Annotated in this window: 187 protein-coding genes, 4 tRNA genes and 13 pseudogenes (2 of these 204 cut by a window edge); 114 read left to right on the forward strand and 90 right to left on the reverse strand. The window is 59.1% G+C overall.

All coding sequences use genetic code 11. The features are described 5' to 3' along the window. A protein-coding gene (locus tag O3W47_RS04750; protein ID WP_269313115.1) for a formimidoylglutamate deiminase crosses the window boundary here: on the reverse strand, positions 1-724 show its 5' portion. 623 nt of this gene lie to the left of the window's left edge; the window shows 724 of its 1,347 coding nt (coding positions 1-724); its start codon is at positions 722-724; its stop codon lies off the left edge, out of view. A 114-nt stretch (positions 725-838) separates the two neighbouring features. On the opposite strand from O3W47_RS04750, the gene hutI reads away from it, so the two are divergent. The 5 genes from hutI (at position 839) to O3W47_RS04775 (ending at position 6,967) form a co-directional block, all read left to right on the forward strand. Next, on the forward strand, positions 839-2,098 hold the full coding sequence (gene hutI, locus O3W47_RS04755; protein WP_269313116.1) for an imidazolonepropionase: 1,260 nt from the start codon (positions 839-841) through the stop codon (positions 2,096-2,098). Next, positions 2,095-3,639: a histidine ammonia-lyase gene (hutH, locus tag O3W47_RS04760; protein ID WP_269313117.1), complete on the forward strand. Its 1,545-nt coding sequence runs from the start codon at positions 2,095-2,097 to the stop codon at positions 3,637-3,639. Before hutI ends, hutH begins: the two co-directional genes overlap by 4 nt. A gap of 206 nt (positions 3,640-3,845) precedes the next feature. After that, positions 3,846-4,649: an N-formylglutamate deformylase gene (gene hutG, locus O3W47_RS04765; RefSeq protein ID WP_262531883.1), complete on the forward strand. Its 804-nt coding sequence runs from the start codon at positions 3,846-3,848 to the stop codon at positions 4,647-4,649. Positions 4,650-4,660: 11 nt separating this feature from the next. Next, on the forward strand, positions 4,661-6,334 hold the full coding sequence (gene hutU, locus O3W47_RS04770; protein ID WP_065656680.1) for a urocanate hydratase: 1,674 nt from the start codon (positions 4,661-4,663) through the stop codon (positions 6,332-6,334). 63 nt (positions 6,335-6,397) lie between these two features. Continuing rightward, entirely contained in the window at positions 6,398-6,967 is a 570-nt protein-coding gene (locus O3W47_RS04775) for a HutD/Ves family protein (protein ID WP_269313118.1), read from the forward strand. 58 nt (positions 6,968-7,025) lie between these two features. Here the strand turns inward: O3W47_RS04775 and O3W47_RS04780 are convergent, their stop codons facing one another. The 4 genes from O3W47_RS04780 to O3W47_RS04795 form a co-directional block, all read right to left on the reverse strand. Beyond that, positions 7,026-8,504, reverse strand: a complete 1,479-nt coding sequence (locus O3W47_RS04780) for a M81 family metallopeptidase (RefSeq protein WP_269313119.1) — start codon at positions 8,502-8,504, stop codon at positions 7,026-7,028. A gap of 71 nt (positions 8,505-8,575) precedes the next feature. Beyond that, the gene (locus tag O3W47_RS04785; protein ID WP_269313712.1) at positions 8,576-9,664 is read right to left on the reverse strand and encodes a D-TA family PLP-dependent enzyme; all 1,089 of its coding nucleotides are present in this window, start codon (positions 9,662-9,664) and stop codon (positions 8,576-8,578) included. A 31-nt stretch (positions 9,665-9,695) separates the two neighbouring features. Next, positions 9,696-10,091: a RidA family protein gene (locus O3W47_RS04790; protein WP_059758295.1), complete on the reverse strand. Its 396-nt coding sequence runs from the start codon at positions 10,089-10,091 to the stop codon at positions 9,696-9,698. Positions 10,092-10,453: 362 nt separating this feature from the next. Then, positions 10,454-11,839, reverse strand: a complete 1,386-nt coding sequence (locus O3W47_RS04795) for an FAD/NAD(P)-binding protein (protein ID WP_262531881.1) — start codon at positions 11,837-11,839, stop codon at positions 10,454-10,456. 434 nt (positions 11,840-12,273) lie between these two features. On the opposite strand from O3W47_RS04795, the gene repA reads away from it, so the two are divergent. The 6 genes from repA (at position 12,274) to O3W47_RS04825 (ending at position 18,234) form a co-directional block, all read left to right on the forward strand. Further along, entirely contained in the window at positions 12,274-13,488 is a 1,215-nt protein-coding gene (gene repA / locus O3W47_RS04800; protein WP_080819719.1) for a plasmid partitioning protein RepA, read from the forward strand. Continuing rightward, on the forward strand, positions 13,485-14,498 hold the full coding sequence (gene repB / locus O3W47_RS04805; protein WP_080854050.1) for a plasmid partitioning protein RepB: 1,014 nt from the start codon (positions 13,485-13,487) through the stop codon (positions 14,496-14,498). Before repA ends, repB begins: the two co-directional genes overlap by 4 nt. A gap of 227 nt (positions 14,499-14,725) precedes the next feature. Beyond that, positions 14,726-15,961 carry a plasmid replication protein RepC gene (gene repC, locus O3W47_RS04810; RefSeq protein WP_331283551.1) on the forward strand — a complete coding sequence of 412 codons (1,236 nt, stop codon included), beginning with the start codon at positions 14,726-14,728 and terminating at the stop codon, positions 15,959-15,961. Positions 15,962-16,422: 461 nt separating this feature from the next. Continuing rightward, positions 16,423-16,635, forward strand: a complete 213-nt coding sequence (locus tag O3W47_RS04815; protein ID WP_262531878.1) for a hypothetical protein — start codon at positions 16,423-16,425, stop codon at positions 16,633-16,635. 68 nt (positions 16,636-16,703) lie between these two features. Then, positions 16,704-16,988, forward strand: a complete 285-nt coding sequence (locus O3W47_RS04820) for a hypothetical protein (RefSeq protein WP_080821009.1) — start codon at positions 16,704-16,706, stop codon at positions 16,986-16,988. 46 nt (positions 16,989-17,034) lie between these two features. Then, positions 17,035-18,234, forward strand: a complete 1,200-nt coding sequence (locus tag O3W47_RS04825; protein WP_137453502.1) for a low temperature requirement protein A — start codon at positions 17,035-17,037, stop codon at positions 18,232-18,234. Between the two features lie 7 nt (positions 18,235-18,241). On the opposite strand, the gene O3W47_RS04830 is transcribed toward O3W47_RS04825, so the two are convergent. Continuing rightward, positions 18,242-19,711 carry a glycosyl transferase family protein gene (locus O3W47_RS04830; RefSeq protein ID WP_269313120.1) on the reverse strand — a complete coding sequence of 490 codons (1,470 nt, stop codon included), beginning with the start codon at positions 19,709-19,711 and terminating at the stop codon, positions 18,242-18,244. Between the two features lie 147 nt (positions 19,712-19,858). Between O3W47_RS04830 and O3W47_RS04835 the strand changes: the two genes are divergently transcribed. Both O3W47_RS04835 and soxR read left to right on the forward strand, forming a co-directional pair. Continuing rightward, complete coding sequence (locus O3W47_RS04835) at positions 19,859-21,967, forward strand: TonB-dependent receptor plug domain-containing protein (RefSeq protein ID WP_269313121.1); 2,109 nt, start codon at positions 19,859-19,861, stop codon at positions 21,965-21,967. A 159-nt stretch (positions 21,968-22,126) separates the two neighbouring features. Beyond that, complete coding sequence (gene soxR, locus O3W47_RS04840) at positions 22,127-22,582, forward strand: redox-sensitive transcriptional activator SoxR (RefSeq protein WP_003519761.1); 456 nt, start codon at positions 22,127-22,129, stop codon at positions 22,580-22,582. Positions 22,583-22,612: 30 nt separating this feature from the next. Here soxR and amyA read toward each other — a convergent pair whose 3' ends face one another. The 6 genes and pseudogenes from amyA to O3W47_RS04870 all read right to left on the reverse strand — a co-directional run bounded on the left by amyA (position 22,613) and on the right by O3W47_RS04870 (position 30,433). Continuing rightward, positions 22,613-24,100 (reverse strand): alpha-amylase, encoded by a 1,488-nt coding sequence (gene amyA / locus O3W47_RS04845; RefSeq protein WP_269313122.1) that lies wholly within the window; start codon positions 24,098-24,100, stop codon positions 22,613-22,615. A gap of 111 nt (positions 24,101-24,211) precedes the next feature. Then, on the reverse strand, positions 24,212-25,945 hold the full coding sequence (locus O3W47_RS04850) for an acetyl/propionyl/methylcrotonyl-CoA carboxylase subunit alpha (protein WP_269313123.1): 1,734 nt from the start codon (positions 25,943-25,945) through the stop codon (positions 24,212-24,214). Further along, positions 25,942-27,558 carry a 5-oxoprolinase/urea amidolyase family protein gene (locus tag O3W47_RS04855; RefSeq protein ID WP_269313713.1) on the reverse strand — a complete coding sequence of 539 codons (1,617 nt, stop codon included), beginning with the start codon at positions 27,556-27,558 and terminating at the stop codon, positions 25,942-25,944. The genes O3W47_RS04850 and O3W47_RS04855 overlap by 4 nt, the downstream gene beginning before the upstream one ends. Before the next feature lie 7 nt (positions 27,559-27,565). Next, positions 27,566-28,375 (reverse strand): putative hydro-lyase, encoded by an 810-nt coding sequence (locus O3W47_RS04860; RefSeq protein WP_269313124.1) that lies wholly within the window; start codon positions 28,373-28,375, stop codon positions 27,566-27,568. An 11-nt stretch (positions 28,376-28,386) separates the two neighbouring features. After that, complete coding sequence (locus tag O3W47_RS04865) at positions 28,387-29,154, reverse strand: LamB/YcsF family protein (protein WP_269313125.1); 768 nt, start codon at positions 29,152-29,154, stop codon at positions 28,387-28,389. 21 nt (positions 29,155-29,175) lie between these two features. Then, positions 29,176-30,433, reverse strand: a pseudogene (locus O3W47_RS04870) (NRAMP family divalent metal transporter). Positions 30,434-30,800: 367 nt separating this feature from the next. Here O3W47_RS04870 and O3W47_RS04875 point away from each other — a divergent pair. The 19 genes and pseudogenes from O3W47_RS04875 to glpK all read left to right on the forward strand — a co-directional run bounded on the left by O3W47_RS04875 (position 30,801) and on the right by glpK (position 54,302). Then, on the forward strand, positions 30,801-31,466 hold the full coding sequence (locus O3W47_RS04875) for a GntR family transcriptional regulator (RefSeq protein ID WP_080819699.1): 666 nt from the start codon (positions 30,801-30,803) through the stop codon (positions 31,464-31,466). 101 nt (positions 31,467-31,567) lie between these two features. Then, positions 31,568-32,155, forward strand: coding sequence for an ANTAR domain-containing response regulator (locus O3W47_RS04880; RefSeq protein ID WP_003519752.1), 588 nt, complete (start codon positions 31,568-31,570; stop codon positions 32,153-32,155). A gap of 34 nt (positions 32,156-32,189) precedes the next feature. Next, on the forward strand, positions 32,190-33,476 hold the full coding sequence (locus O3W47_RS04885; RefSeq protein WP_269313126.1) for a CmpA/NrtA family ABC transporter substrate-binding protein: 1,287 nt from the start codon (positions 32,190-32,192) through the stop codon (positions 33,474-33,476). A 380-nt stretch (positions 33,477-33,856) separates the two neighbouring features. Beyond that, positions 33,857-35,149: a CmpA/NrtA family ABC transporter substrate-binding protein gene (locus O3W47_RS04890; protein ID WP_080857579.1), complete on the forward strand. Its 1,293-nt coding sequence runs from the start codon at positions 33,857-33,859 to the stop codon at positions 35,147-35,149. 115 nt (positions 35,150-35,264) lie between these two features. Continuing rightward, the gene (ntrB, locus tag O3W47_RS04895; protein ID WP_137005157.1) at positions 35,265-36,158 is read left to right on the forward strand and encodes a nitrate ABC transporter permease; all 894 of its coding nucleotides are present in this window, start codon (positions 35,265-35,267) and stop codon (positions 36,156-36,158) included. Between the two features lie 70 nt (positions 36,159-36,228). Continuing rightward, positions 36,229-37,026 (forward strand): ABC transporter ATP-binding protein, encoded by a 798-nt coding sequence (locus O3W47_RS04900; RefSeq protein WP_003497964.1) that lies wholly within the window; start codon positions 36,229-36,231, stop codon positions 37,024-37,026. Between the two features lie 5 nt (positions 37,027-37,031). Next, positions 37,032-39,479, forward strand: a complete 2,448-nt coding sequence (nirB, locus tag O3W47_RS04905) for a nitrite reductase large subunit NirB (protein ID WP_269313127.1) — start codon at positions 37,032-37,034, stop codon at positions 39,477-39,479. A gap of 5 nt (positions 39,480-39,484) precedes the next feature. Then, complete coding sequence (nirD, locus tag O3W47_RS04910) at positions 39,485-39,820, forward strand: nitrite reductase small subunit NirD (protein WP_003519747.1); 336 nt, start codon at positions 39,485-39,487, stop codon at positions 39,818-39,820. Between the two features lie 214 nt (positions 39,821-40,034). After that, positions 40,035-42,682: pseudogene (locus O3W47_RS04915) on the forward strand (nitrate reductase). After that, positions 42,654-44,132, forward strand: coding sequence for a siroheme synthase CysG (gene cysG / locus O3W47_RS04920; RefSeq protein ID WP_170985906.1), 1,479 nt, complete (start codon positions 42,654-42,656; stop codon positions 44,130-44,132). Before O3W47_RS04915 ends, cysG begins: the two are co-directional and overlap by 29 nt. Before the next feature lie 119 nt (positions 44,133-44,251). Further along, positions 44,252-45,019: a DeoR/GlpR family DNA-binding transcription regulator gene (locus O3W47_RS04925; RefSeq protein WP_137453516.1), complete on the forward strand. Its 768-nt coding sequence runs from the start codon at positions 44,252-44,254 to the stop codon at positions 45,017-45,019. Positions 45,020-45,133: 114 nt separating this feature from the next. Next, positions 45,134-46,657, forward strand: coding sequence for a glycerol-3-phosphate dehydrogenase (locus O3W47_RS04930; RefSeq protein WP_269313128.1), 1,524 nt, complete (start codon positions 45,134-45,136; stop codon positions 46,655-46,657). 36 nt (positions 46,658-46,693) lie between these two features. Further along, on the forward strand, positions 46,694-47,764 hold the full coding sequence (locus O3W47_RS04935) for an ABC transporter ATP-binding protein (protein ID WP_080819687.1): 1,071 nt from the start codon (positions 46,694-46,696) through the stop codon (positions 47,762-47,764). 12 nt (positions 47,765-47,776) lie between these two features. Beyond that, complete coding sequence (locus O3W47_RS04940) at positions 47,777-48,847, forward strand: ABC transporter ATP-binding protein (RefSeq protein ID WP_059758107.1); 1,071 nt, start codon at positions 47,777-47,779, stop codon at positions 48,845-48,847. 2 nt (positions 48,848-48,849) lie between these two features. Continuing rightward, positions 48,850-49,716: a carbohydrate ABC transporter permease gene (locus O3W47_RS04945; RefSeq protein ID WP_003519739.1), complete on the forward strand. Its 867-nt coding sequence runs from the start codon at positions 48,850-48,852 to the stop codon at positions 49,714-49,716. A 3-nt stretch (positions 49,717-49,719) separates the two neighbouring features. Beyond that, positions 49,720-50,640 carry a carbohydrate ABC transporter permease gene (locus tag O3W47_RS04950; RefSeq protein ID WP_003519737.1) on the forward strand — a complete coding sequence of 307 codons (921 nt, stop codon included), beginning with the start codon at positions 49,720-49,722 and terminating at the stop codon, positions 50,638-50,640. Positions 50,641-50,642: 2 nt separating this feature from the next. Then, complete coding sequence (locus O3W47_RS04955) at positions 50,643-50,936, forward strand: DUF2160 domain-containing protein (protein ID WP_003519736.1); 294 nt, start codon at positions 50,643-50,645, stop codon at positions 50,934-50,936. Between the two features lie 75 nt (positions 50,937-51,011). Beyond that, positions 51,012-52,733, forward strand: coding sequence for an ABC transporter substrate-binding protein (locus O3W47_RS04960; protein WP_003519735.1), 1,722 nt, complete (start codon positions 51,012-51,014; stop codon positions 52,731-52,733). A 69-nt stretch (positions 52,734-52,802) separates the two neighbouring features. Beyond that, positions 52,803-54,302 (forward strand): glycerol kinase GlpK, encoded by a 1,500-nt coding sequence (gene glpK / locus O3W47_RS04965; protein ID WP_031233556.1) that lies wholly within the window; start codon positions 52,803-52,805, stop codon positions 54,300-54,302. 5 nt (positions 54,303-54,307) lie between these two features. Here glpK and O3W47_RS04970 read toward each other — a convergent pair whose 3' ends face one another. Beyond that, the gene (locus O3W47_RS04970) at positions 54,308-55,168 is read right to left on the reverse strand and encodes a LysR family transcriptional regulator (protein WP_127755425.1); all 861 of its coding nucleotides are present in this window, start codon (positions 55,166-55,168) and stop codon (positions 54,308-54,310) included. 98 nt (positions 55,169-55,266) lie between these two features. Between O3W47_RS04970 and O3W47_RS04975 the strand changes: the two genes are divergently transcribed. Then, positions 55,267-56,286 carry a bile acid:sodium symporter family protein gene (locus O3W47_RS04975; protein ID WP_135396928.1) on the forward strand — a complete coding sequence of 340 codons (1,020 nt, stop codon included), beginning with the start codon at positions 55,267-55,269 and terminating at the stop codon, positions 56,284-56,286. A gap of 65 nt (positions 56,287-56,351) precedes the next feature. Here O3W47_RS04975 and hspL read toward each other — a convergent pair whose 3' ends face one another. Continuing rightward, positions 56,352-56,834, reverse strand: coding sequence for a heat shock protein HspL (gene hspL, locus O3W47_RS04980; protein WP_003519731.1), 483 nt, complete (start codon positions 56,832-56,834; stop codon positions 56,352-56,354). 379 nt (positions 56,835-57,213) lie between these two features. Between hspL and O3W47_RS04985 the strand changes: the two genes are divergently transcribed. Continuing rightward, positions 57,214-58,155, forward strand: a complete 942-nt coding sequence (locus O3W47_RS04985) for an alpha/beta fold hydrolase (RefSeq protein ID WP_269313129.1) — start codon at positions 57,214-57,216, stop codon at positions 58,153-58,155. Positions 58,156-58,176: 21 nt separating this feature from the next. Here the strand turns inward: O3W47_RS04985 and hisN are convergent, their stop codons facing one another. Together hisN and O3W47_RS04995 are read right to left on the reverse strand one after the other, a co-directional pair. Then, positions 58,177-58,953: a histidinol-phosphatase gene (hisN, locus tag O3W47_RS04990; protein WP_269313130.1), complete on the reverse strand. Its 777-nt coding sequence runs from the start codon at positions 58,951-58,953 to the stop codon at positions 58,177-58,179. 320 nt (positions 58,954-59,273) lie between these two features. Beyond that, positions 59,274-60,158 carry an N-formylglutamate amidohydrolase gene (locus tag O3W47_RS04995; protein WP_269313131.1) on the reverse strand — a complete coding sequence of 295 codons (885 nt, stop codon included), beginning with the start codon at positions 60,156-60,158 and terminating at the stop codon, positions 59,274-59,276. Between the two features lie 182 nt (positions 60,159-60,340). Here O3W47_RS04995 and cpdR point away from each other — a divergent pair, with 182 nt between their 5' ends. The 6 genes and pseudogenes from cpdR (at position 60,341) to O3W47_RS05030 (ending at position 66,609) form a co-directional block, all read left to right on the forward strand. After that, positions 60,341-60,703 carry a cell cycle two-component system response regulator CpdR gene (cpdR, locus tag O3W47_RS05000; protein WP_003497910.1) on the forward strand — a complete coding sequence of 121 codons (363 nt, stop codon included), beginning with the start codon at positions 60,341-60,343 and terminating at the stop codon, positions 60,701-60,703. 81 nt (positions 60,704-60,784) lie between these two features. Then, positions 60,785-60,859: transfer RNA gene (locus O3W47_RS05005), tRNA-Val, on the forward strand. 443 nt (positions 60,860-61,302) lie between these two features. Then, a pseudogene (locus tag O3W47_RS05015) lies at positions 61,303-62,897 on the forward strand (peptide ABC transporter substrate-binding protein). Positions 62,898-62,951: 54 nt separating this feature from the next. Then, on the forward strand, positions 62,952-63,875 hold the full coding sequence (gene oppB, locus O3W47_RS05020; protein ID WP_080819678.1) for an oligopeptide ABC transporter permease OppB: 924 nt from the start codon (positions 62,952-62,954) through the stop codon (positions 63,873-63,875). Further along, a pseudogene (locus O3W47_RS05025) lies at positions 63,868-64,997 on the forward strand (ABC transporter permease). Before oppB ends, O3W47_RS05025 begins: the two are co-directional and overlap by 8 nt. Position 64,998: 1 nt before the next feature. After that, the gene (locus O3W47_RS05030; RefSeq protein WP_162936888.1) at positions 64,999-66,609 is read left to right on the forward strand and encodes an ABC transporter ATP-binding protein; all 1,611 of its coding nucleotides are present in this window, start codon (positions 64,999-65,001) and stop codon (positions 66,607-66,609) included. A gap of 75 nt (positions 66,610-66,684) precedes the next feature. On the opposite strand, the gene O3W47_RS05035 is transcribed toward O3W47_RS05030, so the two are convergent. The 11 genes and pseudogenes from O3W47_RS05035 to O3W47_RS05085 form a co-directional block, all read right to left on the reverse strand. Further along, positions 66,685-66,897 carry a PfkB family carbohydrate kinase gene (locus tag O3W47_RS05035; RefSeq protein ID WP_269313714.1) on the reverse strand — a complete coding sequence of 71 codons (213 nt, stop codon included), beginning with the start codon at positions 66,895-66,897 and terminating at the stop codon, positions 66,685-66,687. Between the two features lie 103 nt (positions 66,898-67,000). Beyond that, positions 67,001-67,305, reverse strand: a pseudogene (locus tag O3W47_RS05040) (glutathione ABC transporter ATP-binding protein GsiA); the annotation flags it as partial. Between the two features lie 281 nt (positions 67,306-67,586). Continuing rightward, positions 67,587-68,729 carry a SecDF P1 head subdomain-containing protein gene (locus O3W47_RS05045; protein ID WP_269313132.1) on the reverse strand — a complete coding sequence of 381 codons (1,143 nt, stop codon included), beginning with the start codon at positions 68,727-68,729 and terminating at the stop codon, positions 67,587-67,589. After that, positions 68,726-68,968, reverse strand: a complete 243-nt coding sequence (locus O3W47_RS05050) for a hypothetical protein (RefSeq protein ID WP_269313133.1) — start codon at positions 68,966-68,968, stop codon at positions 68,726-68,728. The genes O3W47_RS05045 and O3W47_RS05050 overlap by 4 nt, the downstream gene beginning before the upstream one ends. A 214-nt stretch (positions 68,969-69,182) precedes the next feature. Next, entirely contained in the window at positions 69,183-69,665 is a 483-nt protein-coding gene (locus O3W47_RS05055; RefSeq protein WP_137453525.1) for a hypothetical protein, read from the reverse strand. A 13-nt stretch (positions 69,666-69,678) separates the two neighbouring features. Continuing rightward, the gene (locus tag O3W47_RS05060) at positions 69,679-70,719 is read right to left on the reverse strand and encodes an ABC transporter ATP-binding protein (RefSeq protein WP_137453526.1); all 1,041 of its coding nucleotides are present in this window, start codon (positions 70,717-70,719) and stop codon (positions 69,679-69,681) included. Positions 70,720-70,734: 15 nt separating this feature from the next. Continuing rightward, positions 70,735-71,577 carry a carbohydrate ABC transporter permease gene (locus tag O3W47_RS05065; RefSeq protein WP_080813145.1) on the reverse strand — a complete coding sequence of 281 codons (843 nt, stop codon included), beginning with the start codon at positions 71,575-71,577 and terminating at the stop codon, positions 70,735-70,737. Beyond that, positions 71,567-72,493, reverse strand: coding sequence for a carbohydrate ABC transporter permease (locus tag O3W47_RS05070; RefSeq protein ID WP_135396943.1), 927 nt, complete (start codon positions 72,491-72,493; stop codon positions 71,567-71,569). Before O3W47_RS05070 ends, O3W47_RS05065 begins: the two co-directional genes overlap by 11 nt. 55 nt (positions 72,494-72,548) lie before the next feature. Further along, positions 72,549-73,807, reverse strand: a pseudogene (locus O3W47_RS05075) (ABC transporter substrate-binding protein). 29 nt (positions 73,808-73,836) lie between these two features. Further along, complete coding sequence (locus O3W47_RS05080; RefSeq protein WP_269313134.1) at positions 73,837-75,447, reverse strand: FAD-dependent oxidoreductase; 1,611 nt, start codon at positions 75,445-75,447, stop codon at positions 73,837-73,839. Positions 75,448-75,534: 87 nt separating this feature from the next. Beyond that, entirely contained in the window at positions 75,535-76,506 is a 972-nt protein-coding gene (locus O3W47_RS05085; protein ID WP_269313135.1) for a LacI family DNA-binding transcriptional regulator, read from the reverse strand. A gap of 484 nt (positions 76,507-76,990) precedes the next feature. Between O3W47_RS05085 and O3W47_RS05090 the strand changes: the two genes are divergently transcribed. From O3W47_RS05090 to O3W47_RS05140, 11 genes and pseudogenes are all read left to right on the forward strand, one after another. After that, on the forward strand, positions 76,991-77,260 hold the full coding sequence (locus tag O3W47_RS05090) for an acyl carrier protein (RefSeq protein WP_127755442.1): 270 nt from the start codon (positions 76,991-76,993) through the stop codon (positions 77,258-77,260). Positions 77,261-77,601: 341 nt separating this feature from the next. Then, a pseudogene (locus O3W47_RS05095) lies at positions 77,602-78,617 on the forward strand (substrate-binding domain-containing protein). Between the two features lie 70 nt (positions 78,618-78,687). Further along, entirely contained in the window at positions 78,688-80,208 is a 1,521-nt protein-coding gene (locus O3W47_RS05100; protein WP_269313136.1) for a sugar ABC transporter ATP-binding protein, read from the forward strand. Positions 80,209-80,220: 12 nt separating this feature from the next. Next, on the forward strand, positions 80,221-81,222 hold the full coding sequence (locus O3W47_RS05105) for an ABC transporter permease (RefSeq protein WP_035264951.1): 1,002 nt from the start codon (positions 80,221-80,223) through the stop codon (positions 81,220-81,222). Positions 81,223-81,263: 41 nt separating this feature from the next. Then, the gene (locus O3W47_RS05110) at positions 81,264-82,238 is read left to right on the forward strand and encodes a sugar-binding transcriptional regulator (protein WP_162936886.1); all 975 of its coding nucleotides are present in this window, start codon (positions 81,264-81,266) and stop codon (positions 82,236-82,238) included. After that, a complete protein-coding gene (locus tag O3W47_RS05115; protein ID WP_269313137.1) occupies positions 82,235-83,233 on the forward strand; it encodes an aldo/keto reductase in 999 nt (332 codons plus the stop codon). Before O3W47_RS05110 ends, O3W47_RS05115 begins: the two co-directional genes overlap by 4 nt. A gap of 120 nt (positions 83,234-83,353) precedes the next feature. Beyond that, positions 83,354-85,078, forward strand: a complete 1,725-nt coding sequence (locus tag O3W47_RS05120) for a glycerol-3-phosphate dehydrogenase/oxidase (RefSeq protein WP_174022893.1) — start codon at positions 83,354-83,356, stop codon at positions 85,076-85,078. Positions 85,079-85,080: 2 nt separating this feature from the next. Beyond that, entirely contained in the window at positions 85,081-85,923 is an 843-nt protein-coding gene (locus tag O3W47_RS05125; protein WP_269313715.1) for a class I fructose-bisphosphate aldolase, read from the forward strand. Further along, positions 85,916-87,415 (forward strand): FGGY-family carbohydrate kinase, encoded by a 1,500-nt coding sequence (locus O3W47_RS05130; protein WP_167857045.1) that lies wholly within the window; start codon positions 85,916-85,918, stop codon positions 87,413-87,415. Before O3W47_RS05125 ends, O3W47_RS05130 begins: the two co-directional genes overlap by 8 nt. 273 nt (positions 87,416-87,688) lie before the next feature. Then, positions 87,689-89,893 carry a methyl-accepting chemotaxis protein gene (locus tag O3W47_RS05135; protein WP_269313138.1) on the forward strand — a complete coding sequence of 735 codons (2,205 nt, stop codon included), beginning with the start codon at positions 87,689-87,691 and terminating at the stop codon, positions 89,891-89,893. A 112-nt stretch (positions 89,894-90,005) separates the two neighbouring features. Beyond that, on the forward strand, positions 90,006-90,911 hold the full coding sequence (locus tag O3W47_RS05140) for a LysR substrate-binding domain-containing protein (protein ID WP_059757973.1): 906 nt from the start codon (positions 90,006-90,008) through the stop codon (positions 90,909-90,911). Between the two features lie 63 nt (positions 90,912-90,974). Here the strand turns inward: O3W47_RS05140 and O3W47_RS05145 are convergent, their stop codons facing one another. Together O3W47_RS05145 and O3W47_RS05150 are read right to left on the reverse strand one after the other, a co-directional pair. Then, positions 90,975-91,667: an SDR family NAD(P)-dependent oxidoreductase gene (locus tag O3W47_RS05145; protein ID WP_059757970.1), complete on the reverse strand. Its 693-nt coding sequence runs from the start codon at positions 91,665-91,667 to the stop codon at positions 90,975-90,977. A gap of 10 nt (positions 91,668-91,677) precedes the next feature. Continuing rightward, positions 91,678-92,880 carry a pyridoxal phosphate-dependent aminotransferase gene (locus tag O3W47_RS05150; RefSeq protein WP_035225097.1) on the reverse strand — a complete coding sequence of 401 codons (1,203 nt, stop codon included), beginning with the start codon at positions 92,878-92,880 and terminating at the stop codon, positions 91,678-91,680. A 448-nt stretch (positions 92,881-93,328) separates the two neighbouring features. On the opposite strand from O3W47_RS05150, the gene O3W47_RS05155 reads away from it, so the two are divergent. Genes O3W47_RS05155 through O3W47_RS05170 form a run of 4 tightly spaced genes read left to right on the forward strand, consistent with a single transcriptional unit; the run spans position 93,329 to position 97,258 of the window. Next, positions 93,329-94,243, forward strand: a complete 915-nt coding sequence (locus tag O3W47_RS05155) for an ABC transporter permease (protein WP_245482971.1) — start codon at positions 93,329-93,331, stop codon at positions 94,241-94,243. Further along, on the forward strand, positions 94,240-95,043 hold the full coding sequence (locus O3W47_RS05160; RefSeq protein WP_035225090.1) for an ABC transporter permease: 804 nt from the start codon (positions 94,240-94,242) through the stop codon (positions 95,041-95,043). Before O3W47_RS05155 ends, O3W47_RS05160 begins: the two co-directional genes overlap by 4 nt. 25 nt (positions 95,044-95,068) lie before the next feature. Next, a complete protein-coding gene (locus O3W47_RS05165; protein ID WP_035225087.1) occupies positions 95,069-96,145 on the forward strand; it encodes an ABC transporter substrate-binding protein in 1,077 nt (358 codons plus the stop codon). A 9-nt stretch (positions 96,146-96,154) separates the two neighbouring features. Continuing rightward, positions 96,155-97,258, forward strand: a complete 1,104-nt coding sequence (locus tag O3W47_RS05170) for an ABC transporter ATP-binding protein (protein ID WP_035225084.1) — start codon at positions 96,155-96,157, stop codon at positions 97,256-97,258. Positions 97,259-97,409: 151 nt separating this feature from the next. Here O3W47_RS05170 and O3W47_RS05175 read toward each other — a convergent pair whose 3' ends face one another. Genes O3W47_RS05175 through accB form a run of 6 tightly spaced genes read right to left on the reverse strand, consistent with a single transcriptional unit; the run spans position 97,410 to position 102,194 of the window. After that, positions 97,410-98,177 (reverse strand): 5-oxoprolinase subunit PxpA, encoded by a 768-nt coding sequence (locus tag O3W47_RS05175; protein WP_269313139.1) that lies wholly within the window; start codon positions 98,175-98,177, stop codon positions 97,410-97,412. 25 nt (positions 98,178-98,202) lie between these two features. Further along, entirely contained in the window at positions 98,203-99,201 is a 999-nt protein-coding gene (locus tag O3W47_RS05180; RefSeq protein ID WP_269313140.1) for a biotin-dependent carboxyltransferase family protein, read from the reverse strand. Beyond that, complete coding sequence (gene pxpB / locus O3W47_RS05185; protein ID WP_137453539.1) at positions 99,198-99,911, reverse strand: 5-oxoprolinase subunit PxpB; 714 nt, start codon at positions 99,909-99,911, stop codon at positions 99,198-99,200. Before pxpB ends, O3W47_RS05180 begins: the two co-directional genes overlap by 4 nt. Next, positions 99,908-100,345, reverse strand: a complete 438-nt coding sequence (locus O3W47_RS05190) for an acetyl-CoA carboxylase biotin carboxyl carrier protein (RefSeq protein ID WP_269313141.1) — start codon at positions 100,343-100,345, stop codon at positions 99,908-99,910. The genes pxpB and O3W47_RS05190 overlap by 4 nt, the downstream gene beginning before the upstream one ends. Further along, a complete protein-coding gene (gene accC, locus O3W47_RS05195; protein WP_269313142.1) occupies positions 100,342-101,733 on the reverse strand; it encodes an acetyl-CoA carboxylase biotin carboxylase subunit in 1,392 nt (463 codons plus the stop codon). The genes O3W47_RS05190 and accC overlap by 4 nt, the downstream gene beginning before the upstream one ends. Beyond that, positions 101,730-102,194: an acetyl-CoA carboxylase biotin carboxyl carrier protein gene (gene accB, locus O3W47_RS05200; protein ID WP_080819625.1), complete on the reverse strand. Its 465-nt coding sequence runs from the start codon at positions 102,192-102,194 to the stop codon at positions 101,730-101,732. Before accB ends, accC begins: the two co-directional genes overlap by 4 nt. Before the next feature lie 193 nt (positions 102,195-102,387). On the opposite strand from accB, the gene O3W47_RS05205 reads away from it, so the two are divergent. Further along, positions 102,388-103,314: a DMT family transporter gene (locus tag O3W47_RS05205; RefSeq protein ID WP_137453543.1), complete on the forward strand. Its 927-nt coding sequence runs from the start codon at positions 102,388-102,390 to the stop codon at positions 103,312-103,314. Here the strand turns inward: O3W47_RS05205 and O3W47_RS05210 are convergent. Then, a complete protein-coding gene (locus tag O3W47_RS05210) occupies positions 103,283-104,212 on the reverse strand; it encodes a DMT family transporter (RefSeq protein ID WP_065656624.1) in 930 nt (309 codons plus the stop codon). The genes O3W47_RS05205 and O3W47_RS05210 overlap by 32 nt on opposite strands. A gap of 197 nt (positions 104,213-104,409) precedes the next feature. Between O3W47_RS05210 and O3W47_RS05215 the strand changes: the two genes are divergently transcribed. From O3W47_RS05215 to O3W47_RS05285, 15 genes are all read left to right on the forward strand, one after another. Next, positions 104,410-105,297 carry a LysR family transcriptional regulator gene (locus O3W47_RS05215; protein ID WP_269313143.1) on the forward strand — a complete coding sequence of 296 codons (888 nt, stop codon included), beginning with the start codon at positions 104,410-104,412 and terminating at the stop codon, positions 105,295-105,297. A gap of 94 nt (positions 105,298-105,391) precedes the next feature. Next, on the forward strand, positions 105,392-106,345 hold the full coding sequence (locus O3W47_RS05220; protein WP_269313144.1) for a tripartite tricarboxylate transporter substrate binding protein: 954 nt from the start codon (positions 105,392-105,394) through the stop codon (positions 106,343-106,345). Between the two features lie 96 nt (positions 106,346-106,441). Continuing rightward, entirely contained in the window at positions 106,442-107,110 is a 669-nt protein-coding gene (locus tag O3W47_RS05225; protein WP_269313145.1) for a 4-carboxy-4-hydroxy-2-oxoadipate aldolase/oxaloacetate decarboxylase, read from the forward strand. A 72-nt stretch (positions 107,111-107,182) separates the two neighbouring features. Further along, positions 107,183-107,635 carry a tripartite tricarboxylate transporter TctB family protein gene (locus O3W47_RS05230; RefSeq protein WP_269313146.1) on the forward strand — a complete coding sequence of 151 codons (453 nt, stop codon included), beginning with the start codon at positions 107,183-107,185 and terminating at the stop codon, positions 107,633-107,635. Continuing rightward, positions 107,632-109,143 (forward strand): tripartite tricarboxylate transporter permease, encoded by a 1,512-nt coding sequence (locus O3W47_RS05235; RefSeq protein WP_269313147.1) that lies wholly within the window; start codon positions 107,632-107,634, stop codon positions 109,141-109,143. Before O3W47_RS05230 ends, O3W47_RS05235 begins: the two co-directional genes overlap by 4 nt. A gap of 41 nt (positions 109,144-109,184) precedes the next feature. Further along, positions 109,185-110,171, forward strand: coding sequence for a D-erythronate dehydrogenase (gene denD / locus O3W47_RS05240; protein WP_269313148.1), 987 nt, complete (start codon positions 109,185-109,187; stop codon positions 110,169-110,171). Continuing rightward, complete coding sequence (locus tag O3W47_RS05245) at positions 110,168-110,923, forward strand: SDR family oxidoreductase (protein ID WP_269313149.1); 756 nt, start codon at positions 110,168-110,170, stop codon at positions 110,921-110,923. The genes denD and O3W47_RS05245 overlap by 4 nt, the downstream gene beginning before the upstream one ends. Positions 110,924-110,932: 9 nt before the next feature. Then, positions 110,933-111,868 (forward strand): 2-hydroxyacid dehydrogenase, encoded by a 936-nt coding sequence (locus tag O3W47_RS05250; protein ID WP_269313150.1) that lies wholly within the window; start codon positions 110,933-110,935, stop codon positions 111,866-111,868. A 169-nt stretch (positions 111,869-112,037) separates the two neighbouring features. Beyond that, the gene (locus tag O3W47_RS05255) at positions 112,038-112,823 is read left to right on the forward strand and encodes an SDR family oxidoreductase (RefSeq protein WP_269313151.1); all 786 of its coding nucleotides are present in this window, start codon (positions 112,038-112,040) and stop codon (positions 112,821-112,823) included. Further along, entirely contained in the window at positions 112,820-113,527 is a 708-nt protein-coding gene (locus O3W47_RS05260) for an amino acid ABC transporter permease (RefSeq protein WP_003519671.1), read from the forward strand. Before O3W47_RS05255 ends, O3W47_RS05260 begins: the two co-directional genes overlap by 4 nt. Next, positions 113,524-114,285 carry an amino acid ABC transporter permease gene (locus O3W47_RS05265; RefSeq protein ID WP_035225052.1) on the forward strand — a complete coding sequence of 254 codons (762 nt, stop codon included), beginning with the start codon at positions 113,524-113,526 and terminating at the stop codon, positions 114,283-114,285. The genes O3W47_RS05260 and O3W47_RS05265 overlap by 4 nt, the downstream gene beginning before the upstream one ends. Continuing rightward, positions 114,282-115,046, forward strand: a complete 765-nt coding sequence (locus O3W47_RS05270; protein WP_065117269.1) for an amino acid ABC transporter ATP-binding protein — start codon at positions 114,282-114,284, stop codon at positions 115,044-115,046. Before O3W47_RS05265 ends, O3W47_RS05270 begins: the two co-directional genes overlap by 4 nt. Before the next feature lie 91 nt (positions 115,047-115,137). Next, positions 115,138-115,974: an ABC transporter substrate-binding protein gene (locus O3W47_RS05275; RefSeq protein WP_137453553.1), complete on the forward strand. Its 837-nt coding sequence runs from the start codon at positions 115,138-115,140 to the stop codon at positions 115,972-115,974. Positions 115,975-116,064: 90 nt separating this feature from the next. After that, the gene (locus O3W47_RS05280; RefSeq protein WP_080819607.1) at positions 116,065-116,739 is read left to right on the forward strand and encodes a 4-carboxy-4-hydroxy-2-oxoadipate aldolase/oxaloacetate decarboxylase; all 675 of its coding nucleotides are present in this window, start codon (positions 116,065-116,067) and stop codon (positions 116,737-116,739) included. Positions 116,740-116,804: 65 nt separating this feature from the next. Next, a complete protein-coding gene (locus O3W47_RS05285) occupies positions 116,805-117,836 on the forward strand; it encodes an L-idonate 5-dehydrogenase (RefSeq protein WP_137453554.1) in 1,032 nt (343 codons plus the stop codon). Positions 117,837-117,909: 73 nt separating this feature from the next. On the opposite strand, the gene O3W47_RS05290 is transcribed toward O3W47_RS05285, so the two are convergent. Further along, the gene (locus O3W47_RS05290) at positions 117,910-118,851 is read right to left on the reverse strand and encodes a bifunctional helix-turn-helix transcriptional regulator/GNAT family N-acetyltransferase (protein WP_137453555.1); all 942 of its coding nucleotides are present in this window, start codon (positions 118,849-118,851) and stop codon (positions 117,910-117,912) included. Between the two features lie 235 nt (positions 118,852-119,086). Between O3W47_RS05290 and O3W47_RS05295 the strand changes: the two genes are divergently transcribed. Next, complete coding sequence (locus O3W47_RS05295) at positions 119,087-119,431, forward strand: hypothetical protein (RefSeq protein WP_137453556.1); 345 nt, start codon at positions 119,087-119,089, stop codon at positions 119,429-119,431. Between the two features lie 40 nt (positions 119,432-119,471). Here the strand turns inward: O3W47_RS05295 and O3W47_RS05300 are convergent, their stop codons facing one another. From O3W47_RS05300 to O3W47_RS05340, 9 genes are all read right to left on the reverse strand, one after another. Continuing rightward, complete coding sequence (locus O3W47_RS05300; protein WP_003519654.1) at positions 119,472-120,617, reverse strand: alpha-hydroxy acid oxidase; 1,146 nt, start codon at positions 120,615-120,617, stop codon at positions 119,472-119,474. A 50-nt stretch (positions 120,618-120,667) separates the two neighbouring features. Continuing rightward, positions 120,668-122,335, reverse strand: coding sequence for an acyltransferase (locus tag O3W47_RS05305; protein WP_269313152.1), 1,668 nt, complete (start codon positions 122,333-122,335; stop codon positions 120,668-120,670). Between the two features lie 5 nt (positions 122,336-122,340). Next, positions 122,341-124,206 (reverse strand): DUF2264 domain-containing protein, encoded by a 1,866-nt coding sequence (locus tag O3W47_RS05310; RefSeq protein ID WP_269313153.1) that lies wholly within the window; start codon positions 124,204-124,206, stop codon positions 122,341-122,343. Positions 124,207-124,276: 70 nt separating this feature from the next. Continuing rightward, complete coding sequence (locus O3W47_RS05315; RefSeq protein ID WP_442864607.1) at positions 124,277-125,557, reverse strand: ABC transporter substrate-binding protein; 1,281 nt, start codon at positions 125,555-125,557, stop codon at positions 124,277-124,279. 48 nt (positions 125,558-125,605) lie between these two features. Further along, complete coding sequence (locus O3W47_RS05320; protein WP_269313154.1) at positions 125,606-126,310, reverse strand: DUF624 domain-containing protein; 705 nt, start codon at positions 126,308-126,310, stop codon at positions 125,606-125,608. Between the two features lie 19 nt (positions 126,311-126,329). After that, positions 126,330-127,439 carry an ABC transporter ATP-binding protein gene (locus tag O3W47_RS05325; protein WP_174022994.1) on the reverse strand — a complete coding sequence of 370 codons (1,110 nt, stop codon included), beginning with the start codon at positions 127,437-127,439 and terminating at the stop codon, positions 126,330-126,332. Between the two features lie 13 nt (positions 127,440-127,452). After that, a complete protein-coding gene (locus O3W47_RS05330; RefSeq protein ID WP_174037069.1) occupies positions 127,453-128,625 on the reverse strand; it encodes a glycoside hydrolase family 88 protein in 1,173 nt (390 codons plus the stop codon). 4 nt (positions 128,626-128,629) lie between these two features. Beyond that, positions 128,630-129,466: a carbohydrate ABC transporter permease gene (locus tag O3W47_RS05335; protein WP_269313155.1), complete on the reverse strand. Its 837-nt coding sequence runs from the start codon at positions 129,464-129,466 to the stop codon at positions 128,630-128,632. 3 nt (positions 129,467-129,469) lie between these two features. After that, entirely contained in the window at positions 129,470-130,399 is a 930-nt protein-coding gene (locus O3W47_RS05340) for a carbohydrate ABC transporter permease (protein ID WP_222857723.1), read from the reverse strand. A gap of 247 nt (positions 130,400-130,646) precedes the next feature. Here O3W47_RS05340 and O3W47_RS05345 point away from each other — a divergent pair, with 247 nt between their 5' ends. Together O3W47_RS05345 and O3W47_RS05350 are read left to right on the forward strand one after the other, a co-directional pair. After that, the gene (locus O3W47_RS05345) at positions 130,647-132,434 is read left to right on the forward strand and encodes a heparinase II/III domain-containing protein (RefSeq protein WP_269313156.1); all 1,788 of its coding nucleotides are present in this window, start codon (positions 130,647-130,649) and stop codon (positions 132,432-132,434) included. A gap of 10 nt (positions 132,435-132,444) precedes the next feature. Then, positions 132,445-133,242 (forward strand): carbohydrate-binding protein, encoded by a 798-nt coding sequence (locus tag O3W47_RS05350; RefSeq protein ID WP_269313157.1) that lies wholly within the window; start codon positions 132,445-132,447, stop codon positions 133,240-133,242. A 56-nt stretch (positions 133,243-133,298) separates the two neighbouring features. Here the strand turns inward: O3W47_RS05350 and O3W47_RS05355 are convergent, their stop codons facing one another. Beyond that, positions 133,299-134,051 carry a FadR/GntR family transcriptional regulator gene (locus tag O3W47_RS05355; RefSeq protein WP_269313158.1) on the reverse strand — a complete coding sequence of 251 codons (753 nt, stop codon included), beginning with the start codon at positions 134,049-134,051 and terminating at the stop codon, positions 133,299-133,301. 88 nt (positions 134,052-134,139) lie between these two features. Beyond that, the gene (locus tag O3W47_RS05360; RefSeq protein ID WP_137453563.1) at positions 134,140-135,054 is read right to left on the reverse strand and encodes a LysR family transcriptional regulator; all 915 of its coding nucleotides are present in this window, start codon (positions 135,052-135,054) and stop codon (positions 134,140-134,142) included. Between the two features lie 128 nt (positions 135,055-135,182). Here O3W47_RS05360 and O3W47_RS05365 point away from each other — a divergent pair. From O3W47_RS05365 to pyk, 4 genes and pseudogenes are all read left to right on the forward strand, one after another. Next, positions 135,183-136,489, forward strand: a pseudogene (locus tag O3W47_RS05365) (MFS transporter). Between the two features lie 27 nt (positions 136,490-136,516). Further along, positions 136,517-137,590, forward strand: coding sequence for a tartrate dehydrogenase (locus O3W47_RS05370; RefSeq protein ID WP_020808594.1), 1,074 nt, complete (start codon positions 136,517-136,519; stop codon positions 137,588-137,590). Between the two features lie 11 nt (positions 137,591-137,601). Then, positions 137,602-138,871, forward strand: a pseudogene (locus O3W47_RS05375) (glycerate kinase type-2 family protein). A gap of 27 nt (positions 138,872-138,898) precedes the next feature. After that, a pseudogene (pyk, locus tag O3W47_RS05380) lies at positions 138,899-140,307 on the forward strand (pyruvate kinase). A 27-nt stretch (positions 140,308-140,334) separates the two neighbouring features. Here pyk and O3W47_RS05385 read toward each other — a convergent pair. The 6 genes from O3W47_RS05385 to O3W47_RS05410 form a co-directional block, all read right to left on the reverse strand. Continuing rightward, on the reverse strand, positions 140,335-141,342 hold the full coding sequence (locus O3W47_RS05385; RefSeq protein WP_137453566.1) for a 2-hydroxyacid dehydrogenase: 1,008 nt from the start codon (positions 141,340-141,342) through the stop codon (positions 140,335-140,337). Between the two features lie 60 nt (positions 141,343-141,402). Continuing rightward, entirely contained in the window at positions 141,403-143,025 is a 1,623-nt protein-coding gene (locus tag O3W47_RS05390; RefSeq protein ID WP_269313159.1) for an ABC-F family ATP-binding cassette domain-containing protein, read from the reverse strand. A 110-nt stretch (positions 143,026-143,135) separates the two neighbouring features. Next, on the reverse strand, positions 143,136-144,374 hold the full coding sequence (locus tag O3W47_RS05395; protein ID WP_269313160.1) for a vWA domain-containing protein: 1,239 nt from the start codon (positions 144,372-144,374) through the stop codon (positions 143,136-143,138). Between the two features lie 168 nt (positions 144,375-144,542). Next, complete coding sequence (locus O3W47_RS05400) at positions 144,543-145,421, reverse strand: transglutaminase family protein (protein WP_269313161.1); 879 nt, start codon at positions 145,419-145,421, stop codon at positions 144,543-144,545. Between the two features lie 4 nt (positions 145,422-145,425). Continuing rightward, positions 145,426-147,831 (reverse strand): circularly permuted type 2 ATP-grasp protein, encoded by a 2,406-nt coding sequence (locus O3W47_RS05405; RefSeq protein ID WP_269313162.1) that lies wholly within the window; start codon positions 147,829-147,831, stop codon positions 145,426-145,428. Between the two features lies 1 nt (position 147,832). Next, positions 147,833-151,159, reverse strand: coding sequence for a transglutaminase family protein (locus O3W47_RS05410; RefSeq protein ID WP_269313163.1), 3,327 nt, complete (start codon positions 151,157-151,159; stop codon positions 147,833-147,835). Between the two features lie 292 nt (positions 151,160-151,451). Here O3W47_RS05410 and O3W47_RS05415 point away from each other — a divergent pair, with 292 nt between their 5' ends. Then, positions 151,452-153,260, forward strand: coding sequence for an ABC transporter ATP-binding protein/permease (locus O3W47_RS05415; protein ID WP_137453568.1), 1,809 nt, complete (start codon positions 151,452-151,454; stop codon positions 153,258-153,260). Positions 153,261-153,286: 26 nt separating this feature from the next. On the opposite strand, the gene O3W47_RS05420 is transcribed toward O3W47_RS05415, so the two are convergent. After that, positions 153,287-153,520 carry a hypothetical protein gene (locus tag O3W47_RS05420; RefSeq protein WP_137453569.1) on the reverse strand — a complete coding sequence of 78 codons (234 nt, stop codon included), beginning with the start codon at positions 153,518-153,520 and terminating at the stop codon, positions 153,287-153,289. Positions 153,521-153,654: 134 nt separating this feature from the next. Between O3W47_RS05420 and O3W47_RS05425 the strand changes: the two genes are divergently transcribed. The 4 genes from O3W47_RS05425 to O3W47_RS05440 all read left to right on the forward strand — a co-directional run bounded on the left by O3W47_RS05425 (position 153,655) and on the right by O3W47_RS05440 (position 158,436). Continuing rightward, positions 153,655-154,044: an acyl-CoA thioesterase gene (locus tag O3W47_RS05425; RefSeq protein WP_035260778.1), complete on the forward strand. Its 390-nt coding sequence runs from the start codon at positions 153,655-153,657 to the stop codon at positions 154,042-154,044. Positions 154,045-154,207: 163 nt separating this feature from the next. Further along, positions 154,208-156,451: a polysaccharide deacetylase family protein gene (locus O3W47_RS05430; RefSeq protein WP_137453570.1), complete on the forward strand. Its 2,244-nt coding sequence runs from the start codon at positions 154,208-154,210 to the stop codon at positions 156,449-156,451. 232 nt (positions 156,452-156,683) lie between these two features. Next, positions 156,684-157,724 carry a four-carbon acid sugar kinase family protein gene (locus O3W47_RS05435; RefSeq protein WP_137453571.1) on the forward strand — a complete coding sequence of 347 codons (1,041 nt, stop codon included), beginning with the start codon at positions 156,684-156,686 and terminating at the stop codon, positions 157,722-157,724. A gap of 4 nt (positions 157,725-157,728) precedes the next feature. Beyond that, on the forward strand, positions 157,729-158,436 hold the full coding sequence (locus tag O3W47_RS05440) for a FadR/GntR family transcriptional regulator (RefSeq protein ID WP_003506041.1): 708 nt from the start codon (positions 157,729-157,731) through the stop codon (positions 158,434-158,436). Positions 158,437-158,481: 45 nt separating this feature from the next. On the opposite strand, the gene O3W47_RS05445 is transcribed toward O3W47_RS05440, so the two are convergent. From O3W47_RS05445 to O3W47_RS05455, 3 genes are read right to left on the reverse strand one after another with little or no spacing between them, the layout of a single operon-like run. Continuing rightward, positions 158,482-159,609: an iron-containing alcohol dehydrogenase gene (locus O3W47_RS05445; RefSeq protein ID WP_269313165.1), complete on the reverse strand. Its 1,128-nt coding sequence runs from the start codon at positions 159,607-159,609 to the stop codon at positions 158,482-158,484. Continuing rightward, entirely contained in the window at positions 159,606-160,562 is a 957-nt protein-coding gene (gene pdxA, locus O3W47_RS05450) for a 4-hydroxythreonine-4-phosphate dehydrogenase PdxA (RefSeq protein ID WP_127755493.1), read from the reverse strand. Before pdxA ends, O3W47_RS05445 begins: the two co-directional genes overlap by 4 nt. Continuing rightward, positions 160,559-161,755 (reverse strand): sialidase family protein, encoded by a 1,197-nt coding sequence (locus tag O3W47_RS05455; RefSeq protein ID WP_269313166.1) that lies wholly within the window; start codon positions 161,753-161,755, stop codon positions 160,559-160,561. The genes pdxA and O3W47_RS05455 overlap by 4 nt, the downstream gene beginning before the upstream one ends. Positions 161,756-162,077: 322 nt before the next feature. On the opposite strand from O3W47_RS05455, the gene O3W47_RS05460 reads away from it, so the two are divergent. From O3W47_RS05460 to O3W47_RS05485, 6 genes are all read left to right on the forward strand, one after another. Next, positions 162,078-163,586 (forward strand): ABC transporter substrate-binding protein, encoded by a 1,509-nt coding sequence (locus O3W47_RS05460; protein WP_269313167.1) that lies wholly within the window; start codon positions 162,078-162,080, stop codon positions 163,584-163,586. Between the two features lie 76 nt (positions 163,587-163,662). Beyond that, positions 163,663-164,577 carry an ABC transporter permease gene (locus O3W47_RS05465; RefSeq protein WP_035262398.1) on the forward strand — a complete coding sequence of 305 codons (915 nt, stop codon included), beginning with the start codon at positions 163,663-163,665 and terminating at the stop codon, positions 164,575-164,577. 15 nt (positions 164,578-164,592) lie between these two features. After that, positions 164,593-165,516, forward strand: coding sequence for an ABC transporter permease (locus O3W47_RS05470; RefSeq protein WP_080819582.1), 924 nt, complete (start codon positions 164,593-164,595; stop codon positions 165,514-165,516). Next, positions 165,509-167,152, forward strand: a complete 1,644-nt coding sequence (locus tag O3W47_RS05475; RefSeq protein WP_269313168.1) for an ABC transporter ATP-binding protein — start codon at positions 165,509-165,511, stop codon at positions 167,150-167,152. Before O3W47_RS05470 ends, O3W47_RS05475 begins: the two co-directional genes overlap by 8 nt. Further along, on the forward strand, positions 167,149-168,030 hold the full coding sequence (locus tag O3W47_RS05480; protein ID WP_269313169.1) for a dihydrodipicolinate synthase family protein: 882 nt from the start codon (positions 167,149-167,151) through the stop codon (positions 168,028-168,030). Before O3W47_RS05475 ends, O3W47_RS05480 begins: the two co-directional genes overlap by 4 nt. A 196-nt stretch (positions 168,031-168,226) precedes the next feature. Next, a tRNA-Ser gene (locus O3W47_RS05485) sits at positions 168,227-168,316 on the forward strand. Between the two features lie 188 nt (positions 168,317-168,504). Here O3W47_RS05485 and O3W47_RS05490 read toward each other — a convergent pair. After that, positions 168,505-169,863, reverse strand: coding sequence for a hypothetical protein (locus O3W47_RS05490; protein WP_269313170.1), 1,359 nt, complete (start codon positions 169,861-169,863; stop codon positions 168,505-168,507). 708 nt (positions 169,864-170,571) lie between these two features. Here O3W47_RS05490 and O3W47_RS05495 point away from each other — a divergent pair. Both O3W47_RS05495 and O3W47_RS05500 read left to right on the forward strand, forming a co-directional pair. Further along, positions 170,572-171,564: a site-specific integrase gene (locus O3W47_RS05495; RefSeq protein WP_269313171.1), complete on the forward strand. Its 993-nt coding sequence runs from the start codon at positions 170,572-170,574 to the stop codon at positions 171,562-171,564. A 539-nt stretch (positions 171,565-172,103) separates the two neighbouring features. Then, complete coding sequence (locus O3W47_RS05500) at positions 172,104-173,141, forward strand: hypothetical protein (RefSeq protein WP_269313172.1); 1,038 nt, start codon at positions 172,104-172,106, stop codon at positions 173,139-173,141. Between the two features lie 266 nt (positions 173,142-173,407). Here O3W47_RS05500 and O3W47_RS05505 read toward each other — a convergent pair whose 3' ends face one another. Beyond that, a complete protein-coding gene (locus O3W47_RS05505) occupies positions 173,408-173,989 on the reverse strand; it encodes a recombinase family protein (protein ID WP_269313173.1) in 582 nt (193 codons plus the stop codon). Between the two features lie 223 nt (positions 173,990-174,212). On the opposite strand from O3W47_RS05505, the gene O3W47_RS05510 reads away from it, so the two are divergent. Next, complete coding sequence (locus tag O3W47_RS05510) at positions 174,213-174,617, forward strand: hypothetical protein (RefSeq protein ID WP_269313174.1); 405 nt, start codon at positions 174,213-174,215, stop codon at positions 174,615-174,617. A gap of 22 nt (positions 174,618-174,639) precedes the next feature. Here O3W47_RS05510 and O3W47_RS05515 read toward each other — a convergent pair whose 3' ends face one another. From O3W47_RS05515 to O3W47_RS05540, 6 genes are all read right to left on the reverse strand, one after another. After that, the gene (locus O3W47_RS05515; RefSeq protein WP_269313175.1) at positions 174,640-175,128 is read right to left on the reverse strand and encodes a hypothetical protein; all 489 of its coding nucleotides are present in this window, start codon (positions 175,126-175,128) and stop codon (positions 174,640-174,642) included. Between the two features lie 171 nt (positions 175,129-175,299). Continuing rightward, a complete protein-coding gene (locus O3W47_RS05520) occupies positions 175,300-176,754 on the reverse strand; it encodes a type I restriction-modification system subunit M (RefSeq protein WP_269313176.1) in 1,455 nt (484 codons plus the stop codon). Further along, positions 176,751-178,451, reverse strand: coding sequence for a DUF262 domain-containing protein (locus O3W47_RS05525; protein WP_269313177.1), 1,701 nt, complete (start codon positions 178,449-178,451; stop codon positions 176,751-176,753). The genes O3W47_RS05520 and O3W47_RS05525 overlap by 4 nt, the downstream gene beginning before the upstream one ends. Before the next feature lie 2 nt (positions 178,452-178,453). Next, on the reverse strand, positions 178,454-178,978 hold the full coding sequence (locus O3W47_RS05530; RefSeq protein WP_269313178.1) for a hypothetical protein: 525 nt from the start codon (positions 178,976-178,978) through the stop codon (positions 178,454-178,456). A 94-nt stretch (positions 178,979-179,072) separates the two neighbouring features. Continuing rightward, positions 179,073-179,963, reverse strand: coding sequence for a restriction endonuclease subunit S (locus tag O3W47_RS05535; protein ID WP_269313179.1), 891 nt, complete (start codon positions 179,961-179,963; stop codon positions 179,073-179,075). Positions 179,964-179,974: 11 nt separating this feature from the next. Beyond that, complete coding sequence (locus tag O3W47_RS05540) at positions 179,975-182,713, reverse strand: type I restriction endonuclease subunit R (protein ID WP_269313180.1); 2,739 nt, start codon at positions 182,711-182,713, stop codon at positions 179,975-179,977. A 141-nt stretch (positions 182,714-182,854) separates the two neighbouring features. On the opposite strand from O3W47_RS05540, the gene O3W47_RS05545 reads away from it, so the two are divergent. Together O3W47_RS05545 and O3W47_RS05550 are read left to right on the forward strand one after the other, a co-directional pair. After that, the gene (locus tag O3W47_RS05545) at positions 182,855-183,787 is read left to right on the forward strand and encodes a DUF4357 domain-containing protein (protein WP_269313181.1); all 933 of its coding nucleotides are present in this window, start codon (positions 182,855-182,857) and stop codon (positions 183,785-183,787) included. A 91-nt stretch (positions 183,788-183,878) separates the two neighbouring features. After that, a tRNA-Ser gene (locus tag O3W47_RS05550) sits at positions 183,879-183,968 on the forward strand. 155 nt (positions 183,969-184,123) lie between these two features. Here O3W47_RS05550 and O3W47_RS05555 read toward each other — a convergent pair. Continuing rightward, the gene (locus tag O3W47_RS05555) at positions 184,124-184,558 is read right to left on the reverse strand and encodes a hypothetical protein (RefSeq protein WP_269313182.1); all 435 of its coding nucleotides are present in this window, start codon (positions 184,556-184,558) and stop codon (positions 184,124-184,126) included. A 152-nt stretch (positions 184,559-184,710) separates the two neighbouring features. On the opposite strand from O3W47_RS05555, the gene O3W47_RS05560 reads away from it, so the two are divergent. The 3 genes from O3W47_RS05560 to O3W47_RS05570 all read left to right on the forward strand — a co-directional run bounded on the left by O3W47_RS05560 (position 184,711) and on the right by O3W47_RS05570 (position 188,293). Further along, the gene (locus O3W47_RS05560; protein WP_269313183.1) at positions 184,711-185,703 is read left to right on the forward strand and encodes a site-specific integrase; all 993 of its coding nucleotides are present in this window, start codon (positions 184,711-184,713) and stop codon (positions 185,701-185,703) included. Positions 185,704-186,698: 995 nt separating this feature from the next. Next, entirely contained in the window at positions 186,699-187,724 is a 1,026-nt protein-coding gene (locus O3W47_RS05565; protein ID WP_269313184.1) for a hypothetical protein, read from the forward strand. Positions 187,725-187,894: 170 nt separating this feature from the next. After that, positions 187,895-188,293 (forward strand): hypothetical protein, encoded by a 399-nt coding sequence (locus O3W47_RS05570; RefSeq protein WP_269313185.1) that lies wholly within the window; start codon positions 187,895-187,897, stop codon positions 188,291-188,293. A gap of 157 nt (positions 188,294-188,450) precedes the next feature. Here the strand turns inward: O3W47_RS05570 and O3W47_RS05575 are convergent, their stop codons facing one another. Beyond that, positions 188,451-189,035 carry a recombinase family protein gene (locus O3W47_RS05575; RefSeq protein ID WP_269313717.1) on the reverse strand — a complete coding sequence of 195 codons (585 nt, stop codon included), beginning with the start codon at positions 189,033-189,035 and terminating at the stop codon, positions 188,451-188,453. 206 nt (positions 189,036-189,241) lie between these two features. Here O3W47_RS05575 and O3W47_RS05580 point away from each other — a divergent pair, with 206 nt between their 5' ends. Continuing rightward, on the forward strand, positions 189,242-189,823 hold the full coding sequence (locus O3W47_RS05580; RefSeq protein WP_269313186.1) for a hypothetical protein: 582 nt from the start codon (positions 189,242-189,244) through the stop codon (positions 189,821-189,823). A gap of 127 nt (positions 189,824-189,950) precedes the next feature. Here the strand turns inward: O3W47_RS05580 and O3W47_RS05585 are convergent, their stop codons facing one another. The 4 genes and pseudogenes from O3W47_RS05585 to O3W47_RS05600 form a co-directional block, all read right to left on the reverse strand. Next, entirely contained in the window at positions 189,951-190,694 is a 744-nt protein-coding gene (locus O3W47_RS05585) for a M48 family metallopeptidase (RefSeq protein ID WP_269313187.1), read from the reverse strand. A gap of 1 nt (position 190,695) precedes the next feature. Beyond that, on the reverse strand, positions 190,696-193,710 hold the full coding sequence (locus O3W47_RS05590; protein WP_269313188.1) for a type I restriction endonuclease subunit R: 3,015 nt from the start codon (positions 193,708-193,710) through the stop codon (positions 190,696-190,698). Positions 193,711-193,716: 6 nt separating this feature from the next. Continuing rightward, the gene (locus O3W47_RS05595; RefSeq protein ID WP_269313189.1) at positions 193,717-194,982 is read right to left on the reverse strand and encodes a restriction endonuclease subunit S; all 1,266 of its coding nucleotides are present in this window, start codon (positions 194,980-194,982) and stop codon (positions 193,717-193,719) included. After that, positions 194,972-196,461, reverse strand: a pseudogene (locus O3W47_RS05600) (type I restriction-modification system subunit M). The gene O3W47_RS05595 and the pseudogene O3W47_RS05600 overlap by 11 nt, the downstream one beginning before the upstream one ends. A gap of 128 nt (positions 196,462-196,589) precedes the next feature. Between O3W47_RS05600 and O3W47_RS05605 the strand changes: the two are divergent. From O3W47_RS05605 to O3W47_RS05615, 3 genes are all read left to right on the forward strand, one after another. Beyond that, complete coding sequence (locus O3W47_RS05605; protein WP_269313191.1) at positions 196,590-197,540, forward strand: DUF5655 domain-containing protein; 951 nt, start codon at positions 196,590-196,592, stop codon at positions 197,538-197,540. A gap of 447 nt (positions 197,541-197,987) precedes the next feature. Continuing rightward, entirely contained in the window at positions 197,988-199,124 is a 1,137-nt protein-coding gene (locus tag O3W47_RS05610; protein WP_269313192.1) for a Fic family protein, read from the forward strand. A gap of 112 nt (positions 199,125-199,236) precedes the next feature. Beyond that, a tRNA-Ser gene (locus tag O3W47_RS05615) sits at positions 199,237-199,326 on the forward strand. 98 nt (positions 199,327-199,424) lie between these two features. On the opposite strand, the gene O3W47_RS05620 is transcribed toward O3W47_RS05615, so the two are convergent. The 9 genes from O3W47_RS05620 to O3W47_RS05660 all read right to left on the reverse strand — a co-directional run bounded on the left by O3W47_RS05620 (position 199,425) and on the right by O3W47_RS05660 (position 208,398). Then, entirely contained in the window at positions 199,425-200,699 is a 1,275-nt protein-coding gene (locus O3W47_RS05620; protein WP_269313193.1) for an AIPR family protein, read from the reverse strand. After that, positions 200,638-201,141 (reverse strand): hypothetical protein, encoded by a 504-nt coding sequence (locus O3W47_RS05625; RefSeq protein WP_269313194.1) that lies wholly within the window; start codon positions 201,139-201,141, stop codon positions 200,638-200,640. The genes O3W47_RS05620 and O3W47_RS05625 overlap by 62 nt, the downstream gene beginning before the upstream one ends. 164 nt (positions 201,142-201,305) lie before the next feature. Next, complete coding sequence (locus O3W47_RS05630; RefSeq protein ID WP_269313195.1) at positions 201,306-202,235, reverse strand: sugar phosphate isomerase/epimerase family protein; 930 nt, start codon at positions 202,233-202,235, stop codon at positions 201,306-201,308. Positions 202,236-202,290: 55 nt separating this feature from the next. Next, positions 202,291-203,232 (reverse strand): sugar phosphate isomerase/epimerase family protein, encoded by a 942-nt coding sequence (locus O3W47_RS05635; protein WP_269313196.1) that lies wholly within the window; start codon positions 203,230-203,232, stop codon positions 202,291-202,293. A gap of 78 nt (positions 203,233-203,310) precedes the next feature. Continuing rightward, positions 203,311-204,483 carry a Gfo/Idh/MocA family protein gene (locus O3W47_RS05640; RefSeq protein ID WP_269313197.1) on the reverse strand — a complete coding sequence of 391 codons (1,173 nt, stop codon included), beginning with the start codon at positions 204,481-204,483 and terminating at the stop codon, positions 203,311-203,313. An 82-nt stretch (positions 204,484-204,565) separates the two neighbouring features. After that, positions 204,566-205,468 carry a sugar phosphate isomerase/epimerase family protein gene (locus O3W47_RS05645; RefSeq protein ID WP_174024392.1) on the reverse strand — a complete coding sequence of 301 codons (903 nt, stop codon included), beginning with the start codon at positions 205,466-205,468 and terminating at the stop codon, positions 204,566-204,568. A 23-nt stretch (positions 205,469-205,491) separates the two neighbouring features. Beyond that, positions 205,492-206,313, reverse strand: coding sequence for an ATP-binding cassette domain-containing protein (locus tag O3W47_RS05650; protein ID WP_269313198.1), 822 nt, complete (start codon positions 206,311-206,313; stop codon positions 205,492-205,494). 9 nt (positions 206,314-206,322) lie between these two features. Further along, positions 206,323-207,327 carry an ABC transporter permease gene (locus tag O3W47_RS05655; RefSeq protein ID WP_269313199.1) on the reverse strand — a complete coding sequence of 335 codons (1,005 nt, stop codon included), beginning with the start codon at positions 207,325-207,327 and terminating at the stop codon, positions 206,323-206,325. Between the two features lie 105 nt (positions 207,328-207,432). Next, the gene (locus O3W47_RS05660; RefSeq protein WP_269313200.1) at positions 207,433-208,398 is read right to left on the reverse strand and encodes a substrate-binding domain-containing protein; all 966 of its coding nucleotides are present in this window, start codon (positions 208,396-208,398) and stop codon (positions 207,433-207,435) included. 148 nt (positions 208,399-208,546) lie between these two features. On the opposite strand from O3W47_RS05660, the gene O3W47_RS05665 reads away from it, so the two are divergent. Continuing rightward, the gene (locus tag O3W47_RS05665; RefSeq protein WP_269313201.1) at positions 208,547-209,587 is read left to right on the forward strand and encodes a LacI family DNA-binding transcriptional regulator; all 1,041 of its coding nucleotides are present in this window, start codon (positions 208,547-208,549) and stop codon (positions 209,585-209,587) included. A 9-nt stretch (positions 209,588-209,596) separates the two neighbouring features. Here the strand turns inward: O3W47_RS05665 and O3W47_RS05670 are convergent, their stop codons facing one another. From O3W47_RS05670 to O3W47_RS05685, 4 genes are read right to left on the reverse strand one after another with little or no spacing between them, the layout of a single operon-like run. Beyond that, a complete protein-coding gene (locus O3W47_RS05670) occupies positions 209,597-210,145 on the reverse strand; it encodes a sarcosine oxidase subunit gamma (protein WP_269313202.1) in 549 nt (182 codons plus the stop codon). After that, positions 210,138-213,101, reverse strand: coding sequence for a sarcosine oxidase subunit alpha (locus tag O3W47_RS05675; protein WP_269313203.1), 2,964 nt, complete (start codon positions 213,099-213,101; stop codon positions 210,138-210,140). Before O3W47_RS05675 ends, O3W47_RS05670 begins: the two co-directional genes overlap by 8 nt. Continuing rightward, the gene (locus O3W47_RS05680) at positions 213,098-213,373 is read right to left on the reverse strand and encodes a sarcosine oxidase subunit delta (RefSeq protein ID WP_269313204.1); all 276 of its coding nucleotides are present in this window, start codon (positions 213,371-213,373) and stop codon (positions 213,098-213,100) included. Before O3W47_RS05680 ends, O3W47_RS05675 begins: the two co-directional genes overlap by 4 nt. A 35-nt stretch (positions 213,374-213,408) precedes the next feature. Then, a complete protein-coding gene (locus O3W47_RS05685) occupies positions 213,409-214,659 on the reverse strand; it encodes a sarcosine oxidase subunit beta family protein (protein ID WP_269313205.1) in 1,251 nt (416 codons plus the stop codon). Between the two features lie 89 nt (positions 214,660-214,748). Between O3W47_RS05685 and O3W47_RS05690 the strand changes: the two are divergent. From O3W47_RS05690 to O3W47_RS05725, 8 genes and pseudogenes are all read left to right on the forward strand, one after another. Continuing rightward, positions 214,749-215,722: pseudogene (locus O3W47_RS05690) on the forward strand (GlxA family transcriptional regulator). Positions 215,723-215,756: 34 nt separating this feature from the next. Further along, positions 215,757-216,437: a helix-turn-helix domain-containing protein gene (locus O3W47_RS05695; RefSeq protein ID WP_269313206.1), complete on the forward strand. Its 681-nt coding sequence runs from the start codon at positions 215,757-215,759 to the stop codon at positions 216,435-216,437. 96 nt (positions 216,438-216,533) lie between these two features. Further along, complete coding sequence (locus O3W47_RS05700; protein WP_269313207.1) at positions 216,534-217,439, forward strand: class II glutamine amidotransferase; 906 nt, start codon at positions 216,534-216,536, stop codon at positions 217,437-217,439. Positions 217,440-217,476: 37 nt separating this feature from the next. Beyond that, positions 217,477-218,163: a GXGXG domain-containing protein gene (locus O3W47_RS05705; RefSeq protein ID WP_127755511.1), complete on the forward strand. Its 687-nt coding sequence runs from the start codon at positions 217,477-217,479 to the stop codon at positions 218,161-218,163. 16 nt (positions 218,164-218,179) lie between these two features. Further along, complete coding sequence (locus O3W47_RS05710; protein ID WP_078052083.1) at positions 218,180-219,508, forward strand: FMN-binding glutamate synthase family protein; 1,329 nt, start codon at positions 218,180-218,182, stop codon at positions 219,506-219,508. A gap of 85 nt (positions 219,509-219,593) precedes the next feature. Further along, positions 219,594-220,901, forward strand: a complete 1,308-nt coding sequence (glnT, locus tag O3W47_RS05715; RefSeq protein WP_137453592.1) for a type III glutamate--ammonia ligase — start codon at positions 219,594-219,596, stop codon at positions 220,899-220,901. Between the two features lie 192 nt (positions 220,902-221,093). After that, a complete protein-coding gene (gene purU, locus O3W47_RS05720; RefSeq protein ID WP_269313208.1) occupies positions 221,094-221,978 on the forward strand; it encodes a formyltetrahydrofolate deformylase in 885 nt (294 codons plus the stop codon). Positions 221,979-222,120: 142 nt separating this feature from the next. Continuing rightward, positions 222,121-222,819, forward strand: a complete 699-nt coding sequence (locus tag O3W47_RS05725) for a GntR family transcriptional regulator (protein WP_269313209.1) — start codon at positions 222,121-222,123, stop codon at positions 222,817-222,819. A gap of 42 nt (positions 222,820-222,861) precedes the next feature. On the opposite strand, the pseudogene O3W47_RS05730 reads toward O3W47_RS05725, so the two are convergent. The 5 genes and pseudogenes from O3W47_RS05730 to O3W47_RS05750 form a co-directional block, all read right to left on the reverse strand. Next, positions 222,862-224,369: pseudogene (locus tag O3W47_RS05730) on the reverse strand (HAL/PAL/TAL family ammonia-lyase). Next, positions 224,362-225,192, reverse strand: coding sequence for a quaternary amine ABC transporter ATP-binding protein (locus O3W47_RS05735; protein ID WP_003519594.1), 831 nt, complete (start codon positions 225,190-225,192; stop codon positions 224,362-224,364). Before O3W47_RS05735 ends, O3W47_RS05730 begins: the two are co-directional and overlap by 8 nt. Next, the gene (locus O3W47_RS05740; protein WP_003519593.1) at positions 225,185-226,042 is read right to left on the reverse strand and encodes an ABC transporter permease; all 858 of its coding nucleotides are present in this window, start codon (positions 226,040-226,042) and stop codon (positions 225,185-225,187) included. The genes O3W47_RS05735 and O3W47_RS05740 overlap by 8 nt, the downstream gene beginning before the upstream one ends. Positions 226,043-226,137: 95 nt before the next feature. After that, complete coding sequence (locus tag O3W47_RS05745; protein WP_269313210.1) at positions 226,138-227,175, reverse strand: ABC transporter substrate-binding protein; 1,038 nt, start codon at positions 227,173-227,175, stop codon at positions 226,138-226,140. Positions 227,176-227,273: 98 nt separating this feature from the next. Further along, positions 227,274-227,615 carry a hypothetical protein gene (locus tag O3W47_RS05750; protein WP_262531689.1) on the reverse strand — a complete coding sequence of 114 codons (342 nt, stop codon included), beginning with the start codon at positions 227,613-227,615 and terminating at the stop codon, positions 227,274-227,276. 130 nt (positions 227,616-227,745) lie between these two features. Here O3W47_RS05750 and hutC point away from each other — a divergent pair, with 130 nt between their 5' ends. From hutC to O3W47_RS05770, 4 genes are all read left to right on the forward strand, one after another. Then, positions 227,746-228,486, forward strand: coding sequence for a histidine utilization repressor (hutC, locus tag O3W47_RS05755; protein WP_003519590.1), 741 nt, complete (start codon positions 227,746-227,748; stop codon positions 228,484-228,486). 277 nt (positions 228,487-228,763) lie between these two features. Next, positions 228,764-229,366: an amino acid synthesis family protein gene (locus O3W47_RS05760; RefSeq protein ID WP_127755515.1), complete on the forward strand. Its 603-nt coding sequence runs from the start codon at positions 228,764-228,766 to the stop codon at positions 229,364-229,366. 11 nt (positions 229,367-229,377) lie between these two features. Then, the gene (locus O3W47_RS05765; protein ID WP_269313211.1) at positions 229,378-230,223 is read left to right on the forward strand and encodes an alpha/beta fold hydrolase; all 846 of its coding nucleotides are present in this window, start codon (positions 229,378-229,380) and stop codon (positions 230,221-230,223) included. After that, positions 230,220-230,686: the 5' end (the start) of a flavin reductase family protein gene (locus O3W47_RS05770; protein WP_269313212.1), read on the forward strand. The gene runs 472 nt beyond the window's last position; 467 of the gene's 939 nt are visible here — the first part of the coding sequence; the start codon lies at positions 230,220-230,222; the stop codon falls past the right edge of the window. Before O3W47_RS05765 ends, O3W47_RS05770 begins: the two co-directional genes overlap by 4 nt.

Consider the following 230,686-nt stretch of genomic DNA (forward strand, 5'->3'; position numbering starts at 1 on the left):
AATCTTCCACTTCTTTCGTCTGTTCCGCCACATGAATATGGATCGGCCCGCCTTTTGCCAGCGGCTCGATGGCTGCCAGCTCGTCGCCGGTCACCGCACGCAGGCTGTGCGGCGCTATGCCGAGGGTGGCGCCCGGCAGCCTGTCCACCACGGCCTGCGCCCCCTGCATCAGCTTTCCGTAGCTGTCGAGCGAATGGATGAAGCGCTTCTGCCCGTCGATTGGCACTTGGCCGCCGAAACCGGAATGGGCGTAAAAGACCGGCAGCAATGTGAGGCCGATGCCCGTCTGCGAGGCGGCCGCGCCGATACGTTCAGCCATTTCGGCGATATTGCCGTAATGCGAGCCATCCCTGTCATTATGCAGATAGTGAAATTCTCCAACCCGCCCGAAACCGGCCTCGAGCATTTCCATATAAAGCTGGGCGGCAACGGCCTCGACATGGTCAGGCGTCATGGAGAGCGCGAATTTATACATGACGGTGCGCCAGCTCCAGAAACTGTCATCGCCGGGACCACGGATTTCGGCAAGCCCCGCCATGGCGCGCTGAAAGGCGTGGCTGTGAAGATTGGGCATGGCCGGGACAATGACGGCATGTCGCTCATCCTGCGGCTGCGGGGAAACGCCGGTTTCCACGGATAAAATAGCGCCTTCATGGCAGACGATGCGAACATCCTTCGCCCATCCATCCGCCAGAAGCGCTGCGCCCGCGTGAATTGCCGTCATGCCACCCTCTCCTTTGGTTCTGTCCGGCAAGGCCATTTCAAACACGAAATTGCGGCTTGCCAAGCCGATTATTATGTATATACATTTAACTCACAAAGGAAAGGCGAAAAGCAAATGCCAGGGAACAAATCTGCAAACGGAACTGCGACGGGGAACGCCACGGCTTTGTGGCGCAACGCCCGGCTGGCAACCTTCGATCCCGCCATGGAAGGCATCGGCGCCGTCGAAAACGCCGTCATTGCCGTGCGTAACGGCCGCATCGCCTTTGCCGGCCCTGAAAGCGATCTGCCCACCGATCTGGCGACAGCCGACGAGACCAACGATTGCGGCGGCCGCTGGATCACCCCTGCCCTGATCGACTGCCACACCCATCTTGTCTTCGGCGGCAACCGCGCCATGGAATTCGAGATGCGGCTGAATGGGGCGACCTATGAAGAGATCGCCAAGGCGGGCGGCGGCATTGTTTCTTCGGTGCGCGACACGCGCGCGCTTTCGGAAGATGCTCTGGTGGCGCAGGCTTTGCCGCGCCTCGACACGCTTCTTTCCGAAGGCGTTTCCACGGTCGAAATCAAATCCGGTTACGGTCTCGACATTGAAACCGAGCTGAAAATGCTGCGCGTCGCCCGCAGGCTCGAGACGTTGCGGCCGGTGCGCATTGTCACCAGCTATCTCGCCGCACATGCCACACCTGCAGACTATAAGGGGCGCAACGCCGACTATATTGGCGATGTCGTTCTGCCGGGGCTGGAAAAAGCCCGTGCGGAAGGCCTGGCGGATGCGGTTGACGGTTTTTGCGAAGGCATCGCCTTTTCCGTCGAGGAGATCGACCGGGTTTTCAAGGCCGCGAAACAACGCGGCCTTCCGGTCAAACTGCATGCCGAGCAGCTTTCCAACCTTGGCGGTTCCGAGCTTGCGGCATCCTATAACGCGCTTTCGGCCGATCATCTGGAATATCTTGATGAGGCCGGTGCGAAGGCGCTGGCGAAAGCGGGAACCGTGGCCGTGCTTCTTCCCGGCGCTTTCTATGCGCTCAGGGAAAAACAATTGCCGCCGGTGCAGGCCCTGCGCGATGCCGGGGCCGACATTGCGCTGGCAACGGACTGCAACCCCGGCACTTCGCCGCTCACCTCCCTGCTGCTGACCATGAATATGGGCGCAACGCTTTTCCGCATGACCGTGGAAGAGTGCCTGACGGCGACGACACGCAACGCGGCAAAGGCGCTCGGCCTGCTTACGGAAACCGGCACGCTGGAGGCTGGAAAATCCGCTGATTTCGCCATCTGGGATATCGAGCGTCCGGCAGAACTCGTCTACCGCATCGGCTTCAATCCGCTCCACGCCCGCATTTTCAAGGGAGAGAAGGTTTGCCCATGACCATGAAGACCATCACGCTTCACCCCGGCGATGTGAGCTTAGCCGATCTCGCCGCGATATACTGGGAGAATGGCAGCGCCAAACTCGACCGCAGCTTCGATAAAGGCATTGAAAAGGCGGCGGCCCGCATTGCGGAGATCGCTGCCGGCAATGCGCCGGTCTATGGCATCAATACCGGTTTCGGCAAGCTCGCTTCCATCAAGATCGACGCGGCCGATGTGGCGACGCTGCAGCGCAATCTCATCCTGTCGCATTGCTGCGGGGTCGGCGCGCCGCTTCCTGAAAATGTCGTGCGGCTGATCATGGCGCTGAAGCTGGTTTCGCTCGGTCGCGGCGCATCCGGCGTGCGGCTGCAGCTTGTGCGGCTGATCGAAGCCATGCTGGAGAAGGGCGTCATCCCCGTCATTCCTGAAAAGGGTTCGGTTGGGGCTTCCGGCGATCTCGCGCCGCTTGCCCATATGGCGGCGGTGATGATGGGCGAAGGCGAAGCCTTTTATGCGGGCGCGCTTCTGCCAGCCGGCGAAGCGCTTGCGAAAGCCGGACTGACCCCGGTGGTGCTTGCCGCCAAGGAAGGGCTGGCGCTGATCAACGGCACACAGACCTCGACGGCGCTGGCGCTCGCCGGTCTTTTCCGCGCCCACCGCGCGGCGCAGGCGGCGCTGATTACCGGTGCGCTTTCCACCGATGCCGCCATGGGGTCTTCCGCACCTTTCCATCCCGATATTCACAGCCTGCGTGGTCATAAGGGCCAGATCGACGCTGGAGCCGCCCTTCGCCGGTTGCTGGAAGGTTCGGAAATCCGTGTCAGCCATATCGAGGGCGATGAGCGGGTGCAGGATCCCTATTGCATTCGCTGCCAGCCGCAGGTGGATGGCGCCTGCCTCGATCTTCTGCGGCAGGTGGCCCGCACGCTGGAAATCGAAGCCAATGCCGTGACTGATAATCCGCTGGTGCTTTCAGACAATTCCGTCGTCTCCGGCGGCAATTTCCACGCCGAACCGGTGGCCTTTGCCGCCGACCAGACGGCGCTTGCCATTTGCGAGATCGGCGCGATCGCCCAGCGCCGCGTCGCACTGCTGGTCGATCCCGCACTTTCTTATGGCCTTCCGGCCTTTCTTTCGAAGAAGCCGGGTCTGAATTCCGGTCTGATGATCGCCGAAGTCACCTCCGCCGCGCTGATGAGCGAGAACAAGCAGATGGCGCATCCGGCCTCGGTCGATTCGACGCCGACTTCCGCCAACCAGGAAGACCATGTGTCCATGGCCTGCCATGGCGCGCGCCGCCTGCTGCCGATGACGGACAATCTCTTCGCCATTCTCGGCATCGAGGCGCTTTCGGCCGTACAGGGCGTGGAACTGCGTGGGCCGCTGAAAACGAGCCCCGAACTGCAAAAGGTGATTGCGGCATTGCGGGCGGCGGTCCCTTCGCTGGAGGAAGACCGCTATATGGCGCCGGACCTGAAGGCTGCGGCGGAATTGATTGCCTCCGGCGCGCTGGTGGCGGTAATTTCGGACGGCATTCTGCCGAAGCTGGAGGTTTGAGATGATGAGTACTCTATCCTCCACTGCCTTGGGGTTACCCCCTCTGCCCTGCCGGGCATCTCCCCCTCAAGGGGGAGATCAGATGCCGCACCCGTTCGTTCCCAGATATTGTGGCGCAAGGTATTCGCCGCTTGCCGATCTCCCCCTTGAGGGGGAGATGCCCGGCAGGGCAGAGGGGGTAACCCCACGGCAGAAGAGGTCGATCGATGAACAGACCCTTCACGCTTCACCAGGGCGCCTCGCCCATCATCCTCGGACTACCTCACACCGGCACGGATGTGCCGGCGGATATCTGGCAACGCCTGAACGATAACGGCAAGATTCTCGCCGATACGGACTGGCATATCCATGAGCTCTATGCCGGCCTTCTCGAGAATGCGACAACCGTAAGGGCGAACTTCCATCGTTATGTGATCGATGCCAACCGCGACCCGGCCGGGGTAAGCCTTTATCCGGGCCAGAACACGACAGGGCTTGTTCCGGAGACCGATTTCGACGGTGAGCCGATCTGGAATGAAGGACAGGAACCCGCGGCGGACGATATCGCCTATCGTCTGGAAAACTTCCACGCGCCCTATCACGCGGCTCTTGCGGCGGAAATCGAGCGGGTCAAATCCATCCACGGCATCGCCATTCTCTATGATTGCCATTCGATCCGTTCGCATATTCCCTTCCTGTTCGAAGGCAAGCTGCCGGATTTCAACATCGGCACGGATATGGGCAAGACCTGCGATCCGGCCATCGAAAAAATCGCCGTCGAGGTGACCGCCGCAGCGGAGGGCTGCGACAGCATCCTGAACGGTCGTTTCAAGGGCGGCTGGACGACGCGCCATTACGGAAAACCGCAGAGCGGCGTGCACGCCATTCAGATGGAGCTGGCGCAATCCACCCATCTTCAAAGCGAGACGCCGCCTTTTGCCTATGACACGGGCAAGGCCGAACGGCTTCGCTCCCATCTCAAAACCATTCTCACGCGCATGGAAAAATTTGCGCTCGACACGAAACGATAAGGGGAAAACACATGAACAATCCACGCCACAATATTCGCGATGTCCGCTCGCCGCAGGGCACTGACCTCAATGCCAAAAGCTGGATGACGGAAGCGCCGCTGCGCATGCTGATGAACAATCTCGACCCTGATGTGGCCGAGCGCCCGCATGAGCTGGTGGTTTATGGCGGCATCGGCCGTGCCGCCCGCACCTGGGACGATTTCGACCGTATCGTCGCGACGCTGAAGGATCTGAACGAGGATGAAACCCTCGTCGTGCAGTCCGGCAAGCCGGTCGGCGTGTTCCGCACCCATAAGGATGCGCCGCGCGTACTGATCGCCAATTCCAACCTCGTGCCGCACTGGGCGAACTGGGATCATTTCAACGAGCTGGATAAGAAGGGCCTTGCCATGTACGGCCAGATGACGGCCGGTTCGTGGATCTATATCGGCACGCAGGGCATCGTGCAGGGCACCTATGAAACCTTTGTCGAGGCCGGCCGCCAGCATTATGACGGCAACCTGAAGGGCAAGTGGATTCTAACCGGCGGTCTCGGCGGCATGGGTGGCGCACAGCCGCTCGCCGCCGTCATGGCCGGCGCCTGCTGCCTTGCCGTCGAATGCGATGAAACCCGCGTCGATTTCCGCCTGCGCACCCGTTATGTCGACGCGAAGGCGCATACGCTCGATGAGGCGCTGGCGCTGATCGACCAATGGACCAAGGCGGGCGAGGCGAAATCCGTCGGCCTGATCGGCAATGCGGCGGAAATCTTCCCGGAACTCGTCCGTCGCGGCGTTCGTCCCGATATCGTTACCGACCAGACCTCGGCGCACGATCCCGTCCATGGTTACCTTCCGGCCGGATGGACCGTTGCCGAATGGCGCGCCAAGCAGGAAAGCGACCCGAAGGCCGTTGCGGCTGCCGCTCGCGCCTCGATGAAGGTGCATGTGCAGGCCATGGTCGATTTCTGGAACGCCGGCGTTCCGACGCTCGATTATGGCAACAATATCCGCCAGGTCGCCAAGGATGAGGGCCTGGAGAACGCCTTCGCCTTCCCGGGCTTCGTGCCGGCCTATATCCGCCCGCTGTTTTGCCGCGGCATCGGCCCGTTCCGCTGGGCAGCCCTTTCCGGCGATCCGGAAGACATCTACAAGACCGACGCCAAGGTGAAGGAACTGCTGCCAGACAACAAGCACCTGCACAACTGGCTGGACATGGCGCGCGAGCGCATCGCTTTTCAGGGCCTGCCCGCGCGCATTTGCTGGGTCGGACTTGGCGACCGTCACCGTCTCGGCCTCGCCTTCAACGAAATGGTCAGGAACGGTGAGCTGAAGGCGCCGATCGTCATCGGACGCGACCATCTGGATTCCGGCTCCGTCGCCTCGCCCAACCGCGAGACGGAGGCCATGAAGGACGGCTCGGACGCCGTTTCCGACTGGCCGCTTCTCAATGCGCTGCTCAACACCGCATCCGGCGCGACCTGGGTGTCGTTACACCACGGCGGCGGCGTCGGCATGGGCTTCTCGCAGCATTCCGGCATGGTCATCTGCGCCGATGGCACCGACGATGCCGCTCGCCGGCTGGAGCGCGTGCTGTGGAATGACCCGGCAACCGGCGTCATGCGCCATGCCGATGCCGGTTACGACATCGCCGTGGAATGCGCAAAGGAACAGGGCCTGCGCCTGCCTGGCATTCTCGGCAATTGATCCTCTTTCGGCCGGAAAGAGAAACACCTTTTTCCGGCCGATATTTCTCAAAAGTGGAAAACCATGACCCTGCTGCGCGCAAGCGACTACAAGCGAATGCCCTGGAAAAACGGCGGCGGCGAAACGGTGGAAATCGCCATCTTTCCGCCCGCGTCTTCCGTCGAGAATTTCGACTGGCGTATCAGCATGGCGACGGTGGCGAGCGACGGGCCGTTTTCGATCTTCCCCGGCATAGACCGCACCCTCTCCATTCTTGAGGGAAACGGCATGGCGCTGGCAATTGCGGCCGGCGATCCGCTGCCGCTGACAATGGAAAGCCCGCCCCTGCCCTTTCCGGCCGATGTTCCCGTGAATGCGACCCTATCCGATGGCGCGATCACCGATCTGAACGTCATGACCCGCCGCTCGCGCTTTCGTCATGTCGTTAAAAAGCATTCCGGCCGATTTTCGGGAAAAGCCGCCGGAAACACGACGCTTGTTCTGGCGCTCGACCCGCTGGCGGTTTTAGCCGGTGAAGGCAAGGACCGATTGGGGAGGCTGGATGGTCTGCTGATCGAGGGCGGTTTACCGTTCACCGTCGAAGGAGATCGAAGCGAAAGCGCGTTTTTCCTGATCACTCTCGAGCGTCTCTGAAGCCTTCCGGAAAAGGCTTCACAAATTTCGTCCAGATAATGCTCAAACCGCTGCCGCCTCAGTCCAGGCCCAGCGGATCGGCCACCCGTGGCCAAAGCTCAAGGCTCGCCTTGCGATAGGGCGTTTTTGCCGGATCGGTTGGATAGGATGTCGGGGCCGCGATATAAACGATCTCGGAGGCGACCGGCGCAAACCCCGCATGGAAATGGTTGGTGGACTTGACCAGCAGCACGTCTTTTTTCGCGAAATCGACTCCGAGATTGGAAAAGATATCCGGCTCATAAGTTTGCGTGCGGCTAGTGATGAGGATGATATCGATCTGCGTACCGAGCGGCCGGACGACGGCGGCACGACCTAGCGTGACGCGGCTGTTGCGAAAACTCTGCCAGCCGGCCTCGGCCGTGCGCATCACCTTTATGCGGAAATCGAGCGGCTCGCCGCCTTCCGGGCTGGATTTGCCGCCGATGCGCAGATCGATCTCCGCGCCCTCGCCCGCCGCGTGACAGAAGGAAACCGCAATCGGGTCCCAGATCGTCGCGACGGCGATGTTGTCCATGCCGCGCTCCACCATGCGCCGCAGAATATGGGTGGCGTCACCGGCGACACCGCCGCCCGGATTGTCCCAGATATCCGATACGACGACCGGCCTGTCCGGATTGTTGCGGCGAATGGCAAGAACCTGGTCGAGACCTGATTCCGTATCCAGCATCGGCATGGCGGTCAGTTTGCGCATGGCATAAAGCTCATGGCCGAGCTTTTCAGCCAGTGCATCGCCCTTTGCCCTGTCATTATCGGTCACGACAACGATGCGCGTTCCCATATCCGGCACGTCACCCGCCATGAAACCGTGAATAACGGAAATCGAAAGGATGCCATCCTTGCCTTCCATCGCCTTCAGCCGGTCGACATAGGAGCGCATCGGCTCACGGCTGGTGGGATAAATGGTGATCATGCGGCAATCGAAGGTGGAGATGACCGGCCTGATCTCCCCCCGAAGCGTGCGCAACGCCATCTCCACCACATGCTCGCCACGCTCTTCGAAATCCGTATGCGGAAATTCCAGAAACGTTGCCATGATGTCGAGATTTTTGACCCGAAGCGCCGTCAGATGGCTGTGCGGATCGAATTCCGCCGCGACCAGTACATCCGGTCCGACCAATGCGCGGACGCGTGACAGGAAATCCCCTTCCGGATCGTCATAACCCTGCGCCACCATGGCGCCGTGCAGACCGAGCACCACGGCATCGACCGGCAGGGCCGCACCGAGTTCGGCGAGAATCGTATCCCGCAGCGTTTCATAGGTCTGGCGCTGGATAAGGCCCGCCGGTTCCGCCCAGCAGGAAGTTCCCTCTATTACCGTGAACCCTTCCGCCTTACCACGACGGCGCAAGATCGGCACTGGCGACGAGCAGAGCGTCGGCGTTTCGGGATGCTCCCCCGGCCCGGCATAAAAAGCCGCACGAAAGGCGTCCATATCCGTCGGGACTGGTGAAAACGTGTTGGTTTCGGTGGCGAGTGACGCCGTGAAGATGCGCATGTCTCTAGATTCTCGTTACCGCAATCTGCCCTTCGGCAGCTTTATTTCAGAATTTAATTAGCCGGGTAATCTTACCAGACCGTGCCGCGCGCCGCCACCTGCTCAACCCTCGTTACAACGCCGTTTCGATGAAAAACCATCCTGTCGAAAAGATTGCTGACGACACAGGTGTGGTTCGGAACGACCTTGACCACGTCGCCGATTTCAGGCTGGCCCGAGGCGCAGCCGGATAGATCGACAACCGCATGTTCCTCCGAAAGCGAGATGATTTTCGCGCCTTCGTAGCCTTCGAGCAGCCCGTAATCGCTGAAACCCAGAAGATCCGAGGTCAGGGCCTTGGAACCGCAATCCAGCACGGCCCGATCGGCTGTCGGTCGCGATACGACGGTGGCAAGAACATGCATGGCGAGATCGCCCGCCGTGCAATGTCCGGCGCGCAGCATGGCGCGATCATTATAGACATAGGTGCCGGCCCGATGTTCGGTGGCGGAAGGAACGAGATGGGCGGCGTAAAAATCTGGAGAACCACCGCTGGACCGCACCGGGCAATCCATGCCCTTTGCAGCCAGCAACGCCATGGTCTCGCGAAGGAAGTTCTCCACCGTCGCGGCTCCGCCCGGTGCCGGATAGGTCAAAATACCCTTGAATGTGAGGCCCGGTGCCGCAGCGATCTTTTCCGCAAGCGCCAGTGCCGCTTCCGGCGTCTGCACACCGCAGCGCTTGCCGCCCGTGTCGCACTCGACCAGTACGGCAAGCGGCCTTGCCGCGTCGAATGTATCGGCAAGACCTGCAATCGTGACCGCACTATCGGCAACCACGCTCAGCCGGCCGATGCGCGCATTCAGCGCCTTCAGCCGCGACAGCTTTGCTGCACCGAGAATATTGTAGGTGATCACAATGTCATCGAAACCGGCATCCGCAAAAACCTCCGCCTCACTGACTTTCTGGCAATTAATGCCGATGGCGCCGGCCTGAAGCTGCTGTTTGGCGACGGCGGGTATCTTGTGCGTCTTGATATGCGGCCGAAAGGCCTTGCCGTGGTCATCCAGATAGGATTGCGCCCTGAGGATATTGGCAGCGAGCCTGTCCTCGTCGATGACAGGCATCGGCGTCGAAATCGCATTGAGGGGTGTGCCCGCATCAGGCCAGGGATAGGTCATCATCTACTCTCAAACATCGAAAACTTGGGCTTCAGGCCAGCGGCTTATAGGCGATAACGTCCATTTCCACCTTGGCATCGACCATCAGCGGCGATTGCACGGTGGAGCGTGCCGGCGGATGATCGATGAAATATTTCTGGAAGACGGCGTTGAAGCTCGAAAAATCCCGGGCATCGTCCAGCCAGACATTGACCTTGACCACATCCGCAAGCGTACAATCGGCAAGCGCCAGAACATCCTTGATATTGGCAACCACCTGCTCGGTCTGCGCCACGATCCCGCCGGTCACCACCTCACCATCGACGGTCGGCACCTGCCCGGAAACATACACGAAATCGCCGGCCCGGACGGCCTTGGCAAATGGTCGCCGCTGTCCACCAGCCTGATTGTCCGCTGCCTCGTATCGTATCAGTTTCGGCTTTTGCATAAATCCTCGCAAATTATTTTCATAATTTCAGAAATTTTCGCGATTTGTAGCCGATTTTATGACGCATTTCCATAAGCAATGTAAATTATTTAGCAATCGCGCACATTACGCGCGAAATCCGCTGCCGTGCTTGCCGCCCATGATTATTGCGAAATATATGGCTCAGGGTCGATATATGGTGTGATTCATGGGGAACTGCATGCCTATAATGCGGCTCCCGGTGGGCATTCGCGCTGCGTTACACTCGCCAAATTCGGCATCCATGGAGTTTCCAGCACATTATTCGGAGAACGAGTTTGCCGCGGCTAACCTCTTAGCAGAGGTACTGGACCCGTCTCGCTTCGGCCGGTCCTTCAACCAGCTCACCCCCGTGCGGAAAGCCGATCGTTCGCCATAACTCTATCCGTGATCTCCTGCGCGATCTTCTGCGCCTGCACACGAATATCCGGAACGGCGGTAATTTCCCAGAAGCGGCCCGCCGTCAGCGCACCGGCGGCGAAAAGACCGGGCCAGCTTCGTCCGTCCGTCCGCAACAAACGGGACTGGCCATCGACTTCCACCCCGAGCCCGAAGGGATCGAGCAAAATAACGCCATCGCCGCGCATCGTTTCAAGAAGCCGCGAATGGCCGATGCCGGCCCGCTCCATTCCCGTGCAATTGATGACCCAATCGACCTGCAGTTCCTTCAATATCTGGGTATGCCTGCGGCGGTAACGCACGGCGATCCCCTCCTCTCCTTCTTCTATGGAGCGAAGGTAACCCGCATGAATTTCAAGAACACCATCTGAAAGTAACGTCCCGAAAGCGCCAGACACTTCGGGTGCGATACGGTGCCGGTGGATGTTCCACCAGGGCAAGGCATGCCGAAGGAACCGGCTCCGCTGGGAAGGTGTAAGACGTTGCCAAAGCGATTGAGTTTGCGGCCGCAAGCCATCCATGACGGTGCGCCACGGCGCGCCATCGCGCACCTGCTTGCGCAGAGAGTGCAGCAACCAGCTGATCTCCGTCGAGCCTTCAGGTAGATTCGGCCCCACGGGCGGTGATGGCGGGCTGACATGCGGATGCGGCACCAGGCCACGACGGGACAGAACATGGATTGGCCCTTGATGTCCCTTTCCCCGCAGAGTCAAAACCTGATCGATCATCGTCAGGCCCGAACCCAGAATACAGATGCGATCCCCGGCTTTGATTTTGGACAACCATCCCGGCTGCCAGCAGTGGCCGATGATACGTTGCGGGCCCTCTTCTTCCTTTGCGAGAGTTTGCACCGGCAAACTCGCAGCGCCGACCCCCAGACACAGAACGACATTCTGCGCGCGCAGACGCTCACCATTTTCCAGCGTAAAAGAAAATTCGCCCGTGCCATCCGGTCGACAGGCCGAAGCCTTGGCCCGAACGAAGTCTACCCGGGCCCGTTGCTCCCTGCTTCTAAGCAGGCCAGCCAGTCTGTCGCGAAGATAAAGACCATAGTCACCGCGCGAGGCGAACAGCAGGGGATTGTCCGCGATCCCGTTTTCCGCCAACCAGTCGACAAAGTCATCCGGCTTGTCAGGGAAGACGCTCATTCGCCCGGCTGGCACATTCAGACGATGATAGGGGAGTTCCGTGCGATAGGCGGTGCCGCGCCCGAAATCCGACTCATCGCCGACGATAGCGATAGAGGCTCCCGCCGGCAAGGACGATAGAAGATGGGCGGCAGTACAGATGGCCGAAAAACCCGACCCGACGAGAGCGACATCATAGGACATTCATTCCTCCAACCTGCGACAGCTTGAACAGCCAGACGACGGGTGTCGAACCCAACGATACTCTAGTCAACGAGTAGAGATTAAACAGATGCGAATGTCTACCCTTCACTTTCTGGCGCCGGGATTATCTGAGGCGTAGAGGGTCAAACCCAAAAGTTAGCCGCGGCAAACTTCGGAACAGGGCAGATATTCCGCGCACCAAAAGACGCGACAACGCCCTTCAGGATGATCGACAACGAGAAGTTAGCCGCGGCTAACCGTCAAACTGTCACAAAAAGCAAATGTGATTCTTCCACAATGCTTTAGCGGCACTTTCCAACCTGAGAAAAAAGCCTATTGCGCCAAAAAGAGAATCGGCGCTTATATCTCAGTTGCGGAAAAAACCGCCTTTTTCGAAAAAAACCGCTACTGCAATTTCGAGCGAAAGAAGACCGATGACACAGAGTGCCGATTTAAGACGTGCCGCAGGAGCACCCGACCTGACGAGTCTTATACAACAGCATTCGGCTGCGTTGTCAGCCCAATTGCAGGCTCATAATGCAAATACATTTTCCCCGCACACCGAAAAGAGCATGCGCCATTTTTCACCGGCGGAAACCGCACGGTTGATCGGCATCGGCGAAGCCTATCTTCGCCAGATCGCCGCCGAGCGTCCGGAGCTCGATGCGGCGCAGGCTTCCGGTCGTCGTTCCTATTCCGTCGAGGATATGGACGAGATCAGAAAATTCCTCGATCAGGGCGCCCGTGGCGCACGCCGTTATCTGCCGCATCGCCGTGACGGCGAAGAGTTGCAGGTCATCGCGGTCATGAACTTCAAGGGCGGTTCAGGAAAAACCACGACATCGGCGCATCTGGCGCAATATCTGGCGCTGCGCGGGTACCGGGTGCTTGCCATCGATCTCGATCCGCAGGCCAGTCTGTCCGCTCTCTTCGGTCATCAGCCGGAGATCGATGTCGGTCCGAATGAAACGCTTTATGGCGCGATCCGTTACGACGACGAACGCCGGCCGATCGCCGAGATCGTTCGTGGCACCTATATCCCCAATCTCCATATCGTCCCGGGCAATCTGGAGCTTATGGAATTCGAACACGACACGCCCCGCGCGCTGATGCGTCGCGCGCCAGGCGATACGTTGTTTTTTGCCCGCATCGGCCAGGCGATAGCCCAGGCGCAGAACTTCTATGACGTTGTCGTCATCGATTGCCCGCCGCAGCTTGGTTACCTGACGCTTTCAGCGTTGACGGCTGCCACATCGGTTCTCGTCACCGTTCATCCGCAAATGCTTGATGTGATGTCGATGAACCAGTTCCTTGCCATGACCGGCGATCTTCTTGCCGAAATCGGCAGGGCGGGAGCGCGGTCCGACTATAACTGGATGCGTTACCTGATCACCCGCTTTGAACCGAGCGATGGGCCGCAGAACCAGATGGTCGCCTTCCTGCGCTCGATTTTCGGTGAAAACGTCCTCATCCACCCGATGCTGAAGAGCACGGCCGTATCGGATGCCGGACTGACCAACCAGACACTTTTCGAAGTGGAAAGAACCCAGTTCACCCGGTCCACCTATGACCGTGCGCTGGAAGCCATGAACAACGTAAACGCTGAAATCGAAGGACTGATTAAAAAAGCGTGGGGTAGGGCAGCATGAGCAGAAAACAGATCTTCGCCAATCTCGGCACGCCGGGCACCGACAGCAACGAGACTGCCACCGAGCGGTCGCGTCCGCGTATCCGGCCCATCCTCGGTTCTCCGGAACTCGTGACGGATGTTCTGAATTCCCCGGTCGGCATGATCGGCCAGTCGCTCAATGAAGTATCGGAACGCGCCAAGCGCGCAGAAGAGATCGAAAAGCAGCTCGCGGAAGGTCTTACGATCGTTTCGCTCAGCCCTGCCGATATCGACCCCTCTTTCATACCGGATCGCATGCCAGCCTCTGAAGAGGCGGATGCAGGTCTGGTAGAGGCCATTCGTGAACAGGGCCAGCAGGTTCCCATTCTGGTGCGCCCGCATCCCGAATTCCCCGGCCGTTATCAGGTCGCCTTCGGCCATCGTCGCCTGCGCGCCGTTTCCAGCCTCGGTATTCCGGTCAAGGCGGTCGTTCGTGATCTCAGCGACGAGCAGCTGGTGGTCGCCCAGGGACAGGAAAACAACGAGCGTCGCGACCTCACCTATATCGAAAAGGCGCGTTTTGCCCAGAAACTGCAGATGCGGTTTCCTCGGGATACGATCATGGCCGCCATGTCGCTGCACAAGGGCGATCTCTCCAACATGCTTTCGGTTGTCGGCCGCATTCCCGAGGATCTGGTCGATCTGATTGGCCCGGCCCCGACTGTCGGCCGTCGTAACTGGATGGATCTTGCCGATCAGCTTTCCTCCTCGCAGGTCAAGGAAGCAGCCCGTGCCTATGTCAAGGATGCATCGGTTGCCGCCTTGCCATCGGAAGAACGTTTCAAGTCGCTCCTGGATTTCCTGAAGCCCAAGGCGCAGGCGAAAAAAACCGGCGTCTGGTCATCGCAAACCGGCGGCCGGCTGGCGAAGGTGGTCGAGAGCGACCGCAAGCTGGATATCTCCATCGACAAGAACGAAGCCCCGGAATTTGCCGAGTTCGTTCTCGAACATCTTCAGACGCTGTTTGCCGAATATCGGTCCAAGCAGTGATTTTTAACTCGAACGACTAACAGGAGACGCATCACAAAAGAAAAAAGCCCCCGAACGTTGCCGCGCGGAAGCCTTTCTTTGATTTAAGCACCCGAAGAATCTCATTTCTGCGAATCATAGTCAAGAGTCTTGGCATCGAATTTTTCGGTGAGCGATTTTCTTTTGCCTTGTGAAAGGTGAAAGACATGGACAGCACATGTGTAACGACGCCCTTTGGGCGGCGAGCGATGTCGTTTGGCGTCCTCGCAACCCAGTTCGCCGCGCAGAAAAGCAAGAAAATCGAAGCGGTCGATAAATGGAAACTCTATCGTTCGGTCTGCGAAGCCAGGCCATTGCTCGGCGTGACTGATCGCTCGCTTGCGGTCCTGAACGCGCTTTTGAGTTTTTATCCGAAAAACGAGCTTTCCAGCGAAGCCGGATTGGTCGTCTTCCCGTCGAACACGCAATTGTCGCTCAGGGCCCATGGCATGGCCGAGCAGACATTGCGCCGGCACCTTTCGGCTCTTGTCGAGGCCGGTCTCATCATTCGCAAGGACAGCCCGAACGGAAAACGATACGCCCGCAAGCACAGGGGAGGGGAAATCAGCGAGGCTTATGGTTTTTCGCTGGCGCCGCTTCTCGCCCGCAAAGCGGAAATCGAGGAACTGGCCGAACGCATTGTCAGCGAACGGCTCGATCTTCAGCGGCTTCGTGAAAACATCAGCCTTTGCCGCCGCGATATTCAGAAACTCTGCGAGATGATTGCCGCGAGCGGTGAAGTCGAGACCTTCGAAGGGTTTCAGACCCGCTACAACGCCATTGCCGGCTCTCTCGGCCGCAATTCCAAGCCTGCGGAACTTCGGGAAATCGCCGGATTTTTGGCCTCTTTGCGCGCGGAAGTGACCAACTATCTGGAAAATATTGAAAAATCGGAAAAAACGGGCGGCAATGACTGCCAAAATGAGCGCCTCATAAAGAATTCAGAATCCGAATCCATATCTGAACGGCAAGATTTGCGCGAACCGGCAACCGTTGCACCTGCCAGCACGGCATGCACCCAGCCGGCATATGTGGCACCCGTCAGTGCAAAAGCTTCGCCGCAATTAGCAAAGCCTGTTCTTCATAAGCAATTTTTTGTTCCTGATATTGTTTTGGTTTTGAAGGCTTGCCCGGATATCTCGCTCTATGCCCCAGGCGGAGCGGTTACCGGATGGCGCGATCTCGAAGTGGCGACATCCGTCATCAAAACCATGTTCAACATCAGCCAGTCGGCGTATCAGGATGCGCTTGTCACATTCGGCCGACAGGGAACGGCAGCCATTCTCGCATGCCTTTTGCAGAAAGCAGACCAGATAAGCTCGCTCGGCGGATATCTGCGTAATCTGACCCGTAAGGCGCAGGAAGGCGGCTTCGATGTGCAGACAATGCTTCTGGCGCAGTTGCGAGGGCGTAAGGACGCCATGGAGGCGAACATGCTTTCGTGAGTTCACACGGGCCGTGGGAAATGGTCATCGCTTGCGGAAAAAGCAGACGGAAGTTACATTAACGCCGTTTCCGCAAGTAGAAAGAGATTCGCATGAGGCTGCTGCAGCAACAGTGCAGCCGGTGGATTTCTATGGTTAATGCAAGGTAATGAAAACTAAGTTCTGTTTAGCTTTCGTTTGCGTTTTTCCATGATTGGTTTCAATCGCTTGAGTCGAGGGTATTTTTCGTCGAAATTGCGACGAGAAGAGCGGAAATGCGTAATCTGTATGCGCGGAGCACCTGGCAAAACAGGCGTGCGATACTGAATAGAAGCGCATGCCCGGGTGCCGCAAAACCGGGATATGGCCCATCGGAAGTAAATGCACGGTCGACAGACAAAGCCTCGCGCCAAAACAGCGAGGTTGAACTTTCTGCAAGGTCCTGCGTTTGCGCTTGATTGCTTGAACGGATGGCTGAGCTGATGAATTTTCCGGATGACATGGAACTGGCCGTCGCCCTCTACATGGCGGACAACGCCCTGCCCCGGGAAAGGGCTATCGAAAAGCTCCTGAGAGCGGAGCTCGAAAACACGGGCCATCTGCCCGGTGGCGAAGGTCGGCCGCCGGAGATCGTCGATGGGCAACCGAGCGCGGACTATGTTCAATATAGCTCCTACCTCGATGCGGATAGCTGACGAGCGGCGGAACCAAAGCGGGCGAGGGCTGTTTATGGCGCAGATAATTGTGCCAGGATATGCGTCCCATGTTTCCCAGATCATTTTTTATCTCAGCCGCACTCGCCGCGATGACGAGCCTGCCGGCAATTGCCCAGCCTCTTGAGGTCAGCACGCTTGCGGTTTCCAGCGCCGGCGGCATTCCACATTCACCAGAGGCCGCGACCCCCAACTACATTACCGACGTGTCCGGGAAGAAAGTCCGTCTGGTTGGGCCGCGCTTTTATCCCGACAGTGCGCGGGCGCTGGAGTTTCCCGGCCGAAGGTCGAACCCGGTTGCATCGGGCAGCGAAGAGGCTTTGTCGCAACGGTGAGGGGGCGTGGTGAGAAGACCGGTCGAAATATTGCGGCGGAGGTAGAATGAGAACCGGGGGTGAGCTTCAAGGACGCAAAGCGGGTACGGAAAGCTGGATAAGGCAAGAGGGACAGGACGCCGGCAAGGCGAGTTTCCCCGAATTGTTCTTCGATCTGGTCTTTGTTTTCGCGCTGATCCAGCTCTCCCATGCACTGGCCAAGGATTTTGGGCCAACGGCGGCGCTTGAGGCCGGCATCCTGATATTGTCGCTCTGGTGGCTATGGATACACACCACCTGGATCACAAACCTGCTGAACACGGAAAAGGAGCCGGTCAGGATCCTGCTATTCGTGCTGATGTTCGGCGGTGTTCTGCTGGCCATCGCGCTGCCGGAGGCTTTTGCGGAACAGGGTCTTGTCTTCGCCCTGATCTACAGCGTGATGCAGGTCGGTCGAAGCCTGTTCGCCCTCTATGCGTTCAGGGGTGAAGACCGGCAGTCCTTTCTGGTCTTCGTGCGCGTGACGATCTGGCTTGCGATATCGAGCCTGTTCTGGCTTGCCGGTGGGTTCGTCGATCTGGCGGATCGCATTCTCCTGTGGGGCATCGCACTTGCAATTGAATATGCCGGCCCCGCCTGCCGTTATGTCGTGCCGGGTGTGGCCTCGAGCGACGAGGACAGGCTGCATCTTTCCGGCGAGCATCTGGCGGAGCGATGCGCGCTTTTCGTCATCATCTGCCTTGGCGAAACGATCCTGACCACGGGACGCACGGCCACCGAATATATGAATTCGGGCCTGACATTCATCGTCTTCTGCTCCGCTTTCGTCAGTACCGTGGCGATGTGGTGGATTTATTTCCATCACGGGCAGGAAGAGGCTTCGAGAAAGGCCGAGAATGCCGAAGAAAAGGCGAAGATCGCCCATAATCTTTTTAACTACGGGCATTTGCCCATCGTAGCCGGTATCATCCTTACGGCGGTGGGTGAGGATTTCAGCCTCTCCCATGCGCGGGATGGCGCAACGATGCGGGAGGCGCTCGCCATTCTCGGCGGTCCGGTCCTGTTTCTGGCCGGCAATATCGGCGTCAAGATCGCCGTCGCCTATCAGCGACCGGTGTCGCATTTTGCCGGCGTGGCGGCGCTCTGCCTGCTTTTGCCGGTGCCGGGTATTCCGCTTTTCGTGCTGCAACTGGCGAGCACGGCAATTCTTCTGCTTGTCGCCCTTTGGGAATATCTGGCGCTGAAAAGGGCGGTCGCCAATGCCTGATCGCTGATCAGGCGTTGACGAGATTTCGCGCCCTGTCGTTCCAGAGCCGAAGACTGCGGGCATAGGCTTCCTCGAAGGGCAGAGCCATATCGTTGACCAGCATCAGCGCGATGGCGGTCGTCGAGATGATAATGGTTTCTGCCCTTTCGTCCCTTGCTGCACCCGTCCAGACCGCTCGCCAATATTCGAAGGTTGTGAACATGGTCGGCATTTCGGCGGGCGGCGTTTCGCGTGCGGGAACGATGAATTCCACATCCCCGCCCTTCGAAAGACCGAAAATCCGGGTGCTGCGAAACGGCGTGAATTGCGCGAAATCCCGCGTATTGCCGAGAATGGCGAGGTTTTCCACCGAAAGCAGTCGTGCCGTGTCCCGATGAAGTTCCTGATAGGACGGGCGGGCGACGCCGATGATCGTGCTTCTGGCGCGAAGCGGATTGAGAAGATGCACGACCGTATTGAGCGGCAGGCGCATCTCCAGAATGCCGTACAGGCCGAGCAGGCTTTGAAACTGCAGGGACAGACCACCGATCGGCAGGTAGGCGATGCGTTCCGAGGCTGTGGCTTTCGCCGCCTGCGAAAGCGAGTGGCAAAGGGGAATGCCGCAGGCCTGTGCTGCAAGTTCAAGCTTGCCGCCGTTTTCTCCCTGCCCCACATGCCCGTGCAGCAGGACGCTGTATCCCGCCATGGCGACAAGACGCGCGGAATGGAGGAACCACGGCGCATCGCGATGTTTCGGCGACATATAAGCGGGCCAGTCGAGATCCACCGATGCAGGTCCTTGCTGGTCCCTCTCTATATGTCTCCACATGGCTTCGATGAAACCGGCAAGCTCCGCCGCGGTCACGCCGCGATAATGCATGGTGGCGAGCAAGGCCCCGATCTGTATCGGGTCGGCATCGCCATCGAGAATGATCGAGAGCGCATCCATCGCTTCCACCTGGCTGAGCGGGCGGCTGTTGCCGATGCCCATCGCCGAGGTTGCGATATATTTGGCAAGCCTCTGCTGCGGATCGGCATTGTGGCCGATACGCGCGAGACGGTCGGCGATGTTTTCCGGTGTCGGCTGACCTTCCAGAAGAACGCTGGGGCGAAGCGAAAGCGGCGGCGCCTTCATCAGCACCGGCCGCTCCCAGCCGCTTGCACTGGCGTTGGCAGGGACGAGGGGTTTTTCCTGCGAATAGTCGATCAGGTTCTCGGCCTCCGCCGCCAGCGAACGAATGCGCAGCCGCATGTTTTCGGCAAAGGGGGTGGGACGCAGGCCCTGACCGGTGCGCAGAAAAAGCTGGTCGCCGTATCTTTCGCGCAGCTGCTGCAATATCCGGCTCATGGAAGATGTCGGCAGTCCCATGCCCGCCGCCGCGCGGCTGACGCTGCCTTCCCGCAACAACGCATCGAAAGCGACAAGTAGTTTCAGCTGCCCAAGCCTGTCGGGTTTTGTCGTGGAGGCTGGTTCATCTTTTCTCTTGCCGGTTGTCATCTTGCGATTTTTTTACTCCGCCTCTTGTCCGGGGAGCCCTTTTTGCAATTTCTGGAATTTAGAACTGTTCGAAAACAAACGCGTTGCGCCCGCACTCCCTCCTAAATAAGTGGGGTTAAATTCTCAAGTTAAATGCGGGGGCATAACATGGAATTGAAGTACCGCGGCCGCGAAAAGTCCGCGACGATAATAAAGGCCGGTCTTGTGGCAGCAATGGCGGGAACGGCGCTTAGCATTGCTCTGCCCGTTTTTGCGCAGCAGGCGTCTGAGGGGAACACGGTTCTTCAGCAGATCGTCGTCACAGCATCCGGTTTCGAGCAGAATGTGAAGGACGCTCCGGCCAGCATCACGGTTGTGACGCGGGAAGATCTGGAAAAGGGATCCTATCGCGATCTGACCGATGCCCTGCGGGAAGTTCAGGGCGTATCCGTCACCGGCATTGCCAATGAAAAGGATATTTTCATTCGCGGTCTGCCCGGCGCTTACACGCTGGTTCTGGTTGACGGCAAGCGGCAGAGCACGCGTGATGCCCGCACCAACGGCAATTCCGGCTTCGAACAGAGTTTCGTGCCGCCGGTTTCGGCGATCGAGCGTATCGAAGTGGTGCGCGGGCCGATGTCCTCGCTTTATGGTTCGGATGCCATGGGCGGTGTCATCAACATCATCACCCGCAAGGTCGGCGATGTCTGGTCAGGTTCCGTCACCACCGAAGGCACGGTTCAGCAGCATTCCAAATTCGGCAATAGCGGCCAGGTCTCCTGGTACGCCAACGGACCGATCCTGAAGGACCAGCTCGGTCTGCAGCTCTGGGGCAGGGGTTTCACACGCGGCGAAGACCGTATTCTGAGCGGCACCACGGGCGCCAAGGAATATGATTTCAACGGTCGTCTGACGTTTACGCCGAACGAAGATCACGACATCTATCTCGAAGGCGGCAAGACGCGGCTGCGCCGCAGCGCCGAGCCCGGCGACACGCTGGCGGCGACCGACGCCAACGGCACCTACAATACCAATACGCGCGACCATTGGTCATTGTCGCATACCGGCCGCTGGGGGCCGACCACATCCGAATTTTCGTTCCAGCAGGAATGGGCGGAGCGCACCAACTTCACCAGAAATATCCGCACCGGCCGCGTGACAGAAAACCCGCGCTCGCCGGAAGTGCGCAACACCGTTCTCGATGGCAAGTTCACCACGCCGTTCGAATTGTTCGGCAACCACACGCTGGTCACGGGCGGACAATATTTCGAGGCGCGGCTGACCGACCAGAACCCGGGACGCCGCACCGGCCGCGACGAGACATTTTCGGCGACGCAATGGGCGCTCTTCCTTGAGGATGAATGGCGCATTGTCGATAATTTCGCGCTGACGGGCGGCCTTCGTCTCGATAATCACGAGAAATACGGCAATCATTTCAGCCCGCGCCTTTACGGCGTCTGGAGCGCGACCGAGGAACTGACGATCAAGGGCGGTATCTCTACCGGTTTCCGCGCCCCGGAAATCCGCCAGATCGCACCGGGTTATGCCTATACGACGGGCGGCGGCGGTTGCACCTATGGCCCGAGCGGCACCTGCGGCGTGATTATCGGCGATCCCAATCTCGAAGCGGAAAAGAGCACGAGCTATGAAGTGGCCGCGCTTTGGGACAATGGCGACGTCGCTCTCGGCGCCACCTATTTCTACACCGATTTCAAGGACAAGATTTCCAACGCGCTGGTGCTCAATCCGGATGGAACGCCGGCCCGCTGGAGCGAAGACCGCAACTATCGTCTCTGGTACAATTACAACATCGACGATGCGGTCATTCAGGGTGTGGAACTGACGGCGACATGGTATGCGACGCCGGACCTGACGCTGCGCGGCAACTATACCTATACGCATTCCGAACAGAAAACCGGCGACTATGAAGGCTTCCCGCTGGCGCGTACACCGGAGCATATGGCCAATCTGCGCGGCGACTGGGTAACCCCAATCGACGGTCTGGAGGCCTGGGCCTCGCTGAATTACCACGGATCGGAAATCAACGCCGGCCCGCGCATCGGTACCAACGGCACGCCTGTGACGATCAACGGCAAGGCGGGGCGTAAATATGACGCCTACACCACGCTGGATATCGGGGCGAAATATGCGGTTGCCGAAAATGTCGATCTGAATGCCGCCATTTACAATGTCTTCGACAAGGATGTCGGCACCGACGATTTCAACACCGTCATGGAAGGCCGCCGTTTCTGGATCAGCATGACAGCGAAATTCTGATCCGTGGCCACATTCACGAAATTTGGAGGCGCCTTTGGGCGCCTCTTTTTTTGGGCCATTGCCTATTGACCTCAACTATGGTTGAGGAATTATACCGGCTGCTCTTCACTATGTTTCCGCGTTTTCCGAGCGGAAATCGTTACGGAAGCAGGAGCCAGAATGGAAAATACCGTATTCAAGCACAGCCTGACGGTTGGGGAGGTTGCCCGCCGCAGCGGCATCGCCGTGTCCACCATCCATTTTTACGAGGCGAAGGGGCTGATTGAAGGTTGGCGAACCGCCGGTAACCAGCGTCGTTATCATCGCGCCGTTCTGCGGCGTATCGCCATCATCCGCATCGCGCAGCGAGCGGGTATACAGCTCAGCATCATCAGGGATGCGATGGCCGACCTGCCGCAGGATCGGGTGGCGACGACGGCCGATTGGCGCAGGTTTTCCCAATCCTGGCGGGAAATGCTGCAGCTTCGCATCAATAGCCTGATCATGCTGCGCGATCAGCTTACAGGCTGTATCGGTTGCGGGTGTCTTTCGCTGGATGATTGTCCGTTGCGCAATCCGAACGATGTTCTGGCCGATGACGGCGCAGGTCCGCGCCGCCTCGTTTCTGCGGAATGAACGGGATTTCCGAACCGGAACGGTTGTTCCTCACTCGGAATCGGCTGCAACCCAGACGCTGACGCTGCCGCCATTGGTGGGAAAGACGCCCTTGCCGCTCTCATCGAGGGTAATCCGTTCTTCACGGTGCCCGAGAAAGTCGCGCCAGACCGCCCCGGCGTGATCGGGACCGAGATCGATCTGCTTTTCCGCCGGCTCGCCATTCGACATCACCACCACGCAGCCCGGCGCATCGGCGGTGCCGTGGCGAATAAAGGCGATGCAGCTTGCATCGTCGAGAATATCCGTCTGGGCTCCGTTGGCGAAACGGCTGCGGGCTTCGATGAGCTTCGGCAGGCATTCAATGGCGGGCATATCGATTTTATATTCGTTGCCGTCATTGCCGGTGTCGGTATAGCTCGTGCCGAACAGATCGGGATAAAAGATGCAGGGCACACCCTCTTCGCGCAGCAGGATGATCGCATAGGCAAGAGGTTTGAACCATGGTTCCACCGGCGCTTCCAGCGATTGCAGCGGCTGCGTGTCGTGATTGTCGACCAGCGTGACGGCATGGTCTGGAACGGCGGAGACAAGCGAACCATCGAAGATGCTGCGCATATCGAACTCGCCGCCCTGTTTCGAGGCGTCATGGAAGCTGTGGTGAAGGGCGACATCGAAGAGCATCAGCTGCTTGTCGACGAGTTCTAGATAGCTTTTCAGCGCCTCGAGATCGGGGTGCCAATATTCCGCCACGACGAAGAGATCGGGATCGACCTTTTCGCGCATATGGCCGACCCAGTCGCGGAAGAACCAGGCCGGAATATGTTTGGCGGCATCGAGACGGAAGCCATCGACCTGCACCTGCTCGGAGAGCCAGCGGCCCCAATATTTGAGTTCCTCATAAACCGCCCGGTTCCTGAATTCGACATCGGCACCCATCAGATAATCGAAGTTGCCGTTTTCCTGATCGACTTCCTCATTCCATTCCCCATCGCCATACTCATTGACGAGGCGGAAAATGCCGTCTTCGGTCGGCTCTTCGATGTGGTCGACACCGCTGAAGCACTTCAGATCCCAGATGAATTTGGAGTGTTTTCCGTTGCGGCCGGGAAAGGTGAAGCGGGTAAAGGCCAGCGCCTGAAAGTCTTCATCGTCGATCTCGGTGCGGTCTTCGGGATTGACACGGCGAGCCCGCACCTTCTCCTTTTCATCCGCACCCATCTTGTGGTTGAGAACCACGTCATGAATGACGCGGATACCGTTTTCCTTCAGCGTTCTTCCGGCATGTTCGAGGGCGGCGCGATCGCCATATTTGGTGGCGACGGTGCCCTTCTGGTCGAATTCACCGAGGTCGAAGAGATCGTAGGTATCGTAACCGACCGAATAGCCGCCGGCAGCACCCTTATAGGCCGGTGGCAGCCAGACGTCGGTGATGCCCATTTTGGCAAGGCTTGTCGCCTTTTCGGCCACCTCGCTCCATAATTTCCCTCCGTCCGGATAATACCAATGGAAGAATTGAAGCAAGGTGCGTCCGGCCATATTTCCCTCACGGTCGTTAACAGGTCGCGCCATAAACGGCCCGGCGGCGAAAGGGTTCCGCCGCCGGCCATACGCGATCTGCAATTGTGAGGCCGGCTGGCCGTTCGTATATTAGCCGGCTATGTCGAGGAGGGCAGCGCCCGCCTGCAGATAGTCGCCTTCCTTGACGATCAGGCGAACTTTGCCGGCCTTGGTGGCGACAATTTGCGTCTCCATCTTCATGGCCTCCATAACGGCCAGAAGATCGCCTTGCGAAACCGTGTCCCCGTCTTTCACCTTGAAGGATTGAAGCGTGCCGGAAACCGGGGCGGTGATTTCGCCTTCCTTTTCCTTGGGCGTGGCGGCGCCGGGAACCGCCGCGCTGCTGCCGCTAACCGCACCGAGGCTGGAGAGCAGCAGGCTGGGCAGACCGACCGATACACGCTTGCCGTCGATTTCCAGGAAAGTGCGGGTGACGGAAGGGTCTTCGGCCGGTGTCGGGCGCTCCATCGCATCCGGCATGGCGGCGAAATCGGTCTCGATCCAGCGGGTGTGAACCTTGAAACCGTCCGTACCGATGAAGTCTTCGGTTTCAATCGCCGCCCTATGGAAGGGCAGCACCGTGGCGATGCCTTCGATGCGGAATTCCTTCAGCGCGCGGCGGGCGCGGCGCAGGACCTGATCGCGGTCGGCACCCGTGACGATGAGCTTCGCCATCAGCGAGTCGAATACGCCCGGCACGCTGGAGCCGCTGACGACGCCGCTGTCCACGCGAATGCCGGGACCGGAGGGTGCGTCGAAAAGCGAGATCGAGCCGGGGGTCGGCAGGAAGCCTCGACCGGGATCTTCGGCATTGATGCGGAATTCCATCGAATGGCCACGCGGTTCCGGCGTTTCGAGGACCCGCAGCTTATGGCCTTCGGCGATGCGGAACTGTTCGATAACGAGATCGATACCGGTGGTTTCTTCGGTAACGGGATGTTCCACCTGCAGGCGCGTATTGACCTCAAGGAAGGAAATCGTGCCATCGACGCCGAGCAGGAATTCCACGGTGCCGGCGCCGGAATAACCGGCAGCGGCGCAGATAGCCTTGGCAGCCGCATGGATTTTCTGCCGCTGTTCGTCGGAGAGGAACGGAGCAGGAGCCTCCTCGATCAGCTTCTGGTTCCGGCGCTGCAGCGAGCAGTCGCGGGTGCCGAGGACGAGCACATTGCCATGCTTGTCGGCCAGAACCTGCGCCTCGATATGGCGTGGCCGGTCGAGGAAACGCTCAAGGAAACATTCGCCACGGCCGAAGGCGGCCGTTGCCTCGCGCACGGCGGATTCGTAGAGATCGGCGATCTCTTCCATCTTCCACGCAACCTTCAGGCCACGACCACCGCCGCCATGGGCCGCCTTGATGGCGACGGGCAGGCCGTGTTGTTCCGCAAAGGCGGTGACTTCGGCGGCGGAAGCGACGGGGCCGTCACTGCCGGCGACCAGCGGTGCGCCGACGCCGGTGGCAATGCGCCGCGCCTCTACCTTGTCGCCCAGTGCCTCGATGACATGCGGATCGGGGCCGATCCAGATGAGACCGGCATCGAGAACGGCACGCGCAAATTCGGCGCGCTCGGACAGGAAACCGTAACCGGGATGCACGGCATCCGCACCGGCGCGTTTGGCAATCGCAATCAGCTTGGCGATATCGAGATAGGTCTCGGCGGGACGCACGCCCTCCAGCGCATAGGCCTCATCCGCCAACCGGACGAAAAGCGCATCCTGATCGGGATCGGCATAAACGGCGACCGATTGCAGGCCGTAATCGCGACATGCGCGGATGATGCGCACCGCGATCTCGCCGCGATTGGCAATCAGCACTTTTTTCATCGCTCTTCTCCTCCGAATTCTGTGTTCTTGGCCGCGATTTCGGCGAAGGGGCCGATCGGGCGGAATTTGATTTTGGCGTTGACGGGGATTTGTCCCGCAAGATCGAGATGATATTCGGCGACTGCGCCGATGACGGGATAACCGCCGGTCAGCGGGTGATCGGCAAGGAAGAGAACCGGCTGGCCGCTATGGGGAATCTGGATCGCACCGGTCGCCGTGCCTTCGCTCGGCAATTCGGCGCTATCCTTGCGTTCCACCGGCACCTCGCCCGCAAGGCGGATGCCGACACGGTTCGATTGCGGGGTGACCTGCCAGAGCTGGCCGGTCAGGGTCTCGATGCCCTTCGGCGTGAACCAGTCGGTACGCGGGCCGAGCACGACGTCGAGTGTCACGACCTCGCCAGTCGCCGGCGGCTCGAAGGCTGGAACCTCCTCGATCGACACGCTGGAAAGACCGTTCTTCTTACCCTTGAGCGAAAGGATCGTGCCTGCGCCAACCGGCTCGGGACCGACGACCGCCAGCGTATCCGTTGCAAAACTCCCCAGCACCGGCTCGACATCGAAACCGCCGCGCACCGCAAGATAACATCGCATACCCTTCCGCGGCTGGCCGAAGGTCACCACATCACCGGGTTCGAGCGACACCGGGCCATGGGTCTTGGCCACGAAACTGCGATCTGCCGTGGTGATCGTGACAGGGCAGGGGGCGCCTGCAATGCCAATGACGGCGCGGCTCGTGCTTTTAAAGGAAAATCCGCCGAGCGTCAGTTCGAGACAAGGCGTGTTGACGGGGTTGCCGACGATGCGGTTTGCGGCATTGAACGCACCGCGATCCAGCGCGCCGGAGGCCGAAACGCCCTGTCCGGTCTGGCCGAAGCGACCGAGATCCTGGAAGATGGCGGGCATGGGGGCGGCGAGCACCTCGAAATGCGGGCCTTCTTTTCTCGTCTCAGGCTGGGAGGCGCGCGGTACGGAGAGGGGTATATCGACCGTTCTGTCGGCCTTGTCCATGTCGAAGAAACGCACCCGGTAACCCGGCTGGAAAAGCGCGCCGGGATCGCGGTCTATATCCCACATCTTGACCGGCGTGGTGCCGATGATCTGCCAGCCGCCGGGGCTGTTTTGCGGATAGACGCCGCTGAAGGCGCCGGCCAGCGCCACTGAACCAGCCGGAATGCGGGTGCGCGGGCTTTGCCGGCGCGGCACATGCAGCGCCGGATCGCCGCCGACCAGATACCCGAAGCCGGGAGCGAAGCCGCAAAAGGCCACGGTGAATTCGCTTTCGGTGTGGCGGCGTATCACTTCTTCGATGCTTATGCTGGTCAATTCGGCAACATCGGCAAGATCCTCACCATTATAGTGGACGGGGATTTCAACGAGATTGTCCGAAGGCGCGATTTTTGCCGAGAGATCGCGGCTTGCCAGCCGCGCGGCCAGCGCTTCGGCACCGATCTTTTCAGGACGAAAGCGGATCATCAGGGTGCGGGCAGCCGGCACCGTCTCTTCGATGCCCTCGACCGGATCGTTCTGAAGCGAGGCGAAAAGCGCCAGCGTTTCATCGAGATCGGCCAGTTCGACAAGAATGGTTGTGAGGCTGACGGGGAGAAAACGCATCATATCCTCACGCGTGATAGGCGGAATCGGGAATATCGGTGATGAACATGTGCCCCGGCGCATGGGTGATCGCAAAGGGTACGCCCGACGCCATCACGGCCGCCTGCGGGGTCACGCCGCAGGCCCAGAACACCGGGATTTCACCCGGCTCTATCCGCACCGCATCGCCGAAATCAGGCTTTGCAAGATCGGTAATGCCGATCTCTTCCGGTGCGCCGACATGCACGGGTGACCCGTGCACGGCCGGAAAACGTCCTGAAATGGTCGCAGCATCGGCGACGCGTGAGGCCGGGATCGGCCGCATGGAAACGACCATATTGCCCTTCAGCCGACCGGCCGGGCGGCAGGGCCGGTTGGTGAGATACATCGGCACATTGCTCTTGTCGGTCATGTGGCGGATTTCGATGCCCGCTTCCACCATCGGCGTTTCGAAGGTGAAGCTGCAGCCGATCAGGAAGGCGACGAGATCGTCGCGCTCCGCCCAGGCGGCGGTGGCGTCAGCCGTTTCCTCGACGAGCTTGCCGTCCCGCCAGATGCGGTAGAGTGGCAGGTCGGTTCTCAGATCGGCACCGGGCGCCAGAAGCGTGGTGGGCGAACCGGGATCGGAAACATCCAGCACCGGGCAGGGTTTCGGATTGCGCTGTGCATAAAGCAGGAAATCGAAGGCCCAGTCGCGCGGCAGCACGATCATGTTCGCCTGCGTGAAGCCGGGTGCAATGCCGGAGGTCGGGGCGACGAGGCCACCGCGATAGGTCGCGCGGGCCTTTCGTGCGGCGTCGGCGTCCGTGTGATTGAGATAGGATGTCGGTATCGTCATCGGCTATCCTTTCAGCGATTGGATGCGAAGGAGCGGATGTCGATGCCATCAGCCTCGAAACGGCGGCGGATTTCCTGGGCAATGGCGACGGCACCGGGGCTGTCGCCGTGCACGCAGATGGATTGCGCCTCGATCTTTATGATGCTGCCATCGATCGCCTCCAGCGTGCCTTCGCGGGCAAGCTGTACCATGCGGTCGGCGATTTTCGCCGCGTCATGCAGCACGGCACCGGCCTCGCGGCGGGAGACGAGCTGGCCCTGAGGCGTATAGGCGCGATCCGCGAAAGCTTCGGCGACAACGGCAAGACCTGCCTTGCGGGCAAGATCGAGGATAGGTGCATTCGCGAGACCCATCAGCACCAGCGAAGGATCGATGGCTCTGATGCCGTCGATCACGGCCTGCCCTTGTTTCGCGTCGTTGGCGATGCGGTTGTAAAGCGCGCCATGCGGCTTGACGTAACGCACCGTGGTACCGGCAGCGGCGGCAACGCCTTTCAGCGCGCCGATCTGGTAGATGACGTCGGCAATCAGTTCTTCCGAGGTCGCGTCCAGATCGCGGCGGCCGAAGCCGACGCGGTCCGGATAGGAAACATGGGCGCCGACGACCACGCCCTTTTCGGCGGCGGCCTTGACGGTGCGGTAGATACCGGCCGGATCGCCGGCATGAAATCCGCAGGCGATGTTGGCGCTGGAAACGATGGCGAGCATCGCCTCATCGTCTCCCATGCGCCATGCGCCGTAACTTTCGCCAAGATCGCTGTTGAGATCGATAGCGGCCATGTTTGCCTCCCTCTAATTCTATCAGTAGCCGAGCAGTGCAAAGATCGCGCCCGCCGACTTGTAGGCCATATACCAGGTGAGTGCGCAGGTCAGCACGCCAAGCACCAGCAGCCAGCGCGGATAATGATATCCATGCATCAGATCCGCGCGTTTCCACGCGGCATACATGAAGATCGAAAGGCCGATCGGTAGAACGAGACCGTTGAGGCCGCCGACGAAGACGAGCATGGCTGCAGGCGGTGTGGTGATGATGATATAGGCGATCAGCGAGATGGCAATGAAGCCAACCGTTGCCAGATTACGCTGGCGCTCCGTTATGTCAGGCTTGAAAGCGGTCAGGAACGACACGGAGGTATAGGCCGCACCGATGATGCTGGTCATGGCTGAGGCGAGGAAAACCGCGCCGAAGAGGCGGAAGCCGATATCGCCCGGCAGCGGCATGGAAGGCCTGGCCTGCAGGGTTTGCCGCCTTGCCGGACAGATCGATGACCACGCCGCTGGCGACCACACCGAGGATGGCAAGGAACAGGATATAGCGCAATACGCCGGTGATGGCGATGCCGCTCAACGCCGCGCGATTGACCGCGCTGATATTTTCAACGCCCACCATTCCCTTGTCCAGCAGGCGATGCGCGCCGGCATAAGTGATATAGCCGCCGACCGTGCCGCCGACGATGGTGGTGATGGTAACGAAATCGATCGTGTCGGGCAGGAAGGTCTGGCGAAAGGCTTCCGCTACCGGCGGTCCGGAGACATATGCCGCATAAAGGATCAGCGCCAGTTTGACGAAGGCCGCGACGAAAACCACGCGGTCCATCGCGATGCCTGCGCGACGGGACAGGAAGATGCCGATGGCTGCCAGTGCGCCGATCGCGCCGCCGATCTTCGGATCGAGATCGATCATGGCGTTGAAGCCCAGACCGGCGCCGCCGATATTGCCGATGTTGAAGAACAGGCCGCCGATGATGACAAGAATGGCGAGTAGATAACCCGAGCCCGGAATGGCGGCATTGGCAATCGCCGGTGCCCGCATGCGGGTGATGGTAACGATGCGCCAGATATTGGCCTGTACGACGAAGTCGATCAGGATGGAAATAATGATGGCGAATGCGAAGGCGGCGCCCAGTTTCACCGTGAAATTCGCAGTCTGCGTGATGAAGCCCGGCCCGACGGCCGACATCGACATCAGGAACATTGCCGAAAGCAAGGCATAACGTTGATTTTTCGCCTTGCGCGCAACCTCATTCGGGTCGGCGGGCGAGAGCTTGTTCTGCTCCATGGATTTTCTCCGCTCCTGTCGCAATCCGCCCCTCGCGGATGCTTTATGCGGACGATCTTGTCCTGTTCCGTGAAATTGTCAATATTGTTCAACAATAAATAATAATCGTTCTCTTATTCTGTCTATTTGTTGGACGTTATGCGCGGGAATTCATCACGTTTTTTTCGTGCTTTGCTAATGCTTTGTGCTAAAGCATGTCGCGCAAAGTGTGCAGCGGTTTGCGATAACGACATGCGCCAACAATGGCTTAAAGCGTAAGGAGCTGGTCTGAAAGCTCCGCGACACGCTTTAAGGGCAATCATGCCGTGTCCGAACATGCCTGTCACGGAATTCCCGATGCTGCATTGCTCTTAAGGAAAGGAGCGCCATGACCGAAACGATAGAGGGTCTGCCGCTTGCGGATCGATTGGCCAAGGGCATTCGCACCCTGCTGATCTCCGGCGAGTTGATGCCGGGACAGCGCCTTTCAGAGGCAGCCTTCAGTGAACGTTTCGACGTCTCGCGCAATTCGCTGCGCGAAGCCTTTCGGCTGCTGACCAAGGACGGGCTTCTGCGCCATGAGGCAAATCGCGGCGTGTTCGTCGCCGTTCCCACCATGTCCTCGGTCATCGATATTTATCGGGTGCGGCGCATGGTGGAATGCGGCGCGCTTCGCCAGGCCTGGCACAAGCATACCGCAATCAAGACGATGCGGGCAGCGGTAGAGGATGCCAAGGTCAAGCGCGAAGATGCCGACTGGCTGGGTGTGGGCAGCGCCAACATGAAGTTTCACGCCGCCGTCGTCGATCTTCTCGACAGCGCCCGCCTCAGCGATTTTTACGAGCGTATCGCCGCTGAACTCAGGCTTTGTTTCGGCTTGCTGAAAGATCCCGAACAGCTTCATTCCCCCTTCGTGGACATGAACAGCAAGATTCTGTCGCTGATGGAAGAAGGCAAGGCGCAAGAGGCCGGCGACGAGATGGAAATCTATCTCAATCTGTCCGAGCGGACGGTTCTGAAGGCGCTTGAACGCGCCGTCGAACACGCTTCCTGACATGATGCGCGGCAGGGGAGGAAACGACCCTTGCCGCTCCCGCCATTTTTTGCATCCGCAGGCGATTGCCAAGTTTGCTGCGCTGCGTCATCAATGCTGACATGACGCTTCGCGACCTGACCATTCTCGTTATCGACGAAAACGCGATCCGCGCCTCCATCATCGAGGAGGGGCTGCGCGAGGCCGGCTATCATCGCGTCACGGTCATCCACGAAGTGAACGGGGTGGCGCGCACCATCGAGACGCTGCAGCCCGATGTCATCTTCATCGATCTTGAAAATCCCAATCGTGACATGATGGAGCATCTATTCCAGCTCACCCGAACGGTCGGCCGGCCGATCGCCATGTTTGTCGATCGTTCCGACACGGCGTCCATCGAGGCGGCCGTCGAGGCGGGCGTTTCCGCCTATGTGGTGGACGGGCTGAAGAAGGAGCGGGTCAAACCCATTCTCGATATGGCGGTCAGCCGTTTCAATGCCTTCAGCCGTCTGCAGCGGGAACTTGCCGAAGCGAAATCGGCGCTTGAGGAACGCAAGGTCATCGAGCGCGCCAAGGGCATTTTGATGAAGATGCGCGGCCTTTCCGAAGAGGAGGCCTTTGCGCTTTTGCGGCAAACCGCGATGAATGAGAAGAAGAAGATTTCCGAGATCGCGCAAAGCGTGGTCACCGCGGCCGGTCTGTTGATGTGACGAACCGCCGGTCGGACAGTAAGGAGTGCATGATATGGCGGCACCGGAAAAAACGGCCGGATCAGACAGCGGAGTAACGCAAGCACCGGCAATCGTCGGCAGCGACCGGCAGAAAATCCTGCGCGCCGGCTTTATTCCGCTTGTCGACGCATCCGTCCTGATTGCTGCGGCCGAATTCGGTTTCGCGGAACGCGAAGGCCTTTCGCTCGATCTCGTCAAGGATGTTTCCTGGGCGAATGTGCGCGACCGGCTGGCGTTTCGGCAATTCGATATCGCCCACATGCTGTCGCCGATGCCCGTCGCTTCCATGCTTGGGCTCGGCTCCAACCCGTCGCCGACCATCACGCCCTTTTCACTCGGACGCGGCGGCAATGCGATCACGCTTTCGACGCGGCTGTTTGCGCGGATGAAGGTTTTGACCGGGCTTTCCGAAACGGCAGGAGCGCTTGAAAACGCCGAGGCGTTGAAGCGGGTGCTCGATGATATGCGCACCCGCGGCGAGCCGCCGCCAACGCTCGGCATGACCTATCCGTTTTCATCGCATAATTACGAGTTTCGCTACTGGCTTGCCGCCGGCGGCATTCACCCCGATCACGATGTCAAGCTTGTGGTGGTGCCGCCGCCATTGACCTCGGATGCGCTTGCCGCAGGGGCCATTGACGGTTTCTGCGTCGGAGCGCCGTGGAACATCGTCGCCGCCGAGCGCGGTGTCGGTCGCATCGTTGCGGCCAAACAGGATTTGTGGCCTTCCGCACCGGAAAAGGTCATCGGCATGCGACCCGAATGGGCGGAAAACCAGCAGGAAACGGTCGGACGGCTGCTGACGGCGCTCGATGCCGCCGCGCGCTGGTGCGACCTTGCCGAAAATCACGATGATCTGAGCGCAGCCCTTGCCGATCCCCGCTATATCGGCGCACCGGAAGGCATCATCCGTCGTGTGCTTGCCGGTGAATTCAGCATCGACAGCCAGGGCAACCGCCGGGTGATCGACAATTATTTCATCTTCCACGGCGGTCACGCCAATTATCCGCGCCAGAGCCAGGCATTGTGGATCTACAGCCAGATGATCCGCTGGGGGCAGGCCGAATTTTCACAGGCCGGTGTGGAGGCGGCCCTGTCTGCCTACCGGCCGGATATTTATCGGGCGGCGCTGGGCGACGCCAACGCACCTGACGATGCCGATATCCGCATCGAAGGGCAGGAAGAGCAGGACCGTTTCGTGGATGGCCTCATATTCGATCCCGCCGACATTACCGGCTACGTGAACGCCTTTTCCGTGCGCACCGCCGCGCCGTTTTCTCCGACTTCAGGCGAGACGTAAGCGGCGTCGTGCCTTTGGGGCTGCGCAAATTTCAAGCGCAGGATTCTTCTCTTTGCACAAATGGAAGACAAAAAACATGATGATTAAAATTTAATCAGTAGATCGATTTGCAAAAATACTCTTTTATTTTCAATAATATAATCTTGTTTTTATAAACTGGCACGCCTTTTGCTTTTTGTTTTTTGCACCGGTCAACGGCGATCGGGGCAAGCAAGGCGCGGCATAGGCGCTTTCAGAAGACACAGACGTCGCAAGGTTTTGCTGCCCGGAACCCCTCCCGTTCCGCAGGCGCAAACACCGAGCGGCGTTTTTTTATTTTCAGGTTTTTTCGCAAGCGAAAACGTCACCCGCAGAGGTGGCCCAATAAGGGGAACATGCGAATGAAAAAGATATTCTCCGGCGATGTCAGCCGCCGCACGATACTGAAGACGACAGCCGCCGCGGCCCTTGTCAGCGCCGTGCGCGTGGCCTTTCCGTCCGGTGCTTTCGCAGCCACCGCCGAGCCCGAAGTGAAAGGCGCGAAAATCGGTTTTATCGCGCTCACCGATGCCGCCCCGCTCATCATTGCGGCGGAAAAGGGCCTGTTCGCCAAACATGGCATGCCGGATGTCGAGGTTCTGAAACAGGCCTCCTGGGGTGCGACGCGCGACAATCTCGTGCTCGGCGGCGCCTCGAACGGCATCGATGGCGCGCATATTCTGACACCGATGCCCTATCTCATGCATACCGGCAAGGTGACCCAGAACAATGTGCCGGTGCCGATGACCATCCTCGCCCGCCTCAACCTCGACAGCCAGGGCATTTCCGTCGCCAAGGAATATGCAGAGACCGGCGTTCAGCTCGATGCTTCCAAGTTGAAGGCGGCTTTCGAGAAGAAGAAGGCCGAAGGCAAGGAAATCAAGGCCGCCATGACCTTCCCCGGCGGCACGCATGATCTCTGGATCCGCTACTGGCTTGCCGCCGGCGGCATCGACCCGGACAAGGATGTCTCCACCATCGTCGTTCCGCCGCCGCAGATGGTCGCCAATATGAAGGTCGGCAACATGGACGTCTTCTGTGTGGGCGAACCCTGGAACGAGCAGCTCGTCAATCAGGGCATCGGTTTTACGGCCTGTACCACCGGCGAACTCTGGAAGGGCCATCCGGAAAAAGCGCTCGGCATGCGCGCCGACTGGGTGGAAAAGAACCCCAACGCCACCAAGGCGCTGCTGATGGCCGTGATGGAGGCGCAGCAATGGTGCGATGAAATGGCGAACAAGGAGGAAATGTCCACCATCCTCGGCAAACGCCAATGGTTCAACGTGCCGCCGAAGGATGTGCTTGGACGCCTGAAGGGCAATATCAATTACGGCAACGGCCGTGTTCTCGAAAACACCGGCCTGCAGATGAAGTTCTGGCAGGACCATGCCTCCTATCCCTTCCGCAGCCATGACAGCTGGTTCATCGCGGAAAACATCCGCTGGGGCAAATTCGCACCCGACACGGATGTGAAGGCGCTGGTGGAGAAGGTGAACCGTGAGGATATCTGGCGCGCGGCGGCCAAGGATCTCGGCGTCGCCGATCTTCCCGCCTCCACCTCGCGCGGCAAGGAAACCTTCTTCGACGGCAAGGTCTTCGACCCGGAAAATCCGTCGGCATATCTCGAAAGCCTGTCCATCAAGGCGGCCTCCTGAGGAGGAGACCCGGGGTATCGCCCCTCATCCGCCAGGTGCGCTGCCCAACCGGCGCGACTGAAGACCGGATGAGGGGCGAGCCCCAGACCGCAACCGAAATCAAGAGGAAATGCCCATGTCCGCATTGGCCCGAAAATTCAACGAAGAGCCGCAGCAGCCGGTAGCGCAGAAGGCAAACGTCGTGGCACTTGCGCCGAAATCCGCCTCGCGGATCGATCTGCGCAAATGGGGTGCTGCGGCGGCCCGCAACATCGTACCGCCGTTCATCGTCCTCGCCATTCTGCTAGGCGTCTGGCAATTGCTCTGTTCCGCCCCCGGCTCATCGCTGCCGCCGCCGAGCCAGGTTTTCGAGGAGAGCTACGATCTCATCGTATCGCCGTTCTTCCATAACGGTTCGCAGGATATCGGCCTTGGCTGGCGCGTGCTTGTCTCGCTGGAGCGTGTGGCTTACGGTTTCGGCCTCGCCGCCATCGCCGGCATCATCCTCGGCGCGGTGATCGGCCAGTCGGTCTGGGCCATGCGCGGTCTCGACCCGATCTTTCAGGTGCTGCGCACCGTGCCGCCGCTTGCCTGGCTGCCGCTTTCGCTGGCCGCCTTTCAGGACAGCAACCCATCGGCCATTTTCGTGATCTTCATCACCTCCATCTGGCCGGTCATCATCAATACCGCAGTCGGCGTGCGCAATATTCCGCAGGACTACCGTAACGTGGCGCAGGTGCTGCGGCTCAACCAGCTGGAATTCTTCTTCAAGATCATGCTGCCTTCGGCGGCACCCTACATCTTCACCGGCCTGCGCATCGGTGTCGGCCTTTCGTGGCTCGCGATCGTCGCGGCGGAAATGCTGACCGGCGGCGTCGGCATCGGCTTCTTCATTTGGGATGCGTGGAACTCCTCGCGCTTGCCCGACATCATCGTGGCGCTCGTCTACATCGGCGTCGTCGGCTTCGTGCTCGACAAGCTGGTGGCGGCGCTCGGCAAGGTCATCACCCGCGGCGCTGCGGCCAATTAAGACACAGGCAATTCCAGGAAAAGTGGGAACCGGTTTTCCGTCCGGAATTGCGCCAGAGGAGAAATCAATCATGAACGCTTATCTGAAGCTCGATCACATCGACAAATATTTCGACAAGGGCGGCTCGCGCGCCGAGGTGCTGAAAGGCATCAATCTCACCATCGAAAAAGGCGAATTCGTCTCCGTCATCGGCCATTCCGGCTGCGGCAAGTCCACCATGCTCAACCTCATTGCCGGGCTGACGAAAGTGTCTGCCGGCGCCGTTCTGCTCGAAAACCGCGAAGTCAACGAGCCGGGTCCGGAGCGCGCCGTGGTGTTCCAGAACCACAGCCTGCTGCCCTGGCTTTCGGTTTATGAAAACGTCAACCTCGCTGTCGAGAAGGTCTTCCGCAATACCAAGACCCGGGCCGAGCGGCATGACTGGGTCATGCGCAATCTCGATCTCGTGCAGATGGCCCATGCCAAGGACAAAAAGCCTTCGGAAATTTCTGGCGGTATGAAACAGCGCGTCGGCATTGCCCGCGCGCTCGCCATGGAGCCGAAGATCCTGCTGCTGGACGAGCCCTTCGGTGCGCTGGACGCGCTGACCCGTGCCCATCTCCAGGATGCGGTGATGGAAATCCACGCCCGGCTCGGCAACACCATGGTCATGATTACCCATGATGTCGACGAGGCGGTGCTGCTCTCCGACCGTATCGTGATGATGACCAACGGTCCGGCCGCCCATATCGGCGAAGTGCTGGAGGTGCCGCTGGCACGCCCGCGCAACCGCATCGAACTCGCATCCGACAAGACCTACCTCAAATGCCGCGAGGCCGTGCTGAAGTTCCTTTACGAACGTCACCGCTTCGTCGAAGCTGCGGAGTAACGACCATGACGCAAAAACTCGTCATCATCGGCAATGGCATGGCGCCGGGGCGCATGCTGGAGAACCTGTTCGAAACCGCACCCGGCCTTTACGACGTCACCATTTTCAACGCCGAGCCGCGCGTCAATTACGACCGCATCCTGCTCTCGCCGGTGCTCTCAGGCGAAAAGAGCTATGAAGACATCGTCATTCATAATGACGAATGGTACGCCGCCAATAACGTTACCCTGCACAAGGGCGCGAGAGTCACGGGCATCGACCGCGACAGGAAGACCGTGACCAGCGAAAACGGCATCACGGTTTCCTACGACAAGCTGGTGATCGCCACCGGATCGCTGCCCTTCATCATTCCCGTCCCCGGCCATCAATTACCGGGCGTGCTCGCCTACCGCGATCTCGACGATGTGACGAAGATGCTGGCGATCGCCGAGGGCAAGGGCCGCGCCATCGTCATCGGCGCCGGTCTTCTCGGGCTGGAAGCCGCCTATGGCCTCAAGCGTCAGGGCATGGATGTCACCGTCATCCACCTGATGCCGACGATCATGGAGCGTCAGCTCGACCCGGCAGCGGCCTATCTTCTCGAAAAAGCGCTCAATGAGCGCGGTATCGACATCATCACCAAGGCCAATACCAAATGCATTCTGGGTGAGGAGAAGGTCGAAGGCATCGAGCTGGAAGACGGCCGGGTCATCAAGGGCGACATGGTGGTGATGGCGGTCGGCATCCGTCCTGCCTCGGGTCTTGCCAAGGAGGCTGGCATCGCCGTCAATCGCGGCATCGTGGTGGATGACGGCATGATGACGTCGGACGCCTCGATCTATGCGCTTGGCGAATGCGCCGAGCATCGCGGCATGTGTTATGGCCTCGTTGCGCCGCTTTATGAATCGGCGCGGGTGCTGGCAGACCGGCTGTGCGGCGGTTCGGCCGAATATCATGGCTCCGTTACCAATACCAAGCTGAAGGTCACCGGCATCAACCTGTTTTCCGCCGGCGATTTCGCGGAAGGCGACGACCGCGAGGAAATCGTGCTGCGCGATGCCACGGCCGGTGTCTACAAGCGCCTGATCCTCAAGGAAAACCGCATCATCGGCGCGGTGCTTTACGGCGAGACGGCGGACGGGTCGTGGTTCTTCGATCTGATGAAGAAATCGACCGATATTTCCGCGATGCGCGAAACCCTGATTTTCGGCCAGGCCTATCAGGGAGGGTCGCCGCTGGACCCTATGGCGGCCGTTGCAGCCTTGCCGGATGATGCGGAAATCTGCGGCTGCAACGGCGTCTGCAAGGGCAAGATCACCTCGGCCATCACTTCCAAGGGGCTGACCTCGCTGGACGACGTGCGCGCCCACACGAAGGCATCCGCCTCCTGCGGCAATTGCACCGGCCTTGTCGAGCAGCTGATGACGATAACGCTCGGCGACAGCTATAATCCCGCTGCCGTGCAGCCCATGTGCAAATGCACCGATCTCGGCCATGACGATGTGCGCCGTCTGATCAAGGCCAAGGGTCTGAAAACCATTCCAGCCGTGATGCAGGAGCTGGAATGGAAGACCTCCTGCGGCTGCGCCAAATGCCGGCCGGCGCTCAATTATTACCTCGTCTGCGATTTTCCGGATGAATATGCCGACGATTACCAGTCGCGTTATATCAACGAGCGTGTTCACGCCAATATCCAGAAGGACGGCACTTATTCCGTCGTGCCGCGCATGTGGGGCGGGGTCACATCTTCCACCGAACTCCGGGCGATCGCGGATGTGGTCGACAAGTTCGAAATCCCGATGGTGAAGGTGACGGGCGGCCAGCGCATCGATCTTCTCGGCATCGAGAAGGAGGATTTACCGGCGGTCTGGGCCGATCTCGGCAAGGCCGGCTTCATTTCCGGCCAGGCCTACGCCAAAGGTTTGCGCACGGTCAAAACCTGCGTCGGCCAGCAATGGTGCCGCTTCGGCACGCAGGATTCCACTGGGCTTGGCATCCGCATCGAAAAATTCATGTGGGGCTCGTGGACGCCCGCCAAGCTGAAACTTGCCGTTTCCGGCTGTCCACGCAACTGCGCGGAGGCGACCTGCAAGGATATCGGCGTCATCTGCGTCGATTCCGGTTTCGAGATCCATTTCGCCGGCGCCGCCGGTCTCGATATCAAGGGCACGGAAGTTCTGGGTCTTGTCAAAACCGAAGATGAGGCGCTGGAGCATATCGTGGCGCTGACGCAGATGTATCGCGAACAGGCGCGCTATCTCGAGCGCATCTACAAATGGGCCAAGCGCATCGGTTACGACGAAATCCGCCGCCAGATCATGGACGATGCGGAAAAGCGCAAGGCCTATTTCGATCGCTTCGTCTTCAGCCAGAAATTCGCGCAGGTCGATCCTTGGTCGGAACGCGTATCCGGCCACGACAAGCACGAATTCAGGCCCATGGCGGCAATCGGTTTCAGTGAGGCGGCGGAGTGAGAACGATGGACAGCAACTGGATCGATATCGGCGATATCTCCGACATTCCCCTGCGCGGCGCGCGTTGCGTCAAAACGCCGATGGGCAAGATCGCCGTGTTCCGCACGGCGGAAAATCAGGTCTTCGCCATCGAGGACCATTGCCCGCACAAGGGCGGGCCGCTGAGCCAGGGCATCGTGCATGGCGCTTCGGTGACATGTCCGCTGCACAACTGGGTCATTTCGCTGGAAACCGGCAAGGCGCTGGGGGCGGATGAGGGCGAGGTGCGGACCATTCCGGTGCGTAATCTGGATGGAAGGCTTTCGATAGCGCTCGAAACCCTGATGATTGCGGCGGAGTGAATTGCGATGGCGGTGGCTTTACCCCCCTCTGTCCTGCCGGACATCTCCCCCTCAGAGGGGGAGATCGACAAGCGGAGGGCTCCTCGTTCCCTCTCCACCGGCGACGACGCCAGTTGTGAATGGAAGTTTGTGCCGCGATTGATCTCCCCCCTTGAGGGGGAGATGTCCGGCAGGACAGAGAGGGGTAACCGCCGCACACTGAGAGGGCAAACCCATGCCCGTTGAAACAAAAACCACCTGTCCCTATTGCGGCGTCGGCTGCGGCGTCATCGCCACTGTCAAAGACGATGGCGCGGTCTCCGTCAGAGGCGATCAGGACCACCCCGCCAATTTCGGCCGGCTGTGCTCCAAAGGTTCGGCTCTGGCTGAAACCATCGACCTCGACGGTCGCCTGCTCCACCCCGAAATCAGCGGCAGGCGGGTGGCATGGAACGAAGCGCTTGATCTCGTCGCTTCCCGGTTCTCTCAAGCCATCGCCGAACACGGCCCGGATTCGGTTGCCTTTTACGTCTCCGGCCAATTGCTGACCGAGGATTATTACCTCGCCAACAAGCTGATGAAGGGTTTCATCGGCTCGGCCAATATCGATACGAATTCAAGGCTCTGCATGTCGTCTTCCGTCGCCGGCCATCGCCGTGCCTTCGGGGCCGATACGGTGCCGGGCACCTATGAGGATATGGAGCTTGCCGATCTGGTGATCCTCACCGGTTCCAATCTCGCCTGGTGCCATCCGGTGCTTTACCAAAGGCTTGCGGCGGCAAAGGCGGCACGGCCGGAAATGAAGGTCGTCGTTATCGATCCGCGCCGGACGATGAGCGCCGATATTGCCGACATGCACCTCGCCATCCGCCCGGATGGAGACGTGGCGCTGTTTACCGGCCTGCTGGCGCATCTTTCCGACAGCAGCGCAATCGATCGCGGTTATGTGGAAAATCACACGGTCGGCTTTGATGCAGCGACGCAGGCAGCAACTGCACACAGCCTGCCGGAGATCGCCGAGGCCACCGGCCTGACAGTCGCCGAACTGATTTCCTTTTACGAATTGTTCGAACGCACCGAAAAAACCGTCACCTGTTACAGTCAGGGCGTCAACCAGTCGCAGAGCGGCACGGACAAGGTCAACGCGATCATCAATTGCCACCTTGCCACCGGCCGCATCGGCAGGCCGGGCATGGGCCCGTTTTCGCTGACCGGCCAGCCGAACGCCATGGGCGGGCGCGAGGTCGGCGGGCTGGCAAATATGCTGGCCGCCCATATGGCCATCGAAAGTGCCGAAGACCGCGACCGCGTGCAGCGTTTCTGGTCCTCACCCGCCATTGCACAAAGACCCGGCCTGAAGGCGGTGGATATGTTCCGGGCGGTGGCCGAAGGCCGCATCAAGGCGCTGTGGATCATGGCGACCAACCCTGTCGTTTCCATGCCGGATGCCGGTGCCGTCGAGGCGGCCATCAGGGCCTGTCCTTTCGTCGTGGTGTCCGATGTCATGGCCAGTACCGATACGGCCCGCCATGCCCATGTGCTTCTGCCATCGCTTGGTTGGGGGAAAAGGACGGCACCGTCACCAATTCCGAGCGGTGCATTTCCCGCCAGCGCGGTTTTCTCGCGGCACCCGGCGAAGCGAAAGCGGACTGGTGGCAAATGGCGGAAGTGGGCCGGCGCATGGGTTTCGGCACGGCCTTCGCCTATGGCCAGCCCTCGGAGATTTTTGCGGAACATGCCGCTCTTTCCGGCTTTGAGAACGCGGGCAGTCGCGATTTCGATATCAGCGGTGTCGAACGGAATTCCTATGATGCGATGACGCCGTTTCAATGGCCGAAAGCCGGGCCGGGCGACGCCGTCGTTACCCGCTTTTTCGCCGATGGCCGGTTTTACCATGCCGATGGCAAGGCGCGGTTTATTGTCACCACCCTGCCGGAGACCGGCAGAACATCGGCGGATTATCCGCTGACGCTGAATACCGGCCGCATCCGCGATCAATGGCACACCATGACCCGCACAGGCAAAAGTGCGCGCCTTACTGCACATATCGCCGAACCCTTCGCCGAGCTTCATCCGCGCGATGCGCAGACGCTGGGAATAGAAAGCGCCGATCTGGTGGAGCTGGAAAGCCCCCATGGCAAGGTTCTGCTGCGGGCGCTGGTCAGCGAGAGGCAGGCGCGCGGCTCGGTATTTGCGCCGATGCACTGGAACGACCAGTTCGCGTCGCAGGCGCGCATCGATGTCGTGGTTGCCCCGGTGACGGACCCGCATTCCGGCCAGCCCGCCTCGAAAAACGTGGCGGTGAAGGCACGGCGCTTCGAAGCGAAAGCCTATGGTTTCGCCATCTCCCGCATCCGGCCGGGTGCGCCGGATTGTGCCTATTGGGCCACGGCCAAAGCCGATGGCGGCTATCGCATGGAGCTTGCCTTTGTCGAGGAGCCGCAGGACTGGACACTCTGGGCGAGGCAGGTCTTCGGCATAGAGGCCAGGATCGAGCCGCTGGGTTATAGCGACCGGCAGACGGGCGACCTGCGCCTTGCCTTCTTCGACGGCGATATCCTGCTGGCGGCCCTGTTCATCGCCAGGGAGCCGGTGGCCGTTGCCCGCAACTGGGCGATCTCACAATTGACCGAACGTCATGAGGATCTGCGCATGCGTTTTGCGCTGGTTGCCGGTCGCCCCGGTGCCGGCCGCGCCGATCCGGGCGCCACTGTCTGTTCCTGCTTTAATGTGGGGGTGAACCAGATAACGGCTGCGATCCGCGACGGCTGCCATAGCGTCGAAGCCATCGGCAAGGCGTTGAATGCCGGAACCAATTGCGGCTCCTGCCGCGCCGAAATCAGGGGGATCATCGATGGATGCCTTAAAACCGCAGCGGAATGAACCGGCTCGCATGGAAAGATTAGCCAAGTTGCCGGTCTTCTGGGGGCTTGAGGGGAAGCGCGTGGTGCTGGCGGGCGGATCGGATGGGGCCGCCTGGAAGGCGGAGCTGCTGCTGGCCTGCGGGGCGGAGCTTCATCTTTATTGCGAGGCAAGCGAGCTGTCGGAGAGCTTTGCAGCGCTTGTCGCAAAAGGCCAGATACTGAGATGGCATGACCGTCCGTGGGGTCCGGATATTTTCGAGGGTGCGGAACTGGCGCTGGCGGATTGCGAGACCGATGCGGAGGCCGGGAGCTTCTGCGATGCCGCGCGGGCGGCCGGCGTTCCCGTCAATATCATCGACAAACCAGAGTTCTGCCAGTTCCAGTTCGGCTCCATCGTCAATCGCTCGCCGGTGGTGGTGTCTATCTCCACCGATGGCGCAGCACCCATTCTGGCGCAGGCCATCCGCCGGCGCATCGAGACATTGCTGCCGCTTTCGCTGAAGGACTGGGGCGCGCTTGCCCAGACAATCCGCGAGCGCGTCAATCTGCGGCTCGCTCCCGGTGCGTCGCGGCGCTCTTTCTGGGAAAAATTCGTCGATCGGGCCTTTACCGAAAGGCTGGATGAGAGCAGCGAGGAACGGCTGCTTGTGGATATCGGAATGCAGGCTGCGCGGGCAGGATCGGGGCGCGGCCTTGTGACGCTTGTGGGCGCCGGACCGGGCGATGCCGAACTACTGACGCTGAAAGCGGTGCGCGCTTTGCAGGCGGCCGATGTCATCCTGTTCGACGATCTCGTTTCAGCCGAGGTGCTGGAACTGGCGCGGCGGGAGGCGAAGCGCATGCTGGTGGGCAAGCGCGGCGGCCGGGAAAGCTGCAGGCAGGAAGATATCAATGACATGATGATCCGCCTCGCCAAGGCCGGCAAACGGGTGGTGCGGTTGAAATCCGGCGATCCAATGATTTTCGGGCGCGCAGGTGAGGAAATCGCCGCGCTGGAGGCTGAAAATATCCCGGTCGAGATTGTGCCCGGCATCACCGCCGCAAGCGCCATGGCCTCGCGCCTGGGTGTTTCCCTGACCCATCGCGACCATGCCCAGTCGGTTCGCTTCGTCACCGGCCATTCCCGGCAGGGAAAGCTGCCGGAGAATATCGACTGGCAATCCCTGTCGAACCCCTCCGTGACAACCGTTTTCTATATGGGCGGGCGAACCGCCGGGGATATCCAGTCCTGCCTGCTCGCCCACGGAATGCCCGCTTCGACGCCCGTGGTCGTGATGATTTCCGTCAGCCGTGCCAATGAACAACGATGGTGCGGTTCGCTTGCACAACTGGCTGTCGCGGTCGAGAGACTGGGTGTGAACGAACCTGTGTTGATCGGCATCGGGGATACGTTCCATTCCGCTTCCGTGGCATTTTCGGTTACCGGGAGTGAGAAAGCCAATTCTGTCTCTGTACAAAAAGCGGGCTAACAAGATTTTTGACAGTTTCCGCTAACCGGCGATCCTTCCCGCCCTACACCCTCCCTTGACATTGGTTTTTCGTTCGCTCTTCAATAAAACGAAAAAATTGAAAGAGGAGGGAGGGTGAAATGCTGCTCACACCGCGTCAGGATGAAATCGTTGCGCTGGCGAAAGCGAACGGGCGGGTGCTGGTCGACGAGCTGGCGGCGCGGTTCTCAGTCACTCCCCAGACGATCCGCAAGGACCTGAACGATCTCTGCGATACGCGGGTTCTGACCCGCATCCACGGCGGCGCGCTTTTTCCAAGCGGCAATGAAAACGTCAAATACGAGGCGCGTCGGGCGATCGCCTCTTCCGAAAAGCAGGCGATCGGCGCCGCCGCTGCCGCCCTCATCCCCAACAACTCGTCACTCTTCATCAATATCGGCACGACGACCGAAGCCGTGGGCGAAGCGCTGGCGGATCATCACGAGTTGATGGTCATTACCAACAACATCAATGTTGCCAACAGGTTGAGGGTCTTTCCCGGTATCGAGGTGGTGATTGCCGGCGGTGTCGTGCGCGGTTCCGATGGCGGTATCGTCGGCGAGGCGGCGGTGGATTTCATCCGCCAGTTCAAGGTGGATTTTGCCGTCATCGGCGTTTCGGCCATCGATGAGGATGGTGCTTTGCTGGATTTCGACTTTCGTGAGGTCAAGGTCGCGCAGGCAATCATCTCCAATGCGCGCCATGTCATTCTGGTGTCGGATTCGCTCAAATTCGAGCGCACGGCTCCGGTTCGTATCGGCCATCTTTCCCAGGTGCATACTTTCATCACCGATCATTGTCCGGTGGATTCTATCCGGTCCATCTGTGCCGATCATGACGTCCGGTTGATCGAAACCGAGATGGTCTAGTCCTGATCGGGACGGCCCATGAATTTCGTTTGACATTCGTTTTGTCTTCGAATTAGATGTCCGTGCTTTCAGTATATCGATGAGGAGAGCGTCGATGAAAGCGCGGGAGGATCCATGTCTGACGAGGCAATCCACGATATTTTCGTGATCGGCGGCGGTATCAATGGCTGCGGCATCGCGCGTGACGCCGTCGGCAGGGGCTATTCCGTCGCACTTGCGGAAATGAACGATTTCGCTTCCGGCACCTCGTCCGCCGCCACCAAGCTTATCCATGGCGGTTTGCGTTATCTCGAACATTACGAGTTTCGTCTGGTGCGCGAAGCGCTGATGGAACGTGAGGTGCTGTGGGCCATGGCGCCGCACATCATCTGGCCCATGCGCTTCGTATTGCCGTTCCAGAAGGGCGGGGTTCGCCCGGCCTGGCTCGTGCGTCTCGGGCTATTTCTTTACGACCATCTCGGCGGCCGCAAGCTTCTGCCCGCGACCCGCTCGCTCGATCTGCGCCGCGATCCCGCCGGGAAACCTTTGAAACCGATTTTTGCCCGTGCCTTCGAGTATTCGGATGGCTGGGTGGACGATGCCCGCCTGGTGGTGCTGAATGCCCGCGACGCCGCCAATCGTGGCGCGCTCATCCTCAACCGCACGCAGGTGGTTTCAGCCCGGCGCGAAGGCGCCTTCTGGCGGGTCGAAACGAAAAATGCCGCCGGAGAGGCCAAGACTTATCGGGCGCGCATGCTGGTGAATGCTGCGGGTCCCTGGGTGGACAAGGTGCTGTCCTCGGCATTCGGCAAAAACAATGTCCATAATGTCCGCCTGGTGCAGGGCAGCCACATCATCGTACGCAGGAAATTTTCCGATCCGCGTGCTTATTTTTTCCAGAATCCGGACGGGCGGATCATCTTCGCCATTCCCTATGAACAGGACTTTACGCTGATCGGCACGACGGATCGCGACTATACCGCCGACCCCCGGGCTGTTAAGATCAGCGACGAGGAGATCAGCTATCTTTGCAGTGCGGCGAGCGAATATTTCGCTGAACCGGTGGAGCCGGCGGATATCGTCTGGACCTACTCCGGCGTGCGCCCGCTGTTCGATGACGGGGCATCGAAGGCGCAGGAAGCGACCCGCGATTATGTGCTGAAAACCGAAGGGGCGGAAGGCGAAGCGCCGCTTCTCAATATTTTCGGCGGCAAGCTCACCACCTATCGGCGGCTTGCCGAACACGCTCTTGAAAAAATCGGCGATGCGCTGGGTGAAAAGGGCGCGCCATGGACGGCGGGCTCACATTTGCCGGGTGGAAATTTCGGTGCCGAGGCCTACACCGCGGAAGTTTCGGCGCTGCGGTCGCGTTACCCCTTTCTTGAAGAGCGTTATGCGGAGCGGCTTGTGCGCTGCTACGGAACGGATGCGGCGGTGCTGATCGGCAATGCGACAGAGGCGGCGGCGCTGGGGCGGTATTTCGGCGGTACGCTCTACGAGGCTGAGGTTCGCTGGCTGATGGCGCGGGAGTGGGCGCTGACGGCGGAGGATATTCTGTGGCGCCGCACCAAGCAGGGACTCTTTTTTACCCCGGAAGAGGTGCGTGGGCTGGAGGATTATGTCGAAGACATTGCAGGTGGGCGCTTAAGGGCAATCTGACGATCCGGATAAAAGCGGAGGAGGCTTTGGATCACCATGCTTGAATTGCGAAACGTCTCTAAGATGGTGGGCGGTGAATATCATATTCACCCGACCGATCTGACGTTGCAGCGCGGAAGCCTGAACGTCCTGCTTGGACCGACACTTTCGGGCAAGACGACGCTGATGCGGCTGATGGCCGGGCTGGACAAGCCGAGCGCCGGCTCGATCTTTTTCAATGGCGAAGATGTGACGGGATGGCCGGTGCAGAAGCGCAACGTCGCCATGGTCTATCAGCAGTTCATCAACTATCCGGCGCTCAGCGTTTACGAAAACATCGCCTCGCCCATGCGTGTTGCCGGCAAGGACCAGGCGACCATCGACAGGGAAGTGAGGAAAGCCGCTGAGCTTTTGAAGCTGACGCCCTATCTCGACCGTACGCCGCTCAATCTTTCCGGCGGTCAGCAGCAGCGCACGGCACTCGCCCGCGCCATCGTCAAGAACGCCAATCTGGTGCTGCTCGATGAGCCGCTGGCCAATCTCGATTACAAGCTGCGCGAAGAGCTGCGCGAGGAACTGCCGCGCATTTTCGCCGAATCCGGTGCCATCTTCGTTTATGCCACCACCGAACCTTCCGAGGCGCTGCTTTTGGGCGGCAATACCGCAACGCTCAATGAGGGCAGGGTAACGCAGTTCAGCCGTACCATCGAGGTTTACCGGCGTCCGGTGGATATCGTCACCGCGGAAATTTTTGCGGACCCGCCGCTCAACACCATCGAGGTCGTCAAGACGGGCGGTGCATTCACCCGTGCCGACCAGGCGGTGATTGCGGTGCCGGCGCATCTTGCCGCCGTGCCGGATGGACCTTTGACCATAGCTTTCCAGCCGCATCATCTTTTCCCGCAGGCGAAGGGCGAGGCCCGCCAGTCGATCCGGGCGCGGACGCTGATTTCGGAAATCGCCGGATCGGAAAGCTTCGTGCATGTGGAGTTTTCGGGCCGGCGCTGGGTCATGCTGGCGCATGGCATTCATGACATCGAGCCGGACAGGGACATAGAGCTGTTTCTCGATACTAAACACCTGATGGCCTTTGACGCGAATGGCCGCGCCATCGGCGAAGCGGCTTGAGGGAGATCGGTCATGGCACGCATCACGCTCGATCACATCCGCCACGCCTATAACGCAAAGGCGCAGGCTGCCGGCGACTATGCGCTGAAGGAAGTCCATCATGAATGGGAGGACGGCGGCGCCTATGCGCTGCTCGGCCCTTCAGGCTGTGGCAAGACCACGCTGCTCAACATCATTTCCGGGCTGCTGCGCCCCTCCGAAGGCCGCATCGCCTTTGACGGAACGGACGTCACGGATTTCGCCACTGAAGACCGCAATATTGCGCAGGTATTCCAGTTCCCGGTCGTCTACGACACGATGACGGTCTATGACAATCTGGCCTTTCCGCTGCGCAACCGGCATGTGCCGGAAGCCGAGGTGGACCGTCGGGTGCGGGAAATCCTCGAAATGACCGATCTTTCCGGCATGGCCAAACGCCATGCGCGTGGTCTGACGGCGGATCAGAAACAGAAGATTTCGCTGGCGCGCGGGCTGGTGCGGTCCGATGTCAACGCCATCCTCTTCGACGAGCCGCTGACGGTGATCGACCCGCATATGAAATGGGTGCTGCGCTCGCAGCTGAAACGGCTGCACCGGCAGTCCGGTTTCACCATGGTTTATGTCACCCATGACCAGACCGAAGCGCTGACCTTCGCCGACAAGGTTGTGGTCATGTATGACGGGCAGATCGTCCAGATCGGCACGCCGGCTGAGCTTTTCGAACGGCCGGGACATACCTTTGTCGGTTATTTCATCGGCTCGCCCGGCATGAACGTGCTGCCCGCCAGTATCGACGGCGCGACCGCAATGGTCGGCGGGCTTGGTGTGCCGCTGGCCGGTGCGCCAAAGGTTGACGGAGCGCAACGCATCGAGATCGGCATCCGCCCGGAATTCGTCCGGCTGGAACGGGGCGGCATGCCCATCACTGTCGACAAGGTCGAGGATATCGGCCGGCAGAAGATCGTGCGCGCCCGGTTCGCCGGCCAGAAACTCGCGATCGTCGTTGCCGAAGACGAGGAAATCCCGGCGGAAGCGGGTGTTCGCTTCGATCCGGCCGCCATCGGCGTCTTCGCCGACTCGTGGCGTGTAAAGATGGGGGCCTGACCATGGAAAAGAGCTGGAACAACAAGGCGTGGTTCATGGTGCTGCCGGTGCTGGTGCTGGTCGCCTTTTCCGCCGTCATTCCGCTGATGACCGTCGTGAACTATTCCGTGCAGGATACGTTCGGCAATAACCAGTTCTTCTGGGCGGGAACACAATGGTTCGAGGAAATTCTGGCCTCGGACCGTTTCTGGGATGCGCTGGGGCGCAACCTGCTGTTCTCCGGCATCATTCTGGCGATAGAAATTCCGCTTGGTATCTTCATCGCGCTCAAGATGCCGAAATCCGGCATCGGCGTGCCGATCTGCCTCGTCACCATGGCGTTGCCGCTGCTGGTGCCGTGGAATGTCGTGGGCACCATCTGGCAGGTTTTCGGCCGCAGCGATATCGGCCTGCTCGGTTATTACGCCAATCAGCTCGGGCTCGATTATAACTATGTCAACGATCCGGTCGATGCGTGGATCACCGTCGTCATCATGGATGTCTGGCACTGGACGAGCCTTGTCGTGCTTCTGTGCTATGCCAGCCTCGTTTCCATTCCCGATGCCTATTATCAGGCAGCCAGGATCGATGGCGCGTCGCGTTTTGCGGTGTTCCGTTACATCCAGCTCCCGAAGATGAAGCGGGTGCTGCTGATCGCTTTCTTGCTGCGCTTCATGGACAGTTTCATGATCTATACCGAGCCTTTCGTCGTCACCGGCGGCGGCCCGGGCAATTCCACCACCTTCCTGTCCATCGATCTCGTGAAGATGGCGCTCGGCCAGTTCGATCTCGGGCCGGCTGCGGCCATGTCGCTGATCTACTTCCTCATCATCCTGCTGCTGTCCTGGGTGTTCTACACCGTCATGACCAGCCACGACGCGGAGACTTGAGACATGAGCGCCTCGAATGTCACCACAAGCGTGGAGCGCAACGGCATCGGCAGTTCGCCGGTGAGAGCCACTGCGACGGGACGATCCGGGCTTGCCGTCAATGCGCGGCGTCGCCACCATGGGCCGTCGCGTTTTTCCTGGCTGGTGCCGACGATCTACATCCTGCTGCTGCTTGTTCCGATCTACTGGCTCGTCAATATGAGCTTCAAGACGAACACGGAAATCGTCTCCTCCATGACGCTTTATCCGCATCAGCCGACGTTGCAGAACTACCGGACGATCTTCACCGATTCATCCTGGTATTCGGGCTATATCAATTCGATCATCTATGTCGTGATGAACATGGTGATTTCGGTTGCAGCGGCGCTGCCGGCGGCCTACGCTTTCTCGCGCTATCGTTTTCTGGGTGACAAGCATCTGTTCTTCTGGCTTTTGACCAACCGCATGGCGCCGCCCGCCGTTTTCGCGCTGCCCTTCTTCCAGCTTTATTCGGCTTTCGGGCTGATCGACACGCATATCGCCGTGGCGCTGGCGCATTGCCTGTTCAACGTGCCGCTGGCGGTGTGGATTCTCGAAGGCTTCATGTCCGGCGTGCCGAAGGAAATCGACGAGACCGCCTATATTGACGGCTACTCCTTCCCGAAATTCTTCGTGAAGATTTTCATGCCGCTCATCGCTTCCGGCATCGGCGTCGCCTGCTTCTTCAGCTTCATGTTCTCGTGGGTCGAGCTTCTGATCGCCCGCACGCTGACGACGACGGACGCCAAGCCGATTGCCGCGACCATGACGCGCACCGTTTCCGCCGCCGGCATGGACTGGGGCCTGCTTGCCGCCGCCGGCGTGCTGACACTGATCCCCGGCGCGCTGGTGATCTGGTTCGTGCGCAATTACATCGCCAAGGGCTTCGCGCTCGGGAGGGTTTGACCATGACGAAGATGCCCGATTTTACCTGGATGGCGTGGACTTGGCAGACGGCGGCCTTTTTCGGCGCCATCGCGCTGCTGCTCGTCGGCATGTGGTTCTGGGAATATCTTTCGCCCGGCGGCAATCCCCGCTTCGGCCTTTTGCGCTTCGAGACCACGCGCGGTGACAGGCTGTTCATCTCGCTGCTCGGCAGCGCCTTCATTCATCTCGCATGGCTCGGGCTGGTCGGCCCGAACCTGTGGTGGGCTCTCGCTCTATCCTTGGTTTACGCCATCGGCGTTTTCCGTTTTGTCTAGAGCAGGAAAACGGTGCGGCGGAGGAAAACCGCACCCGCAGACTTCATGCAATCGCAAACCCCTGGGAGGACTGATATGCGACGGCATCTGATGACGACGACGGCGGCCATGCTGCTGGCAATGACGGGTTCCGCTTTCGCCGGAATGGAGGAAGCAAAGCAGTTTCTGGACAAGGAAATCGGCGATCTTTCGTCGCTTTCGCGTGGCGATCAGGAAAAGGAGCTGCAATGGTTTGTCGATGCCGCGAAACCCTTCGCGGGCATGGAAATCAAGGTCGTTTCCGAATCTCTGACGACCCATGAATATGAATCCAAGGTTCTGGCTCCGGCCTTCACCGCCATTACCGGCATCAAGGTCACGCACGACCTGATCCAGGAAGGCGACGTCGTCGAAAAAATCCAGACCCAGATGCAGACCGGCCAGAACCTTTATGACGGCTGGGTCAACGATAGCGACCTCATCGGAACGCATTGGCGCTACCAGCAGGTGCGCAACCTGACCGACTTCATGGCCAATGAAGGCAAGGACGTCACCAATCCCGGCCTCGACCTCAAGGACTTCATCGGCAGCGCCTTTACGACGGCGCCGGACAAGAAGCTCTACCAGCTTCCCGACCAGCAATTCGCGAACCTCTACTGGTTCCGTTACGACTGGTTCAACAACGAAAAGAACAAGGCCGATTTCAAGGCCAAATACGGTTATGACCTCGGCGTGCCGGTCAACTGGTCGGCCTATGAGGATATTGCCGAATTCTTCACCGGCCGCGATGTCGACGGCAAGAAGGTCTTCGGCCATATGGATTACGGCAAGAAGGATCCGTCGCTCGGCTGGCGCTTCACCGATGCCTGGCTCTCCATGGCCGGCAACGGCGACAAGGGCCTGCCGAACGGTCTGCCGGTCGACGAATGGGGCATCAAGGTCAACGACAAGTCGCAGCCGGTCGGCTCCTGCGTGGCGCGCGGCGGCGATACCAACGGTCCGGCTTCGGTCTATTCCATCGAGAAATATCTCGAATGGCTGAAGAAATATGCGCCGCCGGAAGCGCAGGGCATGACCTTCTCCGAATCCGGCCCGGTGCCGGCGCAGGGCAATATCGCCCAGCAGATCTTCTGGTACACGGCGTTTACCGCAGATATGGCCAAGCCCGGCCTGCCTGTCGTGAACGAGGACGGTTCGCCGAAATGGCGTGTCGCACCTTCGCCTCATGGTGTCTACTGGAAGGACGGCATGAAGCTCGGTTATCAGGATGTGGGTTCGTGGACGCTGATGAAATCCACCCCCGACGACCGCGCCAAGGCCGCCTGGCTTTATGCGCAGTTCGTGACCTCCAAGACCGTGGATGTGAAGAAGAGCCACGTGGGCCTGACCTTCATTCGCGACACCACCATCCACCACAAGAGCTTCACGGATCGCGCGTCCAAACTCGGCGGTCTCATCGAGTTCTATCGTTCGCCGGCCCGCGTGCAATGGTCGCCGACCGGCACCAACGTTCCGGATTATCCGAAGCTGGCGCAGCTGTGGTGGCAGGCGATCGGCGATGCTTCGTCGGGCGCGAAAACCGCGCAAGCCGCGATGGACTCTCTCTGCGCCGAGCAGGAAAAGGTCATGAGCCGTCTGGAACGCGCCGGCGTGCAGGGCGATATCGGCCCGAAACTGGCGGAAGAGCACGATATCGAATACTGGAACAAGGATGCCGTTTCGAAGGGCAATCTGGCGCCGCAGCTGAAGATTGCCAACGAAAAGGAAAAGCCGGTCACCGTCAATTACGACGAACTGGTCAAAAGCTGGCAGAAGTAATGTCTGCGTAAAATATGAAACCGGGGCGGCTTGCCGCCCCGGTCATTGCGTCTGAAAGGGAGTGGCATGATGGGCGGTTATATTCTGGCGATCGATCAGGGAACGACATCGACACGGTCGATGGTCTTTGATCGCGACATGCGGGTCATCGGTGTCGGACAGCGAGAATTTCCGCAGCATTTTCCGGCCTCCGGCTGGGTCGAACACGATGCAGAGGATATCTGGAAAAGCGTGCTTGAAACCATCCGGCTGGCGCTTGCCGATGCCGGCATCGCCGCCTCCGATATCGAGGCGATCGGCATTACCAACCAGCGCGAAACGACGGTACTGTGGGACCGGAACACGGGCGAGGCCGTGCATCGGGCGGTGGTCTGGCAGGATCGTCGTGCCGCTCCCGTCTGCGAGGATTTGAAACGAAGGGGGCTGGAGCCGCTTTTTTCGAAAAAGACCGGTCTGCTGCTCGATCCTTATTTTTCCGGCACGAAGCTGAAATGGCTTCTCGATAGTGTCAGCGGCCTTCGCGAAAAAGCTGTGAAGGGAGAAATCTGCTTCGGCACGGTCGATAGTTTCCTGATCTACCGTCTCACCGGCGGCCGCCGCCATGTGACCGACGCCACCAATGCATCGCGAACGCTGATCTACAATATCGAGGAAAATACATGGGACGATGAACTCCTGTCGATCCTCGACATTCCCCGCGCCATGCTGCCGGAGGTGCTGGATTGCGCCGCCGATTTCGGTGTGACCGACAAGTCGCTGCTGGGGGCGGAGATTCCGATCCTTGGCGTCGCCGGCGATCAGCAGGCAGCCGTGATCGGCAATGCCTGCTTCGAGCCGGGCATGATGAAATCCACCTACGGCACGGGCTGCTTTGCGCTGCTCAACACCGGCACGGATCGCGTCGCTTCCACCAACCGGCTGCTGACGACCATCGCTTACCGCCTCGACGGCGTAACCACCTATGCGCTGGAAGGCTCGATCTTCATTGCCGGTGCCGCCGTGCAATGGCTGCGCGATGAGCTCGGTTTCATCTCGGTCGCTTCCGAGGTCAGCGCGCTTGCGGAAAAGGCCGACGCCAATCAGCGTGTCTATCTGGTTCCGGCCTTCACCGGCCTTGGCGCACCATATTGGGACGCGGAGGCGCGTGGCGCGATTTTCGGGCTGACGCGTGGCACCGGTCCGGCGGAATTTGCCCGCGCGGCGCTGGAAAGCGTCGCCTATCAGACCTTCGACCTGCTGGACGCCATGCGCAAGGATTGGGCGGGTGACAATGGCAAGACGGTGTTGAGGGTCGATGGCGGCATGGTCGCTTCCGATTGGACCATGCAGCGGCTGGCGGATATTCTTGCGGCACCCGTCGACCGGCCGGTCTTCCTGGAAACGACCATTCTCGGGGCGGCCTGGCTTGCCGCCTCGCGCGCCGGCATCTGGCCGGACCGCAAGGCCTTTGCTGAACATTGGCGGCGTGACCGCCGTTTCAGCCCCGCAATGGAAGAGGCCGAACGGAAAGATGCCATTGCCGGCTGGCGCGACAGCGTCGGCCGCTGCCTGTCGCGACGGGAGAATTGAACAGGCTATACGAAACTGCCGGGTGCGATGCTCTTGCTGGAAACGAGATCGGAAAGGGCGCGCACCAGCTTTGCATCCGCGCCCTTGCTCGGCTGAAGCACGAATTCCACGTCCTCCAGCGGCGGTAGCACGCCTGCGGCAATCTCCTTCAGGCCTGCCGGTGCCATGCTGCGCGGCTGCACCAGAATTCCCATGCCCGCCCTTGCTGCGGCGGTCAGCCCGCTGAGGCTGCCGCAGGTACAGACGATCCGCCAGGCGAGACCGGCCCGGTCGAGCGCCTCCTGCGCCGCCTTTCGGGTGATGCTCGGCGGCGGAAAGGCAATCAGCGGCAGGGCATCCGGCTGGTTTAGCATCCGCTCCGGGTCGCGCGCCAGCCACACGAGCGGTTCGCGGTAGAGAAAGTGACCGAGCTTGTCGCCGAGACGGCGTTTGGCGAGCACCACATCCAGTTCGCCATTGTCCTGCATCTGGTAAAGCACGCCGCTCAGCGAAACCGTCAGTTCCAGATCCACGAGGGGATAAAGACGGATGAACTCTTCCAGAATGGCGGTCAGCCGACTGGCGACGAAATCTTCCGAAACGCCAAGCCTCAACCGCCCGCGCAGACGGTTCTCGCTGAACAGCGACGACACCTTGCTGTCGATTTCCAGCATATTGCGGGCATAACCGAGCAGCGCCTCACCTTCACCCGTCAGTTTTACCTGATGGGTGCTGCGCGCGATCAGCCGGCGGCCAAGTGCGACCTCAAGCCTTTGAATATGCTGGCTGACAGTGGACTGGCCAATCCCCAGCCGTTCGGCCGCCAGCGTGAAGCTGCCGGTCTGCTGAAGCATCACGAAGCTCGCAAGATGTTGAAGGTTCAGCATTATCCTGAATCGCGATAACTGTTAATCTTTGCATCGGAATTCATGATGAGCGATAGTATCGCGCATTTCAAGCAAAACCGATGCCGGAAAGACCTCCCATGACCCGCTTCCTACCTGATCGCTTCACCATGATGCTGGTCGCCACCGTGATTTTGGCCTCCATTTTGCCGATCAGCGGTGAGCCGGCGGAATATTTCGGGCTGGCGACAAAACTCGCGATCGCTTTGCTGTTCTTCCTCCACGGCGCGCGGCTTTCCCGGGATGTGGTGATTGCCGGTATCTTGCACTGGCGCCTGCATCTGGCGATCCTTCTCGTCACCTTCGGCCTGTTCCCGCTGCTCGGCGTGGCAATCGGCTTCATTCCCGAGAATATTCTGCCTGCGCCGCTTTATATGGGTGTGTTGTTCCTCTGCGTCCTGCCATCCACCGTGCAGTCCTCCATCGCCTTCACCTCCATGGCGGGCGGAAACGTACCGGCTGCGATCTGTTCCGCCTCGGCTTCGAATATTTTCGGCATGTTCCTGACCCCGCTGCTGGTCGGCCTGCTGTTTACGGTGGGCGGCCATGGCGGTGGATTTTCGCTGGATGCGTTCCTGCAAATCTTCCTGCAGCTGCTTCTGCCTTTCATCGTCGGTCAGGTGCTGCAGCCGTGGATCGGCGACTGGATCAGGGCGCGCAAGAAATTGCTGGCTCCGGTCGATCGCGGCTCTATCCTGATGGTCGTTTATCTGGCTTTTTCCGATGCGGTCATCGAAGGCATCTGGCACACATTTTCGCTCAGGGATATCGGCGTGGTCATCGTCATCAATATCCTGCTGCTGGCGCTTGTCCTGTGCGTGACGATGTTCGGCAGCCGTTTGCTGGGTTTCGACAAGGCCGATGAAATCACCATCACCTTCTGCGGCTCGAAAAAGAGCCTCGCCAGCGGCGTGCCGATGGCAGGCGCCATCTTCGCCGGTCAGAGCATCGGTGCAATTGTCCTGCCGATCATGCTTTTCCACCAGATTCAGCTAATGGTCTGCGCTGTTCTGGCTCAGCGTTACGCGCGCAAGGCCCATGAAAAAGCGGCGATGCCGGAACCGACCAGTACGGAAGGCGCGGCGGTATCCACCCGCTGATGCGAGGGTTCTCCGCAAATAAACGGCCCCAAGAAGGGGCCGTTCGTTTTGCATGCAAGAAAAGCTTAGTTGACCTGAGCCGGCGAAATCTGGGCTTCGATGGTCTTCGGCGCATCGGCGCTGTCGGATGAGATCGCAATGCGGCGCGGCTTCATGGCTTCCGGAATATTGCGGACGAGATCGATGTGGAGCAGGCCGTTCTTCAGGGAAGCGGTCTGGACCTCGACATGGTCGGCAAGCTGGAAGCGGCGTTCGAAAGCGCGCGTGGCGATACCGCGATAGAGAAACTCGCCTTCCGTGGATTTCTCGTCCGCGGATTTCTCGGCTTTCACGGTCAGCGCATTGGCGCGGGATTCGATGCTGAGTTCGTTCTCATCGAAACCGGCAACGGCCATGGTGATGCGATAGGTATTTTCGCCGGTCCGCTCGATATTGTAGGGCGGATAGGACTGGGCCTGTTCCGGCTGGCCAAGGCCGTCAAGCATCGAAAAAAGACGGTCGAAGCCGACGGTGGAACGATAGAGAGGGGAAAAATCAACGTGACGCATGGTGTCCTCCTTAAGAAGCGACTGTTTGCGGTTAAGCCCGGCGTCCCGTTCTGGCGACGGCCGGACATGTGGCGCGGTCCCGTTCTGGCGACCGCATGAATGAGATGGGAATGGCCTGCCGCTGCGTCAAGGGGGCGCGAAAAGGCGAAAGCAACATGAACCATGGCTGAACGTCAGGTTCCGGCATCGTTCAGTTTGAGAGCCCTAAAACATCGGTCATCGGAGACATTCTCCGTGGACAGAAGCAATAACGTCCCTTCTTCTTCTGTCTTATTCGCCGGAACCGCGACTGCTTTAACCGACGGTTCCGGCAATTTTTTCTTTGACCTTCCCGCGCCGCCGACCTATCCCGAAAAGGCACAAAAGCCGGAAAAGACCGATGATCGAAGCTACATTGCGCGAGAGCGAAGACAACCCGGTTCCCGGCAACCATACCGTCGGATATTTTACTGGCGATCGCGGCAAACAGCTTCGCTACGCGATCTTTCGCGCCAGCCGCCAGGTGGCCCGCGGAACCGTGGTTCTGCTGCATGGCAGGAACGAATGTATCGAGAAATATTTCGAAACGGTTGGCGATCTCACCGCCATGGGTTTCTGGGTTGCGACCTTCGATACGCGCGGGCAGGGCGGTTCCGAAAGATTGCTGAAAAAACCGGGTGCCGGGCACGTGCGGCGGTTCTCCGACTACCAGCGTGATATCAGCCTTTTTCTCGAACAGGTGGTGTTGCCGGATACGCGGCTGCCATTCTTCATGATCGCGCATTCCACCGGCGCGCTTGCAGCGCTTGCCGCCGCACCCGGCCTGTCGAACCGGCTCGACCGTCTCGCGCTTTGTTCGCCCTTCATCGAGCTGGACAGCCAGCAATCCGTCCCCTCATCCGTCATTCGGGCGGTGGCGACGGCTCTAAGTCTCGTTGGCCTTGGACGGGTGCAGCTCGGCAAGGATCAGCGGGAGCGGGATTTCGACGGCAATCCGCTCACCTCCGACCCCAGACGTTTTGCAAGAAATCTCTCGCTGCACAGGCAGTTTCCGGAACTTTTCATCGGCGCGCCGACGGCGCGCTGGGTCTATGAGGCGCTGAAGACCATGGGACGGGTGGTCCGTCAGGACCATCTGACGAATATCACCATTCCGACCCTTATTCTGGCGCCGATGCTGGATACAATCACGCCCTATAAGGCGCAGGAGGAACTCTCACGCAATTTCCGGGCAGCGCAGCTTCTTCCGATCACCGGTGCGCGCCACGAATTGCTGCATGAGCGCGATGTTTTCCGCAAGCAGGCGCTGGCGGCCATCGACGCGTTTTTCGCGCCGGAGTGATGGCCGCTTAAGCGGGCTACCTTAGAGTTTTGAGAGAATGGCAAGCGCCTGTTCATGCACCGCCTTCGAGCCGGCTGCGAGAATGCGGCCGCCATTTTCCGGACGTCCGCCATCCCAGGTCGTCATGATGCCGCCGGCCTGCTCGATCACAGGGATCAACGCGCCGACATCATAGGGCTTCAGGCCGGATTCGATCACCAGGTCGATATGCCCGGCCGCAAGCAGGCAATAGGCGTAACAATCCACGCCGTATCGGAAAAGACGGACCTGATCCTGCACCTTTTCGTAGAAGGGCTTTTCTTCCGCGGTGAAGATGTGGGGGCTTGTGGTGAACAGCACTGCGTCTGACAGCGAAGCACAGTCGCGCGTGCGGATTTTCCGCTCGCCATCCGGCCCGAAATACCATGCCGCCTCGCCATCGGCGAAATAACGCTCTTTGGTGAAGGGCTGGTCCATGATGCCCATGGCGGCGCGGCCGGCCGACTGGAAACCGATCAGGGTGCCCCAGACCGGCACGCCGGAAATGAAGGCGCGGGTGCCGTCAATCGGGTCGATGACCCAGATATGCTCGCGGTCGAGACCGACATTGCCATGTTCTTCGCCCAGAATGCCATGCTGCGGAAAGCGGGCCTCGATCAGGGCGCGAATGGCTGTTTCTGCTGCCTGATCGCCTTCCGTCACCGGATCGTAGCCGCCATCCTGCTTGTTGGCGACGGCAATGCCCGTCCGGAAGCGGGGAAGCGTTTCTGCGCTGGCGGCGTCGGCAAGTTTGAAGAAGAAATCCCGGTCGGGCAGCATGCGAAACCTCATTGCCTGAATATTGGGTCTGAATTCTATTGGGGCAATGCATAGACCGGAATCGCATCCGCCGTCCACTCATACGAATGAAGGTGCCGGTGTTTCCATATTTTCAGCATAAGCCTAAAAAATATGCATAAAATAAAATGATTGACAATTGTGCAATTACTGCGTAGCGTGATCCTACAGTCTTTGACTGTAAATACCCTCCTTGGGTGTTTCCTCCCTAGACTTGACCGCGCCAAGGCGCGGTTTTTTTTGTCCGGCGGGCCGCCAGACGATCCGGGATAAAAGATTGAAATAGCGGATGATTCGCGCTGCTATTCGGCAGCGAGCGACGTTTCTATCGCGTATTCGGAAACGAAGGCGCCAAGCTGACGCATGAAGATTTCAAGCGACGCCTGAATGGCGGGAAAATCGGCTCTTTTCAAAAGCGTCTTTTCGTCCACGTAAAGCGCCCGGTTGACCTCGATCTGCAGCGCATGAAGAGAGCGGATGGGCCGGCCATAATGTTCGGTGATGAAGCCGCCGGCATAGGGTTTGTTGCAGACCGCGACGAAACCCAGTTCCTCAAGAAAATGCAGCGCGGCGCGGGAGACTTCCTGGGATGCGCTGGTGCCGTAGCGATCGCCGATGATTACATCGGGCCTCAGATTCGAGCCGGCGACGCGGATATTGCCCGGCATGGAATGGCAGTCGATCAGCACCGCCATTCCGAAATTGGCGTGGGTGCGAGACAGCAGGCGGCGCAGGCAGGCATGATAGGGCTTGTAGATCGTCTCGATCCGCGAAAGCGCCTCGTCGACCGGCAGGCGGTGGGCATAGATATCCATATTCTCGGCGACAATGCGCGGCACTGTTCCCAGACCGCCGGCGACCCGCATGGAGCCGATATTGGCATAAGGCGGAAGCGTGCCTTCGAACATGCGGGGATCGAGTTCGTAGGGCTCGCGATTGACGTCCAGATAGGCGCGCGGGAAATTCGCTTTGAGAAGCGGCGCGCCGATCTCCGGTGCTGCCGCAAACAGCTCGTCGACGAAGTGATCTTCGGAGCGGCGGATCTCATGCGAATCGAGCCTTGCCGATTCCAGGAAGGAAATCGGGTAGCAGCGGCCGCTATGGGGGGAATTATAGACGAATGGCAGGGTTTGAACGGCAGGTTCCGTTACTTCGAACAGCTCATATTCACCCGTTATCCAGTCCATTCAGGGTCATTTACCATGTCGCAAAACTATCAGGACGTTCATGTTGCCAGTTACGGCGCGGCAAGTCCATACTATCGCCCAATCAGCGCTATACCGATTCACGTGTTCACAGGATATTTACCGTGAAAATCCTATAATCGGGCTAGGGTATTCCAAACATTGAGTAGTTACGGTCACTTATGATGAATCAGAAAATTCTTCTCGCTGAAGACGACAACGATATGCGCCGCTTCCTCGTCAAGGCGCTGGAAAAAGCCGGTTACAAGGTTTCTTCCTTCGACAATGGCGCCAGCGCCTATGACCGGCTTCGCGAAGAGCCCTTTTCGCTTCTGCTGACCGATATCGTCATGCCCGAAATGGACGGCATCGAGCTTGCGCGGCGCGCGACCGAACTCGACCCGGACCTCAAAGTCATGTTCATTACCGGCTTTGCAGCCGTTGCGCTGAATGCCGATTCGAAGGCTCCGAAGGACGCCAAGGTGCTTTCCAAGCCGTTCCATCTGCGCGATCTGGTGGATGAGGTCAACAAACTCCTTGTGGCGTAAGGCCTCTCAAAAAACCTTCACAAAACCGAAAAAAAGCAGTTGACGCATGAACCGGTTTTGTGGTCTATCCGCCGCCACGGAGGGCGTGTAGCTCAGCGGGAGAGCACTACGTTGACATCGTAGGGGTCACAGGTTCAATCCCTGTCACGCCCACCATCCGAATTCTTGAGTATCAAGGCCTTGCGAGAGATCGCAGGGCCTTTTTGCATAGTGGCCCAGCGAGTGACACTTGCATCTGCCTTACCGTTTTCGACGCCACGCGTTCGGAGATAAAATTAGTATCCCGCAGGTATTTCACGAGAGATCGACCCCGGTTCCGATTTCTGCTCTGGGGGTATTCAGGTCAGGCGTCGACAGTCCGGACATTGAAAGAGCATCGATGAGGTTACGGCGCTTTACAATAAGGCGTTCGAACCGGCTGTAGGTCATCAACACATGGGGTGGCTTATCGCGATCTGTAGTGTCACAGGTCCTGCCTGGGCGGTTTTCTTTGTCTGCTGAAGTCATGGCTTCCCATCAACTCACAATTTATTGTTGTTGCGCTTCGGAGCAATATCGCCTTGTTTGTAGACTCAAAATCTTCACGGGGAGAGAAAACGATGTCCATAAAAACAACAACTCGCGCCACTCTGCTGGTAGGATCGCTTCTGATTGGGGCGAGTTCTGCACTTGCAGAAACAGTTCTACACCGCGGCAATGCCGGCGAACCGCAAACGCTCGATCAGGCACAGACCTCGATCAACATCGAAGAATTTATCCTGAAAGACCTTTATGAAGGTCTCACCATTTACGACGCCGCCGGCAAGATCGTCCCCGGTACGGCGGAAAGCTGGACATTGTCTGACGATGGTACCGTCTACACGTTCAAACTGCGGGCGGATGCGAAGTGGTCGGATGACACTCCGGTAACGGCCGGAGATTTTGTGTTCTCCTACCAGCGCGTCGAAGACCCAAAGACCGCAGCAAAATATGCAAATATCCTTTACCCGATCAAGAACGCCGAAAAGATCAACAAGGGCGAAATTGCGGTTGACCAGCTTGGCGTGAAGGCAGTGGATGACAAGACCCTTGAAATCACACTCGAGCGCCCGACCCCTTTCTTCCTTGAGCTCCTTGCTCACCAGACGGCTCTGCCAATCTCGAAGGCGAGCTACGAAAAGAATGGCGCCAACTTTGTAAAACCGGGCGTCATGGTCTCGAACGGCGCCTATAAGCTCGAAACGCATGTACCCAATGACAGCCTTACGGTCGTCAAGAACACCAGTTTCTGGGACGCACCGAACACCAAAATCGACAAGGTTATCTTTTACCCGATCGACGATCAGGCTGCATCCGTTCGTCGTTTCGAAGCAAAGGAAATGGACCTCGCGTACAACTTTTCTGCAGACCAGATCGACCGTCTGCGCACGTCCTATGGCGAGCAGGTTCACGTTTCGCCGACGCTTGCGACCTACTACTACACCTTCGATACCCGCGAAGCCCCATATAACGACGTCCGTGTTCGCCAAGCCCTGTCCATGGCGGTGGACCGCGATTTCCTCGCCAAGGAAATCTATAGCGGTTCTCAGATCCCAGCCTACTCCATGGTTCCCCGGGTATGGAATCTTACGGAGAGCCGGCGAAGGCTGATTTTGCCACGCTGTCGCAGCTTGATCGTGAGGACGAAGCCCTCAAACTTATGAAGGAAGCGGGTTATGGTGAGGGCGGCAAGCCGCTTTCCATCGAAATCCGTTACAACACAAACCCGAACCATGAACGCGTCGCGACAGCCATTGCGGACATGTGGAAAAACACCTTCGGCGCAAATGTGTCGCTGGTGAACCTCGACGTCGCCTCACACTATGGATACCTGCAGGAAGGCGGCAAATTCAACGTCGCGCGTGCCGGGTGGGTTGCCGACTATGCGGATGCTGAAAACTTCCTTGCGCTTTCAGTTTCCTCCAACAAGACCTTCAACTATTCCAAGTTCAACAACGCGGAATATGATGCGCTGCTGCAAAAATCCTACGACGAAAAGGATCCTGCAGCACGTTCCAAGCTGCTTCATGAAGCGGAGACCATTCTTATGAAGGAGCAGCCGGTTGCCCCGCTTCTGACGCAGGCCGACCTTTGGCTGGTTTCCAATCGCGTCAAGGGTTGGGTAGACAATGCTGCCAACGAACACCTCAGCCGCTTCCTGAGCGTTTCCGAATAAGCAGCATTGGCACGGTGGCCAACACCGCCGTGCCATGCCGGAGCTCGAAAAACCATGATCTCGTTTATCCTGCGCCGTTTGGCGAGCGCCGTGCCGACCTTGTTTATCGTCGTCACGATTTCGTTTTTCCTGATGCGTTTTGCACCGGGCGGTCCGTTCAATCTTGAACGTCCCCTGCCGCCGCAGACAATGGAAAACCTGATGAGAACCTATCATCTGGACGAACCATTGTGGCGCCAGTATCTCATCTATCTCGGCAATGCCGTCACCGGCGATTTCGGTCCGAGCTACATCTACAAGGACAATACCGTCGCGCAGTTGATCGGCAAAGGTCTGCCCTATTCGCTGGAACTCGGCAGCTATGCGCTTTTGCTGGCGCTGGTGGGCGGCGTTCTCGCTGGCACCCTGGCCGCGCTCAGGCAGAACAGTGCCTTCGATTTTTCGATCATGTCCATTTCGACGGTCGGCGTTACCGTGCCGAACTTCGTTGTAGCACCTGTTCTCACGCTTATCTTTGCCGTTATGCTCGGGCTTCTGCCAGCAGGCAGCTGGGGCGACGGATCGCTTAGGTATCTCATCCTTCCAATGATCGCGCTCGCTTTACCGCAGCTTGCGGTTATCGCGCGTCTGACACGCGGTGCAATGATCGAGGCTTTGCGGATGGACCATATCCGTACTGCCAAGGCTTACGGCCTTCCGGCGCGCAGCGTGGTGGTGTTCCACGCTATGCGTGCGGCGATGCTTCCGGTCGTTTCCTATCTGGCTCCCTGTGCCGCGGCTCTGCTGACGGGTTCGGCAGTCATCGAGACGATCTTCACTATTCCGGGTGTCGGTCGCTACTTCGTTCTTGGCGCGATCAATCGTGACTACACCCTGGTCATGGGAACCGTTGTTCTCGTCGCCATTTTCGTCATCGTGTTCAATCTCGTGGTCGATATTCTTTACGGCCTGCTCGATCCGAGGGTCAGACATGACTGATATCCCCGGGAATACCGCCCATCAATCATTGGTGAAAAGCCGAAGCCTGTTCCAACTGGCTGCGCTGCGTTTCCGACGAAACAAAGCCGCCACGGCGGGCTCCATCATGCTCCTGCTGATTACGCTTTTCTCATTCATCGGTCCGCATTTCCTCACACACACCTACGATCAGGTGTTTTCGTCCTATGTCTCCGTCGCTCCAAGCCTTGAGCCGCGCCCGGATGTGAACAACCTTCAGAGCGTGATGGAGGGCGTTGCCAGCCGGGCGCGCGTGGAGCTGAAGGAATTCTCCGTCGAAGGGCAGACCTTCACGGCAACCGTCACCTCCAGCAGCCCGATTGACCCGCGCACGACACGCTATTTCGACCGCGCCAACGAATTCGAAAACACGAAGGTCGTCGCCACCGAAGATGAGGGGCGAACACTGAAGCTGGAAGGCGACGTAAACCGCGAATACTTCCTCTTCGGCACGGATTCGAACGGTCGCGACATGCTGGCTCGCGTGATGCTGGGTGGACAAATCTCGATCGCCGTTGGCGTTCTCGCCAGCCTCGTTTCGCTCGGAATCGGCGTTCTTTACGGCGCAACTGCGGGATATATCGGGGGCGTGTCGACAATGTGATGATGCGTTTCGTCGAAATCCTCTATTCGCTGCCCTTTGTCTTTCTGGTGGTCGTTCTGGTGGTCTTTTTCGGCCGCAGCTTCATCCTGATCTTTCTGGTCATCGGTGCGGTGGAATGGCTGGATATGGCGCGTATCGTCCGCGGCCAGACGCTTGCCCTGAAACGGCGGGAATTTGTGGGCGCCGCACAGGCTTTGGGTTTGAGCGACTGGCAGATCATCCGCCGTCACATCATCCCGAATACGATCGGGCCCGTCGTCGTGTTCGTCACGGTCGTCGTGCCCAAGGTCATTCTTCTGGAAAGCTTCCTCTCCTTCCTCGGTCTTGGCGTGCAGGCGCCACTTACGAGCTGGGGCGCGCTGATTTCCGAAGGTGCCAACAATATCCAATCGGCCCCCTGGCTACTGATATTTCCGGCGATCTTCTTCGTACTGACCCTGTTTTCGCTCAATTTTGTGGGTGACGGGTTGCGTGATGCACTCGATCCCAAGGATCGTTGACATGAATACGACATCTGAAACCATCCTCACCGTCCGTAATCTCAAGGTTGATTTCACAACGCCGGACGGCACGGTGAAAGCCGTCAAGGGTATCGATCTTGACGTCAAGCAGGGCGAAACGCTTGCCGTCGTTGGAGAATCCGGTTCCGGCAAAAGCCAGACCATGATGGGCATCATGGGGCTGCTTGCATCCAACGGCGTTGTTGAGGGCTCGGCAAAATATCGCGGACGCGAGCTGATCGGTCTGCCGGTCGGCGAGCTGAACAATATCCGGGGTGCGAAAATCACCATGATTTTCCAGGAGCCGATGACCTCGCTCGATCCTCTCTACAGGATCGGCGCGCAAATCGCCGAACCGATCCTCCACCACAGGGGTGGCAGCAGAAAAGAGGCGCGCGCCCGCGTTCTCGAACTGCTGAAGCTTGTGGGAATTCCCGATCCGGAGCGGCGCATAGACAGCTATCCCCACGAACTTTCCGGTGGCCAGCGCCAGCGCGTCATGATCGCCATGGCTCTCGCGAATGAACCGGATATTCTGATTGCGGATGAGCCGACCACTGCGCTTGACGTGACGATCCAGGCGCAGATCCTCGACCTTCTGAAGTCGTTGCAACAACGCTTCGGCATGGCCATCGTCCTGATCACGCATGATCTCGGCGTGGTCCGCCATTTTGCCAATCGTGTGGCCGTCATGCGCCGTGGGGAGATTGTCGAGTCCGGCACGACGGAAGATATCTTCGATCGCCCGCAGGCGGATTACACCAGGATGCTTCTCGATGCCGAACCCAGCGGGCACAAGCCGGCCATTAGTGCAGAGGCGCCGGTCGTCCTCTCCGGCCAGGGCGTGACGATCGATTATACAATTCCTGGTGGCTTTTTGTCGAAGTCTCGCAGGTTTCGAGCCGTCGACGGCGTCAATGTCAACCTTCACCAGGGACAGACCATAGGCATCGTCGGTGAATCCGGATCAGGCAAGTCCACGCTCGGTCGTGCGCTTCTGCGTCTAATTGTGGCAGATGGCCGCATTTTCTTCGACGGGAGGGAAATTACCGGACTTGATCGGAAGGCAATGCGGCCATTGCGGCGGCGTCTGCAGCTTGTGTTCCAGGACCCCTATGGCTCGCTTTCGCCAAGACAGACGGTCGGAGAGATCATCACGGAAGGCCTGTTTGTGCATGAGCAACGACTGAGCCGAGCGGAACGGGACAAGCGGGCAATAGAAGCGCTGAAAGAAGTCGGTCTCGATCCCGCCGCTCGCAACCGTTACCCTCACGAGTTCTCGGGCGGACAACGTCAGCGTATCGCAATCGCCCGCGCGATCATCCTCAAACCGGATGTCGTCATTCTCGACGAACCGACATCCGCACTGGACCGATCCGTTCAGGGACAGGTTATCGACCTGCTGCGTGATTTGCAGAAGACGCATGGCCTTTCTTACATCTTCATTAGTCACGACCTTTCTGTCATCAAGGCGATTTCGGACTACGTCATCGTCATGAGAAACGGGAAGATTGTGGAGGAAGGAGAAACGGATACCATATTCAGCAGTCCGACGGCTGAATATACTGAAACACTCATCAAATCTGCTTTTTCGGTGGAAGCGGCACCATAGATTATCGCACGGCCGCGGCAGGCCTTCTCTGGCCCTGAACCACTTGAAAAAGAGCGGCAATGTCATGCGGCCGGGCTAGTTGCACCTGTTTTCGACCGAATCCGTAGCCCGCCGCTCGGGAATACTGCTCTGACTGCCTTTTCGTGAGCATGTCAGCGCCGCAGCGATCGACGCCCGCCGCATCGCCGCCTTCCAGCGGCAAGCCGCAGTCCAATCCTGAGGCAGCACGCCGACGAAACAATTGCCGGCTGCCGTTGTGTCCTGTACGTCGACGAAGGTGATGATCATGACGCGGTTTCCTTAAGCGATCTGAACGAAGTGACCTTCGCCGGCTTCTTCGTAAGTCCGCTTCGGCGGCACATAATCGGCGGCGCGGAACGGGCTTTTGATCTCGACCGCAACCGGATTCGCCGACCAGCGACAGGGTTTCCCCTGACGCAGTTCCAGCGATACGCCTTCGACCGCGTGGATGCAGCCGATGGTCTTGCGCAAGAAGCCCTTCCTTATCGGAAAGCGCGTAATCAGGTTGTCGACCTTGAGGATCGGTGGGTGATCGCGCTTGACCGTATTCTCGGTCGGCTTGACTGGCTGGATTTCCCCGGTTGCCATGTCCACCTGCGGGAACCGCAACGGACGATCCTTGCCGGTCATCGAGCCAAGCTGTGGTACTGCCGACAACAGCGCGCGGGTATAGGGAATCATACCAGCCTGCGCTCTGCCGGTGCCGAAGTGGTGGCGATACCATTCGAACCGAAGATCGAAGTGTCCTACTACGCGATACGGCCAATCGGTGCGCAGAGAATTGCTGTTCTTGATGAATTGATTGAGCGCATCCGCCAAATGATGAGCACCGCCGGAGACCTTGGTTCGTACCTAGCATTACGAGAGTCTTGAAGGGATACGGATCGTTCCCGGGTTATTTCTTTGTTCGCGTCCCTTGGCGACCAGCAGCGATCGCGATTCCCCTCTTTGCGGGATTATGGCGCCAACCGCACAATGATCGTGGCCTCGGAAGACGACAATTTCCGTTCGACGGCCAGAGCTTGCGCAGAATCAAGGCCACTGATGGTGACGCTGCCCCCCATAATCGGCTCTCTCACGACCGGCTCGAAGACCACGTCGCCATCAACCAGCAACTGGGTCTTCTTCCCGAGAGCCGTGCGGGTGAAATCCTCGAAGACCTTGGCGCTTTCCGGTGTCAACGCAATTTCCACCGCAGGTCCGGCAGCGGGATCGACCGAGGTTTTCACCTTTGCGACCTTGAGTGAAATCGGTGCAATGTTCCCGCTGCTGTCGGCAGCAGTTTTGCCACCCTCATTCTGGTCGGGAGAGGAAGCGGTATCGGCATTGGTCTTCGCGCGGTACTGGTTCAGATCGATTGAAGCCTGCCTATTGTTTTCGGGTAGCGGCTCAACGCGTTGGCCAGACAGGGTCTCGGCAGTCCATGCATGCGGCGCGGGCAGGACCGGTGGCTGGTCCTCTCGCCAGATATGCGTAGCCACGGTGACCTTCATGCCGCCAACACTTGCGACCGTGTTTTCCAGCACTTCGATTGTCGAGCCGTCGCGTGTCGAATTCACGTAGGTCACGGTCCGCGACTTGCCGGCGCTTCTGGCCTGCGCCAGCTGCGCATCGGTCAGTTGCTTCGCCCGATCTGCGAAGCTTGCGATCATGCCATCGATCGAAGATTGCTGGGATTGCAGCAGGGCAGCCGGATCGTAGGTGACCTTCGCGCTGAACGTGGCTGTTTGCCGGGCCTTGTCGGCGGCTTCGAGTTTCCAGACGGTGCTTGTCGGAACGAGCACCCCTTTCAGTTCTTCGCTCCCCGCAACCGTCCATTCCTGTCCGATATCTGTCGTGAAAGCTTCGGAGGATTGCCCGAGTGCAAGGATCATGCTTTCCGGCGCGAGCACGTTGATGACGACAAGAGGATTACCTTTAACGGCCTGGAGCATGCGGGAGGCCGTGTTATCCGACGCGGACGTGGACAGGAGCATTTCCATATTGGCGATGATCTGATCGGCGCCGACAAGCGTCGTCGGAGTACCGCTAGGATCCGCCTCGAATTCCAGCTCCTCAACACCATAAGCGGCGAGCGAATTGCGAAACATGGCGTTCATCGCATAGGAATCCGCAGTGCCTGTTGCGTCCGGGGAAGGTCGGCGGAAAGCCTCCATTTCACCCGCATCCCCTCGTCGTTTCGCGACAGCACCGTTGCCGATTGACGGAAATCGCCACGCATGACAACGGACGATGCTTCCGGTTTGTCGAGCCAGAGCGACATGTCGGTCTCGGTCGTCTTTTGAACGCGATAATGGCTCTCAGCCCCGATGGCGGGTTCATAAGGGGGAACGGTCACGCTCTCCGCCGCCTGAGCCGGGCCGGTTGCCATCGTTGCCTGGAATATCAGCCCGGCAGCGAGAAAGAGGAGAGGGACCGGACCGATATTGCGGCGCGTTACGTTCGTGTGAATTTGAATGCCCTCCGGTTACGGCGTATTCAACACCTGACATGCCGATTTTGTACTGTCTATCCCAAGTTCAACGCCACATGGCTTCTGTGGGCAGTGATTTTTAATCATTGAATTCTGTATTGCGTCGCGATTCCGCTACCATTGCATTCAGGCGGTGTTGCAGCTCGGGCGGTTCGAATTCCATCCGCACGCAGCCAAGCGCGTAGCACATTGCGGGCGTGAACGGCATCCAGGCTCTCAAAAGATCGAGCAGCTCATCGGACATCATGTTCTCCAACGGGTCGACGCCCAATTGGCCGAGAGCCCGTTCGTGATCGGGCATCTTTGCTCTCGCGATAATGGCGAGGGTGCGTTTTAACGCCAGATCTGCTGGCTCGTGATGCTGGTTCGTTGACCACCACCATGCATCGACGTCGGCAATATATGCGGCAATATAGGTTTCCGCAGTCATTGCCGGTTCGCCCAAAGCAGCCATATCCGGAACCCAAGAGGGATCGGATGCAATTTCGGATGGTGAAAATATGCCGGGAGGTGGGGTGTCGGAGCGGTGCCTCTTCAGGCCCGGTTTGCGATGGCGTGTCATGGCGAGCGGTCCGCTAGAGGCGTTGACTGGTCGTGGCATCGAACAGGTGGATCGATGCCAGATCCGGCTGAACCTGGATGGTCGCGCCCGGCTGCGCCTGCACACGCTCGCGGAAGACACCGACGACCTGGTGATTGCCGAGCATCATCGTAACCTGCGTTTCCGACCCCATTGGTTCCACCAGCAAAACGTTTGCGGTGAGGCCATGGTTGACCAGTTCGAAATGTTCCGGGCGGATGCCGTATATCGCTTCACCTGTGGCGGGGCCTGGCGGGAGGGGCAAGACGACGCCGTCAGCCTCGAAGCCACTGGCGGTAAGCCGTCCCTTGATGAAATTCATCGCCGGGGAACCGATGAAGCCGGCGACGAAGGGATTGGCGGGCCGGTCATAAAGCTCGAGCGGCGCCCCGCATTGCTCGACCCGCCCGGCATTCATCACCACGATCTTGTCGGCCATGGTCATGGCTTCCACCTGGTCATGCGTGACATAAACGGTCGTGACCCCCAGACGCTGGTGCAGCCCCTTGATTTCACCGCGCATCACCACGCGCAGTTTGGCATCGAGATTGCTGAGCGGTTCGTCGAACAGAAAAACCTGAGGATTGCGGACGATTGCGCGGCCCATGGCGACACGCTGCCGTTGGCCGCCGGAAAGCTGGCGGGGGAACCGTTCGAGCAATGGCGTCAGCCCCAATATGTCAGCTGCCCAGCTCACCCGCTCGGCGATCTCGGTCTTGCTGCCGCCGCGATGCTCGAGCGAGAAGGCCATGTTCCTGGCGACGCTCATGTGCGGATAAAGCGCGTAGTTCTGAAAGACCATGGCGATGTCGCGGTCTTTCGGCTCGATCTCGTTGACGACACGGCTGCTGATCGAGATATCGCCGCTGGTCACGGTTTCAAGGCCTGCGATCATCCGCAGCAGGGTGGATTTTCCGCAGCCCGAAGGGCCGACGAGGACAACGAATTCGCCATCGGCAATATCGATATCGACACCATGGATGGTGGCGAATGCGCCATAGCTTTTCTTGACGGATCTAAGGGTAACGGGTGCCATGGGTCAGCCTTTCGATTAGCCTTTAAGCCCGGTATGGGCGAGGCCTTCGACGAATTGTTTCTGCGCAACGATGAAGACGATGAGTACGGGAATGGCGGTCATCGTTGCGGCGGCAAGCTGGATGTTCCACATCGGTCCACCATAGGCGTCGGTAAATTGTGTCAGTGCCTGCGGCAGGGTGAACTTATCGGGGCTGGAAAGAAAGACGATGGGTTCGAGATAGAGGTTCCAGCTGCCGAGAAATGTGAAGATCGCAACGGCGGCCAGCGCTGGACGGGCAAGCGGCAGGGCGATGGTCCAGAATATCTTGAACCGGCCGAGGCCATCGACCCGCGCGGCTTCCTCCAGTTCCACCGGCAGGGAAATGAAGAACTGGCGCATGATGAAGGTGGCGAAGACCGCCGGCGCACCGAAGATCGGTACCAGGATCAGCGGCCAGTGTGTGTTGATCATGCCCCATTTGAGAAACATCCGGAACAGCGGAACGAGCGTCACTTCCGATGGGATGAGCAACCCCACCAGCACCACCATGAAAATGGCGTTGGCAAATGGGAACCTGATACGCGCAAAGGCATATCCGGCCATCGACGCCACTGCCATGGTGCCGATGGTGACGATTGCCGCGATATAGGCCGAGTTCCAGTATTGCAGCGCGAAGGGCTGTATTCTGAAAACGTCGGAATAGGAGGAAAAATCAAAGGCGCGCGGCCAGATATCCGGTGGAAAGGCAAATATCTGGCTGACGGGTTTGACCGACGACGTGACCATCCACCAGGTCGGAAAAACGAAGGGGACAAGCAGCACGCAGAGTATGAAATAGATCAGCGTCTGCGCGCGTGGGCTGAGTTCAGTTTTCATAGAATACGAACTTTCTGCGCAGGTGCCATTGGATGAAGGTGAGCGCGCCGACAATGACCAGCAGGATGATGGAGAGCGTCGAGCCATAACCGAAGAGGTAGAACTGGAAGGCCTGCTGATAGAGGTAATAAACGAGAACCGTCGTGGAAAAGCCCGGCCCGCCCTGCGTGAGGATCATGATCTGCGCAAAGACCTGCAACGCGCCGACGATGGTGACGATGGAGGCGAGCAGGATCGTCGGGCTGATCATCGGCAGGGTGATGCGATAAAATTGCTTGAAGCGCGGCACACCGTCGACGCGCGCGGCTTCAAACAGTTCCCGCGGCACGCCCTGTAGTGCGGCAAGAAACAGGATCATGTTGAGACCAAGGTTCTTGAGCGCCTGCACCACGATGACCGAGATCATCGCGGTTGTTGGGTGGCGCAGCCAGTTGGGCCCCTCGACGCCGAACATTTGCAGGAGGCCGTTGATGCCGCCATTGTTCTGCAGAAGGAAACTCCAGACGATTGTCCAGGCGACCAGTGACACCACGACAGGCGAAAAGAACAGTGTACGGAACACGGTCATGAAGGCCAGCTTCTGGTTCAGGAGCAACGCAAGCCCCAGCGCCAGGCTCATATTGAGCAGGGCAAGCCCGGCGGAGAACACGGCGGTCACCACCAGCACTTCGCCCATGGCCGGGTCGCTGAGCAGCTTCTGGTAGTTGGTGACGCCGGTGAACCGGAACGATCCCGCCAGCACGTTCCATTCATGCAGTGAATACCAGAAGACCAGCACCAGCGGCACGAGCACGAAGACAACGATACCGATGAGTTGCGGCGCTATGAACAGATAACCGGTGGCGGCGTCACGGCGCGCCATGGTCCAGAAACCGCGCCGGGCCTGTGTCTGCGCTGTCTGGAGGGCAAGCGTCATGGCTTTTCTTCCTTCTGCTTTTCACATCCACGAAAAATCGGATGACTACCAAGCCTCAATTGGCCGCCAGCAACGGATCGAGACGGCCGCAAAGCGCTTGCAGGACAGCCGTGACGTCGGCATCGGGACGCCAGAGACCGTCAAGGCCAGCGCGAACGGTCTGTTGCAGCCGGGCAAAATTGAGGACCTGCTGCGTTGATTGACCGGTGGCGACGCCACGAATGACCACGGCCTCTATCTGTTTACGCGACAGCAATGGGTTGGCGGCTGCGAGGACATCGGCGGTGAGCAGGCTCTGCCGTGCCGGCGGAAAAAACCGCGCGAGCTTGGCCACATTAGGCTTGGAGGAGAAAAACGCCAGGAATTCCGCCGCAAGCTTCGGGTTTTTGCCGCTGGCCATGACGCCAATGCCGGCCCGGCCTGTTACGGCATAGTCACCTGCAGGTCCTGTAGGCAACGGCACGAGATCCCAGTCGAAGGCCTTGTCGCCTTTCGGCAGCAGCGCTGCGCGGCTGATCTGGGTGGTCGTCATTGCCGCATCTCCGGCAAAGAAATCGGCCGAAACGCCAGGTCCCGGCATGGCTTTCTTCACGAAGATCGCATCGTGGATGAAGCGCATCGCATCAACCATCTCCGGGCTGGCAAAAGCGCAGGACTTGGTGTCTTTCGACCAGGGATAGGCATTCCAGCCGGTATAGACTTCGGCAAGGTTTTCCCAGGCCTTGTATTCGAAATCACGGATGATCAATCCCTGTTTGCCGGTGGCCGCGACTTTCGCCGCCGTCGCAATGGCATTGTCCCAGTTCCATTCGCCGGCAGCGATCATCTCGGCGGGTGTCTTTGCGCCTGCAGCCCGGATCATGTCGTTGTTGACGAAAACGCCGAAGGGCGATGTCGAGAAGGGATAGAGATATTGTACACCTTCGTAAGACCAGGCGGTGAGTGTTGCCGGGGGAAGTCGCCCATGTCGTAACCTTCGGTATTGGCAAAGGTTTCGGTGAGGGGATAAAGCGCCCCGGCCGCCATGAAGTCAGGAGCAGTGGTGTCGAACAGCCAGGCCAGATCGGGAGGGTTGCCGCCGGCGATCTGGGTGGTCAGGGTGGTGGCATAACCTTCGTAGGCAAGCGAATCGTACGTAATCTTGACGCCGGGGTGGCTCGCCTCGAACTCATCGGCGATCTCGTTGAACAGAGCCAGATGAGCTTCGTTGGCGCTCCAGATGGCCATCCGCAATTCCTGCGACAAAGCCGGCGAAACCAGCCCGGATGTGACCAGAAAACCGGTCAATGCAATTTTTACTATACTCCTGCGCATGAATAATCCTCCCAGATTATACGTTTTGGCTAGTAGCCGCGAATATCAGGCCAATGGCGCTCCACCCCTTGGCGTTCGATGTGGGTGTGAAACTCCGCCAGCCGCTTTTCATCGGCATGCACGCCATGCGGGGTCTCGCCCCTGTCAAGGCAATAGGCGGCCAGCATGCCGGCCACTTCGCCGATGTTCCATTCGACCGGATGCAGCCTGTAACAACCATTGGTGATATGCGTCGTGCCGATATTCTTGGATGCCGCCAGCAGGTTCGTTTTGTGGCGGGGAATAAGGGCACCGAGCGGGATTTCGAAAGGGCAGGCGCCGACATCGATATAGTTATCGCCGCCCGTCGAGGGGTGCAGATCGATGCGGTACATACCGATACCGATACTGTCAGGGTAATGCACCGCGCCGCGATCGCCGCGCACGGCAAGCGACAGATCCTGTTCGACCACCGTGGTCAGGGCGCGAATGCGACGGCTTTCACGGATATAGGGCGCCATGGCCAGGCCATGCTCTGTGCCGGTAATGTCGCCGCGCAGGCGCAGGCCCGGAAAACCCTGACCACCATTCGGGCGGGGCGCCTCGGTCTGCATCCAGTAGAACATGGAATAGGAAAGGCTTGCCGCATCGGCCAGCCGCTCGGCATATTGTTCGGGGGTAACGTCGATGATCGGTGCCTCGAAATAATCGATCATCGGCCAGTTCACGAGGCAGATATCGCTGGCATAGGCGCCGGGCCGAAATGTGTGGCGGGCGGCAATGCGGCGGAATATCCACAGGCTCATATCGCCTGCGCTGTGGCGCTGGTCGGCAACGTCGCGTGTTGCGTTGTCGACCGGGTTGGGATCGAAGAACCGGCGGCTGCGTTCCAGTGTCCGCGGATTGGGCGAGTCCCAGCTCAATAGCGGGCCGCCCCAGAATTCGGGGGCAACCTGACGCCAGTGATCGTACCGGGCGGGTTTGTCGATGACATGATTGCCGTCTACCTGATCGACGGCGAAGCAGATCGAGACGGCCTGCTGATTGTGCGGCTGCGCCTCCGCCGGCGCGCTCGGTTCGCCGGTTTCGGATTGGGCTTCGAAACCCGTGACGTATTCAGTAGCTGTCAGTGGCAGCAGATCGCCCAGTTCGGTGGCGTCGATGATGTAGCGGGCCGAGCAGGAAACGAGATCACCGGTATTGCAATGGCGCAGCGTCACGGCTCGCACGGTGTCGCCGTCGACCTCCGCTGATATCGGCTCATAGGGCTTGAGGATGGTCAGCTTGCCGCCCGCCGCGTAAGGCGCAAGCATTGCTTCCATCACTGCCAACGAAACGCGCGGTTCGTGGCACAGGCGAGATACATTACCGTCTCCGGGGTTGAGCGTCAGATCGGCCCGGGCGGCGTCCGTCAGCGGATAGTGGTCGCGGTAATATTGCCGCACACCCGTGCGCAGGGCGCGATAGCTGGCGGTGATCCCGAACTGTTCCACCCAGCTGTGTTCGTCGGGCGGCACGGCCTGGCTGGTCAGCTGGCCGCCAATCCATTCGAAGGCTTCGGTCAGGATAACGCTGCGGCCGTTGCGCAAGGCCCCCAGCGCCGCCGCCACGCCGCCAAGTCCGCCGCCAACCACAAGAATATCTGCATTGTATTCTCTCACGTCAGGTTCTCTTTCCTTGAGTTGGGCCTCGAGTTGGGGAGGCAAGCGTTTCGCCCGCCACGATGTCGCAGCCCAGCAATATCTGCTTTATGGGGCCGGGGGGCTGGTGAGGGTCTCGACCAGCATGGAAGTCGCCTGCCTGCCCATTTCTTCGCGGGGGATGGCATAGGAGGTGAAGACGCGCTGTAACCGAAGCGTATGCGTGCGGGTGCCGCTGCCCAGCACCACGATGGAAAGATCGGCGGGGACGCTCACCCCCTGGGCACGGGCATGATTGTCGAAGACCACCGCTTCTGCCACCTCGGCAAAAAAAACGACGCTTGCTCCGCTGGCGCGAACGGCAGCCAGTTGCTCGGCCGGATCGCCATTTTCACTTTCGTGGGAATAGACCAGCTCCGCCGCGCCCTCTATTGCGGCGAGAAAACCACGCCAGCGATCGCTGATGGATTCCGCCGGACCCGTCGCACCGATAAAGGCGAAACGGCGATGGCCAGCTGTAAGTGCTTCTCGGACAAGAGCATGCGTGGCTGTCACGTAATCCGCGCCAACATAACGCACGGGCCCGCCGGCATCGTCACGACGGCCGACTGCGACGTAAGGGTAGTCACCGGCAACCAGCTGGGCCAGCTCATCACGATCGAACTGGCTGCCCAGAATGAGGCATCCGTCGGCCAGTCGAAGCCGACCTGTTTCCCCGAAGATGCGCTTGCGGCCGTTATCGTCGCGCGCCGCAGCCGTCATCAGCAGAAGATCGTAGCTCAACCTTTCCGCTTCCTCCTCTATCCCCATCAGGAAAGGCGTGTAGAAATCCGCCTGCGCAATCGGGAAAGCCGGCTGATAGGTGAAAACACCCAGAATCCGGTTGGCGCCCTTGACCATGCTGCGCGCGATGGGGTCCGCCACATAACCGGTGTCGCGAATGGCCTTCAGCACACGCTCCCGCGTTTCAGGCGGAATGCGACCTTCAGCGGATTTCGCTTCGTTGAGCACGAGCGAAACCGTTGCCTGGCTGACCCCAGCGAAGATCGCAATGTCCCGTTGCGTCACACGCCTAACCATCGAAACCTCGTTTTCTGCGGCTGCTAATTCGTATTAGCTGCTTATGCGTATAAACAAGGTTTGCGAGGGGATGTCAAGAGTGAGGTGCTCCACGATGATGTGTTGGTTCCGGCACATGCAATCCAGCGTCCGCGGGGGCCCTCACCAGCAGACAGTCTTTCCCAGATATTTCGCTTAGGGCAGGATGAAACATGGCCATCCATGTCACCGGAGTGCGCCTGCGAGCCGGATACAATTCATGAAAACCGGAAAAGTTCCGAGACAGAGAGCGGTCTAAAAGCCGGTTACGGGCAACAATAAATTACAAAATCTTCATTGCAGGTCACTCATTCCGGAGCTTAGATTTTATCGGGGGGAGAAATGAGAGAGCAATGTCGAACCTGGGTAGCCTCACATCCCTTTTTGTCTTCGCGACAGGCATTTTCGCCTTCTATCGATGGATGACGGATGGCATCGGCACGGAAAACAGGAAGTCGGAATCGAGATGGTGAGTTTTTCGGTCCCGACAGACACCGCAGTATCCGAGATAAGAAAACGGGTGGCAAAAATCATCGGCGAACAGCTCGGGATAGCTGATGATAAAATAGTCGATACAGCTGATTTTTCCGAAGATCTGAATGCTGATTCGCTTGAGGTCGTTCAGATCGTCATGGAGATCGAAGAGGAATTTGGCATCGAAATTCCCGATGCTGCCGCAGACAGTCTTTCCACTGTCGGTGATGCCATTCGCTTCATTCAGCTGGCAACGACTTAGTCGATCCGGAAAGGGCGCGTTCGATATGGCGATAATCCATCCCTTCATATACTTTCTTCCCGCCGTCGTCGGCACCTATGTCCTCTATAAATTCATCCTCTATTTGCTCGGCGCCGATTAGGCGCCGGTCACCGCGTCCGCGCCTTTCGGCCCCGGTTTGTGTTCAAGCTCCCCAATCAGAAGGCTCCTTCACCATACCAACCGAAATAAATTTCACACTATAAAATAAAATTCAAACAGCATTGACGGCTGCTCGGTTTCCGGCTATCCCAATTCACATGCAATAAATTACATCGAATAAAATTTATTGCGGACTAAGTCATTGTCCTTGGGAGGGGAATATGTTGGCTTTTCTGAAATCGACCGCTGCCGCGGGTGTTTTAGCCGTGGCGATTGCCGCTGGTGCCGGTTCGCAGGCCACCGCGGCTGCCGGCAAATTTGCCTGCGAGCCGGGTGAGACCTATGTGATGAACGTCATGGTTTCCAGCCACCCCTATTGGGTGCCGGTCTTCGAGGGGTTTAAGCAGGCCGCAAAGGCGCTCGGCTGCGAGGCCGTTTTCACCGGCACCCCGGAATACGACATCACCAAGCAGATCGCATCTTTCGAGCAGGAGCTGGTGAAGAAGCCGAAGGGCATCCTGCTGCACCCGATGCAGGCCGATCCATTTATTGAACCGATCAACAAGGCGATCGGCTCCGGCGTTTCGGTGACGACTTTTGCGGCGGATTCTCCGAAGTCGAAGCGCACCGCCTACATCACCTCGGACAATGTCGCCGAGGCGAAATTCGCGGCCGATGAAATCGTCAAGAAACTCGGCGAAAAAGGCGAATATGCCGTTCTGGAAAATCCCGGACAGAGCAACCACGATCTGCGCGTCACCGCCCTCATCGACTATATGGGGCGCACCTATCCGCAGATGAAGCTCGTCGGCCGCCAGGCGACCAATCAGGATGCGAATGTCGCCTATCAGGCGGTTGGCGCCCTGCTGCAGGCCAATCCAAATCTCGGAGCATTGTGGATACCCGAGGCCGGTTCGGCTGAAGGCGCGACCACCGCCGTTCTTGAGGCAAAAAGAAGGTCCTGATCCTGCATGCGGATATCACACCCGCGACGCTGGAACATATCAAGCAGGGCAATATCTACATGTCCATCAATCCCAATCAGGGCGTGCAGGGCTTCATGGGTTTCATGAACACGTTTCTGGGCGCCCATTCGGACCTGATCGACCCGTTCAACGACTACAAGGTTTCCGGCTTCAACCCGATGCAGGTTCCTTCGATGGACAATGGTTTCGCGGTCATCACCAAGGCGAACGCCGCTTCCTTCGATCTCAACGATTATATGAAGGGGCGCTGACGCGCCGCACTGGACCCGGCGAGGTTTGCGCCTCGCCGGCCACAAGGGGAAGCAGGTTCGGGAGGGCGTTATGGGTGAGGTCATCCTCAGCATGACGAATATTCACAAGGCGTTCGGCCCCGTGCGGGCGCTGCGCAATGCGGCGCTTGAGTTGCGGCGCGGCGAAATCCATGCGCTGGCGGGTGAAAACGGCGCCGGCAAGTCGACACTGATGCATATCATCGACGGTATTCTGCAGCCGGATGGCGGGGAAATCGTGCTGGATGGCAAATCGGTCAAGATATCCTCGCCCAATGCGGCGAACCGGCTCGGCATCGGTTTCGTGCATCAGGAGATCGCCCTCTGCCCGGAGATTTCGGTCGCCGAGAACATGTTTATGTCGCAGACGGGCCAAAGCCGATCATGGTTCATGAACTATCGCGATCTCGAAAAGCGGGCGGCAATTGTGCTGCGGGAAATCGGTGATATCGATCCCGCCCGCCGGGCCGGCGACCTGTCGATCTCGCAGCAGCAGATCGTCGAAATCGCCAAGGCGCTGACACTCGATTGCCGCATCCTTATCCTCGACGAGCCGACGGCGGCTTTGACCGAGACCGAGGCCCAGACCCTTTTCAGGATCATGCACCGGCTGGCGGAACGGGGCATTGCCATCGTTTATATCTCGCATCGTATGGCGGAGATTTTCGAACATTGCGACCGCATAACGGTCATGCGCGACGGCTGTCATATCAGGACGGAGAATATTGCCGATATTTCCCCGGAGGAGGTCGTCAACAGCATGGTGGGACGGGTGCTCGACAAGCTCTATCCGCCAAAACTTTCGGACGATGAAAAATCGGAGGACGTCATTCTCTCGGTTCGGGGCCTGAATGAAGGAAAGCGGGTTTTCGATGTCAATTTCGATCTGCGCCGCGGCGAAATCCTGGGGCTTGCCGGGCTGATCGGTGCGGGAAGAAGCGAGATCGCCCGCGCCGTTTGCCGGCTGGAGGGTAAGCCGAGAGGCGAGGTTACGCTGCGCGGCCGGCCGCTGAGACTCAAGGATTATCGCGACAGCATCCGCGAGGGGCTGGTCTATCTGTCCGAGGATCGCAAGGGGGACGGGCTTTTCCTCAATATGTCCATCGCCTCGAATGTCTCCGCGCTCGATATCGGCAGGGTATCGAACGGCATGGGCTTCATCGAACGGCGCAAGGAAACGAAGCGTGCCGATGAGCTGGGACGCCGCCTGAAACTTCGGGCGAACAGCGTCGGCGATGCGGTATCGACGCTGAGCGGCGGCAACCAGCAGAAGGTGGCGCTGGCGAAAATGCTGTCGGTGGAGCCGGAGGTCATCTTTCTGGACGAGCCGACACGCGGGGTGGATGTGGGGGCGAAGGCGGAAATCCATCGCCAGATCAGGGAACTGGCGCGTGAGGGGGTCGGTGTGGTCGTCATATCTTCGGAACTGCCGGAACTTATCGGCGTCAGCGACCGCGTGCTGGTCGTGCGCGAGGGTCGGATTACGGGTGAGGTCGAGGGCGACGACATGACGGAGGAAAAGATTATGCAGCTCGCATCGATCAATATTGTGCATAGCCCGGAAAGGGCCTGAGGGAGCGGGAAAATGGCAACATCGGAAACACCTTCGGGCATAGCTGAGACGGCGGTTCGCCGCACCGCCTGGTGGGAGCCGGCGCTCAAGGCGCGGGAAACCGGGCTGATCGTCATCATCCTCGCGCTTTTTGCGGTGATGTCCTTCATATCTCCGTATTTCCTGACCGTGGACAATCTGCGGGCCATGGCCATGGTCTTCGCCATCGAAAGCATCGTCGTGGTGGGCATGACGATCCTGCTGATCTCTGGCGGTATCGACCTTTCGGTCGGCTCCGTCACCGCACTTGCGATGGTGGCGGCTGGCTGGCTATTCCTCAATGGCGTCGACCCATGGGTGGCGGCGGGGCTGGCGATCTGCCTTACGACCTTGATCGGCATGGCCATGGGATTCCTGACGACGGTGATCGGCCTGCATCATTTCATCGTGTCGCTGGGCGTCATGGTAATTGCGCGCGGTGTGTGCCTGCTGGCGACGGGTGGGCGCCCGCTCGGCCTCTATTCCCTGCCGCCGGAATTCAAGTTCATCGGTCAGGGCGCGCTTGGCGGCATTCCGCTGGTGCTGATCATCTTCGCGGTGGTGGTTGTTGCTTTCGATCTGCTGCTGCGGCGCACGACCGCCTTCCGCAAGGTGTTCTATACCGGCAGCAATCCCAAGGCCGCGGCCTATTCCGGCATCCGCGTCGGCCGGGTGGTGTTTGCCACCACCACGCTTTGTTCGATGTTGTGCGGTGTTGCAGGCGTTATCTACATGGCCCGCTTCGGCTCTGCCCAGCCCAGCTTCGGCGTCGGCATGGAACTTAATGTGATTGCGGCGGCGGTCATCGGCGGCGCGAGCCTTTCGGGCGGCTCGGGCACCATTCTCGGCGCGATCCTTGGGGCGATCCTTCTTTCGGTGGTTTCCAGTTCGCTTGCCTTGCTCAATGTGTCTGTCTACTGGCAGGACATCATCAGGGGCAGCATATTGCTGACTGCGGTCCTGTTCGACCACTATCTGGTCAGGCGCCGCCGTTGAACGCCCTTCGCTCGCCCGAGGGTAACTGGAGAAAGACGACCATGCTGGATATCAAGGACGATTTCGATCAACAGAGACAGATGTATTCCGTCCTGGTGCTGCATTTCATCGAGGGTGTGAAGCAGTCGGAAATCGCCGAGCGGCTCAATCTTTCCCATACCAAGGTAAACCGCATGATTGCGGCCGGCCGCAAGGCGGGCATGGTGAAGATCACCATCGCCAGCCCCTATCAGAGGCTGGTGGACCTCGAAAACGAGATCACCCGCCGTTTCGGCCTCAGGCAGTCGGTAGTGACGCCGACGGTCTCCGATAATCCGGAAACCGCCTTGCAGATGGTGGGTCGGGTGGCCGCCAACCACTTGCTGGAGACCATTCGTGACGGTGACGTGATTGCGATTACCGGCGGCAAGGCGGTGAGTGCCGTTGTCGACAATCTGGAGGCGGAGCGTCGTTTCGATGTGCGGGTGGTGCCGCTGACCGGCGGTGTGCAGGGCAAGCACTATACGGATGTCAATCATCTCGCCACGCAACTGGCGGAGAAACTCGGCGGCAGCGCGTCGCTCGTTCATGCACCGCTATTTGCCGAGGATGAGGAACAGCGCGATCTGCTGATGAATGTCGCATCGATACGCGAGGTCTTCGATCTGGCCCGGCAGGCGCAGGTGGCGCTGGTCGGCATCGGCTCCGTGGAGGCTCCGGGCTCCGGCTATTACGATCTTCTGCCGGATGCGGCCCGCGGCGGGCAGGCGCTGGTGGATGCGGGCATTGCCGGCGAGTTTCTCGCCCATCTCACCATGGCGGACGGACAGCTGGCGCGCATCGATCTCAACTCGCGCGTGGTGGCGCTGGACCCCGGGCAGCTTGCCCGGTGCCCGAATATCATCGGTGTGGCGGCAGGCGCCATCAAGGCCGGACCGGTGGCGGCCACGCTTGCCGGCCGCTATCTGACCTCGCTCGTCGTGGACGAGGCGATAGCCGGCTATTTATTGGATCATGAAGGAGGGGAGACCTCGTGACGGACAATGCAATATTGACCCGGACGATTGGCAGAAGCGGCATTAACGCATCCGCCGTGGGGCTTGGCACCTGGGCCATCGGCGGCTGGATGTGGGGCGGCACCGACGAGCGGCAATCCATTGCCGCCATCCAGGCCTCCATCGATGCCGGCATTTCCCTCATCGACACCGCACCGGCCTATGGCATGGGGCTTGCGGAAACCATCGTCGGCAAGGCAATTGCCGGCAGGCGCGACAAGGTAGTGCTGGTCACCAAATGCGGGCTGGTCTGGCATGTGAATGAGGGTGCCTATTTCTTCCATCAGGATGGCAAGCCCGTTCACCGTTACCTCGGCGCCGCTTCCATCCGGCACGAGGTCGAAGAGAGCCTGAAACGGCTCGGAACCGACTATATCGATCATTACGTGACCCATTGGCAGGACGCCACGACGCCGGTTGCCGAGACGGTCGGGGCTTTGGTGCGGCTGAAAGAGGAGGGGAAGATCCGCTCCATCGGGGCAAGCAACGTCTCGCCCGGCGATCTCGAAGCCTATATCGCCACCGGCGCGCTGGATGCCATTCAGGAAGAATATTCCATGGTGAAGCGCGACATCGGGACGACGCTGCTGCCGCTTTGCCGAAAGAATGATGTCTCGGTCCTCAGCTATTCGTCGCTGGCGCTCGGTCTCCTCTCGGGCAAGGTCGGGCCTGAGCGGGTCTTTGCGGAGGATGACCAGCGCCACGGCAATCCGCGCTTCAGCCAGGCGAACCGTCAGAAAATCGCGCGGTTGATGGGTGTGCTGGAACCGGTGGCGGCCGCCCACGGGGCGTCGGTCGCGCAGGTGGTGATCGCCTGGACGATTGCCCAGCCGGGCATAACATTCTCGCTGTGCGGCGCGCGCGATCCGGCTCAGGCGGTTGAAAACGCCGCAGCGGCACGTCTCCGCCTCACGCAGAATGAGCTGGCACTCATCAGCGCCGGTGTCGCGGAGCATCTTGTGGGGCTCGATAGCTGATTATGTAGGCTGAGACGGGACTTCAGGCGAACAGCGCATCATTTTCGTCCCGTCTCTCACGTCGCTTTAAACGGTCAACAACATTGGGACGCTGGTCATCCGCCAGCGAACGGTACTTCTATGCCCAGTTTTCGCGAGGACGCTCTGCGCCGTATCCGGCTCGATGGTGATTTCGATGCCGTCGTTATCGGCGGCGGCATCAACGGAATTGCCGCCTATCGCGATCTCGCCTTGCAGGGGCTGCGTGTGCTGCTGGTGGAGCGCAACGATTTCTCCTCAGGCTGCAGCGCAGCACCCTCACGCATGATCCATGGCGGCCTGCGTTATCTCGAAAACGGTGAATTCGGCCTCGTGGCAGAATCTTTGCGGGAGCGGGATGCGCTTCTCAGGCTCGCGCCGCATATGGTTCATCCGCTGCCGACCACGATCCCGATCTTTTCGACTTTCAGCGGCCTGTTCAATGCGGCGGCAACTTTTGCCGGTTCCGGCGGAAAACCCGCAAGCCGGGGCGCGCTCGCCATCAAGGCGGGTCTGTTGCTCTATGATTTCGTCACCCGCAAAAACCGTATCCTGCCCCGTCACGCCTTTCGCGGTGCGCCCGGGACTTTGCAGCATTGGCCGGATTTGGCGCCGGAGATCAGATATTCGGCCACCTATTACGATGCGTGGATCAGCCAGCCCGAACGGCTGGCTCTGGAGCTTCTGATCGACACCCGTGCCGATGCGCCGCAAAGCATTGCGCTCAACTATGCGGAGCTTGTCCGTCTCGGCGGCGAGTATCGTATTCGACTGGAGGGCGTGGATGAAGCCCTGCCCATCCGCCCAAGGATCATTGTTAATGCGACCGGCGCATGGATCGACGAGACGATTGGCGCACTGGCTGCACCCCCGGCGGCGGAGACAGCAAAACCGACGGTCTCCGGAACCAAGGGATCGCATCTGATCATCGCCAACGAGGCGCTTTTGAAGGCCCTGAACGGCCATATGATCTTCTTCGAGAATGACGATAATCGCGTCTGTATCCTCTTTCCCTATCTCGGCCGGGTTCTCGCAGGCTCGACCGATATCAAGGTGGATCGCCCCGAGCGGGTGCGCTGCGAGCCCGAGGAGCGGGATTATATTCTGGACGCGATCCGGCAGGTCTTTCCGCAGATTGCCATTACCCATTCCGACATTGTTTTCAGTTTCAGCGGCATACGTCCGCTGCCGCGCAGCGATGCCGCCTTTACCGGAAGAATTTCCCGCAGCCATTTCATCCACCGCGTCGCGGGCGATCCGCCGCAGCTCTGCATGATCGGCGGCAAGTGGACCACTTTCAGGGCTTTCGGCGAACAGGTGACCGACGAGGTTCTGGCCTTTCTTGGCCGCAGACGGCTGACCGGCACCATGGACCGCCCGATCGGCGGCGGCAGGAATTTTCCCACCGGCGCCAGCAGCCTGCCCGCCTTGCTGTCGGAGGAGTTTTCGATTGCCGGAGACCGGGCGGAGCATCTGGCTCTGGCTTACGGCTCCCGTGCCTTCGATCTGATGGGTTTTTGCCGGGACCGTGCGGATGATGTGCGGCTTTCAGAAAAATCGCCGATCACGGCCGCGGAGGTGGTCTGGCTGATCCGCTTCGAACACGTGCGCCACCTGACCGATCTCGTCCTGCGGCGCACGACGCTCGCCATCACCGGCGTCATCGATGCCGATCTGATCGACGCGATCCTCGCCGTTGCGGCCCGCGAGCTAGGCTGGCCGGCCACCCAGGCGGCGGCGGAACGGCAGCGGCTTATCCATGAGCTGGAGACTTTTTACGGGGTCACGCCGGCAATGCTTCAACACAGATGCAAGGAGAATGTATGATGATGCGGATTTCGAAAAAGGCGCGCATGAACCGGCTGTTCCGTAATGGCGGTTGCCTGGATGTGGCCATCGATCACGGGGTTTGCAACGAGCCGAGCTTCCTCGTCGGGCTGGAGGATATGGCGCAGACCGTGAACAGGCTGGTCGAGGCCCGTCCCGACGCCATCCAGATGGCCTATGGGCAGGCGGATCTGCTGCAGCAGAGGCCGGAGCGCGACAAGCCGGCCCTCGTCATGCGTATCGACATGGGTAACCCTTACAATTCCACGCGCCACAGAACCATGTGGTCGCAGCTCCAGAACCATCAGGACCCGATCATCGGTGCGCTGGAAATGGACGCCGCCTGCGTCGTCGTGAACCTGTTCATGCTGCCGGATGAGCCGGAGCTGTTTCGTCAATGCGTCGAAAACATCAGCCGCGTGCGGGCAGATTGCCATCGTTTCGGCATGCCGCTGATGATCGAGCCGCTGGTGATGCTGCCGAATGATGTGCGCGGCGGTTATCAGGTGGATGGCGACGCCGAAAAGATCGTCACGCTGGTGCGTCTTGCCTCGGAAATGGGAGCCGATATCATCAAGGCCGATCCGACCAGCGATCCGCATGATTTTCACAAGGTGATCGAAGCCGCGCGGTGCCCGGTGCTGGTGCGGGGCGGGGGGCGTGAGGACTTGCGTAACGTGCTTACGAAATCGGCGGCTCTTATGGCCGAAGGTGCGAACGGGATGGTTTATGGGCGCAATATTTACCAGCACGACAATCCCAAGGCCGTCGTTGCGGCTTTGATGGCCATCATCCATCAGGGTGCGGGCGGTGAGGAAGCATGGGATATCTATAATCGTGGCTGACAAAAATTACATATTGGGTCTCGACGTCGGGAACACGGTCATCAAGGCCGTGCTGTTCGACACGGAAGGCCGGCAGGTTGCGCAACATGCTATCGACGGACAGTCGACATTCCCCCAGCCCGGCTATGTCGAGCGCGATCTCGAGGAGTTGTGGCGGAACGGCTGCGAGGCGATCCGCCAGCTTCTGGTGAAATCGTCCGTCGATCCCCGCAGCATCCTGGCCGTGGGCTGCGCCGGCCATGGCAATGGTCTTTACCTTCTGGACAGGGACCGGCAGCCTCTGATCGGCATCCAGTCGCTCGACAGCCGTGCCGCCGATGTGGCGGCCGAGCTTGACCGGAAAAGCGGAACGCAATTGCAGGCCCGTTGCCTGCAACGGCCATGGCCTGCGCAAACACCCAGCCTTCTGGCCTGGGTGAAGCGACATGCACCTGATCTTTATGCCCGGACCGGTACGGTCCTGTTCTGCAAGGATTTCGTCAATTTTCGCCTGACGGGGTGCCTTGCCAATGATATTTCCGATCTCAGCGGCGCGGGGCTGCTTGCCTTGCCGGAAGCGCGGCTCGACCGCGAGCTTCTGTCACTTTACGATCTTGAGGACGCGTTCGCGTTTTTCCCCCGTCGCGTGGAATCGGCTGACATCGTCGGCCATGTGACGGGCGAGGCTGCGGCGATGACGGGGCTGTCCGAAGGCACGCCCGTCATCGGTGGTTTCTTCGATGTGGTTTCCAGCGCCATGGGGTCGGGGGTCATCAATGCCGGGGAAGCGTCCATCATCGCCGGCACCTGGAGCATCAATCAGGTTTTCGCGGACAGGCCGGTCATCAGTCCCGATGTCTTCATGGTCACCACCTTCGGCCGTGACCGCTATGTCAATATCGAATCCAGCGCCACCTCCGCCGCCAACCTCGAATGGTACGTGCACCGTGTTCGCGGCGACCATGGCGACCATGCCTTCGAGCGCTGCAACGAATTGGTTGGCTCCGTCTCACCGCGCGCCGACGATCCGTTCTTCCATCCGTTCATTTTCGGCTCGCGGCTGGGTGCGGAATTTCGCGGCGGCTTTTACGGCCTAGCGGGATGGCACGGCGAAGGTCACATGTTGCGGGCCCTGTTCGAAGGGGTGTGTTTCGAACATCGCCGCCATATCGGCGTCCTGCGCGAAGCTGGGCTGCCGGTGGAAAGCGCCGTGATGTCCGGCGGCGGTTCCCGCAGCCAGCATTGGCCGCAGATCATGGCGGATGTTCTGGAAATTCCGCTGCGTGTCGCGGAGGCCCGCGAGACGGGCGCGCTCGGCGCGGCCATTGGCGCGGCCGTGGCGATTGGGCTTTATCCTGATTATGAGGAGGCGGTTGCGGCGATGACACGGGTTGCGAATGCTTACCGGCCGGATGCTGCGCAAGTCTCGCATTATGGGCGGCGCTATGGTCTCTATGCAGAATTGACCGCGCAGTTGCGTGGCTTCTGGAGCGCTTTGCGGTTACCGCAATAGTCTCCGGCGTCGGTAGAGCGCAATCGCTCGCCTCATCCCTGCGCAGAGCGAAAGTATCTGTGCAGGGAGTGAGGATATCGCGCAATAGTTTGTATATACTTCAATATTGCAACTTTATAAAGTATTGATGTTTGTTTATGGCGCTTGGAAAACAGAATTGAAAGTAAATTTTAAACATAACCTCTTAAGCTCACCCTCCAGCCCGGTCGCCAACAGTTGCGCACGCACCCGTAACTCGCGCCACCGTCGCAGCATAGTTTTGGGGGATGGGACATGCTTTTTAAATCGACAACGGGTCGGAATATTTTTGCGGTTGCCGCATGCGGCGTCTTTGCGACGATCGCGGCCTCGGCCGTGCTGTTTTATCGGTCCATTGAGGATACCAGGGCCAACAGTCTCGAGCGTATGCGGCAGATCGCCCATAGCGAAGCCCTGGCGACCGAAAAGAATATCGGCGGCACGATCCATATCGTCAACAGCCTCGCCTCGGTTCTGGAATCGATGAAGCAGTCAGGCGATGCCGACCGGGGTAAGGCCGATCAGATCATTCATCACATGCTGGCAAACAACCCCGATGTGCTCGGTCTCTGGACCGGATGGGAGCCAAATGCGTTTGACGGCAAGGATGCGGATTTCGCCAACAGGGAGGGGCATGACGCGACCGGCCGGTACATACCCTATTGGGTGCGCAGCGGCGGCAAAATAAGCAATACCGCTTTGACCGATTATGCCACCGCAGGCCCGGGCGATTATTATCAATTGCCCTTCACCCTGAAGAAAACGGTCGTCGTCGAGCCCTATTCCTATGCAATCGACGGCAAGGAAGTGCTGATTACCTCGATCGCCAAGCCGGTTATGGTTGATGGCAAACCTCAGGGGGTTGCCGGCCTCGACCTGTCGCTCGATGAAACAAGCAAGGCGCTTTCGGCGGTGAGGCCTATGGGAACGGGTTTCGTCAGTCTCGTCAGTGGCGGCGGCAAGATCATCAGTCATCCGGATGCGGCGATCATGGGAAAAAGCCTCGCGGATGGCGGTGCGCAGACCGCTGGCTGGGACCAGCTGATTGCAAATCCCGGTGCTGAGCGCGAGATCACCGCACAGGATGGAACGGCATCCTTCGCCATCGCCTTGCCCGTCATGCTTACCCAGGACATGAAATGGTACGCAATCATCTCGGTGCCGGAAGAAACGGTGTTTGCGCAGCTGCATGCCATGATGCGTGACGCCGCTTTGACCATCGTGACGGCCACCGTACTGCTGGCGCTGGCGGGATGGTTCATCGCGCGGCGTTTCATCGGGCGTATCGCAAACATCATCGATGAGACCGCCAAGATTGCACAGGGAAATCTTCATCTGACATTGAAGGATATCGGGACAAGGGACGAAATCGGCGATCTTGCCCGCTCTCTCGATGTTCTGCGCGAAAACAATCGGCAGAAGGCCTCGCTGGAACAGCAGGCCGAGACCAACCGCACGCTTGGTGAAGAGGAGCGTGCGGCCCGGGAACGCAGGGCCGCCGATGAGGCGGGCAGCATCCGCTTTGCCGTCGACAGCCTGGCTTATGCACTGGCGAAGCTCGCTGACGGCGACCTGTCCTGCCGTATCGACAATCCCTTTGTCGAGCAGCTCGACGCGGTGCGTGGCGATTTCAACGGCTCGGCCGGGAAATTGCAGGACGCGCTTCTGCGGGTATCGGAAAACGCTTCCGGCATCGACGCCGGCGCCAATGAAATCAAGGCGGCGTCCGATGATCTGGCGCGGCGGACGGAGCAGCAGGCTGCGGCCGTTGAAGAAACCGCTGCGGCCCTTGAAGAGATTACGACAACGGTAAAAGACGCCGCGAACCGTGCGCATGAGGCGGGCCGGCTGGTTTCCCGCACACGCATCGGTGCGGAACGGTCGGGTGAGGTCGTGCGCCAGGCCGTGATGGCGATGGAGCGGATCGAGAAATCGTCGAACGAGATTTCCAGCATCATCGGCGTGATCGATGAGATCGCATTCCAGACGAATTTGCTGGCGCTGAATGCGGGGGTGGAAGCGGCACGTGCCGGGGAGGCGGGCAAGGGTTTTGCCGTGGTGGCGCAGGAAGTGCGGGAGCTTGCCCAACGCTCCGCCGCTGCGGCAAAGGAAATCAAGTCGCTGATCACCAAGTCGAACCAGCAGGTCGAAGAGGGCGTGCATCTGGTGGGCGATACCGGCAAGGCGCTCGATGTCATCGTTGCCGAAGTGCAGGAGATCAACCAGCACGTCGCCGCGATCGTGGAATCGGCGCAGGAACAATCGTCCGGCCTCCAGCAGATCAACGTCGCCGTAAACCAGATGGATCAGGACACGCAGAAAAATGCCGCGATGGTTGAGGAGATGACGGCCGCTAGCCACACGCTGGCAACGGAGGTCGATGCGCTGAACCGGCTGCTCGGCCAGTTCGAACTCGGTCAGGGAACAGGTGTCCATCGGGAGTCTCTGAAGGCGGCCTGAGCGGCCGTGCCCATCTGCGCTAGTGGGCACGGCGGGGAAATGGAAGATGGACTTTGTCTGCAAATTGAGCATCTTATTTCCTGCAAGCAAGTAATGGGATGATCAACAGCAGATGGATATCAGGCGCCTGAAATCGTTTATCACGATTGTCGACATGGGTAGCATAACCAGAGCGGCCGATGTGCTGCATATTGCCCAGCCGGCGCTCAGCCAGCAGCTGGCAAGCATCGAGGAGCATTTCCGCCAGAAACTGCTGACCCGAAGCCAGCAGGGCGTCGTCATGACCGATGCCGGCAAGGTCGTCTACAGGCATGCCCAGGTGATTTTGCGGCAGATGGAGCAGGCGCAGGCGGAGGCGCTGGAAGCGGGTGCTGTGCTTTCCGGCAAGGTATCCGTGGGCCTTGCGCCCTTCAGCAGCGCCGCCACGCTTTCGCTGCGTCTGATGGAGGAAACCAAGCGGCTTCATCCCGGCATTCTGCTGCACATCACGGAAAGCGTCAGCCAGCCCTATAGCCAGATGATCATGAATGGTCGTCTGGAAATGGGTTTGATCCATGGCGTAGGGCCGATCCGGGGTGTCAAGTTCACACCGCTGTTGCGTGAGGAATTCGTTCTGGTCGTGCATCGCAGCTTCGGCGTGGAACCGGGCGATGCGCCGATCACGGTCGCCGATCTGGCGTTTTTACCCTTTCTTCTGCCGCCGACCTATAATTTCGTGCGCCGCGCCATCAATCTCGCCTTCACCCGCAGCCGCAAGGATCTGATCGTGATGGCGGAGCTGGAATCGGTAAGGACCATCGCGCGCGGCGTGGATGCCGGGCTTGGCGCGACCATAACGCCCAAGGCCATCGCCGACCGCATCGTGGCGGAATCCAATGAGGACATCGTCGTCCGGCAGATCGCCAGCCCGATGATCGAGGAAACGCTGTCCTTCTGCGTATCGGACAATACGCCGCTCTCCGAGCCCGCGCTTGCCGTGAAGGAGATATTGCTGCAACTGGCCGAGACCCTGAAATAAAAGGCTCAGACCGGTTCTAAAGCCACGCGCGGCACAGTCCTTCTGTACCGCGCGCAGAAAAGATCAAAGCATGGCTTCCTTGCGGCAGTTCACCAGCAATTCGGCCACCGAAAGGTTGTTGGGCAGGCGAAGCAGGGTTTCCACCATTTCGGCAAGATCTTCCGGCTGGGTCATGTCCTCGCGGCTGACTTCCGTTTCGCCGACGGTCATATCGGTTGCGATATAGCCAGGGCAAAGCGCGGTGGCGCGCACGCCGCTGTCCCACAACTCCTGCCGGATGCCGTGGGTGAGGGCGACAACGGCGAATTTCGTCATGGCATAACCCACATTCGACCCCACACGGCGTCCCGCCAGCGAAGCGACATTGATGACCCTGCCCTGTCCGGTTTTTACGAGGTGAGGAATGGCGGCGCGCGTGACCCTCAGCGGACCCTTGACGTTGATGCGCCACATCTGGTCGAGGCTTTCTTCACCCGCATCCATGACCCGGACTTTGGGGTTGATGCCGGCGCAATTCACCAGCCCGTCGATCCGGCCATATCTGGCGGCAACGGCCTCGACCCAGGCCTCCGCCGAACCAGCCTCTTCCGCATCGTAGCGATCGGCCGAAAGCCGGTCCTTCACCGCAACGGCGGCCGGATTTCGCGCTCCCGCCGCGACGGTGAAACCGGCTTCGTGAAGCCTTTTGGCGATCGCAAGGCCAAGGCCCCGCGATGCGCCGGAAACCATGATGACACGGCCACTTCCTCCCAACATGCTGTTCTCCCTATTTCATTCCATTGCAGAATTCGGCGATGCGGGCGCAGCCTTCGGCAAGGTTTTCCATGCTGGTGGCATAGGAAAGCCGGAAGAAGGGGCTGAGGCCATAGGCCGCGCCCTGCACTGTCGCAACATGATGTTCGGCGAGAAGCGCCATGACGAAATCGGTATCGTTCTCGATCTTCGTGCCGCCCTTCGTCGTCTTGCCGATCAGCGCGGCAATGTTCGGGAAGATATAGAATGCACCTTCGGGCTTGTGGCAGCGAAGCCCCTCGATTTCCGAAAGCTTGCCGAGCACGAAATCGCGGCGCGTCTTGTAGATATCGGCGCGCTCCTTCAGCAGATCCTGCGGGCCGTCGAGAACCGCGACGGCGGCAGCCTGCACGATGGTCGCGACACCGCCGCTGTTCTGGGTATTGACATTGCTGATGGCCTTGATGAGATCTTTCGGGCCGCCGCAGAAACCGAGACGCCAGCCGGTCATGGCATAGGCTTTCGATGCGCCGTTGACGGTCAGGACCCGATCGTAGAGGCGCGGCTCGACTTCGGCGATGGTGCAGAATTCGAAGTCGTCATAGATCAGGTGCTCATACATGTCGTCGGTCATGATCCAGACATGCGGATGCCGCAGCATGACCTCGGCGATTTCCTTCATTTCCGCGCGGGAGCAGGCGGCGCCCGTGGGGTTGTTGGGGAAGTTGAAAAGCAGCCACTTGGTCTTTGGGGTAATGGCGGCTTCGAGATCTTCGGCGCGCAGGCGGAAACCGTTATTCTCCGGGCAAACCACCGGCACCGGCACGGCGCCCGCGAACTTCACGATATCGGCATAGCTGATCCACGACGGCGCGGGAATGACGACTTCATCGCCCGGGTCGCAGGTGGCCATGATGGCGTTGAAGATGATCTGCTTGCCGCCGCCCGCCACCAGAATCTGGCTCGGATCGTAATCGAGATTATTGTCGCGCTTGAACTTCCGCTGGATCGCGGCCCGTAGCGCCGGCGTTCCGTCGGCGGGCGGATATTTCGTGTCGCCGGCAAGGGCCGCCGCATGCGCTGCTTCTACCGCGTGGGCAGGCGTCGGGAAATCCGGTTCGCCGGATGACAGGCTGATGACCTTGATGCCCTGAGCGGCGAGATCGCGCGCTTTCTGGGTCATGGCGAGCGAAGCTGACACGGTGACGTTGTTAAGGCGTTGGGCGATGGTGGGCATGGATTATTTCCGATTGTAACGGTGAAGACAGGCATCGTCGCGATGCCAGTGCATGACAAAGAGGTTACGGGAATTTTCCGCCGTTTCCCCAATACGACTTCGATGTGAGGTCATACGGGATTTTGATGCATCGCCGCCAAAATGGGGTGGGCAGTCCATATGCGTATGCGATGACCTCAGAGGAATAAAATATTATGCAGCCCGTCGGCTTAGCCCCTAAGCTTGGCGCAACAACAAGGGAACGACGCGTCGGGCAATGTTACCCAGAGAGGTAACCGGCGCGAAAATGCAGAAATATGCGACAGGCGCCAGCAAAAGACCGGATGCCTCGACAGGGAGCACACCCAGCAAATTCTAGTCATAGGGCCTGGACGATCTCGTTCGGCTCAAAGCGATGCCTCGTGCCGTATTCAACGCGACGGGAGTATAGATGTCGGATATTGCGATCATGGAACCACATGCCCCGCCACGTCGTGGAGTTTCCGGCTGGAAAGCCCTCGAGCGTCGGCTGTTTTCGCCCGGCATTCTCATCCTGCCGCTGCTGATCTTTCTGCTGATCTTTTTCTTCTGGCCTGCGGTTCGGCTGATGAGCTTCAGCGTCATGACCCAGAATTCACAAGGGCTGATCGGCTCCCCCTTCACGCTTGCCCATTATGTCAGGTTTTTCGAGGTCGATCTTTACCAGAAGGTGCTCTGGGCGACGATCCGCATCAGCCTGATCACCTCGGTTCTTGCGGCGATACTGGCCTATCCGGTCGCGACCGTTCTCGTGCGCGGCAATATCGTCACGACCCGTATCATTACACTGATCGTGATTGCGCCGCTGGCCGTCAGCGTCGTGGTGCGCGCCTATGGCTGGCAGCTCATTCTCGGCAACGGTCCGACCGGCCTTCTGAACTACGTGCTGATGAATCTGGGCATCATAGACAGTCCCATGACGCTGCTGTTTTCGGATGCCGCCGTCATTATCGGCTCCCTGCACATTTTCTTCCCGATGATGGTGCTGCCGCTGTCCTCGGCTCTCGGAAAGATCGATCCGAATCTGCAGCAGGCCGCCAGAACTTTGGGCGCGCCGACATGGAAAGTGTTCCTGCGGATCACCTTCCCGCTCAGTCTTCCCGGTCTGGTCGCGGGTTTCACGCTGGTTTTCTCTCTGGCCTCGGCATCCTACGTCATTCCCGCTCTGATCGGCGGTCCCGGTTCGCAGATGCTCGGCAACATGGTCGAACAGCAGGTTCTCGCGGTCTATGACTGGCCGTTCGGCGCCACCATCGCCACCATCCTCGTCTTCATCGTCATTCTGATCAACGCCGTCTCGATGCGGCTGCTCGGTGGGCGTCGTATCAAGGCAAGCGCGTCATGAACAACAAGCTGACCGGCACTTCCGCCATCGTCCTTTACGCGATCACCGCCGCCATGATGGTCTTCATCCTGGCTCCTATCATCCTCGTCGTCGCCATCTCGTTTTCCGACAGCTATTTCGTCACCTTCCCGCCGCAGGGTTTCACCTTCCGCTGGTATGCGGCGGTAATGCAGAACGAGGAATTTACCGCTGGCCTCACCTTCAGTGCGGCGCTGGCGGTGGCGACCACCATCCTTTCACTGGCGCTCGGTGTTCCCGCAGCCTTTGCGCTCTCACGAGGAAAGTTCATCGGCCGTTCGCTGATGAAGGGGCTGCTGCTTTCGCCGCTGATCTTTCCCGTGCTGGTGACCGGCCTGGCATTGCTGCAGCTCTTTTCCGGCTATGGCTGGATGGATACCAAGCTGAAGCTTCTGATCGCCCATACCGTTGTCACCTCGCCCTATGTGATCCGCACGGTGCTGACCAGCCTTCAGCTCGTCAATGTCAGCCTTGAGGAGGCGGCGCGCACGCTTGGCGCCACCCGCTGGAAAACTTTCACGCGGGTGATCTTTCCGCAGATCGCGCCCGGCGTCGCCTCGGGCTCGATCTTCTGCTTCATGGTTTCTTTCGACAATTATCCCGTTTCGATGTGGCTGGCGGATTCCGCGAACCTGCCCGTGCCCATCGTTCTCTATCGCCAGATCGGCACGGTCTTTGATCCTTCGGTCGCGACCATGTCCACCATCATCATCCTTCTGGCGGTGACCGTTGTGCTCGTCCTCGACAGGCTGGTGGGTCTGCGCCGGGCAATGGCTATGTAAATCAACAACAAGAGGGGTACCGGAAATGACAGACAAGACCATCATCATGAAACGGCGCAGTTTCCTGACAGTCACCGCAGGCGCGCTCGCCACACCCTATTTTTATACCGCGGCTTCCGCGCAGGACCGCACCATGTATGTCGGCGTCTATAATTCGGCGCAGGGCGGGCTGATCAAGAAGGAAGTCATCCCGGCTTTCGAAAAGGAATATAAATGCCGGGTGCTGACGACCGAAGGCGCGACGCTTGCCAATATCGCCACGCTGCGCGCCACCCGCGAAAATCCGCAATATAGCGTGATGTCGATGGACGATGTCGGCGTTCCGCAGGCCAAGGAGGAAGGCCTGATCGAGCAATTGCCGATGGACGAAATCCCCAACCTCAAGAATGTCTATTCGCGTTATCTTTTCGAAGACAATTTCGGCGTCGGTTTTGCGATCTCTATCGCCGGCCTGTTCTATAATCCGACGACGGGCAAGCCGTTCGAAAGCTACGAACAGATGTTCGACAAGAAATATGCCCGCCGCATGCTTCTCAACACACCGAAGAACACCCAGAGCGTGCTGATGCTGATGGTGGCGGCCGCCCTTGCGACCGGCAAGCCGCTGAAAGAGGCGCAATATGATACGGATGCCGGCTGGGCGAAACTCGCCGAGCTGAAGCCGAATGTGCTCTCGATCTATGACGCGGAAGCGCAGACGATGATGGTGGCGCAGGGCCAGGCGGATTTCGGCGGCATCGAATATTCCAAGGCGGTTTATCCGCACACCAAGAAGGGCGTGCCGCTGGACATGACCTTTCCGAAGGAAGGCGCATTCACCGGCATCAACTCCATCGCGCTGGTAAAGGGCGGACCGCACCGCGATCTCGCGCTTGCCTATATCAACCGCATCCTCGATCCGGGCGTGCAGAAGATGCTTTCGGAAGCGACACTGAGCGCTCCCTCCGTCAAGGGCATCGAGTTCGGCGCAGATACGGCAAAGTTCCTCGCTTATCCGGAAGCGAAGATGGAATCGCTCAACCTCTTCACGCCGGACTGGAAATACATCATCCCGCGCCGCGCCCAATGGCTCGAAAAATACAACCAGACCTTTAACGGCTGAGGAACGCTGATGAAATCCGTAGAAGTCCGCCTGGAAAGACTGACCAAGCATTACAGCGGTCAGGTCGTTGCCGTCGATGATGTTTCGCTTACCGTCAAGGCAGGGGAAATCCTGGCGCTTCTCGGTCCGAGCGGATGTGGGAAAACGACTTGCCTGCGCATGATTGCGGGGCTTGTCGATCCCACCTCGGGTGAAATCGTGGTCGGCGGCAAGCCGACCACGCGCACCCCGGTTCACCGCCGCAATGTTGGCATGCTTTTCCAGAACTACGCCCTGTTTCCCCACATGACCGTTGCCGAAAACGTTGCCTTCGGTCTCGAGATGCGGGGTATCTCCAAGGCCGACCGGGAAGGGCGCGTTAAACAGGCGCTCGATCTCGTTCAGCTGCACGCCTTCGGTGATCGGCTGCCGGTGCAGCTTTCCGGCGGCCAGCAACAGCGTGTGGCGCTGGCGCGTGCGCTGGTGATCGAGCCTTCGATGTTGCTTCTGGACGAACCGCTCGGTGCGCTCGACAAGGGCCTGAGGGAAAGTATGCAGGTCGAGATCCGCAGCCTGCAGCAGCGGCTTGGTCTCACCACCATCATGGTGACCCACGATCAGGACGAGGCCCTGACCATGGCGGACCAGATTGCCGTGATGCGTGACGGCAATCTCGAGCAGATCGCACCAGCCGGCGAAATCTACCAGAAGCCGCTGACACGCTTCGTCGCCGGTTTCATCGGCGCCTCGAACTTCTTCGAGGCGAGCGTGGCGGAGCGCAATGGTCGTTCCGCAAGGCTGGTCACCGGTTCTGGCGTGCGGCTCGATGTCGAGGATATGGGGGCGGTTCAGGGCGACAAGGTCGTCGTCACCGTTCGCCCCGAAGCGATTTCGGTCTCACCGCTTGCGGTGGACGCAGGTGAAAACGCCAGCAATTCCACCACGGCGCGGGTGGAGCAGGTCGTTTATCGCGGTTTCATGCTGCATTACTATCTGCGTCTGGACAATGGCGAGCCGATGATCGCCTACCGGCAGACCCAGACGGAAGGCTTCACCAATGCCGTCAGCGCTGCCGGTGACCGGGTGAGACTGAGCTGGACGAGCGACAGCAATCACGTGATCCAGCTGAATTGATGATGTCGCGGCCGGGCCGCTCAGGCTGCCCGGCTGGCGACGGATCGAAATCCGTGCCGTATCCATAGCCGACAAAATTACGGCACCGCGCTCCTGAGATGGAATGCGGTGCCGTGCTTTTTGTGCTTCAGAATATGAGGCGTATGCCGCTTCAGGCGACCACTTCGCGAGCCGGCACGACGCTGCCGCCGCAGGCTTCCACTTCGCTGCGCACCGTGCGCGCAAGCTCAAGTGAACCGGGTGTGTCGCTATGAACGAGGATCGATCTGGCGCGAACGGGGATGGTCTCGCCCTCGATGGTCGTGACCGTGCCTTTTTCCAGAAACTGGCGCACCCGTGCGCGAACTTTTCCCTCTTCCTTGATGACCGAATTGGGCAGCTTGCGTGGCACGAGCTGGCCCTTCACATCATAAGCGCGGTCGGCGAGAAAGAGGTTGAGCACCTTCAGCCCGCAATCCAGAGCCGCCTTTTCGATCAGCATGTCCGGCATCGAAAAGACGATGAGATTGGGATCGACCGCCCTGATTTTTTTCATGATCCGATCCGCAAGCGCCGCATCGCGGTTGATCATGTTGCCCATGGCGGCATGGAAGCTGATATGGGAGAGCGCAACCTCCTGCGCCCGGGCAATCGCCGAGAGCGCGCCGAGCTGGTAGAGAACCTGCTGTTCCATTTCTTCAGCATCGACGGGAATTTCGCGGCGGCCAAAGCCGAGACGGTCGGCAAGGCCCGGATGGGCGCCCACACCAACGCCGTTCTGTTTGGCCAGACGCACCATGCGCGCCATCATTTCCGGATCGCCGGCATGGAAGCCGCAGGCGATATTCGCCGAAGAGACGACTTCCATAAGCTTCTCGTCGTCGCAGACCTTATAGACGCCGAAACCTTCGCCCATATCGGAATTAACATCGATCTTCATGGTTCCCTCTCCTTGTTCTTCAGTATTATCGTTTTGTGAGCGTGCCGAGTGCGGCGGTGACCAGCGGCAGGGTTTTGCGGATATTGGCGAAATAGGCGTCGATCGCCTGCTCGACTTCCAGCGCCTCGCGCACCGTTGCCTGCACGAAACGGATGCGGCTGCCGATGCGCGCCTGTCCAAGCCGCCACAGATCGCTGTCGATGATACCGGCCATCTTCGGATAACCGCCGGCCGTGTTGGCGTCGCTCATCTGGATGATCGGCTCGCCGCCCGGCGGCACCTGAACAACACCCGGAATGACGCCATAGGAGCGCAACTCGACGGGAGCCGAAAGCGTTAGCGGCGTGCCGGCAAGCCGGTAGCCGGTGCGGTCGCTCTGCGAGGTGATTTTCCAGGCTTCGGACCAGAAACGTTCCGCACCTTCGCCGAAAAGATCGTGTTCGGCCGCAGGAATGGCTCTCAGCAGCAATTCGCCCTTGTCAGATACCGGAAACATGGCCGGCATCGCCTCGGCAAGCGGCACGACGCCGAGGCCGCCTGCCGGCAGCGCCGGTGGCTCGCACGGCAGAACGGACAGCCTGTCGCCGGTGGTGAGATGGCGTCCCTCATGGCCGCCGAAGGAGCCGCGAAGCGAGGTGCTTCGTGATCCCATGACCAGCGGCACGTCGACGCCGCCCTGAAGGCAGAGATAGGCGCGCGCATTTTTAAGCGGTGTCGAAAATTCGAGAATCTGACCCTTTTCTGCCCGCACACACCAGTAGGGCGGCAGATCCGCACCATCGAGCAGTGCGGCGCAGTCCGCACCGGTTACCGCGAAGGTCAATGCTTCTTCGAATTCGATGCGGAAAGGAAAGGTCTGGATTTCAATCGCGGCGGCATCCTCACCATTGCCGACGAGAATATTGCCGACCCTGAGCGCGATGGGGTCCATCGCGCCCGTGGCGGTGATGCCGATATTGCGGTAACCCGCGCGGCCGAGATCCTGGACGGTGTTCAGCGGTCCGCAGGCAAGAATATGGATCATAGTTCGATCCTTTCGGGAAGGAAACGAACACGGTCGCCGGGCGCCAGCACCGCAGGCTGTTCGGCGGTGGCGTCGAACATGGTGATTTCGGTGAAGCCCAGGGAATTCCAGCCATTCGGTCCGGTCAGAACCGAGATGCCGGATTGCATGCCGCCGATGGTCACCATGCCTTTGAGCATACGCAGCGACGGGACTTTCTTGCGTGGCATGAAAATGCGCGGATCGAGACCGCCGAGATAACCGAAGCCCGGCGCGCTGCCGACGGCAAAAACCGTATAGGTCCGCTCGAAATGCAGGCGCACGACCTCCTTGTCCGGCAGACCGGAATAATCGCAGATCGCCGCAAGGTCGATGGCGTGCTCGCCGCCATAGGTCGTCGGCACCTCGATGGTCTTGCCGAGAAGATCGAGTTCCGCAGTCCTTTGCCAGAGGTCGAGAAGCTCATCCTGCAAACGCCCGGCATCTTCAGGCGTGCCGCGCAGCACGATCAAGAGGTTGGTCATGCCGGGTATGAGTTCCAGCACGTCGGGGCGGTCCTTCAATGCGCGCGTCAGCGCCCAGATGCGCCGCTGGGCGGGCAGGTCCAGCTCGCCGGGCGCTTCGATCAGAAACGTCTTGTTGCCGATCATCGAGATTTTCGGCAGGCCCAGATGAGCGGGGGTGAGGTGGGGCGTTTTCAGCGGGAGGTTGCTCATCGACGTCACCATCATGTTTCGGTCTTGAGAAGGGTGGAGCCATAGCCGACAAGCGCGCCGGTTTCCGTCACGGTTTCGCTGACGGTGCCGGCTTTCTCGGCGATGACCGGAACAAGCACGGGGCCTGCTGCCACGAATGCGACGATCTCGCCTTTCGCTACGGATTGTCCTGCCCGAACCGCCCGGTCGGGGCGTTGCGGATGGGCTGCTGTGAAGATGCCGGCCATCGGTGCACGGGCAAGAATATCCGCCTTTACCGGCGCTTTGGCCGCTTCAATGGGCCGCTGTGCGGCAGGGGCCTGACCGCCTGCCATGGCGACGATCTTCAATGATCCATCCGGTGTCTCTATCTCGATGGCGGAGACGTTGTTGCGTTCGAGGTGAGCGGCAAGATCGGCAATCGCGCCGGTCTCGCTGTAGCGGGATATGGAAACAGGCTGTCGCTTCACTTTGCACTCCGCGCTGCAAGCCAATGCTCGAGGTAATGAATATCCGTGCCGCCTTCGGAAAAGGCCGGGTCCTGCAATATTTCCCGATGAAGCGGCAGGTTGGTGGAAACGCCTTCGATGCGCATTTCGCCAAGTGCGCGCCGCATGCGCAGGATCGCCTGCTCGCGGGTCGGCGCATGGACGATGAGCTTGGCAATCAGCGAATCGTAATGGGCGGAAACCCTGTAACCTGCCGTCACATGGGTATCGACCCGGACGCCGGGGCCGCCCGGCAGGTGAAGCGCCGTGATAAGGCCGGGGCAGGGAATGAAACTATAGGGGTCTTCGGCATTGATGCGGCATTCGATCGAGTGGCCTTCGCAGACGATATCCTCCTGCGAAATCTCAAGCGGATGGCCGAGCGCGACGAGAAGCTGCTGGCGCACCAGATCCACGCCCGAGGTCATTTCCGTGACCGGATGTTCGACCTGCAGGCGGGTATTCATCTCGATGAAATAGAATTCGCCATTCTCGTAAAGAAACTCGAAGGTGCCGACCCCGCGATAACCGATCTGGCTGCAGGCTTCGACACAGCGATTGCCGACGAATGCCGCGACATCCGGCGGGATGCCGATGGCCGGGCCTTCTTCGACGACCTTCTGGTGGCGGCGCTGCATGGAACAATCGCGCAGGCCCACCCAGACCCCGTTGCCCTGACCATCGCAGAGAACCTGAATTTCAACATGGCGCGGATGTTCGAGGAATTTCTCGATGTACAGTTCCGGCGTCCCGAAGGCCCGGCTCGCCTCCTCACGCGTGACGAGAACGGCATCCTGAAGGGCGGAGGCATCGCGCACAACGCGCATGCCGCGCCCACCACCACCGCCGGCCGCCTTGACGATGACGGGATAACCGATTTCGGCGGCGATTTTCGAGACTTCGGCCATGTCATCCGGCAGGGCGGAATCGGGGCCGGGAACGCAGGGCACGCCCGCCTCCACCATCGCCCGCTTCGCCGCGATCTTGTCACCCATGGTGCGGATGGCGTCGGCGCGCGGGCCGATGAAGACCGCCCCCGCCGCCTCCACGGCTTCTGAAAAAGATGCTCTTTCGGACAGAAAACCATAACCGGGGTGAACCGCGCCAGCGCCGGTCAGCTCCATCGCAAGCAGTATGGCCGGCGCGTTGAGATAGCTCTGGCTGGGCGAGGCCGGGCCGATGCAGATGGCGGTATCGGCCGTCTTCAGATAGTCGGCATCCTTATCGGCTTCCGAATAGATCATGACGGTCTTCAGGCCGAGTTCACGGCAGGCGCGCTGCACCCGCAAGGCAATCTCGCCGCGATTGGCGATCAGCACGCTGTCGAATGCTCTTGGCTCAGCCACCTTTGGGAGTGTCGCATCCATCATTCGAACTCCAGCACCGGCTGTCCGAGTTCGACGTCTTCGCCGTCATTGGCGATAAATCTGGCGATCCTTCCGCTTCGTTCGGCCCTCACGGTGTTGAATACTTTCATCGCCTCGATGATGAAGAGTTCCTGTCCTTCCTTCACCTCGTCGCCGGCTTCGGCGAAAGGCGCCGCGCCCGGGCTCGGGGCGCGATGGAAAAGGCCGAATGAGGGTGCTGCGACGATGCCGGATGAGGCCGGTGCGGCTGCGGCGGATGCGGGCGCCTGTTCTTCGGCGCGGGGTGTCTCGGATGCCGTTTCCGCCACCGCAACGGGCCGGGGCTGCGATGATGGCGCCCTCAGTGAAACGGCGCTGTTTTCACGAATGATCCGGACCGTGGTTCCCTCCTGGCTCACGGTCAATTCGGACACTCGCGAAGAGCCGACGAACTCGATCAGTTTCTTGATCTTTTCCAGATCCATATTGGTTTCCAACGTCTTTTTTGTCCCCACGGCGGCAGGCGAGCGGAGCGGAATCCGCACCCTGTCCATCAGCAATAGCTACCATGGGGGCGGGATTGATGGGGTCAGACGAAGTTCCTATGGACATTGCTTTGCGGTTTGATATCCCGCCGCCGCGTGGTGAAACGGTTCAAAGACTCCGAAGGAACGAACCATGGATTCCCGCAAAGGCATTCTCCTCAAAATCTCCGCAGCGCTCGCTCTGGTGCTGATGGGCGCCTGCATCAGCAGCCTCAGGGGCGAGATACCCATCGGGCAGGTGGTCTTCTTCAGATCGGCGGTGGCCATGCTGCCGCTCTGTCTGTGGATGGCGGTGCAGGGCGGTTTTCGAAGGCAGGTGGCAACCAGCCACATTGGCGGCCATCTGGTGCGGAGTTTTTCCGGCACCGGCGGCATGGTCTTCAGCTATCTGGCGCTGGCCTATATTCCGCTGGCCGACGCGACGGCTATCAGTTATGCGACACCGCTCTTCACCGTCATTCTGGCGGTGCTGCTTCTCAAGGAAGTCGTCAGGATTTACCGCTGGACGGCGGTGGTCGTCGGGCTCTGCGGCATCGTGCTGATCCTGTCGCCGCATTTTTCCTTCGATGTTTCGGATGTCGCTTCCGGTTCCGGCGTTGCCATGCTCGGCGGTCTGTTCGGCCTGGCGGCGGCTTTTTTCTCCGCCATATCGATGATCCAGATCCGGCATTTGACGCAGACGGAAAATACCGGCGCGATCATCTTCTATTTCACCCTGCTCACAACCGTCATTGGTTTCGCGAGCATCGGCATGGGCTGGAAAATGCCGACCGCGTGGCAATGGGCACTGCTGATCGGCACCGGTCTTATAGGCGGAACCGCGCAGATACTGGTGACGCTCAGCCTGCGTTATGCCGAGGCCTCGCTGCTGGCGCCGTTCGATTACACCACGATGATCTGGGCGCTGTTGATCGGTTACACCTTCATGGATCAGGTTCCGGCCCTGACGACCATTCTGGGGGCTTCTATCGTGGTTGCCGCCGGTTTGTTCACGCTGTGGCGGGAAAGGCGGCTGCACAGAAAGCGCGTCACGGAACAGCTGACGCTGTCGGCTCCCTGACGGCCTGTTTCGCCAGCCGGTTCTCGCGCCACATCGCAAAAAGCCCGGCGGCGATGACCGTCAAGGCGCCAATGATGGTCGCACCCGTCGGCACTTCGGCCATGAAGAGATAACCGAGGGCGATTGCCCATATCATGGTGGTGTAATCGAACGGCGCCAGCAGCGAGGCCTGGGCGTGGCGCAGGCTGAGCGTCATGGCGATCTGGCCGATGCCGCCGGCAAGGCCGCCGCCAGCGAGCAGCAGGAACTGGTGAAAATCCGGCATCTTCCATCCGAATCCGAGCGTGGCGAGACCGGCCACCACACCCGTCAGCGTATAGATGAGCACGATGCGCGACGGTTTTTCGATACTGTTCAGATGGCGAACGGCGATGGACGAAAAGGCGGCGCAAAGCGCACCGGTCAGCGCCAGTGCGGTTCCGATCATTGCAACGCCGTCGATCCGGGCGGGCCCTGATGCGGCATCAAAGACCAGATTGGGTGATAAGGTGATAAAGACGCCGATGAAGCCGGTGAGCACGGCGGACCATCGGTAAATCCGCACCTTTTCGCCCAAGAGCAGGGCTGCCAGCATGATGGTGAAAAGCGGCGTGGTGTAGCTCAACACTGTGACATTCACCAGTGGCAGATAGGCGAGCGCCAGAAAGCCGAAGAACATGCCGCCAAGCCCGGCCGAACTGCCCGCGAGCAGGCTGCCGATGTTTTTCGCGGCCGGCACGGTTATCCGCTCGGACGAGGCGATGAACCAGAGACAGAGGGGAATAAGGGCAAAAAATCCCCGGCAGAAGACAACTTCGCCCACCGGGATCGCCCCGTCCAGGCCCTTCACACAGGCGGACATGACTGTGAATGCCAGCATGGCCGTCAGCTTGAGCAAAATACCGGTCTTAGGATCCATCCCGCTCCCCATCACAGCCAGGACCGTGTCATGGGGAAGAAGCGGAGAAAAGCCTTAGCCGGCTGCCATAAGAATCTTGTCTTACCCCATCACTTGCCCCATTGCCCTCCTTCCGCGGAAAAGGGCTTTTGCCCTAGGTCATGGCGGCGATTTGGTGTCATGATCACCTCTTGAACTGGCGGGAGGTGGAAGCGGGCATGTTGGATTTGCGCAGGCTGCGATATCTGGTCGCGATTGCCGATTGCGGCTCAATGTCGGCTGCGGCGCGGCAGTTGGGGATAGCCCAGCCGGCGCTCAGCCACCACATCACGGAACTCGAACGGCTAGTGGGTTTTCCCGTGCTGCACCGGCTGGCGCGTGGCGTGAAGGCGACGGAGAGGGGTGAAGTGCTTCTCGCCCATGCACGCGAGATCACCGAGAAAGTTCGGCAGGCGGAGGCGGAAATTCGCGCCATGGCCTATCTGGATGAGCGGGTGATCCGGCTGAGCCTCATCCCCTCCTGGGCGACGGCCTTTGCACCAAGCATCATCAGCGAGGTTGCCGCTTCGATGCCCAAGGTTTCGCTTCGGCTGATAGAGGCGCGCAATGATGAATCGCTGCGCCTCATTCGTCTTGGCAAGGTGGATATGGCGGTTGCGCTTGTCGGTGCGGAAGAGAAGGCCGACGATCTCATCGTCAAGGAGAGCTTGTTTGCAGTCTCCTCAAGGCCACTCGGCCGGTCGATGCCGCTTGAGGCTGCGGCTAAGCTCAATCTGATCCTGCCGCCGAGGGATAATCCGCTGCGCGCGTCGATAGACGAGGCCGCCACCCGCGCCGGTATTGGCCTGAATGTGACGATGGAGATAGACGGGCAGGATACGATCAAACGTGCCGTCGGCGCGGGCATCGGTGCGACGATCCTGTCATGGAATTCGGTTCAGCAGGAGCAGGAGGCCGGCCAGCTTCAGGCCGCGCATATAACCGATCCGGTTATTTATCGCTCCATCCATCTGCTGAAGGGCAGGGAGGTGGATGAGCGCACCTTCAGGCTGTTTCGGGACCTGCTGCGGTCGGTCGCAAGGCGCGAACCCTCTTTCAACCCATAAAAGATTTGTATGGGTAGTTTGAAAACTCGGTATTTGTGTTGTTGATGGCTTGTTCCTAGCCTCCCCGGTGAAAGCGTATCGGGGAGGAAAAGATATGCGTTTGAAGACATCTCTGTTTGGCATGCTGGCGGCTGCGGGAATCCTTGCTGCGGGAGGGGCGGCTGCGGAATATCCGGAGCGGCCGGTGACGCTGGTCATCGGTTATCCGGCCGGCGGCGGCACCGATATCCAGTCGCGGGCGCTGGTGCCTTATCTTGAAAAATATCTCGGCACATCGGTCGTGGTGGAAAACCGCGAAGGTGCCGGCGGGCTGATCGGCGCAACCTATATCGCCAATGCCAAGCCTGATGGCTACACCATCGGCGCTCTGAATTTTCCGTCCATGTATTCGCCGATCGTGCAGGGCAATGCCAGCTACAAGGAGGATGCCTTCACGCCGCTCGCAAACCAGATCGGCGGCGATCTGGCGCTGACCGTCAACAAGGTGTCGCCGATCAAGACCGCCAGGGAATTCGTCGAGGCGGCCAAGGCTAATCCGGTCGTCGTCGGCGTGACGGGCATCGGCCATCCGAGCCAGATCACTGCTTTGCTGTTCGAAGAGGCGGCGGGCGTGAAGCTCAATTTCGTGCCCTTCAATGGCGGCGGCCCGGCAAGGCTCGCCATGCTTGGCAACCACGTCACGCTCGGTTTCATGAACCTCAACGAGGTTTTTGCCGACAATCGTTCCGGCGCACTTCGTGTACTGGCCACATCAGGTACCGAGCGCTCGCCGCTGTCGCCTGACGTGCCGACCTTCAAGGAAGCCGGCTACGATGTTCAGTTCAGCCTGCTTGCCGGTTTCGGTGCGCCGAAAGGTCTGCCGGCGGATGTGGAGGCAAAGTTGGTCGATGCCTTCCAGAAGGCGCTGAAGGATCCGGATTATCTTGCCGACGCCAAGAAGCGCGAACTGACCACGCTGCCGCTGACCCAGGCCGAATTTGCCGACGCGCTCAAGAAGGGCAACGCCAATCTGGCCGAGCTCTGGAAAAGCAAGCCCTGGACAAAATAAGCGGCCGGCACCGACCGCTTCTCTCATCTCCAATGAAAATGACGCTTGGGCCGCTTTTGGCCCAGGCATGACCCACTGTTGAAAGGAATCCGGCCAATGGCCCATGTCATCCGCAATTTCCAGCGCCCTTCCAAAGCCGATATCGAGGCGATCAGCAAATTCAGCCCCGCCACCATTCATGAGGCGCAGGGCAAGCTCGGCGCTCTCGATTATCGTATCAAGCCGATCAAGCCCGGCCTGAAAATCTGCGGCCCGGCGATCACCGCGAAATGCCATATCGGCGACAATCTGATGATTTTCGAAGCCATCAATCTGGCAAAGCCCGGTGATGTGCTGGTCATCGATGGCGGTGACAATCCCAATCAGGGCGGCTTTGGCGATGTGCTGGCTGCCGCCTGCATCGGCAAGGGCATTGTCGGCTTCGTGGTCAGCGCCGCCGTGCGTGATGGCAAGGGGCTGCGCGAGATCGGCTTCCCCGTGTTTTCGCTCGGCCTTTGCATGAAGGGCACCTCCAAGGACACGCTCGGCACCATCAACCATCCGGTGGTGGTTGGCGGCGAATTGATCAGCCCCGGCGATATCGTCTGCGGTGATGATGACGGCGTTGTCGTCGTTCGCGAGAGCGATATCCCGAAACTCGTCAATGCCTGCCGGGAGCGCGACGATCACGAGAACCACATGATGGAACTGCACCGTCAGGGCAAGATGGATATCGAGGATCGCTACGAAATGATGCGCTCGAAGGGATGTGTCTGGGCCGACTGAGCGAGTGTTTCGATATCTGAATACGCCGTGTCGGGAGGCGCGGCGTATTCTCAATGTGGAGGGGAGATAATCATGGCCGAACACGGCTCGAAACTGACGGCGAATATTCTGTCCGGGGCTTTCTTTCTGGTGGCTGCCGCCGGGCTTTATTACGGCGCGCGGCCGCTGAGCATGGGCACTAATTTCCAGCCCGGACCTGGCTATATGCCGACGGTCATCGCGGCTTTGATGTTCTCACTCGGCATCGCGCTGCTTTTGCAGGATTTACTGGGAAAGACACCGTCCGAAGCCTGGGTGGCGCCGAAAATGCGTCCGTTTCTGGCGGTCGCCGGCATTGTCGGTTTTGCGCTGCTGATCGAGCCATTGGGCTTCATCGCCGCCGCTTTCGTGCTGATCGTGCTCGCCTGCATCGCCTATGGCAAGATCCGGCCGGTTGAAGTTTTGCTGCTTTCGGCAGTGCTCATCCTTGCCTGCATCCTCATTTTCGTTGTCGGCCTCGGACAGAGGATACCGCTGCTGCCATGACCGATCTTCTTTCCAATATCATCCTCGGTTTCGGTGTGGCCGTCACGCCGGTAAACCTTTTCTACTGCCTGCTTGGCGTCACGCTCGGCACGATGATCGGCATCCTGCCGGGCATCGGCCCTTCCGCCACCGTCGCGCTGCTTCTGCCCATCACCTATACGATGCCGGATACGGCGGCGCTGATCATGCTCGCGGGCATTTTTTATGGCGCGCAATATGGCGGCTCGACAACGGCGATCCTCGTCAACCTGCCGGGCGAATCCTCGTCCGTCGTCACCTGCATCGATGGTTATGCAATGGCCCGCCAGGGAAGGGCGGGTGTGGCGCTGGCCACGGCGGCGCTCGGGTCGTTTTTTGCCGGCACGGTGGCGACGGTCTTGATCGTCGTTGTCGCAAAGCCGCTTTCTGCCGTTGCGCTCGCCTTCGGGCCGGCCGATTATTTCAGTCTCGTGATCTTCGGGTTGCTGTTTGCCGTGTTCCTGTCGAGCGGATCACCGGTCAAGGCCGTCGGCATGGTCGCCTTCGGTGTCGCCCTCAGCCTCGTCGGCATAGATCCGACTTCCGGGGAGCAAAGATTTACCTTCGGCATGGCGGAACTGTTCGACGGTATCGACTTCGTCGTGCTGGCCATCGGGTTGCTCGGCGTCAGCGAAATTCTCTTCAACCTGCAGCAGGGCGTGGAGCGGGATGCAGGGGCGGCAAAGACCGGATCGCTGATGCCGACCCGGCAGGATTTCAAGCAGGCCTTTCCCGCTGTGTTGCGCGGCACCGCGCTCGGCTCCTTCCTCGGCGTGCTGCCCGGTGGTGGTGCGATCATGAGTTCGTTCGCGAGTTATGCGCTGGAACGCAAGATCGCCAAGGACCCGTCCCGGTTTGGCAAGGGCGCAATCGAAGGGCTGGCGGGGCCGGAAAGCGCCAATAATGCCGGTGCGCAGACTTCCTTCATTCCGCTTCTGACGCTCGGCATTCCCGCCAATGGACTGATGGCGCTGATGGTAGGCGCGATGATGATCCAGGGCATTACACCGGGACCTGAAGTCATGCAGTCGCGGCCAGACCTTTTCTGGGGGCTGATCGCCAGCATGTGGGTGGGCAATCTTTTACTCCTAGTGCTGAACCTGCCGTTGATCGGCATCTGGGTTCGCCTTCTCGGCATTCCCTACCGGTTTTTGTGCCCTGCCATTTTGATGTTCTGCGCCATCGGCGCCTATGGCCTGTCCTACAGCGTCGTCGATGTTCTGTTCTGCGCGGTCTTCGGCATCGTCGGCTTCTTCCTGCGCAAGATCGGCTGTGAGCCAGCGCCGCTGGTGCTGGGCTTCGTGCTCGGTCCGCTTCTGGAACAGAACATGCGCCTCGGGCTGCTGATCTCGCAGGGTAGTTTTTCGACATTCGTCACCCATCCGATCAGCGCCACCCTGCTCGCTTTGTCTGCCATCGTCGTCATCATGATGGCGATGCCGGCGATCATGCGCCGCCGCGAAGTGGTGTTTCAGGGTGACGACGACTGACGATCAATCGAGCCGGCGCCGCCGCCAAACAAAGGTGAAACATGCATATTCTGATAATCGGCGCGGCCGGAATGATCGGCCGTAAATTGACGCAACGCCTTACCGCGGACGGAACGCTTGGCGGTGTGAAGATCAGCCAAATGACGCTGACGGATGTTTTCGAGCCGGTTGCGCCAAAAGGTTTTGGCGGCACGGTGACCCTCGAGCGTAGCGATCTGTCGAACGCCGGCGTCGCCGAAAAGCTGATCGCAAAACGGCCGGATGTGATCTTCAATCTCGCCGCCGTGGTTTCGGGCGAGGCGGAGGCCGATTTCGAGAAGGGCTATCGCATCAATCTCGATGGCGGACGTTCGCTGTTCGAAGCCATTCGTCTGGAGCATCAGAAGGACGGATACCGGCCGCGCGTGGTGTTCTGCTCGTCGCTCGCCGTGTTCGGCTCGCCATTCCCGAAGGTGATCGGCGATGAGTTCCTGACGGCTCCGCTGACCAGCTACGGTACGCAGAAGGCGATCGTGGAGCTTTTGCTCGCGGATTATAGCCGTCGCGGTTTCTTCGATGGCGTCAGCATCCGCCTGCCCACCATCTGCATCCGCCCCGGCAAGCCGAATGCGGCCGCCTCCGGCTTCTTCTCCAATATTCTGCGCGAACCGCTGGTCGGCCAGCAAGCGGTGCTGCCCGTTGCCGATACCGTACGCCACTGGTTCGCCAGCCCGCGTTCGGCCGTCGCCTTCCTGCTGCGCGCCGCGACCGTCGATCTTTCCGGGCTTGGCGTTCGCCGCAATCTCATCATGCCGGGGCTTTCGGCCACGGTGGCCGATGAAATCGAGGCCCTGCGCGCCTTCGCCGGCGAAAAAGCGGTGGCGCTTATCAAGCGTGTTCCCGACGAGCGGATCATCCGGATCGTCGACGGCTGGGCCGAGGATTACGATCCGCAGCTCGCTCTGTCGCTCGGCTTCCGGGCGGAAACATCCTTCGCCGAAATCATTCAGGCGCATGTGGAAGATGAGCTGGAGGGGAAAGCAGCATGAGCAATGGAAAGATCGCGCTCGTTACGGGCGGAGGAACAGGAGTCGGCAAGGCGATTGCCGAGGCGCTTCTGGAAGATGGTTACAGCGTTGCGATCACAGGGCGGCGGCGTGAGGTTCTGGACGCCGCTGTCGGCGAATGGCGCGAACATCGAGACCGCGTTCTGGCCGTCGCGGCAGATATTTCCGTTCCGGCCAATGTCGAACGGCTGTTTGCGGAGGTCACCGACCGTTTCGGCCGTCTCGATCTTCTGGTCAACAACGCCGGCATGTCGGCACCGGCGGTCCATATCGAAGACGTGCCGTTCGAAACCTGGAACACGGTGGTCGGGGCCAACCTCACTGGCGCTTTCCTCTGCACGCAGGCGGCGTTTCGCCAGATGAAAGCGCAGTCACCACAAGGCGGGCGCATCATCAATAATGGCTCGATTTCGGCCACCACGCCGCGTCCGCGTTCGGCGCCCTATACCGCGACCAAACACGCGATCACCGGCCTTACCAAGTCGGCCGCGCTGGATGGCAGGGCATTCAACATTGCCTGCGGGCAGATCGATATCGGTAATGCCAGCACCGAGATGACCCGCGCCATGGCGACCGGCGTGTTGCAGGCGGATGGCAGCACCGCCATTGAGCCGACCATCGACGCCGGCATCGTCGCCAAGGCCGTGGTGCACATGGCCTCGCTGCCACTTGAGGCGAATGTGCTGACCATGACCGTGATGGCGAGCGGCATGCCTTTTGTCGGTCGTGGGTAAGGAGTGCGCATGAAGCCCGATCTTCTGCAAACCTACCCGCTTCAGCCACAGATAGAAGCCGAACTGCAAAAGCGCTTCCGGGTCCATCGCTGGCACGAAATATCTGACAAACAGGCGTTTCTGCAGGCGGAGGCGGCTTCGATAAAGGCTGTCGTCACCGGCGGTCATATCGGCCTTGCCCCTGATCTCGCCGCCTGCCTGCCCGCTCTCGAAATCGTCGCCATCAACGGCGTCGGTTTTGACAAGGTCGATCTCGATCAGGCCCGCGCGCGCGGCTTCAGGGTGACGAACACACCGGACGTGCTGACCGAGGACGTCGCCGATCTCGCCATCGGCCTCTCCATCATGCTGCTGCGTCAGCTCGTCAGCGCAGATCACCATGTCCGCTCGGGAGAGTGGAAAAAAGCCGAGATGCCGCTTGGCAACAAGGTCTCGCGGCGGCGTTACGGGATTTACGGGCTTGGCCGCATAGGCCGCGCCATCGCGGCGCGGCTGGAAGCCTTCGACGCGGAGATTTCCTATTTCAGCCGGCGGAAACAGGACGTTGCCTATGGCTATCATTCAACGGCTGTGTCGCTCGCAAGCGCCTGCGATGTCCTGATCGTCGCGGCGGCGGCGACGTCGGAGACCAGACACGCGATCAACCGCGAGGTGCTGGTGGCGCTGGGGCCGGACGGCGTGCTCGTCAATGTCGCCAGAGGATCGCTGGTGGATGAAAAGGCGCTGGTCGATATTCTGATGGCAGGCGGGCTGAAGGGTGCGGCGCTCGATGTCTTCGAGAACGAGCCGCATGTTCCCGAAGCGCTGATCGGCATGCGCAATGTCGTTCTCGCCCCGCATATCGGCGCTGCGACCCATGAGACGCGGCTTCAGATGGGCGCTCTGGTTCTCGCCAATCTGGATGCGCATTTCGCAGGACAGGACCTGCCGACGGCCGTGGTCTAGAATGTGCCGGTGGCCGGTATGGGGGATGCATGCCCCGCCGGCCGGATTGCCGCATCGCTGAAAGTGGTGCAATCCCCATCCATACAAGTTGCTTATTACTCCAAAAAAAATCGGTCTTAGGCAAGCGATGAAAGCTTCACTAATGTTTGCTCAACGATAGGGGACAAACATGCCATTCTCAGACTACAAGACCGCACTCGTAACCGGCGCATCTTCCGGCATTGGCGCCGCGGTCGTTGAGCGCCTTTGCCGCGAAGGGCTGGAAGTGCATGCGGTTGCCAGAAGCGCGGATGCTCTCAACAAGCTGGCGAAGCGCACGGGCTGCTTCGCCCATGCCATCGATGTGACGGACCGGTCGGCGCTTGCAAAGCTGACGAGCGAAGTTGCGTTCGATGTTCTCGTGAACAATGCCGGCGTCGACCGCCCGAAGAAGTTTCTGGAAGCGGATGAGAGTGATATCGACCTCCTGATCGATGTGAACCTGCGCGCCGTGCTGCATCTTTGCCGCATGGTGGTGCCGGGCATGGTGGCGCGCGATCGCGGCCATGTCATCAACATTTCCTCCATTGCCGGAAATTATAATTTCGGCGGCAATTCCACCTATCATGCCAGCAAGGCCGGCGTGGCGATGCTGTCCAACCAGCTGCGCATCGATGCTTTCGGCAAACGCGTGCGGGTGACGGAAATCTGCCCCGGCCGTGTCGCGACCGATATTTTCAACCATGTGCATGGCGATGACCCGAGCATTCGCGAACGTTTCATCGATGGTTTCGAACTGCCGCAAGCATCCGATATCGCCGATGCGATTGCGTTTGCCATCGCCGCACCCGTTGCCATGAATATCGGCCACATGGAAATTACCCCGACGCTTCAGGTCATGGGCGGGCTGCAGACGGCCAAGCCCCAGACCTCTGAAAAGGTCGCGGCGGGCGGAGCCGGAGGAAAAGTCGCGTGAGCGGTTTTGACCTCGGCGCAATCTTGAACAATGCGGACTATGTCTCGATGCTTCTGCATGGCATCCAGATGACGTTCATCATCTATGCCGGCTCGTGGCTGCTCGCCATGTCGCTCGCCATCGTGCTTCTCGCCATCCGCCTCTCGCCCTTCCGCTTCGGCGATCCGCTGGTGGCGGCCTATGTGTCCTATCACCGCAACGTGCCGACGCTGGTGCAGCTGATGCTCTGGTATTTCGGCGTGTTCACGCTGCTGCCGAGCGGGCTGGCCAGCTGGCTTTCCAGCCACAATGCGGAAGCGATCTTCGCCATTATCGGCCTTGGCCTCTGTCAGGCGGCCTATTTCAGCGAGGATCTGCGTTCGGGCGTTCGCTCCATCAATCCCGGCCAGATGGAGGCGGCGCGTGCGCTCGGGCATAGCTATGTCTCGGCCATGCGGTTCGTCATCATGCCGCAGGGCGTTCGCAACGCACTGCCGCCGCTCATCAACCACAGCACCTCGCTTTTCAAGAACAGCAGTCTCGGCGTTCTGATCGGCGCACCGGAACTGACCCATGCGGTCAAGGAAGTCGAAAATCTGAGTTTCCGGACGTTTGAGGTCTATCTGGTCGCCACCGTGCTTTATCTTTTCTTCTCGCTGCTGATCATGGGTCTCGGAGCCTATATCTCCATGCGTGCCGATCCTCTGCGGAGGGCGCGGGCATGATTCACGACATGATCGCAATCATCCAGGATTACTGGCTGCTGCTCCTGATCGGCCAATATCCCAACGGTCCGCTCGGAGGCCTTGCCAACACGCTCATCCTGTCGGCGCTCAGCATCGCGCTCGCCTTTCCCGTCAGCATCCTGATGGCGCTGGCGCGGCTGTCGAAATGGCGGGCCCTGCGCTGGCCGGTGACCGCGGTGGTCTATTTCACCCGTGGCGTGCCGCTGCTGATGCTCATTCTCTGGAGCTATTTTCTCGTTCCGCTCTGGACCGGCGCCGATGTGCCGAGCTTCGTGACGATGCTGACCACGCTCGTCATCTATCAGGGCGCCTTCATGAGCGAAGTCGTCCGCGCCGGCATCGTGTCGCTGGGCACGGGGCAGATGGATGCGGCACGCGCGCTCGGCCACGGTTATTTCGGTGCAATGCGTTATGTCATCCTGCCGCAGGCGCTCTACAACATGATCCCGAGCCTGATCTCGACTTTCGTATCCACCATCAAGGATACGACGCTCGGTTACGTCATCAATGTGCCTGATCTGACCTTTGCGGCAAACCAGGTGAACAACCAGCTTCTGACCCAGCCCTTCCAGGTCTTCCTCATTCTGGCGCTGGTTTATTACATCATCTGCTGGTCGCTCACCCATGTCGCCAATCTTCTCGAGCGGCGTATCGCCCGCCGCCGGGCCGGCCCGCGCGGCAAGCTCGCCGCAGACACGGCACCGGCCCCCGCCAATATCGCTACGGAGCAGCTATGACCGCGCCAGTTTCCGCCACTCAGGACTATACCATCACGCTTTCGCAGGTCTGCAAAAGCTATGGCGATTATCAGGTGCTCAAGGATGTCAACGAAAACGTCACCCGTGGCGAGGTCGTTGTCATCTGCGGGCCGTCGGGCTCCGGCAAGTCCACCCTCATCCGCACGATCAACCGTCTGGAAGAGATCAGCAGCGGGTCGATCATGCTGGACGGCAGGAACATCCATGCCCAGATGCGCGCAAAGGAGCTGAATGCGCTGCGCAGCCGGGTCGGGTTCGTCTTCCAGAGCTTCAACCTCTTCCCGCATCTTTCGGTGGTGGAAAATGTCTCCATGTCGCCGATCCGGGTGAAGGGCGTTGCTCCCGCGGTCGCCCATGACAAGGCGCTGAAACTTCTCGATCGCGTTGGCCTGGCCGACAAGGCCAGCTCCTACCCGGCCCAGCTCTCCGGCGGCCAGCAGCAGCGCGTCGCCATCGCGCGGGCGCTTGCCATGGAACCGCCGGTCATGTTGTTCGACGAACCGACGTCTGCGCTCGACCCGGAAATGGTCGGCGAAGTGCTCGCTGTCATGAAGAGCCTCGCTGCCGAAGGCATGACGATGCTCTGCGTCACCCATGAAATGGGCTTTGCCCGTGAAGTGGCCGACCGCATCTGGTTCATCGACGCCGGGCGCATTCTCGAAACCGCCAAACCAGACGAGTTTTTCAAAAATCCGCAACACCCGCGTGCCCAGCGTTTTCTCGCTGATCTCAGGCACTAGGGCGGAGCTGGCGACAAATATGAGCGGTTTCGCAAAAAACGCTCCGGACTGAATTACCAACCCAACCTCTATAATAACAGGGAGAACTGAAATGAACTGGAAGACAATTACGCTTACCGCTGCGCTTGCCACGTCTGCAGCAGTCATTCCGGCCAAGGCCGACCAGCTCGACACGATCATGGCGAACAAGACGTTGCGTTGTGCCACTTTCGCCGACGTGCCGCCTTTCGCCTCGCCGGATCCGAAGACGCGCGAAATGGCGGGCTTCGACGTTGATCTTTGCGGCGCCATCGCCAAGGAACTCGGCGTCAAGGCCGAGGTCAAGCCGGTGTCGGTTGAAGCGCGCGTCCCCGAAGTCAAGCTCGGCCGCGTCGACCTCTCGGTCGCCAACCTTGCCTATACCCAGAGCCGTGCAGAACAGATCCAGTTCAGTGACCCTTATTACCTGGCTAAGGAAATGCTGATCGTTCCGGTCGATGACCCCGGCACCAAGAAGTCCGATTTTGTCGGCCAGCGCATCGCGTCCAGCAAGGGCTCGACATCGGAACTCTCCGTCAAGCTCAACAAGTCCGAGCCGCTGACGTTCCAGGATACGGCGTCCGCCTATCTTGCCGTTCAGCAGGGCAAGGCGCGCGGCATCGTCGGCAACACCATGACGATGACCAAGTTCGTCAATGAATCCAAGACCAAGGGCAAGCAGATGCGGATGATCGAAGAGCCGATGCTCTTCCAGCCTATCGGCATTGGCATGGCCAAGGACAATCCGGCGCTGACCGCCAAGATCAACGAAATTCTCCGCAAGCTCGATGCGGATGGCGAGATCAATCGCATCTGGGACAAGTGGCTTGGCCCGAACACCGAATACAAGATGACGCGCACCGACAAGGTCGTGCCTCTGTCCGAACTGAAGTTCGACCCGATCCCCTGAGCTTCGGCTCAGCCTCGGCCAATTTCCAACTCTTCAACACTATCGGTCGGCGAGACGCTCTCGCCGACAGCTTCAACGTGGGAGGTTTTCATGATCCACATTAAAGATATCGCGCAGCGTCCGGCCAAGGCGGATGTCGACGCCCTTGCCAAATTCTCTCCCGCCACGATCCATGAGGCGCAGGGACGTCGCGGTGCATTGTCCTCGCGGCTGAAGCCGGTCGATTATCGCATGAAGCTCTGCGGCCCGGCCTTCACGGTCAAATGCGCGCCGCGCGACAACATCATGCTGCAGCTTGCCATCAACTATGCCAAGCCGGGTGACATCATCGTCGTTTCCGCCGGCGAATATGAAGAAGCGGGTTCCTTCGGCGACGTGCTCGCCAATGCCTGCCTCGCAAAAGGCATCGGCGGTTTGGTGACCGATACCGGCGTGCGCGACACGTTGCAGCTGCGGGACCTCGGCTTTCCCGTCTTTTCGCTCAGCGTCTGCATCAAGGGCACGGTCAAGGAGACCATTGCCGCGGTCAACGATCAGGTGATCGTCGGCGGCGAAATCATCAATCCGGGCGATATCATCGTCGGCGACGCCGATGGTCTCGTCGTCGTCAGGCGCGAGGAAGCGCAGGAAGCGGCCAAGCTTTCGCAGGCCCGCGAAGATGCCGAGGCTGGTTACATCGAAGCTTACAAGCAGGGCAAGTCGGTGATCGAGGTCAGCAAGCTCGAGGCTGTGCTGAAAGCCAAGGGCCTCGTGGTCGATATCTGAGACAGGTCCGGACAATGGGCAGCGGCGGCGACTGCCGCCGTGTGAGCCTTATGGGAGGAGAGACTATGAAAGCGGTTGTCATCCACGCGGCGAAAGATCTGCGGATCGAAGAACGGGAGACCGAGCAGCCCAGTCCGGGGCAGGTCGAGGTCGCTATCGAAGCGGGTGGCATCTGCGGTTCCGACCTGCATTATTACAATCACGGCGGTTTCGGCACCGTGCGCGTGCGGGAGCCGATGATCCTCGGCCATGAGGTGGCCGGCACCATCAAGGCTTTGGGAGAGGGTGTTTCCGGTCTCGCCGTCGGCGACCGCGTTGCCGTATCGCCGAGCCGGCCCTGCAACCATTGCGAATTCTGCCTGAAAGGCCAGCAGAACCAATGCCTGAACATGCGCTTTTATGGCTCCGCCATGCCCATGCCGCATATTCAGGGCGCATTCCGTCAGCGTCTCGTCGCCGAGGCATATCAGTGCCACAAGGTGCGGGATGGCATCTCCATTCATGAAGCGGCCATGGCCGAACCTTTTGCGGTAACGCTGCATGGCGTCAACCGCGCCGGCGCATTGACCGACAAACGCGTTCTGGTCACCGGCTGTGGGCCGATCGGCGCACTCGCCATCATCGCCGCCCGCGCCCATGGCGCCCGGGAAATCGTTGCAACCGATGTCATGGATGCGGTTCTGCAAAAGGCGCTCGCCGTTGGCGCCGACTGTGTCATCAATGTCGCCAGTGATCCGGATGCGCTCTCCGCCTATTCGGCAAACAAGGGTTATTTCGACGTTCAGTTCGAGGCATCCGGAAATGAGAGAGCCGTCCGTTCGGGTCTCGAAGCGCTGAAACCGCGTTCCACCGTGGTTCAGCTCGGTCTTGGCGGCGATGTGTCCATTCCGCAGAATATGGTGGTCGCCAAGGAAATCGAGATGAAGGGCACGTTCCGGTTCCATGAGGAATTCGGACTTGCCGTCGATTTCATCAACCAGCGCCGCGTCGACCTGAAGCCCCTGCTGACTGGAACCTTTCCGCTGGAAGAGGCAGTTGCGGCATTCGAAGCCGCCGGCGATAGAAGCAGGTCGATGAAGGTTCAACTCGCCTTTTAACGGGTGCCGGTACCTGATTTCGAAACGGCCGCAGGAAGATTCCGATTGCGGCCGTTTATGCGCGGTTGAAAGGTCATTCGGGTCGTGACCGGACAAAGCGCTGTTCCAGAACCTCGCTTCCCCACTGGCTGCCCGGATGTTCCTCGACGCATGCGAAGCCATCGGCTTCGTAAAGGTGTCGTGCGGCCAAGAGGCCGTTGAATGTCCAGAGATGGGTTTCGGCAAAACCTTTTTCATCGACGAATGCCAGCGCGGTCGCCAGCAGTCTGCGCCCGACACCGCCACCGCGCACCCCGTCATCAACGATGAACCAGCGCAGATGCGCGATATCACCTCCGAGATCTTCGCCATCGATAGCAACGGAGCCGATGATCTCCTGTCCGCGCATCGCGACCCAGATCGCATTCTTCGGGCTCTCGAGCCGATTGCAAAAAGCGGCGAGGCCTTCGGCCACGACGGATTCGAAACGCTGGCCGAAGCCGGATGTCCGGGCGTAGTACAGCGCATGCATCTGCGTGATCCGGGCAATGATGCCGGGCCTGTATCCCTCCAGGACCTCTATGGCGGGAGCAACGGTATCGGTCCTGTCTCCCAGCGCATCGGCGTAAAGACGAAGCCCCTGGAGGATCGTGTGAGCATCCGCCGACGTAAGCTGCGTCAGGGCGCAGGAGACCTGCCGGTTCGCGAAGCCATGAATGGCGCCCACCTGTTCTTGTCCCTGACCCGTCAGACGCAGCCGCTTGATGCGACTGTCCCCTTCATCCGTTTCTTCGCGAACATCGCCCGACAAGACGAGCTTGCGCAGCATGCGGCTGACACTCGATTTTTCAAGTCGCAGAAGTTTTCCCAGATCCCGCGCCGTGATGTCGGGGCATGCTTCGATCTCGATCAGGGCATGCACGGCGGAGGGCGGCAGATCGGTGCCGGCAAAGTCTCCCCCCATGAAGCCGAGTTCGCGGACGAGCCGGCGGGAGGTGGAACGGATGTCGTTTATGGGGAAGGGCTGTTGGGGCACGTTCAATCCATTATGGTTGCATCATGCAACCATAACCACATTCCGCCTGACTTGCCAAGATTGCTCCCGACGTAAAAGGCTGGCTTTCTCTGCAAAAGCGGGCAATCTGCTCTTCCGGTCGCCAACAATGGCGGCTAAACCGATATCATCGGCAGGATGGATATTCGCTGAGACCGTGCGGCGGGACTTTACCTGCGCCGTTTGCGGCTGTTGATTATCCGGCTATGGAGCAGGCATGCCCGACACGCCCCGATTTTTCCGCTACGCGGTTTTAGCCGCCATGTTTCCCGTGGCCGTCCTCGGTCTGGTAGCAATTCCGAATGAGTATCGCGCCATCGGCGTCGAGGCCGTCGATTGCGATGGCCCCATATCCGTTCTGATTGCGGCGGTGCCGGCGCTTGCGGTCTATGCAATTATCGGCTGGATGTTTCTCTCCGGAGCCAAGCGCCATCGCTCGCTGATTTCAGCCTGTTTTTGCGGACTTGTTTGTCTGGCGCTCGTCTGGAACATCGGCATGGCGCTTCAGGAACAGCGGCGAAACGCGGCTGAAACGGCATGCGGTTTCAGTAGTCGGTTGTGACCGCGCTCCGTCCAAGTTCTTCCGCAATCGTCGCGCTTGTTCAACGGAACCGAAGGTTTCGGCGTGTGAGCTGATCGACGGAGGTGCAGCCCATCAGCTTCATGCCGCGCTCGATTTCGATGCGCATCAGCTCGAGCGCCCGTTCGACGCCCGGTTGCCCGGCAGCAGCCAAGGGGAAAAGGTAATAGCGGCCGAGCCCCACGGCTTTTGCACCGAGGGACAGTGCTTTCAGAACATGGGTGCCGCGCTGCACGCCGCCATCCATCATCACATCGATCCGGTCGCCGACCGCATCGACGATCTCGGCCAGTTGATCGAAGGCGCTGCGGGAGCCATCCAGCTGGCGCCCGCCGTGATTGGAAAGTACGATGCCGCTGCAGCCGATCTCCACGGCGCGTCTGGCGTCATCCACTGACATGATGCCTTTTAGGCAGAACGGCCCGCCCCATTCGCGCACCATCTGCGCCACGTCGTCCCAGTTCATCGAAGGGTCGAGCATGTCGGTGAAATAGCGGCTGATGGAAAGAGCGCCGCCGTCCATTTTAATGTGATCGTCGAGCTGCGGCAGGCTGAAGCGCTCATGCGTCAGGTAATTGATGCCCCAGGCCGGCTTGATGGCGAATTGCGCGATGCCGGAAAGATTGAGCTTGAACGGAATGGCAAAGCCGGTGCGCTTGTCGCGCTCGCGGTTGCCGCCGGTAATACTGTCCACCGTCAGCATCATCGTCTCGACACCGGCGCTCTTGGCGCGCGCCATCATATCGCGGTTGAGGCCGCGGTCCTTGTGGAAATAAAACTGATAGACCTGCGGGCCGCCGCTGATCCGGCGCGCTTCTTCAAGGCTCGTGGTGCCGAGCGAGGAGACGCCAAACATCGTGCCGTATTTCCCCGCCGCTGCCGCAACCGCCCGCTCCCCCTGATGGTGGAAGAGGCGTTGCAGCGCCGTCGGCGAACAATAGACCGGCATGGACAGCTTCTGCCCCATCACGGTAACCGACATATCCACATCGGCCACGCCCCGCAGCACATCGGGAACGAGATCGCATTTTTCGAAGGCGGCCGTGTTTCGCCGATACGTCACCTCGTCATCGGCTGCGCCGTCTATATAATTGAAGATCGGTCCGGGGAGACGCTGTTTGGCCATGCGGCGAAAATCGTGGAAATTATAGCAGTCTTTGAGTTGCATCTTTTACTCGACCGGTCCGGTTTGAAAGCTTTCAAAAGAGTGTCGGAAACCTATACCGGAGATTGAGAGCGGGCAATCAGGCCACGGACGATTTCCGCAGGCTCGAAGCGATGGATGCCGCGAGGTCGGAAAGGCAGGAGATGTTCCGCATCGAGAAGCTTCGCTGAAAGCCAGAGAACCGACATCCACATTTCCGTGCCCTGCAGCCCGGCCGGATGTCCCTCCGCGAAGGCAAATCCCCTGCTCCTTTGCCAGCGTCCCTCATTTCGGTGCAGAATTTCGCGGGCGATTTCCTTGGCCTCGTCCTGCCGGTGATCCGTCTGTTTCAGGCACAGAAGAAGCGGATGGATCGTATCGAGCAGGTTGCAGGCATTAAAATCCGCGCCATGGAAACCGCCATAGGCACGATAATTGGCGATAACGGAGTCAATTGCTGCTTCCGGATAGGGAAGGGGCAGGCCGAACTGTGCGTAAGAGCCGCGGGTAAGCCGGTAAAAACCGTTGACCGGTTGCAGCAGGCCCTGTGCGGAAGTCGGTCTACCCCAAAACCCGGAGGTTTTATCCACATTCATCGCCAGCCAGCCGAAGAGAACGGTGAGGTTGTCGCCGGATGTGAAATAGCGCCTGTTGAAATAAAGTGCGGTGGCAATGGCGTCTATGGTGGCGCCGCAATGCCATGCCCGGCTTTGCCACGGCAATTCTTCCAGCAGGAGGATGAGTTCGTCGGTGCGCAGACGCTCCACGAAAGCGATCGGCTGTTTCGGCGCAGCACCGAAACATTCAAGCGCGTATCCGACAGCCAGAATATTATAGAGGACGGCAGGGTCCTTCTCGGGAGGCGTCGAGGGGCGGTGGTGACGGTTAAGAAACAGCCCCGTTTCCTGATCCTGCAGGGCCTGAAGATTGGCGACGGTTTTTCCGGCATCGAAAGCGATCTTTTCCTGTCCGAAGGCTGCTGCGATCTCGATGGCATCGCACAGATGCCTGACGCTTTCGACCTCACGTCCGGATGCATCGGCGGAACGATAGATGCCATCCTTGCCATAGGAGCGGATGGCGGCAAGCCAGTCGTCGGTAATCTCCTTGCCGAGTTCTTGCAGCAGGCCATCGGGTGCCATCAGCGTCGGCGCGGCCGCTTTTTCTCCGCGATATCGCAGAACCCGGGCGGGAACGCCGCCTGCAATGGCCATGGCGGGAATGTCCTTCGCCACCACCGCGCCTGCGGCAATAATTGCGCCGCGCCCTATCTTCACGCCATCCAGCACAACCGCATTGGCGCCGATCCAGACGTCGTCGCCGATCTTTATCCCGAGCGAGGTCAGCGGCTGGCGATGGATCGGAGTTTCAATGTCGTCGAAGCCATGGTTGAAGCCGACGATGCTGACATGTGAGGCGATGCGTACGCCATTGCCGATTGTCACCTTACCGGAAAGACAGGCATAGGGGTTGATCGAGACATTCTCGCCGAGTTCGATATCACCGCGCACGATTGCGTAACCGGCGATCCACGACTGCGCACCCATCAATAGCCTGTCGGTATGCACCTCCGCCTTGTCGGCAATGTACACGCCCTGCCCGAAAACGGCGTTGGCAGAGCGCTCGAGGCCACGCAGCCGTGTCTGATGGTTGAGGCTGGCGATATCCTCCTGCTTCCGCTCCCAGGTCAGGATGTTCAGTCGATCAGGTCTCTGGGAAACACCCGGTGTGTCGCCGGTCATCTCCGTCAGCCTGCGCGGTTTTCATCGAGAGCATAGGCGGGAACGCGTCGCCCCTCCCGCCTGAACATTTCTTCCAGCCTCGGGAGATCGGGACTTTCGGGGAAGACACCCAATGCGGCCCCTGCTTCTTTACCTGCCGGCAGTGCCATGGCCGCCGTCACCAGCAGCGTTTCGCCGGAGGCGATGGCGCCGCGCAATTGCGGAACGAGGGTCCTGGCGTGAATGAGGTTGGTATTGGCGATTGCCTGATGGCACACGCCTTCGCGCTGAATGTCAGCCGAAAGATCGGCGATGAGGCTGGTGTCAGTCCGTCCGTAACAGACGGCGCGACCTTCACTCGCCTCGGTGCGGTCGCGGTTGAAATCGGCGCGTTCTATGGCAAATCCGCCTTCTGCTGTCTGCAGCGGGCGCGGAGTGCGGATGCGGTGCAGCCTTATGTGCCAGGGGTTTTGCGGCACGAGCCAGGTCTCGATCTCGACATCCGCCCATGGCCGCCAGCGGGAATAGAGGCAATCTTTGGCGATCAACGCCTCTTCCATTGTCTCGCGGGTGCGGAAGTGCACGCCATCGTCGGAAAGGCCGAGCATGCCGTCGAAACTCGCGGCGGCGAAATGCCGGTCATCCGCCTCGACATTGAAGGCGTAACGGGTGGAATAGACGAATTTCGAATATTTTTCCTGCGCGCCGCGCATCCTGTCGTGTTGCTGCCCGGAGGAAAGGACAACGATATTGCCCGGCGTATGAAAGGCCACCATGCCGGGCTCCGCCAAGGGAACCGGTTCGGCAAATTCCTGCGGTTCGGCCTCTTCCGCAGTCCAGAACGGGTGATCGGCGGGCAGCGCCAGCGGCAGGAAAAATTTGAGCGCCCAATAGGGCGAGCAGGGAGAATTGTAGCTCTCGCTCATCAGAAGGTTTGGATAAGCGTATCCGACCGACAGGACGCCGTCGCGGTCCGCGATCGGCCGCTTCGACCACCAGCGGATGTGACGCATGTAGTAGCCCTTGATCTCCGGCCACGGCAGCGCCTCCAGACCGGAAAAGGCAAGAGCGCCCCAGAAACCGCCCGCCGCAAATCGGTAGGTCTGGCTGCGCCCGAAGGCGAGCGACGCCCCGTCGGGCCCGAACCAGTGGCGTATGTCACGGGTGAAAATGCGCGAGCGTTCGAGCAAGCGTGTTTTTCGCGTGTCGTCACCTTTCGCCAGCACCGTATAGATCAGGCCGTAAAAATGCATTGCGAAGGGAATATAATGGTCGACCCGGCGCACCGGCCCGTCGCGATACCAGCCGTTGCCGATATCGAAAGCCTCGAGTTCATCGAGATAGGTTTGGGTTTTGGTCCGGTCGAATTCCACGCCGACCCGCTCCAGCCCGAGATCGATCAGAACACGGAAGAATTTCCAGTTATTGTCGACGAATTCCCGCTCGCGGGCGGCGAGAAGATAGGCGGCGACAGCCTGCCTGTCCGTTTCGGCAAGCGGCTCCCAGATATGTTCGGGAACCATGGCGAGCGCAAATCCTATCGCCGCCAGTTCGACCAGCCGCTGGTGCCGATCAGCCGTATCGCCCCAATATTCCGGGTGGGCCGGATTGGCGCCATTGGCCAGTCCACGCCTGTAGAGATCCCAGTGGGGAAAGTCATAACCGCCGGCGGCAAGTGGAACGATGCCCCATAATGGCCGGGCAAAACCCTCCAGTTCCGCCGCAGGAAAATCGAAAATCGCCCCCGTTGCTCCGAGCCGGACGCGCGCGCCGCCCGGTGAAAAACAGGCAAGCAGCGGGTTGAAGAGATCGATCACCGCCTTTGCGAGATCGTCCCTGCCGAGAAGCGGATTGTGAAAGAGCGGATTGGCTGTGGCGGTCTCGTGAGGCACGGTTACGAATGTCCGGAATTCATGATCAAAGGAAAGGGCCGCAGGCTCATCGCCCGCGGCCCTGTGGCAATTATTTGATGGCCTTGACGCCGTCGTTCATGTCCCTGATGCCGTCATCGATGGAGATATTGTCGGTCATCAGCGCATCATGCACGCGGTTCAGGACGACTTCGATCTTGGCTGCATTCGGGTTGACCGCCATTTCCAGATAGGCCTTGCCCGCCTGCAGCGCATCCTTGCTGTTCTGGTCCTGCGGGAAGCCCGGCAGCGCCGCGATCTTCTCGGCCACATCATCGGTTCTGAGCGCAGGGAAAGTGCCGGTGGAGGCGATGATCGCCGCACCCTCAGGCCCGGTCACGAAGTGGATGAAGTCCAGCGCCGCTTCCTTGTGGCCGGAATTGGCATTGACCGACAATCCGGCAATCTGCGCGGCTGTCGCGCCGGCCGCCACACCATCCGGATGGGGGAATTTCACGATACCCCAGTTTACGCTTTTCGACTCGCCGGATTTCACCTTGGCGATCTGGGTGCCGACAAACCATGTGCCCATGGGCAGCATGCCGATCGTTCCGTTGAAGAACAGAGCGGAATAATGGGTGTTCGAGGTTTTCAGCGAGGCATAGGACGGTATCGCGCCGCTCTTCTGCAGAGCAAGCGCACGCTCATACCAGGGTTTCAGGAATTCATAATCGCCGTCCACCAGCGTGTGCTTGCCATCCTGAATGCCGGGCAGCTGCACCGTCGAACGCCAGGTGTGCAGCAGCGCGCCATAGGTGCGGTTGGCGCCCATGCCGCCTTTCAGCTTGCCGGCGATTTCATCGAACTGCGCCCAGCTCATGTCGTTGGTGGGGTAAGGCACGCCGGCCTTGTCGAAAATATCCTTGTTGTAATAGACCACCCAGAAATCCGAGCGGAACGGCAGGGCGTAAATCTTGCCGTCGATGGTCAGCTCCTCGATCAGGCCGCCATAGGGGGCCGTCTCGATTTTCTGGTCCTTGATGAAGTCGCTGAGATCGGTGATGTTGCCGGCGCGCACCAGATTGGCGTAGCCGGGAACATCCTTGATGGTGACGACGTCGATATCCTTGGAGCCGCCGGTGAGCTGCGTGGATATCATCTGCGTATAGTCCTGCGAGCCGAGGTCCACCACTTCGAACGTCACATTCGGATGCTTCTGCTTGTAGGCCTCCATCAAGGGCTTGAAATAAGCGCCCTTGTCCAGATCCCACAGCGCCCATTTTAGCGTAACGGGCGCATCGCCCGCAGCGAACGCCGTTCCTCCCATGCCCATGGCAATGCCGAGACCGGCGGTTGCGAGAGCGAATGCACGTCTGGTTGTCTTAAACTCCATAGCCCGTTTCTCCTTCCCTGACTGATGTCGTTTTGATTTTGGTCTGCTTTAAGTGCCGCTCCCCGCCGGTTCGGGTATCCGCGCGCGTGTTTTCGCAGCAGCGTTTTTCGCTGCGAAACAGAGGGCAAACATGCCGAGCGAAAAATTGATGGTGGCCGGCATGAACACCGACACCGGATAAAAGAGGACATGCGCGAGCCAGAGCGCTGCGACGAAACCCAGCGCCGCAAGCATCGGCAATGGCCTGGTGAGCGCCAGAAACGCCGCCTGCCGCAGGGTTTCCGAAAGCGGCAGGTCCCGCTTGGCCAGAACAACACTGGCATAGGCGCTGAGGAGGATGAGAAACAGCGTGACCGCCAGGCTGATCGCAAAAGGCAGGCTATAGGCGAGCTGAAGCCGGGCGGCCCCGGCATAGCTGACAGTCGCATAAGCACCGGCGCTCACCAGCAGCGCGCTTAAAACCACAAGCGCGGTGCCGCGCAGGGCGAATTTCCGCAAGGCCTCGAGAAAGTCGCGCAGCAGATAGGTATTCTCGTCATTTGCGAAGGAAACAGAGATGCGGGCCATGGCCAGCATCGCCGCTGGCATCGTCACCACCGGCAGGCTGGCGATGATGAAGAGGAGATTGAGCTTCACCATCTCCCACCATTCGCGCTTGATGATATCGAGGAACAGGGCAAGGCCGGTCAGCGGCGGGGCGTTCTTGTCGATCCCGGCCCCTTCCTTCGTCCATAACCCTTCCAGCCATTGCATCGCGTTTCTCCCCGTCGCCTCAATAAAGGATCGATCGCTCGGTGGCGGGATCGAAAAGCTGTGCATTCGTCAGATCGGCCACCAGTTCGACGGGATCGCCGATCTTCGCCCGGAAACGCGGTGAGACGCGTGCGACGAGGTTTCTGCCGCCCGAGACAAGGTTGAGATGCACTTCCGATCCCATCGGCTCCGCCAGTTCCACCGTCGCCCGGAAGGGTGCGACATTGGCGGCATCGATATCCGCCGGGGCGAATTCGTGGAAATTTTCCGGGCGGATGCCGAGGATGATGTCCTTTCCCTCGTAAGATCGCAGCCGCCCGGCATCGATATCAACCGGCAGAGGCAGCGGATTGCCGTCGAACAGGGCGACGAAGCGGTCGCCGTCGCGGCGCAGCGTGACTGGCAGCATGTTCATCTGCGGCGCGCCGATGAAACCCGCGACGAACATGTTGATCGGCCGGTCGTAAAGGTTTTGCGGCGTATCCACCTGCTGGATATGCCCGTCCTTCATCACCACGATGCGGTCCGCCATGGTCATGGCTTCCACCTGATCGTGGGTGACGTAAATGAAGGTGGCGTCCAGCCGCTTGTGCAGCTTGGAGATTTCTGAACGCATGGTGCCGCGCAGCTTGGCGTCGAGATTGGAAAGCGGCTCATCGAGCAGGAAGACTTCCGGATTGCGCACCATGGCCCGGCCGAGCGCGACACGCTGGCGCTGGCCGCCGGAGAGCGCTTTCGGCTTGCGGTTCAAGAGATGGGTGATGTCGAGAATTTTCGCCGCATCCTTGACCTTGGTGTCGATGAGATCGCGCGGCGCCTTTCGGAGTTCCAGACCGAAGGCCATGTTCTTGTAGACCGTCATGTGCGGGTAAAGCGCATAGTTCTGGAACACCATGGCGATGTCGCGATCCTTCGAGGGGACATCGTTCATCACGTCCTCGCCGATGCGCAACTCGCCGCCGGAGATTTCCTCCAGCCCGGCGATCATCCTGAGCGTCGTGGATTTGCCGCAGCCGGAAGGGCCGACCAGGATGATGAATTCCTTGTCGGCAATATCCAGATCGATATCGTGAACGACCTTGAGCGCGCCGAAGGTCTTGTTGAGTTTTTTCAGGGAAATGCTAGCCATCTGTTCCTCGCGCTCACCAATAGGAAGACCAGTTGCGCGAAAGCCGGATCAGCGCTTCCAGATAATAATAATCGCCCCAGGAGACGCACTCGTCGACGCCTTCGCCCCGGCAGGTATTATGGGGCGTCTTCTTGGAATAGGTGCCGTGCAGAAGCTGCCCGTTGGAGATCGCGGGATCGCGCACCGAATAGATATCGGCGAGGCTTTTCACCATGCGCCTTGCCAGATCGCGATATTCCGCCGCCTTCTCCGGTGTCTCCAGCTCCGCCATTTCCAGGAGGCCGCAGGCGACGATGGCCGCCGCCGAGCTGTCGCGCGGTTCGCCATCGCCATCCGCAAAAATCAGATCCCAATAGGGTACGAGGTCGTCGGGCAGGCGTTTGAGATAGAAGGCGAGAAGCCGCTCGAAGGTGTCGCGATAGGCAGGCAGGCGCTCGTATCGATAAGAAATTGCCATGCCGGCAATGCCCCAGGCCTGTCCGCGGGCCCAGTAGCTCTCATCGCTGTAACCCTGTTTTGTGACACCGCGCACCGGCGCGCCGGTCTCCGGGTCCATGTAAAATGTATGATAGGTGGAATCGTCCGGCCGGACGGAATGGGCAAGCGTGGTGCGGGCATGGGCAAGCGCCACGGTGCGGTAGTCTTCCCGGCCGGTTTCGCGGCTTGCCCAATAAAGCAGCGGCAGGTTCAAAAGGCAGTCGATGATGTAGCGATATTCGTTGGGATTGTCCCTGCGGCCCCAGGCTTGGATGAATTGCCCGACCGGCTGGAACCGCTCCATCAACTGGTCCGCCGCCATCAGCGCTGCGCGTCTTCCATCCTCATCGCCCACCAGTTTCCATGCGGCGATGCAGGAGGGCGAATAGAGGAAGCCCATATCGTGATGATCAGTCTCGATGCGGTTTTCGATACGGTGCAGGAAACTCTGCACCTGAATTTGCGCCGCGTGTTGGAAGGTCCTGTCGCCGGTATGCTCGAAGGCGAGCCATATCTGGCCCGGCCAGAAACCGGCGGTCCATTGGTCGTTGGCGACTGCCGGGTAAAAATTCTTCACGCTCGAATGGTTCTGCGCCGCATAGGTAAATTGCGGCAGGTTGCGCCTGACCTGCGCGACGGCCACGGCCAGCGCCGCATCGATTTCGGCGGCGGTGATCGGGGTTGGGAGGGACGTGGTCAAATCGAGCATGAAATCAACCCTTGAGGCCGGTGGAGGCGACGCCTTCGACGAAGAAGCGCTGCAACGCCAGGAAAACGATGAGAACCGGGACAAGCGCCACGACCGAGGCGGCCATGATCAATCCGTATTCCGCCGAATATTGCGAAATGAACATGCGCAGGCCGATCTGGATGGTCTTCAGCTCGGTCTTGGTGAGATAGATCATCGGACCCATGAAGTCGTTCCAGGTCGTGACGAAGGTGAAGATCGTCAAGGTGGAAAGCGCAGGTTTGGAAAGCGGCAGCATGATCTTCGCCCAGATCTGGTATTCGTTCATGCCGTCGATGCGCGCCGCCTCGCAGAGTTCGTTCGGGATCGACATGTAAAACTGCCGCATCAGGAAAACGCCGAAGGCGGTAAAGGCCTGCAGGAAAATCAGGGCGAGATGGGTGTTGTTGAGCCCGAATTCGCGCATCAACAGAAACTGCGGCACCATATAAACCTGCCAGGGCATGGCGATGGTGGCGATATAGCCGAGAAACAGCGTGTTCTTGTAGGGAAAATGCAGCTTGGCGAAGGCGTAGGCTGCGAAGCTTGAAGTCAGCAATTGCAGCAATGTGACGATGATCGTCAGCTTCGACGTGTTGTAGATGAACAGCGCCAGCGGGATTTTCGTCCAGATTTCCACATAGTTTTCCCACCGCGGCTGCGAGGGGATCCATTCGATCGGGAATGCGAAGACGTCACGGCTGAGCTTCAGCGACGCCGACAGCATCCATGCGAAGGGCAGAAGCATGACGATGGTGACGACGATCACCGTCAGATAGAAGCCAACCGTGGCGGCGGGGATTTTGCGGCCCATGATGCGCATGGATCAATCCTCCCGCTGCCGTTTGAACTGGACGATGGTGACCAGCAGGACGAGGAAGAACAGGACGAGGGCGATCATGCTGGAATAGCCGAGATCCCACGAGATGAAGGCCTCATTGTAGATGTGATAGACGAGAACCAGCGTTGAGGTGCCGGGACCGCCCTGTGTGATCATGTAGACCTGATCGAAAACCTTGAAGGACTGGATCGTCAGCATGACGGTCACGAAAAAGGTCGTCGGCGCAAGCTGTGGCAGGGTGACGTGGATGAATTTCTGCCAGGCATTGGCGCCATCCAGCCCCGCGGCTTCATAAAGCTCCGAATTGATGCCCTGCAGCCCGGCGAGATAGATGACCATGTAATAACCCATGCTCTTCCACACGCCGAAGAGAATGACCGTAACCATGGCCCAGTGACGGTCCGCCGCCCATCCCGGCATGTCGGCGGGATCGAGGCCGAGCGTATAGAGCAGCATGTTGACCGGACCCATCTCCGGATTGAAAATCATGTTCCAGACGACGGCCACGGCGACCAGCGATGCGACATAGGGAAAGAACATGGCCGTGCGGAAGAAATTGCGGCCGAGGATTTTCTGGTTGAGCAGGATCGCAAGGCCGAGTGCGCAGGCGAGCGTGGCCGGCACCGACGCGACGGTGTAGATGACCGTGTTCCAGAAGGCCGCGATGAAGGCCCTGTCCTCGAAAAGTCGCCAGAAATTATCGAGACCGGCAAAACGCATCGCATTGGAGCCATCCCAATGCATGAAGGCCAGCGCAAAGGCAAAGAGGATCGGTCCGAGCGTGAAAATCGCAAAGCCGAGAAAATTGGGCGCAATGAAGGAATAGGCGACGAACGCATTTTCTATTCTGCGCCGCCGTTTAGAGACGATGCGGAGTTTTTTCCTGCGATACGGAGTCGCCTGCTTGTCGGACATGGTCGCGGTTGCGATTGCCACAGCATATCTCCCATTGCCGCCGTTTCACTGTTTCATCTGTGTCGGCTGCCTGCATTTTCCATTGCGGTCCGGGTCTTCGCCCTGCCGCCTCCCGCGCTCTGGATAACACAATATCGATATTGGTCAAACAACTTTGCATAAAGTCAGACAAATTTTCTGGTTTTTCAAAAATACGTATGATAGGAGGCCCATATCGGATTGCGGAACGCGCGGGAGGTTTGAGGGCGTGTTTGTCGAAATGATGCGGTTTCTGCCAGAACGGTTCGCCGATTTCGGCGCGGAACTGACGGCGCAGAAAATACGGTCTTCAGCACCGGGCGCGGTTTCCCGTAGTCTCATCGAGGCGGCGGAGCAGACCCTTGACGAGCCCTGGTCCGTCATTCTGGCGGGCGACTACCGGGAATATAGCCGCACCGGCAATCGCGATCGTTTCGAGGCGCTTTATTTTTCCCGACGACTGAAGCTGAACGCGCTGGTTCTTGGAGAATGCGCCGAGGGGCAGGGCCGCTTTCTCGATGCCATCATCGATGGTCTTTGGCTGATATGCGAGGAGAGCGGCTGGCAATTGCCCGCCCATAATTCCCATATTCGCGGCGGTCCGCGAGATCCTCTGCCCGATCCGCAGAACCCGGTGATCGACCTGTTCGCCGCCGAAACGGGCGCCAATCTCGCTTTGTGCCTGCATTTGCTGGCACCGGAACTGGAAAGGGCAAATGTAAACCTCGTTTCCCGCGTCCGCGCCGAGATCGACCGGCGCATTACAAAGCCCTATCTCGCCCGGCATTTCTGGTGGATGGGGAATGGCGACGAGCGGATGAACAACTGGACGGCCTGGATCACCCAGAACGTCCTTCTCTCGAGCCTGCTATTGCCCACCGAACAGTCGACAAGGCGTTCGGTCGTGGAAAAGGCGCTCAAGAGTCTCGATGCGTTTCAGAAGGATTATGCGGAAGACGGCGCCTGCGAAGAGGGCGTTCTTTATTATGGCCATGCGGCACTTTGCCTGTTCGGGGCGATGAGCATTCTCGAAGTCTCTGCGCCCGGCTCCATGGCGCCGCTCTTTCATGCGGCGAAGCTGCGCAGCATGGCCGAATTCATTCTCAACATGCACGTGGCGGAGGACCGGTTCTTCAACTTCGCCGATGCGCCGGCGAAGGTCGAGACATCCGGCGTGCGGGAATATCTTTTCGGCAAGGCCGTTTCTTCTCCGCCGCTGCAGGCTTTCGCTGCCGCCTGCTGGAACCGCTCACCGGACCGGCTGATGTGCAAGGAGTGGAACCTCTGGTATCGGGTCCAGGCGGTGCTTGCCGTCCCGGAATTTTCCGCGCTTATTCCAGCGGAACCGGCAAAGACCGATATCGCCTATCCCGGTATCGGTCTTGCGATTGCCCGCGACGGGGTCTTCGATCTTGCCGTGAAGGCGGGCAATAATGGCGAGAGCCACAACCACAACGATGTCGGCAGTTTCACGCTTTATAAGAACGGCCGGCCGTTCATCATCGATGTCGGGGTGGAAACCTACACCGCAAAAACCTTCTCGCCGCAACGCTACGACATCTGGACGATGCAATCGGCCTTCCACAATCTGCCGACTTTCGGCGGCGTCATGCAGGCAGCCGGGGCAGAGTTTGCGGCGAGAGATCTTGTGACCGAATTCTCTGAAGATCAGGCGGAAGTCTCTTTCGATATAGCCGGGGCCTATCCCGCCGTGGCGCGTGTTGAGCACTATCGCCGCCGCGTCCGACTGCTGCGTGGCAGCCACGTGCAAGTCCTTGACGACTATCAGGGCGGGCAGGAGGCGGTTCTGTCGCTAATGGTCGCCGAGAAGCCCGCTGTCGTGTCGGGTCGGCTGATCTTTGCGGGGCTGGGAGAGATAGCCTGCGAAGGGGCAGGAGAACCCGCCATCGAAGCCATAACAATCAACGATGCCCGCCTTCGCCAGTCCTGGCCGCCGGTGATCTATCGCATTCTCATCCCCATCGCAGCCCAGCGTCTGTGCCTGACGATCAGCTAAGGAAGTGCCGATGAAACTTACACTCAAGGTCGTTAATGCGGCGGGTGATGTTCTGGCGGAGGCCGGAGCGGAGGACGAAGCTTTGCTCGTCTATCGCTCAGAATATTGCGAGGGTGACAGGCTTGTCGTCGAAGTTTCGCAGCCCGGTCATATCTGGCTTACGCTCGATGCCGGCATGCCGCCGACGCTGGTTTTCCTGCACGGAAACCAATTCATCCTGCCCGTTCCTTCGGCGGCGAAACGCAAATCCTATCCGCCGCTGGCTTTCAGCGGTAACCTTCACCGGATCGCCGCGCGCCGCACACTTGCCGGTGAAATCGGGGTTCGCAGGAATCTGGCGCTCAACCCGTTTGATGATCATGAAAACACCTCGCTGTTTCCGCATGTTTATGCGAGCACGGAAACGCGCGGGGAGGCGGCCTTCGCAGCCCGCAATGTCATCGATGGCGAAAAGGCGAGCGCGGGCCATGGCTTCTGGCCCTATACAAGCTGGGGCATCAACCGCGATCCCGAAGCTTCGCTGACGCTTGTATTCGGTCGCGCGGTCCTCATCGATCAGCTGACTTTTTACCTGCGGGCGGACTTCCCCCACGATGCCTGGTGGGAAAAAGCGAGCGTCACTTTTTCCGACGGCGAAAGCGCGAGCTTTTCCCTGCAAAAAACCGGCGCGGCCCAAACCTTCCCGGTCGCACCGCGCCAGGTGGAATGGATTCGTCTGCATGATCTTAAAAAGGCGGACGACCCTTCGCCCTTTCCCGCGCTGACGCAAATCGAGGTCTGGGGGTCGGATCTGCGGGAAGCGCCGTAGCTCCTGATCGCCCCTTTCGGAGCACAGAGCTACAACCCGGTTTTACTGGAAATCCTTTAGCTGTGCGCGATGCCGCGCAGGTCGCGCATCATGTCGCGGTAGCGGTGCTGGCTGCCGCGCAGATGCGCCTGCATCGCCAGCTTCGCGGCCTGTTCGTTCCGGTCCGATATGGCGATGACGATGGCTTCATGTTCCTTGTGGATCAATCGCCGGTAAGCTGTCTGGTCGTTCTCGCCGGTTTCGGAAACCACGCGCGATTGTGGAATCACGGCTTGACCGTGCAGCTCGAGGAACTGTGTGAAAAGCGGATTGTTGGTGGCGGCCGCAATGGCCAGATGCAGCGCCAGATCCGCTTCGCGAATGGAGCGGTTCTCCTCGATACATCGCAGAAGCCGGGCGTGACAGTCGAAAATCGCCTCTTCCTGCGAAGGCGAACGACGGAGGGCGGCGAGCCCCGCCGCTTCGATTTCGAGCGGCGTCCTGATTTCCAGCACCTCCAGATCGGAAGAGAGCCGGGCGCGGTCGATACCGGGTGTGGGCGATGCGTCCTTTTCACGCTTCAGCACGAAAATGCCCGCCCCCTGACGCACCTCCACCAGCCCGTCGCAGCGTAGCGCCGTCACCGCCTCGCGCACCACGGTGCGGCTGACGCCATGGGTTTCCGTCATCTCGATTTCGCTGGGCAGGCGGTCGCCGGGTCCATATTGCCCGGAGGCAATCGCGTTTCTCAGGCTGAGGCTAACTCTGCTGACCAGAGAACCGGAGGATTTGCTGCGCTGTTTTTGCTGTTCAGGCACGTCGGTCACCATGCATTGAAATCGAGGCAGGCGTAAAGCCTGTCAAATATGTATGATGAATTTCAGTAAAACTCAATGATCATACCAATTTTGCCCACCTTCATGCAAATGTTTCATATCTTGCAAGATTGGCGTTGAGCACCTCCATGATGGCGTCTCGTGCCGGATCGCGCGCATTCTTCAACCAGGCGACCGAAAGCGGCAATTTGCTGATCATGGTTCCGGGTTCGACCGTCAGGGGAATGAAGCAGACGCCGCTCACTGCCAGCCGCGAGGTCCATTGTGGAACGATCGCGATGCCTATTTCCGCCGCCACCAGATTGACGATGGTCTGTTTCTCATCCGCCAGCTGGGCGATACGCGCCTGAAGCCCCGCTTCGGTGAAAAGCTTGATCGTCAGATCATGGCTGTGCGGCCTCGACCGGCGTTCCGGGACAATCAGCGGTTCGTCCGCAAGTTCCCTGATGCGCAGGCTTTCCCGTTTCGCCAGCCGATGATTGACGGAAACGGCGACAACTGCCGTTTCGTGAAATAGCCTCTGCGTTTTGATATGGCTGTCGATGATATCGGGCGGGCGGATGAAGGCAAGGTCTATCCTGCCGGAAAGCAGGCGCGGAATGAGGCGTATCGTCTTGTCCTCAATCAGCTGGGTGGCGATTGAGGGATGGAGAACGCGAAGATCGTGCAGCAGCATGGGCAGAAGCCCGGCGGCGGCACTGTCGATAGCTCCGATCCGGACGACTTTTTCACCATCACCGCCGGAGGCCCGAAAGCGCGCCACCAGTGCATCGGCCTTTTCCACGAGTTGCCGCGCCTCCGGCAAAAGCATCGCGCCATCCGTGGTCAAGCCAACATTGCGCGTGGTGCGCAGGACGAGCTTGGCGCCGAGGAACTCCTCAAGCAGCCTGATGTGCCGGCCGAGAGAGGCCGGCAACATATCCAGCTTTTGTGCGGCCCGTCCGAAATGCAATTCTTCCGCAACGCATACGAAGCATCGCAACTGGCCGAGTTCCATGGCTTTCTCCCGATTATATCAAAAAATTATATAATTCTCTGTCGATTGAGGTCAACGGCGTCCAGGAGGAAAAGAGTTGATCAGCGCAGGAGGTGCGCTCATCGATTTCAAACTGGGAGGAAAATGCCGTGGCCAGCGAGCTGGAAACGCGCGTCTTGCGCAAAATTACATTCCGCATCGTACCCTTTATCATGCTGCTCTATTTCATCGCGTTCCTCGACCGCGTGAACATAGGTTTTGCGGCCTTGACGATGAATCAGGATCTTGGTTTCTCATCCACGGTGTTCGGCATCGGCGCCGGCATCTTTTCCTTGGCTATTTTCTGTTCGAGGTTCCCTCCAACCTGATTCTGAACAAGGTCGGCGCCCGCATCTGGATTGCGCGGGTAATGATCACCTGGGGGTTCATTTCGGGCGGCATGGCCTTCGTCCAGGGCATTCCGAGTTTTTATGCGCTGCGGTTCCTGCTCGGAATTGCTGAAGCCGGCTTTTTCCCCGGCATCATTCTGTATCTGAGTTTCTGGTTTCCTGCCCGCCGCCGCGCCGCCGTGACCGCAATCTTCATGGCGGCTGCGCCGCTATCGACGGTGCTCGGTTCGCCGATTTCCGGTGCGCTGATGGAAATGCACGGGTTGATGGGTCTCGCCGGCTGGCAATGGATGTTCCTGATCGAAGCCGCACCCGCCGTTATTCTCGGTGTTGTCGTCCTGTTTTATCTGACGGACCGCCCGGAAAAAGCCAATTGGCTGACGACGGAGGAGCGGGACTGGCTCGTCAAGACCATGAACGAGGAACAGGCATCGAAGGCCGCGAAGTCGAGCCATAGCATCTGGGCCGGTCTTGCGGACATGCGCGTCCTTGCGCTTTCGCTCGTTTATTTCGGCACGTCCGCCGGGCTTTATACTCTCGGCATCTGGGCGCCGCAGATCATCAAGCAATTCGGGCTTTCGTCGCTTCAGGTCGGCTTCATCAATGCCGTTCCCGCTATTTTCGCCGTCGTGGCCATGGTTCTCTGGGCGCGCCATTCTGACAGGACAGGCGAACGCACATGGCATGTCGTCAGTGCATGCCTGTTGGCGGCGGTGGGTCTCGCTTTTGCAACCGGCGCCGCCTCGGTCTTTGCCGTCCTCATCGCGCTGACGCTGGTCAATATCGGCATCAGCTGCTCGAAGCCGCCTCTCTGGAGCATGCCCACGCTGTTCCTGTCCGGGCCGGCTGCGGCCGCCGGCATCGCCACCATCAATTCCATCGGTAATCTCGGCGGTTTCGTCGGCCCCTCCGTCATCGGCTGGGTCAAGGACCAGACCGGAGGTTTCAGCGGCGGCCTCTATTTCGTTGCCGGCCTCCTGCTTCTCTCGGCCGCTCTTACCCTCGTCCTGTCGAAGACAAGCCAAAAAAGCGCCGAAGCCGCCAGTGCGGCAAGCCAGCGCCCTTAACCAGCAATATCGTAACGGAGACCAGACATGCGCGAATATTCCATAGCTACCATTCCGGCCGACGGCATCGGCCCTGAAGTCATCGCCGCCGGCACCCGGGTGCTTGCGGCCATCGAAAAGCGGGACGGCGGCATCAAGTTCAATTTAGAGAATTTCGATTGGGGTTCCGATTATTATAAGAAGAACGGTGTGATGATGCCGTCCGACGGCCTGTCGAAGCTGAAGAAGTTCGATGCGATCTATTTCGGCGCCGTCGGCGCGCCGGATGTGCCGGATCACATCACGCTGTGGGGCCTTCGCCTGCCCATCTGCCAGGGCTTCGACCAATATGCCAATGTCCGGCCCACGAAGATCCTGCCGGGCATCACGCCGCCGCTGCGCAATTGCGGTCCCGGCGACCTTGACTGGGTCATCGTCCGTGAAAATTCGGAAGGTGAATATTCCGGACATGGCGGCCGCGCGCATCGCGGTCTGCCCGAAGAGGTCGGCACCGAGGTTGCGATCTTTACCCGTGTCGGCGTCACCCGCATCATGCGTTACGCGTTCAAACTGGCGCAGTCGCGCCCGCGCAAGCTGCTGACGGTCGTGACCAAATCCAATGCGCAGCGTCACGGCATGGTCATGTGGGATGAGATCGCGGCGGAAGTCGCCGAAGAGTTTCCCGATGTGACCTGGGACAAGATGCTGGTGGACGCCATGACGGTTCGCATGACGCTCAATCCGAAGAGCCTCGACACCATCGTCGCCACCAATCTTCATGCCGATATCCTGTCCGACCTTGCGGGCGCGCTGGCCGGCAGCCTTGGCGTGGCGCCAACCGGCAATATCGATCCCGAGCGGCGGTTCCCGTCCATGTTCGAACCGATCCACGGTTCCGCCTTTGATATTACCGGCAAGGGCATCGCCAATCCGGTCGCCACGTTCTGGACGGCGGCGCAGATGCTGGATCATCTCGGCGAAGCCGACGCATCCGCCCGGCTGATGCGGGCGGTGGAACGGGTGACGGGCTCGGGCATCCTGACCCCGGATGTCGGCGGCACGGCAACGACAAACGACGTGACCGACGCCGTTGTCGACGCCATTTATTCCTCCAACGTGTGACCGGATCGACCATGCGCTGGACGGATGAGACCGCAAGAGAGCTGCTGCGCCGGATGTTCGACGCAGCAGTGGCAAGCGCCAATCCGCAGGAAGCGGTGATGCGGCACCTGCCGCCGAAGCCCCAAGGGCGGTGTATCGTGGTCGGCGCCGGAAAAGCCTCGGCGGCGATGGCGGCGGCACTCGAGGCGGCATGGCCCGACGTCGACGTTTCCGGCGTTGTCGTCACGCGATACGGTCACGCCGTCCCGGCTGGCCGCATCCGCATCATCGAGGCGTCTCATCCGGTTCCCGACGAGAGCAGCCTGGAGGCCGGGCGCGCCGTGCTGGATGCGGTTTCCGGACTGTCGAAACGCGATCTGGTCATAGCGATGATCTCCGGCGGCGGTTCCGCCCTTCTCGTTGCGCCCGCTGGCGATATGTCGCTTGCGGACAAGCAGGCGGTAAACAGGGCGCTGCTGGCAAGCGGGGCGACCATCCGGGAGATGAACGCCATCCGCAAGCATCTGTCCGTGATCAAGGGCGGGCAGCTTGCAAAGGCTGCGGAACCTGCCCGCCTCGTGACCATGGTGATTTCCGATGTGCCGGGCGATGATCCTTCCGACATTGCGTCGGGCCCGACCGTCGCCGATGACAGCACCATCGCGGAGGTCCGGGAGATCGTTCGCCCGGCGCGGCATCGCCTTGCCGCCATCGGCACTGGCCGTCCTCGAAAGCGGCCATGAGACGCCCAAATCTCACGACATGGCAAGCGATGTGCGGATGATCGCGACGCCCTCGCTTGCTCTTGAGGCGGCGGCGGAGGTGGCGGCGGCGGCCGGGCTGCGAACGCTGATACTGGGCGATGCGCTGGAGGGTGAGGCGCGGGAACTCGGCACCGTATCGGGCGGCGTCGCACTTTCCGCCGCTACCAGGGGTCATCCGCTGAAAGGCCCCGCGGTTATCCTCTCCGGCGGTGAGGCGACTGTCACCATCGGTTCGGGCGGTGCCGGTCGCGGCGGGCGCAACACGGAGTTTCTTCTCGCCCTTGCGGCCACCTTGAACGGTCGCCCGGGACTATGGGCCATCGCCTGCGATACGGACGGTATCGATGGGACGGAAGATGCGGCGGGTGCGATCGTTACGCCGGACACGCTTGTAAGAGCGGCGGCCCTGAACCTCGACGCGAAGGCCTATCTCGCCTCTCATGACAGCTATCGTTTTTTTGAGCACCTCGGTGACCTGGTGAAAACAGGCCCCACCCTGACCAATGTGAATGATTTCCGCGCAATTCTCGTATTTTGAAGGGCGGCGAAAGCCGATTGATTGATCATGCATCGTAAACGCCAAGCAAAAATTGTCGCGACGGTCGGGCCTGCCAGCGCGTCGCCTGAAATGCTGAAAGCCCTGTTCCTGACGGGCGTCGATACGTTTCGCCTGAATTTCAGCCATGGCTCGCATGAGGATCATGCCCGGGTTTTCCACGCGATCCGGACGATCGAGCGGGAAATCGCGATGCCGATCGGCATATTGCAGGATTTGCAGGGTCCCAAGATAAGGCTCGGGCGCATCGCGGGCGGGTTGGCCAGTGTGTCGGCGGGGGATGTCGTTCGTTTCGTTCTCCGTTCAGAAAGTGGGGAAACGTCGGCGATCCCCTGCCTCACCCCGAAATATTCGCCGCCGTAAAGCCCGGCGACGATCTTCTGATCGATGACGGTCGCATACGTGTCCGTCTTTTGCGCGTCGGGGCGGATGAGCTGGAGACCGAGGTGATCTTCGGCGGCACGATTTCCGACCGCAAGGGCGTCAATATTCCGGGAACAGTATTGGATATCTCGCCGCTCACGACGAAGGACCGCAACGATCTCGCCTTCGGTCTCGATCTCGGTGTCGACTGGGTCGCGCTTTCTTTCGTGCAGAAACCCGGCGATCTCATCGAGGCGCGCGGCCTGATCGGCGAACGTGCGGGGCTGGTGGCAAAAATCGAGAAACCGTCCGCTCTCGAAAAGATCGACGATATCATCAGCCTGTCCGATGTCCTGATGGTGGCGCGCGGCGATCTCGGTGTCGAAATTCCTGCCGAGGAGGTTCCTGGGCGTCAGAAAGAGCTTGTGCGCGCCTGCCGTCAGGCGGTGAAGCCCGTCATTGTCGCCACCCAGATGCTGGACTCGATGGTTTCGTCCGCATCACCCACACGCGCCGAAGCGTCGGATGTTGCCATGGCGATCTATGACGGCGCGGATGCGGTAATGCTCTCCGCTGAAACGGCGACCGGCAGATATCCCGTCGAAACCGTTGAGATGATGGACCGTATCATTCGCAGTACAGAAGGTCACAAGCTCTATAATTCGATCCTGCGGGCGACGGAACCGGCGCTGCAGCCTACACCCGCCCATGCGGTGGCCGGTGCGGCGGCCGATGTCGCCACCGCGGTCGGTGCGCCGGCCATTGTAGCCTTCACATCGAGCGGCGTGACGGCGGCTCGCATAGCACGGGAGCGCCCGTCTTTGCCAATCGTGGCGATCACGGCGGATATGGCGGTGGCACGCAGGCTTTGCCTTTTATGGGGTGCAATCAGTCTTTGTGATGAAGATCTTGGCGTTGACGACAGGTTCGAACAGGCGGCATGGCTTGCGAAACATGTCGGTCTGGCCCGCGCCGGTGATAATCTCGTCATCGTCAGCGGTATTCCGTTCGGCCAGTCCGGTACGACGAACAATCTGCGCGTGGCCCGATTGTGACATATCGGACCTTATTGTTCGCGACTTTTAGGGGCTTGCTAGCTGCTCCGTGGAAACCGCATGTAGCGCCCTGCCGGTCCTGAAAAAGCTTTCGATATTGCCGATCGTGGTGTCCGCGATGTTCCTGAGGGCCTCCTGCGTGAAGAAGCCCTGATGGCCGGTGACCAGAACATTGGGGAAGGTCAGCAGCCGCGCAAAAACATCGTCGCGCAGCACGTCGTTGGAAAGATCCTCGAAAAAGAGATCGGCCTCTTCTTCATAGACATCGATGCCGAGACTGCCGATCGTGCCGTCTTTCAGGCCCGCAATCGCGGCCTGCGTATCGATGATGGCGCCGCGGCTGGTATTGACGAGCATCACGCCCTTTTTCAGCAGCGGCAGCGTCTCCCGGCGAATGAGGTGACGGGTCTCCGGTGTGAGCGGGCACATCAGCGCCAGAATGTCCGATGTTCGAAACAGTTCCTCGCGCGTGACGTAGACCATGCCCAGTGCTTCACAATCTGGATTTGGCCGTACGTCATGGCCGACGAGACGGCAGCCGAAGCCGGCCGCAATGCGCGCGAAAATCGCCCCGATCTTGCCCGTGCCGACAATGCCGACCGTCTTGCCGTGAAGATCGAAGCCGAGAAGGCCATCTAGGGCGAAGTTTCCTTCGCGGACACGGTTATAGGCGCGATGAATCTTGCGGTTGAGCGACAGGATGAGCGCCATGGTGTGTTCGGCGACCGCATAGGGCGAATAGGCCGGCACGCGCGCAACGGTCAGGCCGAGCTTTTCGGCGGCGGCGAGATCGACCTGATTGAAACCGGCGCAGCGCAGGGCGATGAGCCGAACACCCATTTCAGCAAGCTTTTCAAGCACCGGCCGCGACAGGTCGTCGTTAACGAAGGCGCAGATCGCCGCCGCTCCCTCCGCCAGCGCCACTGTCTCGAGAGACAGGCGTGCTTCGCAATATTGCATCCGCATACCAGCATGGGCGGCAGCGTCAAGGAACTGCCTGTCATAGGGCTTGGCGCTGTAGACCACGAACCGCATCTGTTTCTCCAGTCTCCAAACGAAAGCTGCCGTTACAGTGCGACGCGTCCGGCAGGTGGCTTAGCTGCGAAGGCCCGGTGCTTCCTGTCCCGTGCTTTCGACATATTCGGTATAGCCGCCGCCATATTGGTGGATGCCATCGGGCGTCAGTTCCAGCACCCGGTTCGAAAGCGCGGCCAGGAAATGGCGGTCGTGCGAAACGAACAGCATCGTGCCTTCATAATCCGACAGGGCCTTGATCAGCATTTCCTTGGTGTCGAGATCGAGATGGTTGGTCGGCTCGTCCAGCACGAGGAAGTTCGGCGGATCGAACAGCATGGCGGCCATGACGAGACGGGCCTTTTCGCCGCCGGAAAGAACACGGCAGCGTTTTTCCACGTCGTCGCCGGAAAAGCCGAAACAGCCGGCAAGGGCGCGCAACGGCGCCTGCCCCGCCTTCGGAAAACGTTCCTCCAGCCATTCAAGAATGGTGCTGTCGCCATCCAGCACATCCATGGCGTGCTGGGCGAAATAGCCGAGCTTGACGCTGGCGCCGAGCGTGACATTGCCGGAATCCGGTTCCGTTGTGCCGGTCACCAGCTTCAGCAGCGTCGATTTTCCAGCGCCGTTGACGCCCATGATGCACCAGCGTTCCTTGCGCCGCACCATGAAATCGAGCTCGCCATAGATCGTGCGGCTGCCATAGGCCTTATTGACCTTCTTTAGCGCCACGACATCCTCGCCTGAGCGAGGAGCGGGGGCAAATTCGAAAGCCACCGTCTGACGCCGTTTTGGCGGCTCGACGCGGTCGATCTTCTCGAGTTTCTTCACGCGGCTCTGCACCTGCGAGGCGTGCGAAGCGCGGGCCTTGAAGCGTTCGATGAACTTGATTTCCTTGGCAAGCATGGCCTGCTGGCGTTCGAACTGCGCCTGCTGCTGCTTTTCGTTCTGCGCGCGCTGCTGTTCGTAAAAACCGTAGTCACCGGAATAGGTGGTGAGATTGCCGGCATCGATTTCGATGATCTTGGTGACGATGCGGTTCATGAATTCGCGGTCGTGCGACGTCATCAGCAAAGCGCCGTCGTAGTTTTTCAGGAAATCTTCGAGCCAGATCAGGCTTTCGAGATCGAGATGGTTCGACGGTTCGTCGAGGAGCATCACGTCCGGGCGCATCAAGAGGATACGCGCAAGCGCCACGCGCATCTTCCAGCCGCCGGAAAGCTTGGAAACATCGCCGTCCATCATCTCCTGGCTGAAGCTCAACCCGTCCAGCACTTCGCGCGCACGGCCTTCCAGCGCGTAGCCATCCAGTTCCTCATAACGCGCCTGCACTTCGCCGTAACGTTCGATGATGGTGTCCATCTCGTCCATCCGGTCGAGATCGGACATGGCGGCTTCCAGTTCCCGAAGTTCGGCTGCCACTTCGCTGACGGGGCCTGCCCCTTCCATGACTTCCGCGACGGCCGAGCGGCCGGACATTTCACCGACATCCTGATCAAAATAACCGACCGTCATACCCTTTTCGACGACGACCTGGCCCTCGTCGGGTTGCTCTTCGCCGGTGATCATCCGAAACAGCGTGGTCTTGCCGGCGCCATTCGGGCCGACAAGGCCGATCTTCTCGCCGCGATTGAGCGCGGCGGAGGCCTCGATATAGAGAATACGGTGACTGTTCGACTTGCTGATGTTTTCGATGCGGATCATGACAGGGCCTGTGAATGGGAGCGGCCCTCCTATGCCACGGGCCGCCGCCGCTGTCACCTGCCGCACACGTCTTGTCAGCCATGCAGCCGACAAGACGGTGCGGAAACAGATCAGTTGGTGAGCGTGGCTATGCTGCCGGCAGCCTTGCGGGCGATTTCGCCAAAGGCTGTGACGATCTGCTCCATGTTTTCCGGCGCGTAATAATTGTCGAGGCTGGATGCGCAATATTGCAACAACGACTTGCCCTTGTCCGGCGCCATGAAGGCGACGCTGAAAATCTTGATCCCGTCTTTCTTGGCGGTCTCGCAGGTGGTGCGCACGGACTGGTCGATGCTGGAATTCCACGAGGCGCTGTTGCCCGTCATTTCACCGTCGGTCATGAGAACAATATAGCGCTCGAAGGATTCGTTCCCCTGCGCTTTATGCGCTTTCGCTTCATCGGTGTTGGCTTTTTTAAGGGCGTTATAGGCGGCGGTCAGGCTGCTGCGGGCATCGGTGCCGCCGGTAGGGAATTCCGGGATTTGCTTGTCGACGTAGCTGACAACGCTGCTCGTACCCCAGCTGATGGGCTGGGCCGGATAGGTCTCATGTGTATAGACCGAGGCGCCTGTGCGAACGAGCTCGGAACCGCCGCTTGCGGTATAGGTCGGGTCAGCTTTGTTCAATGTTGCGACAAGGAACCCGACGGCGGTTTTGAGCGAGGTAGCCTTGTTGACATAGCAGGGACTGGACGTGACCTGCGCTTCGCTCTTGCCCCAATTGTTGGAAGTGTAGTTCGGGCACGATTTTTTCGCGGTATTGATGGTGTCCGTCTTGAATGACATCGAACCGGAACGATCAAGCGCCAGATACATGGAGATCGGTGCGCCCTTGTTGACGGTGCTCTTTGCGGTGCCGGTTACCGAAAGATCGAGTGTTTTTGCGCCAATGAACCCCAGCAGCGGATTGAGCTGTACTCGGTGGTTGATCGTGGTCTCAACGGTGTAGGTCTTGCCGCGGGCATTTTCGCTTGTCGTGATATTGGTCGGAGAATTCTGCTCCAGTTCCTTTTTCTCTTCTGCGGTCAGGTTCTTTTCCATCTGGGCCGCGATGAAGTTCCTGGCGATTGCCTTGATCTGCTCGTCCGTCAGGTCGCCCATTTTCAAACGGGCCTCGGTCGCTGCCGCAAGGGCTGCAGAATCCGCGGTATTCTGCATATCCGCTTTCACCTGCATCACATTCGCCAACTCCATGCCGGCGCCGGCAAAACCCAGCAACACCGGCAGCAGAATGGCCGTCATCATGCCGAAATTACCGCTGGTATCGGCAAAAAAACGGCGCTTCGGTTTTTGATTTGCAGAGGCGGTCATGACGGGCTCACGGATTAGAATATTCGACTGAGCGCAGAAAAGCCGCAAACGATGTAAAATCCGCTAACGCGATCGGTTCAATTTTAAGAAGCGTTCAAATTGGAGCAGTTTTCGAAGTATTTTCAAGAATTGTTTGGCGCGATGGCCGCAATAATACACATCGTGTCATTATTGGACGGGGACGACGTCGACGGCCTGCTTTATCTGCTGGTTGCCATAGCTCTTCAAGACGCCGATCACAGGGGCGACATCGGAATAATCCCGGCCGTAACCGACGACGATATGGTCGCTTCCGGCGACGATATCATTGGTGGGATCGAGTTCCAGATAACCGGCGGCTTCTCCGCACCAGACGCGAACCCAGGCATGCATTGCATCGGCGCCTTCAAGCCGTTCCTTGCCCGGTGGTGGAATGGTGCGCAGGAAACCGCTGACATAACCGGCGGGAATGCCGAGGCTGCGCAGCGCCATGATCATGATATGCGAAAAATCCTGGCACACGCCGCGCTTCAGCCTGAAGGCTTCCGATGGCGTCGTATCGACGGTCGTCGCCTCGCCGTCATAGGTAAAGTCCTTATGGATGCGCTTGCACAAAGAGAGCGCGATTTCGCGAATGGTCATTCCGGGTTTCAGCAATTCCCGGGCATAGGCGGATATTGCCGCATCCATTCCGATCCTTGGGCTTGCGCCGATGAAGTGGTGCGGCGACTGGAAATCGAGCGACCAGACATCGGCCAGGTCCTGCGGCAGGCGGGAGAGTTCCGGAGAGAAATCCGCCGTTAGCGCCGGCGCTTCCACCATCACGCGGGCCTGCATGCGGATATCCAGCTTTTCATGCGGCGCGCGCAGATGCACTGACGTGGCCGATTGATGAAAGAAATCCTCGAAGGTGGCACGTTCTTCCGGCACCGGCGAAACATCGATGGAGCCGGCGACAAGCCGCTGCCGGCCGGGGATGGAGAGCGGCAGGACACGGATGATGTGGCGCGCGCCGTGGGCCAGCGTGTCGTAGGTGTAACCCATATGCAGGGAAAGATCGTAAAGCATAGGATTATCCGAGATAGGTCCGGGCCAGAACATCGGAGAGATGTTCCATGTCGGTTTCGAGCTGGCGATAGATCGCGCCGTTCATGTTTTCCGGCGTCATCACCGCAAGCCCGGAATGCAGACGCATCGCCTCGCGGTAGAAGGGCGACATCTGACCGTTCACGAAGGCGTTCGGAAGCTGTTCCACCTCGGTGCGGATCTCGTTCAGCTGGAACAGGATAGAGCGGGGATTGAGCGGGTCGAGCGCCAGAAGATCGGTTACGGTCAGGCCGGCCGTATTGACGTTGTAGCGGCGGCGATGGGTCATGACGCTGTCGCCGATTTCGAGCAGCATGTCACAGGAGCCGTCGGGCGCATCCGGGCCGGTCATATGGCCGAGAAGACGCGTCATATGCAGGCCGCGCTCCAGGTAACGGCCGATCGACAGGAAACGCCAGCCGGTGAAGCGATACATGTTTTCGTGCACGAGACCGGCAAAGCCCGCAAGCTTGCGCAGCAGGATCGTCATGGCATGGGTAGCGTCGTCGCCGGGGGCGACTTTCGCGTGGAAACGGCGGGCGGTCTTGGCAAGGTCGTTCAGCGCCAGCCACCCGTCAGGCGAAAAGCGGTCGCGGATATTGCTGGCGGAATAAAGCGCGCTGTTGATGTTGTTCAGCAGGCTTTCCGGCACGGCATCGCTCATCTCCACATCGAGCGCTTCGAGATAGCGTGTCACATGCGCGAGCAGAGGCTGGCGCGGATCGGCGGATTCGGCATAACGCCCATGCCAGGCGCGCAGGATGCGCAGGGCGCCTTCGGAGCGTTCGATGTAGCGGCCGAGCCAGAAGAGATTGTCGGCTGCACGGCTCGGTAGGCTGCCCGGCATATTGCGGGTAAAGCTTTCTTCCGCCGGCAAAAGCGTGGTGCGTTCCACCGGCTTGTCGCTGACGATCCAGACATCCGCAGCGCTTCCGCCCGATTGCATGGCGATGGCGGAGACATCGTTGCTGCTGCCGATACGGGCGAAGCCGCCGGGCATGATCTGCCAGCCATCCTGGGTGCGCGCGGCAAAAACGCGAAGGCTCATCGGGCGCGGCACGAGCTTGTTGTCGATATAGGCCGGGGTTGTCGAAAGCGTCACCACTTCCTGTCCCACCAGCCTGTGGCCGTCGGAGGCGAGCCAGTCGCTGATCGATTCCTTCGCCGTTTCGCGCAGCGACGAGCCGAGCACGGACTGACCGTTGTCGTCAAAGAAGGGAAGCCGGGAATAAGCCGGGCCGATGACCATGCCTTCGATATTGCCGGCGACATGGCGGCGTTCCGATTCCTGCCCGCACCACCAAGTGGCAATCGATGGCAGTTTCAGCTCCTCGCCCAGAATGTGGCGGCAGATGCGCGGCATGAAGGCGAGCAGCGCCCGCGTCTCGAGAATGCCGCTGCCGAGCGCATTGACGACGGTGAGCGCCTCATTGCGCAGCGCCTGCACCATGCCCGGCGTGCCGATATGGGATTGCTGGTTCAGTTCCAGCGGATCGGAATAGGAGGCGTCGAGACGCCGCCAGAGAACGCCAACCGGTTTCAGTCCCGCTACGGTTCTGACCATGACGCGGCCGTTGACAACGGTGAGGTCTTCGCCTTCCAGCAGCATGAAGCCGAGATAACGGGCGATATAGGCGTGTTCGAAATAGGTTTCGTTGGCGGGGCCGGGCGTCAGCACGGCGATCCGGTCGTCGGGGTGCTTTCTTTGCGCCTGCAGCGTGTCGCGGAAAGCGCCGAAGAACGAGGCCAGACGATGCACATGGGTTTCGGCATAGATATCGGAGAGCGCGCGGGTGGTTGCCACCCGGTTTTCGAGCGCGAAACCCGCACCGGAAGGCGCCTGCGTCCGGTCGGCCAGCACCCACCAGTTGCCGTCAGGTCCGCGCCCGATCTCGAAGGAACAGAAATGCAGATAATGGCCGCTTGCCGGTTTTACGCCGACCATGGGCCGCAGATATTCCGGATTGGAGGCGATCAGGGCCGGCGGCACGAAACCTTCCTTGACCAGCCGGTTTTCGCCGTAAAAATCGGCGACCATGGCTTCCAGAAGATTGGCGCGCTGTTTCAGCCCCTCGGAAAGAACCGCCCACTCCCTGTCGTCGATCAGGACCGGAATATGGGAGATCGGCCAGTTTCTTTCGCTGCTGCCCTTGCCGTAATCGCGATAGAACACACCGGCATCGCGCAGATAGCGGTCGGTGCGGGCAAAGCGCTCGTGCAATTCCCGTTCCGACATGCGCGACAGGGCGTCGAGCAGGGTCTTCCAGACCGGCCTGACCTTGCCGTTGGTATCGAGCATTTCGTCGGCAACGCCCGGCAAGGGGGAATATTCAAGCCCACGCGGTTGCGCGCTCGTTTCCGTCTTGCGTTCCGTTGCCGGGGCTTTGGACAATTTACACTCCGTAAGGCCGACGCAGATCGAGCGTCAGCGGAAATTCTGGCGACATGGTTTCCGCCTGTAGCGGATATTGCCCTGCCGTATGCCCCCATGGTTCGAAACGGGCGAGGCGGCGTGCCTCGGCCTCATTGCCGTTGACGGGAAACGTCTCGTAATTGCGCCCGCCCGGATGAGCAACATGGTAGATGCATCCGCCGATCGATCGCCTCGACCATGTATCATAAATGTCAAAGGTCAAGGGTGAATTGACGGGCAGAACAGGATGCAGGCCGGAAGCCGGCTGCCATGCCTTGAAGCGAACGCCGGCGACCGCGACACTGCGGTTTTCCGTCGGGGTCAGCGGCACGGCGCGGCCGTTGCAGGCCACCGCGTAACGGGCGGGATTGGAGGTTTCCAGCCGCACCTGCAGGCGCTCGACGGAGCTGTCGACATAACGCACCGTTCCGCCGATGGCGCCCTGTTCGCCCATCACATGCCAGGGCTCCAGCGCCTGGCGCAGTTCCAGCTTCGCGCCCTCATATTCCACCTCGCCGAAGAAGGGGAAACGGAATTCCTGCTGGGCGGTGAACCATTCCGGCTTGAGGTCGAAACCGTTTTCCCTGAGGTCGGCAAGCACGTCGAGGAAATCCGCCCAGATATAATGCGGCAGCATGAAGCGGTCGGCGAGCGCCGTACCCCAGCGCACGAATTTGCCGGCGGCCGGCTTTTTCCAGAAGCGGGCGATGAGGGCGCGCACCAGCAATTGCTGGGCGAGCGACATGCGCGCGTTGGGCGGCATTTCGAAACCGCGGAATTCCACAAGGCCGAGGCGGCCGGTCGGCCCGTCAGGCGAAAACAGCTTGTCGATGCAGATTTCCGCGCGATGGGTATTGCCCGTCACATCCGTCAGAAGATTGCGGAACAGCCGGTCGACCAGCCATGGCAGCGGCGGCACGCCTTCTCCGGGGGCAGGCACCTGCGCAAGCGCGATCTCCAGCTCGTAGAGACTGTCGTGGCGGGCTTCGTCGATACGCGGCGCCTGGCTCGTCGGGCCGATGAAGAGACCTGAGAAGAGATAGGAGAGCGAGGGATGCCGCTGCCAGTGCAGAACGAGGCTTTTGAGAAGATCGGGCCGGCGCAGGAAGGGGCTGTCATTGGGGTTGGCGCCGCCCACGACCACATGGTTGCCACCGCCGGTGCCGGTGTGGCGGCCGTCGATCATGAACTTGTCGGCGCCGAGACGCGACTGGCGCGCCTCCTCATAAACAGCCGTGGTGATGTCGACGCAATCCTTCCAGCCCGCGGCGGGGTGGATGTTGACCTCGATGACGCCGGGATCGGGTGCGACGCGGATCACATTGACGCGCTCGTCATGCGGCGGCGCATAACCCTCGATATGGACGGGCAAGCCAAGATCGGCGGCTGCCGCTTCCGCTGCCGCAATCAGTTCCAGATAGTCCTCGATACGCTCCACCGGCGGCATGAAGACGCAGAGCCGACCGTCACGCGGTTCCACCGACATGGCGGTGCGCACCGCGCCGCCGATTTCGCCGAGCGTCTGTTCTATGCGCTCCTGCCCCGGGGCCTCGCTGGCATGGAAGGAGGCTTCGGGCATGGCGCGGCCCGATGGCGTCAGGACGTCGGGAAGCGGACCGCGGGGGATCGAAGGATCAGCTTCATGAATATAGGGATAGGCGGATGGCGGCACATAGGGCAGGGTGCCGAGCGGCAGGCGGTAACCCACCGGGCTGTCACCCGGAACGAGGAATATTTTACCGCGCCGCGTCTTCCATTTTTCGCTGATCCAGCGTTTGCCCGTGGCGCGCGCATTCCACGCCTGAACGGGAAGAATATAGCCGGTCGGTGTCGTCAGCCCCCGCTCGAAGACGCGGGCCATGCGGTTTCGCTCTTCCGGGTCTTTCAGCTTGGAATTGGACGGGTCGACGTTGTCGGGAAGGCTGCCTTCCTTGATGATCCATTCGGCCGGATCCTCATAGGCCGGCAGTACCAGTTCCGGCTCGATGCCGAGATGGGAGGCTATGCCACCCAGCAGTTTCTGCGCATCTTCCGCCTTGACGCCTGTATTTGCGCCCTCCTCGGCGATCAGCGCCGGATTCTGCCAGATCGGCAGGCCGTCCTTGCGCCAATAGAGCGAAAAGGTCCAGCGCGGCAGGCTTTCGCCCGGATACCATTTTCCCTGCCCGTAATGCAGAAAGCCGCCCGGTGCGAAACGCTCACGCAGGCGGCGGATCAGGGCATCGGCCTTTTCACGCTTTGTCGGCCCCACCGCGCCGGTGTTCCATTCGTCGGATTCGAAATCGTCGATGGAAACGAAGGTCGGTTCGCCGCCCATGGTCAGCCGGACGTCATGGCTGTTCAGAACGTCATCGACCTCCTGGCCGAGCGCATTGAGTTCCTCCCAGCTTTCATCCGAAAAAGGTTTGGTGATGCGCGGCGTTTCGGCAACCCGCCGGACCTGCATGTCGAAGGCGAATTCCGTATTGGCATGGCCGTAATAACCGCCGGAAATCGGTGCCGCATTGCGGTAATGCGGGGTTGCCGCCAGCGGAATATGGCTCTCGCCCGTCAGAAGTCCCGAGGTGGGGTCGAGGCCGATCCAGCCGGCGCCGGGCATATAGACTTCGGCCCAGGCGTGCAGATCGGTGAAGTCCACTTCTGTGCCGGATGGGCCATCCAGCGCCTTCAGATCGGGGGTGAGCTGAATGAGATATCCCGACACGAAACGGGCGGCGAGGCCAAGATGGCGCAGAACCTGCACGAGCAGCCAGCTGGTATCGCGGCAGGACCCCTTGCCGGAAGCAAGCGTTTCCTCCGGCGTCTGGACGCCCGGTTCCATGCGGATGACGTAACCGATCTCCTGTTGCAGGCGGGCATTGAGGCCAACGACCATGTCCACCGTCTGTTGCCCCGGTGTGCGGTCGACGGTGGCCATGAAGGCGGCGAGCAGCGGGCCTGTCGGCTCCGGCTTCGTGTAGATGGAGAGATCGTCACGCAATTCCTGCGGATAGTCGAAGGGCCACTTTGTCGCCTCTTCCTCCACAAAGAAATCGAACGGATTGTAAACCGTCATATCGGCGACAAGATCGACCTCGATCTTAAATTCCGTCGCCGGCTCGGGAAAAACGAAGCGGGCGAGGTAATTGCCGTAGGGATCCTGCTGAAGGTTTACGAAGTGATTGGAGGGCGAAACCTTGAGCGAATGGCTGATAACGCGGGTTCTGGAATGCGAGGCGGGCTTTAATCTTATGATCTGTGGTCCAAGGCGAACCGGATTATCGTATTTATAATGCGTCAGATGATAGATGCTCGCTTTGATCGCCATTAATCTGCCTTGCCCGGTTTTCCGGCTTATGCGGTTTGTCCGCCCCTCTGAAATTATTCGGATTTTGTGCAATGCAGGAAAAGAAAGCAAGGATCATTTCCGGGGGCAACCGCATTGTTGGTCGAGGCCGCGATATTTGCCCGCGGTAAGAATTGTCCGGGCTTTTCAATCATCGCCGCTGAGATTTCGCCGGGATTGTGGACAAGGTCGAACGGCGTGTTATTGCTTGGCAACGAAAGGCGCAGAATCGCGACCCGCTTTCTTTGCCGACTGACGTTTCGGAATGGAATGAATGGCAACAACGGTGACCGACGATCAGCGCAAAAGCGCGGCTAATCTTTCGGGTTTCGATCTCGATTTCCCGGCGCAGCTGCGCATGATGGGGCGTGCCTTCTGGACCTCGCCGGTGCGCACCCGGCTGATCTTGCTGTCGATAGCGCTGCTCACGGTGATATTGCTCACCGCCTATGGGCAGATCAGGCTCAATGAATGGAACGCGCCGTTTTACAACGCGCTGGAGCGGCGCGATCTTGCCGCCTTCATTCACCAGCTGGAGGTCTTCGCCATCATCGCGGGGCTGTTGCTTCTCCTCAACGTCATCCAGACCTGGCTGAACCAGATGACGGCGCTGAACATGCGCGAGGGTCTTGCCAAGGATATGGTGGATCAATGGCTGAAACCGGGGCGGGCCGCCCGTCTTGCCGGTTTCGGCACGATTGCGATCAACCCCGACCAGCGCCTGCATGACGATGTCCGCAACCTTGCTGAAAGCAGCACGGCGCTTTCTATCGGTCTCGTCAATGCGACGATCCTGCTCGTCAGCTTTATCGGCGTCCTCTGGTCGCTCTCGGCTGGTTTTACCATCACCATCAGCGGCGATACCTATGCGATCCCCGGCTATATGGTCTGGGCGGCGATCCTTTATGCCGGTTCGGCTTCCCTGCTCAGCAATCTCGTCGGTTATCGGCTGGTGGGGCTGAATGCCGAGCGTTATTCCAAAGAGGCGGAGCTTCGCTTCTCACTGATGCGGGCCAGCGAAAATCTTGCCGCCATTGCCCTTGCGCGCGGCGAAAAGAACGAAAGGCGGCGGATCGGCATCGATATTGATGCGGTGCTCGGCGTCATTCGTGGGCTCGCCATGGCGCTAACCCATCTGACATGGGTTTCGGCAGGATATGGCTGGCTGGCGGTGGTGGCGCCGATCCTGATCGCGGCTCCGGTTTATTTCTCCGGCAACCTCACCTTCGGCGGATTGATGATGGCCGTCGGTGCGTTCAACCAGGTCAACACGGCGCTGCGCTGGTACATCGACAATTTCGGGCCGATCGCCAGCTGGAAGGCGACGTTGCAGCGCGTTTCGGTGTTCCGTAACGCGCTTATCCAGATGGACAGCGTCGAACAGCACGGCCTGACGATCGATTTGCAACGTAGTGCGGAGAACGAAAAAATCCGCCTCCAGGCAGTGGTGATCTGCCGCGATGCGGGTGGGCAGGATCTGGATCGCGGCTTCCAGCTGCGCGAGAGCGAAGTCGAGATCGGGCCGGGCGAACGGCTGATGATCAATGGCGAGCAGGGCGTGAACCGAAGGCTGCTGTTTGCGGCGATGGCAGGCCTGTGGCCCTGGGGACAGGGCAGGATCGAGATGCCGGAACAGTCCGACACGCTTTTCATCGCTCAGCACGGTTATCTGCCGGCGGGATCGCTGCGTGAAATCCTCGCCTATCCGCGCGCGCCCCAGCGTTTTGCCGATGCGGATTATGTCTCGGCGCTCACTGCCTGCGGGCTTGGCGAGATGGCATCCCGTCTCGAGGAAAACATTCGCTGGGACAAAAAACTGGATTCAGACGAGCAGGCCAGTATCCGGGTGGCCAATGCCCTGCTGCTGAAGCCGAAATTCGTCGTTATCGACGATTTGCTCGAAGGGCTGGAAAAACAGACGCAGGATACGCTGGCGGAAGTTCTGAACGGGATCGACGGCGCGGCGATCATCTATATCGGCCGGTCGGAAACATTTCTGTCGGTTCTCGCCCCGGCTGTGGCGCATCTCGACCATACCGCGCAGAAGGAAAATATCTCCAGGGCCGGGAGCGCTCCGGAATAGGTCATTATCGGGCCATTCGGGGCGGACTAGAGCCGCAAATGCCATTTGTCCGAATCGAGCCGCTGTTGTTTGGCAAGGCTTATGGTGGTGTCCGGCTCCATCTGCGAGCGAAGGGCAAGGGTGCCGGTCGCCAGGCTGATGGCGACGACGCTGGCGACCACCAGGACGATACGGTCGTAGCGCTGCTGTATTGTGTTGTTTCCGCTCCAGTCATAGGCCATTCGCACGCCCTCGCGTTTTTTGGAATCGTGCCTCATCATGGTTAACCGAAGCTTACGATAGCTCTGTGATTCCTTGCTGTTTTGGAAGGGCTGCCGCGACAAATCGGCTATTGGCGGATGAGGTGCGGTTGTTTAAGTCCGGCAGCGGGAGGCTTGTGAAAGGACTTTGAGACATGGACCAGCAACCGCCCGCCGATATGGAACTCACGCTCAGAACGCTTGCGATGCCCGCCGATGCCAACCCGGCCGGCGATATTTTCGGCGGCTGGGTCATGTCGCAGATGGACCTTGCCGCTTTCGTCCGCGCCAATGATGTGGCCGGCGGCCGCACCGTTACCGTCGCAGTCAATGAGATCGTCTTCAAGAAGCCGGTCAAGATCGGCGATACTTTGTGTGTCTACACCAAAATCGAAAAGATCGGCCGCACCTCCGTCACGCTGAAGATCGAAGCCTGGACCCGCAGACACTATCAGGATTCACGCGAAAAGGTGACGGAGGCCGTCTTCATCATGGTCGCGGTGGATGACAACGGCGATCCACGCCCCGTCCGCAAGGAGGCGTGAGGCGGCCTCTCCTTTTTTTTCAAAGCAATTCCGAAGCGCCTGCAAAAGATCAGGCGTTTCGGATTTTTCGCAATTCGATATCCGTCCGCCCAATACTTTAGAAATATCCAATTTATTTATCAATTTTTGCGATCAAGATATGGAATAGGACGGGGATCAGGCTTTGACCATTCCAGGTGTTGTTATTGTCGGCGGCGCTCACGGCACACTCGCCCTTGCCCGAAGCCTCGGCGCCCTGAATGTGCCTGTTTATTACCTCACTCACGATTCCCCTTTGCCGGGTTGGTCGCGTTTCGTGCGGGAAACGATCCGCTGGGCCGGCCCGCATGATGCCGGGGCACTGCCGTTCCTGCGTCAAATGGCGGACAAGCATGGTTTGAAGGGCTGTCTGCTCGTGCCGTCCGGCGACGGAGAGGTCCAGCTCGTTGCGCAACATCGTGAGGAACTGTCCTCGCTCTACAAAATCATCCTGCCGGATTGGACGGCCCTGCAATGGCTCTGCGAAAAACCGTTGCTTTACCAGCGCGCCGCAGAACTTGGCGTCAGTATTCCGCGAACCTATGCGCTGGCATCGGCCGCTGACATCGATACGCTGGACATATTGTTTCCCGTCATTCTCAAGCCGAATATGGGGGGTGGCGATACCACCATCGCCCGGGCGAAAGTCATTCGCGCCGATGACCGACATGCTCTGAAAACGGCTTTTGCCGATGCGAGCGGAGAGATCGGCGCCGGCAATGTCGTTGTGCAGGAACTCATTCCGGGTGGGGGAGAAAGCCAGTTCTCCTACGCCGCGCTCTGGCTGAATGGAGAGCCGGTAGCGGAATTCACTGCCCGGCGCGCCCGGCAATATCCTGTCGATTTCGGCTATACCAGCACCCGCGTCGAGGTCGTCGACAACGGGCAAGCGGTGGATGCGGCCCGAAAAATACTGAAATCGGCCGGCCATAGCGGGCTGGTCGAGGCGGAATTCAAGCTCGACGGCCGGGACGGGAAACTGAAGCTTCTCGATGTCAATCCGCGCCCATGGTCATGGTTTGGCCTTTGCTCTGCGGCGGGCATCGACCTTGGCGCCCTGCTATGGCGGGTCGCCAATGGCGAGCCGGTCGGCCAGCCCGGCAATGCGCGGCAGGGCGTCTCCTGGTCCTATCTTGTCCGCGATGCCGTTGCCGCCTTCACATTGGCCCGGAGAGGGCAGGCGAAAATCGGCGACTATTTCGCGTCTCTGGGCAGGATCCGCAGTTGGGCCGCCTTTGCGCCGAATGATCCCTTGCCGGGTCTGATCGACCTGCCGCTGACGATCTCGAGAGTCGTGAGAAAACGCCTTCTTCCCGGCCTGACATCAGGACAATCGGGGAGGATGTTTTTTCAGCCGATAAAACGCCTTGTGAAATATGGGGCCATAAGGGCGGGGCTGGAGGTGAGTTCTCTCCCGGCCGTCCGCTCGGCATTTCCGTCTTTTGCCGGTCGTGGTGTGATCTTCACGCTTCATCACGTGCGCCCCGGAAGGGCTGTTTCGGCTTTCGCACCCAATGTGCAATTGTCCGTCACGCCGCAATTTCTGGAAGAGGCGATACAGGCCGCACTCGAATGCGGTCTCGTTCCCGTGCATCTGCACGATCTGCCGGCTCTGCTTGCCGATAATCACGAAGGCCGGTCGTTCTGCGCCTTCACGCTTGATGACGGCTATCGAAACAATGCCGACTATGCCGCGCCGATCTTCCGTAAATATGCCGTCCCCTACACGATTTTCATCACGCCGGGTTTTGTGAAGCGAACACGCAGCCTGTGGTGGGAAACCGCTGCTCTCCTGACGCAGAAAGCCGCGTCTTTCGAATTCGATTTCGGGGCGGGGCCGGAGCAGGTGGCATGCGCCAGCCCTTCGCAGAAAGTGGAGGCATTCACGCGGCTTGAAGATTTTGTCCAGAACTTTTCGGAAGACGAGGCGGTGGAAAGGATCGATCGTATCGCGAGGCAGCACGGCGTCGATCCCATCGCGATCGTGGACGAACTTGTCATGGATGAAGATGAGCTCAGGGTGCTGGCGAAGGACCCTCTGGTGCATTTCGGCGCGCATACCATGACGCATGTGAATATGCGCAAGATCGATGCGGCGCGTCTGGCTTATGAGATTGCGGAATCGGCGCGCCGGGTGGAAGCCTATGCCGGCAACCGGCCACGGTCCTTTTCCTATCCCTATGGCTGGGTGAAGGCCGTGGGAGAACGTGAAGCGAAAGCAGTTCACGATGCAGGATTTTCCGCGGCCGTGACCACGCAGGCTGGCGTTATCGGTTCCCACAGCCTTGAAAAGCCGACGCAGTTGCCGCGTGTATCGTTGAATGGACGCTTTCAGAAAAAGCGCTTCGTCAAGGCGCTCATCTCGGGCCTGCCCTTCCGGTTCATCTAGCCACGTTGTTCGTTCGCCATCTCCCGGCCGTCTCGCCATATATGGTTGCGGCCCGCGTTTGGCGTTCTTTTTGCCGTTTCCGATTTCTTCCCTTGTTCTCTGGGTCTCTTTGCGGCTGATTGGCCAGTCCGAAAAACTGCGCCATAATTTTTGTTATTCACATCCATTTATCTATTGATTATAAATAAATTTATCGACGTAAAACATTACAACTTTTATGAAGGCCTCGCCCGTGCTGCTGATTTTTGCCGATGATCTGACCGGAGCGCTCGACGCCGCCGCCCCCTTTGCCGGGCGTGGGCTGGCGACCGAGGTCGCGATCGTGCTTGACGGTGTGCGTGCGGCGCTCGCAGATGCGCCTGCCGTCCTCAGCGTCAATCTCGGCTGCCGCGATGGCGAGGCGGATGAAGCCCGGCTTCGCACGCAGGAACTGTTGGGGCTGGTTCCGGCCGATACCATCCTTTTCAAGAAGATCGATTCCCGCCTGAAAGGGCATATTGCGGCGGAAATGGATGCGATTTCCTATCGGCACGCGCTTGTCGCGCCCGCCATTCCGGATTTCGGGCGCTTTGTTATGGGCGGAGCCGTTTCCGGCTTTGGCGTCGAAGCTGCCATTCCGGTTCATGAAAGGCTGGGCGGACATGCCGGCCGCTGCACGATACCCGATACGCGATCAAAGGGCGATATCAGGGAAGCTCTCGCGGCCGCGCAGGTGGAAGGGGCCGATCTTCTGGTGGGCGCGCGTGGGCTTGCCGAGGCGCTGGCCGAAGCGATGACGGCGCAGGCTGTTCCTGAAGCGGCGTTCGTTCCACCCGGCAGGGGGCTTTTTGTCGTCGGGTCTCGCGATCCGATCACCGTGGAGCAGATTGACGTTCTCAAAAGCGCTGGGCCTGTCTCGATCATTGAGGCGCCGAATGGCGTTATGCCGCGACACATCGATGACGGTGCCGGTCTGACGTTGGTTCAAGCGACGCAGGGTAAGGAAAATCTGTCGCCGCTTGCGGTTTCAGACCGGTTGGCGCAAGGCGTCGTGCCGCATTTGACCGCCAGGGCGGGCAGGCTGCTGTTGTCTGGCGGAGCCACGGCAGAAGCCGTGCTACGGGCCATGGGTATTTCGCGTCTGCGTCTTGCTGGCGAATGCCTGCCGGGTCTCGGGGTCGGCTGGTCCGGAGATCAATGCATCATTGCGAAATCCGGCGGTTTTGGGCAAGCTGACACGTTGAAACGGATCGCGAAAATGATGCTTGGCGACAATGACGCTGGAGAGAGCTGACCAGATGGGGCTGATGAAAGAAACGGCGCGCAAGGCACTTCCGGACATTATTTTCGAGAGAATGCACCGGGCGATCAAATCCGGCGCCTACAAGCCGGATGAGCGGCTGCCGACCGAGCATGAACTCGCCATGGAATTCGAAGTGTCGCGACCCGTCGTGCGCGAGGCGTTGCGCCGGCTGCGCGAGCAGGGGTTCATTTATTCCCGCAGAGGCTCCGGCAGCTATGTCAGAGCCTTCGGCCTGCGCGAGCCGCTCGGCTTCGGACAGCTCGAAAACGTCGCTGATCTTCTCAACTGTTACGAATTCAGGCTGACGCTGGAGCCGGCAGCGGCGGCCGCGGCAGCCTTGCGGCACGATGGCGAGAGGCTTGCGGCGATCCGGAAGGCGCTCGAACTGATGCGGGATGCGACCAATCGCCAGTCCCACCGCGAGGATGCCGACTATCAGTTCCACCTCGCCATCGCGCGGGCGGCGCGAAACAGCTATTTCTCCACCGCGATGGAAGCGCTGAAGGACCATATTGCAGTGGGAATGAAGTTCCACGGCATGTCGGTGAAGCGGGAGGCATCCGGCCTGACGCGTGTTTTCGCCGAGCATGAGGCAATCGCAAAGGCGATTGCCGATGGGGACGCAGAGGCGGCGCGCCAGTTGATGCTCCAGCACCTGACCGGATCGCGCGACCGCCTGTTCGAGTCTTCGCACACGGATTAGGCGGGTGACCGAAGACCGATGCGCGTCCGCGCACCGGATTTTTGCTCAGAAGGCGTGGCGGTAAATGCCGAGCACGTCCTCGACGCTCATGTCGACGGGATTATTGTCCATCAGCCGGCGGATGGCATGCGCATCCTCAGCGTAGCGGGAAAGATCGGCCTCAGTCGCGCCATGCCGTGCGAGCGACATTTCGATGCCGAGCCCGGCACAGAAATCCGTTGCCGCCTTGCGCAGATCATCAGGCGAAAGGTGTTCGCGAAGCCCGAGCGCTCCCGCCACTTCCGCCGTCTTCGCCGAAACCGCAGGCTGATTGAATGCCAGAACATGCGGAAAGACGATGGCGTTCGCCAGCCCATGCGGCAGGTTGAGAAGCGTGCCGAGCGGATAGGCGATGGCGTGGCCCGCCGCCGTATTGACCGGGCCGAGGCAGATGCCGCCATAATAGGAGGCAAGCATCATGCCTTCCCGTGCTTCAGTATCCGCACCGTCGCGGACGGCGCGCGCCAGATATTTGCCGACCAGCGCAAAGCCCATGCGCGCGAAACCGTCGATCATCGGACGGGCCTTGCGGTTGGTGAAGGCTTCGACGCAATGGGCCATGGCATCCACCCCGGTTGCCGCCGTAACGGCTGATGGGACGGAATAGGTGAGTTCCGGATCGAGCACGGCGAAATCCGCGATCAGATGAGGGCTTTCGACCGCGATCTTGTTGCCTTTCACCGGGTCTGTGATGAGCGAGCGGATGCCGGCTTCAGAGCCAGTGCCGGCGGTGGTGGCGATCTGCACCAGCCGTGTGTCGCGCCCGGCAACCCTGTTCGGCCCCGCCACGTCTTCAAGCGACTGGCTGGAATTCCAGAGGGCAGCGACCAGCTTTGCCACATCCATTACCGAACCGCCGCCGAGGCCGATGACGAGATCCGGTTTGGCGGCGCGTGCTGCGGCAAGGGCGGCTTCGAGCGTTGCGGTGTCCGGTTCGCCGGGAATGGCGTCGAAGATCGTGAAAGGGCCCTGCAATCGCAGCCGTTCGGCAAATTTTGCCGTCAACGGTGTGGCGATAATCAGGGTCGATGCGGTTTTTTCCGCCCAGGCGCCGACCTGTGAAATGGTGCCGGCACCAACGGCGAGCCGTCGTGGCTGGTGGATGAGAATGGGAGCTGTCGACATGATGCTCATTCCTTCCGCTCCTTGCCCGCCACCAGCTTGCGCGCATATGCGATGGCCGCATTCATGTTGCCGTGATTGGCGATGCCCTTGCCGGCGATATCGAAAGCCGTGCCGTGATCGACGGAGGTGCGATCTATCGGCAAATCGACCGAGACGTTGACGGCGGTGTCGAAGGCGACAAGTTTGATCGGGATATGGCCCTGATCGTGATATTGCGCGACGACGAGATCGAAAGCACCGGAATAAGCCCGGTGGAACACGGTATCGGCGGAAATCGGTCCCTGCACCTCGATGCCTTCGGCGCGGGCGGCTGCGACCGCCGGTGCGATCTGGTCGTCATCCTCGGTGCCGAACAGGCCGTTTTCACCGCAATGCGGGTTGATGCCGGCAACCGCGATGCGCGGTTGAACATAACCGATGCGTTTCAGATGCGCGTTGCCGGCGCGGATGGTCGCCAGCACCCGCTCCGTCGTCGCCCGGCGAATGGCCTCCTGCAGGGAGACATGGGTGGAAACGTGAATGACCTTCAGCCGTTCGGAAGCAAGCAGCATATAGGCGGCCGAGGAGCCGGTGAGGCTGCGCAACATGCCGGTGTGCCCGTCATAATGGTGACCGGCGAGGTTCAAGGCTTCCTTGTTGATCGGCGCGGTGACGATGCAGCCGATTGCACCCGCTTCGGCATCGCGAACGGCCTTTTCGATAAAGCGGAAAGCGGCGTCTCCGGCCACTGGCGACAATTTACCCCAGGGCAGCGGCGCGCCCTCCACGGGCAGGTCGACCACGTGCTGAGAAAGATCGATATCAACGCCGAGCGCATCCCGCGCCGCTTCCAGCGTGGCGAGGTTGCCGTAAATCCGCGTCGCCGCACGATCCGGGGCGGACATTTCTGCGAGCGCCCGCACCGTGATCTCGGGGCCGACGCCGCAGGGGTCGCCCATGGTGATGCCAATGATGTTGCTCATCTTTGTCTCCCGTCGTTCTCGTCAGCCCAGCCGGGCGCCAGCCGGACATATTTGATTGCGCGGCGATGATAGGTGTAGCTCGCATGCAGCGTACCGTCCGGCGCTTCCAGAAGCCACGGATAGGACATTTCCAGATTACGCCCATCGGTCGAATCGTTCGAAAGGCAGGTGCCCGGCCCTTCTTCGATCAGGATCCGGGTGGTAAAACTGCGCCCGTCATCATCGGACAGGCAGATCGAAACCGGCGCGCGCGGCACACCCCAGATCGGCACACAGCCGCCGCTTGGATCGGCATCGGGCCTGTCGTCTTCCTCTCCCAACTCGTCATAAAGCGAGGCGCGGCGATCGCTCGACTGCGCGGCGTTGACGGGGTTGCAGATCATAGCCAGCCTGCCATCGTTCAGCCTGATGACCGCAATGGAGGAATTATTGTTGGGCACATCGGTCGGCTGCGGCTTTGACCATGAGCGGCCGCCATCGGCGCTTTCCGTGCGATAGACGAAATCGGCCTGACGGCGGCGGAAGAAGGCGGCGTAGCCCCCATTCGTCACCGCAACCGGGCTCATATGCACGCAGCCGGTCGATTCCTCCAGCTCCTGCAATTGCCAAGTCGCACCATTGTCCGTGGATATGCCGAGCGCTGCCGTATCATGGCTGCCGTTCCATTTCTGGCCGGGTCGCTGGACGCAGCGGAAGATCGGCAGCAGCCAGACGCCATCATCGCGGATGCGCAGCGGCGCGCGGATGAAGCAGCCCCGCGGGAGATCGAGAAAACGTCCTTCTTCGGAAACAAGCTTTTCCGGTGCAGTCGGGTCGCGGTGGATTCGCGCCATGCGAATGCGGCATTCATCCTGATTGCCGGAGGGTTGGGCTGTGTGAAACAGCCAGAGAACGCCATCCGGCGCGGTGAAGAGAACCGGGTTCTGTTCGGAATGGGCGGGGTCGTGGCTCAGGCGCTGCGGCGGTCCCCAGCGGGTTGCACCCGCTGTCAGCACGGATGCGAAAATCGAAATATCCGATTTTCCTTCCAGCGTGCCGCCGAACCATGCGCAGAGCAGGGTGCCGTCATCCAGAAGGTGCAGGAAGCTCGCATGGTTCTGGATCATGGGCGACGGCAGGAAAGCTTCCTGCCGGTTTTGCGAAACGGCATGCATGGCTCCGGTCATGGCGTGAGCGATGTCATCAGGGGTCATCGTGGTCTCCTCTTGTCCTGATGAAAATGACATATTCAAAAAGTTGTCAAGTTTATTTGATAAAAAAATGGGATCTATTGTTTTTGATTATTTTAGCTAAACATTTGTTTTAAAAAATAAAATTAAGAGACTTGGCTCGAATAAAATTTGGCATATAAAAATAAATTGACAAAAAATGCGATAACGCCGATGCTCTGCTTACGGGTGGAGGAGACAATCATCCGCACGCCATGCTCCTCAATGCAGGAGGTGGGGATTTTTAAGATGCCCCTTGCGGTGCGCCGCCATGTTGCTGAATTTCTGAATCTGGGAGGAGAACGGAATGAAGAAGTCATTGATTGCGGGCGCCCTTGTCTTGGGTTCCCTCAGCGCCGCGGTTTCGCCGGCGCTTGCGGCATCGGGGCCGATCAAGATCGTGCTGGCGGAAGAGGCGGACCTGCTGGAACCTTGCATGGCAACCCGCTCCAATATCGGGCGCATCATCATGGAAAATGTCAGCGAGACGCTGACCGAGCTCGATGTGCGCGGCAAGAAGGGCGTTCAGCCGCGCCTTGCCGAGAAGTGGGAGCAGAATGCCGACGGAAGCTGGCGTTTCCACCTGCGTGAAGGCGTGAAGTTCTCCGACGGTACGGCATTCGATGCCAAGGACGTGAAGCACAGCTTCGAACGCATCATGAGCGACAAGAACGCCTGCGAGTCCCGCCGTTATTTCGGCGGCATGACGGTGACCCCGTCGATCGTGGATGATCACACGATAGACTTCAAGACTGAACCGGCGCAGCCGATTTTGCCGCTCTTGATGTCGCTCGTCACCATCGTTCCCGAAGAAACCAAGATGGAATTCATCCGCGAGCCTGTCGGCACCGGGCCTTACAAGCTGACCAACTGGACGCCGGGCCAACAGATTGTGCTCACCGCACGCGACGACTATTGGGGCGCCAAGCCGCAGGTGACGGAAGCGACCTATCTTTTCCGCGCCGATCCCTCGGTCCGCGCCGCCATGGTGCAGACCGGCGAAGCCGATCTGTCGCCTTCCATTTCCCAGCTAGACGCCACCAACGCCAAGACCGACTTTTCCTATCTCGACAGCGAGACGGTCTATATGCGTCTCGACCATAACATCGCGCCGCTGAACGATGTCCGGGTACGCCGTGCGCTCAACCTCGCCATCGACCGGCAGGCCTTCCTTGGCACGCTGGTTCCGGAAGGTGCCGTGCTGGCCACCGCGCTCGTTCCGCCGACCACGCTTGGCTGGAGCCCCGACGTCAAAGTCTTCCCCTATGACCCCGAGGGCGCAAAAAAGCTGCTCGAGGAAGCAAAGGCTGCCGGTGTGAAGGTGGATACGCCGATCACCATCATCGCACGCACCGCGAATTTCCCCAACGTCACCGAGATCATGGAGGCGATCCAGCAGCAATTGCAGGAAGTCGGCTTCAAGATCGACCTGAAATTCGTCGAAGTGGCCGAACACGAAAGCTATTACTCCAAGCCCTTCAAGGAAGGCCGCGGACCGCAGATCGTCGCTGCCATGCACGATAATTCCAAGGGCGACCCGTCCTTCACCATGTTTTTCAAATATGCCACCAAGGGCACGCAGTCCGGCTTCTCGGACAAGAAGGTGGACGATCTGATCGAACGTGCGTCCGCAGCCGTGGGTGACGAACGCGCCAAGCTCTGGTCGGAACTCATCGCTTATCTGCATGACGATGTGGTGGCAGATGTGCTGCTGTTCCACATGGTTGGCTTCTCCCGCGTCTCGGAACGGCTGGACTTCAAGCCCACCATCGCCACCAACTCGATGCTGCAGCTTTCGGAAATCGGCATCAAATAAGACCCTGCGTCTTGTCAACTAAGAAGCGGCGGCGCGGCGAAAGCTTCGCCGCCGCATTGAAAAACCGGAGGCAACCATGCTGAGCTTCATCCGAAAACGTTCCGTTGCAAGCCTGATTTCCCTGATCGGCCTCATCGTCATGGTTTTCTTCCTGTCGCGCCTGACGGGGGACCCGGCCGCGCTGTTTCTGCCGGTGGAGGCTTCGGAAGAGTTGAAGCAGCAGTTCCGGGCGTTGCATGGGCTGAACGATCCGCTGATGGTGCAGTTCCTGCGTTACGCGGGCGATGTGATGACGGGTGATCTCGGAGAATCGCTCAGAAAAGCCCGCCCGGCGCTGGATGTGGTGCTGGAGGCTTTCGTCTGGACTCTCTGGCTTGCGGTCATCACCATGTCGCTCGTCACCACCGCCGCCATCGTCATCGGTTCGCTTGCGGCTTTCCGCTCCGGCGGCTTCTTCGACCGCATGGCCTCAAGCATCTCGCTCATCGGTGCATCCGTTCCCGATTTCTGGCTGGCTATCGTCGCTATCGTCGTCTTCTCCGTCAATCTCGCCTGGCTGCCCACGTCGGGCACGGGCTCCGTGCTGCACTGGATATTGCCGATCGCGGTCCTGTTCGTGCGCCCCTTCGGCATTATCGTGCAGGTGGTGCGCGGTTCGATGATCGGCGCTTTGTCCTCTGCCTATGTGAAGACGGCGCGCGCCAAGGGCGTGAAGTCAGGTCCGATCATTTTCATCCACGCCTTGCGAAACGCCATGCTGCCGGTCATCACCGTCATTGGCGACCAGGCGGCAAGCCTTCTCAATGGTGCTGTCATCGTCGAAACCATTTTCGGTTTTCCCGGTGTCGGCAAGCTGATGATCGATTCCATTCTTCAGCGCGATTTCAATGTCGTGCTCGCCGCCATTCTCGTCACCGCGCTGGCGATCTTCCTGATGAATCTTCTGATCGATATCGCCTATGCGCTCCTCGATCCGCGTATCCGGCACTGAGGAGGCCGTTCAGCCATGAGCCTTTCCAGCGCCGACACCGAGATCATCGCCGAGCCATCCTTCGCCACACGCATGCTGCGCATGTTGTGGGCGGATAAATTCGCGCTCTGCGCCGCGATCTTCCTCGTCATTGTCGTTATCCTCGCTTTTGTCGGCCCGGCCTGGCTTGGCGATCTGGCGACGAAACAGAACCTGCGCGGGCGCAACCTCGCCCCGTTCGACTGGCAGCGCGAGTGGTATTTCTGGCTGGGGGCGGATGCGCTCGGCCGTTCGCTTCTCGCGCGCATTGTCGCCGCCACGCAAAATACGATGATGATCGCCGCCGGCGCGGTGCTTCTTTCCGCCATCACCGGCACCGTGCTCGGGCTGATCGCCGGTTTTTCCTCCAACCGTGTCGGCCAGATCATCATGCGGCTTGCGGATGTGATCATGTCGTTCCCGTCGCTCTTGATCGCGGTCATCGTGCTTTATCTGCTCGGCTCCTCCATCCTCAACCTGATGCTGGTTCTCGCCATCACCCGCATTCCCGTTTACATCCGCACCACGAGGGCGGAGGTGCTGGAGGTGCGCGAACGCATGTTCGTGCAGGCGGCGCGCGTGATGGGCGCCTCCGGCAAGCGCATCCTGTTCCGCCACATCCTGCCTGTGGTGTTGCCGACGCTGACGACGCTCGCCACGCTCGATTTCGCCTATGTGATGCTGGCGGAAAGCGCGCTGTCCTTCCTCGGCATCGGCATTCAGCCGCCGGAAATCACCTGGGGCCTGATGATTTCGCAGGGACGGCAATATCTCACCAATGCCTGGTGGCTGTCCTTCTGGCCGGGACTTGCCATCATTCTCACCACCCTGTCGCTCAACCTGCTTTCCAACTGGCTGCGCATCGCGCTCGATCCCGTGCAGCGCTGGCGGCTGGAAATGAAAGGCCGCAAGCATGGCTGACCATCTTCTCGACGTGCGCAACCTTTCCGTGGAGTTCCACACCGCAAGCGGTATCGTCCATGCGGTGAAGGATGTCTCCTACCATATCGACCGTGGCGAAACGCTGGCCATCCTTGGCGAAAGCGGCTCGGGCAAGTCGGTATCGTCCTCGGCCATCATGAACCTCATCGACATGCCGCCCGGACATATCAGCAGCGGCCAGATATTGCTCGATGGCCAGGACCTTCTGACCATGCCGGCCGAGGCGCGCCGCGAGATCAACGGCCGACGCATCGCCATGATTTTTCAGGACCCGCTCAGCCACCTCAATCCCGTCTATACCGTCGGTTGGCAGATCCGTGAGGCGATGACCACCCACGGCATGGACAAGGCAAGGGCCGAAGCGGAGGCGAGGCGGCTGATCGCCCGCGTCGGCATTCCCGACCCGGACGGGGCCTTGAAGAAATATCCGCATGAATTTTCCGGCGGCCAGCGCCAGCGCGTGATGATCGCCATGGCGCTGGCTCTTCGGCCCGATCTCCTGATCGCCGATGAGCCGACCACCGCGCTTGACGTGACGGTGCAGGCCGAGGTGCTTTCGCTGCTCAAGGAATTGCAGCGGGAAACCGGCATGGCCGTGCTCATCATCACCCACGATCTCGGCGTCGTCGCCGAAATCGCCGACCGGGTGGTGGTGATGGAAAAGGGCGTTCTGGTCGAGGCTGGCACGGTTCGCGAGGTCTATCGCAATCCGCAGCACCCCTATACCCGCAAGCTCATCAGCGCAGCACCTGGCAGGGGCGACATGCACGAGCCGCACGCGGTGGGCGAAGCGCTGCTCAGCGTGCGTGATGTGCGCAAGCGTTACGGCGCCTTCGAGGCGCTGAAGGGCGTTTCCTTCGACCTCATGGAAGGCGAAACCATCGCGGTCGTCGGCGAAAGCGGTTCCGGCAAATCGACGCTGGCGCGTATTCTCTTGCGGCTGGACGAGCCGGATGCGGGCAGCGCCTTGTGGAAGGGCCGTGATCTCTTCAAGCTTTCGCCTGCCGAACTCTTCGCGCTCCGGCGTGATCTGCAGATGGTGTTTCAGGACCCCACCCAGTCGCTCAATCCGCGCATGACGGTGTTCCAGCTGATTTCCGAGGCCTGGGTCATCCATCCGGAGATATTGCCCAAGGCAAGATGGCGTGAGCGGGTTGCGGAATTGCTGCATCAGGTGGGTCTCTCGCCGGAACATATGCGCCGTTATCCGCACCAGTTCTCCGGCGGTCAGCGGCAGCGGATCGCCATTGCCCGCGCATTGGCGCTGGAGCCGAAGCTCATCATCTGCGACGAGGCGGTCTCGGCGCTCGATGTTTCGGTTCAGGCGCAGGTTATTGCGCTGCTGGACAAGCTGCGCCGCGAAATGGGCCTCTCCTTCATCTTCATCGCGCATGATTTGCCGGTGGTTCGGGATTTTGCTGATCACGTCATGGTCATGCAGCGGGGAGAGGTCGTGGAATTCGGCACGGTCCGGCAGGTGTTCGAAGCGCCGCGCGAGGCCTATACCCGTGCCCTTCTATCCGCGAGCCTCGATCCCGACCCCGATATGCAATCTCAGCGTCATCCGGCCGTCGCCGGCGACGCCCTCGGAAATTCAAGCGGAGTTCTTTCATGAGCAAACAAGCTTTCGTCGCGCTCGTTACCTGTTTCAACGAGGACGAAACCATCAACTATGAGGCAACCCGCGCACAGGTGCGCCGCCAGGTGGCGGCCGGCAACAACATCATGTGCGCCGGCACCAATGGCGATTTTACCGCGCTGACGCATGAGGAAAAAATCCGGCTGACGGAAGAGGTGGTGGACGAAGTTGCAGGCCGTGCCAAGGTGATCGTGAATGCGGGCATGCCCGCCACATTCGAAACCCTGCAACTTGCCAAAGCCTTCGACCGCATCGGCGTCGATGGCATCGCCGTCATCACGCCCTTCTTCATCGCCTGCACGCAGGATGGGTTGATCCGCCATTTCTCGACAGTGGCTGACGCCGTCGAAACGCCAGTCTATCTCTATGATATTCCCGCCCGCACCCAGAACCACATAGAGCCGGAAACCGCCCGCAAACTCGCCACCCATGGCAATATCGCCGGCATCAAGGATTCCGGCGGCGCGCAGCAGACGCTCGAAGCCTATCTTCAGGTGGCAAAGGAGATGCCCGGCTTCGAGGTTTATTCCGGTCCGGATCACCTGGTTCTCTGGTCGTTGCAGAACGGCGCGGCAGGCTGCATTTCCGGCCTCGGCAACGCGCTGCCGGATGTGCTGGCCGGCATTCTCAATGCTTTCAACGCCGGCGACATCACCGAGGCCGAACGTCAGCAGGCGATCTACGCCGACTTCCGCACCGATCTCTACGCCCTCGGTTTCGCGCCGGCCATGGTCAAACGTTCGCTTTATCTCCAGGACCCATCCGTCGGCGCCAGCCGCCAACCGGCCCTTCTGCCGGATAACGCGCAGGATGAAAAAATCCTGGAAATCTTGCGGCGTTATCAACGGATCTGACGCTGGTACCGAATGTGGCGCGCACCGCTGCGGATCGTGCGCGTCACTTAAAAATATCTGCGAAAACGGCCAGAAGCCGATGCATTTCCCCAGCCTCACTCATGACGAATAATTTGTGACACAAACACGAAATTCCCCTTGTCAGTCACGCCATTGATGTTTAAGAGGAGCGCGCAACGCAAGCGTTCGCGCATGCGGAGAGGTGGCAGAGTGGTCGAATGCACCGCACTCGAAATGCGGCATACCTGCAAGGGTATCGTGGGTTCGAATCCCACCCTCTCCGCCACGTTGTAATCGTTGGGGCTGCAAAGTTATTTCCATATCCCCCCTACATCCAAGCTAGCTCTACTAATTCTCAGCGTGTATCAATCGATGTGACAAGCGCCACACCGTCGGCACGACGAATCTGCAAAAGAGACTCAGCCTTCAACATACCGGAAAACTTTACAGATTCCCGTGGCGAAACGAATGTCTTCAATCATCGCCGAACACAATTGAGTTGTCACGATATCGCGGCAGTTGCCAAACAATCTTAGGATGGTCGTCTTGTTTAAGCGATTTCAGGTAGGCTCGGTATTGCGCTTCGGCGTAGTCAAAACAAGAAAGAAATGTGCGGAAACCTGGCTTCCACGCAGAGAGCTCTAGACAAAACAAAAGTGCTTGGTCGAAAAAATCATGAGCGTTCTCCACGAGATATCGCGTGTATTCTGGACTCTCTCCAGAGTGGACAATACTATTTCTAGAACGATAAATTCTATATATTTGCCACTGGACGAGCTTTTCATGTGATGAAATCTTCTCAATGGCAGCATTTTTATTTGAAAGTATGTTTGAAACCGAGGAAATGCGGTTCTTAAGAAGTTCAAAATCATCACATTTTGCGAAAAGCTCCAACCGAGAATCGGCATTCAGATCGCCAGAAAGTAAATGGATAAACTTTGATTTTATGTCCAGTTCAGAACCCTGATCAGGCATATTTTTTATAATATTTGTTAACACTCTCCTATTCCATCGAATTATATCGAAGAACAAATGTGTTGTTATCCTGTTTAAATATCCAAGCAAAAGCACGGGGACAACTTTACCGACAACGTTGCTAATTTTAGATCCACTGTTATCTGATGGCGTTATCGTTTCCAAGCATGTCCACATATTGACGAGCTGGATGTCGTAGCTTGATACGCTAAGACTCATCCCATGAATATTGACTATATTTTGGAACTTATTGGAATCCGGACCAACGTCTAATGATATATTCTCGGAATATCGAGACATAACGCTTTTAGCCTCGCCTTTGCGCATATCTCGGATGTAGTGCATCGTGTTGCTTACAGAAGGAATAGTCTTGAAATCACCCTCGCAGCAATTTTGTTCCACCAGAGCGATGTTCGAAATCTGCATCTCGTCTTTATGACTAAAAACCCGAAAGAAATTATAGACTCCCTCGAGAGACGACTTAGCGCTAACTACAGCAGAATTATAATCCGTCGCAGTCACCAACACCATGCAAAGATTAGATAGGCCAACCTTCGATTTAAATCTTTTAACTTCTTCGATAAATTCTTCAGAGAAGCCTTCATATTCCGGCATATGATCTTCATCGAGGACAAACGCAGAAGATCTTTGCAACGTTCTTTCATCAATAGACGCTATTACTTTATTAATTCCAAAAATAACTTTAAATGTATGATTATGAGGGTAAACTTCCTTGCAAAAATCCTTAAACTGCGCGACTGAAGATATTTCACCACCTTCCCAGAAAAAAATCGACCAATGTTTTTTGTATATGATCCCTCGATACTCCTCTCCATTGTAGAAAAGAAACATATTCACGCGCTAGGAAGTCCATCTTTTCTTTCTTCTTGGCGTCAACAGTAACAACAATTATCGAGGCAACGAGTTCATGAAAATATTCTTGGTTGTTCAATTCGGCGTATGCTATTTCAAAGCGACGCGCGACGTCGTCTATTCTTTCTTTTTCATGCCGTGGCGATATCAAATTATCGAGATCTAACGAAGAGATGGATTTCGCTATGAAGTTGCCTTTCAAGCGAAATCTTATCTCTTCCACAATGTGCGCGAGCGAGCTCATAGATTTATCAATGTGTTGATCGTCGACCGCTTTGGATTCTTTGATTATAGATAGACACTCCCGGAGAAGCCCTTGTATAGACATTGTAGGAGATTTGTAGCTATCGAGAGAATATGGAAATGTTAACTCTTCTAATCTTTGAACAAAAAACAGAAGACCTCGAGTTTCTTCTATATTCACCCAATTGGACATATCCCTAGAAAGCATTATTTTCTAACTCTTCGTTATCAATTATTCGGATGGTAGATAGACGTCTTCTGACAACTATAGATCTACATCTACCACGCCCGTAATCTACTGCAACCAGTAGACGTCTTAGAAATCTCTAAATTTCAAATCCTCCCCAGAAATTCGATATAACACGCCCTTACAGAGTGTGCCTCATAGCGCCCTTGGCCCGCTCGTCGGGGCATCCTACGCTTGATTTTCGAAATCGTTTGGAGATCATGATGGCAACAATCAGAAAACTGAGAGGACGCTGGCAAGCACAGGTGCGACGGCGCGGTATGAAGTCTCGCTGCAAGAGCTTCGACACTAAGCTCGAAGCTGAAAAGTGGGCACGCGAGCTCGAAGCGCAGGTCGACAGGTTCGGAGCTGCTCCTGACACGAAAATCCTTGAATCCACCACGCTCGGACAGCTTCTTGAACGATACCAGCGCGAAGTCTCGCCTCTGAAGCGTGGTGCTGTCCAAGAGATACAGCGGATCGACGTGCTTCGCCGCCATGATCTCGCCTATCGGACGATGATCGGCCTGAGCCAACAGGATATTGCGTCCTTTCGTGACGAGCGGCTTCAGTCGGTAGCTCCATCTACCGCTGTCCGCGAATTAGCGATCCTAAGCCACGTCCTTGAGGTCGCCATCCGCGATTGGGGGCTGCCGCTCGCAAAGAATGTTGTGAAGCTGGTTCGTCGTCCGGTGATCCGCAATGAGCGCAGCCGTCGTCTTGCTCCCGACGAAGAACGGCGGCTGCTTGAAGGTTGCGATGTCGGAAAAATACCTTTTCTGCGCACGTTGTTGATAGTAGCAGTCGAGACCGGGATGCGCCGTGGCGAGCTTCTCGGACTGAAGTGGAGTTATTTCTCACACAATCGCCGTGTGCTCTCTCTGGCTATGACCAAGAACGGTTCCGGTCGTGACGTTCCTTTGTCGCAGCGAGCATTCGATACGCTGACAGCTTGGAAGGAGCATCCAAGCGCAGATAAATCTATGGTGTTTCCAATGCGCGCTGGGACGTTGGAGCAGGCATGGCGCAGGTTGCTGGTGCGCGCTGGAATAAGCGGGTTGCGCTTCCATGATCTCCGTCACGAGGGCGTCAGCCGCTTGTTCGAGCGTGGGCTGAACGTGATCGAGGTCAGCAGCGTGAGCGGGCACAAAGAGCTGCGGATGCTGAGAAGATACACGCACCTCGCCGCTGACGATCTCGTAGCGCGTCTCGGGTAGATTGATCTACAATCTGCATTTGAGCCGTTGCTCTGCGTATAGTGCGCCGGAGGATGTGAAGTCCTAGGAGAAATCGTCTCGACTGAATGGGATGGTTTGGGTCGCCACCGTATCTCGGGGTCCCAAACCACCTCTCCTCCGAGTAGCCGGAGATTTACCTTTTGACAAATACGCGGCTTCAGACGCGGCGGAACCGCCAGAGATCGACCGGAATAGCAGGCACGGCTGGCAACGGGTTTCTTAGGGACAATAAGATACTCGTTTCCGCTACCTTTACGCTAAGTTGACGCGAAACGCCCGATTTCGTGTTTTTTGCTCGTTTTCGGCATCCTTAGTTACCCCAAACTATCGAGCGGTGGATGAGAACGCTTTTTTTGATTTGCTTGTCCGGCGAAAAAGCTCCGCCTGGCCACCTCTGATTTTTTTGAACATTTTTTGAGAGTCCGCCGACGATTCCGCTATATGCTGAAACGAGCTGCCGGCTGCTCATCAAAAAAAGAAACCCGCTTAACTCGCCATAGTGGCGTGAAGGATGAGCTATGACTAAAACACCGAAATCTCCCGAACAATTGCGGGTCGGCTCCCTCATCGAGACGATCCAGCAACATCCGACCAAGGTGCTCCAGGCCGAGCGGCAGCTCTATGGCATGAAGTGGTTTGATTACCGGTTCATGTCCCCGCATGATGCCAACATGCTCTTTGCTCGAACCTATCAAGAAATCTTCCGTCGGAAATTCGCGGCAGAGGTTGATTCCCAATCTGTCGAAAACGTCAGCGGCATTCATCTCTGCACGATTGCAACTAATGCCCGCGAGAGAAGTCATCTTGTTGCCGCCCGCCAGAGGGCAGATGAATTTGGGATTACTTATCCGGTCTATATCGAGGCGGCTTTTGACTTCGCACTGCGCCGAGGCAATAAGCGAAAGAAATTTCCGCGCCCAAATCAGCTTCATGGCAATGACGCATCCGCAGACCTTTTTGTGGAATATGTAACTGGCAGGTGGAGAGAACATGTGATCGCTGGTCTGGCCCGCGTCGAACATCCCTCCTACCTCATCGAAAACTATCGAAAAATCCCGGCTCAAGATGACTTCCGGCGCTTCATCCTTGAACACGTGCAAGAGGTCAGCATGCCGCTTCACCGTGCAATCCAGATTTTCAGCTATGATAGAAAGCAGGTTCCGGCTGAAATCTTCAGGTCTGTTGTGACCGAGGAGGTCTTCGAACGAGCGCTGGCGATCGCTGATAGCGATCTCCGTGATGGTCCAGTAGCAGAGATTACTACCACTTCATCGAATTCTACGGAGCGTTGGCCGACTTGCTTCGGGATGCACTACACCCATGACCCTTCCTCGAAGGAGTGCTCATCCTGCCCGCAGAGACAGGGCTGCAAAAAGCTTGGCGATGTCGTTCTGAGCGAAGCTTCTAAACAGTGCGGAGTGGATGACCCGGCAGGAGATTACAACAAACGGATGGACCGGAAGCGCCAACAACGGTGTAGAGCCAAAAAGCGCGCTCAAACAGATGACAGCGGTTCAGGTACGCGCCCACACAATGATGTGCAGGTTTTTTCCTAACCGGAGCAGATTTTGGAAACAAAAACGTGTCACGCTACCAAATATTCTTCTAATTCTAAGATAAGAGAGAATTGGTAGCGTGACATTCCAGCACTCTCCGGCCTGTAAACAAAGAGCTGACGTCTGACAGATGGCAAGACTTCCGGTGGTTTAGAGGAGATCGGCAGGAACAGAAAACCTTCATAGAGACTCACCAGCGAGCACCGGTTTTGAGACGAACATTTCCTTGCCCGGTGCGCTGTAGCCAGCCAGCGAGCTTCCCTGAGTCAATGAGAAGCATCCAGACGCTGCGCGTCGACCTTGAGAGTTCGAAGCAATGTCCGTGGGTGAATTCCATGCTGTTTCGCGATGGCCTCGGCGGTGGCTGAACCGCTGGCTAGAGCCTGTCGAGCGTCCCGGCGCTGATCGTCTGTCATTGCAGGGCGACGACCGATGCGGCTCCCACGAGCACGAGCGGCAGCCATACCAGCCCGCGTCCGTTCGCTAATCAGCGACCGCTCGAACTCGGCCATCGACGCGAGAACGTGCAGCAAGAGCCGACCGGCTGGCGTGCCAGTGTCCAAGCTTTCGCTCAACGACCGGAATTCCACCCCGCGCTCATTGAGGTCACGAATGAGTTTGAGCAATTCGAATAGAGAGCGCCCCAGACGGTCGAGACGCCAGACAACGATGCTATCTCCGCGCCGAAGCTTTCGAAGCAGGCGCGTCAGACCGGGTCTTGTAAAGTCCGCGCCGGAATATCCTTCATCGGTAAGGACATCGGTGCATCCCGCTGCCCTCAGCGCCGACATTTGTAAGTCGAGGCTTTGTTCCACGGTGCTGACGCGAGCATATCCCAAGGTGTTCATTCCGCCTGCCGCCTAAATTTTTGGTGCAATTAATCCGTGCATGATACCCGGCAAGCCCTTGATTAAAAGGAACCTTTTCGTGCAGCATGGCATTTCTGTTGACCGAGAAAGCGTCTCCGAAGGTTTTCAATACGTTATCTTCGTGCGCCATATCGTCGGTTCGTTATGACGGAACCCTTCCCTTTAGTGCGGCACTTCCATCACGAATTTTCCGGAGGGTCATATGCTCAGCAAAAAAATGGCTAAAATGCTCACTCGAACCGGAGTGACGCTCACCATGTTGATCGGCTTACTGAGCACTCCGGTGGTTGCGGGCCCGCTGGACACCGCTTACGCGAATGCGATGGTCCCTTACGTCGTGCTGAAACGCGGCTCTATCGAATGTGGCAAGCCCGCAGGGGAGCATATTTCCTATAAGACGCGGCTCCTTGGTATCCTCGGTCGTGTTCCAAGTATCGATTTGATTACAGCCGACAGAGAAATCGAACGGGCATTCGAGCGAGAAGCACCTAGGACGAGTTACACGGAATGCTCAGATACCCTTCTTCAGCGGTATCAGAACACTCTCGCCTCAGACGCGGAGAGGGCGCTTCAATATCTCGCTGAGCAGGTTCGTGCATATCCGTAAACTAGTAGATCGATCTACTGTTCTAGATATGCTTGTTCTTTTCAAGCCATCCTTCCAATGCGGCCAACAGTGTCGGTCGCAAACGGCTGCCATTGTGAAGAGCTTGCCCTAAGGAGGGGTTGAGGCGTTTTTCGCCCAACTCAGCCATGACATCGCCCATCCGCAAATTACGTCTGGCTATTATCGCTTTGATACGCGACTTCGCCCACGATTGGAGGCGAAGATCAACTGCAACGGGTAGAGTCGCACCGGCGGGGCTGAGGTGCGGCATGTTTACGCCGGATTGAGCCAGCAGCCACTTTTCGAATTCATCTCTTTCTTGTGTGCTGGCTTTCTGCCAAGCGTTCTTCAATTCGTGGAGCCGAGTCCGGGACTTCTTCAAGCCGGCAGCGATTGCGGCCTCGGTGATCGTCCTGTGCTTTCCCGCCTGTAGGTCTGCGTAGATCGCCGGGAACTCGCCCCTCAGTCGCTCTTCGTAATATGCGCTATCCCGTTTCTGCTTCTTCGGCATCTCAAAATTCATCCGGATCAAAATGTGGTCGATCTAAGCGCGCAGACACAAAAGCGCCAGAACGACTCGCCGGCGCGCGTCGCTCGCTTTCCGCCGTCCGAATCGACCAACAGCTCAGAGCCAGCCGGTGAGCGCCCCTGAGTCAACCAGACACGTTCCGCAACAGGACAGTTAGACACTCAGTCCTCCGAGCGCCTTCGCCACGTTGCGGAACTTATCCAGAGCAAGCTCCAGGCTTTCAACGACTTCAGCAGCAACTTCGTCTGGTGGCGGGAGGAGCGCAGGGTCTTCCAGGCTGTCGTCCTTTAGCCAGAAGATATCGAGATTGACCTTGTCGCGGACCAGCAAGGCTTCGAGCGGGTAACGCTTGAACCGTTCGCTCTCCGCACGCTCGTGACGCCGTCCGGCTTTGTAGTTGGTCACGAAGTCGTCGAGATCGGCGCGAACCATCGGGCGCTCCTTCAAGGTGAAGCGCTTGTTGGTTCTCAGGTCATAGATCCAGAGTTCCTTGGTCGATGCCTCTTCCGAGGGCGGCTTCTTGTCGAAGAAGAGAACATTGGCCTTGACCCCCTGCTTGTAGAAGATGCCGGTCGGCAGGCGCAGCAGCGTGTGGAAATCGAAATTCTGCAGGAGGCGTCGACGAATGGTTTCACCGGCCCCGCCTTCGAACAGCACGTTGTCGGGCAACACAACGCCGGCCTCGCCGTTGGGGGCTAGCACAGTCATGATGTGCTGCAGGAAGTTCAGCTGCTTGTTGGACGTAGTGACAAAGAAATCCTGGCGATCGTAATCCTCGCGTTCGGTGTCAACTTCGCCATCATCGCGGATGACGCGGTAGCTCTGCTTCTTGCCGAAGGGTGGGTTTGCCAGCACGACATCATAGGTCTTGCCACCCGCGCCCAGCAACGCATCTTTGGCCTCAACGATCGACTCCACGCCAGTGATGCCATGCAGATAGAGGTTCATGGCAGCAAGCCGAACCACTTCGGGCACGATATCTGCGCCGGAGAACTTGTTCTTCAATGCCGAATAGACGGCCCGATCGCGTGCCTTCGGGTGCTTCTTCATATGCTCCCAGGCAGCCAACAAAAAGCCGGCAGTGCCACAGGCAGGATCATGCACAGTCTGATGCGGCTTTGGGTCTACAACTTCCACCATGGCGTCGATTACCGGGCGTGGTGTGAAGTATTGGCCGGCGCCTGATTTCACGTCTTCAGCGTTGCGGGCAAGCAAGCCCTCGTAAATGTCGCCTTTGACGTCCACGGGCAGGCCAAGCCAGGTTTCGCTGTCGATCAGCCCTACCAGACGCTTCAGTTTCGCCGGATCCTGGATCTCGTTCTGCGCCTTGAGGAAGATCGCACCGATGATGCCGCCCTGTTTCGACAGGGTCTCCAGCAGTTTGCTATAGGCCGCACTCAGTGACTCTCCAGAGAGATCCCGAATATCTGACCAAGCTGCTCCCTCAGGCAGCATAGAGGCTTCGCCGATCTGCGTGACGCGCTCGTCATCCATCTTCAGGAAGAGGAGATAAGATATCTGGCTGATATAGGCTTGATAGGAGACGCCCTGGTCGCGAAGCACATTCGCGAAATTCCAGACCTTGGCGACGAGCGTTTGAGAATTCATGCTGTTTTCTCCGGGGCAATGTCCCAGGTGCTGAAGAGTTTGTTGAGAAGCAATTGTTGTCTTTCCTCAAGAATACTCGGCGCCCATTCAGACTTGTCGAGCACCTGAGTCGTGATGACAAATGGGGACACCCCGCCATGTTCCATAAAATAGCGCTGTTTCTTGGTGGTGAAGTCCCAGTTGCTCGCCTGTGCGTTTTTCCGGATGGTCAGGAGCATCAAATTTCCAAGGCGGTGCGTCCAGTGTTCGCGGATAGCATCGTCGCTAAAGTCCCAAAACCAATTGCTGTCCGCCTGAGGGTTCTGTGGGAGCACGTGTTCCACCGATACCGTGCTGTGATCGTAGGTAGCGCCGCCGGACGATAACTCAGCATCCAGCCTTAGGAGCAAGGGTAGGCGAACCCTCGTTGCGAGATAAATCGGGCCATCGAGTTGTCGCCTGAAGAACGCCTTGTCGGTCTCGCTCAAGACGATCGATCGATCCCGCCACGCCCCTTCGTGCAGATCCGTCAACACGAGTGCGAAGCGCTTTATGCGTTCGTTGATGTCTGCCCTCGTGACAAAGAGGAAATAGGCGAGCGTTTCGAGCCGTCGCATGAAGTCGCCTGCTTCCGCAGGGTCCGGTTTGTTATGGGCGAAGAACTTGAGCGCGACCGGCAGCCAGTCATTGTTGTCGAGCTTCGTTAGATACTTAAGCCGTTTTGTTGCTGGATCTCCGAATCTCTGAGCGAAAAGGACCGGCGACATCAACAGCGCATAGGTAGAGCCGAACGGTTGCAGCACGTTTTTCATGAAGTGCTGATAGTTTCCGAAGTCGGTGACAAACCGTTTAAAGCCGACTTCAAGGCGTTCACGCGGTTTGTCGCGCTGGTAAATCATGCGAATATGTTGGAATAGCTCTGCAAACCTCTCTCTTCCTAACTGCTCTTCAAGCGCTTCCCAGGTATCGGAATAGTTTTTTTCCTCAGCTTCTGGCACGCGATCCAAGAGATCGGCCTTCAAGATGTCTGCTGGGGTGAGGTCTAGACCGCGTGCGTTGAGGACGGTGAAGACCTTATGCGCGACGTCCACGTTCGACACCGCGATCACGACGAGGTAACAGCGCTGCAGCAGAAATGCCATCAAGCCGTCACGCTGTTCCGCAGAGAGTGTCTCAAGTCGTCTCCGGAGGTAGCGGGCGTTCTCAACGATGAGTAGACGACTATCGGTCAGCCCCTTGGAGTCAGGCAGTTTGTCCGTCTGCCCTCTGATCTGGATTGTTTCCCTGAAGAACTCATCGTCGCGCTTGCGGAGTGTCAGCCGATAACGGCTCCTCGTCCCCTTGTCCGGGTCGCCCTCTTCGCAGATGTAGCTATGTCGTTTCATGCTAACGTCGTGAGATGAGAGGTCACGCAAGACTGACAAGAGAATGGTCAAAGTTGTTAAGCGCTGCTGGCCATCGACCACCTTGGCCTCCGGCGATCCAGGCTGCTTGATCAAGACAATGCTGCCGAGGAAGTATGTGATCGGCTCCTTGGTATCGATGGCGTCATGCAGGGCGGACATAATGTCATCGAGCAGTGCCTGCGTCTGCTCTTGTTCCCAAGCATAGGGCCGCTGATAGGTGGGAATCGAGAAGGCAAACTCGTCGCTGAAAACCCGACTCAGTCGCTCTTGGCCAGCCTTTATTGGCTCCAGTTCCATTGGTTCGAACAACATGATTATACCTTTTTGCGGCGGTTCATCTGCTTGAAATTGGCACTCTCTTGCGTCTTGAGGCGGCTCAATAATTGGGAAGCCGGCTCGTCAGCCGCATCTTGCGGCACGAGGGTCCCTTCGAAGGCCGATTTCAAGATGGCTTGGCGGAGCCGGGTCGCGTCCGCTTCTCCTGCCTCAAGAAGAGTGTAACAATCGGAGAAACTAGTGAGGGCTTGTGCCACCCGTTTGGAGATTTCTAATGCCTCGGTCGATGGAGGGATGGGAATGGGCGTTCCCTTTAACGACTCCCCGGACAGACCTTGCTGGCCTGCTGTAGTTTTGATGTTGGACGCAATGTGCTTCCTGCTGGCACCCGTGTTGACTGCTATTTCGACAAAATTGGCATGGGGGTGCAGTTCTTTGCGAAGCCTCACCCTGATTATTTTGTCAGGATAGTAGCGGGGAATGCTAGTATATAGGGCTCCTACGCCCACGAGATCGGCGGAACCATTGTATCTGGTAAACAACAGATCACCTGCAGCGACCATTGCTTCCCGCGCGCTTCCAATCTGATCGTCAGATAGATATCGAATCTGACTCTCGTCTATTCTCAACGGTCTCACGGCTGAGATGCGTAGAATCTCATGTCCGTTCTTGCTTGCTCGTGGCGCCGCAGAAGTCCCATTTCTTACGGATGAAGCGACTTCGTCTAGGGTTGCCCAAGCCCAGCCCTCCGGTAGTTCCGGCAAGTCCGATGTGTCGAGCGGCGGGCTTGCCGCAGCCTTTTGCCGCGTCCCGATTTGGGGTCGCGTCACGCTCGGCCTTGATGCGAGCGAGAAGATCGTGACCGGTCTCATTGGGCTGATTGTTCTCCCGCCAGTCGCGGGTAAGCTCTCCGGTGACGGCGCTTTTCAGCACGGCGCGACGAAACGTCTCTAGCCCCTTTCGTGCGTCCTCAAGGGCTGCCTCGCCGTTCGCGATCTCAGCGAAGAGTGTGTCGATACGTTCCACGATGCGACGTTGTTCTGCGAACGGGGCAATGGGAAGCAATAGCTCTTCAACGAACGCACGTGGAAGTTCTCGCTGATTGGTGGAGCCTACATGCCCTTCGTCAACGAGATGCTGAACGCGACCGGTTTCAACAAAATAGCCAAGATATCGGGGATCGATTTCGACAGGTCGGACGATGGTCACATGAGAGTCGGCAGTTAGCTCCTCGATGGAGCCGTCGTATACTGTCGCTCGACCTATGGTGCCTGTCCCGGTCGAATTCCACAGGAGGTCCCCTCGGCGAAGTCTCAGCTCTGGAGAAAGACGGTCGAATGCATCACGTGCAGTCAATCGAAGATGCTGCACGTCGAGCCGATGCCATCTGACGCACTTCTGATTAACGACTGGGACGCCGTTCTTCTCGACATAACTAGGACCGCGTCCACGTCCAATAAATGAAGTGATGGCCTTGAGCGGCACCCAACACCAACCCTCCGGCAGCGTCCAAGGTTGATCCTGTGATCCGCTTGTGTCTGCCGCCACTCTCATATCCATTATGCCACCAAGACTTCCGTCAGTTCATCTAAGAGCGACCGTAGCCGTTGCCCAAACAGGCCGCGCGCCTTGATCGTGCCGCCGCGGCTGGCAAATTCTGGCGCATCCATAATGTCTTCCGGGCGGATTTCGATGTTCACCGCCAGATGATCACGGATGGCTAGGAGCCAGGCGCGCTGCTCGTCGCTATAGATTCGCCCCGCTTTTTCTTCGCGGCCGAGCCAGAGATTGAAACGACCGGCGACCAGGGACGACAGCGGCTCCAGCGATTCGGCCTCTCCCATAGCATAACGAACCAACATGACGATATCGGCCAGCGTGCCTGCGGGGTTGCCACGCACCTTCTCCGAAGCAATGCGCTTGTAGGCGCGCCAGATATCGACTGGTTCTAGCAACCATGGTGGTCGCTTCAGAGCCTCGCGCAACTCATCAACCGCCTCATAAGTCAGCCGCTTTTGCGCATAGGGCCGGTGATAAAGAATCTGGAGAGCGACGAGCTCATCCTGCTTTTCCTCGAGGAAACTCTTGAACCGGTTGACCGTGTCGCCCGCCTTGGCCTCATCCCAGCCGGAGGAAACGACGGCGTCGACCGAGATCGTATCAATACGGATATCAGCGGCTGCTTTCACGTCCTTCAACAGCGTGCGCAGCTTGGGATCGTCAAAGAGCATTGCCGCCTGTTCTTTTACGGCATCTTTGGCGCGCTGCTGTTCCGGCTCCGGTGCCGATTTGGGCACATGGGCTGCTAGGGCATCCGGGTCTATTGCATCCAGAAGCTGCGAAGCCATCGCCTTGAGGTCCAGCCCACCCGTCGCCTTTGCTACGGCGGCGCGGTCCTTGTCACTGATGCGGCGGTCGAGCGCTGAGAGGCGTGCAGCCAGGGTCGCGAAAGCATCGTCATCCCTGCGACCAGCGGCGATCTCATCAATCAGCTTGTCGAAGGAAATGGCGCGGTTTCGCTCCAACGGCTGCGAAATGCTCTTGAGGCTTTCGGAAACACCCACCGCATCGACCAGGACGAAGCGTGTCTTGGCGTCTGCGTCCGGCGTCACCTCCCGCAGCTTTTCCGGTGTGATGGTTCGCGCGCCGCGCCCCTTCATCTGTTCGAAATAGAGCTCTGACTTTACGTCGCGTAGGAAGATCAGGGCTTCCAACGGCTTCACGTCGGTGCCGGTGGCAATCATGTCCACGGTGACGGCAATGCGGGGATTGTAGTCGTTGCGGAAGGCGCGAATGAGCTGTTCTGGATCAGCATCGTCAACCTTGTAGGTGATCTTCTTGGCGAAGTCGTTGCCCTCGCCGAACACGTCGCGGACGATTGTGACAATCTCCTCGGCGTGGTGATCATCCTTGGCGAAGATCAAGGTCTTTGGCACTTCTGTTCGGCCCGGAAACAGCTCAGTGAACAGGGAGTCTCGATAGGTTTCGAGCACCGTGCGGATCTGGTTCGGAACAACCACCGTCCGGTCAAGCTGGTCAGCGGTGTAGGCAAAGTCCTCGTTGAGTGTCTCATAGCGCTCCGCACGGGTGCGCTTGTCTCGAACCGGGAGATCATAGCCGGCCCTTACGGTCGATCCGCGTTCGCCGATCTCAGTTCTGATACGGTAGATCTCGAAGCCGACATTGACACCATCGACCACTGACCGCTCGTAAGGATATTGCGCGACGAGGTTGCGCCCGAAGAAGCCCAGCGTGTGAAGCGAGGGCGTTGCGGTCAGTCCCACGATGAAGGCGTCGAAGTAGTCCAGAACTTGCCGCCAGGTTCCGTAGATTGATCTATGACATTCGTCCGTGATGACGAGGTCGAAGCTTTCGATCGGAATGGACGAGTTGTAGCTGACGAACCGCTCTTGGCCGCCTGCGATGCCCTCGAAGGCTGAGGCCTCTTCGTCGTCTTCCGCCAGTTCCTTGCCGGTAAGCACGGAGTAAACGCGCTGGATCGTCGACACGACGATCTGAGCATCCTTATCGATCCCGGCGCTGCCGAGCTTCTGGACGTTGTAAATCTCAGAAAACGAGCGTCCGGTGCCGGGTGGACGATAGGCGAGATACTCATCTCGCGTCTGGCGAACGAGGTTTGCCCGATCGGCGAGGAATAGAATGCGCTTGAAACCGGCATGGGCCAGCAGCCGGTGGCTGAGTGTGGCTGCCGTGAATGTCTTGCCAGCACCTGTCGCCATCTGAACCAAGGCCCGTGGCCGGTTCTCGCCAAGTGACTGCTCGATATTGGTGACCGCATCGATCTGGCAGTTTCGCAATCCGTCCTCGATGAGAGGCGGCATGTGCTGCAATCGCGCTCGCAGTGTCAACGGTTCGCGCAGCCAACGCGCCATGGTCTCGGGTCGATGAAAAGCAAAGACGCGGCGTGATGTTGGCCGAGGATCCGAATGATCGCGGAACAAGGTCTCGCTTCCGGAAGCGACATACTCAAATCGCACCTGGCCATCTTCTCGAATTAGATGACCGGGCATGTCGTGAATGTAGCGCTCGGCTTGATCCGAGAAGCCCGAAAGTGTTGTGCCCTCTGCTTTCGCTTCGACGACACCGGACAACCGCCGCCCGACGAACAGAGCATAGTCAACAGGCCCCGAGGCTGTTTGAAATTCGCGGACGGCAACGCCTACCCCGGCGCCCAGATTTATTTCTGATCTCGATTGAACGATCCAGCCACACGCCATCAGCTGCCGGTCAATAAGCGACCGGGCTCGATCCTCAGGATGAAAAGCTGCTTCGTTCATGCTCGCGACATTACGAATAGAGAACGGAATAGGGAAGCCAAATTGCACGCTGAGGATGAGAAGTTTTAGGCTGGGCTTTGACTTTTAGTCGATGTTTCATGTTACTAGCGTTCAATCACGGGTAAGGGAGCGCTGCCGTTCATGAGCTACGGGGAAACCGTCGGTCGGGTTGTAAAGATCTTTATTACGGGGCAGGACCCCCGCAGCCTTCGCACTGTCGAGCTAGACAACTGGACGGGTGTTGCGATCACCGGGCAGCCAGAGTTCTTCAAGAAGGCGCTTGAAGCGGAAGTTTTGGCGCGATCCTGCGTTTACCTGTTGATCAAGAGTGGTGCGGACGACGACCTACCAGCGATCTATGTGGGCGAAAGCGATGACTTCTCTCAGCGTTATACGAACGCCAAATTTCCGATCGAATTCGACACCTTCCTAATCTTCACGAACAAGGACGATAACCTGACGCGGGCGCACGTCAAATGGCTCGAAGAGAAACTATGGTCCATTTTGAAAGGCAATAGTGGCAAGGTGGTTGTCGCCAATGCGAACAAGCCGACGAGCTCAAATTTGCCGCGTGCCGATGTTGCGACGATGCAAACCTATCTTGGAAACATGATCTATGTTCTGGAAGCGCTCGGATATGATCTCTTCTCTGTCCGGGAGAGAACCTCTACGGCGCCAGCCGGACATAGGGAAGAGCGCGACGACGAGGCGCAGAACTTGGTTTTCGACCTCTATGCCACACTGCCAAAGCGGGTCGATGATCGGGCCTTTCTTCGCTACGAGGATGGCGCCTACGTTTTGAAATCTGGCTCTAAAATCAACGCGCGTATCACAGAAAGTTTGCCATCGAATGTGCGAAAGCTACGTGAGCAGTTGATTGAAGATGGCGGCCTTGTCGAGGTTGGTGATCACATGGAGCTCACCAAAGACATTCCATTCTCAAAACCTTCACCAGCCTCCGCTCTTGTCAAGGGCCGAAGCTCTACAGGCTATCAGGACTGGTTGAGGATGACAGATGGTGTGCCGCTTGGCGCCGTGCTCGGTATTGCGGCCGCTATCAGAGAGGTGGTCTAACGGCGGGGTAAGGCCACACTGCCGGCGCACAAAATGCGAATTGCAAGCATCAATCCTCACCGGTATGAACGGTCCGCTTACCACAGCGCGCGGAGAGGTGGCAGAGTGGTCGAATGCACCGCACTCGAAATGCGGCATACCTGCAAGGGTATCGTGGGTTCGAATCCCACCCTCTCCGCCATAATTTTCCTTGGGTGTGCAAGGTTTTCACACGATCAGCTGATATCTCGCGATCTTTGATGCCTGCGACGAGGGTGGCCGGGCCACACTCGAGGCACTGTGGACGTAGCCTCTCAGATACTCGCAAATGATTCCAGGAGCGGAGTTACTAATCACTTACGGTTTCGCTGATTGTGCAGTCGCGATTAACACTATGCCAACCAGGGCAGACATACCCCAAATTAGAAGCAGGCTGACGATGAAAACGCCGACTGCGTGCCATAGGTATCCCTTGCCACTCGTGTCGGCATCTTCAATGAAGAGTCGAACCAAAAGCTTTCCGGGAATGCTAAGGAAACCAATCGTCATAATAGACGCAAAAATATAAAGAACAGAGAGAATTGCGTAGTAGCCGACGAATTCTTGGCATGACTGAAATTGATAACCTTTCAGTTCATTTCTAAGCCACTGAGCTAAGAATAGCACAAGTGCAGTGCGCATGATCATATTTATATAGTCTGAAATCCACTTTGCTGCGTTGAAGCGTTTGTCTATTGTTGAATACATCAACAAATCAAAAAATAGTTCTATTTTTTTTCGAATATCTTTCATTTTATTTTACCTGAGTGAAAAATTGGGACGGTTGGCTGCGTAGGTTGCTGCTGTAATATTATTGAGTTAACGAAAGCCTCAGTGCCGGGATAATCCTTGGCACCCCTTATGGGGCATCCTACTCGTGAGCTTCGATACAAATTGGAGATCACATGGCGACAGTCCGGAAGCTCAGAGGACGCTGGCAAGCACAGGTGCGCCGTCGTGGCATGAAGCCCCGATGCAAGAGCTTCGACACGAAGCTCGAAGCGGAAAAGTGGGCGCGCGATCTCGAAGCACAGGTTGACAGGTTCGGTGCTGCGCCGGACACGAAAATCCTAGAAAGCACAACGCTCGGACAGCTTCTCGAACGATACCAGCGCGAAGTCTCGCCTTTGAAGCGCGGCTCCGTCCAAGAGATACAGCGCATTGATGTGTTGCGCCGCCATGATCTCGCCTACCGGACGATGATCGGCCTGAGCCAACAGGACATAGCGTCGTTCCGTGACGAGCGGCTTCAGAGTGTAGCTCCGTCGACTGCTGTCCGCGAACTTGCGATCCTCAGCCATGTGGTTGAAGTCGCTATCCGCGATTGGGGGCTACCGCTAGCGAAGAACGTAGTGAAGCTGGTGCGTCGTCCGGTGATACGTAACGAACGCAGCCGACGTCTGACCGGCAACGAAGAGCAGCATCTGTTAGACGCATGCGACAGCGGCAAGATCCCTTTTCTTAAGACGCTCCTGATTCTCGCTATCGAGACAGGGATGCGCCGTGGTGAAATCTTGGGAATGCATTGGTCTCACGTCTCTCATAACCGGCGCGTGATCAACTTGACCATGACGAAGAACGGCTCCGGTCGTGATGTGCCTCTGTCACAGCGCGCATTCGAAGCGCTGACCGAATGGAAGTCTCGCGCTGATGCCGATCAGCCTCTGGTATTTCCGCTGAGCGCTGGTTCGCTTGAGCAGGTTTGGCGTCGGCTGTTGATACGCGGCCAGATCAAAGGGCTGCGTTTCCATGATCTTCGTCACGAGGGTGTGAGCCGTTTGTTCGAGCGTGGGCTGAACGTGATTGAGGTGAGCACCATATCAGGTCACAGCGAATTACGAATGTTAAAGCGATACACTCATTTGAATGCCGACGATCTTGTAGGTCGCCTCGGCTAAGGTGGTTCCGAGTAGATATATCACCCATTGGTAGGTTACATAAAGTTTACATTCGCTTTATGGTTGTTATCATAAGACAACTTTAGGAGTCATTTTACCGATAAAATGTTCGGTTTTGAGCCGTTTATCCGGTCAAAATCACGCTTTAGGTTGCGCTAAGTTTACGTTTGATTGACACTTTTGAACGGAATTCCGGTTTTTCCGGAGGTGTAAACTTAATAGACTTCTAAAACATTGCCGGTGCGTGACATCGGGTTCAGGCACTCAGCAGCGCTTCAAAATCACTGTCGCAGGGATAGTTCTCTGCGCTGCTTGCGGTTGAAACGTGAACGCGGAAGCCTTACCCCACAGTGCTGAAAACATATTCGGCAGCTTGCCGAGATGGGTGTGGAGACGATCGTCCACGGATTGTCACTGAGCACTGAAACCCACAGATATCCTGTCCAAAGAGCTGCCGCCTCCCCGTGCGTTCCTCGTTCGATCCGATATGGACGTTGTGGATTTGCGCACCGCTCTTTTGTGGGCAGCCTTCTTTTGCCGTGACCCTCCTGCGCCGTGAGATTCTGCCATTTATCTTCCATGACGCATTACTGCTGCCAGGACACGAAGTCCTAGAGGGTTTCAAGGCGCTCCATGGGGATGGCTTCTGCGTCCACCGAGGTCCGAGGTCGGATCCTCCCTTGCCGCGAATATTGGCGCAGAAGCTCCCAGGCGCGCTCCGGGCTTCAGAACAAGTGCTTGCCGGAAAAACTATCCGGTCGCGCCAGGTGATCAACCTTGAGTCAAAGCGCAGCCGCCGCGCGCAATCTCCTGCATCTCATAAGGTTCTGGCTATAAAGTAAGTAAGGGGAGGATGCGATGACCGGCATCACTGCTAGCCGATGCTCGCCCGCTCACGACTTGCGTCATCTCGCACAGCACAGCGCTATAAGAAAAACAGCAGCGCTGCCAAACCAAACTTCACAATGGATTCCTCAGCATCCAAAGGAGAACCTGTGACCGGGAATCACCTTTCATTCGAAGATCGTATTCGCGACAATATCACTGCTCTTAGGCTTGTCATGCCGGAGGTCCTGATGCGGGAACGTGAGCGCGCTCATACGAAGTGGTATGCATACCGCTTCATGTCGCCGCTCGAGGCGACTAAGCTTTTCGCGGATTTGTATCGAACCGCATTTAAGCGGTATGTGCGCACCCACCGTGATGTTGGTGACGCCGACGCCGCCAATGGCCTCGGAACCAGGATTTTTGGTCGTCCGAACAGCTCACTTACCGAGGTCTGGAACGCGAGACAGCGCGCCGACGAACTCGGCTTGCCTTACAACCTGCTCATCGAGTTTAGCTTCCATTTCGCTGGCCGGCGCACGAGGAAGCGCGCACCGCGGCCTGGCCAGCTTTTCGATAGTGGAGCGGGTGGCATCGCATGGGCGCTTGAACTTGAAAAGTGGATTGTGGATCCGTTGCATCTTGAGGTTCAGCGCCTCAGTATGCCGCAGTATCGGCATGAGAACTATCGGTTCTTTCCTGTTCAGAGAGAGTTTCACGAATACATTCTGGCGAGCATTGAGGAGAGGGTAGGGGCCTGGGGCCCAAAGTTGGCCCACCATTGCGTGAGTCGTCATCATCTTCCCATCAGAAAGGCAATCAAGCTTGTGCCCAGGGGAGCGCGCGCGATTGCCCTCCGCCACATTCGCGGGGAGCTTGAGCTTGCCATCGAAGAGAATGGTGAAGTTGAGCGGTTGCCCGACATCGCCGTTGCCCCAGCATGCTTCGGTCTCCCCTTTGCCACGCACGTGACGTCACCGGAATGTATGGCATGTCCTCTGGCCGATCTCTGCTCTAACGCAGTGCTTGCGGCGTCCGACCACATGCACGGCAGCTATGGCGCTCTTTCCCCGGTCCAGCAGAACCGGAAGATAAACACGAGGCAGAAGACGAAGTTGCGGGTCCGAAAGTTCCGTGCGGCGAAGCAGACGCTTGCTTCAGACTGCTCTCAGCAGCCGGAGGGCATCCCGACGTAACGCTCAGCCAAATAGGGTTTCTTTTAAAGAGAGATATAAACTTAGGTTGAGCGTTACATCTCCTTCCTCCTCCGGGAAACGGAGAATCCTTATCCCCAACCGTCGAACAGATAATACCACGCCGCCTTCCGGCGTCGTGGACCATGGCTTGCAAACAAAAGGAATTCACGATGAAGAACGAAATGTTGAACCTCCGCCGGTTTTTTCGGAATCGGTTCGAGCGTCTGATCGACCATAATGACGCGGACGGCTCCGGCACTGGTGACGGCTCCGCCATCGGATTGGCTGAGGTGTGCGAACTCTTAGCCAATGATGACGAGAGTTTCCCGCGAAACTACGACCATGATCTTCGACGATTTTGCGGTCACGAGGCTTCTATCTGGTTTCGCGAAGAGCGCAGCTACGGCGATGTCGCCCGGCTTGTAATTTGTTTGCTGGAAGCGGGCAGCAACGGAAATACTCGCCCTACTGGCTTTTGGGTCAGTAAGGTTCTCCATTGCGACAGTCCCATCATCCATATGCGTAGCGTAGAGAGTTTCAATTGGGAGCGAAACAATGTTGAGCGCTGAGCTTAGAAAGCGAGTGTCCGCAATGGCGGAAAAGTATCGTCAGCATGAACTGGACTTCCTCGAGATGCTCGGGAGAATCGATAGCCGCAAGATCCAGCACCCCAAGCCCAGGATTCGTGTGATTGCCCCATCATATCGGTGGTCGATTGTCGATACTTCAGAGACCGGCATCGCAAGGTGGCAATAGTCCCTGCTTCATTCCCCGCAGGAGAGTGCGGGGATGCACCTGGTATCGCTCGGCAAGATCGTCGAGAGATACCTTGTCGATCCTCATAGCGTATCGAGCTTCCATAATCTGCTTTGCGGTGAGTGATTTCGGTCGGCCGATGAAACTCCCCCTTGAGCGTGCAGCCGACATCCCTGCGTTCGTCCGTTCGCTGATGATGGCGCGCTCAAATTCAGCCATCGCCGCCATGATATGGAACGTCAGCCGCCCGCCCGAGGTAGACGTATCGATAGCCTCGTTAAGCGAACGGAACTCGACCTCTCGCGTTCCAAGATCGTTGATCGCTCCGATAAGGTCGATCAATGATCGACCAAGTCTGTCGAGTCTCCATACGACCAACATGTCCCCTGCATGAACTGCATTCAACGCTTCCGCAAGTCCCGGTCGATCAAACGTGGATCCTGAGATACCCTTATCCGTGAACGTGTGATGACAGCCATTTGCTTCCAGTGCCTTGAGCTGTAGGTCCAGATGCTGCTCATTTGTCGAGACCCGGGCATATCCAATTTTTAGCACAACAACCTTCAATTTCGCTCTTTTGTAGGCGACACTATACCCGGTAACCCATTGACTAAAAGGAACCTTTATCCCATAGCTCGAGGACCACAATCTTCCTCACCGTAAGCCGTTGTTTCTATTTGGCTCGCGTTCAGGGTGCACAAGAAACCCATCGTCGGACAAAAAGGTTCCCTTTTGTCGGACGAAAATCCTCGGATCGCCACGTGAAAATCTTCCAAATGCTAACCGTCGTTGCTGCTGTCTCGTCTCCCTGGACTTCGGCCTGCGGTGGCGAAGCTCCAATACATCTTTTCCTCAACGAAGACTCTGCGGAAACGAAAATCGACGGAATGAACGTCAGGCTGCGAGCCGAGCTTACCGATGAAGATAAGAAGGAACGTGAGTTCACGCGCACGCCGCGAGTATGGATTATATGTTCCGACAATGGTCGGCAAATCTTCAGCATCGATACCGCCGACGATCTCGATCCCTGGCCGTCCGTTTCGGACAATAATGATGTCAAGGTCAGCACGGTGTTGAAGTCCCAGACAGGTTCCTTCAAAGATCTGACCACTCAGATGAACGCGTCGCGCGTGAACCATCTTTTGCAGATTACGCTAGACATCACCGGTCGAGCTGAAGACGTCGCTCGTTCCTGGCTTCAAGGGTTTCCGATCAAGATTACCGCCTCACCTGGAGGGGAGCTGAAGGATCTTGACCTCGTCATCTTCCCAGAGGTGAATAGTTCCGCTTTTCGTGCCCAAGCTGCCGCGCTCATCCGCGGATGTAAAGTTCTAGCACACTAGCCTGTTCGCGGCCACTGAGTCAGGGAGATTTACTGGTGCGTTTGGCATGTCGAAAGCTGCGACGCAGCGCCAAAGCACGTCGAGCCAGCCAGTGACCATCCTCGAGTCAAAGAATGCGTGCTGCTCGTTAGACCGACGGCTCTACCTTCTCCCACCCCAGCATATGTTCGTTCTTGTCGAGCCAGGTCTTGCGATTTTCCCAATCCGGCAACACGCGCCCCACTAATTCCCAGAATTCCGGTTCGTGGTTGCGGTGTTTGAGGTGACACATCTCGTGGACCACGGCGTATTCGAGCACCGGCTTCGGCGCGAAGATGAGGTGCCAGTTAAGATTGATCTGGCGGTTCTGTCCACAGCTGCCCCACATGTGCTTCTGGTCTTTGATCTGCACGCCGCGAGGTTTGAGCCCGTTGCGCTCACCATGCCTGCGGACGAAGTCGCGGGCGTCGTCGCGCACACGGTGTTTCAGCCACAGCCTCAGCGAGCTCTCGATGACGGCGTCGGAGGATTCAGGGGGCAGACCAGAGGGCATACGTATATGGAAGCCGTTGCGGAAGCTGACCTCGACCAGCGAGCCGTCGAAGGGTTCGATGGTGAGCTTGGCGATCCGCCCACGGTAGGGAATCTTGGCACCGGTGACGAACTGGTAGACGCGTGTCTGGGCCTTGGCGCGCTCGGCCATGTGCTGCACGGTCTCGATGATCCAGGCGCGCCTGCGATCCAGCACTGCGCAGATCTGTTCGTCGGTCGCTCCTTCCGGCACCAGCAGCTCGAAGGACTTTGGCGTAACGCTGAGACTCGCCTTGCTGGCCCTGGGCGAGCGCCGCAGGGTGTATTCGATCTCTTGGCTGCCGATGCGATAGACGGCCATATCACTGCCCCGCGAAATGCTTGAGCGCGTAGGCCTCGACTTCTTCGGGGATTTCCCTGAGCTGCGTCAGACCGGCGAGATGTGCCATGGAACGCACCTGCTGGCGCAGGCCCTTGCGAAGACCATCCTTCGCCCACCAGCCTGATGGAGCTGTCACAGGGTCGGTGTAGAGCCCCTCAAGACGAACCGCAAGAGCCTCGCCCTCCGGTCCGGAGGTGAAGCCGTTCAGGATCTGCAGGATGCCATAGGCGCCGGGAGAAAGACCCGCTTCTACATGGGCGGCGTCCTCGGCGGTGATGTCCTTCGCCAGTTCTTCCGCTGCCTTCAGCTTCTCCGACCAGCTGAGTTGCGCGCTTTCGAGCTTTTCCAGTAGCTGGCGCAGGCGCTCGGAGAACTTGCCGTATTGATGCGGGCTGTCGTCGATCCGCTCGGTGACGGTCTTGCGCAACTCCGTCGTCTTGCGGATCGCCGCCGTCATGAGGTCTTCCTCGGTCTTACCTTCACGATCGAAATCCTCCCAGAATTCCGGATCGGTGATGTGGCGCAGCTTGACGGTGACGCTCAGACCCGTTGCCTCCAGATGCTTCTCCAGCATCTCGCGGATCTTCTCGCTGTAGTTCATCTGGTCGAAGGCCTGGCGCTTCTCGAAATGCTGGGTGCCATAGAGCAGGAAGTTCGCGACCCACTTTAGGTCGCCGGTGAACTCCAAGACGCTCGGGTCCGGGCTCAGCGTTTCATAGAGTGCGATGAAGCTGCGGGCCTTGGCCTTGAAGTCGAACCACTTGTCCTCGGTGCCGAGCAGCCTCACGAAGGCATCATACTCCGCCTTCAGCTCGTCCTTGTCGCTCGCCTTTCGCTTGAGCGGCTTCATCAATGCCGCGACGGCAGAGTGGGCGGCGCGCAGCTGGTTGCGCAGATCATTCAGGTCGCGCATGGCGTTCTTCACGTCATCGGCGCGGTATGAGGAAAGCGCTGCTTCCAGATGACCGGAAACGCCGATATAGTCGACGATCAGCCCGTTGCGCTTCCGGGCGTCAGAAACGCGATTGGTGCGGGCGATCGCCTGCAGCAGCCCATGCTCCTTCAGCGGCTTATCAAGATACATCACGCTCTCGATCGGGCAGTCGAAGCCGGTCAAGAGCTTGTCACAGACAATCAGGAACTGCAGATCATCGCCCTTGCGACCGAACGCCTTTTTTGCCAGCTTTTCCGCCTCGGCATCAAGATAATGCGCCTTCAGATCTTTGCGGATCGCCTGCTTGTGGGCATCCTCGCTCGGCTTGCTGTCTTCCTGGTTGATCGAATAGACACAGGCCGACATGGCATCGGCGCGGGCGAGCGCCTCGGCAGGCTCCATGCCCTCGGCCCTGAGATCCTCGGCAATGACCTTGGTCAGCGCCTGCTTGTAGAGGATCACTGCCTCGCGATCGATGGCGACGATCTGCGCCTTGAAACCGTCAGGCCGGGCATATTGCTTGAAATGCGTCCAGATGTCGTAGGCGATTAGTTCGATGCGGCGCGGATGCTTGACCAGATCCTCGATCTGCACACCGCGCTTCTTGATCTCGTTCAGCTTGTCATCGTCCAGTTCAGCAAACCAGGTGTCGAACAGAATGTCGATCTTCGCCTCGTCGATGTGCCAGTTCGTCTTGCGGCCGGTATAGTAGATCGGCACCGTCGCACCATCGGCCACAGCATCATCAATGCCGTATTTGTCAAGATAGCCTTCTCCCGGCACACCAAAGTTCTCGTAGGTGTTCTTGTCGTCCTTCTTCACCGGTGTGCCGGTAAAGCCGAAGAAGCGGGCGTTCGGCAGCGTAGCACGCAAATATGCGCCGAGATCCTTTTCCTGGGTGCGGTGCGCCTCGTCCACCATCACGATCCAGTTTTCCGAATTGGCAATCGCCTCCTTCGAGCCCTGGAACTTGAAGATGGTTGATAGCGCGGTATGCCCATCCTTGCCGCTGCGGATCAGCGCGTGCAGATCCCGAATGCTTTCGATTGCTGTCGGATTCGGTAGGCCGCAGGCGACAAAGGTGCCGCTGATCTGTGAGTGCAGGTCCACCCGGTCGGTCAGGACCAGAATGTTCGGGTTGGTGAGCCGCTCGGACTGGATCGTCCGGTGCGTTTTCAGTTTCAGCGCGGCGAAGACCATGGTCAGCGATTTGCCGCTGCCCTGCGTGTGCCAGATCAGCCCCTGGCGATGCTTGCCCTCGATGACGCGATCGACGATGCGGTTGACGGCGCGGAACTGCTGGTAGCGGCAGATCTTCTTGATCGTGCCGGTCTCGGTCTTTTCAAAGACGATGTAATGGGCGATCAGGTCCAGCAAACGGCCTGGCTCCAGCAGGCACCAGAGACCCTTGGCGAGCGTGTTGGGAAAATCGGCATCAGTCTTCGGCCAGGGATCGCGCCATTCGGCGAAATATTTGGAGCCGGACCCGGTCGAGCCATAAAGAACCAGCGCACCATCGGTGACGATGTTGAAGACATTGGCGAAGAACAGGCGCGGAATGTCCTGTTCATATTGCTTGATCTGCTCGAAGGCCTCGCCGGTCTTGTCCTTTACGTTTAGCGGGCTCTTGGCCTCGATCACGACCAGCGGGATGCCGTTCACGTAGACCACGACATCGGGCTTGCGCGTGTTCTCCGCCTTCACCCGCAGCTGATGCGTCACGGAGAACTGGTTGTTGCCGGGGTCGAGGAAATCGATCACCCGCAGCGTCTGCCGCGTCTCCTGGCCGGTTACCTTGCGGGCATAGTCACCGCGCAGCACTTTCAGCCAGGCCTCGTTGTCGCTGATCGCGGCAAGCTCGCCATAGGCAGCCTCGGCAGACACGCGATCGATCCCATTGATGCGCGTGAGCGCCTCGATCAGGTGGCGGCGAAAAAGAACCTGGTTCTCGCCCTCGCGCAAACTTGCATGCTCCGCCGGTGGAACGAAGCCATAGCCCATGCCCTTGAGATGCTCGATCGTCGGGCGCTCGGCAAAATGCCATTCGGGGGCGCTGCTCATGGGTGTCTACTCCGCTGCCACGGGCAGGGCGTCGATCACGCGCTTGCGGCCAGTGAGGAGGTCAGACATCAGGGCGGATTTTAACCGCAACCTCTGTTCCAAGATCCGCACGAGAGCAGTCTCCGTGCTCGCAAATTCTTGGATATGCGCCACGATCTCGTGTTGCTCATGCAGCGGCGGCAGCGGCAATTTCATCTGCTTCATTGCCCCCACATTAAAATGCTTCTGAGCCAAGCCTCCCTCTGCCTTCAAAACCTGGGTCTTTCCACGTGCGCTGTTGATGAACGTTGAGAGGAAGTAGGGATCTACCAGTTCGATCTTTGGTCGCGCGAAGATGATGTCAATACAGTTGGCTCCGTCATATCTCAGTGGCACCACACAAGAGGTTCCTGGGTAACCGGTTCGAACAACAAGAACGTCTCCGGACCGAAGGACTGATTTCTGGTTTACGCGATTGCCCTCTTCACTGATGTAAACCCAGTCAGCATCCTCCACGAAGCCTTCACGGACATTGGCAGAACGGAAGCAGCGAACCCCGCTCTCGACATAATATTGAGACGGCTTAATAACGATCCCGACACTTATCTGGGTGCAGACGTCGTCGGCGTTGGTCAATGACCACCCCTCCGGAATTTCCCCGATCTCCGTTTGCTTGAAACGCGTGTGGCCGATGCCTTTGGTGAGCAGGCGTTCCAGCACACCCTGCTTGACCTTTCTGGTCTGCTCGATCACCGCCCGCGTTGCCGCAATGGCCTCATCGACGCTGGACAGGATTTCGGCGATGCGCCACTGTTCGTGGAGAGGGGGTAGCGCAATGTGTATTGATCTGAGTGCCGATTTGCTTATTTCTGGGAACGTGCTGCCACCCGCCGAGCGCTCCAAAATTTTCCTGCTGAAAACAATCCAATAGGCGAGAAATGCGGCATCATATTTGGCCGACGGATGGAAGTTAGCAAAACCCTGATTTGTCGCGACAGGGACGGCGTTGATGGCCGGATAACCTATCGTGGCGCGGCTCGTCATGAGGACGCTGCCTACCGGCAACATTTTCAGCGACGTCTTCTGCAATGCAGCGTCGCTTACCATCGTCTTTGTCGAGGAAAGCTTCACTTTACCAGGCGGCAAAGCGGTGATGTCAGTTGGCGTTGCCCAGAAATGTCGCCCCCGTTCCCAGAATTCGCCAACCTCTTTTGACGGCGTCGTTCCGCCAGAAATCTGCGCCAACTCGCCTAAAGTTGTTGAAGCCCACCCCTCAGGCACCTCACGCGACATAACCAAGCTCCCGCAAAAAGCCCATCATTCGTGCTTCCGCCGCATCCCGCTCGGCCTGCAGCTCGATCAGCTTTTCCGCTTCGGCGGCGACATCAACCTCCTCCGCCTCTTCAGCCAGATGCACATAGCGGCTGATATTGAGGTTGAGTCGTTCGCCTCGATCTCGCTCACCGGCACCACACGTGCCAGCCGACCGACATCGACAAAATCGCCGTAGGCCTGTGCGAGCGCGGCGACATTGGCCTCCGACAGATGGTTCTGCGCCTTGCCTTCGACGAACTGCTCGGCGCCGTTGACGATCAGGATCTTGCCCTTTCGCGCCGCGGGCTTTTGTTTGCGCAGGATGAGGATGCAGGCCGGAATGCCCGCGCCATAAAACAGGTTCGGCGCAAGGCCGATAACGGCTTCGATCAGATCATCCCGGATCAACCCCTCGCGGATCTTGCCTTCCGCGCCGCCGCGAAACAGCACACCATGCGGCAGCACCACGCCGCATACGCCGTCCTCCTTCAAACTTGCCACCATATGCTGCACGAAGGCGAGATCGCCATAGGATTTCGGCGGGCAACCATAACGGTCGCGGCCATAGGCGTCGCCCTTCGACCAGACATCATGCCCCCAGCTTTTCAGCGAAAAGGGCGGGTTGGCCAGCACCCGGTCAAAGGTGCGGATGGCCTTCACGCTGTCACCTGTCAGATGTTTCGGCTCCAGCAACGTATCGCCGCGCGCCACAGCTGCGTCATCGATATCATGCAGGAACAGGTTCATCTGGCAGATGGCCCAGGTATTGAGGTTCCTCTCCTGGCCGAACAGCGACAGGCTTTTTGGATTCTTGCCCTGCCGCTCCAGATGATGCACCGCCTGCAACAGCATGCCACCCGAGCCGCAGGTGGGGTCATAGATCGACATGCCTTCTTCTGGCTTCAGGCATTCGACAATCAGCCGCACGACCATCTTCGGCGTATAGAACTCGCCACCCTTCTTGCCGGCATCATCGGCAAACTGCGCTATCAGATATTCATAGGCCTGGCCCAGCACATCCGACTCGACATCGGAATTACGCAGGCGATAGGTCTCGAAATGCTGTAGCAGCTTTTCCAGCATGGCATCCGGAAAGCGCTCCTTGTTGTTAAAATCGACATCCTGGAAGACGCCGCGCAGCTTCATGTTCGCGTCTTCAATGATGTGAAACGCACGGTTCAGGTGCGTTCCAATATCGGTGGTGTGCTTGCGCACATCCCTCCAGAAATGGGCCTTGGGGATATCGAAGCGGTGTTGATCAGGAAGCTCAGCGATCTCCTGGTTGGCATACAAAGACATCGCGGCTTCATACTCTTCCTCCCAGACATCCGAGAGGCGTTTGAAGAACAGAAGACCGAAAATGTAGTGCTTGTAATCGCCGGAATCGATCGATCCCCGCAGGATATCCGCTGCCCGCCAGAGATGGTTTTCCAGCTGCGAAAGGCTCAAAGTCGTCACGTTATATATTCCCCGTCATGCTCAGCGCTCACAATAGCAAATCGGAGCAGCGTGGCAATTTATCTGGACAACGGCGCGAAGGCGAATAGAACTTTGTGTGCAATTTATGATCCTCATCGGAGTAAATTTTGAGCGATATCAAGCTGTTTCATTTCAGTGGTGCCCAAGTGACGGAGCTTGTGGGTGCTGCCGTCCAGGTCGAAAAATCTCTTCAGAAGGTATTCGAGGCAAATCTGGAAGCTCTTCTCGGAATACGCTTTCTTGCCAGCGAACATTCAACCGGTGCAGTTCACGGTGGCAGGATTGATACGCTGGGTGTGGATGAGGACAATTCACCTGTCATCATCGAATATAAGCGTTCGGTCAATGAGAACGTCATCAATCAAGGGCTCTTTTATCTCGATTGGTTGCTCGACCATCGTAAGGAGTTTCAATGGCTGGTGATGGAGCGTCTGGGGCCGGAGGTAGCCAAAGCCGTAGATTGGACTGCGCCGCGTCTGCTTTGTATCGCGGGCGACTTTACGCGATATGACGAACACGCAGTCAAGCAGATTGCCCGAAACATCGAACTTATCCGTTACCGTAAGTTTGGTGACGACCTGCTGATGATCGAACTCGTGCATGCGCCCAAGTCCGCACGATTGAGCGTGACAAAGGCATCGGCCGAACCGAAAGCTGCGGATCAATCAATGGAGGTAGGACAGGCCACCGATCCCTATCTCAGCCAACGAATGAGTTACCGCCTTTCTCAGTCATCATCAGATCTGCGTGACATCTACGATGCCGTCTACCAATTCCTTGTCGGGCTCGGTGACGATGTCCAGGTTAAGGAACTCAAGCTCTACACAGCATTTAAGCGACTGAAGAATTTCGTATGCATGGAAATCTATCCGCAAGCTCGCACCGTGATGCTTTTCCTCAAGTTGAACCCTGGAGAGCTGGATCTGGAAGAGGGATTTACCCGCGATGTCCGAAACATTGGGCATTTCGGTAGCGGTGATCTACAGGTGACACTGAGATCGATGGCAGATTTCGAGAAAGCGCAGGCTCTGCTGCGTCAGGCCTACGAAGCAGGATGAAGTCGAACTCGACCCGGTCCAGACTGACAATCCAAAAGCATCGGGGTTAATCTGTATTGCTCACCTTGAGCGGGTTGGCGATGCCGCCCGCCCAGAGAGCATCTCGGACCTGATCCGTCTTCGAGCGAATTTCACCTGTGAGCATGCGTGGTTCCCGTCATCATCCGAATCAGGTTGCACCTTAGTGGCCTTATCTCCTCGATTGAGTTCCAAATTGTTTCCATTTTGGAAGACAAAGGCGTTTGTATTGCATGGATAGAAAACAAAATTGATTGACTTTCAAAAATCTATTTTTTCGGTAGTCAAGGCGTATTGACTGCTACCCGAGCAAATCAAAAGCCCTTGAGTTCTAAAAATAGCAGTTTTTGGTAGACAAGCCGACTTGTCTCCTGCATTACGAAGACAACACCCTTTGTGCGTCAGAAATATTGGAATTTGGAAATCAAAATGACGTTGCGCCCCGGCTTGGATCTCTCCGAAGCAGTTGAATATCACTACGACCAATTTCCGCCCCGCCAAATCGATGCTGGCCGCCTTATCATGACGGTGGCGTCGGCATCGGCCGCCTTGGCGCGTTACGATCAAATGCTCAAGAGCATGCATAACAGCGAGATTCTGCTCGCACCACTAAGAAACCAGGAAGCTGTCGTGTCTTCGCGTATGGAAGGCACGGTAAGCACGCTGGATGAAGTTTTAAGATATGAAGCCGATCAGGAGGAAAGTGGTGACGAGGCTGGTGGCCACTATCGTAACGAAGCGATCGAGGTCTTCCTATATAGCCGCGCGTTGACGGCGGCGCAGCGCAGCATTGAACAAGGGGCTCCTTTATCGAGCTTTCTCATCAAGAGTGCGCATCGGGTTCTGCTCGGTTTTGGGCGTGGTGCTCACCTATCTCCCGGCGAATTCAAAACAGAGCAGAATTATCTGGCCGATCGGATGCGGCGCAAGGTTCATTTTGTGCCTATGCGGCCGGAGCAACTTCAAGATGGGATGGACCGCCTCTTCGCTTTTATCGAGTCGGAGGATTGGCAGATTCTGATCAAAACAGCAGTTGCTCACCTCGAGTTCGAAGCGTTGCATCCATTCAAGGATGGCAACGGTCGAATTGGCCGAATGCTGATCACTCTGATGCTTTGGAAAGCTGGAGCGATCTCTGCTCCACATTTCTATATTAGTAGCTATTTCGAAGACCGCCGCGACGAATATATTGATCGGATGCGTGAGGTGTCTAAATCAGGCGCCTGGACCGATTGGATCATTTTCTTCCTGGAGGCACTGGAAGCGCAGGCGCAAAAAAACTTGGCAACGGCCGAGCGAATTCGCGATCTCTATGAGGAGCTGAAACGAGAGTTTCCTCAAATTCTCACATCGCAGTGGAGCACAGCTGCTTTGGACTTTCTATTTTCGCGTCCGGTTTTCAGGAACAACGTCTTCACGAAGAAATCCGGCATTCCGGAGACTTCGGCGCACCGATTTACGCGCATCCTGTCAGAACGTGGCCTCATCCGAACAGTGGAGCCGGCTGCTGGTAGACGACCAGCACTATATAGCTTCGAACCGCTTTTGCAGATCGTCCGTGACTAGCCACGACGCCGGCACATGCGGCTCACAGATGGTTAAGGTTCCGCGAGCCTATGTCCGTCAGCCCGACCATTGATGTTTAAGAGGAGCGCGCAACGCAAGCGTTCGCGCATGCGGAGAGGTGGCAGAGTGGTCGAATGCACCGCACTCGAAATGCGGCATACCTGCAAGGGTATCGTGGGTTCGAATCCCACCCTCTCCGCCATTTACAAATGATTCCCATATCGTCTCAATTAGAAAGTCTTCGAGGAGGCGGCTGTCGGGGGCGGCAATGCCCGCGTTTTTTTGCGCCGAGGCCTCCTGCTAAGCGAATGACGCATTTTCCTGCAATGCATCTACATTTGAAAGAATAGTAGCGGTTAGCGGCGGTGATTTCAGTAGATCCCGCGAGATGTCCGGATCAGGAATGGCTGCTGTGACCAAAGCGTTTAGTCGATCGAACCAGACACCTTCGTTCGCGGAAAATAAGCTATAAATGGCCTCGTTCTTTGTTTTGCAACCAAGATTTTTATAGTTCTCAGAGCAATATTTTGAAGCGGCACACATCAAATGCCAACGCAACTTAGAGTACCTGCCATCAAATTTCTTATTGGAAATAAGCATCTTTAGGCGATAGTGAGCAAAGCAAGCAGTGTAGTAGGTTTCTTCTGGTGATCCTGGCTTGAAGACGTCGTTTAACAGTTCGCCCGTCAATCGATTTGGATAACGGCTTGCCAAATCCGGACGCATCATTGTGATCGCAGCGTAGCACCTCGCCGTCTCTCGCACGTCAAATACCCTAACAGGCACAACATTTTCCGGTGCGTATTGCCCCTTTCTGCGCTCAAAATATAAGCGGTTCGTTTCAGAAGCACCTCGAGCGTTAAAATATTGCTCAAGTTTTCTCAGTACATCAAGGGTTGATATAAATTGCGCATCTTCGACTTTTGACTGTCTGTTTGTTGCTCTTACTATGTCATCGATTACAGAGGGTTCATCTGCTTCAATAAGCTTCACCATGAGGCTAACACTAGCGTCGACCTTTTCATCTAGCGAGATCAAAACGTTAGAAGTCTGGCAGCCATTGACGATTTGAAAATCGCGTATGAAGATTTCTTGGCCTGCTGGTCGTACGCTGGACGCGACGATCGTTATTCCGTTATTCATCAAGCCAAACCGCGACTTTTTGTCTGCTTCATCAAGGGTACTGGCAATTTCAGAATTGACGTCTGCATCAACCCCAAGGAAGTCTCTAACATTCTCTTCGAAGAGTTTTTTTCTCGGTGTTCCGTCGGCGCTTTTTAAGACGGTGTCTATGAAGTTTCGGGCCTGAACTGTCGCAACATAGGCGTTGTTTATATTTGGTGCAGCAGGAAAGGGTGCGTATCCGATAGTTGGGAGCCGCGCTTCCACTGGTCCATCAGCAGAGAGCCAAAGATCGTGAATAAAGTCTCTGTGACCTTTGACATATCGCGTGTCATGGGCATAGCCCAGCTTCTTTAGTGAGTTTTCTCCTATCGAAAATGCAGCATTTATCTCAGGAGCATCCGTATCCGGTGCCGCTGTCAAAAAAATAGACGTGTAGATCAGGGAGTCCATTTTTTATTCGGCCTATGTTATCGAAGACAGTTTTGAACATCGATCGAAATTCTGCAAGATGCGGTGCATGTGGCTGTGCAGGTTCATCCGAGAGAAGATCCACGACGGCGGCTATAAAGGAGTCCACCTCCATCTTGCTCCAAGAGGTTGATGATTTTACCTGTGTAAACACAACCGACACAGAATACTCACGCCTTGAACCTTCAAATATCTCGCTTAATTCGTCGAGAGACATTACGGCACGGTCGTCAAGGTAAAGAAAAGCTCCGTCAATGCCCGGATCGGCGCCGTCGTAGACAAGGTCAGAAATTTCAACACTATCGCCAGTATATTTTGAAAAAATGCAATAATTTGCAAATGCTTCGAAATTCTTGCTGTCTGAGTATGGTGCACCGAAGTTCTGACAAAAGGTGTTGAAGTATGATTTTGTTACCAAATGCATAGTGCAGTTCCCTCATTCCGCGGCGATTCAATCTAGATTTATGCAGCATATGATTTTATCGCGAGGGTTGTAAATGTCGGGAGTGAGTAAAAATCTTAGCATCTTGTGGGGATCGCGTTTTCCGGAAGAAAGAATGGGCGTAGAAGGCTGTTTAGGGTTTGATATTAGAACCCACACTCAGCAAGAAACGCCCTGCTGGCCGCCAGATCATCCAGAATGCCGCCGGCATTGCGCGGGTCGCGCTCCTGCTCGATGGTGATATAGCCGCCATAGCCAAGTTCCGTCAGAAAGCTGCGGATGGCTGGATAGTCGATTGAGCCGCGACCGATGGGGCACATGACGCCTTTGGCGCAGGCGTCGAAGAAGCGGATGCGTTCTGCCATCACCTCCTCGAAAACCGTGGCGTCAATATCCTTGAAATGAATATAGTCGACACGGTCCCAATAGCGGCGAAGCGTGATGACGGGGTCCATGCCGGAATAGGCCATATGGCCGGTATCGAGGCAAAGGCCCGCCAGATCGGCGGGAATGTCCTCGACGATCTGCTGCAACTCATCGGCAAATTCGATGTAGCCGCCAGCATGGGGGTGGATAGTGGCGCGCACGCCATATTTGTCGCGGGCAAGCGTTGCGATGGCGCGGATGTTTTCGACCATGCCGTTCCATGCACCCCCATCGAGGCGCGGCGCGCGGTCGGAGTGGCCGGCGGCATAGTCCCGCTCGTCATGTCCCCAGTCCATCACAGTCAGATAGGGGGCGGAAAAGCGTTGGCCGGCATGGGTTTCCGGTTTCGGCAGGCGGGTGATCAGCGCGCAGATCTCGTCGGTCTGGCGCAGCAGATTGTTGCGGTTCTCCGGTGAGACCAGATCGTCGAAAATCGTGCCGGCGACGATTTTCAGATCGCGCTCATTGAGCGCCTGCGAAACACGCTCGAGGTCGAGCGGCAGATAACCGTAGGGGCCGAGTTCCAGGCCGCCGAAGCCGGCGGCCTTCGCCTCGTCCAGCACCTTTTCCCAATGGGGCAGATGGGGATTTTTGACGTCGTCGACGCCCCAGCAGCAGGGAGCGGTGGTGATGGTGATCCGGTTGGTCATGGCATCCTCGTGGCGCAATTGAGGCCGGGCCGCCTTCTGCGGCCCGGAGCGGGTTTCAGCGGCTGATGGTGGCTTTAAGGGCGTCGATGGAAGACTGGATGCCCGCCTCGGTGGACATGGTGAAATCCTCCATTTCCAGACTGACCCAGCCATCGTAACCGGCCATGCGCACCACGGAGAAAAATTCCTTCCACCATTGCAGGTCATGGCCGGCGCCCACCGCCACATAGTTCCAGCTGCGGTTGGCGACGTCAGTCACCTCTTTGAGTTCCAGCAGCCCGTTCACATCGGCCAGTCCGCGTTCGATGCGGGTGTCCTTGCCGTGGCAATGGTGGATCGCGCTGCCGAGTGCACGGGCAGAGGCGATGGGATCGGCCCCCATCCACATCAGGTGCGACGGATCGAGATTCATGCCCACCGTCGGGCCAACCTCATTGCGCAGGCGAAACAGGGTTTCCGGGTTCCAGACGAGCATGGCCGAGAAATTCTCGAGCGCATATTTTTCGACGCCCGCTTCCCTGGCGAGCTTCACAAGCCCGTGCCAGAGCGGAAAGGCGCGATCTTCCCATTGGTAACGGTCGCGCTCCGGCATCTCGTTCGGCCAGCTCTTCGTGTAGACGAGCCAATTCGGCACGGTGTCACCCGGTGCTGCTTCCGGCAGGCCGGACATGGTGACGATCTTCGTCACGCCGATTTCGCCGGCCAGCCGGACGGTGTCTTGCATCTCCTTCAGGTGGCGCTTGCCCATATCGCCGGGATCGAGCGGATTGGCGGAGCAATTCAGCGCAGCGATTTCGAGGCCACGGGCCTCGATTTCCTTGAGCCTGGATTTGAGAAGCCCCTTATCCGCCAACAGTTCGTCGGCCCTGAAATGCGGGCCGCTGGACCAGCCGCCGCCGGTCATCTCGATGCCCTCGACACCGAGCGCGACGCATTTGTCGAGCATATCAGTGAAGGGCAGGCTTGCCATGACGTCAGTACAAATTGCGAGTTTCATCGTTCATCTTTCCGGGGAGGTATGGGGACGCGCCTGAAGAGGAGGACGGGAGAGTTGTCCGGCGCGCCCCCAAGCTGGTTAAGCGAAATCGACCCAGGCGGCGCCGGCATCGGCCGAACGGACGCAGTTTTCCAGCCAGCGAACGCCTTCGGTGCCGGCCGTGATGCCGGGATAATGGTGGGTCTTCAGAAAGGCCCTGTCACCGCGATTTGCCGCGTCGATGGCCTGGGCGATCCAGAGATAGATATTCGACCAGCTGTCACCGAGACCTTCGGTATGCAATGCGCCCATGCGGTCGATGGCGAGGCTTTCCTGTTCCAGATATGGCATGCCGTGGTGCAGGATGCGGCCGGGTTCGCCCTGAACCTCGTAGATCAGCTGGTCGGGATGGGAATCTGACCATTCGAGCGACGCCTTGGAGCCGACGAAGCGGTAACGCTGCGATCCCATATTGCCGGCATTGACGGAGGAAACCCAGAGACGGCCGCGTGCGCCATTGTCGTAATGCATTAGGACGGTGGCGTGGTCCTCCAGCGGTGCGCGCGTGGGGATGAAGGCCTTGCGGTCGCAGAGCAGGCGTTCCACCTTCATATGCGGCAGTACGACTTCCGAGAGATAATAAAGATGCGTGCCGATATCGCCCAGCACGAAGGTCGGGCCGGCGGTGCGGGGATTGGTGCGCCATTTGACGGCCTCGCCCGCGCCCACATCGTCACCGGCATTGAAGCCGTGGGTATATTGCAGGTCGACGATACGGATGTCGCCCAGCATTCCTTTTTTGACCATGGCCGCCATCTGGTGGACGAGCGGATGCCCGGTAAAGCCATAGGTAACGCCGACGATCAGGCCCTTCCGTTCGGCCAGCCGCGCCACCTCGTCGCATTCGGCCACGGTGAAGAACAACGGTTTTTCGCAGATGACATGCAGCCCGGCCTCAAGGCAGGCCTTGGTAATCTCGTAATGGGTGAAATTGGGGGTGGCGATGGAGACGATGTCAACACCGTCTTCGCGTGCCGTTTCGCCGGCAATCAGCGCCTTGTAATCCGCATAGCAGCGTTCCGCTGCAACGCCGAGATTGACGCCGAAGTCTCGGCCTCTTTCGGCATCGAGGTCGAATGCGCCGGCGACGAGCTGGTAGTTGCCGTCGCGAAGCGCACCGGTGCGGTGCTTGTAACCCACCTGTCCCGTCCGTCCGCCGCCCACCATGGCCCAGCGCAGCGGGCGTGAAATCAGTCTTTCTCCGTTGATCATGTCGGTCGTCTTTCCATTTGATGTTGCCAATGGCCGTGGCCGGAGGCGGGGTCCGCCTCGGCCTCAGCGCCGGTTTGCCGCGTTATTTCTTGAAATAGAGGTCGATATAGTCCTGCATCTTGCTGCGCATGAACCGGCTCGATTCATCGGCCCTGTCCTCCCAGGCGAAGACGCAGGAGGTCATGATGCCGTCGAAGCCGATTTCGGAAAGCGTGCTGAAGAAATCGTCCCATGGCACTTCGCCCTGGCCGATATTGAGATGCTGGTGCACCCTCGCCTGCGTGCCCGGCGGGTTGAGGATATAACGAAGCCCGGAGCTGGCCTTGTGGTTGAAGGTATCGCCGACATGGACATGGGCGAGCACATCCTTGGCTTCGCGCAGCATCGCCTTGGTGTCGTCACCGAAATAGAAGGTGTGCGGCGCGCAATAGAGGAATTTGACGTTCTTCGAATTGACAGTGCGGATGATGTCCAACGCCGGCTGCAGCGTTTCGCACCAGTCTTCCGGATGCGGCTCGACATGCAGGTTGATGTTTTCGCGCTCGAAGATCGGCACCAGTTCTTCCATCGAGCGCCACCAGGCATCCTCGCAGGCCTCGATCATCGAGCCGGTATGGCAGCAATAACATGAACCCTTGTCGGGATGCGGGCCGCGGCCGAATTCGGAGTTCATCGTGTCGACCTCCAGTTCGATGGCGATCTCGATGGCCCGCTTCCAGTGTTTCACCGCCGCCTGCCGTTCGGTCTCGTCATTGGAGGCCCAGCGATACATCGGCAGCAGCGCAGCGATGCCGACATCGGCGTCTTTCAGCGCCGTTTTGAAGGACCTGATGCGCTCGGGAAAGACACGCGGCGCCTTGAACCATTCGAGGAAATCAGCGCGGGGGCTGAGTTCGATCCAGTCGAAGCCAAGCTCCTTCACCTTGGCGGGCAGCTCATCGAGGCTGGTGAAACGGTGCATGTGGGGGTCGATGGCGATTTTCATCGGTCTTGATCCTTCTCTATGTCTTAACTGGATGGCGGCTGCGGCGGATGGCCGTCATGGCTGGCCATGTAATTTTCCACCTCGGCACCGAGATCGGCGAGCGCCTCACCGCCGGCCATCAGGTCGGTGATCTCCTCGCGGGATTTTTCGCCCTTGCGGAAATTGGCGGCGACTGCGCCGCGGATGAGCACGGCAAAATGGTCGCCGACGGCGATAGCGTGGGTGACCTGATGGGTGATGAAGATCACCGCTATCCCCCGCTTGCGGGCTTCCAGCACGATGCGCAGAACGTGGGACGCCTGTTTCACGCCCAGCGCCGCCGTCGGCTCGTCGAGGATCAGAACGCGCGCGCCAAAATGCACCGCGCGGGCGATGGCGAGCGATTGCCGCTCGCCGCCGGAGAGCCCGCCGATCAGGCGGTCGCCATCATCGATGCGGGTGATGCCGAATTCCTGCACCGCCTTGACGGCGATTTCGTTTGCCTTCTTGCGGTCGTAAATCCGGAAGGGCCAGAAACCTTTGGTCGGCTCTGCGCCGATGAAGAAGGAGCGGCCGATGCTCATCAACGGAAAGGTTCCGCCGAACTGGTGCACGGTGGAAATGCCCATGCGCTGCGCATCGCGCGGCCCGTCGAAATCGACCGGCGTGCCATCCATCAGCAACTCGCCGGAACTGGGCTGATAAACCCCGGCCAGTGTCTTGATCAGTGTGGATTTTCCCGCGCCATTGTCGCCCAGCAGGCAGAGCACCTCGCCGGCGCGCACCTTCAGCGAGATATCGTGCAGAACATCGATCGGGCCGAAGGACTTGTTGACGTTTCTGAGTTCGAGAATGGGTGTGGTCATCGTCGTGCCTCACTTCTTCTTCGGTGAATAGGTGAGCGCCATGACGCGGAAGGTGTTGTTCATCAGCACCGCGAGCAGCAGCATGACGCCGATGATGAGGCTCGACCAGTTGCGGTCAAAGGCGGTGAAATAAATGCCCTGATTGACGATGGCGAAGGTGATGGTGCCAAGAAATATGCCGATCACCGAACCGAAGCCGCCGGTCAGCAGCACCCCGCCCACGACAACCGCGATGATGGAGTTGAAGATGAAGGTCATGCCGGCCGAAACCTGGGCTACATTGAAGAGGATTGCCTGACAGACCCCGACGAAGGAGGCGCTGACGGAGGAAAGGACGAAAAGCGTCACCGTCAGCTTGTCGGTGGGAATGCCGGCATTGCGGGCACTCACCCGGTCGCCGCCCATGGCGAAAATCCAGTTTCCGAAGGGCGAATAATGGACATAGAAGATATAGATCGCCGTCAGCAGCAGCCACCAGACGATGCTGACCTGAAAGCTGCCGCCGATGAACTGTCCGAACAGGAATTTGGCGACGGGGCCGGATTGGGCAGGGCTCAGCGCCACGCTGGTCGTGCCGGTCAGAAGCACCGAAAAGCCGAGGATCAGCCCCTGCACCGCAAACAGCGTGCCGAGCGTGACGATCAGTGAGGGCACCACGGTCCGTATTACCAGAAAGCCGTTGATCAGCCCGACAAGCACCCCAAGGCCAAGCGCGCCGATGATCCCGAGCCAGATCGGCATGCCGTAATAACCGGTGATGATGGCGACCGTCAGCGCGCCGGCCGGGATCATCGCGCCGATGGAAATATCGAGCTCGCCGGAAATCATCAGCAGCCCGACGGGAATGGCGACGATGCCGAGATTGGCCGCGACATTCAGCCAGCTTGCGGCGCCGGCGGGTTTCAGGAAATCGATGCTGCCGAAGATGACGAAGAAGGCAAGAACGAAAACAAGGCCGAGAAAGGCGCCTGATTCCGGGCGGCGCAGAAGGTCGCCCAAAGAGAGATTTTTCACGTCGTTCACTCCAATATTGGCCCTAGGTGCCGAGGGGATATCCTCTTCCCGTCAAAGCCCGATCCCCGGTTTCGCCGGAGATCGGGAGCGGGTATGGATAACCGCTCAGCGCGCTCCCTTGGCGACGCCGGCAAGCGTGGTCTGGATGTTGGATTTGTCGACGATGTTCGGTCCCGTCAGCAGCGGGGCGGTCGGCAGATCGGTTCCGAAATCGATGGCCGAGGCCAGAAGCGTTACCGCCAGCAATGATTGCAGGTAGGGCTGCTGGTCGATTGCGAAACCCTGCGTCCCGTCCTTGATCCGGTCGAGGCCGGACTGGTTGAGATCGAAAGTGCCAAGCAGGGCGGTTTCGGTCTTGCCGGCCTGCATGATGCCGATGGCGGCGGAATCCGCATCGCCCGCCGAAATGGTCAGGACGCCGTCGATCTTGCCGTCCTGTAGCAACGTCGCCTTGATCGCCTCGGCGACGGCGGTGGCATCGCCGAAGCTGGTGGCGGGAAGCGGCAGTTGCTTGCCGGCGCCGCCGGCCTTGGTGATGCCGTCGATGACGCCCTTGCAGCGCGCCTCCTGATTGGCGGCCCCCGGAACGGTGTTGACGCAGATGACGCTCTTTTTGCCCTGTTTCGCAAAATATTCGCCGCCGGCGACGCCGGCAATATATTCGTCGGAGCCGACATAATTGATCGCGCCGAGTTCCTTCGCCTTTTCGTGCCCACCGGCATTCATGAGAATGACCTTGATACCGGCATTGATGGCTTCCCGGATCGCCGGGTCCTCGCCTTCCGGAACCCAGTTCGGAATGACGAGACCGTCGACCTTCTGACTGATGGCGGTCTGGATCAGCTGCACCACATCGGGCGCGAAATTGTCATAGGTCTGCAAACGCAGGTAATTGACCTTGCCGCCATTCGCCTCCACCACGAGGCGTGCGTCGTCGACACCCTTTTTTATGAGGTTCCAGAACGCATCGTCATTCTTGCCGCCGACAACGGCGATATTGGCCGCGAACGCGCCGGATGCCATCACGAGCGAGACAGCGCCCGTTGCGAGAAATTTCCTGAAAAACGCCATTGCTTCCTCCCTGCCCATTCTCCCGACGGGCCCTAATGACAGGATGATTTATATCTTTCATTTTCATGGGAATGGAATTTATATTTCATTTAATGTTGCATTTAATATCATTTAATGTCATTCATGAATGATACGATTGTGAGGCGTCATGAACCGACCGACCATTACCGATCTTGCGAAAGCCGCCGGTGTCAGCATCTCCACGGTCAACCGGCTGCTGCACGGTTCGACTTCCGTGCGCCAGGATACGATCGACCAGATACTCAAGGCGGCGGAGGAGATCGGTTTTTACGGTCTCGGCACCATCAAGGACCGTCGCCGCGAGGCCATGCCCCATCACCGGCTCGGCTTTCTGTTGCAGCAATCCCACCGGCCGCTTTACCGGCTTTGGGCGGAAGGGATCGTCGCCGCCGCACGTCAGCGGCCGGATAGCATCATCGAGCCGGATGTCGTTTTCGAGGACGATCTTTCACCGGAGGCCGTTTCCGCCAATCTCCTGAAGATGGGACAATCCTGCGGCGCAATCGCGGTGGTGACGGCCGATCATCCGCTCGTCAGCCAGGCGATCGACGAGCTGCGGGGCAGGGGCGTTCCGGTGGTGACTTACGTATCCGATCTGTCGGCGGCAAGCCGCGCGGGCTTTGTCGGCACCGACAGCTGGAAACGCGGCCGCACGGCGGCATGGTTCCTCAGCCAGACGGTAAAGGGCGACGGCGTGGTCGTGCCGCTGATCGGCAGCAATCGGTATCAGTGCCAGGATGTTTCGGACGCCAGTTTCCGCTCCTATATGCGCGAAAACACACCTGAACTTCAGGTCGCGGAAACGCTGCTGACCCACGAGGAGCCGGAAAACGCCTATGTCATCGTGCGGGATATGATTGCTGCCGAACCGGGACTCACGGGGATTTATGTCAATGGCGGCGGCATATCGGGTGTTCTGCGCGCACTCAGGGAACTGCCTGCCGAGCGGCAGCGCGACATAAAAATCATCTGTAACGATATCGGACCGGAAACACGAAAAGGCCTCAACGAAGGGCTGATTACCGCCTCTCTGCCGCTTCCCCTCGACAGGATGCCGCAGCAATTGATCGACGTGATGTTGCGGCGCATCGAGAACGGAGATTCGTCTTCCGTTGAACAGCGGATCGTGCCCTTCGAAATCCTGACGCCCGAAAGCATCTGGACCTGACCGACACGATCACTGGAATTCGAGGCTCATCCGGGCAAGGTCGTCCCACAGGCTTTCGGCAAAACCGCGCAGCACGATGACTTCGAAGACCTGTGCGTCGACGCGGGTGAGGTGGGCGGCGATGTGGCCGATCAGCGTCGTGGCGGAATGTCCTACCGGGAAGGCCGCGAGAGACAGGTCGACCGCCGTGCCTTTGGCCAGAACCCGCTCGGCCATCTTGCCTTCGATGCGGATGCGAACGCGTCCCTGGCTCTGGTCGACACCCGTCGCCTGAGGTTCGAGCGCCGCAAGAAGCGCCTTCATATCAGCGTGTGACAGAGGGTGTTCACCGACGATGAACCATTGGCCCGGTGAGACCGCACGTATATCGCCTTTGGCAAGGTCGCGAAGGCGGGCGTCCAGATCCGTTGCGTCGGGTGCGGCCAGAACGTGGATGATCGCGCCTTCCGGCAAAGGGGAGAGCTTGATGGCGGTGGAGGCAATCGCTCGCTTCGCGCCCAGCACCGGGCGGAGCGTCGGACGGAAGCCGGATTTGAAGTCAGGCTTGAAATCAGACATGGAGTTTCTCGTTTTGAGGATCGACAAAAACCGGGTTGCAAAGGCGGGCTTGGGTAAATTCGTTGCGCAGGCCGTTCCAGACCGTGATTTCCTCGCCATGCCGCGCAGGGCCATTCTTGACCAGGGCGAGACCGATGGTCGAACCCAGATGCGGTGAGAACGCACTGGAGGTCACATAACCTTGATCGTTCTCCAGCATTGCCGCGGCATCCTTCGCAAGAATATGCGAGCCGGTGCGGAAGGACTGTTTTGGATCGAGCGGCACGACGCCGACGAGGCTCGGACGGTCGGCGGCGAAAAGCCCCTCGCGCTCCAGCATACGTCGGCCAATGAAATCGGCCTTTGCGGTGGAAACCATTTTGCCGAAGCCGAGATCGGCGGGCACCACCGTGCCGTTGATTTCATTGTGGGTGACATGTCCCTTTTCGATGCGCAGCACGCCAAGCGCCTCGACGCCATAGGGCATGATATTCTCCGGCTCGCCGGCTTCCATCAGCGCGTCGGCGACGCTTTCGCCGTAACCGGCCGGGACGGCAAGCTCGTAGGCCAGTTCGCCGGAGAAGGAAATCCGGAACAGGCGTCCATGCAGTTGCCCGCCAAACAGGGAAACTTCCCGGGCCGCAAGAAAGGGAAAGGCTTCATCGGAAATATCTTCATCGACAATTCTTTGCAGAATCGCGCGTGCCTTCGGTCCGGCAATCGCCATCTGCGCCCATTGATCGGTGACGGAGGCAAGCCGTACGTCGAGATCAGGCCAGAGCGCCTGCGCACAGAATTCCAGATGGTTCATGACGCCCGCCGCATAGGCGGTGGTGGTCGTCATGAAGAAGCGGTTTTCCTCCAGCCGGCTGGTAGTGCCGTCGTCATAGATCATTCCGTCCTCACGCAGCATCAGGCCATAACGCGCCTTGCCGACCGGCAATTTCAGGAAAGCGTTGCAATAGACCCGGTTCAGGAATTCGGCGGCGTCCCTGCCACAGATTTCGATCTTGCCGAGCATCGATACATCGCAGAGCCCGGCATTCTTGCGCACATTCAGAACCTCACGGTCGACGCTTTCCCGCCAGTCGCTTTCGCCTTCGCGCGGAAACCAGGAGGAGCGATACCAGAGCCCGGTTTCGACGAACACGGCCCCGTTTTTCTCGGCCCAGCCATGCAGCGGCGATTTGCGTACCGGCTGGAAATGCTGGCCGTGATAGGCGCCCGTAAGCGCGCCGAAGGAGACGGGCGTATAAAACGGCCGGAACGTCGTGGTGCCGATATCCGCCGGGGAGACGCCGCGCGCTTCGGCCAGCAGCCCGATGGCATTGACATTCGAAAGCTTGCCCTGATCCGTCGCCATGCCGTTCGTGGTGTAGCGTTTGGCGAGCTCGACATGGCCATAACCTTCACGGATGGCGAGGCCTAGATCCTTGCGGTGAACGTCGTTCTGATAATCGACAAAGGCTTTCGCCTTAATGCCGGGGATGGACCAGAGCGGCTTTGCAGGCGGGGCTACGATATCGTTTTCCACCGTGCCGAATGTCGGTGCAGCTGATGCAAAGCCGAGCTCTTGTACCAGCGCTGCGCCCTTCCGCGCGCCATCCTGAAGGCAGGCGGCGATACCGTTTATTGCGGAAACCGCGCCGGCGAGTTCCAGCCCCTTGAGATTGCCGGGCGCCAGGAAAGCGGCATCGTCTTCCGACCAGACCGGCTTGCCGCCGCGATGGCAGGCGAGATGGATGATGGGGCTGAAGCCGCCCGACATGGCCAGCGCATCGACATTCAGCTTCTCCGCCCGGCCATTCGCATAAATCTCAATGGCGGAAAGCGCCTTGCCGCCCTTGGCATTGGAGACGACGCCACCCTTGATGACGCGCGCCTTGCCTTCGTAGCCCGGATTGCCCTGCTCACGGCTGTCGATGATGGCGGCAAGAGCGACACCCTGCGCCTCCAGATCGCGGGCAAGCGCATAACCGCTGTCGTTGGTGGTGAAAATTGCCGTCGCCGTGCCGGGGCTGACGGCATAGCGATTGAGATAGCTGCGCATGGCGCCGGCCATCATCACGCCGGGAACATCGTTGCCGCCGAAGACCAGCGGCCGTTCTTCCGCGCCGGTTGCCAGCAGCGCCCGCTTGGCGGCGATGCGCCACAGGCGCTCCACGGGCACATGGGCTTTCGGATCGGACAGATGTTTCTGCACCCGCTCCACCGCGCCGAAGACATTGCCGTCGTACCAGCCGAAAGCCGTGGTTCGCGTCAGCACCGTCACATTCGGCAGGGTTTCGAGCTCGGCAACGCATTGCGCTGCGAAATGCGGAGCGCTCTTGCCGCCGATAGCTGCCGTTTCGGAAAGAAGGCCGCCGCCTGCGAGGGAATGTTCCTCGACAATGATTACGCGCGCGCGGGCGCGTCCTGCGGCAAGCGCTGCCGCCAGACCCGCCGCGCCGGAGCCGATCACCAGCAGGTCGCAATGCGCCCAGCATTTGTCATAGGCATCCGGATCCGCCTCGTAGCTTGCTTTGCCGAGACCGGCGGCTTTGCGGATGAAGGGCTCATAAACCTTTTCCCAGAAGGCGGCAGGCCACATGAAGGTCTTGTAGTAGAACCCCGCACCGAGGAAGGGAGACAGAAGGCCGGTCAAGGCGCCGATATCGAAATCGAGAGAGGGCCAGCGGTTCTGGCTGTTGGCTTCCAGCCCGGCATAAAGCTCCTGCATGGTGGCGCGGGTGTTCGGCTCCGTGCGCCCGCCGCGGCCGATAGTCATCAGCGCGTTCGGCTCGGCTGAACCCGCCGTCAATATGCCGCGCGGGCGGTGGTATTTGAAGCTGCGACCGACGAGTTTCTGGCCGTTGGCGAGCAGGGCGGAAGCGAGGCTATCGCCCTCAAAACCCGACATCGGCTTGTCGTCGAAGGTGAAGGAAAGCGGTTTGGAGCGGTCGATCAGACCGCCGGTCTTCAGGCGGTTGGCGCTCATGCGTTTGTCACTTTCGTCTTGTCGGCGGCGTCGCGGCAGGCGGATATCTCATGGGTGGCGGTATCGCGGGTGACGACCAGCCAGCGGCGGCAGCCGGAGGTATGGTGCCAATATTCCTCATAGGCGCCGCGCGGATTATCGCGCAGATAGATATAATCGAACCATTCCTCCGCACCGGCATCGGCGGCGGGCCTTTGAAGGGCTGCGCCCTTGATGGTGAATTCTTCCCTGGGTCTTGGCCCGCAATGCGGGCAGGGCACGAGACTTGCCATTTCAGATGTCCTTGATCCGCCATCCCGCTACAAATTTAGTGAAGGTTGGGCTGGGCTCCCTGGCCCTTTTCATCGATGAGATAACCGCGCCGGAAGCGGTCCAGCCGGAAGGCCGTTGCCGTTTCCTGCGGTGCACCGCGCGCCAGAAGATGGGCGAAGCAGAAACCGGAAGCGGGCGTCGCCTTGAAGCCGCCATAACACCAGCCGGCATTCAGGTAGAGATTGTCGATCGGGGTCTGGTCGATAATCGGTGAGCCGTCCATCGACATATCCATGATGCCGCCCCAGGAGCGTAGCAGCCGGACGCGCGAGAGCGCCGGTATCATCGCCTTGCCTGCCTCCGCGACATGTTCGACCGTCGCCAGATTGCCGCGCTGGGCATAGGAGTTGTAGCCGTCTATATCGCCGCCGAAGACGAGGCCGCCCTTGTCCGATTGCGAGACGTAAAAATGGCCGGCCCCGAAGGTGACGACGCCATCGATGAAGGGTTTGAGCCCTTCAGACACGAAAGCCTGCAGCACATGGCTTTCGATTGGCAGTTTCAGCCCGGCCATGGCGGCCACCTGCGAGGAATTACCGGCTGCGGCCAGCGCCAACTTGCCGCAGCCGATGAAGCCCTTGGCGGTCTCCACACCCACGACCCTGCCGTTTTCGCGGCGAATGCCGGTTACCTCGCAGCCCTGGATGATATCGACGCCGCGGCAGTCTGCGCCGCGCGCATAACCCCAGGCGACGGCATCGTGACGCACGGTGCCGCCGCGTCTTTGCAGCAGGCCGCCCTGCACCGGAAAGCGGGCATTTTCGAAATCGAGAAACGGCAGCATGGCCTTGACTGCGGCGCGGTCCAGCAATTCGGCATCGACGCCGTGCAGTCGCATGGCGTTTCCGCGCCTTGTATAGGCGTCGCGCTGTGCATCCGAATGATAGAGGTTCAGCACGCCGCGCTGGGAAACCATGGCGTTGAAGTTGAAATCCTGCTCCAGCCCTTCCCACAGCTTCATCGAAAGCTCGTAGAAGGGATTGTTACCCGGCAGCAGATAATTGGAGCGAATGATCGTGGTGTTGCGACCGACATTGCCGGAGCCGATATAGTTTTTCTCCAGCACCGCGACATTGGTGACGCCGAATTCTTTCGCCAGATAATAGGCCGTCGCCAGCCCATGCCCGCCGCCGCCAACGATGATGACGTCATAATGCGGTTTCGGAGACACGTCCCGCCAGGCGGGTTTCCACGCTTTGTTGCCGAAAAGGCCGTTCTTGAAAATGGAAAAGGCGGAATAGCGCATCTGCGTACCTCGAACGATATCGCGCAAGCTTACCGGCGTCGTTCAAAAGGGAATTGCAAATAAAGGACATAATGATTTAAAAAAGAGACATGACGATCATTGAGCAGAAGAATGTCCAGCGCATTGGTTTCATTCTGGTTCCGAATTTCGCGCTGATGTCCTACGCCTCGGCCGCGGAGCCATTGCGGGCCGCCAATCTGATCGCCGGAACCGATCTTTACGATGTGGTTCCCCTGTCTTTCGATGGCGAGGCCGTCAGGAGTTCTTCCGGCATCATTGTCAGCTGCGAGACACTCGCCACCGCAGGCGAGAGATGCCACACGATCTTCGTCTGCGCGGGGGCGGGCCGCAGGATTGGACCGTTGCGGAAAATTCCTATGGGACGTTAAGGCGGCTGGCGCGGCAGGGTGTCCGGATCGGGGGCATTTCCAGCGGCGCTTATGTGCTGGCGGCGGCGGGATTGCTGGAAAACCGGGATTTCACCATTCACTGGGAGCATGCGCCGGTGCTGAAAGAGGCCTTCGGCCATCTGACGCCCCGGCAGGCGCGGTTCGTTTTCGATGGAGACCGCATCACCTGCGCCGGCGGCGTCGCACCCCTCGACATGATGCACGCGATGATTTCGCAGAGAATGGGCGCGCATTTCGCACGGCGTGCCAGCGACTGGTATCTGCACACGGCCGTGGCCGAACCTGGCGCGCCGCAAAGGGGTTCCGCCGCCGAGCGCCATGGTACCAACCATCCGGCGTTGCTGACCGTGCTGGAAAAAATGGAAACGACCATTGAAAGCCCGCTCGACCGGCAGACCATGGCGAAACTGGCGGGAACCAGCGCGCGTCATCTCGACCGGCTTTTCGCAACCCATCTGAAAACGACGTTTCTGGAAACATACCGCGCGATCCGCCTCGATCACGCCCGGCGACTGCTGGAGCAAAGCCCGCTCTCCATTGCCGAAGTGGCCTTCGCCACCGGCTTCTCGAGCGCCGGGCATTTTTCGGGAAGCTTCAAGGCCCGGTTCGGCCATACTCCAAATGCACTGCGGCAAAGATTTCCTCCGAATTAAAATAGTTTTCCTGTAAGGAAGGGAAAACACGATAATGCCGGAGGACACCATGGCGAAGGATACCACCAAGACCGAAACTGCGCATTTCCTGTCGCAGGATCCCCATGCCGTCCGCGAGCCAAGGGTCAATAATCTGGAAATGGCGATTGGCCATGAGGTGCGCGCCTATCGCAAGAAACTCGGCATCACGGTCACCGATCTTGCATCGGCCACCGGCGTTTCGGTGGGCATGCTTTCCAAGATCGAAAACGGCAATATCTCGCCGTCGCTCACCACGCTGCAGACGCTTTCAAAGGCTCTGGGTGTGCCGATCACGGCCTTCTTTCGCGGTTTCGAGGAACCGCGCAGCGCCACCTTCGTCAAGGCGGGGCAAGGCGTGAATATTGAGCGCAGGGGCACCCGGGCCGGCCACCAATACAGCCTGCTCGGCCATATCGACAACAATACCAGCGGCGTCACCGTCGAGCCCTATCTCATCACGCTGACCAAGGATTCAGACGTGTTCCCGACCTTCCAGCATGAGGGCATGGAGTTTCTCTACATGCTGGAAGGCGAGGTGGTTTACCGCCACGGCGAGCAGCTTTTCACCATGCAGGCCGGCGATAGCCTGTTTTTCGACGCCGATGCGCCGCATGGGCCGGAGGAATTGGTGAAGCTTCCCGCGCGTTATCTGTCGATCATTTCCTACCCGCAAAGGCGACTAGGCAACGATTGATAATTTGCCTTAGAAGAAAAAAATATTCCTGATAGTTGACGGGATGGAATTCCATATGTTAGCCCTTCATTCAGAAACGAATGGAGGTGCCTGTCGATGTGCGGCATTGTTGGACTATTCCTGAAAGACAAAAGCCTTGAACCGCAGCTGGGTCAGCTGCTTTCGGACATGCTCGTCACCATGACCGATCGCGGCCCGGATTCGGCCGGCATCGCGATCTACGGAAGCGCTGCCAATGGCCGGGCGAAAGTGACGATCCAGTCGGCCGATCCTACCGCCGATTTTTCCGGCCTCGCCGAAACGCTGAAGGAAAGCGGCGTCGATGCCGTTGTCACGGTGAAAAGCACTCATGCGGTTCTGGATATTCCGTCCGAAAAGCTGGATGGCATCCGCGCGGTTCTTTCCGCAATCCGCCCGAACGTGCGTGTCATGGGTTCCGGCGACAGCGTCGAAATCTACAAGGAAACCGGTCTTCCGAAGGATGTCGTCACCCGTTTCGACGTGCGCTCCATGGCCGGCACCCATGGCATCGGCCACACCCGCATGGCGACGGAATCGGCGGTGACGACGCTTGGCGCGCATCCCTTCTCCACCGGTGCCGACCAGTGCCTGGTGCATAATGGCTCGCTTTCCAACCACAATAATCTGCGTCGCGAACTGGTGCGTGAAGGCATGGTCTTCGAGACCCAGAATGACTCTGAAGTCGCCGCCGCCTATCTCACCGCGGAAATGGCCAAGGGCAAGGATCTGGGCGAGGCGCTGACCGGTGCGCTCGATGATCTCGATGGTTTCTTCACCTTCGTCGTCGGCACTAAATCCGGTTTTGGCGTGGTGCGTGATCCCATCGCCTGCAAGCCTGCTGTCATGGCCGAGACCGACCAATATGTCGCTTTCGGCTCTGAGTATCGCGCTCTGGTCAATCTGCCCGGCATTGAAAATGCCCGCGTCTGGGAGCCGGAACCGGCGACCGTCTATTTCTGGGACCATGAAAAGGCCGCCTGAGCCCCGTCATCGGCGCCTGTTTTGAAAGTCATAATCCATGCCAGTTTTCGATCTCTCCCACACGCCGCTGCGTGAACTCAACAAGGCGCTCCACGGTCTTTCCTCGGGCGCGAACGACACCGAATTCGAGGTCGTCAATCCCCGCGGCCACCATGCCGTGGCGGTCGGCATCGACAGCCCCGTCACCGTCGATGTGCACGGTTCGGTCGGTTATTATTGCGCCGGCATGAATGATGGCGGCAACGTCACCGTGCACGGCTCGGCCGGGCCGGGTGTTGCGGAAAACATGATGTCCGGCACGGTCGTCATCGAGGGCGACGCTTCGCAATATGCCGGCGCGACAGGCCGCGGCGGGCTTCTGGTCATCAAGGGCAATGCCGCCTCGCGCTGCGGCATTTCCATGAAGGGCATCGATATCGTCGTGAAGGGCAATATCGGCCACATGTCGGCCTTCATGGGCCAGTCCGGCCACCTCGTCGTCTGCGGCGACGCGGGCGATGCGCTGGGCGATTCCCTTTATGAGGCGAAGCTCTTTGTGCGCGGTTCGGTGAAGAGCCTCGGGGCCGATTGCATCGAGAAGGAGATGCGCCCCGAACATCTCGAAAAGCTCGCAGAACTTCTGCAAAGGGCCGGCGTCACGGATGTCAGCCCTGACGAGTTCAAGCGCTACGGCTCGGCCCGCACACTCTACAATTTCAACATCGACAACGCCGACGCGTATTGAGGCGAGGGATTTTCCTATGAGCTATCACAACCCCTTCACCCCGCCGCGCAAATCCGCAACTTTCGATGACCACACGCTGGCGGAAATCCGCCGCGCGGCGGCAACCGGCATCTATGATATTCGCGGCGCGGGCACCAAACGCAAGGTGCCGCATTTCGACGATCTCCTGTTTCTCGGCGCGTCCATCTCGCGTTATCCGCTCGAAGGTTATCGCGAGAAATGCGATACGACCGTGACGCTTGGCACGCGCTTCGCCAAGAAGCCGATCACGCTGAAAACGCCGATCACCATTGCCGGCATGAGCTTTGGCGCTCTCTCAGGCAACGCCAAGGAAGCGCTTGGCCGGGGCGCAACAATCGCCGGCACCTCCACCACGACCGGCGACGGCGGCATGACGGATGAGGAGCGCGGCCACAGCCAGACGCTGGTTTACCAGTATCTGCCCTCGCGTTACGGCATGAACCCGAAGGATTTGCGCCGTGCGGACGCCATCGAGGTCGTCGTCGGTCAGGGCGCGAAACCGGGCGGCGGCGGCATGTTGCTCGGCCAGAAGATTTCCGATCGCGTCGCCAACATGCGCAACCTGCCGAAGGGTATCGACCAGCGCTCCGCCTGCCGTCATCCCGATTGGACCGGACCGGACGATCTGGAAATCAAGATCCTCGAACTGCGTGAAATTACCGACTGGGAAAAACCGATCTATATCAAGGTTGGCGGTGCACGGCCCTATTACGATACGGCGCTGGCGGTGAAGGCCGGTGCCGATGTGGTGGTGCTGGATGGCATGCAGGGCGGCACGGCGGCCACGCAGGATGTCTTCATCGAAAATGTCGGCATGCCAACGCTTGCCTGCATTCGCCCCGCCGTGCAGGCGCTTCAGGATCTCGGCATGCACCGCAAGGTGCAGCTCATCGTCTCCGGCGGTATCCGTTCGGGTGCGGATGTCGCCAAGGCACTGGCGCTGGGTGCCGATGCAGTCGCTATAGGCACTGCGGCACTGGTTGCGCTCGGCGACAATGATCCCAAGTGGGAAGACGAATATCAGAAACTCGGCACCACGGCCGGCGCTTACGATGACTGGCACGAGGGCAAAGACCCCGCCGGCATCACCACGCAGGACCCGGAATTGGCAGCACGCCTCGATCCCGTCGCCGCCGGCCGCCGCCTCGCCAATTATCTGAAGGTCATGACGCTCGAGGCGCAGACCATCGCGCGTGCCTGCGGCAAGAACCATCTCCACAATCTGGAGCCGGAAGATCTGGTGGCGCTGACGATGGAGGCTGCCGCCATGGCGCAGGTTCCGCTGGCGGGAACCAACTGGTTCCCGGGCAAAGGCAGCTTTTAAGCCATAAGAACGGACGGGCGCATTTGGGAGGATGTGCCCGTCTTTTTTCGATGAAGTGTCTGATATTCAAAAAAAGGGGAATGACGTGACACTGGACCTCTCCAAATTTGCTGCCGAAAAGGGCATCAAATATTTCATGATCAGTTATACCGATCTCTTCGGCGGCCAGCGCGCCAAGCTGGTTCCCGCAGAAGCCATTGCCGATATGCAGAAGGATGGCGCGGGTTTTGCAGGCTTCGCCACCTGGTTCGATCTGACACCCGCCCATCCCGATCTATTCGCCGTGCCCGACGCCTCCTCGGTCATCCAGCTTCCATGGAAAAAGGATGTCGCCTGGGTCGCCGCCGATTGCGTGATGGAAGACCAGCCGGTGGAGCAGGCGCCGCGCGTGGTGCTGAAAAAGCTCATCGCTGAGGCGGCAAGCGAAGGGCTCAGGGTCAAGACCGGCGTGGAGCCGGAATTTTTCCTGATTTCGCCGGATGGTGCGAAAATCTCCGACGAATACGATACGGCGGAGAAGCCCTGCTACGACCAGCAGGCGGTGATGCGCCGTTACGATGTGATCGCCGAGATTTGCGACTACATGCTGGAGTTGGGCTGGAAGCCATACCAGAACGACCATGAGGACGCGAACGGCCAGTTCGAGATGAACTGGGAATATGACGACGCGCTGCAGACCGCAGACAAACATTCCTTCTTCAAATTCATGGTCAAATCCGTCGCCGAAAAACACGGGCTGCGCGCCACCTTCATGCCGAAGCCTTTCAAGGGCCTGACCGGCAATGGCTGCCATGCCCATATTTCGGTCTGGGACATCGACGGCAAGGTCAACGCCTTTGCCGACAGGGAAATGCCTTTCGGTCTGTCGGCCAAGGGCAAGACGTTCCTCGGCGGCATCATGAAACATGCCTCGGCGCTTGCGGCCGTCACCAATCCGACGGTCAATTCCTACAAGCGCATCAACGCGCCGCGAACGATTTCCGGCGCGACCTGGGCGCCGAATACGGTGACCTGGACCGGCAATAACCGCACCCATATGGTGCGCGTTCCGGGACCGGGACGGTTCGAACTGCGCCTGCCGGATGGAGCCGTGAACCCCTATCTGCTGCAGGCCATCATCATCGCCGCCGGCCTTTCCGGTGTCCGCTCCAAGGCCGATCCCGGTCCGCACTACGATATCGACATGTATCGCGAGGGCCACAAGGTTACGGATGCACCGAAGCTGCCGCTCAACCTTCTCGATGCGCTGCGCGAATATGAGAAGGATGCGGAATTGCAGCAGGCGCTCGGCACTGAATTCTCCAAGGCCTATCTGAAGCTCAAGCAGGGTGAGTGGAACAGCTATTGCTCGCAATTCACCGCATGGGAGCATCAGACCACCCTCGACGTCTGAGCCCGGGTTTCCCCGCCGCCCTTGCGGCTTTTCCCCGCGCTGATCAAAAGCGCGGGGTTTTTCACTAAAGCGCGTCGCGTCCAATCTGGTTCATGCCACGCGCTTTAGATCTTTGTTTTTAAGCATGTCTGGTCCCAAAACCGCTGAACACTTTTGGGAGACATGCTTTATCGATGACAGAAAGAGTGCCAGATGACGAACTTCGTCCTGACCGTGACATGCAAATCCACCCGCGGCATTGTCGCCGCCCTTTCAGGCTTTCTCGCTGAGAAGGGGTGCAACATCGTCGACAGTTCGCAATTCGACGATCTCGGCACCGGCCGTTTTTTCATACGCGTGGGTTTCATCTCCGAGGAGGGTGCGACGCGCGACGCGTTGATGGCCGGGCTTGCTCCGATCTCGGAAAAATTCGGCATGGAGGTGGCGCTGCACGACCAGGCAGAGCGGATGAAGGTTCTTTTGATGGTGTCGCGCTTCGGCCATTGCCTCAATGACCTGCTTTACCGCTGGCGCATCGGGGCGCTGCCGATCGATATTGTCGGCGTCGTCTCCAACCATTTCGATTATCAGAAGGTCGTCGTCAATCACGACATTCCGTTCCACCACATTCCGGTGACGAAAGAGAACAAACCGCAGGCCGAAGCCCGGATCATGGAGATCGTGGAAAGCTCAGGTACGGAACTCGTCGTGCTGGCGCGTTACATGCAGGTGCTTTCCGACAGGATGTGCGAGGCGATGTCGGGCAGGATCATCAATATTCACCATTCCTTCCTGCCGTCCTTCAAGGGCGCCAACCCTTACAAGCAGGCCTATCAGCGCGGTGTGAAGCTGATTGGCGCGACGGCGCATTATGTGACCGCCGATCTGGATGAGGGGCCGATCATTGAGCAGGATACCGTGCGCATCACCCATGCCCAGTCGGCCGAGGACTATGTGTCGCTCGGCCGCGACGTGGAAGCGCAGGTGCTGGCGCGTGCCATCCACGCCCATATTCACCGGCGCGTATTCCTGAATGGCAGCCGAACCGTGGTGTTTCCCCCCGGTCCTGGCTCTTACGCTTCGGAAAGAATGGGATGAGCATTCTGCGTGAGCCGCGCTGATGTTGCCTTAAGCAGAGCACGGCGCTAAATAAGCTGGTACGCCATAATACAAAAGCCATTTCCCGCTTTGTTCGTAACTGCGTTGCAACGAAACGGGAGGTGTCAAACGAGGTGATACCATGACAGATGCTTCGCACGGAACTGCCATTCGCGTTGAGCGCCCGACAAAGACGCTGAGGGAACTCGCTCTCGACAAGGTCCGTGACGCCATCGTGAACGGTTATTTCCGCCCGGGCGACCGTCTGGTCGAGCGCGATCTCTGCGCCCAGCTCGGCGTTTCCCGCACCATCGTTCGTGAGGTCCTGCGGCATCTGGAGTCCGAGGGGCTGGTGGCGAATTTGCCGAACAAGGGCCCGATGGTCGCGATGCTCGATCTCGATGAGGCGAAGCAGATTTATGAAATTCGCGGTGCGCTGGAGGGAATGGCGGCACGCCTTTGTGCGGAGCGCCGCGATCCAGCCATCGTGGAAGCGCTTGAAGTGTCGCTCAGGCATATCCGCGAAAGCTATGTCGAAAGGGATATGCCGGGCGTTCTGGCGCATACCTCGTCCTTTTATCAGACGCTGTTCAGCAAGATCGACCGGCATGTCGCCTGGGGCGTCGTCAACCTGCTGACGGTGCGGATCAACCATCTTCGTTCGATGACGATCAAGACGAAAAGCCGCGATACCGAAGGTCCGGCGCAAATGGAAAAGATCGTCGAAGCCATCCGGCAGGGGGACGGAGACGCCGCTTACAAGGCGGCTCTGGACCATGTCGCGAGCGCAAGCGCGATTGCGGAAGCTGTTCTCATCGCCCAGAAGACCGGCAAAGAGTAACCTCTTCCGCCTCGTGTGCGGCTAAAATTTCCGGCGCAGTATCTAGCCTGCGTCGGCACCTATTCCCGCAAGCGTGGTTTGCAGCATTTCCCGAACGGCAGCTACCAGATTGTTGAGCGGCTGGTCGTCACGGTAAAATGGCGCCGCCGCCCGGACGTGCTGATAAAGCCTATCGGTGCCGGGTGCGCGGCCGGCTTCGCCTGGCTGCATGTCGTAAGCCTGCGCGGCGCTCATGATCTCGATTGCCAGAATGGTTTCCAGATTGCCGATAATCGAAAGCGTCTTGTCGGCAGCGGCGGTGGCGTGAGTCAATATATCCTCCTGCAAGGCGGAGGTGATGCCGCCATCGAGGCTGGCGGGGGCGGCGAGGCGGCGATTTTCTGCGGCAAGCGCTGCGGCCGTGTACTGGATGATCATGAAACCGGAACAGACACCGTCACTTTCCGCCAGAAAGGCGGGCAGCCCGCTGACAAGCGGGTTGACGAGCCGGTCGATACGCCGCTCGGAAATCCCCGCAAGTTCGGCTGCGGCCGTCGCCAGCCCATCCATGGCAAGCCCGAGCGCCGCACCGACGGCGTGGGCCTGGGAGTGGACCTCGGGCGCCTGCGGCGTGCCGCCGACGACCGGGTTGTCCGTGACACTCGCGAGCTCGCGGTCTACGACATCGGCGATCTGCGCGACGCTGTCGCGAACGGCGCCATGCACCTGCGGCACGGCGCGCAGGCTGAGCGGATCCTGCGTGCGCGATCCGGCCGACCGGGCAAGAAGCGGGCTTGCCGCCAGAAGCTGGCGCAGATTTGCGCCGACGGTTTGGATGCCGGGCGAGCTGCGCAGTGCCAGCGGCCCTGCGGCGAAGGGATCGGCCTGCGCACCAAGGTTTTCATAACTCATCGCCGCTGCCGCATCGGCCCAGTCAAGGAGCGAAGTCGTGCGGGCAAGCGCGAGGCTGGCGAGGCCGGTGGCGCAGGGTGTGCCGTTAACGAGGCTGAGCCCCTCCTTTGCCTGCAGAACCATGGGTTCGAGGTTAAGCTTTTCGAGCCCCTGTCTGCCGCTGATGAGTTCGCCGCCGTGGCGGGCCCAGCCTTCGCCGATCAGCACCAGACCTATGGCCGCGGCATGGGTGAGGTAACCCACCGAGCCCTTTGACGGAATGACGGGAAGAATATCGCCATTCAGCAGGGCCAGCAGCGCTTCGACCGTTTTGACCTGCACACCGGAATAACCATGCGCGAAGTTGTTGATCTGGGCGGCCATGATGGCGCGCGTTTCTTCGCGTCCGAGCGGTTCTCCGACGCCGCAGGAGTGGCTGAGCAGGATGTTGCGGGAGAGGGCCTGCTGCTGCGGGATGTCGACGATCACATCGCAGAGCGCGCCGACACCTGTGTTGATGCCGTAACCGCGAACCCGTTTTTCGACCAGCGCATCGACGATGGCGCGGGCTTCGGCAATGCGCCGCCACGCTTTATCCGACAGGGAAAGCGTCGCACCTTTGCAACGGCGGCGATCTCTTGCCAGTTGAGGGGACGATCGATGGTGATCGTATCAGCCATGCTGGCCTTCTCCCGCACCCGTGCGGCGCTCCACGAAACGGGCGACATAGTCGTTTGCGGGGCTGTTGAGGATCTGGTCCGGCGTTCCCACCTGCACCAGTTTGCCGTCCTTCAGGATCGCGATCTGCGCGCCGATGCGGAGCGCCTCGTCGAGATCGTGGGTGATGAAAACGATGGTCTTGTGCAGGTTCTTTTCGAGCTGCAGCAACTGGTCCTGCATGTCGGCGCGGATCAGCGGGTCGAGCGCCGAAAAGGCCTCGTCCATCAGGATGACGTCGGTATCGGCGGCCAGCGCGCGGGCGAGACCGACGCGTTGCTTCATGCCCCCGGAAAGCTGGTGCGGAAACTTGTCCTCATAGCCTGAAAGGCCGACGGTCTCGATCCACTTCATGCCGATGGGCCGTGCGTCGGCCTTGGTCAACCCGCGCACGCGCTGGCCATAAACGACGTTCTGCAACACGGTGCGGTGCGGCATCAGGCCGAAATTCTGGAACACCATGCTGACGCGCCGGTTGCGGAAGTCGCGCAGGTCTTTCGGCTTCAGCGCAAGAACATTGTCGTCGCCGACGAGAATCTCGCCGCTTGTCGGTTCGATAAGGCGGTTGATGTGGCGCACCAGCGTCGACTTGCCGGAACCGGAGAGGCCCATGATCACGAAAATGCGGCCGCCCGCTATATCGAGGCTGACATTGTCGAGGCCGACGCTGCACCCCGTCTTTGCCAGGATGTCGCTCTTTTCCGCGCCCTGCTGCGCCATGGCGAGCGCAGCCTTCCAGTTGCCGCCGAAGATCTTGGACACGTTGCGGATATGGATATCAGTCATTGCCCATTTCCTTCCGGCTGGATCGGCCAAAACCCTGGGTGATACGATCGAGCACGATTGCGAGAATAACGATGCCGAGGCCTGCTTCGAGGCCCTTGCCGACATCGAGCGTCTGGATGCCGTTCAGCACCTGCTCGCCAAGGCCGCGCGCGCCGATCATCGAGGCGACGACGACCATGGAGAGCGCCATCATGATCGTCTGGTTGAGGCCGGCCATGATCGTGGGCGTGGCGAGCGGCAATTCGACGCCGAATAGGATTTGTCTCGGGCTGCCGCCAAAGGCGGTCGCCGCCTCCACCACTTCCCGGTCCACCTGCCGGATGCCGAGATCGGTCAGGCGGATCAGCGGCGGCACGGCATAAACGATGGTGGCCAGCACGGCCGGAACCTTGCCGAGGCCGAAAAGCATGATGGCGGGAATGAGATAGACGAAGCTCGGCATGGTCTGCATGACGTCGAGCACCGGCAGGGTGATGCGCCGCGCCCACTCGCTTTTGGCAAGCAGGATGCCCATGGGCACGCCGATGACGATGGAGATGAGGCTGGCAATCAGCATCAGCGCCAGCGTCTGCATCGTCAGGTCCCAGAGACCGAGCGCGCCGACGATGAAAAGCATCACCGCCACCATGATGACGAGCGAAATCTTCTTCGCCGCGAACCAGGCGAGCACCAGGAAGACCAGAAAAATGACCCACCACGGCAGACCGCGCAGCACCCATTCCACGAAGAGGATCGCCTGCAGGATCGTCTGCGAGATCGCCTTGAAAACGGAGCCGTAATTCACCACCAGCGAACGCACGATCTCATTGATCGGGCCTCGGATGGAAATATGGAAAACTTCAGGAAACATTGGTGTCGTCCTCGCGCCTGCCGACCCCACATCTAGGAGCCGGCCCCTGTCCTGACGGGAAAATGCGCGCCGGAAGCCCGGCGCGCCTGCGATGTTTACTTGACGGCGGCTTCGATCCGCGCCTTGGCGTCCGCAGAAACCCAGCTGCCCCAGATATCGGCCTTGGTCTGAAGGAAGGTCTTGGCGGCGGCTGTCGCATCGACCTGCTTGTCAGTCATGTAGGCGAGGCTGGAGTTGATCTCCGCCAGCGGGAATGTCGCCTTTTCAAGGATCGCGATGATTTCCGGCGCTTCCTTCGCAAAGATGCTGTTCACGCCATAGGCCACCTCGACGGAGGGGAAGGCGCAACCGGCGTCGCGCTTTCCATCGGCGCTCGTCAGTTCCTTCCAGCAGGCGTCGCTATAGGCCGGCTCCTGCAGCTGGATGAGCTTGTATTTGCCCATGATTGCCGTCGGGCTCCAGTAATAGAACAGCATCGGCTCGCCCTGGAGATAGGCGGCGGCAATGGCGGCGTCGAGAGCGGTGCCGGTGCCGGGGCGGAAATTCACATAGTTTGCTTCCAGCTTGTAGGCCTGCAGCTTGGCGGTATTGACGCCTTCGCAGGTCCAGCCCGAGGGGCAATTGAGGAAGCGGCCCTTGGTCGGCTCTTCCGGATCCTTGAACAGTTCGACGATCTTCGGGTCGGAAAGCTGGTCGACGCTCTTCAGGTCCGGAGCCTTGGCTTCGATGCCTTTTGCCGGGTCGCCCTTGACCAGATATTCCGGCACGAACCAGCCTTCGGCGGCGCCAACGAAGGTCTTGCCGACCGATGTTACCTGGCCTGCTTCCGCAGCCTTGTTCCAGACGTCGGAGCGGCCGATCCATTCTTCAGCGAAGATCTGCACGTCGTTATTGGCGGTCGCCTGTTCCAGCGTCACGGAGTTGCCCGGAATGGAATCGACCTTGCAATCATAGCCCTTGGAGAGGATTTCCTTCATGACTTCGGTGATGAAAGCACCGCTTTCCCAGTCGATGCCCGCGAAGGTGATGGTCTTTCCAGCGGCGCAATAGCCTTCCGCTTTCGCGGACCCGGCATAGGCTCCCATGATGAGCGCGGTGGTGGCCAGCGCGATTTTCAGCTTTGAATTCAGCATTGCATTCCCCTTTTGGTTTGATGATTGGCAAGTTGCTGGCATGCGTTTTGTGGTTTCAGCCGGGCGCTCCGGGCAGGCCTTTGCCCTTAACCCGGCAGTTATCTGTGCATTTCATATCCCGTCGAAATCGGCGGCCGGGCGCTCGTCGAATCAATATGGAATTCGATGTTCACCCTGGAGCGGCGTGTCGGAAGTTCACTATACAACTTTGAGAAATTCATATGGCTCGCGCGCATTGGCCACGCCGGGTCGAAGACGCATGTGGTTGGCGGGTTCCGGCAAGGACGGTCTTTCAGCGCATATTGCCCGGCCGAACCATCAAACATGGCTTCGGCATCGGTATGGCAGCTCCTGCCGTTGCGCTGGGCGGGCATTCGAATATCGCCCCGACTATCGGCGGGAGACTTGCGGCCGCTGGAGATCGGGTCTTCGCTTGCCATTATTTTCCCCTCAAGTTGTATATGTAACTTCACACATTTGCGAAAGACAAGCAAGATAGGATGTGATAATTTTGTGCTTGCGCGGATTCTGGCTGCGTTTTGTGCAGTCGCCCGATTTTTAGGAGTTTCAATGCTGCCCGTCACCGAAAACGAGTTTCCTGTCTCGGGCGATCGCTCCTCCCTGCCGCTGTATGAGCGGGTGAAAGAACAGATCAAGGAAAAGATCGCCAGCGGAGAGTGGTTGACCAACCACAGGATACCCTCCGAAAACGAGATCGTCGACATGCTGGGTGTCAGTCGCATGACGGCAAACCGCGCGCTGCGGGAGCTGGCAACCGAGGGGGTGATCGTTCGCGTGCAGGGGCGCGGGTCCTTTGTCGCCCCGAAAAAGCGAAGCGCCGGCATGATGGGCGTGCGCAACATTGCCGACGAGATCAAGGAGCGCGGTTCGACGCATCGGCCGAGCCTGATTCTCGCCCAGACGGAAGTTTGCGGTCCCGATCTTGCAACGGCGCTGGAGATCGCCGTGGGAGCGAAGGTTTTTCACTCCATCATCGTCCACCACGAAGACGATGTGCCGATCCAACTCGAAGATCGCTTCGTCAATGCGGAGATCGCTCCGGATTATCTGATGCAGGATTTCAATACGCTCACCCCGAATGCCTATCTGACGGCGGCGGCACCGATTTCGCGCACCGAGCAATTCATCGAGGCCGCATCGCCCCAGCCCTGGGAATGCAAATTGATGGCCATCAGCCGAAACGAGCCCTGCCTTCTCGTGCGCCGCAGAACCTGGTCATCGAGCCGCGCCGTCACGTCCGTACGGCTGCTCTATCCCGGTTCCCGATATCGGCTTGAAAGTCAGGAATAGAGGCCACTGGCCTCGGCTGCCCTGATCTTCCGGAACATTGCCGCCGTATCGGGCGGCCACTTGCGCATCCAGTGCGGCTGATGACGCCCCGGTCAAATCTGCCCCATTTTCCCGCCTCCAATCGTTGCTTGCCAAGTGCAATCGGTTGGCCATAGCGCTCGGCTTATGGGCGACGACAACCCCAAGAATTCCATTGCTCACCCTTACGGGATTACGGTACTTGACAGTCATATATTATGGCATACCATAAGCCATCATATTTACGGAGAGAGCGCTGATGTCCATCCAGATCCGCAAGACCCTGCTGCAGGTCGAAACGACGTTGATTGAGGGGGGCAAGGCTGCCGCAGCGCCGTTGAGGCTGTTCGCCGCCATTGCGGTCGTTAAAAATCCGTGGGCGGGCAAAGGTTTCGTAGCCGATCTGAAGCCGGAAATTCACGCAGGTGCGCCGGTGCTTGGCGAATTGCTGACGAAGATGATCCTTGACGCCGTCGGGTCCGGTGAGGCGGTCGAGGCCTATGGCAAGGCGGCCGTCGTGGGGCTGGATGGTGAGATCGAACATGCCTCCGCGCTCATCCATACGCTGCGCTTCGGCAATCACTATCGTCAGGCGGTCGGCGCCAAATCCTATCTCGCTTTCTGCAACACGCGCGGCCCAGGCAATGCGCCGATCATGATCCCGCTGATGGACAAGAATGATGAGGGCCGCCGTTCGCATTATCTGACGATCCAGACGGCCATTCCCGATGCTCCGGCCGCCGACGAGATCGTGGTCGCACTCGGTGCTTCCGTTGGCGGCCGGCCGCACCACCGCATTGGTGACCGTTATCAGGATCTGAAGGATCTCGGTCAGGATGTCGCCAATCCGGCCGGCGTTTGAGGCGGACGCCAATGCAAAGGGTCGCCGACACGTCACGGGTCAATGGTGCAAAGGCAGGCGCCGCCACGCTTCCCCGGAAAACGACCGGAGGCGGGGCCGCCTATTTCGAAGCCGGCGCGGGCGAGAATCTGATCCTCATCCACGGTGTTGGAATGCGGCTCGAAGCCTGGACGCCGCAGATCGAGGTGTTTTCGAGGACGCACCGCGTCATCGCGGTCGACATGCCCGGCCACGGCGGCAGCGAACGTCTTGCGGCCGGCAGTACTCTTGAGGATTTCGTCGGCTGGTTCGGCCGGTTTCTCGACGACATGCGGATAGAGCGCGCCAATGTCTCCGGGCATTCCATGGGGGCGCTGATTTCCGGCGGGGCAGCCGCGATGCTTGGAGATCGCATAGCGCGTGTCGGGTATCTGAACGGTGTTTATCGCCGCGACCCCGTTGCGAAGGCGGCGGTGCTTGCGCGCGCGGCGGCGATCCGCACCACGGGCGTGGACAAGGAAGGCCCCTTGCTGCGCTGGTTCGGCGATGATCTGAAAAGCCAGCACGCCCGGGAATTGACGAGAGGCTGGCTGGAAATGGTCGATCCGGAAGGTTACGCGGTCGCCTATACCGCTTTTGCGGGTGGGGATGAGACCTATGCCGACCGCTGGCCTTCTGTCACCTGCCCGGCGCTTTTTCTGACCGGTTCGGACGATCCGAACTCCACGCCCCTGATGGCGGAGCAGATGGCGGCGATCACGCCGCGCGGTTATGCCCGTATCGTCGAGGCGCACCGGCATATGGTCAATCTGACCGCACCCGAAACCGTCAATGCACTGATGGCCGAATGGCTGGCTTTAGAGGAGGAGCCGCAATGACCGTTGCAACCCTTGACCCGCGCGCCCTGCGCGACGCATTCGGCGCCTTCGTGACTGGGGTGACGATCGTTACCACCCGCGACGAAGCCGGAAAGCCGGTGGGTTTCACCGCAAATTCCTTCACCTCGGTCTCGCTCGATCCGCCGCTGCTGCTGATCTGCCTTGCCCGTACCTCGCGCAATTTCGCGACGATGACGGGTGCGAAAAATTTCGCCGTCAATATTCTGTCGGAAGGCCAGAAGGACCTGTCCAATACGTTCGCCCGGCCGGTGGAAGATCGTTTTGCCGCCGCCATCTGGTCGGATGCGCCGGCAGGCTCACCGGTCTTTGCCGATGTTGCGGCCTGGTTCGAATGTTCGATGCAGGAGGTTATCGAGGCCGGAGACCACGTCATTCTGCTCGGTCGCATCGAGGCGTTCGAGAATAGCGGCCTGAACGGCCTCGGTTATGCGCGCGGCGGTTA

The organism is Agrobacterium sp. LMR679, from assembly GCF_027157905.1.
In the GTDB taxonomy this organism is placed as follows: domain Bacteria; phylum Pseudomonadota; class Alphaproteobacteria; order Rhizobiales; family Rhizobiaceae; genus Agrobacterium; species Agrobacterium leguminum.

Bases quoted from the DNA above. Each gene is read 5' to 3' on its own strand.
- hutI (WP_269313116.1), top strand. From the start codon at position 839: ATGCCAGGGAACAAATCTGCAAACGGAACTGCGACGGGGAACGCCACG.
- hutH (WP_269313117.1), top strand. From the start codon at position 2,095: ATGACCATGAAGACCATCACGCTTCACCCCGGCGATGTGAGCTTAGCC.
- hutG (WP_262531883.1), top strand. From the start codon at position 3,846: ATGAACAGACCCTTCACGCTTCACCAGGGCGCCTCGCCCATCATCCTC.
- hutU (WP_065656680.1), top strand. From the start codon at position 4,661: ATGAACAATCCACGCCACAATATTCGCGATGTCCGCTCGCCGCAGGGC.
- O3W47_RS04775 (WP_269313118.1), top strand. From the start codon at position 6,398: ATGACCCTGCTGCGCGCAAGCGACTACAAGCGAATGCCCTGGAAAAAC.
- O3W47_RS04780 (WP_269313119.1), bottom strand. From the start codon at position 8,504: ATGCGCATCTTCACGGCGTCACTCGCCACCGAAACCAACACGTTTTCA.
- O3W47_RS04785 (WP_269313712.1), bottom strand. From the start codon at position 9,664: ATGACCTATCCCTGGCCTGATGCGGGCACACCCCTCAATGCGATTTCG.
- O3W47_RS04790 (WP_059758295.1), bottom strand. From the start codon at position 10,091: ATGCAAAAGCCGAAACTGATACGATACGAGGCAGCGGACAATCAGGCT.
- O3W47_RS04795 (WP_262531881.1), bottom strand. From the start codon at position 11,839: ATGTCCTATGATGTCGCTCTCGTCGGGTCGGGTTTTTCGGCCATCTGT.
- repA (WP_080819719.1), top strand. From the start codon at position 12,274: ATGACACAGAGTGCCGATTTAAGACGTGCCGCAGGAGCACCCGACCTG.
- repB (WP_080854050.1), top strand. From the start codon at position 13,485: ATGAGCAGAAAACAGATCTTCGCCAATCTCGGCACGCCGGGCACCGAC.
- repC (WP_331283551.1), top strand. From the start codon at position 14,726: ATGTCGTTTGGCGTCCTCGCAACCCAGTTCGCCGCGCAGAAAAGCAAG.
- O3W47_RS04815 (WP_262531878.1), top strand. From the start codon at position 16,423: ATGAATTTTCCGGATGACATGGAACTGGCCGTCGCCCTCTACATGGCG.
- O3W47_RS04820 (WP_080821009.1), top strand. From the start codon at position 16,704: ATGTTTCCCAGATCATTTTTTATCTCAGCCGCACTCGCCGCGATGACG.
- O3W47_RS04825 (WP_137453502.1), top strand. From the start codon at position 17,035: ATGAGAACCGGGGGTGAGCTTCAAGGACGCAAAGCGGGTACGGAAAGC.
- O3W47_RS04830 (WP_269313120.1), bottom strand. From the start codon at position 19,711: ATGACAACCGGCAAGAGAAAAGATGAACCAGCCTCCACGACAAAACCC.
- O3W47_RS04835 (WP_269313121.1), top strand. From the start codon at position 19,859: ATGGAATTGAAGTACCGCGGCCGCGAAAAGTCCGCGACGATAATAAAG.
- soxR (WP_003519761.1), top strand. From the start codon at position 22,127: ATGGAAAATACCGTATTCAAGCACAGCCTGACGGTTGGGGAGGTTGCC.
- amyA (WP_269313122.1), bottom strand. From the start codon at position 24,100: ATGGCCGGACGCACCTTGCTTCAATTCTTCCATTGGTATTATCCGGAC.
- O3W47_RS04850 (WP_269313123.1), bottom strand. From the start codon at position 25,945: ATGAAAAAAGTGCTGATTGCCAATCGCGGCGAGATCGCGGTGCGCATC.
- O3W47_RS04855 (WP_269313713.1), bottom strand. From the start codon at position 27,558: ATGCGTTTTCTCCCCGTCAGCCTCACAACCATTCTTGTCGAACTGGCC.
- O3W47_RS04860 (WP_269313124.1), bottom strand. From the start codon at position 28,375: ATGACGATACCGACATCCTATCTCAATCACACGGACGCCGACGCCGCA.
- O3W47_RS04865 (WP_269313125.1), bottom strand. From the start codon at position 29,154: ATGGCCGCTATCGATCTCAACAGCGATCTTGGCGAAAGTTACGGCGCA.
- O3W47_RS04875 (WP_080819699.1), top strand. From the start codon at position 30,801: ATGACCGAAACGATAGAGGGTCTGCCGCTTGCGGATCGATTGGCCAAG.
- O3W47_RS04880 (WP_003519752.1), top strand. From the start codon at position 31,568: ATGACGCTTCGCGACCTGACCATTCTCGTTATCGACGAAAACGCGATC.
- O3W47_RS04885 (WP_269313126.1), top strand. From the start codon at position 32,190: ATGGCGGCACCGGAAAAAACGGCCGGATCAGACAGCGGAGTAACGCAA.
- O3W47_RS04890 (WP_080857579.1), top strand. From the start codon at position 33,857: ATGAAAAAGATATTCTCCGGCGATGTCAGCCGCCGCACGATACTGAAG.
- ntrB (WP_137005157.1), top strand. From the start codon at position 35,265: ATGTCCGCATTGGCCCGAAAATTCAACGAAGAGCCGCAGCAGCCGGTA.
- O3W47_RS04900 (WP_003497964.1), top strand. From the start codon at position 36,229: ATGAACGCTTATCTGAAGCTCGATCACATCGACAAATATTTCGACAAG.
- nirB (WP_269313127.1), top strand. From the start codon at position 37,032: ATGACGCAAAAACTCGTCATCATCGGCAATGGCATGGCGCCGGGGCGC.
- nirD (WP_003519747.1), top strand. From the start codon at position 39,485: ATGGACAGCAACTGGATCGATATCGGCGATATCTCCGACATTCCCCTG.
- cysG (WP_170985906.1), top strand. From the start codon at position 42,654: ATGGATGCCTTAAAACCGCAGCGGAATGAACCGGCTCGCATGGAAAGA.
- O3W47_RS04925 (WP_137453516.1), top strand. From the start codon at position 44,252: ATGCTGCTCACACCGCGTCAGGATGAAATCGTTGCGCTGGCGAAAGCG.
- O3W47_RS04930 (WP_269313128.1), top strand. From the start codon at position 45,134: ATGTCTGACGAGGCAATCCACGATATTTTCGTGATCGGCGGCGGTATC.
- O3W47_RS04935 (WP_080819687.1), top strand. From the start codon at position 46,694: ATGCTTGAATTGCGAAACGTCTCTAAGATGGTGGGCGGTGAATATCAT.
- O3W47_RS04940 (WP_059758107.1), top strand. From the start codon at position 47,777: ATGGCACGCATCACGCTCGATCACATCCGCCACGCCTATAACGCAAAG.
- O3W47_RS04945 (WP_003519739.1), top strand. From the start codon at position 48,850: ATGGAAAAGAGCTGGAACAACAAGGCGTGGTTCATGGTGCTGCCGGTG.
- O3W47_RS04950 (WP_003519737.1), top strand. From the start codon at position 49,720: ATGAGCGCCTCGAATGTCACCACAAGCGTGGAGCGCAACGGCATCGGC.
- O3W47_RS04955 (WP_003519736.1), top strand. From the start codon at position 50,643: ATGACGAAGATGCCCGATTTTACCTGGATGGCGTGGACTTGGCAGACG.
- O3W47_RS04960 (WP_003519735.1), top strand. From the start codon at position 51,012: ATGCGACGGCATCTGATGACGACGACGGCGGCCATGCTGCTGGCAATG.
- glpK (WP_031233556.1), top strand. From the start codon at position 52,803: ATGGGCGGTTATATTCTGGCGATCGATCAGGGAACGACATCGACACGG.
- O3W47_RS04970 (WP_127755425.1), bottom strand. From the start codon at position 55,168: ATGCTGAACCTTCAACATCTTGCGAGCTTCGTGATGCTTCAGCAGACC.
- O3W47_RS04975 (WP_135396928.1), top strand. From the start codon at position 55,267: ATGACCCGCTTCCTACCTGATCGCTTCACCATGATGCTGGTCGCCACC.
- hspL (WP_003519731.1), bottom strand. From the start codon at position 56,834: ATGCGTCACGTTGATTTTTCCCCTCTCTATCGTTCCACCGTCGGCTTC.
- O3W47_RS04985 (WP_269313129.1), top strand. From the start codon at position 57,214: ATGATCGAAGCTACATTGCGCGAGAGCGAAGACAACCCGGTTCCCGGC.
- hisN (WP_269313130.1), bottom strand. From the start codon at position 58,953: ATGCTGCCCGACCGGGATTTCTTCTTCAAACTTGCCGACGCCGCCAGC.
- O3W47_RS04995 (WP_269313131.1), bottom strand. From the start codon at position 60,158: ATGGACTGGATAACGGGTGAATATGAGCTGTTCGAAGTAACGGAACCT.
- cpdR (WP_003497910.1), top strand. From the start codon at position 60,341: ATGAATCAGAAAATTCTTCTCGCTGAAGACGACAACGATATGCGCCGC.
- oppB (WP_080819678.1), top strand. From the start codon at position 62,952: ATGATCTCGTTTATCCTGCGCCGTTTGGCGAGCGCCGTGCCGACCTTG.
- O3W47_RS05030 (WP_162936888.1), top strand. From the start codon at position 64,999: ATGAATACGACATCTGAAACCATCCTCACCGTCCGTAATCTCAAGGTT.
- O3W47_RS05035 (WP_269313714.1), bottom strand. From the start codon at position 66,897: ATGATCATCACCTTCGTCGACGTACAGGACACAACGGCAGCCGGCAAT.
- O3W47_RS05045 (WP_269313132.1), bottom strand. From the start codon at position 68,729: ATGAACGCCATGTTTCGCAATTCGCTCGCCGCTTATGGTGTTGAGGAG.
- O3W47_RS05055 (WP_137453525.1), bottom strand. From the start codon at position 69,665: ATGACACGCCATCGCAAACCGGGCCTGAAGAGGCACCGCTCCGACACC.
- O3W47_RS05060 (WP_137453526.1), bottom strand. From the start codon at position 70,719: ATGGCACCCGTTACCCTTAGATCCGTCAAGAAAAGCTATGGCGCATTC.
- O3W47_RS05065 (WP_080813145.1), bottom strand. From the start codon at position 71,577: ATGAAAACTGAACTCAGCCCACGCGCGCAGACGCTGATCTATTTCATA.
- O3W47_RS05070 (WP_135396943.1), bottom strand. From the start codon at position 72,493: ATGACGCTTGCCCTCCAGACAGCGCAGACACAGGCCCGGCGCGGTTTC.
- O3W47_RS05085 (WP_269313135.1), bottom strand. From the start codon at position 76,506: ATGGTTAGGCGTGTGACGCAACGGGACATTGCGATCTTCGCTGGGGTC.
- O3W47_RS05090 (WP_127755442.1), top strand. From the start codon at position 76,991: ATGGTGAGTTTTTCGGTCCCGACAGACACCGCAGTATCCGAGATAAGA.
- O3W47_RS05100 (WP_269313136.1), top strand. From the start codon at position 78,688: ATGGGTGAGGTCATCCTCAGCATGACGAATATTCACAAGGCGTTCGGC.
- O3W47_RS05105 (WP_035264951.1), top strand. From the start codon at position 80,221: ATGGCAACATCGGAAACACCTTCGGGCATAGCTGAGACGGCGGTTCGC.
- O3W47_RS05110 (WP_162936886.1), top strand. From the start codon at position 81,264: ATGCTGGATATCAAGGACGATTTCGATCAACAGAGACAGATGTATTCC.
- O3W47_RS05120 (WP_174022893.1), top strand. From the start codon at position 83,354: ATGCCCAGTTTTCGCGAGGACGCTCTGCGCCGTATCCGGCTCGATGGT.
- O3W47_RS05125 (WP_269313715.1), top strand. From the start codon at position 85,081: ATGCGGATTTCGAAAAAGGCGCGCATGAACCGGCTGTTCCGTAATGGC.
- O3W47_RS05135 (WP_269313138.1), top strand. From the start codon at position 87,689: ATGCTTTTTAAATCGACAACGGGTCGGAATATTTTTGCGGTTGCCGCA.
- O3W47_RS05140 (WP_059757973.1), top strand. From the start codon at position 90,006: ATGGATATCAGGCGCCTGAAATCGTTTATCACGATTGTCGACATGGGT.
- O3W47_RS05145 (WP_059757970.1), bottom strand. From the start codon at position 91,667: ATGTTGGGAGGAAGTGGCCGTGTCATCATGGTTTCCGGCGCATCGCGG.
- O3W47_RS05150 (WP_035225097.1), bottom strand. From the start codon at position 92,880: ATGCCCACCATCGCCCAACGCCTTAACAACGTCACCGTGTCAGCTTCG.
- O3W47_RS05155 (WP_245482971.1), top strand. From the start codon at position 93,329: ATGGAACCACATGCCCCGCCACGTCGTGGAGTTTCCGGCTGGAAAGCC.
- O3W47_RS05160 (WP_035225090.1), top strand. From the start codon at position 94,240: ATGAACAACAAGCTGACCGGCACTTCCGCCATCGTCCTTTACGCGATC.
- O3W47_RS05165 (WP_035225087.1), top strand. From the start codon at position 95,069: ATGACAGACAAGACCATCATCATGAAACGGCGCAGTTTCCTGACAGTC.
- O3W47_RS05170 (WP_035225084.1), top strand. From the start codon at position 96,155: ATGAAATCCGTAGAAGTCCGCCTGGAAAGACTGACCAAGCATTACAGC.
- O3W47_RS05175 (WP_269313139.1), bottom strand. From the start codon at position 98,177: ATGAAGATCGATGTTAATTCCGATATGGGCGAAGGTTTCGGCGTCTAT.
- O3W47_RS05180 (WP_269313140.1), bottom strand. From the start codon at position 99,201: ATGATCCATATTCTTGCCTGCGGACCGCTGAACACCGTCCAGGATCTC.
- pxpB (WP_137453539.1), bottom strand. From the start codon at position 99,911: ATGATGGTGACGTCGATGAGCAACCTCCCGCTGAAAACGCCCCACCTC.
- accC (WP_269313142.1), bottom strand. From the start codon at position 101,733: ATGATGGATGCGACACTCCCAAAGGTGGCTGAGCCAAGAGCATTCGAC.
- accB (WP_080819625.1), bottom strand. From the start codon at position 102,194: ATGGATCTGGAAAAGATCAAGAAACTGATCGAGTTCGTCGGCTCTTCG.
- O3W47_RS05205 (WP_137453543.1), top strand. From the start codon at position 102,388: ATGGATTCCCGCAAAGGCATTCTCCTCAAAATCTCCGCAGCGCTCGCT.
- O3W47_RS05210 (WP_065656624.1), bottom strand. From the start codon at position 104,212: ATGGATCCTAAGACCGGTATTTTGCTCAAGCTGACGGCCATGCTGGCA.
- O3W47_RS05215 (WP_269313143.1), top strand. From the start codon at position 104,410: ATGTTGGATTTGCGCAGGCTGCGATATCTGGTCGCGATTGCCGATTGC.
- O3W47_RS05220 (WP_269313144.1), top strand. From the start codon at position 105,392: ATGCGTTTGAAGACATCTCTGTTTGGCATGCTGGCGGCTGCGGGAATC.
- O3W47_RS05225 (WP_269313145.1), top strand. From the start codon at position 106,442: ATGGCCCATGTCATCCGCAATTTCCAGCGCCCTTCCAAAGCCGATATC.
- O3W47_RS05230 (WP_269313146.1), top strand. From the start codon at position 107,183: ATGGCCGAACACGGCTCGAAACTGACGGCGAATATTCTGTCCGGGGCT.
- O3W47_RS05235 (WP_269313147.1), top strand. From the start codon at position 107,632: ATGACCGATCTTCTTTCCAATATCATCCTCGGTTTCGGTGTGGCCGTC.
- denD (WP_269313148.1), top strand. From the start codon at position 109,185: ATGCATATTCTGATAATCGGCGCGGCCGGAATGATCGGCCGTAAATTG.
- O3W47_RS05245 (WP_269313149.1), top strand. From the start codon at position 110,168: ATGAGCAATGGAAAGATCGCGCTCGTTACGGGCGGAGGAACAGGAGTC.
- O3W47_RS05250 (WP_269313150.1), top strand. From the start codon at position 110,933: ATGAAGCCCGATCTTCTGCAAACCTACCCGCTTCAGCCACAGATAGAA.
- O3W47_RS05255 (WP_269313151.1), top strand. From the start codon at position 112,038: ATGCCATTCTCAGACTACAAGACCGCACTCGTAACCGGCGCATCTTCC.
- O3W47_RS05265 (WP_035225052.1), top strand. From the start codon at position 113,524: ATGATTCACGACATGATCGCAATCATCCAGGATTACTGGCTGCTGCTC.
- O3W47_RS05270 (WP_065117269.1), top strand. From the start codon at position 114,282: ATGACCGCGCCAGTTTCCGCCACTCAGGACTATACCATCACGCTTTCG.
- O3W47_RS05275 (WP_137453553.1), top strand. From the start codon at position 115,138: ATGAACTGGAAGACAATTACGCTTACCGCTGCGCTTGCCACGTCTGCA.
- O3W47_RS05280 (WP_080819607.1), top strand. From the start codon at position 116,065: ATGATCCACATTAAAGATATCGCGCAGCGTCCGGCCAAGGCGGATGTC.
- O3W47_RS05285 (WP_137453554.1), top strand. From the start codon at position 116,805: ATGAAAGCGGTTGTCATCCACGCGGCGAAAGATCTGCGGATCGAAGAA.
- O3W47_RS05295 (WP_137453556.1), top strand. From the start codon at position 119,087: ATGCCCGACACGCCCCGATTTTTCCGCTACGCGGTTTTAGCCGCCATG.
- O3W47_RS05300 (WP_003519654.1), bottom strand. From the start codon at position 120,617: ATGCAACTCAAAGACTGCTATAATTTCCACGATTTTCGCCGCATGGCC.
- O3W47_RS05305 (WP_269313152.1), bottom strand. From the start codon at position 122,335: ATGACCGGCGACACACCGGGTGTTTCCCAGAGACCTGATCGACTGAAC.
- O3W47_RS05315 (WP_442864607.1), bottom strand. From the start codon at position 125,557: ATGGAGTTTAAGACAACCAGACGTGCATTCGCTCTCGCAACCGCCGGT.
- O3W47_RS05320 (WP_269313154.1), bottom strand. From the start codon at position 126,310: ATGCAATGGCTGGAAGGGTTATGGACGAAGGAAGGGGCCGGGATCGAC.
- O3W47_RS05325 (WP_174022994.1), bottom strand. From the start codon at position 127,439: ATGGCTAGCATTTCCCTGAAAAAACTCAACAAGACCTTCGGCGCGCTC.
- O3W47_RS05330 (WP_174037069.1), bottom strand. From the start codon at position 128,625: ATGCTCGATTTGACCACGTCCCTCCCAACCCCGATCACCGCCGCCGAA.
- O3W47_RS05335 (WP_269313155.1), bottom strand. From the start codon at position 129,466: ATGCGCATCATGGGCCGCAAAATCCCCGCCGCCACGGTTGGCTTCTAT.
- O3W47_RS05340 (WP_222857723.1), bottom strand. From the start codon at position 130,399: ATGTCCGACAAGCAGGCGACTCCGTATCGCAGGAAAAAACTCCGCATC.
- O3W47_RS05350 (WP_269313157.1), top strand. From the start codon at position 132,445: ATGAAACTTACACTCAAGGTCGTTAATGCGGCGGGTGATGTTCTGGCG.
- O3W47_RS05355 (WP_269313158.1), bottom strand. From the start codon at position 134,051: ATGGTGACCGACGTGCCTGAACAGCAAAAACAGCGCAGCAAATCCTCC.
- O3W47_RS05360 (WP_137453563.1), bottom strand. From the start codon at position 135,054: ATGGAACTCGGCCAGTTGCGATGCTTCGTATGCGTTGCGGAAGAATTG.
- O3W47_RS05370 (WP_020808594.1), top strand. From the start codon at position 136,517: ATGCGCGAATATTCCATAGCTACCATTCCGGCCGACGGCATCGGCCCT.
- O3W47_RS05385 (WP_137453566.1), bottom strand. From the start codon at position 141,342: ATGCGGTTCGTGGTCTACAGCGCCAAGCCCTATGACAGGCAGTTCCTT.
- O3W47_RS05390 (WP_269313159.1), bottom strand. From the start codon at position 143,025: ATGATCCGCATCGAAAACATCAGCAAGTCGAACAGTCACCGTATTCTC.
- O3W47_RS05395 (WP_269313160.1), bottom strand. From the start codon at position 144,374: ATGACCGCCTCTGCAAATCAAAAACCGAAGCGCCGTTTTTTTGCCGAT.
- O3W47_RS05400 (WP_269313161.1), bottom strand. From the start codon at position 145,421: ATGCTTTACGATCTTTCCCTGCATATGGGTTACACCTACGACACGCTG.
- O3W47_RS05410 (WP_269313163.1), bottom strand. From the start codon at position 151,159: ATGGCGATCAAAGCGAGCATCTATCATCTGACGCATTATAAATACGAT.
- O3W47_RS05415 (WP_137453568.1), top strand. From the start codon at position 151,452: ATGGCAACAACGGTGACCGACGATCAGCGCAAAAGCGCGGCTAATCTT.
- O3W47_RS05420 (WP_137453569.1), bottom strand. From the start codon at position 153,520: ATGATGAGGCACGATTCCAAAAAACGCGAGGGCGTGCGAATGGCCTAT.
- O3W47_RS05425 (WP_035260778.1), top strand. From the start codon at position 153,655: ATGGACCAGCAACCGCCCGCCGATATGGAACTCACGCTCAGAACGCTT.
- O3W47_RS05440 (WP_003506041.1), top strand. From the start codon at position 157,729: ATGGGGCTGATGAAAGAAACGGCGCGCAAGGCACTTCCGGACATTATT.
- O3W47_RS05445 (WP_269313165.1), bottom strand. From the start codon at position 159,609: ATGAGCATCATGTCGACAGCTCCCATTCTCATCCACCAGCCACGACGG.
- pdxA (WP_127755493.1), bottom strand. From the start codon at position 160,562: ATGAGCAACATCATTGGCATCACCATGGGCGACCCCTGCGGCGTCGGC.
- O3W47_RS05455 (WP_269313166.1), bottom strand. From the start codon at position 161,755: ATGACCCCTGATGACATCGCTCACGCCATGACCGGAGCCATGCATGCC.
- O3W47_RS05460 (WP_269313167.1), top strand. From the start codon at position 162,078: ATGAAGAAGTCATTGATTGCGGGCGCCCTTGTCTTGGGTTCCCTCAGC.
- O3W47_RS05465 (WP_035262398.1), top strand. From the start codon at position 163,663: ATGCTGAGCTTCATCCGAAAACGTTCCGTTGCAAGCCTGATTTCCCTG.
- O3W47_RS05470 (WP_080819582.1), top strand. From the start codon at position 164,593: ATGAGCCTTTCCAGCGCCGACACCGAGATCATCGCCGAGCCATCCTTC.
- O3W47_RS05475 (WP_269313168.1), top strand. From the start codon at position 165,509: ATGGCTGACCATCTTCTCGACGTGCGCAACCTTTCCGTGGAGTTCCAC.
- O3W47_RS05480 (WP_269313169.1), top strand. From the start codon at position 167,149: ATGAGCAAACAAGCTTTCGTCGCGCTCGTTACCTGTTTCAACGAGGAC.
- O3W47_RS05495 (WP_269313171.1), top strand. From the start codon at position 170,572: ATGGCAACAATCAGAAAACTGAGAGGACGCTGGCAAGCACAGGTGCGA.
- O3W47_RS05500 (WP_269313172.1), top strand. From the start codon at position 172,104: ATGACTAAAACACCGAAATCTCCCGAACAATTGCGGGTCGGCTCCCTC.
- O3W47_RS05505 (WP_269313173.1), bottom strand. From the start codon at position 173,989: ATGAACACCTTGGGATATGCTCGCGTCAGCACCGTGGAACAAAGCCTC.
- O3W47_RS05510 (WP_269313174.1), top strand. From the start codon at position 174,213: ATGCTCAGCAAAAAAATGGCTAAAATGCTCACTCGAACCGGAGTGACG.
- O3W47_RS05515 (WP_269313175.1), bottom strand. From the start codon at position 175,128: ATGCCGAAGAAGCAGAAACGGGATAGCGCATATTACGAAGAGCGACTG.
- O3W47_RS05520 (WP_269313176.1), bottom strand. From the start codon at position 176,754: ATGAATTCTCAAACGCTCGTCGCCAAGGTCTGGAATTTCGCGAATGTG.
- O3W47_RS05525 (WP_269313177.1), bottom strand. From the start codon at position 178,451: ATGTTGTTCGAACCAATGGAACTGGAGCCAATAAAGGCTGGCCAAGAG.
- O3W47_RS05530 (WP_269313178.1), bottom strand. From the start codon at position 178,978: ATGGTCGCTGCAGGTGATCTGTTGTTTACCAGATACAATGGTTCCGCC.
- O3W47_RS05540 (WP_269313180.1), bottom strand. From the start codon at position 182,713: ATGAACGAAGCAGCTTTTCATCCTGAGGATCGAGCCCGGTCGCTTATT.
- O3W47_RS05545 (WP_269313181.1), top strand. From the start codon at position 182,855: ATGAGCTACGGGGAAACCGTCGGTCGGGTTGTAAAGATCTTTATTACG.
- O3W47_RS05555 (WP_269313182.1), bottom strand. From the start codon at position 184,558: ATGAAAGATATTCGAAAAAAAATAGAACTATTTTTTGATTTGTTGATG.
- O3W47_RS05560 (WP_269313183.1), top strand. From the start codon at position 184,711: ATGGCGACAGTCCGGAAGCTCAGAGGACGCTGGCAAGCACAGGTGCGC.
- O3W47_RS05570 (WP_269313185.1), top strand. From the start codon at position 187,895: ATGAAGAACGAAATGTTGAACCTCCGCCGGTTTTTTCGGAATCGGTTC.
- O3W47_RS05585 (WP_269313187.1), bottom strand. From the start codon at position 190,694: ATGGCCGTCTATCGCATCGGCAGCCAAGAGATCGAATACACCCTGCGG.
- O3W47_RS05590 (WP_269313188.1), bottom strand. From the start codon at position 193,710: ATGAGCAGCGCCCCCGAATGGCATTTTGCCGAGCGCCCGACGATCGAG.
- O3W47_RS05595 (WP_269313189.1), bottom strand. From the start codon at position 194,982: ATGTCGCGTGAGGTGCCTGAGGGGTGGGCTTCAACAACTTTAGGCGAG.
- O3W47_RS05610 (WP_269313192.1), top strand. From the start codon at position 197,988: ATGACGTTGCGCCCCGGCTTGGATCTCTCCGAAGCAGTTGAATATCAC.
- O3W47_RS05620 (WP_269313193.1), bottom strand. From the start codon at position 200,699: ATGGACTCCCTGATCTACACGTCTATTTTTTTGACAGCGGCACCGGAT.
- O3W47_RS05625 (WP_269313194.1), bottom strand. From the start codon at position 201,141: ATGCATTTGGTAACAAAATCATACTTCAACACCTTTTGTCAGAACTTC.
- O3W47_RS05630 (WP_269313195.1), bottom strand. From the start codon at position 202,235: ATGACCAACCGGATCACCATCACCACCGCTCCCTGCTGCTGGGGCGTC.
- O3W47_RS05635 (WP_269313196.1), bottom strand. From the start codon at position 203,232: ATGAAACTCGCAATTTGTACTGACGTCATGGCAAGCCTGCCCTTCACT.
- O3W47_RS05640 (WP_269313197.1), bottom strand. From the start codon at position 204,483: ATGATCAACGGAGAAAGACTGATTTCACGCCCGCTGCGCTGGGCCATG.
- O3W47_RS05645 (WP_174024392.1), bottom strand. From the start codon at position 205,468: ATGAAAATCGCCATCGACCCCCACATGCACCGTTTCACCAGCCTCGAT.
- O3W47_RS05650 (WP_269313198.1), bottom strand. From the start codon at position 206,313: ATGACCACACCCATTCTCGAACTCAGAAACGTCAACAAGTCCTTCGGC.
- O3W47_RS05660 (WP_269313200.1), bottom strand. From the start codon at position 208,398: ATGGCGTTTTTCAGGAAATTTCTCGCAACGGGCGCTGTCTCGCTCGTG.
- O3W47_RS05665 (WP_269313201.1), top strand. From the start codon at position 208,547: ATGAACCGACCGACCATTACCGATCTTGCGAAAGCCGCCGGTGTCAGC.
- O3W47_RS05670 (WP_269313202.1), bottom strand. From the start codon at position 210,145: ATGTCTGATTTCAAGCCTGACTTCAAATCCGGCTTCCGTCCGACGCTC.
- O3W47_RS05675 (WP_269313203.1), bottom strand. From the start codon at position 213,101: ATGAGCGCCAACCGCCTGAAGACCGGCGGTCTGATCGACCGCTCCAAA.
- O3W47_RS05680 (WP_269313204.1), bottom strand. From the start codon at position 213,373: ATGGCAAGTCTCGTGCCCTGCCCGCATTGCGGGCCAAGACCCAGGGAA.
- O3W47_RS05685 (WP_269313205.1), bottom strand. From the start codon at position 214,659: ATGCGCTATTCCGCCTTTTCCATTTTCAAGAACGGCCTTTTCGGCAAC.
- O3W47_RS05695 (WP_269313206.1), top strand. From the start codon at position 215,757: ATGCCGGAGGACACCATGGCGAAGGATACCACCAAGACCGAAACTGCG.
- O3W47_RS05700 (WP_269313207.1), top strand. From the start codon at position 216,534: ATGTGCGGCATTGTTGGACTATTCCTGAAAGACAAAAGCCTTGAACCG.
- O3W47_RS05705 (WP_127755511.1), top strand. From the start codon at position 217,477: ATGCCAGTTTTCGATCTCTCCCACACGCCGCTGCGTGAACTCAACAAG.
- O3W47_RS05710 (WP_078052083.1), top strand. From the start codon at position 218,180: ATGAGCTATCACAACCCCTTCACCCCGCCGCGCAAATCCGCAACTTTC.
- purU (WP_269313208.1), top strand. From the start codon at position 221,094: ATGACGAACTTCGTCCTGACCGTGACATGCAAATCCACCCGCGGCATT.
- O3W47_RS05725 (WP_269313209.1), top strand. From the start codon at position 222,121: ATGACAGATGCTTCGCACGGAACTGCCATTCGCGTTGAGCGCCCGACA.
- O3W47_RS05735 (WP_003519594.1), bottom strand. From the start codon at position 225,192: ATGACTGATATCCATATCCGCAACGTGTCCAAGATCTTCGGCGGCAAC.
- O3W47_RS05740 (WP_003519593.1), bottom strand. From the start codon at position 226,042: ATGTTTCCTGAAGTTTTCCATATTTCCATCCGAGGCCCGATCAATGAG.
- O3W47_RS05745 (WP_269313210.1), bottom strand. From the start codon at position 227,175: ATGCTGAATTCAAAGCTGAAAATCGCGCTGGCCACCACCGCGCTCATC.
- O3W47_RS05750 (WP_262531689.1), bottom strand. From the start codon at position 227,615: ATGGCAAGCGAAGACCCGATCTCCAGCGGCCGCAAGTCTCCCGCCGAT.
- hutC (WP_003519590.1), top strand. From the start codon at position 227,746: ATGCTGCCCGTCACCGAAAACGAGTTTCCTGTCTCGGGCGATCGCTCC.
- O3W47_RS05760 (WP_127755515.1), top strand. From the start codon at position 228,764: ATGTCCATCCAGATCCGCAAGACCCTGCTGCAGGTCGAAACGACGTTG.
- O3W47_RS05765 (WP_269313211.1), top strand. From the start codon at position 229,378: ATGCAAAGGGTCGCCGACACGTCACGGGTCAATGGTGCAAAGGCAGGC.